At 68.0% G+C, this 230686-nt stretch carries 192 protein-coding genes, 1 tRNA gene and 13 pseudogenes (2 of these 206 running past the window's edge); 144 read left to right on the top strand and 62 right to left on the bottom strand.

Features of this window, described 5'->3' with window-relative positions:
- Window positions 1–512 carry the 5' portion of an aa3-type cytochrome oxidase subunit III gene (ctaE, locus tag G6N25_RS19255; RefSeq protein WP_071512026.1) on the bottom strand. Its footprint begins 100 nt before the window's first position, so only the first 512 of its 612 coding nucleotides appear in the window; its start codon is at window positions 510–512; its stop codon lies off the left edge, out of view.
- A gap of 99 nt (window positions 513–611) precedes the next feature.
- Here ctaE and trpD point away from each other — a divergent pair, with 99 nt between their 5' ends.
- Window positions 612–1691 carry an anthranilate phosphoribosyltransferase gene (gene trpD, locus G6N25_RS23945; RefSeq protein ID WP_158084923.1) on the top strand — a complete coding sequence of 360 codons (1080 nt, stop codon included), beginning with the start codon at window positions 612–614 and terminating at the stop codon, window positions 1689–1691.
- On the opposite strand, the pseudogene G6N25_RS19265 reads toward trpD, so the two are convergent.
- Window positions 1629–3512: pseudogene (locus tag G6N25_RS19265) on the bottom strand (DEDD exonuclease domain-containing protein); the annotation flags it as partial. The gene trpD and the pseudogene G6N25_RS19265 sit on opposite strands and share 63 nt — an antisense overlap.
- Before the next feature lie 92 nt (window positions 3513–3604).
- On the opposite strand from G6N25_RS19265, the gene G6N25_RS19270 reads away from it, so the two are divergent.
- The 4 genes from G6N25_RS19270 (at window position 3605) to pimB (ending at window position 7290) form a co-directional block, all read left to right on the top strand.
- Window positions 3605–3847, top strand: coding sequence for a hypothetical protein (locus tag G6N25_RS19270; RefSeq protein WP_083076418.1), 243 nt, complete (start codon window positions 3605–3607; stop codon window positions 3845–3847).
- Between the two features lie 210 nt (window positions 3848–4057).
- Complete coding sequence (gene ripC, locus G6N25_RS19275) at window positions 4058–5170, top strand: peptidoglycan hydrolase RipC (RefSeq protein ID WP_083076421.1); 1113 nt, start codon at window positions 4058–4060, stop codon at window positions 5168–5170.
- A gap of 229 nt (window positions 5171–5399) precedes the next feature.
- A complete protein-coding gene (locus G6N25_RS19280; protein WP_372506741.1) occupies window positions 5400–6110 on the top strand; it encodes a hypothetical protein in 711 nt (236 codons plus the stop codon).
- Between the two features lie 43 nt (window positions 6111–6153).
- Window positions 6154–7290, top strand: coding sequence for a GDP-mannose-dependent alpha-(1-6)-phosphatidylinositol monomannoside mannosyltransferase (gene pimB, locus G6N25_RS19285; RefSeq protein WP_083076422.1), 1137 nt, complete (start codon window positions 6154–6156; stop codon window positions 7288–7290).
- Window positions 7291–7408: 118 nt separating this feature from the next.
- Here pimB and G6N25_RS19290 read toward each other — a convergent pair whose 3' ends face one another.
- Window positions 7409–9211, bottom strand: coding sequence for an AMP-dependent synthetase/ligase (locus tag G6N25_RS19290; RefSeq protein WP_083076425.1), 1803 nt, complete (start codon window positions 9209–9211; stop codon window positions 7409–7411).
- Between the two features lie 134 nt (window positions 9212–9345).
- On the opposite strand from G6N25_RS19290, the gene G6N25_RS19295 reads away from it, so the two are divergent.
- The 5 genes from G6N25_RS19295 (at window position 9346) to G6N25_RS19315 (ending at window position 12733) form a co-directional block, all read left to right on the top strand.
- Entirely contained in the window at window positions 9346–9735 is a 390-nt protein-coding gene (locus tag G6N25_RS19295) for a polyketide cyclase / dehydrase and lipid transport (RefSeq protein WP_083076428.1), read from the top strand.
- Between the two features lie 104 nt (window positions 9736–9839).
- Complete coding sequence (locus tag G6N25_RS19300) at window positions 9840–10277, top strand: SRPBCC family protein (RefSeq protein ID WP_083076432.1); 438 nt, start codon at window positions 9840–9842, stop codon at window positions 10275–10277.
- A gap of 16 nt (window positions 10278–10293) precedes the next feature.
- Window positions 10294–11541 carry an ArsA family ATPase gene (locus tag G6N25_RS19305; RefSeq protein ID WP_083076435.1) on the top strand — a complete coding sequence of 416 codons (1248 nt, stop codon included), beginning with the start codon at window positions 10294–10296 and terminating at the stop codon, window positions 11539–11541.
- Window positions 11538–11921 (top strand): hypothetical protein, encoded by a 384-nt coding sequence (locus G6N25_RS19310; protein WP_083076438.1) that lies wholly within the window; start codon window positions 11538–11540, stop codon window positions 11919–11921. Before G6N25_RS19305 ends, G6N25_RS19310 begins: the two co-directional genes overlap by 4 nt.
- Before the next feature lie 86 nt (window positions 11922–12007).
- A complete protein-coding gene (locus tag G6N25_RS19315) occupies window positions 12008–12733 on the top strand; it encodes a lysophospholipid acyltransferase family protein (RefSeq protein ID WP_083076442.1) in 726 nt (241 codons plus the stop codon).
- 576 nt (window positions 12734–13309) lie between these two features.
- On the opposite strand, the gene G6N25_RS19320 is transcribed toward G6N25_RS19315, so the two are convergent.
- Window positions 13310–14224: a tyrosine-type recombinase/integrase gene (locus tag G6N25_RS19320; protein ID WP_232065846.1), complete on the bottom strand. Its 915-nt coding sequence runs from the start codon at window positions 14222–14224 to the stop codon at window positions 13310–13312.
- Window positions 14225–15113: 889 nt separating this feature from the next.
- On the opposite strand from G6N25_RS19320, the pseudogene G6N25_RS24510 reads away from it, so the two are divergent.
- From G6N25_RS24510 to G6N25_RS19335, 3 genes and pseudogenes are all read left to right on the top strand, one after another.
- Window positions 15114–15779 (top strand): annotated as a pseudogene (locus tag G6N25_RS24510) (PGRS repeat-containing protein); the annotation flags it as partial.
- A 48-nt stretch (window positions 15780–15827) separates the two neighbouring features.
- Window positions 15828–17081, top strand: coding sequence for a hypothetical protein (locus G6N25_RS19330; protein ID WP_083076445.1), 1254 nt, complete (start codon window positions 15828–15830; stop codon window positions 17079–17081).
- Window positions 17082–17247: 166 nt separating this feature from the next.
- Window positions 17248–18309: a hypothetical protein gene (locus tag G6N25_RS19335; RefSeq protein WP_083076448.1), complete on the top strand. Its 1062-nt coding sequence runs from the start codon at window positions 17248–17250 to the stop codon at window positions 18307–18309.
- Between the two features lie 811 nt (window positions 18310–19120).
- Here G6N25_RS19335 and G6N25_RS19340 read toward each other — a convergent pair.
- Window positions 19121–19303, bottom strand: a complete 183-nt coding sequence (locus tag G6N25_RS19340; protein WP_083076452.1) for a hypothetical protein — start codon at window positions 19301–19303, stop codon at window positions 19121–19123.
- 523 nt (window positions 19304–19826) lie between these two features.
- Between G6N25_RS19340 and G6N25_RS19345 the strand changes: the two genes are divergently transcribed.
- The 4 genes from G6N25_RS19345 to G6N25_RS19360 all read left to right on the top strand — a co-directional run bounded on the left by G6N25_RS19345 (window position 19827) and on the right by G6N25_RS19360 (window position 25262).
- The gene (locus G6N25_RS19345; protein WP_158084925.1) at window positions 19827–21158 is read left to right on the top strand and encodes a hypothetical protein; all 1332 of its coding nucleotides are present in this window, start codon (window positions 19827–19829) and stop codon (window positions 21156–21158) included.
- A gap of 75 nt (window positions 21159–21233) precedes the next feature.
- The gene (locus G6N25_RS19350) at window positions 21234–22544 is read left to right on the top strand and encodes a hypothetical protein (protein ID WP_083076463.1); all 1311 of its coding nucleotides are present in this window, start codon (window positions 21234–21236) and stop codon (window positions 22542–22544) included.
- A 233-nt stretch (window positions 22545–22777) separates the two neighbouring features.
- A complete protein-coding gene (locus tag G6N25_RS19355; protein ID WP_083076466.1) occupies window positions 22778–24073 on the top strand; it encodes a hypothetical protein in 1296 nt (431 codons plus the stop codon).
- 142 nt (window positions 24074–24215) lie between these two features.
- Window positions 24216–25262 (top strand): AAA family ATPase, encoded by a 1047-nt coding sequence (locus G6N25_RS19360; protein ID WP_083076469.1) that lies wholly within the window; start codon window positions 24216–24218, stop codon window positions 25260–25262.
- Between the two features lie 525 nt (window positions 25263–25787).
- Here G6N25_RS19360 and G6N25_RS19365 read toward each other — a convergent pair.
- The 4 genes and pseudogenes from G6N25_RS19365 to G6N25_RS19380 form a co-directional block, all read right to left on the bottom strand.
- Window positions 25788–26081 (bottom strand): hypothetical protein, encoded by a 294-nt coding sequence (locus G6N25_RS19365; protein WP_142272824.1) that lies wholly within the window; start codon window positions 26079–26081, stop codon window positions 25788–25790.
- Between the two features lie 872 nt (window positions 26082–26953).
- Window positions 26954–27154 (bottom strand): annotated as a pseudogene (locus G6N25_RS23965) (ATPase); the annotation flags it as partial.
- A 13-nt stretch (window positions 27155–27167) separates the two neighbouring features.
- A pseudogene (locus G6N25_RS19375) lies at window positions 27168–27579 on the bottom strand (TA system antitoxin ParD family protein).
- 179 nt (window positions 27580–27758) lie between these two features.
- Window positions 27759–28673, bottom strand: a complete 915-nt coding sequence (locus G6N25_RS19380; RefSeq protein WP_232065850.1) for a tyrosine-type recombinase/integrase — start codon at window positions 28671–28673, stop codon at window positions 27759–27761.
- An 867-nt stretch (window positions 28674–29540) separates the two neighbouring features.
- On the opposite strand from G6N25_RS19380, the pseudogene G6N25_RS24605 reads away from it, so the two are divergent.
- From G6N25_RS24605 to G6N25_RS19400, 4 genes and pseudogenes are all read left to right on the top strand, one after another.
- A pseudogene (locus G6N25_RS24605) lies at window positions 29541–30161 on the top strand (PGRS repeat-containing protein); the annotation flags it as partial.
- 274 nt (window positions 30162–30435) lie between these two features.
- The gene (locus G6N25_RS19390; protein WP_232065851.1) at window positions 30436–31689 is read left to right on the top strand and encodes a hypothetical protein; all 1254 of its coding nucleotides are present in this window, start codon (window positions 30436–30438) and stop codon (window positions 31687–31689) included.
- A gap of 136 nt (window positions 31690–31825) precedes the next feature.
- The gene (locus tag G6N25_RS19395; RefSeq protein ID WP_142272825.1) at window positions 31826–32776 is read left to right on the top strand and encodes a hypothetical protein; all 951 of its coding nucleotides are present in this window, start codon (window positions 31826–31828) and stop codon (window positions 32774–32776) included.
- A gap of 250 nt (window positions 32777–33026) precedes the next feature.
- On the top strand, window positions 33027–34007 hold the full coding sequence (locus G6N25_RS19400; RefSeq protein ID WP_163672493.1) for an AAA family ATPase: 981 nt from the start codon (window positions 33027–33029) through the stop codon (window positions 34005–34007).
- 639 nt (window positions 34008–34646) lie between these two features.
- Here G6N25_RS19400 and G6N25_RS19405 read toward each other — a convergent pair.
- Entirely contained in the window at window positions 34647–35561 is a 915-nt protein-coding gene (locus G6N25_RS19405; RefSeq protein WP_232065853.1) for a tyrosine-type recombinase/integrase, read from the bottom strand.
- 888 nt (window positions 35562–36449) lie between these two features.
- Here G6N25_RS19405 and G6N25_RS24610 point away from each other — a divergent pair.
- The 3 genes and pseudogenes from G6N25_RS24610 to G6N25_RS19420 form a co-directional block, all read left to right on the top strand.
- Window positions 36450–36833, top strand: a pseudogene (locus G6N25_RS24610) (PE family protein); the annotation flags it as partial.
- Between the two features lie 398 nt (window positions 36834–37231).
- Window positions 37232–38473: a hypothetical protein gene (locus tag G6N25_RS19415; RefSeq protein ID WP_163672495.1), complete on the top strand. Its 1242-nt coding sequence runs from the start codon at window positions 37232–37234 to the stop codon at window positions 38471–38473.
- Between the two features lie 16 nt (window positions 38474–38489).
- Window positions 38490–39683, top strand: a complete 1194-nt coding sequence (locus G6N25_RS19420; protein WP_142272852.1) for an AAA family ATPase — start codon at window positions 38490–38492, stop codon at window positions 39681–39683.
- On the opposite strand, the gene G6N25_RS19425 is transcribed toward G6N25_RS19420, so the two are convergent.
- Window positions 39628–40911, bottom strand: coding sequence for a glycosyltransferase 87 family protein (locus G6N25_RS19425; protein WP_083076991.1), 1284 nt, complete (start codon window positions 40909–40911; stop codon window positions 39628–39630). The two genes, G6N25_RS19420 and G6N25_RS19425, sit on opposite strands and share 56 nt — an antisense overlap.
- 90 nt (window positions 40912–41001) lie before the next feature.
- On the opposite strand from G6N25_RS19425, the gene G6N25_RS19430 reads away from it, so the two are divergent.
- From G6N25_RS19430 to G6N25_RS19440, 3 genes are read left to right on the top strand one after another with little or no spacing between them, the layout of a single operon-like run.
- Window positions 41002–41892, top strand: coding sequence for a hypothetical protein (locus G6N25_RS19430; protein ID WP_083076988.1), 891 nt, complete (start codon window positions 41002–41004; stop codon window positions 41890–41892).
- A 9-nt stretch (window positions 41893–41901) separates the two neighbouring features.
- Window positions 41902–42396 (top strand): polyadenylate-specific 3'-exoribonuclease AS, encoded by a 495-nt coding sequence (locus tag G6N25_RS19435; RefSeq protein ID WP_083076984.1) that lies wholly within the window; start codon window positions 41902–41904, stop codon window positions 42394–42396.
- A 34-nt stretch (window positions 42397–42430) separates the two neighbouring features.
- Window positions 42431–43819, top strand: coding sequence for a class II 3-deoxy-7-phosphoheptulonate synthase (locus tag G6N25_RS19440; protein ID WP_083076980.1), 1389 nt, complete (start codon window positions 42431–42433; stop codon window positions 43817–43819).
- 88 nt (window positions 43820–43907) lie between these two features.
- Here G6N25_RS19440 and G6N25_RS19445 read toward each other — a convergent pair whose 3' ends face one another.
- Window positions 43908–45059, bottom strand: coding sequence for a protein kinase domain-containing protein (locus tag G6N25_RS19445; RefSeq protein WP_163672499.1), 1152 nt, complete (start codon window positions 45057–45059; stop codon window positions 43908–43910).
- A gap of 67 nt (window positions 45060–45126) precedes the next feature.
- Here G6N25_RS19445 and G6N25_RS19450 point away from each other — a divergent pair, with 67 nt between their 5' ends.
- On the top strand, window positions 45127–45531 hold the full coding sequence (locus G6N25_RS19450) for an Rv2175c family DNA-binding protein (RefSeq protein WP_083077002.1): 405 nt from the start codon (window positions 45127–45129) through the stop codon (window positions 45529–45531).
- Here G6N25_RS19450 and G6N25_RS19455 read toward each other — a convergent pair.
- Both G6N25_RS19455 and idsA2 read right to left on the bottom strand, forming a co-directional pair.
- A complete protein-coding gene (locus tag G6N25_RS19455; protein WP_083076973.1) occupies window positions 45518–47065 on the bottom strand; it encodes an alpha-(1->6)-mannopyranosyltransferase A in 1548 nt (515 codons plus the stop codon). The genes G6N25_RS19450 and G6N25_RS19455 overlap by 14 nt on opposite strands.
- 4 nt (window positions 47066–47069) lie before the next feature.
- Window positions 47070–48119, bottom strand: a complete 1050-nt coding sequence (gene idsA2 / locus G6N25_RS19460) for a bifunctional (2E,6E)-farnesyl/geranyl diphosphate synthase (protein ID WP_083077000.1) — start codon at window positions 48117–48119, stop codon at window positions 47070–47072.
- Window positions 48120–48339: 220 nt separating this feature from the next.
- Here idsA2 and G6N25_RS19465 point away from each other — a divergent pair, with 220 nt between their 5' ends.
- Entirely contained in the window at window positions 48340–49236 is an 897-nt protein-coding gene (locus tag G6N25_RS19465; protein WP_083076970.1) for a mycobacterial-type methylenetetrahydrofolate reductase, read from the top strand.
- On the opposite strand, the gene lppM is transcribed toward G6N25_RS19465, so the two are convergent.
- Both lppM and G6N25_RS19475 read right to left on the bottom strand, forming a co-directional pair.
- Window positions 49233–49886: a lipoprotein LppM gene (gene lppM / locus G6N25_RS19470; protein ID WP_142272853.1), complete on the bottom strand. Its 654-nt coding sequence runs from the start codon at window positions 49884–49886 to the stop codon at window positions 49233–49235. The genes G6N25_RS19465 and lppM overlap by 4 nt on opposite strands.
- A 125-nt stretch (window positions 49887–50011) precedes the next feature.
- Complete coding sequence (locus G6N25_RS19475; protein ID WP_083076966.1) at window positions 50012–50614, bottom strand: GNAT family N-acetyltransferase; 603 nt, start codon at window positions 50612–50614, stop codon at window positions 50012–50014.
- A gap of 301 nt (window positions 50615–50915) precedes the next feature.
- Here G6N25_RS19475 and G6N25_RS19480 point away from each other — a divergent pair, with 301 nt between their 5' ends.
- From G6N25_RS19480 to G6N25_RS19505, 6 genes are all read left to right on the top strand, one after another.
- On the top strand, window positions 50916–51317 hold the full coding sequence (locus tag G6N25_RS19480; RefSeq protein WP_083076963.1) for a DUF3040 domain-containing protein: 402 nt from the start codon (window positions 50916–50918) through the stop codon (window positions 51315–51317).
- Between the two features lie 368 nt (window positions 51318–51685).
- Window positions 51686–52117, top strand: a complete 432-nt coding sequence (gene mraZ, locus G6N25_RS19485; protein ID WP_083076959.1) for a division/cell wall cluster transcriptional repressor MraZ — start codon at window positions 51686–51688, stop codon at window positions 52115–52117.
- The gene (gene rsmH / locus G6N25_RS19490; protein ID WP_142272851.1) at window positions 52092–53261 is read left to right on the top strand and encodes a 16S rRNA (cytosine(1402)-N(4))-methyltransferase RsmH; all 1170 of its coding nucleotides are present in this window, start codon (window positions 52092–52094) and stop codon (window positions 53259–53261) included. The genes mraZ and rsmH overlap by 26 nt, the downstream gene beginning before the upstream one ends.
- The gene (locus G6N25_RS19495; RefSeq protein ID WP_083076953.1) at window positions 53258–54373 is read left to right on the top strand and encodes a hypothetical protein; all 1116 of its coding nucleotides are present in this window, start codon (window positions 53258–53260) and stop codon (window positions 54371–54373) included. The genes rsmH and G6N25_RS19495 overlap by 4 nt, the downstream gene beginning before the upstream one ends.
- On the top strand, window positions 54331–56343 hold the full coding sequence (locus G6N25_RS19500; protein WP_372506743.1) for a peptidoglycan D,D-transpeptidase FtsI family protein: 2013 nt from the start codon (window positions 54331–54333) through the stop codon (window positions 56341–56343). The genes G6N25_RS19495 and G6N25_RS19500 overlap by 43 nt, the downstream gene beginning before the upstream one ends.
- A 32-nt stretch (window positions 56344–56375) precedes the next feature.
- Complete coding sequence (locus G6N25_RS19505) at window positions 56376–56576, top strand: PIN domain-containing protein (protein ID WP_232065854.1); 201 nt, start codon at window positions 56376–56378, stop codon at window positions 56574–56576.
- Here the strand turns inward: G6N25_RS19505 and G6N25_RS19510 are convergent.
- Window positions 56549–57733, bottom strand: a complete 1185-nt coding sequence (locus tag G6N25_RS19510) for an FAD-dependent monooxygenase (protein ID WP_083076946.1) — start codon at window positions 57731–57733, stop codon at window positions 56549–56551. The two genes, G6N25_RS19505 and G6N25_RS19510, sit on opposite strands and share 28 nt — an antisense overlap.
- Before the next feature lie 68 nt (window positions 57734–57801).
- Between G6N25_RS19510 and G6N25_RS19515 the strand changes: the two genes are divergently transcribed.
- From G6N25_RS19515 to G6N25_RS19590, 16 genes are all read left to right on the top strand, one after another.
- Window positions 57802–58407 carry a TetR/AcrR family transcriptional regulator gene (locus tag G6N25_RS19515; RefSeq protein ID WP_179961683.1) on the top strand — a complete coding sequence of 202 codons (606 nt, stop codon included), beginning with the start codon at window positions 57802–57804 and terminating at the stop codon, window positions 58405–58407.
- A gap of 82 nt (window positions 58408–58489) precedes the next feature.
- Window positions 58490–60034: a UDP-N-acetylmuramoyl-L-alanyl-D-glutamate--2,6-diaminopimelate ligase gene (locus G6N25_RS19520; RefSeq protein ID WP_179961734.1), complete on the top strand. Its 1545-nt coding sequence runs from the start codon at window positions 58490–58492 to the stop codon at window positions 60032–60034.
- Window positions 60031–61563 (top strand): UDP-N-acetylmuramoyl-tripeptide--D-alanyl-D-alanine ligase, encoded by a 1533-nt coding sequence (locus tag G6N25_RS19525; protein WP_083076938.1) that lies wholly within the window; start codon window positions 60031–60033, stop codon window positions 61561–61563. The genes G6N25_RS19520 and G6N25_RS19525 overlap by 4 nt, the downstream gene beginning before the upstream one ends.
- Window positions 61560–62639: a phospho-N-acetylmuramoyl-pentapeptide-transferase gene (gene mraY, locus G6N25_RS19530; RefSeq protein WP_083076934.1), complete on the top strand. Its 1080-nt coding sequence runs from the start codon at window positions 61560–61562 to the stop codon at window positions 62637–62639. Before G6N25_RS19525 ends, mraY begins: the two co-directional genes overlap by 4 nt.
- A gap of 1 nt (window position 62640) precedes the next feature.
- On the top strand, window positions 62641–64092 hold the full coding sequence (gene murD, locus G6N25_RS19535) for a UDP-N-acetylmuramoyl-L-alanine--D-glutamate ligase (protein ID WP_163672630.1): 1452 nt from the start codon (window positions 62641–62643) through the stop codon (window positions 64090–64092).
- 6 nt (window positions 64093–64098) lie between these two features.
- The gene (gene ftsW, locus G6N25_RS19540; RefSeq protein ID WP_232065856.1) at window positions 64099–65787 is read left to right on the top strand and encodes a putative lipid II flippase FtsW; all 1689 of its coding nucleotides are present in this window, start codon (window positions 64099–64101) and stop codon (window positions 65785–65787) included.
- Complete coding sequence (gene murG / locus G6N25_RS19545) at window positions 65784–66995, top strand: undecaprenyldiphospho-muramoylpentapeptide beta-N-acetylglucosaminyltransferase (RefSeq protein WP_163672503.1); 1212 nt, start codon at window positions 65784–65786, stop codon at window positions 66993–66995. Before ftsW ends, murG begins: the two co-directional genes overlap by 4 nt.
- Window positions 66992–68485: a UDP-N-acetylmuramate--L-alanine ligase gene (gene murC, locus G6N25_RS19550; RefSeq protein WP_083072391.1), complete on the top strand. Its 1494-nt coding sequence runs from the start codon at window positions 66992–66994 to the stop codon at window positions 68483–68485. Before murG ends, murC begins: the two co-directional genes overlap by 4 nt.
- Window positions 68482–69408 carry a cell division protein FtsQ/DivIB gene (locus G6N25_RS19555; protein WP_083072392.1) on the top strand — a complete coding sequence of 309 codons (927 nt, stop codon included), beginning with the start codon at window positions 68482–68484 and terminating at the stop codon, window positions 69406–69408. Before murC ends, G6N25_RS19555 begins: the two co-directional genes overlap by 4 nt.
- Window positions 69409–69703: 295 nt before the next feature.
- Window positions 69704–70855 carry a cell division protein FtsZ gene (ftsZ, locus tag G6N25_RS19560; protein ID WP_083072393.1) on the top strand — a complete coding sequence of 384 codons (1152 nt, stop codon included), beginning with the start codon at window positions 69704–69706 and terminating at the stop codon, window positions 70853–70855.
- 105 nt (window positions 70856–70960) lie between these two features.
- The gene (gene pgeF, locus G6N25_RS19565) at window positions 70961–71668 is read left to right on the top strand and encodes a peptidoglycan editing factor PgeF (RefSeq protein WP_083072394.1); all 708 of its coding nucleotides are present in this window, start codon (window positions 70961–70963) and stop codon (window positions 71666–71668) included.
- A 5-nt stretch (window positions 71669–71673) separates the two neighbouring features.
- Window positions 71674–72450 (top strand): YggS family pyridoxal phosphate-dependent enzyme, encoded by a 777-nt coding sequence (locus G6N25_RS19570; RefSeq protein ID WP_083072563.1) that lies wholly within the window; start codon window positions 71674–71676, stop codon window positions 72448–72450.
- A 65-nt stretch (window positions 72451–72515) separates the two neighbouring features.
- Window positions 72516–73163, top strand: coding sequence for a cell division protein SepF (locus G6N25_RS19575; RefSeq protein ID WP_083072395.1), 648 nt, complete (start codon window positions 72516–72518; stop codon window positions 73161–73163).
- Between the two features lie 123 nt (window positions 73164–73286).
- Entirely contained in the window at window positions 73287–73580 is a 294-nt protein-coding gene (locus G6N25_RS19580) for a YggT family protein (protein ID WP_083072396.1), read from the top strand.
- 250 nt (window positions 73581–73830) lie between these two features.
- The gene (wag31, locus tag G6N25_RS19585) at window positions 73831–74634 is read left to right on the top strand and encodes a DivIVA-like cell division protein Wag31 (RefSeq protein WP_083072397.1); all 804 of its coding nucleotides are present in this window, start codon (window positions 73831–73833) and stop codon (window positions 74632–74634) included.
- Window positions 74635–74727: 93 nt separating this feature from the next.
- Window positions 74728–75099, top strand: a complete 372-nt coding sequence (locus tag G6N25_RS19590) for a hypothetical protein (RefSeq protein WP_083072398.1) — start codon at window positions 74728–74730, stop codon at window positions 75097–75099.
- 9 nt (window positions 75100–75108) lie between these two features.
- Here the strand turns inward: G6N25_RS19590 and G6N25_RS19595 are convergent.
- Window positions 75109–75801: pseudogene (locus G6N25_RS19595) on the bottom strand (phosphoribosyltransferase); the annotation flags it as partial.
- A 150-nt stretch (window positions 75802–75951) separates the two neighbouring features.
- Between G6N25_RS19595 and G6N25_RS19600 the strand changes: the two are divergent.
- From G6N25_RS19600 to G6N25_RS24520, 3 genes are all read left to right on the top strand, one after another.
- Window positions 75952–76161 (top strand): hypothetical protein, encoded by a 210-nt coding sequence (locus G6N25_RS19600; RefSeq protein ID WP_083072400.1) that lies wholly within the window; start codon window positions 75952–75954, stop codon window positions 76159–76161.
- 154 nt (window positions 76162–76315) lie between these two features.
- Window positions 76316–77020, top strand: coding sequence for a MerR family transcriptional regulator (locus G6N25_RS19605; protein ID WP_080691182.1), 705 nt, complete (start codon window positions 76316–76318; stop codon window positions 77018–77020).
- Complete coding sequence (locus G6N25_RS24520) at window positions 77017–77775, top strand: hypothetical protein (protein ID WP_071509895.1); 759 nt, start codon at window positions 77017–77019, stop codon at window positions 77773–77775. Before G6N25_RS19605 ends, G6N25_RS24520 begins: the two co-directional genes overlap by 4 nt.
- Window positions 77776–77807: 32 nt before the next feature.
- Here G6N25_RS24520 and G6N25_RS19615 read toward each other — a convergent pair whose 3' ends face one another.
- A complete protein-coding gene (locus tag G6N25_RS19615) occupies window positions 77808–80633 on the bottom strand; it encodes a hypothetical protein (protein WP_051445878.1) in 2826 nt (941 codons plus the stop codon).
- Between the two features lie 946 nt (window positions 80634–81579).
- Here G6N25_RS19615 and G6N25_RS19620 point away from each other — a divergent pair.
- Both G6N25_RS19620 and G6N25_RS19625 read left to right on the top strand, forming a co-directional pair.
- Window positions 81580–82005, top strand: coding sequence for a PAS domain-containing protein (locus tag G6N25_RS19620; protein ID WP_051445881.1), 426 nt, complete (start codon window positions 81580–81582; stop codon window positions 82003–82005).
- A 275-nt stretch (window positions 82006–82280) separates the two neighbouring features.
- Entirely contained in the window at window positions 82281–82889 is a 609-nt protein-coding gene (locus G6N25_RS19625; protein ID WP_133058024.1) for a hypothetical protein, read from the top strand.
- Between the two features lie 434 nt (window positions 82890–83323).
- Here G6N25_RS19625 and G6N25_RS23580 read toward each other — a convergent pair.
- Window positions 83324–84660, bottom strand: a pseudogene (locus tag G6N25_RS23580) (IS256 family transposase); the annotation flags it as partial.
- 296 nt (window positions 84661–84956) lie between these two features.
- Here G6N25_RS23580 and G6N25_RS19640 point away from each other — a divergent pair.
- The 3 genes from G6N25_RS19640 (at window position 84957) to G6N25_RS19650 (ending at window position 88831) form a co-directional block, all read left to right on the top strand.
- On the top strand, window positions 84957–85175 hold the full coding sequence (locus tag G6N25_RS19640) for a hypothetical protein (RefSeq protein WP_042911646.1): 219 nt from the start codon (window positions 84957–84959) through the stop codon (window positions 85173–85175).
- A gap of 351 nt (window positions 85176–85526) precedes the next feature.
- A complete protein-coding gene (locus G6N25_RS19645; RefSeq protein WP_372506962.1) occupies window positions 85527–86705 on the top strand; it encodes a glycosyltransferase family 4 protein in 1179 nt (392 codons plus the stop codon).
- A complete protein-coding gene (locus tag G6N25_RS19650) occupies window positions 86702–88831 on the top strand; it encodes an amylo-alpha-1,6-glucosidase (protein ID WP_042911647.1) in 2130 nt (709 codons plus the stop codon). Before G6N25_RS19645 ends, G6N25_RS19650 begins: the two co-directional genes overlap by 4 nt.
- Window positions 88832–88982: 151 nt before the next feature.
- Here G6N25_RS19650 and G6N25_RS19655 read toward each other — a convergent pair whose 3' ends face one another.
- Entirely contained in the window at window positions 88983–89444 is a 462-nt protein-coding gene (locus tag G6N25_RS19655; RefSeq protein ID WP_042911648.1) for an Hsp20/alpha crystallin family protein, read from the bottom strand.
- Between the two features lie 416 nt (window positions 89445–89860).
- Window positions 89861–91117, bottom strand: a complete 1257-nt coding sequence (locus G6N25_RS19660) for an MFS transporter (protein ID WP_230493386.1) — start codon at window positions 91115–91117, stop codon at window positions 89861–89863.
- A gap of 372 nt (window positions 91118–91489) precedes the next feature.
- Here G6N25_RS19660 and G6N25_RS19665 point away from each other — a divergent pair, with 372 nt between their 5' ends.
- Window positions 91490–91660: a hypothetical protein gene (locus tag G6N25_RS19665; RefSeq protein ID WP_155250296.1), complete on the top strand. Its 171-nt coding sequence runs from the start codon at window positions 91490–91492 to the stop codon at window positions 91658–91660.
- On the opposite strand, the pseudogene G6N25_RS19670 reads toward G6N25_RS19665, so the two are convergent.
- Window positions 91651–92021 (bottom strand): annotated as a pseudogene (locus tag G6N25_RS19670) (MerR family transcriptional regulator). The gene G6N25_RS19665 and the pseudogene G6N25_RS19670 overlap by 10 nt on opposite strands.
- A 727-nt stretch (window positions 92022–92748) precedes the next feature.
- Here G6N25_RS19670 and G6N25_RS19675 point away from each other — a divergent pair.
- From G6N25_RS19675 to G6N25_RS19685, 3 genes are all read left to right on the top strand, one after another.
- Window positions 92749–93069 carry an XRE family transcriptional regulator gene (locus G6N25_RS19675; protein ID WP_158084848.1) on the top strand — a complete coding sequence of 107 codons (321 nt, stop codon included), beginning with the start codon at window positions 92749–92751 and terminating at the stop codon, window positions 93067–93069.
- A gap of 336 nt (window positions 93070–93405) precedes the next feature.
- Window positions 93406–93786: an ANTAR domain-containing protein gene (locus G6N25_RS19680; protein ID WP_071509897.1), complete on the top strand. Its 381-nt coding sequence runs from the start codon at window positions 93406–93408 to the stop codon at window positions 93784–93786.
- A gap of 974 nt (window positions 93787–94760) precedes the next feature.
- On the top strand, window positions 94761–95297 hold the full coding sequence (locus tag G6N25_RS19685; RefSeq protein WP_042911649.1) for an HD domain-containing protein: 537 nt from the start codon (window positions 94761–94763) through the stop codon (window positions 95295–95297).
- Window positions 95298–95308: 11 nt separating this feature from the next.
- On the opposite strand, the gene G6N25_RS19690 is transcribed toward G6N25_RS19685, so the two are convergent.
- A complete protein-coding gene (locus G6N25_RS19690; RefSeq protein WP_042911650.1) occupies window positions 95309–95776 on the bottom strand; it encodes an NUDIX hydrolase in 468 nt (155 codons plus the stop codon).
- Between the two features lie 6 nt (window positions 95777–95782).
- The gene (locus tag G6N25_RS19695; RefSeq protein WP_042911651.1) at window positions 95783–96583 is read right to left on the bottom strand and encodes a helix-turn-helix domain-containing protein; all 801 of its coding nucleotides are present in this window, start codon (window positions 96581–96583) and stop codon (window positions 95783–95785) included.
- 252 nt (window positions 96584–96835) lie between these two features.
- Here G6N25_RS19695 and G6N25_RS19700 point away from each other — a divergent pair, with 252 nt between their 5' ends.
- The 4 genes from G6N25_RS19700 to G6N25_RS19715 all read left to right on the top strand — a co-directional run bounded on the left by G6N25_RS19700 (window position 96836) and on the right by G6N25_RS19715 (window position 102031).
- Entirely contained in the window at window positions 96836–97177 is a 342-nt protein-coding gene (locus tag G6N25_RS19700) for a hypothetical protein (protein ID WP_042911652.1), read from the top strand.
- An 85-nt stretch (window positions 97178–97262) separates the two neighbouring features.
- Complete coding sequence (locus G6N25_RS19705) at window positions 97263–98696, top strand: FtsK/SpoIIIE domain-containing protein (protein WP_042911654.1); 1434 nt, start codon at window positions 97263–97265, stop codon at window positions 98694–98696.
- On the top strand, window positions 98693–100198 hold the full coding sequence (locus G6N25_RS19710) for a replication initiator (protein ID WP_042911655.1): 1506 nt from the start codon (window positions 98693–98695) through the stop codon (window positions 100196–100198). The genes G6N25_RS19705 and G6N25_RS19710 overlap by 4 nt, the downstream gene beginning before the upstream one ends.
- Window positions 100199–100384: 186 nt before the next feature.
- A complete protein-coding gene (locus tag G6N25_RS19715) occupies window positions 100385–102031 on the top strand; it encodes a recombinase family protein (RefSeq protein WP_073875681.1) in 1647 nt (548 codons plus the stop codon).
- Here the strand turns inward: G6N25_RS19715 and G6N25_RS19720 are convergent.
- Window positions 102013–102098: transfer RNA gene (locus G6N25_RS19720), tRNA-Leu, on the bottom strand. The genes G6N25_RS19715 and G6N25_RS19720 overlap by 19 nt on opposite strands.
- A 104-nt stretch (window positions 102099–102202) precedes the next feature.
- On the opposite strand from G6N25_RS19720, the gene G6N25_RS19725 reads away from it, so the two are divergent.
- Window positions 102203–103558 (top strand): M20/M25/M40 family metallo-hydrolase, encoded by a 1356-nt coding sequence (locus G6N25_RS19725; RefSeq protein WP_142272467.1) that lies wholly within the window; start codon window positions 102203–102205, stop codon window positions 103556–103558.
- Window positions 103559–103622: 64 nt separating this feature from the next.
- A complete protein-coding gene (locus G6N25_RS19730) occupies window positions 103623–104153 on the top strand; it encodes a YbhB/YbcL family Raf kinase inhibitor-like protein (protein WP_083072402.1) in 531 nt (176 codons plus the stop codon).
- Window positions 104154–104162: 9 nt separating this feature from the next.
- Here the strand turns inward: G6N25_RS19730 and G6N25_RS19735 are convergent, their stop codons facing one another.
- The 4 genes from G6N25_RS19735 to G6N25_RS19750 form a co-directional block, all read right to left on the bottom strand.
- On the bottom strand, window positions 104163–105602 hold the full coding sequence (locus G6N25_RS19735) for a PE family protein (RefSeq protein ID WP_232065968.1): 1440 nt from the start codon (window positions 105600–105602) through the stop codon (window positions 104163–104165).
- Window positions 105603–105706: 104 nt separating this feature from the next.
- Entirely contained in the window at window positions 105707–106798 is a 1092-nt protein-coding gene (locus G6N25_RS19740; RefSeq protein WP_083072403.1) for a quinone-dependent dihydroorotate dehydrogenase, read from the bottom strand.
- On the bottom strand, window positions 106798–107052 hold the full coding sequence (locus G6N25_RS19745) for a DUF5703 family protein (protein WP_083072404.1): 255 nt from the start codon (window positions 107050–107052) through the stop codon (window positions 106798–106800). The genes G6N25_RS19740 and G6N25_RS19745 overlap by 1 nt, the downstream gene beginning before the upstream one ends.
- Entirely contained in the window at window positions 107049–108116 is a 1068-nt protein-coding gene (locus G6N25_RS19750) for a YncE family protein (RefSeq protein ID WP_408632424.1), read from the bottom strand. Before G6N25_RS19750 ends, G6N25_RS19745 begins: the two co-directional genes overlap by 4 nt.
- A gap of 110 nt (window positions 108117–108226) precedes the next feature.
- Here G6N25_RS19750 and G6N25_RS19755 point away from each other — a divergent pair, with 110 nt between their 5' ends.
- From G6N25_RS19755 to mshC, 6 genes are all read left to right on the top strand, one after another.
- Window positions 108227–108529 carry a phospholipase D-like domain-containing protein gene (locus G6N25_RS19755; protein WP_083072406.1) on the top strand — a complete coding sequence of 101 codons (303 nt, stop codon included), beginning with the start codon at window positions 108227–108229 and terminating at the stop codon, window positions 108527–108529.
- Between the two features lie 54 nt (window positions 108530–108583).
- Window positions 108584–109282 (top strand): histidine phosphatase family protein, encoded by a 699-nt coding sequence (locus G6N25_RS19760; protein ID WP_083072407.1) that lies wholly within the window; start codon window positions 108584–108586, stop codon window positions 109280–109282.
- A 63-nt stretch (window positions 109283–109345) separates the two neighbouring features.
- The gene (locus G6N25_RS19765; RefSeq protein ID WP_083072408.1) at window positions 109346–109933 is read left to right on the top strand and encodes a DUF3090 domain-containing protein; all 588 of its coding nucleotides are present in this window, start codon (window positions 109346–109348) and stop codon (window positions 109931–109933) included.
- Entirely contained in the window at window positions 109917–110741 is an 825-nt protein-coding gene (locus G6N25_RS19770; RefSeq protein WP_083072409.1) for an SCO1664 family protein, read from the top strand. Before G6N25_RS19765 ends, G6N25_RS19770 begins: the two co-directional genes overlap by 17 nt.
- Before the next feature lie 31 nt (window positions 110742–110772).
- Window positions 110773–111561 carry a 3'(2'),5'-bisphosphate nucleotidase CysQ gene (locus tag G6N25_RS19775; RefSeq protein WP_083072410.1) on the top strand — a complete coding sequence of 263 codons (789 nt, stop codon included), beginning with the start codon at window positions 110773–110775 and terminating at the stop codon, window positions 111559–111561.
- A 476-nt stretch (window positions 111562–112037) separates the two neighbouring features.
- A complete protein-coding gene (mshC, locus tag G6N25_RS19780; protein WP_083072411.1) occupies window positions 112038–113273 on the top strand; it encodes a cysteine--1-D-myo-inosityl 2-amino-2-deoxy-alpha-D-glucopyranoside ligase in 1236 nt (411 codons plus the stop codon).
- Between the two features lie 29 nt (window positions 113274–113302).
- Here mshC and G6N25_RS19785 read toward each other — a convergent pair whose 3' ends face one another.
- Window positions 113303–114151 carry a PAC2 family protein gene (locus G6N25_RS19785; protein WP_372506936.1) on the bottom strand — a complete coding sequence of 283 codons (849 nt, stop codon included), beginning with the start codon at window positions 114149–114151 and terminating at the stop codon, window positions 113303–113305.
- Between the two features lie 118 nt (window positions 114152–114269).
- On the opposite strand from G6N25_RS19785, the gene metH reads away from it, so the two are divergent.
- The 5 genes from metH (at window position 114270) to G6N25_RS19810 (ending at window position 121074) form a co-directional block, all read left to right on the top strand.
- Complete coding sequence (gene metH, locus G6N25_RS19790; RefSeq protein WP_083072412.1) at window positions 114270–117848, top strand: methionine synthase; 3579 nt, start codon at window positions 114270–114272, stop codon at window positions 117846–117848.
- A gap of 117 nt (window positions 117849–117965) precedes the next feature.
- Entirely contained in the window at window positions 117966–118247 is a 282-nt protein-coding gene (locus tag G6N25_RS19795) for a phosphoribosyl-ATP diphosphatase (protein WP_083072413.1), read from the top strand.
- A gap of 2 nt (window positions 118248–118249) precedes the next feature.
- Window positions 118250–119107, top strand: coding sequence for an ATP phosphoribosyltransferase (gene hisG / locus G6N25_RS19800; protein ID WP_083072414.1), 858 nt, complete (start codon window positions 118250–118252; stop codon window positions 119105–119107).
- A gap of 117 nt (window positions 119108–119224) precedes the next feature.
- Window positions 119225–119707: a glycine zipper 2TM domain-containing protein gene (locus tag G6N25_RS19805; protein ID WP_083072415.1), complete on the top strand. Its 483-nt coding sequence runs from the start codon at window positions 119225–119227 to the stop codon at window positions 119705–119707.
- Window positions 119704–121074 (top strand): FAD-containing oxidoreductase, encoded by a 1371-nt coding sequence (locus G6N25_RS19810; RefSeq protein ID WP_083072416.1) that lies wholly within the window; start codon window positions 119704–119706, stop codon window positions 121072–121074. The genes G6N25_RS19805 and G6N25_RS19810 overlap by 4 nt, the downstream gene beginning before the upstream one ends.
- 23 nt (window positions 121075–121097) lie before the next feature.
- Here G6N25_RS19810 and G6N25_RS19815 read toward each other — a convergent pair whose 3' ends face one another.
- The 3 genes from G6N25_RS19815 to G6N25_RS19825 form a co-directional block, all read right to left on the bottom strand.
- Entirely contained in the window at window positions 121098–121307 is a 210-nt protein-coding gene (locus G6N25_RS19815; protein WP_083072566.1) for a hypothetical protein, read from the bottom strand.
- A gap of 81 nt (window positions 121308–121388) precedes the next feature.
- The gene (locus G6N25_RS19820) at window positions 121389–122675 is read right to left on the bottom strand and encodes a DEAD/DEAH box helicase (RefSeq protein WP_083072417.1); all 1287 of its coding nucleotides are present in this window, start codon (window positions 122673–122675) and stop codon (window positions 121389–121391) included.
- 244 nt (window positions 122676–122919) lie between these two features.
- Entirely contained in the window at window positions 122920–123864 is a 945-nt protein-coding gene (locus G6N25_RS19825; protein ID WP_083072418.1) for a RecB family exonuclease, read from the bottom strand.
- A gap of 73 nt (window positions 123865–123937) precedes the next feature.
- Between G6N25_RS19825 and trmI the strand changes: the two genes are divergently transcribed.
- Window positions 123938–124780, top strand: coding sequence for a tRNA (adenine(58)-N(1))-methyltransferase TrmI (trmI, locus tag G6N25_RS19830; RefSeq protein WP_083072419.1), 843 nt, complete (start codon window positions 123938–123940; stop codon window positions 124778–124780).
- On the opposite strand, the gene G6N25_RS19835 is transcribed toward trmI, so the two are convergent.
- Window positions 124781–125083 carry a DUF503 domain-containing protein gene (locus tag G6N25_RS19835; protein WP_083072420.1) on the bottom strand — a complete coding sequence of 101 codons (303 nt, stop codon included), beginning with the start codon at window positions 125081–125083 and terminating at the stop codon, window positions 124781–124783.
- A gap of 10 nt (window positions 125084–125093) precedes the next feature.
- Window positions 125094–125642, bottom strand: a complete 549-nt coding sequence (locus G6N25_RS19840) for a hypothetical protein (protein WP_083072421.1) — start codon at window positions 125640–125642, stop codon at window positions 125094–125096.
- A gap of 282 nt (window positions 125643–125924) precedes the next feature.
- Here G6N25_RS19840 and arc point away from each other — a divergent pair, with 282 nt between their 5' ends.
- On the top strand, window positions 125925–127754 hold the full coding sequence (gene arc / locus G6N25_RS19845) for a proteasome ATPase (RefSeq protein ID WP_083072567.1): 1830 nt from the start codon (window positions 125925–125927) through the stop codon (window positions 127752–127754).
- 9 nt (window positions 127755–127763) lie between these two features.
- Here arc and G6N25_RS19850 read toward each other — a convergent pair whose 3' ends face one another.
- Together G6N25_RS19850 and G6N25_RS19855 are read right to left on the bottom strand one after the other, a co-directional pair.
- On the bottom strand, window positions 127764–128369 hold the full coding sequence (locus tag G6N25_RS19850) for a hypothetical protein (protein WP_083072422.1): 606 nt from the start codon (window positions 128367–128369) through the stop codon (window positions 127764–127766).
- Between the two features lie 59 nt (window positions 128370–128428).
- A pseudogene (locus G6N25_RS19855) lies at window positions 128429–129582 on the bottom strand (hypothetical protein).
- A gap of 69 nt (window positions 129583–129651) precedes the next feature.
- Here G6N25_RS19855 and dop point away from each other — a divergent pair.
- The 4 genes from dop (at window position 129652) to prcA (ending at window position 133017) form a co-directional block, all read left to right on the top strand.
- Window positions 129652–131160, top strand: coding sequence for a pup deamidase/depupylase (gene dop / locus G6N25_RS19860; protein WP_083072423.1), 1509 nt, complete (start codon window positions 129652–129654; stop codon window positions 131158–131160).
- 92 nt (window positions 131161–131252) lie between these two features.
- Window positions 131253–131447, top strand: coding sequence for a ubiquitin-like protein Pup (locus G6N25_RS19865; protein WP_067114400.1), 195 nt, complete (start codon window positions 131253–131255; stop codon window positions 131445–131447).
- The gene (gene prcB, locus G6N25_RS19870) at window positions 131444–132295 is read left to right on the top strand and encodes a proteasome subunit beta (protein ID WP_083072424.1); all 852 of its coding nucleotides are present in this window, start codon (window positions 131444–131446) and stop codon (window positions 132293–132295) included. The genes G6N25_RS19865 and prcB overlap by 4 nt, the downstream gene beginning before the upstream one ends.
- Entirely contained in the window at window positions 132292–133017 is a 726-nt protein-coding gene (gene prcA, locus G6N25_RS19875; protein ID WP_083072425.1) for a proteasome subunit alpha, read from the top strand. The genes prcB and prcA overlap by 4 nt, the downstream gene beginning before the upstream one ends.
- 1 nt (window position 133018) lies before the next feature.
- Here the strand turns inward: prcA and G6N25_RS19880 are convergent, their stop codons facing one another.
- Window positions 133019–134563, bottom strand: a complete 1545-nt coding sequence (locus tag G6N25_RS19880) for an HNH endonuclease signature motif containing protein (RefSeq protein WP_083072426.1) — start codon at window positions 134561–134563, stop codon at window positions 133019–133021.
- A gap of 77 nt (window positions 134564–134640) precedes the next feature.
- Here G6N25_RS19880 and pafA point away from each other — a divergent pair, with 77 nt between their 5' ends.
- The 7 genes from pafA to G6N25_RS19915 all read left to right on the top strand — a co-directional run bounded on the left by pafA (window position 134641) and on the right by G6N25_RS19915 (window position 142981).
- Window positions 134641–135999, top strand: a complete 1359-nt coding sequence (pafA, locus tag G6N25_RS19885) for a Pup--protein ligase (RefSeq protein WP_142272470.1) — start codon at window positions 134641–134643, stop codon at window positions 135997–135999.
- Window positions 136000–136057: 58 nt separating this feature from the next.
- Entirely contained in the window at window positions 136058–137056 is a 999-nt protein-coding gene (locus G6N25_RS19890) for a helix-turn-helix transcriptional regulator (RefSeq protein ID WP_083072428.1), read from the top strand.
- A complete protein-coding gene (locus G6N25_RS19895; protein ID WP_083072429.1) occupies window positions 137053–138030 on the top strand; it encodes a helix-turn-helix transcriptional regulator in 978 nt (325 codons plus the stop codon). Before G6N25_RS19890 ends, G6N25_RS19895 begins: the two co-directional genes overlap by 4 nt.
- Before the next feature lie 50 nt (window positions 138031–138080).
- Window positions 138081–138347, top strand: a complete 267-nt coding sequence (tatA, locus tag G6N25_RS19900) for a Sec-independent protein translocase subunit TatA (RefSeq protein ID WP_083072430.1) — start codon at window positions 138081–138083, stop codon at window positions 138345–138347.
- A gap of 39 nt (window positions 138348–138386) precedes the next feature.
- A complete protein-coding gene (gene tatC, locus G6N25_RS19905) occupies window positions 138387–139322 on the top strand; it encodes a twin-arginine translocase subunit TatC (protein WP_142272471.1) in 936 nt (311 codons plus the stop codon).
- A gap of 87 nt (window positions 139323–139409) precedes the next feature.
- Window positions 139410–142175: a DEAD/DEAH box helicase gene (locus G6N25_RS19910; protein WP_083072431.1), complete on the top strand. Its 2766-nt coding sequence runs from the start codon at window positions 139410–139412 to the stop codon at window positions 142173–142175.
- Between the two features lie 80 nt (window positions 142176–142255).
- Window positions 142256–142981: a DUF4333 domain-containing protein gene (locus G6N25_RS19915; protein ID WP_083072432.1), complete on the top strand. Its 726-nt coding sequence runs from the start codon at window positions 142256–142258 to the stop codon at window positions 142979–142981.
- 1 nt (window position 142982) lies between these two features.
- On the opposite strand, the gene G6N25_RS19920 is transcribed toward G6N25_RS19915, so the two are convergent.
- Entirely contained in the window at window positions 142983–143948 is a 966-nt protein-coding gene (locus tag G6N25_RS19920; protein ID WP_083072433.1) for a 5'-3' exonuclease, read from the bottom strand.
- Window positions 143949–143972: 24 nt separating this feature from the next.
- Between G6N25_RS19920 and G6N25_RS19925 the strand changes: the two genes are divergently transcribed.
- The 3 genes from G6N25_RS19925 (at window position 143973) to G6N25_RS19935 (ending at window position 147704) form a co-directional block, all read left to right on the top strand.
- Window positions 143973–145100, top strand: coding sequence for a M24 family metallopeptidase (locus tag G6N25_RS19925; RefSeq protein WP_083072434.1), 1128 nt, complete (start codon window positions 143973–143975; stop codon window positions 145098–145100).
- A gap of 80 nt (window positions 145101–145180) precedes the next feature.
- Window positions 145181–147445, top strand: coding sequence for an ADP-ribosyltransferase (locus G6N25_RS19930; protein ID WP_083072435.1), 2265 nt, complete (start codon window positions 145181–145183; stop codon window positions 147443–147445).
- Between the two features lie 43 nt (window positions 147446–147488).
- Entirely contained in the window at window positions 147489–147704 is a 216-nt protein-coding gene (locus G6N25_RS19935) for a hypothetical protein (RefSeq protein ID WP_083072569.1), read from the top strand.
- A gap of 12 nt (window positions 147705–147716) precedes the next feature.
- Here the strand turns inward: G6N25_RS19935 and G6N25_RS19940 are convergent, their stop codons facing one another.
- Window positions 147717–148127, bottom strand: coding sequence for a F420-dependent biliverdin reductase (locus tag G6N25_RS19940; RefSeq protein WP_083072436.1), 411 nt, complete (start codon window positions 148125–148127; stop codon window positions 147717–147719).
- 35 nt (window positions 148128–148162) lie between these two features.
- On the opposite strand from G6N25_RS19940, the gene G6N25_RS19945 reads away from it, so the two are divergent.
- Genes G6N25_RS19945 through G6N25_RS19960 form a run of 4 tightly spaced genes read left to right on the top strand, consistent with a single transcriptional unit; the run spans window position 148163 to window position 151561 of the window.
- Window positions 148163–148912 carry an SDR family NAD(P)-dependent oxidoreductase gene (locus tag G6N25_RS19945; protein WP_083072437.1) on the top strand — a complete coding sequence of 250 codons (750 nt, stop codon included), beginning with the start codon at window positions 148163–148165 and terminating at the stop codon, window positions 148910–148912.
- The gene (gene cbiE, locus G6N25_RS19950) at window positions 148909–150081 is read left to right on the top strand and encodes a precorrin-6y C5,15-methyltransferase (decarboxylating) subunit CbiE (RefSeq protein WP_083072438.1); all 1173 of its coding nucleotides are present in this window, start codon (window positions 148909–148911) and stop codon (window positions 150079–150081) included. The genes G6N25_RS19945 and cbiE overlap by 4 nt, the downstream gene beginning before the upstream one ends.
- Window positions 150078–150833 (top strand): precorrin-4 C(11)-methyltransferase, encoded by a 756-nt coding sequence (cobM, locus tag G6N25_RS19955; RefSeq protein WP_083072570.1) that lies wholly within the window; start codon window positions 150078–150080, stop codon window positions 150831–150833. Before cbiE ends, cobM begins: the two co-directional genes overlap by 4 nt.
- Window positions 150830–151561, top strand: coding sequence for a cobalt-precorrin-6A reductase (locus G6N25_RS19960; RefSeq protein ID WP_169924605.1), 732 nt, complete (start codon window positions 150830–150832; stop codon window positions 151559–151561). Before cobM ends, G6N25_RS19960 begins: the two co-directional genes overlap by 4 nt.
- A gap of 142 nt (window positions 151562–151703) precedes the next feature.
- Here G6N25_RS19960 and sigC read toward each other — a convergent pair whose 3' ends face one another.
- Window positions 151704–152267, bottom strand: coding sequence for an RNA polymerase sigma factor SigC (gene sigC / locus G6N25_RS23980; protein WP_232065970.1), 564 nt, complete (start codon window positions 152265–152267; stop codon window positions 151704–151706).
- 186 nt (window positions 152268–152453) lie between these two features.
- Window positions 152454–153089 (bottom strand): annotated as a pseudogene (locus G6N25_RS24240) (DUF2275 domain-containing protein); the annotation flags it as partial.
- Between the two features lie 153 nt (window positions 153090–153242).
- Here G6N25_RS24240 and G6N25_RS19970 point away from each other — a divergent pair.
- On the top strand, window positions 153243–154799 hold the full coding sequence (locus G6N25_RS19970; RefSeq protein WP_083072441.1) for a PPE family protein: 1557 nt from the start codon (window positions 153243–153245) through the stop codon (window positions 154797–154799).
- A gap of 71 nt (window positions 154800–154870) precedes the next feature.
- Here the strand turns inward: G6N25_RS19970 and G6N25_RS19975 are convergent, their stop codons facing one another.
- Genes G6N25_RS19975 through cobG form a run of 3 tightly spaced genes read right to left on the bottom strand, consistent with a single transcriptional unit; the run spans window position 154871 to window position 158085 of the window.
- Complete coding sequence (locus tag G6N25_RS19975) at window positions 154871–156343, bottom strand: precorrin-2 C(20)-methyltransferase (RefSeq protein ID WP_083072442.1); 1473 nt, start codon at window positions 156341–156343, stop codon at window positions 154871–154873.
- Window positions 156340–156966 carry a precorrin-8X methylmutase gene (locus tag G6N25_RS19980; protein WP_083072443.1) on the bottom strand — a complete coding sequence of 209 codons (627 nt, stop codon included), beginning with the start codon at window positions 156964–156966 and terminating at the stop codon, window positions 156340–156342. Before G6N25_RS19980 ends, G6N25_RS19975 begins: the two co-directional genes overlap by 4 nt.
- A gap of 9 nt (window positions 156967–156975) precedes the next feature.
- The gene (gene cobG, locus G6N25_RS19985; protein WP_083072444.1) at window positions 156976–158085 is read right to left on the bottom strand and encodes a precorrin-3B synthase; all 1110 of its coding nucleotides are present in this window, start codon (window positions 158083–158085) and stop codon (window positions 156976–156978) included.
- A 170-nt stretch (window positions 158086–158255) separates the two neighbouring features.
- Here cobG and G6N25_RS19990 point away from each other — a divergent pair, with 170 nt between their 5' ends.
- From G6N25_RS19990 to G6N25_RS20020, 7 genes are all read left to right on the top strand, one after another.
- A complete protein-coding gene (locus G6N25_RS19990) occupies window positions 158256–160862 on the top strand; it encodes a helix-turn-helix transcriptional regulator (protein WP_083072571.1) in 2607 nt (868 codons plus the stop codon).
- 13 nt (window positions 160863–160875) lie between these two features.
- On the top strand, window positions 160876–161382 hold the full coding sequence (locus G6N25_RS19995; protein WP_083072445.1) for a pyridoxamine 5'-phosphate oxidase family protein: 507 nt from the start codon (window positions 160876–160878) through the stop codon (window positions 161380–161382).
- Window positions 161372–161830, top strand: a complete 459-nt coding sequence (locus G6N25_RS20000) for a hypothetical protein (protein WP_083072446.1) — start codon at window positions 161372–161374, stop codon at window positions 161828–161830. The genes G6N25_RS19995 and G6N25_RS20000 overlap by 11 nt, the downstream gene beginning before the upstream one ends.
- Window positions 161831–161863: 33 nt before the next feature.
- The gene (locus G6N25_RS20005; RefSeq protein WP_083072572.1) at window positions 161864–163279 is read left to right on the top strand and encodes an FAD-dependent oxidoreductase; all 1416 of its coding nucleotides are present in this window, start codon (window positions 161864–161866) and stop codon (window positions 163277–163279) included.
- Between the two features lie 22 nt (window positions 163280–163301).
- Window positions 163302–163685, top strand: coding sequence for a nuclear transport factor 2 family protein (locus tag G6N25_RS20010; protein WP_083072447.1), 384 nt, complete (start codon window positions 163302–163304; stop codon window positions 163683–163685).
- A 33-nt stretch (window positions 163686–163718) separates the two neighbouring features.
- The gene (gene cobN, locus G6N25_RS20015) at window positions 163719–167306 is read left to right on the top strand and encodes a cobaltochelatase subunit CobN (protein ID WP_083072448.1); all 3588 of its coding nucleotides are present in this window, start codon (window positions 163719–163721) and stop codon (window positions 167304–167306) included.
- 100 nt (window positions 167307–167406) lie between these two features.
- Window positions 167407–167802, top strand: coding sequence for a PPOX class F420-dependent oxidoreductase (locus G6N25_RS20020; protein WP_083072449.1), 396 nt, complete (start codon window positions 167407–167409; stop codon window positions 167800–167802).
- A 12-nt stretch (window positions 167803–167814) separates the two neighbouring features.
- Here the strand turns inward: G6N25_RS20020 and G6N25_RS20025 are convergent, their stop codons facing one another.
- Window positions 167815–168516, bottom strand: coding sequence for a dienelactone hydrolase family protein (locus tag G6N25_RS20025; RefSeq protein ID WP_083072450.1), 702 nt, complete (start codon window positions 168514–168516; stop codon window positions 167815–167817).
- A 73-nt stretch (window positions 168517–168589) separates the two neighbouring features.
- Between G6N25_RS20025 and G6N25_RS20030 the strand changes: the two genes are divergently transcribed.
- The 3 genes and pseudogenes from G6N25_RS20030 to lnt all read left to right on the top strand — a co-directional run bounded on the left by G6N25_RS20030 (window position 168590) and on the right by lnt (window position 173425).
- The gene (locus tag G6N25_RS20030) at window positions 168590–169075 is read left to right on the top strand and encodes an FxsA family protein (RefSeq protein WP_083072451.1); all 486 of its coding nucleotides are present in this window, start codon (window positions 168590–168592) and stop codon (window positions 169073–169075) included.
- Window positions 169076–169084: 9 nt separating this feature from the next.
- Complete coding sequence (locus G6N25_RS20035) at window positions 169085–170689, top strand: amidohydrolase (protein ID WP_083072452.1); 1605 nt, start codon at window positions 169085–169087, stop codon at window positions 170687–170689.
- 295 nt (window positions 170690–170984) lie between these two features.
- A pseudogene (gene lnt / locus G6N25_RS20040) lies at window positions 170985–173425 on the top strand (apolipoprotein N-acyltransferase).
- A 12-nt stretch (window positions 173426–173437) separates the two neighbouring features.
- Here the strand turns inward: lnt and rbpA are convergent.
- On the bottom strand, window positions 173438–173773 hold the full coding sequence (rbpA, locus tag G6N25_RS20050) for an RNA polymerase-binding protein RbpA (protein ID WP_083072455.1): 336 nt from the start codon (window positions 173771–173773) through the stop codon (window positions 173438–173440).
- Between the two features lie 157 nt (window positions 173774–173930).
- On the opposite strand from rbpA, the gene G6N25_RS23635 reads away from it, so the two are divergent.
- The 3 genes from G6N25_RS23635 (at window position 173931) to G6N25_RS20065 (ending at window position 189857) form a co-directional block, all read left to right on the top strand.
- Complete coding sequence (locus G6N25_RS23635) at window positions 173931–174281, top strand: hypothetical protein (protein WP_083072456.1); 351 nt, start codon at window positions 173931–173933, stop codon at window positions 174279–174281.
- 370 nt (window positions 174282–174651) lie between these two features.
- Complete coding sequence (locus tag G6N25_RS20060) at window positions 174652–187182, top strand: type I polyketide synthase (RefSeq protein ID WP_083072457.1); 12531 nt, start codon at window positions 174652–174654, stop codon at window positions 187180–187182.
- Window positions 187183–187187: 5 nt separating this feature from the next.
- Window positions 187188–189857, top strand: a complete 2670-nt coding sequence (locus G6N25_RS20065) for a sugar epimerase family protein (RefSeq protein WP_083072573.1) — start codon at window positions 187188–187190, stop codon at window positions 189855–189857.
- A gap of 8 nt (window positions 189858–189865) precedes the next feature.
- On the opposite strand, the gene G6N25_RS20070 is transcribed toward G6N25_RS20065, so the two are convergent.
- Window positions 189866–190543, bottom strand: coding sequence for a hypothetical protein (locus G6N25_RS20070; RefSeq protein ID WP_083072458.1), 678 nt, complete (start codon window positions 190541–190543; stop codon window positions 189866–189868).
- A 62-nt stretch (window positions 190544–190605) separates the two neighbouring features.
- Between G6N25_RS20070 and G6N25_RS20075 the strand changes: the two genes are divergently transcribed.
- The 3 genes from G6N25_RS20075 to G6N25_RS20085 are packed head-to-tail and all read left to right on the top strand — an operon-like array spanning window position 190606 to window position 194627.
- On the top strand, window positions 190606–192111 hold the full coding sequence (locus tag G6N25_RS20075) for a carboxylesterase/lipase family protein (protein WP_083072459.1): 1506 nt from the start codon (window positions 190606–190608) through the stop codon (window positions 192109–192111).
- A gap of 18 nt (window positions 192112–192129) precedes the next feature.
- The gene (locus G6N25_RS20080) at window positions 192130–194124 is read left to right on the top strand and encodes a DUF7064 domain-containing protein (RefSeq protein WP_083072460.1); all 1995 of its coding nucleotides are present in this window, start codon (window positions 192130–192132) and stop codon (window positions 194122–194124) included.
- Window positions 194100–194627: a gluconokinase gene (locus G6N25_RS20085; protein WP_232065857.1), complete on the top strand. Its 528-nt coding sequence runs from the start codon at window positions 194100–194102 to the stop codon at window positions 194625–194627. The genes G6N25_RS20080 and G6N25_RS20085 overlap by 25 nt, the downstream gene beginning before the upstream one ends.
- 135 nt (window positions 194628–194762) lie before the next feature.
- On the opposite strand, the gene G6N25_RS20090 is transcribed toward G6N25_RS20085, so the two are convergent.
- Window positions 194763–195596 carry a DoxX family protein gene (locus G6N25_RS20090; protein WP_163672505.1) on the bottom strand — a complete coding sequence of 278 codons (834 nt, stop codon included), beginning with the start codon at window positions 195594–195596 and terminating at the stop codon, window positions 194763–194765.
- Window positions 195597–195825: 229 nt separating this feature from the next.
- Between G6N25_RS20090 and pncA the strand changes: the two genes are divergently transcribed.
- Together pncA and G6N25_RS20100 are read left to right on the top strand one after the other, a co-directional pair.
- Window positions 195826–196386 (top strand): pyrazinamidase PncA, encoded by a 561-nt coding sequence (gene pncA / locus G6N25_RS20095; protein ID WP_083072574.1) that lies wholly within the window; start codon window positions 195826–195828, stop codon window positions 196384–196386.
- A pseudogene (locus G6N25_RS20100) lies at window positions 196386–197187 on the top strand (ketosteroid isomerase family protein). Before pncA ends, G6N25_RS20100 begins: the two are co-directional and overlap by 1 nt.
- A gap of 23 nt (window positions 197188–197210) precedes the next feature.
- Here the strand turns inward: G6N25_RS20100 and G6N25_RS20105 are convergent.
- Complete coding sequence (locus G6N25_RS20105) at window positions 197211–197561, bottom strand: DoxX family protein (RefSeq protein ID WP_083072463.1); 351 nt, start codon at window positions 197559–197561, stop codon at window positions 197211–197213.
- Between the two features lie 167 nt (window positions 197562–197728).
- Between G6N25_RS20105 and G6N25_RS20110 the strand changes: the two genes are divergently transcribed.
- The 6 genes from G6N25_RS20110 to G6N25_RS20135 are packed head-to-tail and all read left to right on the top strand — an operon-like array spanning window position 197729 to window position 203808.
- Entirely contained in the window at window positions 197729–198673 is a 945-nt protein-coding gene (locus G6N25_RS20110; RefSeq protein WP_083072464.1) for a sigma-70 family RNA polymerase sigma factor, read from the top strand.
- Window positions 198663–199985 (top strand): ABC transporter substrate-binding protein, encoded by a 1323-nt coding sequence (locus tag G6N25_RS20115; RefSeq protein WP_083072575.1) that lies wholly within the window; start codon window positions 198663–198665, stop codon window positions 199983–199985. The genes G6N25_RS20110 and G6N25_RS20115 overlap by 11 nt, the downstream gene beginning before the upstream one ends.
- Window positions 199982–200932 carry a carbohydrate ABC transporter permease gene (locus G6N25_RS20120; protein ID WP_083072465.1) on the top strand — a complete coding sequence of 317 codons (951 nt, stop codon included), beginning with the start codon at window positions 199982–199984 and terminating at the stop codon, window positions 200930–200932. Before G6N25_RS20115 ends, G6N25_RS20120 begins: the two co-directional genes overlap by 4 nt.
- On the top strand, window positions 200919–201761 hold the full coding sequence (locus G6N25_RS20125; RefSeq protein ID WP_083072466.1) for a carbohydrate ABC transporter permease: 843 nt from the start codon (window positions 200919–200921) through the stop codon (window positions 201759–201761). The genes G6N25_RS20120 and G6N25_RS20125 overlap by 14 nt, the downstream gene beginning before the upstream one ends.
- A 3-nt stretch (window positions 201762–201764) precedes the next feature.
- Entirely contained in the window at window positions 201765–202835 is a 1071-nt protein-coding gene (locus G6N25_RS20130) for an ABC transporter ATP-binding protein (protein WP_083072467.1), read from the top strand.
- Window positions 202836–202848: 13 nt separating this feature from the next.
- The gene (locus G6N25_RS20135; RefSeq protein WP_083072468.1) at window positions 202849–203808 is read left to right on the top strand and encodes a patatin-like phospholipase family protein; all 960 of its coding nucleotides are present in this window, start codon (window positions 202849–202851) and stop codon (window positions 203806–203808) included.
- A 31-nt stretch (window positions 203809–203839) separates the two neighbouring features.
- Here the strand turns inward: G6N25_RS20135 and G6N25_RS20140 are convergent, their stop codons facing one another.
- Window positions 203840–204127: a DUF3349 domain-containing protein gene (locus G6N25_RS20140; RefSeq protein ID WP_083072469.1), complete on the bottom strand. Its 288-nt coding sequence runs from the start codon at window positions 204125–204127 to the stop codon at window positions 203840–203842.
- A 227-nt stretch (window positions 204128–204354) separates the two neighbouring features.
- Between G6N25_RS20140 and G6N25_RS20145 the strand changes: the two genes are divergently transcribed.
- The 8 genes from G6N25_RS20145 (at window position 204355) to G6N25_RS20180 (ending at window position 212061) form a co-directional block, all read left to right on the top strand.
- On the top strand, window positions 204355–205185 hold the full coding sequence (locus G6N25_RS20145) for a DUF3097 domain-containing protein (RefSeq protein ID WP_083072470.1): 831 nt from the start codon (window positions 204355–204357) through the stop codon (window positions 205183–205185).
- Between the two features lie 78 nt (window positions 205186–205263).
- On the top strand, window positions 205264–206877 hold the full coding sequence (efeU, locus tag G6N25_RS20150) for an iron uptake transporter permease EfeU (protein WP_083072471.1): 1614 nt from the start codon (window positions 205264–205266) through the stop codon (window positions 206875–206877).
- Window positions 206878–206899: 22 nt separating this feature from the next.
- On the top strand, window positions 206900–208090 hold the full coding sequence (gene efeO / locus G6N25_RS20155) for an iron uptake system protein EfeO (protein ID WP_372506699.1): 1191 nt from the start codon (window positions 206900–206902) through the stop codon (window positions 208088–208090).
- A 2-nt stretch (window positions 208091–208092) separates the two neighbouring features.
- The gene (gene efeB / locus G6N25_RS20160; RefSeq protein WP_083072472.1) at window positions 208093–209379 is read left to right on the top strand and encodes an iron uptake transporter deferrochelatase/peroxidase subunit; all 1287 of its coding nucleotides are present in this window, start codon (window positions 208093–208095) and stop codon (window positions 209377–209379) included.
- A 162-nt stretch (window positions 209380–209541) separates the two neighbouring features.
- Window positions 209542–210063, top strand: coding sequence for an OsmC family protein (locus tag G6N25_RS20165; RefSeq protein ID WP_083072577.1), 522 nt, complete (start codon window positions 209542–209544; stop codon window positions 210061–210063).
- 24 nt (window positions 210064–210087) lie between these two features.
- On the top strand, window positions 210088–211155 hold the full coding sequence (locus tag G6N25_RS20170; RefSeq protein ID WP_083072473.1) for an acyl-CoA dehydrogenase family protein: 1068 nt from the start codon (window positions 210088–210090) through the stop codon (window positions 211153–211155).
- Between the two features lie 10 nt (window positions 211156–211165).
- Window positions 211166–211795, top strand: coding sequence for an RNA polymerase sigma factor (locus tag G6N25_RS20175; protein ID WP_083072474.1), 630 nt, complete (start codon window positions 211166–211168; stop codon window positions 211793–211795).
- Entirely contained in the window at window positions 211792–212061 is a 270-nt protein-coding gene (locus G6N25_RS20180) for a hypothetical protein (RefSeq protein ID WP_083072475.1), read from the top strand. The genes G6N25_RS20175 and G6N25_RS20180 overlap by 4 nt, the downstream gene beginning before the upstream one ends.
- A 98-nt stretch (window positions 212062–212159) precedes the next feature.
- Here G6N25_RS20180 and G6N25_RS20185 read toward each other — a convergent pair whose 3' ends face one another.
- Together G6N25_RS20185 and G6N25_RS20190 are read right to left on the bottom strand one after the other, a co-directional pair.
- Entirely contained in the window at window positions 212160–212381 is a 222-nt protein-coding gene (locus G6N25_RS20185) for a hypothetical protein (protein WP_232065859.1), read from the bottom strand.
- Window positions 212382–212433: 52 nt separating this feature from the next.
- Window positions 212434–213720, bottom strand: coding sequence for an acyltransferase family protein (locus G6N25_RS20190; protein ID WP_232065971.1), 1287 nt, complete (start codon window positions 213718–213720; stop codon window positions 212434–212436).
- An 84-nt stretch (window positions 213721–213804) separates the two neighbouring features.
- Here G6N25_RS20190 and G6N25_RS20195 point away from each other — a divergent pair, with 84 nt between their 5' ends.
- The 3 genes from G6N25_RS20195 (at window position 213805) to G6N25_RS20205 (ending at window position 216565) form a co-directional block, all read left to right on the top strand.
- On the top strand, window positions 213805–214776 hold the full coding sequence (locus tag G6N25_RS20195) for an aldo/keto reductase (protein ID WP_083072477.1): 972 nt from the start codon (window positions 213805–213807) through the stop codon (window positions 214774–214776).
- Between the two features lie 69 nt (window positions 214777–214845).
- Window positions 214846–215712 carry a hypothetical protein gene (locus tag G6N25_RS20200; RefSeq protein ID WP_083072478.1) on the top strand — a complete coding sequence of 289 codons (867 nt, stop codon included), beginning with the start codon at window positions 214846–214848 and terminating at the stop codon, window positions 215710–215712.
- A gap of 70 nt (window positions 215713–215782) precedes the next feature.
- On the top strand, window positions 215783–216565 hold the full coding sequence (locus G6N25_RS20205; RefSeq protein WP_083072479.1) for an SDR family oxidoreductase: 783 nt from the start codon (window positions 215783–215785) through the stop codon (window positions 216563–216565).
- Here the strand turns inward: G6N25_RS20205 and G6N25_RS20210 are convergent.
- From G6N25_RS20210 to G6N25_RS20230, 5 genes are all read right to left on the bottom strand, one after another.
- Complete coding sequence (locus tag G6N25_RS20210) at window positions 216558–219455, bottom strand: MMPL/RND family transporter (RefSeq protein ID WP_083072480.1); 2898 nt, start codon at window positions 219453–219455, stop codon at window positions 216558–216560. The genes G6N25_RS20205 and G6N25_RS20210 overlap by 8 nt on opposite strands.
- A complete protein-coding gene (locus tag G6N25_RS20215) occupies window positions 219452–219886 on the bottom strand; it encodes an MmpS family transport accessory protein (protein ID WP_179961684.1) in 435 nt (144 codons plus the stop codon). The genes G6N25_RS20210 and G6N25_RS20215 overlap by 4 nt, the downstream gene beginning before the upstream one ends.
- A 229-nt stretch (window positions 219887–220115) precedes the next feature.
- A complete protein-coding gene (locus tag G6N25_RS20220) occupies window positions 220116–220724 on the bottom strand; it encodes a TetR family transcriptional regulator (RefSeq protein WP_083072481.1) in 609 nt (202 codons plus the stop codon).
- 140 nt (window positions 220725–220864) lie between these two features.
- On the bottom strand, window positions 220865–221467 hold the full coding sequence (locus G6N25_RS20225) for a methylated-DNA--[protein]-cysteine S-methyltransferase (RefSeq protein ID WP_083072482.1): 603 nt from the start codon (window positions 221465–221467) through the stop codon (window positions 220865–220867).
- The gene (locus tag G6N25_RS20230) at window positions 221464–221970 is read right to left on the bottom strand and encodes an RNA polymerase sigma factor (RefSeq protein WP_083072483.1); all 507 of its coding nucleotides are present in this window, start codon (window positions 221968–221970) and stop codon (window positions 221464–221466) included. Before G6N25_RS20230 ends, G6N25_RS20225 begins: the two co-directional genes overlap by 4 nt.
- Before the next feature lie 178 nt (window positions 221971–222148).
- Here G6N25_RS20230 and G6N25_RS20235 point away from each other — a divergent pair, with 178 nt between their 5' ends.
- Entirely contained in the window at window positions 222149–222661 is a 513-nt protein-coding gene (locus tag G6N25_RS20235; RefSeq protein ID WP_083072484.1) for a methylated-DNA--[protein]-cysteine S-methyltransferase, read from the top strand.
- The gene (locus tag G6N25_RS20240) at window positions 222661–223374 is read left to right on the top strand and encodes a 2OG-Fe(II) oxygenase (protein ID WP_083072485.1); all 714 of its coding nucleotides are present in this window, start codon (window positions 222661–222663) and stop codon (window positions 223372–223374) included. The genes G6N25_RS20235 and G6N25_RS20240 overlap by 1 nt, the downstream gene beginning before the upstream one ends.
- Before the next feature lie 188 nt (window positions 223375–223562).
- Here the strand turns inward: G6N25_RS20240 and G6N25_RS20245 are convergent, their stop codons facing one another.
- Window positions 223563–224567: an AurF N-oxygenase family protein gene (locus tag G6N25_RS20245; RefSeq protein ID WP_083072486.1), complete on the bottom strand. Its 1005-nt coding sequence runs from the start codon at window positions 224565–224567 to the stop codon at window positions 223563–223565.
- A gap of 294 nt (window positions 224568–224861) precedes the next feature.
- Here G6N25_RS20245 and G6N25_RS20250 point away from each other — a divergent pair, with 294 nt between their 5' ends.
- Window positions 224862–225473 (top strand): class I SAM-dependent methyltransferase, encoded by a 612-nt coding sequence (locus G6N25_RS20250; protein ID WP_232065861.1) that lies wholly within the window; start codon window positions 224862–224864, stop codon window positions 225471–225473.
- Between the two features lie 228 nt (window positions 225474–225701).
- On the opposite strand, the gene G6N25_RS20255 is transcribed toward G6N25_RS20250, so the two are convergent.
- Together G6N25_RS20255 and G6N25_RS20260 are read right to left on the bottom strand one after the other, a co-directional pair.
- A complete protein-coding gene (locus tag G6N25_RS20255; RefSeq protein WP_083072487.1) occupies window positions 225702–226214 on the bottom strand; it encodes a GNAT family N-acetyltransferase in 513 nt (170 codons plus the stop codon).
- A gap of 3 nt (window positions 226215–226217) precedes the next feature.
- Window positions 226218–226493: a type II toxin-antitoxin system TacA family antitoxin gene (locus tag G6N25_RS20260; protein WP_083072581.1), complete on the bottom strand. Its 276-nt coding sequence runs from the start codon at window positions 226491–226493 to the stop codon at window positions 226218–226220.
- A gap of 473 nt (window positions 226494–226966) precedes the next feature.
- On the opposite strand from G6N25_RS20260, the gene G6N25_RS20265 reads away from it, so the two are divergent.
- From G6N25_RS20265 to G6N25_RS20285, 5 genes are all read left to right on the top strand, one after another.
- Window positions 226967–227200: an AbrB/MazE/SpoVT family DNA-binding domain-containing protein gene (locus G6N25_RS20265; RefSeq protein ID WP_232065863.1), complete on the top strand. Its 234-nt coding sequence runs from the start codon at window positions 226967–226969 to the stop codon at window positions 227198–227200.
- Complete coding sequence (locus G6N25_RS20270) at window positions 227184–227612, top strand: type II toxin-antitoxin system VapC family toxin (protein WP_083072488.1); 429 nt, start codon at window positions 227184–227186, stop codon at window positions 227610–227612. The genes G6N25_RS20265 and G6N25_RS20270 overlap by 17 nt, the downstream gene beginning before the upstream one ends.
- Window positions 227613–227953: 341 nt before the next feature.
- A complete protein-coding gene (locus G6N25_RS20275; RefSeq protein WP_083072489.1) occupies window positions 227954–229063 on the top strand; it encodes a tyrosine-type recombinase/integrase in 1110 nt (369 codons plus the stop codon).
- Window positions 229060–229395, top strand: coding sequence for a helix-turn-helix domain-containing protein (locus G6N25_RS20280; protein WP_083072490.1), 336 nt, complete (start codon window positions 229060–229062; stop codon window positions 229393–229395). Before G6N25_RS20275 ends, G6N25_RS20280 begins: the two co-directional genes overlap by 4 nt.
- Window positions 229385–230686: the 5' portion of a recombinase XerD gene (locus G6N25_RS20285; RefSeq protein ID WP_179961685.1), read on the top strand. The gene runs 210 nt beyond the window's last position; only the first 1302 of its 1512 coding nucleotides appear in the window; the start codon lies at window positions 229385–229387; its stop codon lies off the right edge, out of view. The genes G6N25_RS20280 and G6N25_RS20285 overlap by 11 nt, the downstream gene beginning before the upstream one ends.

Genomic DNA, 230686 nt, shown 5'->3' on the forward strand with positions numbered 1-230686 from the left:
GTGAACTTGCTCATCGCGGTGCGGGCCAGCAGGAAGATGAAGGCGATCAGCCCGCCCGTGACGTGCAAACCGTGGAAGCCGGTGGCCAGGTAGAACACGCTGCCGTAGGCGCTGCCCGGGATGGTGGTGCCGTGGGTCGACAGGTGGTAGTACTCGTAGCCCTGGCCGAGGACGAAGAACAGGCCCATCAGGAACGTGATCACGTACCAGCGGCGCAGCCCGAACACGTCGCCGCGCTCGGCGGCGAACACGCCCATCTGGCAGGTGAACGACGACGCGATCAGCACCAGCGTCACCGGCACGGCCTGGTAGAGGTTCAGCTCGGTCGGCGGCGGCGGCCACTTCCCGCCGGCCTGCGCCCGCGCGGTGAAGTACATCGCGAACAGACCAGCAAAGAACATCAGCTCGCTGGAAAGCCACACGATGGTGCCGACACTAACCATGTTGGGCCGATTCAGCGAATGCACTCGCGACGTGATCGCGGTACCCGAGGTCCCCACAGCGCTGGTCACATCCGCAAGTATGACGCTTTGTAGTTGTCGAACTCTACCCGGGTCAGAAATTTCATCGGCCGCGTCGTTTCGGCGCGGCCGTCGTGGGACCATCGGCGCGTGCCCACGTCGCCCGAAGCCTCGTCTCCCGGCCCCGCGCCGTCCTGGCCGCGGGTCCTGGGTCGCCTGACGGGCGGTCGGGAACTGGCGCGGGGTGAGGCCGGCTGGGCCATGGATCAGATCATGACCGGCGCCGCCAGCCCGGCCCAGATCGCCGCCTTCGCGGTGGCGATGACGATGAAGGTCCCCACCGCGGCCGAGGTCAGCGAGCTGGCCGACGTCATGCTTCGCCACGCCCGCCCGATGCCCCCCGGCGCGATCCCCGGCGACGCCGTCGACATCGTCGGCACCGGCGGCGACGGGGTCAACACCGTCAACCTGTCGACCATGGCGTCGATCGTGGTCGCCGCCGCGGGGGTGCCGGTGGTCAAACACGGCAACCGGGCGTCGTCGTCGCTGTCGGGGGGCGCCGACACGCTGGAGGCGCTCGGGGTGCGCATCGACCTGGGGCCCGAGCAGGTGGCGCGCAGCCTCGCCGAACTCGGCATCGGGTTCTGCTTCGCGCCGCTGTTCCACCCGTCGTACCGGCACGCGTCCGCCATGCGCCGCGAGGTCGGGGTGCCGACGGTGTTCAATCTCCTTGGGCCGCTGACCAATCCGGCCGGGCCGCGGGCGGGTTTGATCGGCTGCGCGTTCGCCGACCTGGCCGAGGTGATGGCGGGGGTGTTCGCGGCGCGCCGGTCCAGCGTGCTCGTGGTGCACGGCGACGACGGGCTCGACGAGCTGACCACCACGACCACGAGCACGATCTGGCGGGTGCAGGCCGGCACGGTGGACCGGCTGACGTTCGACCCGGCCGGCTTCGGGTTCGCCCGCGCCGAACTGCACGAGCTGCTGGGCGGCGACGCGCAGGCCAACGCGGCCGAGGCGCGCGCGGTGCTGTCCGGCGCCAAGGGCCCGGTCCGCGACGCCGTCGTGCTCAACGCCGCCGGGGCGATCGTCGCCCATGCCGGCCTATCCAGCCGCGCCGAATGGCTGCCGGCGTGGGAGGACGGGCTGGCGCGGGCCGGCGCGGCCATCGATTCCGGTGCGGCCGAACAGCTGCTCGCGCGATGGGTGCGGTTCGGCCAGCAGGTGTGAGTCCGCCTGGTGACGATGCGGCCCGTCCGCCGGGCCGGGGAGGAGCCGGGCAATCGGGCTCGGCGCCTGTTCGCCCGCCAGCCGGGCCGAGCGCGCCAGCGCCGCCCACGCGGCCCAGGCGCCGGCCGACTGCAGCGGGGAGGCCCATCCCTCGTCGGCGACCCGCACGATGCGCACCCCGGGGGCGGCCAGCCAGCGCGCGATGAGCGCGGTCTCCTCGACCGGCGCGCCGCCGAGCGGGGCGTCCGTCCGCAGGATCGCCTGCGCGCCAGCGTGAATGGCGTCGATCACCGGCATCGGCGGCACCCCGCGTTGGGCGACGCCGGCCGCGGCGAGCTGGCCGTAGCGGACGACGGCGAGGTGGTAGCCGCCGCTGCCGTCCGGCTTGGCCGCGACCAGCTCGGGCAGGGCGGCCAGCGCGCGCAGCCGCTGGCCGCGCCACAGGACGTCGATCGCGGTGGCGGTGCGGTCGCGCAGTCGGGCGGCGCTCTCGAAGAGACGCTGCTCGGCGAGCGCGGCGACCTGGCGCACGGCGGCGGCCAGCGCGCCGTTGTCCAGGCCGTCGATCAGCGCCGCGGCGCGCGCCACGGCCGCCGCGTACTGGGTGGCGGTGACGTCGCGGGCGGCGGGGCACGGCGACACGTCGGCCTCGGGGCAGGCCGGCCCGTGCAGGGCCGAGCGTCGCAGCCGCGCGGTGCAGGTGCGGACGCCGGTGAACCGCGCCAGCAGGTCCGCCGTCTCGGCGGCGTCGGCGCGGGACCGAAACGGGCCGACGGCGCGGTCGTGCCGCGGCGCCCGGACGGCCGCCAGCCGCGGAAACGCCTCGTCGGTGAGCGCCAGCCACCACCACCGCTGCGGGAACCGCGACCGGCGGTTGTACGGCGGGGCGTGGGCGGCCAGCATCCGCAGTTCGCGCACCCCGGCCTCCAGCGGGTGCGCGCACTCGACGTGGTCGACCGCGGTGGCCAGCGCGACCATCTCCTTCATCCGGCCGCGGGGATCGGCGCCGGTGAAGTACTGGCTCACCCGGCGGCGCAGGTCGACGGCGGTGCCGACGTAGAGCGTCTCGCCGCCCGGCCCGCGGAACAGGTAGACGCCCGGCCGGTGCGGCAGGCCCTCGGCGAGCGCCCTTTTGCGGCGCTGGGCCGGCGTCACGTCGGGCAGGTACGAGCGCAGGTCGGCGAGGGTGCGCACGCCCTGGTTGCCGACCCGCTCGATGAGCGCGTGCAGCACGTCGACGGTGGCGCGGGCGTCGTCGAGGGCGCGGTGGGTGGGTTGGGTGGCGACGGCGAACAGCCGCGCCAACGCGGCGAGCCGCACGCTGGGGGCTTCCTCGCGGGACAGCACCCGGCGGGCCAGCCGGACCGTGCACAGCACCTGCGGCCGGGGCCAGGTGAGGTCGCATCGCCGGGCGGCGGCCCGCAGGAATCCGACGTCGAACCCGGCGTTGTGGGCGACCAGCACGGCGCCGCCGGCGAATTCGAAGAACATCGGCAGCACGGCGTCGATGGTCGGGGCGTCGCACACCATCGCCGTGGTGATGCCGGTGAGTTGCACGATCTGCGGCGGGATGTCGCGGGGCGGGTCGACGAGGGTGGCGAACTCGCCGAGCACGACGCCGCCGCGGACCTTGACCGCCCCGATCTCGGTGATGGCGTCGGGAGGCGCCCCGTCGGCGCCCTTCGTGCGTCCGCCGGTGGTCTCCAGGTCCACCACGACGAAAGTGGTTTCCCGCAGCGGGAAGTCGTCGGCGGGGGGTCCCAGGTCGGCGAAACTCAGCTGAGTCGCGCCGGCTGCACCCATGGCCGCGACGTTAGGCATGCCCACCGACAGCCGGCCGATGTCGGTGCCCGCCGTTAGCGTGCGGGCAGCCCGACGAGCGTTCGGGAAGCCAGACCGAGAGGACGGCCCTGATGGCACGAAGCGACAGCGAAACCCACCCCGACGGCCCGGACGTGCCGGTGGTGATCGACTGTGACGACTGCGCGGTGCGCGGCCCGGGCTGCCGCGACTGCGTGGTCAGCGTGTTGCTCGGGGTCCCAAAGACGTTGTTGCGGGACGAACGGGCCGCATTGGAGGTGCTCGCCGAGGTCGGATTGGCGCCGAGATTGCGTCTGGTGCCGATTCACCGCGATCGCGGGTCGGGTGTAGCGTAATTGCCTTGTGCGCCAAAACCGATCGATCGTCTTAGGCTTCCGCCATCATTCACAAAGAAGTGACAGAAATCTTGCCAATTTCTTAACGATGGGCTTTGGACAAACGCCGATATCGTTTCGTAACCTGTTTGAGACCTAAACCAGCTCGACGGCGCTCCGACCGTGCGCTGTCCAAGGCCGTTTAAGGATGCAATTTTGAAGCTCGGCTTTATGTACCCGTGTGCGCGTGTCCTTACACGTTCTGCCCTAGGTACGTTAGCGGGCTTGACCGTCCTCTCGGGGGTTTTTGCCGCGAATTCGGGGGCCGATCCGGCCGATGACGCGCTGGCGAAGCTGAACCAGCTGTCCCGCCAAGCCGAACAGACCACCGAGGCGATGCACAGCGCGCAGCTCGACCTGAACGACAAGCTGGCCGCCCAGCGCGCGGCGGAGAAGAGGCACGCGGACGACCAGGCCGCCGTGGACACGGCGAGGGCGCGCCTGGCGACGTTCCAAGGCGCGGTCAACAAGCTCGCCGCCGCGCAGTACATGGGCGGGCGCGTCGACGGCACGGACGCCATCCTGACCGCGGGCTCGCCCCAGGGGCTGATCGACAAGCTGGCGGTGCAGCGGCTGATGGCGACCCAGATGCGCACGCAGATGGCGAGTTATCGGGTCGCCGGTGACCAGGCCGCCAAGGCCGAGCAGGTGTCCGCCAAGTCCGCCTCGGAAGCCAAGAGCGCGGCCGAGCAGGCCGCCGCGGTCCGGGCGAGCCTGCAGTCCAAGCAGAGCCAGCTGCAGGTCCAGATCGCCGTCGTCAAGTCGCAGTACGTGTCCCTGTCGCCGCAGCAGCGCACGGCGCTCGCCGCCCCGGGGCCCGGCCCGGCGGCCGCCCCGGCGCCCGGTGCGCCGGCACCCGACGCGGCGCCGCCCGGCGGGCAGCCACCCGTTGAGGCCGCGCCTCCGGGCGGAATGCCCTTCGGCGGCGTGGGCGGCGGCGACCGCGGGAGCGTCGTGCAGGCGGCGTTGACCCAGGTCGGGTCGCCCTATGTGTGGGGCGGGGCCGCGCCCGGCGGGTTCGACTGCTCCGGGTTGGTGATGTGGGCATTCCAGCAGGCCGGCATCTCGCTGCCGCACTCCAGCCAGGCGCTGGCCCACGGCGGTCAGCCGGTTGCGCTGTCGGATCTGCAGCCCGGTGACGTGCTGACCTTCTACTCCGACGCGTCGCACGCCGGCATCTACATCGGCGACGGCATGATGATCCATTCGTCCACCTACGGTGTGCCGGTGCGGGTGGTGCCGATGAACTCATCCGGCCCGATCTACGACGCCCGCCGCTACTAGCGTTGGGGCTTGCTCCGGCCCGCCGACCGAACTGACCCGCAATGCTGTCTGAAATTCGATGGCGTATGCGCTATCACGTCGACGATTCGCCGTGAGGAAGGTCCCGCGGCGCCGTTGGCTTCCGATGCTGCTGGCCTGCGTGCTGGCGCTCGAGCTGGTTGCGGCCGCGGCCGTGCCGATCCGCCTCGAGCGGGAGCGGGACAGGGCCGCGGCGCACCCCGCGGCGCCGATGATCGTCGGCGACCGCGCCGTGCGGCTCGTCGGGCTGGGCGGCCCGGCCAGCGACCGCCTGCTGTCGGGCGTCGCGTCGAACATGGGCGCCGCGATCGGCGCGGTGGAGGCCTTCTGGGGAGTCGATTGGTCGCGCGAAATCTCGATAGTGGCCGCCGGCACCGACGACCAGTTTCGCGCCGCCGCCGGCGGGGGATCGGAAGCGCAGTGGGCCGACATCGCGGCGGTGACGGTCGCCGACCGCGTCGACCCCGCTCACCGGGTGGCGGTTGGCGAGCGGATCGTGTTCGCGCCGGGCGCGGCCCACATGAGCGAGGCGGCGCTGCGAATCGTGTTGACCCACGAGCTTTTCCATTACGCGGCGCGAGCCGACACCGCCTTGGACGCGCCGCGCTGGCTGGCCGAAGGCGTCGCCGATTTCGTGGCCAGGCCGAGCGCCCCGAAGCCAGCGGAAGCGCTGTCCATCGCGTCGACGCTGCCGTCGGACGCCGACCTCGACACGCCCGGGCCGCAGCGGTCGCTGGCCTATGACCGCGCGTGGTGGTTCGCCCGCTTCGTCGCCGACGCCTACGGCGCGGGCACGTTGCGCGCGTTGTACCTCGCCGCGTGCGGCGCCGGGCACGCCGACGAGCTCACCGCGATCCGCGACGTCCTCGGCACCGACTCGGCCGGGCTGCTCGCCCGCTGGCGCCAATGGCTGCTGCGCTAGACCGTCGCACGGTCCGCGTCGTCGCCAGGCTAGCCTGACGCACGTGAGCCGGGTCCTGCTGGTAACCAACGACTTTCCGCCCCGCCCGGGCGGCATCCAGTCCTACCTGGGCGAGTTTGTCGGCCGGCTGGTCGCCGCCGGGGCGCATTCCGTGACCGTGTACGCGCCGCAATGGAAGGGCGCCGACGCCTTTGACCGTTCGGCCAACGGTTATCGGGTGGTGCGCCATCCGGGCACGCTGATGCTGCCCGGCCCCGCGGTGGACGACCGGATGCGCCGGCTGGTCGCCGACCACGGCATCGACACCGTCTGGTTCGGCGCGGCCGCGCCGCTGGCGCTGCTGGCGCCGCGCGCCCGGCAGGCCGGCGCATCGCGGGTGTTGGCCAGCACGCATGGCCACGAGGTGGGCTGGTCGATGCTTCCGGTGGCGCGCTCGGTGCTGCGCCGCATCGGCGACGGCACCGACGTCGTCACCTTCGTCAGCCGTTACACGCGATCCCGGTTCGCCTCGGCCTTCGGCCCCGCGGCCAAGTTGGAATACCTGCCGTCCGGGGTCGACACCGACCGGTTCCGCCCCGATCCGGCCGCGCGGGCCGAGCTGCGCGACCGCTACCGGCTCGGCGAGCGGCCCACCGTCGTCTGCCTGTCGCGGCTGGTGCCACGCAAGGGCCAGGACATGCTGATCAAGGCGCTGCCGTCGATCCGGCGGCGCGTCGACGGGGCCGCGTTGGTGGTGGTCGGCGGCGGTCCCTACCTGGACGCGCTGCGCAAGCTGGCCGGCAATTGCGGCGTGGCCGAGCACGTGACGTTCACCGGCGGTGTGCCGGCCGACGAACTGCCCGCCCATCACGCGCTGGCCGACGTGTTCGCGATGCCATGCCGCACCCGCGGCGCCGGCATGGACGTCGAGGGGTTGGGCATCGTCTTCCTCGAGGCCTCCGCGACGGGCGTGCCGGTGATCGCCGGGTTGTCGGGTGGGGCTCCGGAAACGGTGCAGCACAACAAGACTGGGCTGGTGGTCGACGGCCGCTCGGTGGACGAAATCGCAGACGCGGTCGCGGAGTTGCTCTCCGATCGCCGGCGGGCCGCCGCGATGGGCGCGGCCGGTCGCGAGTGGGTGACGACCCAGTGGCGCTGGGACACGCTGGCCGCCCGCCTGGCTGGCCTGCTGGGCGGCTAAACGCCGCCCAGCGCGGGCCCCGGGCGTCTGGGTGCCACGTCGAGCGTCACGCCAGCGTGATGCTCGACGGTCGGCGCCACGCTGGCGTGACGCTCGACGACGAGGGCGGCCGCGGCCGCTAGTCCTTTTCGTAGATCGACTCGATGTCCGAGGCGAACTTCTCGGCCACCACGTTGCGCTTGACCTTCATCGTCGGCGTCAGTTCGCCGGTGTCCTCGGTGAAGTCGACCGGCAGGATGCGGAACTTGCGGATCGACTCGGCGTGCGACACCGCCAGGTTGGCGTGCTTGACGGCCGCGTCGATCTCGGCGACCAGGTCGGGGTCGGCGGCCAGCTCGCCCACCGACGCGCCGGCCGGCTTGTGGTGGCGCTCCTTCCAGCCGTCGAACGCCTCGGGATCGATGGTGATCAGCGCGCCGATGAACGGCTTGGCGTCGCCTACCACCATGGCCTGGCTGATCAGCGCGTGCGCCCGCAGCTGGTCCTCCAGCACCGCGGGGGCGACGTTCTTGCCGCCGGCGGTGACGATGATCTCCTTCTTGCGGCCGGTGATCTTCAAGAAGCCGTCCTCGTCCAGCGCGCCCAGGTCGCCGGTCTTGAACCAGCCGTCGGTGAACGCCTCGCCGGTGGCCTGCTCGTTGCGCCAGTAGCCGCTGAACACCACGCCGCCGCGCACCAACAGCTCGCCGTCGTCGGCGATGCGCATGCTGTTGCCGGGCAACAGCGTTCCCACGGTCCCGATCTTGACCCTGCCGACCTGGTTGACCGTGATGGCCGAGCTGGTCTCGGTCAGGCCGTAGCCCTCGTGGATGGTCAGGCCCACGCCGCGGTAGAAGTGGCCCAGTCGCGTGCCCAGCGGTGCGCCACCCGAGACCGACGCGTGGCAGTCGCCGCCCAGCGCCGCGCGCAGCTTGTGGTAGACGAGCCGGTCGAACAAGGCGTGCCTGGCGCGCAGCAGCAGCCCGGGCCCGCCGTCGTCCTGGGCCTGGCTGAAGTCGACCGCGGTCTGCACGGCCATCGCGAAGATCCGCCCCTTGCCGTCGTTCACGGCGTTCTGCTCGGCGGTGTTGTACACCTTCTCGAACACCCGCGGCACCGACACCACCACCGTCGGCTTGAACACCGCGAACATCGGCAGCAGGTTCTTGATGTCGCTGGTGAACCCGACGGTCACCTTGTTGGCGAACGCCGACAGCGTCAGCGACCGGGCCAGCACGTGGGCCAGCGGCAGAAAGATCAGCAGCCGCTGCCCCTCGGCCAGCAGCGTCGGGAGGCACTGCTTGGCGCCCCGCGTCTCGTACAGCAGGTTGGAGTGGGTGAGCTGGCACCCCTTGGGCCGCCCGGTGGTGCCCGAGGTGTAGATGAGCGTCGCCGGGTCGTCGGCGCGCAATGCCGCCAACCGCGCGGTCAGCTCGGCCGGCTCGCCCGACGCGCCGGCCTCGGCGAGCTGGTCGAGCGCCTTGGGGCCCGAACCGTCGATGTGCAGCACCCGGCGCAGGGCCGGCAGCTCCGGGGTGAGTTCGGTGACCATCGCGGCGTGCGCGTCAGTCTCGGCGAACGCCAGCACCGCCTCCGAATTCTGCAGCACCCAGCGCACCTGCTCGGCCGACGACGTCTCGTAGATCGGCACGGTGACCGCGCCCACGGACAGGATCGCCAGGTCGAGGATCGCCCACTCGTAGCGGGTGGCCGAAAAGATCGACACCCGGTCACCGGCCCGCACCCCCAGCGAGATCAAACCCAGTGCCGCCGAGCGAACCTGGCCGGCCACCTCGGCGCACGTGACGTCGGTCCACGCGCCGTCGACCTGACGCCGGAAGATGACGAAGCCGGGATCGTCGCGCTCGTGCTCGAAGACCATGGCCGCGATGTTGTCGTGCTCGCCGACGGAAAAGCGGGCGGGGACGCTGTACTCACGCACTTTCGATGACCTCGTTTGACCTAGTGACGTTGCCGGGGCCACGGCTTGGGTGTCTCCCAGCCTAATCCGCGCATTCGCGCAGGTCTGGCATGCCCTCGGATGGGCTCCGAAAAGCGATGTGTGAAGCTGAGGCGATGAACAGCATCCAGATCGCCGACCAGACGTTCGTCGCCGCCGACGGCGCACGGGTCGGCGCGGCGGTCGCCGATCAGTCATGCTGGCGTCGGTGGTGGCCGGACCTGCGGCTGCGGGTCATCGAGGACCGCGCGGAAAAGGGGATCCGGTGGGCGGTCACCGGAGCCTTGACCGGCACCATGGAGGTCTGGCTGGAGCCGTCGCTGGACGGGGTGGTGCTGCACTATTTCCTGCACGCCGAACCCACCGGCGTGGCGGCCTGGCAGCTGGCCAAGCTGAACCTGGCGAAAATGACGCACCGTCGCCGGGTGGCCGGCAAGAAAATGGCCTTCGAGGTCAAAAGGACGGTGGAACGGTCGCGTCCGGTCGGTGTTTCTCCGGTAGTTTAACTCCGGTCAAGGTTGGGCAGGGAGAGTAGCGTTTCGGCCCGAAGGCCGGGGTGGTTCCGCGGATCGCGGGGTCGACCCGCTTGCGGAGAGAGGGCAGCAGCCAGGTGGCGGAGAAGACGGCGCAGACCATTCACATCGACGCGGATCCGGACACGGTGCTGAAGGTGATCGCCGACATCGATTCCTATCCGGAGTGGATCTCGGAGTATAAGGAAGCCGAGGTGCAGGAGAGGGGCGCCGACGGCTACCCGAAGGTCGTGCGATTCGTGATGGACGCGGGCGTCATCAAGGACACGCTGGTCATGTCGTACCGGTGGCCGCAAGACCGCCGATCGCTGAGTTGGACGCTGGTCTCCAGCTCGCTGCTGCGGTCGCTCGAGGGCTCATACCGCTTGGCGCCCAAGGGATCCGGCACCGACGTCACCTACGAGCTCTCGGTCGATCTCGCCATCCCGATCGTCGGGTTGCTCAAGCGCAAGGCCGAGCGCAGGCTGACCGACACCGCTTTGAAGGACCTGAAGAAACGAGTCGAGGCTGAGTGAATCCACTGAATTCCGGGTGCCCACCCCGGCCCGGATCAGTCTCTTCGTTGGCAAGGGTGGGGTAGGAAAATCCACCCTGGCGTGTGCCACCGCCGTCTGTGATGCGAGCGAGGGGCGCCGGGTGCTGGTGGTGTCCACCGACCAGGCGCACTCGCTCGGAGACGTGCTGGGCGTCCCCGTCCCGCCCGGCGGCCGGGGCGAACCGGTGCGGGTGCTCGCCGACGACGCCGAAGCCGGCGGTGGCCTCCTCGACGCGCTGGCGTTGGACACCCTGGCCCTGCTCGAGGCCCGGTGGCACGACGTGGTCAACACGTTGGACCGGCGGTTTCCGGACTCGGAGCTGAGTACCATTGCGCCCGAAGAACTTTCGGCATTGCCGGGCGTCCAGGAAGTGCTCGGCCTGCACGCCGTCGGTGAACTTGCCGCCTCCGGGCGATGGGATCGCGTCGTCGTCGACTGCGCCTCGACCGCAGATGCGTTGCGGATGTTGACATTACCCGCCACCTTCGGGCTCTACGTGGAACGGGCGTGGCCGCGCCATCGCCGGCTGTCCATCGCCGCCGACGACGCCCGCTCGGCGGCGGTGGTGGAACTGCTGGAGCGCGTCAGCGCCAGCGTCGAGGCGCTCGGCGCCTTGCTGACCGACGGCGAGCAGGTCGGCGCGCACCTGGTGCTGACCCCCGAACGGGTGGTCGCGGCCGAGGCGGTCCGGACGCTGGGTTCGTTGGCGCTGATGGGTGTGCGGGTCGAGGAGCTGATCGTCAACCAGATTCTGGTGGAAGACGAGTCGTATGAGTATCGCAACCTGCCCGAGCATCCCGCGTTCTACTGGTACGCCGAACGCATCTCCGAACAACGCGCGGTGCTCGACGAACTCGACGCCACGATCGGCGACCTCGCGCTGGTGTTGACCCCGCACCTGTCCGGCGAGCCGATCGGCCCCAAGGCGCTGGGCGCGCTGCTGGACGGCGCGCGCCGGCGCGGCGGGGCGGCGCCGCCCGGTCCGCTGCGTCCGATCGTGGACCTCGAATCCGGGTCGGGGCTTGGGTCCATATACCGGATGCGGCTAACGTTGCCCCAACTCGATCCTCGAGGACTGACCCTGGGCCGGGTCGACGACGACCTGATCGTCGGCGCCGGCGGCTTGCGGCGCAGGGTTCGGTTGGCGTCCGTGCTGCGGCGGTGCACGGTGCTCGACGCGCACCTGCGGGGTGGTGAGCTGACGGTACGTTTTCGACCAGACCCGGAGGTGTGGCCTAAGTGAGTGGGGCGCATCCCGACCTCGGTCCCGAGCTGCGCAAGCTCGCCCAGGCGATCCTGGACGGGATCGACCCCGCCGTGCGAGCGGCCGCCGCGCTGACGGCCGGCGGGGCAGTCGGGACGGGCAAGTGCCAGCAGGTGTGGTGTCCGGTGTGCGCGCTGGCCGCGCTGGCGACCGGCGATCAGCACCCGTTGCTCACCGTGATCGCCGACCACAGCGTCGCGCTGCTGGAGGTGATCCGCGACATCGTCAATGACATCGACCGGTCCTCCACACCGACACCGCAACCCCCGCCGGACGGCCCGCCCGGTGGCGGGGCCGCCGCGGACGATGCCAACGTGAAGACCCGTTATCAGCCCATCCCGGTCACCGTCGAGGAGTGACCCGCCCGCGCCGATGGTGGTCGGTTGCGCCGCGGGTCGGTACAGTTGGCGCAGAACACCATCGGTGGCGGGTGAGAGGGAGGGCCATGTGGTACTGGCTATTCAAGTACGTCTTGCTGGGCCCGCTGCTCACCCTGGTTGGTCGACCGAAAGTCGAAGGGCTGGAACATGTTCCGAGTTCCGGACCGGTGATCCTGGCGAGTAATCACCTCGCGGTGATGGACAGCTTCTACCTGCCGCTGGTGGTGCGGCGCCGGATCACTTTCCTTGCGAAGTCCGAATATTTCACCGGCACCGGGATCAAGGGCTGGTTCAGTCGTTGGTTCTTCACCGCCGTCGGTCAGGTGCCGATCGACCGCACCGACGCCGACGCCGCGCAGGCCGCGCTGCACACCGCCGAGCGGCTGCTGAACGAGGGCAAGTTGTTGGGCATGTACCCCGAGGGCACCCGCTCGCCCGACGGCCGGCTGTACAAGGGCAAGACCGGGCTGGCCCGGCTGGCCCTGCACACCGGGGTTCCGGTGATCCCGGTCGCGATGGTCGGCACCAACGTCGTCAACCCGCCCGGCACCACGATGCTGCGCTTCGGGCGGGTCACCGTCCGGCTCGGCAAGCCGATCGACTTCTCGCGCTTCGAAGGCATGGCCGGCAACCGGTTCATCGAGCGGGCCGTCACCGATGAGGTGATCTACGAGCTGATGCGGCTGTCCGAGCAGGAGTACGTCGACATCTACGCGGCCAGCGTCAAGGAAGGCGGCACCGGGGCCAGCGGTGAGGCCGCGGCGCGGATCCCCGAGACCGCCGCCGGCTAGTAGTGAAGAAAGTTGGTAAGAGCCGCCGTCGGTGTGGTCGTCGCGACCGGCTCCGCCGGCGAGTGAGGCGAGTTGTTCTTGAGGCGCTCAGGCCAACTCCAGTGGTGACATGGGGCAGTCTGCTGGATATATCTGAAAAGAACCTGAGGTCGTGGGACTTTCGGCGAACATTAGGAGATCGCTCTGGGGAACCGCACTCTCGCAACCTTTGCGGAATGGAAATCTCGCTGGTAGTATGTACTCTACGCGTAGAGTAGCAAACCCCATCCAGTGCTATGATAGTTCAATTTGAAAGTACTTATCAGTAGTAAGACATCTCGTATTGTCGTTAACTGTTATTCGATTGAGATAAGCATCTACCAGCTTATATAGCGAAGGTATTCTGTTTGCTGTTGTTACTCGCTGCGAAAGGCGTGGAAACTGGCGGGGCCGCGGTCGTTATGTCTCGTCAGGCGCAAAATTTGTGAAAAAGCGTGCCGGCGATTGGGCCGCGCTGCCGCGTTGGGGCTGCCTGATGGGTAATAGCGCGGTGACTTCTATTTCGAGTGCATGGCGGCCGGTAACGGCCATGTCGTTTCACAAGTCCCCAAGTCTCAAGCGTCGTGCCTCGGTGATCGCCCGTTCAGCGGCAGTGTCCCTGCTGTAGCGGTCAACCATCTGCCGGGTACGCCAGCCGGCGACTTGCATGAGGGAGCCTTCGCTGCCGCCGAGGGATAAAAACCGACTCGCAAAAGTGTGCCTGAGCCGGTGGATATGGAAGTCCTCGATGCCCACCGCTATGGCGCGTGCCAGGAGCGCGATCCGCAGGCCGTGGTAGCCCAGCTGAGCCCGGCCGCCCGTTTCGGTGAGCCACAACGCTGGTGTGTCACTGAGTGGGTGGCGTTGGCGCACGCGCAGATAGCGGTCGATGGCCGCACCGGTCTGCGTTTCAAACGGGACGTGACGGCCTCTGCCGCCCTTGCCTTTTCGGATGGTGACTACGCCTCTGGCGAGGTCGATGTCATGCACGGACAGCGCCAGGAGTTCGCCGGCGCGCATCCCGGTTTCCACCAGTAGTCGTAGGCAAGCTTCGTCGCGGCGGTCGTGGAGCTGGTCGCCGGCGCACGCCTTGAGCATCAACCGCAACTCCTCATCGGTCAGGCGTTCCACCACCTTCATATCGATCTTGGGTGGCTTGAGACCGAGGAAGGGGTTCTCGTCGATCGCTTCCTCGTCGGCCAGCCAGGCGGCGAAGCGGCGGACGGCTTGTTGGCGGATGCGTGCGGTGGCCGGTTCGGCACCGGAGTCCATCAGATGGGCGATCCAGCGCTGCAGAGCAGCCCGGGTGAGGGGGTGTTCATCGGGTTGGGCCGCGCACCAGGTGAGGTAGTAGCGCGCTCCCCGTAGGTAGGAGTCGATGGTGTAGGGGGCTTTGCGGTCGGCCTGCATGGCTAGTTGCCAGCTGGGGAGAAATGCCACCAAGTCGTCCGGGGTGGCGGCGCCGGCAAGCATTTCAAAATGATAATAACTTCTGCTCTGTCTCGGGCAAGTTTTTGCTGTAAATACCTATAAATGCCGTCAATTGTCCGTATTTTTGCGCGATTTACTCAACATATTTTTCAGGTACGTTCAGCGAGTCGTTAACCAGAACGCACAAAGGAGTTGGTCCCGGAGCGGATCGTGACCTGCCCCTCGAAGGTTGCTAGCACCCGGGTTCTTCTCCACGTACGGCTCTGACGCATCGTTTTATCGGTTATGACAGGAAGGCGCTCAGATGAAGCGTAAGCAGCACAGCATGAGGCGGAATCGCCGCAACGCGAAGGCGAGCCGTGGCCGTGTGGTCGGCTTAGGTACGGCGGCCGGCGCGTTTCTGAGCGCCGCGATGGCCCCGGTGATCGCCGCGCCTCCCGCGCAGGCCGGGGTGCTGGACATGATCATCAACCCGATCATCCAGCCCATCATGGGAGCCGCCAGCACGGCCGCTGCCGCGGGCACCACCGCGATCAACGGTATCGGTGCGGGTGCGCTCGCGGGCCTGCATACCGGTGCCCTCCAAGGCCTCACGAATAGCCTTAACGCGAGTGCGGCGGCCTTCGAGGGTGTGCATTCGGCCGCCCTGGCCAGCATCACCAACAGCCTTAACGCCAGTGCTGCCGCCTTCAATGCCGGCGGACTGAACACCGCCCTGGAGAGTATGCATGCCAGCGCCGCGGCTGCCCTCAACGTCAGCAGCGTCAGCGCCGCTGTCTCTGGCGGAAACATCACGCTGAATAACCTCGTTTATAACGCATTCGACAGCTTCTATGGCACGGTTTACATGGCGGGCCAGTCCTGGATTGCCAGTCCGATCGGTCAGGCGGTGGATGGGCCGGTCAATGCGCCGTTCGTCGCCTTGTTTGGACGCGATCTGATCGGCAACGGCGTTAACGGTGCCACCGGTCCCAACACCTCGCTGGTCGGCCAGCTCGGGCTCAACGGCAGCCTCCACGATGGCGGGTTTTTGTTCGGCGATGGCGGGGCCGGTGCGACCGGTACCGCCGCTCATACCGCCGGATTTGCCGGCGGTGCCGCCGGCTTGATCGGCAACGGCGGCGTCGGCGGGGCCGGTGAGTCGGGTGGCAGGTTTGCCGGCGGTGCCGGCGGCAATGGCGGCTTGCTGTTCGGTAACGGCGGCGCCGGTGGAGTCGGCGGTACCGGCATCAACGCCGGTTACGGCGGCAACGGTGGTGCCGGCGGTGGCGGCGGCTTGCTGTTCGGTAACGGCGGCAACGGTGGCGCCGGTGGCCTCGGTGGCCCCAATAACGGGAGTTCCGGCGGCAACGGTGGTGCCGGCGGTAACGGCGGCCAGCTGGTCGGTAACGCGGGCGCCGGCGGTGGCGGCGGCAACTCCGGCGGTGCAGCCAGGGGTTACGCCGGCTACGGCGGCAATGGCGGTTTGGGCGGGATGCTGGCCGGCAACGGTGGCAATGGCGGCGCCCGCGGCGCCATCGGCACCTACGGCCGCGGTGGTGTCGGCGGCCTCGCCGGGATCCTCGGTGCGGCCGGCATCGCTGGTGGAAACAGTTAATACCCCCCTTCGAACATCCAGATCACAAACAGCAAAGGAACAAAGCGCATGCAACAGCTAACTGCCCTCCGGCCCCTCGCCACCGCGGGCGCCGCAGCGATCGGTGCCGGCATGATCGCCCTGACGCCGGTGCTCTCAACGGATGTCGCGTCTGATCTCCAGCGCGGCACTGTCGCTATCCAGCACCGCGCGATAGAGCTCGCCGATACCGTCGCCAACCCCATCCAAACCTGGATCGACACTTTCCAGGCGGCGGGCATCAATATCCAGTCGCTTGTCACGCAATTTCAAGCGCATCCGTTCCCGGGGTTGGAGCAGCTGGCCGCCAACTTTTTGCAGTACGGAGTCGATTATGTGAGCCCGTATCATACGGCCGCGAACGCTGCTGCCAATTACTTCCTCGGGACTGGTAGTTCAGATTTCGTACCGCTTATTCAACAGGCATTGGCTGAGGCGGCGGCGGGCCAGTTCAGCGGCAGCAGCGGCGCGGTTCAAACCCTGGTGGGGGCTCTGTATACCAACCCGGTCATACAGGTCTTAGAACCACTCGAAACGATTCCGCAAATCCTTAATTCTATCACGCAGAACCTTGCGAACGCGACTGATTACCTGACAACCAACGGTATAGCGGATATTGGCGTATTTTTTGTCCTCGGCTTGCCCGTCGCGTTCGAACAGGCACTCGGCACGAGCGTCCAAAATGTTTACGATTCATTCACCGCCGGGGACACGGTGGGTGCTCTGGTCAACGCGGTTGATATCCCTGGCGCAGTGACAAACGCGCTCCTCAACGGATCCTACAGCGGCGGAAACTACTTTAACGGCTTGATCAGTGACGGAAGCGGTCTTGCCAAAACCCTGTTTCTAACGATCCCACAGCAACTTGCTCCCGAGATCGTTGCCCCCGGCGCCCAGAACACCATGAGTGGCGGCAGTCTCTTGACTGCGTACCAGGACTTCTTCAACACGCTGACCAATGGCTGGCCCACCGCGCAGGAAGTGTTCAATAATCTGCTAAACGTCATTGATTATGCGCTGAGTAAATCTGGTGGCGCGGCCGCTGCCGTTAATGCGGGCAACTTCGCGGCCTTGGCCCCGGCGGCTAGTGCCTTGCCTGGTTTGTCGGTTGGTGTGGTGAAGGGGTTTGATCCGGCGGCGGTGACCAATATTGCGGCGTCGTTGGGTCCGTCGTTGGCCGCGGAGGTGGCGGGGTCGTTGGGGGCGAATCTGGCGGGGTCGTTGGCGACAACGCTATCGGTGGACCTGTCCAGGGTGGCGTTGCACATTCTGTCGGCGCTGTAGGTCCCCTGCATTTGGTGGTTGTTGTGGGGTGTGCCGGCGACCCGATCAACGGTCGCCGGCATACGCCCGGGGTGTGGGAGGTGCTTTCGATGATTTGGTGGGCGGCACCCGTGTGGTGGTGTGGCGTTGATTCTTTGCTGCTTGCGGGTATGGCCGGTGGTTGTTGATGTCTGTGGGTTGGCGGGCATGGGAGGAGGGCGACGCCGTCGATGAGGTGTTGGGTGCTACCGGGGTGTGGTTGATTCCCCGGGCCCCCACGCTGGTGGGGGAGCCCAGGTGTCGGGTCGTCACCCCCGACACCAGTCGCGACGCGCATGCCGGGACGGTGCTGGCCCGTGAACATCAGGAAGTCCTGGAGTGGGCGCAGGCCCGTGTCGAGGAATTGATCGGTGTGGCCGAGGCCAAAGAACATTTCGCGGGGTGGCGCAGCACCCTGCAGGCCAGCCAGCATGGCGGCGCGGGGACCTCGTGTGCGGACAACCATATGGTGTTTTTGGGTGCGCCGGGGACGGCGAAAAGGACATTTGCCCGGGTGATCGGTGAGGTGTTGTTCGGGTTAGGGGTGATTGCGCGCCCGGAGGTCACTGTGGTGGCTGCGGAGGATGTTGTGGTGGGGGGTCTTTCGCGTAGCGCGGTGGCGATGAAGAGTGTGTGTGACGACGCCCGCGGTGGGGTGTTGTTTATCGAGGAGGCCTACCGGCTGGCCCCGCAGACCGAACGCTGTTCGTGGGGTGTGGATGCGCTGACCATGCTCCAAACGTGTATGGCGGAGTACCGTGACGAGCTGGTCGTCATCCTCGCCGGCTACCCCGACCCCATGCGAGCCTTCCTCACCACTCACCACGAGCTAGCCGGCCGATTCCCGGTCACGATGAGCTTCGCCAGCTACACCCCCGACGAAGTCGTCGCCATCGGGCGCCGTATAGCCGGTAAGGAGAACCTGGTCGTGGGGGACACGGTGTGGGAGCTGCTGCGCACCGAAGCGGCCCGGTTACGGTCGATCCCCTACGGCCACGCCACGCTGCTCGACGCCGCCGGCAACGCCCACTATGCATACGATGTGGTTGTGATGTGTCGGCGTGCGCGGCTTCGCCGACTAAACAGAGTGGCGCCTAATCGCGGCGACCTCAAACACCTGGTGCGCACCGATCCTGGTGTTCTTCACGTCAGCACCGCAGACATGGAACGCGCCCTCACCGCCTCACACCCACCCACACTAACCGGCTGACCCCAAACCACCAGGCACACAACAACAATAGATCCGCCGCGGGAAGGCTGGTAGCGGGCTGGCGTTCTGGTCCGGAGGGGGAGAGCCGAGATAGGCGTCACGGTGAAGGCCGGCCCTTACAGGCCGACAAGCTGGACATACCTAAGGAGAACCTGAGTCCGCGCGATTTCCGAGGGATATTTGCCGATCACTTCGAGAACACACATCCTAGCAATCTCTGTGACTCCGAGAAACCGCTGGTAATAGTACTAAATATATGGATAGTAGCAACATCTTTCCGACGTTGCGATAGTTCAGTTTGAAAGTACCTACCGGTAACAAGCGAGGCTCGTGCCCGCTTCCCGCTCAAGATAGCTGTGCCCCTGACCATATAGCTATTTGGCAAGGCGTATAGCGAATTGCCGAGTTTGCTGCGGCGCACATCAGAAGCGTGTATCCGACAGGCCGGGGTGGCCCTACGTCGTCAAGGGGCGCACGCGAGAAAAGGGGGGATCACCTCGACTGTGGGCGCCGCCTCTGTGGCGGCGTGACTCGAAGGAACCCCGCAGGTCGAGCCTGGCTTTCCTTTGGGCCCTGACCGAGGCGGGGTGTTTCTCGGTCGCCGAGTTTTCGGGGGTCGGGTTTCGGTGAGGGCGCGTGCGGCGGCGGTGTCTTTGCTGTAGCGGTCGACCATTTGTCGGGGGCACCAGCCGGCGACCTGCATGAGGGAACCTTCGATACCGCCCAGGGAGAAGTCTCGGCTGGCGAAGTGTGTCTGAGCCGATGGTAGTGGTACAGGCGTAGGTAGCAGTCGATGGCCGCCTTTGGTTTTTCAGATGATGACACCGGTGCCGGGGTTGATGTCGTGTAGGGATAGTGCGAGGAGTCCGCTTGCGCGCGTTCGGGTTTCCACCAGTAGGCGTAGCCAGGCTTCGTCGCGGCGGATCGTGGAGTTGATTACCGCGCAGGCCTTGAGCATCAACCACAGTTCGTTATTGATGCGGCGTGGCGCCACCTTCGTATCGATCTCGGGTGGAGTGGAGGCCCCGGGAAAGGGTTGTGGTCGATTTCTTGTTTGTCGGCTAGCGGCGCCGGAATCCCGTAGGTGGGTGATCTAGCGTTGCGGGCAGCCCTGGTGAAGGGGTGTTCATCGGGTCGGGCCGCGCACCAGGTGAGGTAGTAGTGGGCGCCTCGTAGGTAGGGGTCGATGGTGAGGTGGGCTTTACGGTCGGCCTGCATTGCCTGGTGCCGGCTGGGCGGAAATGCCACCAAGTCCTGGGGTGCGGCTGGCACCGTCAAGCATTTCAAAACAAAAATAATTCCGGGTTCACTTTGCGCAAGTTTTTTGCTGCTAATTCCTATCGCCGCAGTTAATTGACCATTTTATTGCGCGAATTCCTCAACGTAATCCTTAGGTATGTTCACCTCTGTTACCAGCCAGAAATACACGGTGAACCAGATCAACAACGGCCAGTACCTGGCTTTTTCTCAAGCACGGCTCCGACTCGTTTTATCGGTCATGACAGGAAGGCGCTCAGATGAAGCGTAAGCAGCACAGCATGAGGCGGGACCGCCGCAACGCGAAGGCCAGCCGTGGCCGTGTGGTCGGCTTAGGCACCGCGGCCGGCGCATTCCTGACCGCCACCATGACCCCGATGGTTGCGCCGCCCGCCCAGGCCGGGGTGCTCGACATGATCATCAACCCGATCATCCAACCCATCATCGGCGCTACCAGCACCGCTGCCGCCGCGGGCACCACCGCGATCAACGGTATCGGTGCGGGAGCGCTCGCAGGCCTGCAAACAGGCGCCCTCCAAGGCCTCACCAACAGCCTCAACGCGAGCCCGGCGGCCTTCCAAGGTGTGCATTCGGCCGCCCTGGCCAGCATCACCAACAGCCTTACCGCCAGTGCTGCCGCCTTTAATACCGGCGGCCTGAGCACCGCCCTGGAAGGCCTGCATGCCAGCGCGGCCGCTGCCTTTAGTGGTGGCGGGCTAGACGCGGCGGTCGCTGCGGCGAACTCGCCTAAGGCCGCGCTGAACAACCTGGTGTACGGGGCGTTCAGCAACGTCTACACCATGGTCTATACCGCCGGCCAAACCTGGATCGCCAGCCCCACCGGCCAGCAAGTCGACGGGGTGATCAATGGCCCGTTCGTCGCCGTGTTCGGACGCGACCTCATCGGCAACGGCGTCAACGGATTCACCGGCCAAAACACCTCGCTGTTAGGCAGTCTCGGGCTCAACGGCACCCTCCACGATGGCGGGTTCCTGTTCGGCAACGGCGGGACCGGGGCCGCCGGGACTGCCGCGAGTCACAACGGCCTTATCGGCGGTGCCGCCGGCTTGATCGGCAACGGCGGGGTCGGTGGTGCCGGCTTCAGCCCTGCCAGCGGTGCCGGCGGTAACGGCGGTGCCGGTGGCGCCGGGGGGTTGCTGATGGGTAACGGCGGTGCCGGTGGCGCCGGTGGTCTCAACGCTGGCTTTAGCGCCGGCCAAGGTGGTGCCGGGGGTAATGCCGGCATCCTGTTCGGTAACGGCGGTGCCGGCGGCGCCGGCGGCGCCAGCAACCCCAACGGCGGTTACGGCGGCCGCGGTGGCGCCGGCGGTAACAGCGCCTGGCTGGTCGGCAACGGCGGCCAAGGTGGTTCTGCCCCCAACAACATCTACGGTTCCGGAGATTACAACGCTGGTAACGCCGGTGGTGCCGGCGGTTTCAGCGGGCTACTGGCCGGCAACGGTGGCGCTGGCGGCAATGGCGGCAACGCCACCCCCGGCTACGGCTACGCCGGCGGCAAGGGGGGACTCGGCGGACTCGCCGGATTCCTCGGTCAGATCGGTGCGGCCGGCATACCTGGAACCAGCGGCTAACACGTCCCTTGGACGTGATGGCTTCATGTACGCCCACGAAACACCTAGACCACAGACAGCAAAGGAACAACACTCATGCACCAGCGAACAGTCCTTCGACCCCTGGTCACTGCGGGCGCCGCGGCAGTCGGCGCCAGCCTGATCGCGCTCACACCGGCAGTCTCCAACGACGCGGCCTCCGACCTCCAGTACAGCGTTGCCGCCGCCCAGCAGCGCGCGGTCGAGCTGCTGAGCGCCGACACGGGCGACCCCGGGGTGGTGAACCCCATCCAAACCTGGATCAACGTCTTCCAGCAAGCGGGCGCCAACCTGCAAACGATTGGGAGCAACATGAGCCACGGGGGCACAATCCCGCTCCCGCTGGCCCAGCAACTGGCCGCGAACTGGGTCACCTACGCGAGCATCTACGTCACGGCGTACAAGAGTGCCGATCTCGGCGCGTTCGGGTACTTCACTAGTACGAACCCGTTAAACGGTTTTGTGGTTTATCCTGACCTTACCCAAGCGATTACTGCCTTTCAGCAAGGTAACTTCATCAACGGCTTCAATTACCTTAACGGGTTGCTCTGGAACGGGCCGGTTCAAACAATATTCCAACCGATGGAAACCATCCCGACCATCCTCGCCTACATGTCGACGAACTTCGCGGCCCTTGGCAACCTCGCTTTTAACGAGCCCGGCCTAACCAGTGAATCAATGGTGTCAATGCTGGGTGCCTTTTTTGCCATAGGTGTGAGTAACAGCATCTTCACTGCCCTTGGCGCCGGTTTTCAGAATGTTTACGACGGGTTCGCCGCTGGTGACCTGCCGGCGGGGGTGAGCAATTTGCTCAATATGCCGGGGCTACTCGCAGGAGCAATCCTCAACGGATCCGGCACCTGCGGCGGCGTCGGCTGCACCGGTATCCTCAGTCCCACCAGCCTCCTGACACAACCTGGCCTGTTGAACACGTTGGTGGCTTGGATTCCCCAGACACTCGCCTCGAACATTGTTGTTCACAATCAGGTGACAGGCACGATCGCCACCCCCAACATTCTGGCAGGTGGCAGTCTGGCTAATGCGTTCTCACAGTTGGCAAGCCAGGTAACCACGGGTTGGCCGACCCCGAACATGTGGTTCGATGGTTTACTGAATGTGTACCAGAGCTTCCTCGCGTTCTTCGGTGGCCAGGTCGGCTTGGGGGGTGCGGCGTTCGCTGCACCGGCCGGTGTGGTGGGAATTGCTCCGTCGATCGTGGCCAACCTCGGTGGCATAGCCCCGTCGATCGCGGCCGATTTCTCGGGGATTGCCCCGTCGATCGCGGCTGACATCGGCGGTATGGCTCCGTCGATCGCGACCAACCTTGCCGGGGCACTCGCGGCTCACCTCCTCACGTCGCTGTTCTGAGTTGCAGTGCGGGTCTACTCGCCCAGCGCCGGTGGCAACCACGCCAATGCTGGGCGGGTTGACCCGCCCACGGGTATTGCTGCGCGCAAGCGAGGGCTGTTGCGTCGGCGACGACCTCGGCCGGGTTGGTGCGGCCGGCATACCTGGAACCAGCGGCTAATACCCCCTCGGGCGTGATGGCTTCATGTACGCCCACGAATACCCAGACCACAGACAGCAAAGGAATTAAGCGCATGCAACAGCTCACAGCCCTCCGGCCTCTCGTCTCCGCGGGCGCCGCGGCAGTCGGTGCCAGCCTGATCGCCCTGACACCGGCAGTCTCCAACGATATCGCCGCCGATCTGCAGCACAGCGCGGTCACTATCGAGCAGCGCGCGGTCGAACTCGCGAGCACGGATTACGCCGTCAACCCGTTGCAAACCTGGCTCGACGTGTTCACGAACGCGGCCGCCAACCTGCAGACCATTGGCGCCGACTGGGCCCAGATTCCCGCGGTGCTCACTCAACAGGTCGCCGCGAACTTGATCCAGTACGCGAACCTCTACGTCGGCTCGTACCAATCCGCCGCCAACGGTGCTCTTACCTTCTACACCTCAACCGTCACCAACAACGGCGTCCCGACCCATTTTTGGCCGCTTGTGGCCAGCGGACTCGCTGACTTCCAGTCGGGTCAGATCGCGAGTGGGATTGATCAAGTGGGCTTCGCGTTGCTTCAAGGCCCCATCCAAGAGGTTCTTCAGCCAATGGAAAATACTCTGCAGATCCCTATATATTTCACGCAGAATATCGCGAACGCTACGGATGCTCTCCTTAACACCAATAATGGCGGTGTCATCGAGTCGGTCGGCGCGTACGCGCTCTTCGGGTTCAGCGGCGCCCTTGAGACCTCGCTCGGTGATAGTCTTCAAGCCGCTTACGATGCGTTCGGTGCTGGGGATCCGGTAGATGGGGTGCTCAATCTACTCAATACTCCGGGCGCGGTAGCCAACGGTGTGATCAACGGTTCCCATAATGCTCAGGGCCTCCTTTCACCGGAGAACGGTGTGTTGCAGAGTGGTTTGCTCTCGATATTCGCGAACCTGGCCCCCCAAAATTTAGCGAAGGCGATCGTTGTTCCCGGTGGGACCAACGTTACGAACGGCGGCAGCCTGGCCACGGCGTGGGGGTCATTCTTGAACATGGCGGCCGGTGGTTGGCCGTCTCCGAACGAGATCGTCAATAACATCCTTAATGTCTTCCGGACTTACGCCGGCTTGCCTGGTTTGGCAAGCGCGGCCAATGCCGGCAGCGCGGCCAACGTCGCCGCCGCGGCGGCCATTTCGCCAGTAGCTAGTGCTTTGCCTGGTTTGTCGGTTGGTGTGGTGAAGGGGTTTGATCCGGCGGCGGTGACCAATATCGCGGCGTCGTTGGGTCCGTCGTTGGCGGCGGAGGTCGCGGGATCATTGGGCGCGAATCTGGCGGGGTCGTTGGCGACAACGCTGTCCGTCGACCTGTCCAGGGTGGCGCTGCACATTCTGTCGGCGCTGTAAACCCCTGCGTTGGTTATTGCGGTGGGGTACGCCGGCATACACCCCGGGGTGTGGGAGGTACTTCGATGACCTGGTCAGCGGCGCCCGTGTGGTGGTGTGGCGTTGATTCTTTGCTGCTTGTGGGTATAGCCGGTGGTTGCTGATGTCTGTGGGTTGGCGGGCATGGGATGAAGGCGACGCCGCTGATGAGGTGTTGGGTGCTACCGGGGTGTGGTTGATTCCCCGGGCACCCACGATGCTCGAGGAGTCGAGATGTCGGGTCGTCACGACCGACGCCAGTCGCGATGCGCATGCCGGGACGGTGCTGGCCCGTGAACATCAGGAAGTCCTGGAGTGGGCACAGGCCCGTGTCGAGGAATTGATCGGTGTGGTCGAGGCCAAAGAACACTTCGCGCAGTGGCGCACCACCCTGCACGGCCGCGCGGTGAGGTCGTGTGCGGACAACCACATGGTATTTCTCGGTGCGCCGGGGACGGCGAAAAGGACGTTTGCTCGGGTGATCGGTGAGGTGTTGTTCGGGTTAGGGGTGATTGCGCGCCCGGGGGTGACGGTGGTGGCTGCGGAGGATGTTGTGGTGGGGGGTCTTTCGCGTAGCGCGGTGGCGATGAAGAGTGTGTGTGATGACGCTCGGGGTGGGGTGTTGTTTATCGAGGAGGCTCACCGGCTGGCCCCGCAGACCGAACGCTGTTCGTGGGGTGTGGATGCGTTGACCATGCTGCAAACGTGTATGGCGGAGTACCGCGATGAGCTGGTCGTCATCCTCGCCGGCTACCCCGACCCCATGCGAGCCTTCCTCACCACTCACCACGAGCTGGCCGCTCGATTCCCGGTCACGATGAGCTTCGCCAGCTGCACCCCGGAGGAAGTCGTCGCTATTGGGCGTCGTGTAGCGGGTAAGGAGAATCTGGTGGTGGGGGAGGTGGTGTGGGAGTTGTTGCGTGCTGAGGCGGCCCGGTTGCGGTCGATCCCCTACGGCCACGGCACGCTGCTCGACATCGTTGGTAACGCCCACTACGCACGGGATGTGGTCTCCATGTGTCGGCGTGCGCGGCTTCGCCGACTAAACAGATTGGCGCCCAACCGCGGTGACCTCAAACACCTCGTGCGCACCGATCCTGGTGTTCTTCACGTCAGCACCGCAGACATGGAACGCGCCCTCACCGCCTCACACCCGGCCGTCACAACCTAAACCCGCACACCGACACCCAGGGCACACTGAATTCGGCAAGAGGCATGTTGCGAGATCGCGTTCTGGATTGCTGTTGCGCCCACCGGTTTTGCCGGCCGAGGGGGTGGACGCCGAGAGTGTGGCCGTGTGCCGCGGCATCCGGGCGGTAGCCCGCAGCCGTTTAGTGGAACGGTGGGGCACCGTGGCACTCGACACGATGCACCGGATCGTGCCTATGCGTCGTGGTTGTTGGGTAGGCGATGGATTTCGACTCATTATGGTGAGCGCATCTCTTGCGGCATCGTCTAAGTGTCGATCACGGTCACGCGAGTCCTCTTTGTAGGCAGCACTTTTCAGCACCAACGCGTCAAGCGCGTCAGGAATGCTAAACATGGGGCTGCTCTCTGGCCGGTGGCTGCACTAGTTTCGATATGTCGAACGTATCGATGTCCGTCGTCACGGTATTGCGAGGTTGGCATGGGCGATATGCAACTGGGCCATGAGCCCGCTAATCAAGCGTCTATCGATCGGTAGTCGCCATGCGTGCTATGCCGTCACAGCGGCAATGAGAGTGGCGACCTCTCGCCACCCCACAACGCTTTCTTGTGTGTTAAGAGAACCCGCCAGATCCAAAAAGACTGCCGCGCGTGGGGTGATGCCATCTGTAAACGCATCCTCGACACTTATTCCGCGCAAGGTCACGTTTCCTGAAGGATCCTCGATCAGTCCGAAGTTCTCTTGCAAGGTTTCCAACTCCGACAGCGGTAGATAGCCGTCGAGACGTTCGAGACGTCGCGTCGCCCCTGCCAACCCCAACAGCCTTAGCTGTGCGTCATCCAAAGCCGAACCGCCAGTGGGAATTATGTTCGCACCAAGGTCATTGAGCGCTGATTCTCGACTGCGGAAACGCCTTACCCAGGCTCGCCGCATCGCAAGGTGCTCAAGTTCTTCGGCCGTGGTCTTTCGAAGTCGATGCATCAAGCGCGTTCGTTCCGCCGACGAGAGCCAACCCGCCTTTTTCCCCGACAGAAGGTTGAGAGCCGCCCAAGCGACCCTCTCCGACCAGGGCCGTCCTGGGCGTCTCCGCTCGCGCGCTAGCCGGTGTACTGCCGCTGCATCGAGCACCAAGGTTCTTCCCATGTAATGCGAACCCTGAATCCTGCCTTCAGCAGCCAACCGACGCACTTCGCGCGGCGACACACCCAGAATCCCGGATGCGACATGCGAGGTTATGTCTGCCATACACATACGGTCCTTTACCGGAAGATATATGTCAATAACCCTACTTCAGAGCATGTGATGACGATTCACGACCATGGCCGGTGGTTAGCTTTTGTAGACCGGTCGGCGAGCTGTACGTACCTATGAAGAACCTGAGTCCGCGGGATTTTCGGTAGGTATTTGCTGATCGTTTTGGGGACACGCCGCCTGGCAATCTTTGTGAAGTTAAGAAGTCACTGGTAGTGACGTCTTTATCACGTATGCTAGCAACGTATAGGCCGTGCTCCAATAGTTCATTTTGAAAGTACCTATCGGTAACAAACGGGAACCGTGCCGCTCCCCACTCAAGATAGCTGTGTCCATTGCTAAAGGGTTGTTTGGCAAGGCATATAGTGCATTTCTGAGTTTGCTGTAGCGCACGTTCGGAAACGTGTTTGACCCGCTGGACCGCCAGCTCTTCAGGGGTGAGTTTCGGCGATGAAGGCTCAGCGCAATTCGATGAGCCTGATTCTGGTCTCGGCCGCGACCTGGGCGGCCTGGTAGGCATTGCGGCCGGGTTGGCGGCCCGGCGACGTTTGGCGATCTCGTCGGTGTCGACGAAGACGCTTCCTGGCAGCAGCGGTGCGAGCGTGAGTTCGACGAAGGTCGATTTGCCTGCTCCGTGGTCCGACGACCAGGTCGAGACGGTCCATCGGGTGGCGACGTTTACTTCCCTCGTCGCGAGGATCGGCGTTTGACCGTCAACACGGCCGAACTGCTGTCGGGTCGGTATTCGACGATTTCACCCACCTCGTTGAGGGCAACGGTCGTGAGGCCACGCTTGGCCAGCTGTTCGCCGTAGTTGGACTCCACCAGGTTCTCTTGGATCGCCGCGGCGATCTCGGCGTTGAAGACGACGCCTTCTTCAGCGCTTAGTCCGCGTAGTTCCCCGTCTCCGGCTAACGCTGCCCCCACTCGTAGACGTGCAGCGGTGTGCTGGCTCGACACGGCACGCCCGACTCGTGCCCAGTGATCGAAGTTGCTGCTTGGCCGAGCGGCTCTGCCGTGCACCCTCGGCTGTGGCGTTGTCGAACACGTCCGCAGCGAACCGAGTGACTCGATCGGTGGCATCGGCCATCGCCCCTCCGGTTTTCTGTAGCAATCTGCAACGAGTATAGAAGTACGCTATGGGCGCGGTCTTGAAAGCGTCGATGACGTCCTGAAGCCGTGCGAATATTCAGCGGCTCGCTTCCGCCACTGCGTTGTGTCGTCGCCCGGTTAAATTCCTCCATAACAGGCGAATTATGTGGGGTGGTTTTATAGGTCGCCGAGTTTTAGGCGTCGGGTTTCGGTGATGGCGCGTTCGGCGGCGGTGTCTTTGCTGTAGCGGTCGACCATTTGTCGGGTGCGCCAGCCGGCGACTTGCATGAGGGAGCCTTCGGTGCCGCCTTGGGAGAGGTATCGGCTGGCGAAGGTGTGTCTGAGCCGGTGGATATGGAAGCCTTCGATGCCGGCCGCGGTGGCGCGTGTCAGGAGCGCGACTCGCAGGCCGTGGTAGCCCAGCTGAGCCCGGCCACCCGTTTCGGTGAGCCACAACGCTGATGTATTGCTGAGCGGGTGGCGTTGGCGCAGGCGTAGGTAGCGGTCGATGGCCGCGCCGGTCTGTGTTTGGAAGGGGGCGTGACGGCCTCTTCCACCCTTGCCTTTACGGATGGTGACCACGCCCCTGGCGAGGTCGATGTCATGTACGGACAACGCCAGGAGTTCGCCGGCGCGCATCCCGGTTTCGACCAGTAGTCGTAGGCAGGCCTCGTCGCGGCGGTCGTGGAGCTCTTTGCCGGCACAGGCTTTGAGCATTAAGCGTAGTTCGTTGTCGGTGAGGCGCTGCACGATTTTGGTGTCGAGCTTGGGTGGCTTGAGGCCCAGGAAGGGGTCGTGGTCGAGTTCTTCCTCGTCGAACAGCCAGGCGGCGAAGCGGCGGACGGCTTGTTGGCGGATACGTGCGGTGGTCGGTTCGGCGCCGGAGTCCAGCAGGTGGGTGATCCAGCGTTGCAGGGTGGGTTTGGTGAAGGGGTGTTCATCGGGTTCGGTCGCACACCAGGCGAGGTAATAGCGGGCGCCCCGGAGGTAGGAGTCGATGGTGTGGTGGGCTTTGCGGTCGGCCTGCATGGCCAGTTGCCAGCTGGGCAGAAACGCCACCAAGTCCTGGGGTGTGGCGGCGCCGTCAAGCATTTCAAAATGATAATAATTGTGGAGTCATTCTGGGTGGGGTTTTTTGCTGTGAATTCCTATCGCCGCAGTTAATTGCCCATTTTATTGCGCGAATTCCTCAACATAATTCATAGGTATGTTCAGCGTGTGGTTATCCAGAACACACTGTGAACCAGATCGAAAGTCGCCAGCACCCGGTTTAAGTGCGGCTCGGACACCTCGTTTTATCGGTTATGACAGGAAGGCGCTCAGATGAAGCGTAAGCAGCACAGCATGAGGCGGAATCGCCGCAACGCGAAGGCGAGCCGTGGCCGTGTGGTCGGCCTCAGCACGGCGGCCGGCGCGTTCCTGAGCGCCGCGATGGCACCGGTGGCCGCCGCACCTTCGGCCCAGGCTGGGGTGCTGGACATGATCATCAACCCGATCATCCAACCCGTGATGGGCGCCGCTAGCACGGCTGCCGCCGCGGGCACTACCGCGATGAACGGTATCGGTGCGGGTGCACTCGCAGGCCTGCAAACCAGCGCCCTCCAGGGCATCACCAACAGCCTCAACGCCAGCGCCGCCGCCTTCCAGGGTGTTCATTCGGCTGCCCTGGCCAGCATTACCAACAGCCTTACCGCCAGTGCTGCCGCCTTTAATACCGGCGGACTGAGCACCGCCCTGGAAGGCCTGCATGCCAGCGCGGCTGCGGCCCTTAGTGGTGGCGGGCTAGACGCGGCGGTCGCTGCGGCGAATTCGCCTAAGGCCGCGCTGAACAACCTGGTGTACGGGGCGTTCAGTAGCTTCTATGGCGCGGTCTACACCGCCGGCCAAACCTGGATTGCCAGCCCCACCGGCCAACAAATCGACGGAGTCATCAACGCCCCCTTCCTCTACCTGTTCGGCCGCGACCTGATCGGCAATGGCGTTGACAACTTCACAGGCCAAAACACCTCGTTAATCGGCAGCCTCGGGCTCAATGGCAGCCTCCACGATGGCGGGTTCCTATTCGGTGACGGTGGGTCCGGCGCGGCCGGCACCGCCGCTAACCAAGCAGGAAGTGCCGGCGGTGCCGCTGGACTGATCGGCAATGGCGGCGCCGGTGGTGCCGGCAGCGTCACCCCCTTTAGGGGTACCCCCGGTGCCACCGGTGGTGCTGGTGGCAACGGCGGCCTGCTGATGGGCAACGGCGGTCAAGGTGGACTAGGCGGTTCCGGGAAGTCTGTGGGCGGTTACGGGGGTGCTGGTGGTGCTGGCGGCGTGCTGTTCGGCAACGGCGGCGCTGGCGGCGCAGGTGGCCTCGACATTAGTCAATCAGGCTACGGGCTGTACGGCGGCGCCGGTGGCGCCGGTGGCAACGGCGCCTGGCTGGTCGGTAACGGCGGTGCCGGCGGCAGTGGTATCACCCCTCCTGCTTATGCCGGCGGTGGTGGGGGCGCCGGTGGCAACGGCGGCTTTGGTGGGTTGTTGGCTGGAAACGGCGGTGCCGGCGGAAATGGCGGTAACGGCGTAGAGGCCGCCTTCGGGCCTTATAAAGGCGGAAACGGCGGTGCGCACGGCCTCGCCGGACTCCTCGGCCAGCTCGGTCCGGCCGGCACCCCTGGAACCAACAGCTAACAGTCCCTCGCGACAACGCAGTTGGTCGCGCTTTCTCACCGGTCAGCTCGAACCCCCACAGTCGACACCACAGAACGTATACGAACATCGAGACAGCAAAGGAACAACGCGCATGCAACAGCTAGCAGCCCTTCGACCCCTCCAGCCCCTCGTTATCGCGGGCGCCGCAGCAGTAGGTGCCAGCGTGATCGCCCTAATGCCGGTGGTCTCCAACGATGTCGCAGCCGACCTCCAGCACAGCGCGACCGCTGTCCAGCAGCGCGTGGTCGAACTCGCGAGTACTGATTACGCCGTTAACCCGCTGCAAACCTGGCTGGACGTGTTTACGAACGCAGCTGCCAACCTGCAGACGATTGGGGCTGACTGGATGGCCCAGGGTCCTGCAATTCTCGCCCAACAGGTGGCTGCGAACTGGATCGAATACGCGAGCCTCTACCTCGGCTCATACCAAAGCGCCGCAAATGGTGCTTTATCTTTTTACACCACAGTTCCCGGGGATCCGGGCAATCCTGAAGTCATCGCCACTGATTTTTGGCCAACGGTGACGACTGCGCTTGCAGATTTACAGTCGGGTCAGATCGCGGCCGGGATTGACAGGTTTGGCTGGGCGTTCTTTTCAGCGCCAATCACTAAAATTTTTCAGCCAATGGAAAATACTCTGAACATCCCTATATATCTCACGCAGAACCTCGCGAACGCTACCCACCAACTCCTTGCTACCCCCCCGTACCTGAGCTCCGTCATCGATTATCTTGGTGCATTTGCGCTCTTCGATTTCCAACCCGCCCTTACAAATTCGCTGGGTAATAGTCTTCAAACTGCTTACGATGCGTTCGCTGCCGGGGACATGCTCGATGGCGTCCTCAACCTGCTCAATACCCCGGGCGCGGTAGCGAACGGCCTCATCAACGGTGCCGATGGAATTGGAGGGCGGGCTGGAGGCCTCCTCACGCCGGAGGTCGGCCTCACGGGCACTGGTGGTTTGCTCCCCATCTTCGCGACCTGGGGTCCCCAGCAAATAGCAAAGGTAATCGTTGCGCCTGGTGCAGTTAATATCACCACAGGCGGAAGCCTCGCCACGGCGTGGGGGTCATTCTTGAACATGGCGGCCAGTGGTTGGCCGTCTCCGAACGAGATCGTCAATAACATTCTCAATGTCTTCCGGACTTACGGCGGCTTGTCTGGTTTGGGGAGCGCGGCCAATGTCGGTGGCGTGGCCTCGGCGGCCGCGGCTATGTCGGCACAGCTGCCTGGTTTGTCGGTTGGTGTGGTGAAGGGGTTTGATCCGGCGGCGGTGACCAGTATTGCGGGGTCGTTGGGTCCGTCGTTGGCGGCGGAGGTCGCGGGATCATTGGGCGCGAATCTGGCGGGGTCGTTGGCGACAACGCTGTCCGTCGACCTGTCCAGGGTGGCGCTGCACATTCTGTCGGCGCTGTAAACCCCTGCGTTGGTTATTGCGGTGGGGTACGCCGGCATACACCCCGGGGTGTGGGAGGTACTTCGATGACCTGGTCAGCGGCGCCCGTGTGGTGGTGTGGCGTTGATTCTTTGCTGCTTGTGGGTATAGCCGGTGGTTGCTGATGTCTGTGGGTTGGCGGGCATGGGATGAAGGCGACGCCGCTGATGAGGTGTTGGGTGCTACCGGTGTCTGGTTGATTCCCCGGGCACCCACGATGCTCGAGGAGTCGAGATGTCGGGTCGTCACGACCGACACCGGTCGCGATGCGCAGGCCGGGGCGGTGCTGTCTCGTGAACATCAGGAAGTCCTGGAGTGGGCACAGGCGCGTGTCGATGAGTTGATTGGTGTGGTCGAGGCCAAAGAACGCTTCGCGCAGTGGCGCAGCACCCTGCAAACCAGCCAACACAGCGGTGCGGTGCCCACTTGTGGGGACAACCATATGGTGTTTTTGGGTGCGCCGGGGACGGCGAAAAGGACGTTTGCTCGGGTGGTCGGTGAGGTGTTGTTCGGGTTAGGCACCATCGCGCGCCCAGACGTGACGGAGGTGAGCGCGGAGGATGTTGTGGTGGGGGGTCTTTCGCGGAGCGCGGTGGCGATGAAGAGTGTCACGTTGGCGGTCTGGGCCCCCCAGACGCTCGCGTCGAAGATTGTTGTTAACAATCAGGTGACAGGCACGATCGCCACACCCAATATTCTGGCGGGTGGGAGTCTGGCTAATGCGTTCTCGCAATTAGCGAGTCAGGTAACCACGGGTTGGCCGACCCCGAACATGTGGTTCAACGGGTTAGTTAATGCGTACCAGACCTTCCTGGCAACGTTGGGCGCCCAGGTCGGCTTGGGGGGTGCGGCGTTCGCTGCTCCGGCTGGTGTGGTGGGGATTGCTCCGTCGCTCGCGGCCAACCTCGGTGGCATTGCTCCGTCGATTGCGGCCGATTTCTCGGGGATTGTTCCGTCGCTCGCGGCGGATCTCTCCGGTCTGGCTCCGTCGTTGGCGGCGAACCTTGCGGGGACGTTGGCGCCTCAGTTGGGGACATTGGCGGCTCATCTCCTTACGTCGCTGTTCTGAGTTGCAGTGCGGGTCTGCTCGCCCAGCGCCGGTGGAAATCACGCCGGTGCTGGGCGGGTGGGCCCGCCCCCGGGTAGTGCTGTGTGCAAGCGAGGGCTGTGGTGTCGGCGACGACCACCGATATGCCTGATGACCTGGCGGGCGAAGACACAGACGTTGCGCGCGGCGGGAAGACCCAGATGTTGCGCGCGCCGGGGTGGGTGTCGTGGGGGCAGGCCCGCTGTGTGTGAGACCCGGTAGCGAGGTACCGATGAGCAATGTCAACAGTACGGCGGCGGCCCTGGCACTGGCAGAAGACTGGTGCCCGGGCGGTCGCGACGCGTACGCGGGTACCGCGCTGGCCGCCGAGCGCCGCGAGGTGCTCGAGTGGGCGCAAGCGCGTATCGGCGAATTGATCGGTTTGCAAAGCGCTAAAGAACGTTTCGCGGTGTGGCTCGGCCAGCACGATGCCCAGCACCAGGGTGTAGTGACCTCGTGTTCTGAACACCACATGGTGTTCCTGGGTGCGCCGGGCACGGCGAAAACAACGTTCGCCCGGGTGGTCGCTGAAGTGCTGTTCGGACTCGGTGTAATCGCGCGCCCGGACCTCACCAAGGTCAGCGCCCACGACATCGCCGCCGGCAGCCCCTCGCACAGCGCGGCCAGGATGAAGAACGTGTGCGGCCGGGCGCGCGGTGGGGTGCTGTTCCTCGACGAGGCCCACCGGCTGGCCCCCGACACCGAAGACCACTGTGGGGGTGTGGAGGCGATCTACACGCTGTTGACGTGTATGGCGGCCTACCGCGACGAGCTCGTGGTCATCCTGGCCGGTCACGCCCACCCCATGCGAGACTTCCTGGCAGTCCATGCCGGACTGGGCGTGCAGTTCCCGTTCACCGCGACGTTCACCAGCTACACCCCCGAGGACATCGTCGCCATTGGGCGCCACCTAGCCGGCAGGGCACAACTGGTGGTCCAAGACGCCGCGTGGGACCTGCTGCGCACCGAAGCAACACGACTACGGTCCATCCCCTACGGCCACGGCACACTGCTCGATGTCGCCGGCAACGCCCACTACGCCCACGACGTCATCCACACCTGCCAACGCGCACGACTGCGCCGACTCCACAAACTCGCACCCCACCGCCGCGACCTCGAACACCTCCTCCACACCAACCCCGGTGTCCTCCACGTCAACACCACCGACATGCAACGCGCCCTCACCGCAACACACCCAGCCGTGACCACCTAACCAACGACTGCCCGCAGCCATAGAAGACGACTTCAACCGTCCGCTGGCATTGCTATGGACCATTGCGGACGGACTGGGGTCATCAGCATGCCCACCATGTCTGCTATGCCGTCACAGCGGCCAGGAGAGTGTGCCGGTCCTTACGGGCCGGCGAGCTGGACGTACTTAAGAAGAACCTGAGTCCGCAGCATTTTCGACACACATTGACCGATCGCTTCAGAAACCCACAGCACAGCAATCGATATGAAGCAACAAATCAGCTGGTAACTAACATCTCTATAGATGATAGCAACCCTTGTCCGGTACTGTGATAGTTCAGTATGAAAGTACCTACCAGTAACAAGCCGAACGCGCACCCGCCGCCCACTTACGATAGCTCCACCCTGTGCAATAGGGTCGTCTGACAAGGAATATAACGAATTGTCGAGTTTGCTGTAGCCACGTCGAAAGCGTGTACCCGACAGGTAGCGATGGCCCTAGGCCATTGGCACAAACCTGAGAAAAAGCGAAATTACTCTAACCGTAGTGTTCCCCTGATTTGGCATGACCCGCGTCGTCGTCCAGGGAGACACCTCGAACGACACCACCGATTGCACTTCGCGGGTAGCAGTGACGGCGTGACCCGGCGGGCTGGGTGGTTTAGAGGTCGCCGAGTCTGAGGCGTCGGGTTTCGGTGAGGGCGCGCTCGGCGGCGGTGTCACTGCTGTAGCGGTCGACCATCTGGCGGGTGCGCCAGCCGGCGACCTCCATGAGGGAGCCTTCGGTGCCGCCGTGGGAGAGGAACCGGCTGGCGAAGGTATGCCTGAGCCGGTGGATATGAAAGCCTTCGATACCCACGGCGGTGGCGCGGGCCAGCAGCGCGATCCGCAGGCCGTGATAGCTCAGCTGAGCCCGGCCGCCGGTTTCTGTCAGCCATAGTGCTGGTGTGTCACTGAGCTGGTGGTGTTGGCGCACCCGCAGGTAGCAGTCGATGACCGCACCGGTCTGCGTTTGGAACGGGACATGACGGCCTCGCCCGCCCTTGCCTTTACGGATGGTGACCACGCCCCTGACGAGGTCGACGTCATGCACGGACAGCGCCAGGAGTTCGCCGGCGCGCATACCTGTCTCCACCAGTAGTCGCAGGCAGGCCTCGTCGCGGCGGTCGTGAAGGTGATCGCCGGCGCACGCCTTGAGCATCAACCGTAGCTCCTCATCGGTCAGGCGTGGCACCACCTTCGTGTCGATCTTGGGTGAGGCCAGACCCAGAAAAGGGTCGTGGTCGATTTCTTGTTCGTCGGCCAGCCACGCGGCGAAGCGGCGCACGGCCTGCTGGCGGATGCGTGCGGTCCCCGGTTCGGCACCGGAGTCCAGCAGATGGGCGATCCAGCGCTGCAGAGCAGCCCTGGTGAAGGGGTGTTCATCGGATTCGGCCGCGCACCAGGTGAGGTAGTAGCGCGCTCCCCGCAGATAGGAGTTGATGGTGTAGGGGGCTTTGCGGTCGGCCTGCATGGCCAGGTGCCAGCTGGGCAGAAGTGTCACCAGGTCCTGGGGTGTGGCTGCGTCGGCAAGCATTTCAGAATGATAATAATTTTGGGGTTACTTTGCGCAAGCTTTTTGCTGCCCATTCCTATCACCGCAGCTAATCACCCATTTAATTGCACAAATTCCTCAACATAATTCTTAAGTATGTTCAGCGTGTCGTTATGTGTGAATCCAGATGGAAAGTCGCCAGCGCTCGGTTTCTTCTCTAGGTACGGCTCTGACGCATCGTTTTATCGGTTATGACAGGAAGGCGCTCAGATGAAGCGTAAGCAGCACAGCATGAGGCGAGACCGCCGCAACACCAAGGCGAACCGTGGCCGTGTCGTCGGCCTGGGTACGGCGGCTGGCGCGTTCCTGACCGCCGCGATGACCCCGGTGGTTGCGGCGCCTTCCGCGCAGGCCGGGGTGCTGGATATGATCATCAACCCGATCATCCAACCCGTGATGGGAGCCGTCGGCACCGCTGCCGCCGCGGGTACCACCGCGATCAACGGTATCGGTGCGGGTGCACTCGCAAGCCTGCAAACGGGTGCCCTCCAGGGCATTACGAATAGCCTTAATGCGGGTGCGGCGGCTTTCCAGGGTGTGCATTCGGCCGCCCTGGCCAGCATCACCAACAGCCTTAACGCCAGCGCCGCCGCCTTCAACACCGGCGGACTGAATGCGGCCCTGGAAGGCCTGCGCACGAGTGCCGCTGCTGCCCTCAACGTCGGCGGGCTAAGCGCCGCCCTCGAAGGTCTGCATGCCAGTGCTGCTGCGGCTAACTCTGCCGGGAATGTGCAGCTGAACAACCTCGTGTATGGCGGTTTCAGCAATTTTTATAACGCGATTTACATGGCTGGTCAGTCGTGGATTGTCAGTCCGACTGGCCAGCAAGTGGACGGGGTGATCAATGCCCCGTTCGTCGCCGTGTTCGGGCGCGATCTGATCGGCAACGGCATCAATAACTTCACCGGCACCAACACCTCGCTGCTCGGACAGTTCGGGTTGAGCGGCAACCTCGGCTCCGGCGGGTTCCTGTTCGGCAATGGCGGGGCCGGCGCGGCTGGAACCGTCGCCCATCCCACCGGTTTCGCCGGTGGGGCCGCCGGGCTGATCGGCAACGGCGGCACGGGAGGTCCCGCCGGTGCCGCAGGCGGCGGCGGGGGCGTAGGGGGCGCCGGCGGCATGCTGATGGGCAACGGTGGCGCAGGCGGCGTCGGTGGCGTCGGTGGCGTTGGTAAAACCGCGCACACCATCGGTGGGGCCGGCGGTCCTGGCGGCTTCCTGTTCGGTAACGGCGGTGCTGGCGGTGCCGGGGGTGCCGGGACTGCCGGAAACAACGTAGCCGGTTACGGCGGCGGTGGTGGTGCCGGTGGGTTCCTGGTCGGTAACGGGGGTGCCGGTGGTGTCGGCGCCCCGTCGGGCAGCGCCAAGTTCGCTGGCAGCGGCGGTGCTGGCGGCCTGGGCGGGATACTCGCGGGCAACGGTGGCAACGGGGGCAACGGCGGCCTGACCACCGGCTACGGCGGGGGCGGCGGGTTAGCGGGGCTCCTTGGCCAAAGCGGCATCGCTGGCGCGTACGGCACTGGCTAACACCCCAGTAGAGGCACGGATTGCCTCATGTCGAAGCCATATCGAACCTATCGCCAATTCATTGCAGGACGCATCACCAGTAGTCCACGAACATTCCGACCACCGATAGCAAAGGATCACAGCACATGCAACAGCGAATAGCTTTCCGGCCGCTCGTGGCTGCGGGCGCCGCGGCAGTGGGCGCCAGCATTATCGCCCTAATCCCGGCGGTGTCCAACGACGTGGCTGCAGGTATCCAGCAGCACATGGTTAATGTCGAGCACCGCGCGGTAGCGCTGGCCGATACCGTCGTCAACCCCATCCAAAGTTGGATGGACCTCATCCAAACCACGCAGACCAATCTGCAGACGGTAACGCAGGAATTTCTCAAGCTTCCGTTCCCCGCCGCGCAGCAGCTGGCTGCGAACTGGCTTCAGTTCGGCAATCTCTACGCTTCGACAACCCAGATCGGCGCGAACGACGCTATCAAATACTTCACCGGACCCGGCACTAGTGATTTTTTGCCTCTCTTATACTCGGGATCTAACGACCTGATTGCGGGCAACGTTGCCGGTTGGATGAGTAGCATGATCGCGGCTTTCTATAGTGGGCCTCTTTTTGACATCGGGTATCCAATGGAAGCTACGTTAACTATCCCTGAAAATATGGCAACGAACTTTGGATATGCAGTCAACACTTTGCTGAGCGCCGGTGTAACGGATTTTGGTGTTTACGCTCTTGGCGCGCCAGTATCTGTCGCGGGAACATTCGGATCCAGCTTACAGCTGGCCATCAATTCAGCCAACAGCGGAGATCTGGCTGTGGCAGTCCTCAACTTGCTCAATGTTCCGCCCGTGACGTTGAATGGATTTATTAATGGATTAACGGGGGGGAAATCCCCCTCATATGGCCTTATCAATACGGACGGCCCCGGTCTATATGTCGAGTATTCGGCTGTTGCAAATCTCCTTGCGAAGGCTATCGTCGCTCCTAATAGTCAAAACATCGTGAATGGCGGCAGCCTGTCGGCGGGAGCCCAGCAATTCGTCAGCCAGTTCCTCAATGGTTGGCCCTCGCCGCAGCTTGCCATCAACCAGCTGATCAATACTCTCGAAGGACTCTTTGGTGGCAGCAATGCCGCGAGTGCGGCAGCGGCCCTCAACGGTGGCGGTATCGCCGCCAGCGTGGCGGCTGGTTTGCCTGGTGTGTCGGCTGGTGTGCTCAAGGCGTTTGATCCGGCGGCGGTGACCAATATTGCTGCGTCGTTGGGTCCGTCGTTGGCGGCGGAGGTGGCGGGGTCGTTGGGGGCGAATCTGGCGGGGTCGTTGGCGACAACACTGTCGGTCGACCTCTCGAAGATTGCGCTACATATCCTGTCGGCGCTGTAAGCCCCTCCATTTTGTTGTGGCTGTGGTGTATGCCGGCGACCCGATCAACGGTCGCCGGCATACCACCGGGTATGACCGGTGGTTGCTGATGTCTGTGGGCTGGCAGCAATGGGATGAAGACACCGCCGATGAGGTGTTGGGTGCTACCGGTATCTGGCTGATCCCACGAACACCCACGGTGCTCGCGGAACCGAGATGCCGGATCGTCACCACCAGCATCAGTCGCGATACGCGCGCGGGAGTTGGGCTGGCCGCGGAGTGTCAGGAGGTGCTGGAGTGGGCCCAAGCACGTATCGAGGAATTGACCGGTTTAGCCGAGGCCAAAGACCACTTCGCGATGTGGCGCACCGCACTTCAGACCGGTCGCCATCGTGTCGAGCACGGCGGCGCGGTGACGTCCTGTCGGGAAAACCATATGGTGTTCCTCGGCGCACCGGGCACAGCGAAAAAAACCTTCGCCCGAATCATCGCTGAAGTGCTATTCGGAATCGGCACCCTCACACGCCCACAAATCACCGAAACCACCGCCCACGACATCGTGGCAGACGATCCTTCGCGCAGCGCAACCAGGATGAAAACTGTGTGCGACGACGCGCGCGGTGGGGTGTTGTTCATCGATGAGGCCCACCAACTAGCCCCCCACACCGAAAACCCCTCTTTTGATGGGGAGGTGATCGCCGCCCTGCAGGCGTGCGTGGCGGATTACCGCGGCGAGCTGGTGGTCATCCTCGCCGGCCACCCCACCCCCATGCAGGTCTTCCTCACCACCCATGCCGGGCTGGCCGGTCGATTCCCCCACACCGTGGCTTTCACCAGCTACACCCCCGACGACATCGTCACCCTCGGGCGCCGGCTAGCCGGCAAAGAGAACCTGGTCGTCGAGGACACGGCATGGGAACTGCTCCGCACCGAAGCAGCTCGACTGCGATCGATCCCGTACGGCCACGGCACGCTGCTCGACGCCGCTGGTAACGCCCACTACGCACACGACGTCATCCACACCAGCCAACGCGCACGAATCCGCCGACTGCACAAACTCGCACCCCACCGCCGCGACCTCGAACACCTCCTACGCACCAACCCCTGCGTCATCCACGTCAGCACCACAGACATGAAACGCGCCCTCACCGCAACAGACCCACCCACAACACCGATCAGCCGGCGGCCGACACGGGCGTCAGCGGGTGTGCTGACGAGTCCTGCGAAGTGATCCGCGCGGTGACGGTCAGGCCGGCCACCACGATGACGGCCAGGGCCCACCACACGTAGGACGACCCGGCCAGTTGGTGCCACCAGTTCGCGGTCGTCTCGTGATGCTTAGGCAGCAGGTCGATCGGCGTCCACCTCATCAGCGCCATCCCGGCGGCGGCGAGCACCGCCAGCGCGACGTTGCGCCGCCGCCAGCCCAAGACCCCCGTCACCAGCACCGCCGGCAGCACCCAGACCCAGTGGTGCGACCACGACACCGGCGACACCACCAATCCGAACAGCGCGACGCAGACGACCGCAAGCGTCGGCTCGCCGGCCCGCAGCACCCGCCGCATCGCCCACACCGTCGCCGCCAGCACCAGCAGGCACGCGACCACCCACAGCGGGAAGCGTTCGTGCTCATCGAGCCCCAGCCGGGCAAGCGCGCCCGCGATGTTCTGGTCGGTGTTCAGCGTGGCCTCACCGATCCGGTCGGTGTGGTGGACGGTGTGGGTCCAGTACTCCCACGAATCGCCCCACGCCAGCGCGAAGCCGAGCAGCGTCGCGGCCGCGAAGGACGCCACCGCGGTCAGCGCCGCGCGGTGGTCGCGGCGCAGCAGGAAATAGAGCAGAAAGACCGCCGGGGTGAGTTTCAGCGCGATTCCGAGGCCCAGCAGCAGCCCGCGCGGCCACGGCGTGCGGCGCGGCATGCAGTCGGCAAGCACGAGCGTCATCAGCACGACGTTGATCTGGCCGAAGGCGAAGTTCGACGTGATCGGCTCCAGCCAGATCGTCCCCGCGGCCGCGATGAGCACGGCCAACCACAACCGCCGCAGCCACGCCGGGCCGGGCACGACGGCCGAGGTGTTCCACACGTCGAGGCGGGCCAGCACGATCGTCGTCGACACCACCAGCAGCACCAACGTCAACGCCGTGATCGCGACGCTGGCGGCCGGCATGTGCAGCCAGGAGAACGGGCAGAACACGATGGCGGCCAGCGGGGGATAGGTAAACGGCAGATCCAGCCCGATGGGTGTGTGGAACAACGCATCCCCGCGGTAGAGCGGGCGCCCGTCCAGCCAGGCCCGGCCGCCCATCTGATAGACGTCGATGTCGATGCGGTACGGCGTGTGCCCGAACAGGCGCCAGGCCGCATAGCCCAACGCCGCGGCGGCCGGCAGCCAGAGCAGGCACCACAACAAAGCTCGCCCGGATCGACTGCCCACGCCGGGTGCCTGCGATTTACTCATGTCGAAAAACAGCCTAATCGGTGCCCGCGCCGGCGACGTGTCGCAGCGCGGCTCCCGCGTGGCCGGGAAGTGCGGGCGTAGGTTTCTAGCGTGCTCCACTGGTTCGTGCCCAGGGTGGGCCGCTGGTTCACACACGACATCATCGACCGCGGCCACCTGCCCTTGCTGTGCTGCCTGATCGCCTTCATCCTGACCTTCTTCGTCACACGGACGTTCGTGCGCGTCATCCGCCATCGCGCCGCGGCCGGTCGCCCCGCCCGATGGTGGCAACCGCGCAACGTCTACATCGGGGGAGTGCACATCCACCACGTGACGTTCGGGGTGGTCCTGGTGATGCTGTCCGGGCTGACGCTGGTCACCCTATCCATCAATGGGCAAGAGCCCGAATTCACCTTGGCGGCAATATTTTTCGGGATCGGCGCCGCATTGGTCCTCGACGAGTACGCGCTGATCCTGCACCTGTCCGACGTCTACTGGGAAGAGGACGGCCGCACGTCGGTGGACGCGGTCTTCGCCGCGGTGGGGGTGGCCGGGCTGTTGATCATGGGCCTGCACCCGCTGATGTTTTTCCTGCCCATCTGGCAAGGCACCGATTCGGTGGCGCTGCGGGCCGCGGTGGGCAGCGCCTTGGCGCTGACGTTGCCGCTGGCCGTGGTCGTCGTGCTCAAGGGCAAGGTGTGGACCGGTCTGCTCGGCATGTTCGTCGTCATCCTGCTGGTGATCGGCGCCATCCGGCTGTCGCGCCCGCACGCCCCGTGGGCCCGGTGGCGCTACACCGCCCAGCCCGAGAAGATGCGGCGCGCGCTGCAGCGCGAACGGCGGCTGCGTCGCCCCGTCGTGCGCGCCAAGCTGTGGGTGCAGTGCGCGATCGCCGGCACCCCGCGGCTGCCCGACGAACGCGTGGTCGACGCCCGGCTCGATCACGACGTTCATCCCGCGCCGCCGCCCGAGGGAACAGAGCCCATCCTGATCGGCCGTTAGGCTGCCTCAGTGCGGTACTTCTACGACACCGAATTCATCGATGACGGCCGCACCATCGAGCTGATCTCGATCGGGGTGGTCGCCGAGGACGGCCGCGAATACTATGCCGTGTCCACCGAATTCGATCCCGAACGCGCCGGGAGGTGGGTGCGCGCCAACGTGCTGCCCAAGCTGCCGCCCCCGGCGTCGCCGTTGTGGCGCTCGCGCAGGCAGATCCGTTCGGACCTCGAGGAGTTCTTGCGCGTCGGCGGCGCCGAGCCGATCGAGCTGTGGGCGTGGGTGGGGGCCTACGACCATGTGGCCCTGTGTCAGCTGTGGGGCCCGATGCCGGCCCTGCCCCGCGCGATACCCCGCTTCACCAGGGAATTGCGGCAGTTGTGGGAGGACCGGGGATCGCCCCGGATGCCGCCGCGGCCGCGCGACGCCCACGACGCGCTGGTCGACGCCCGCGATCAGCTGCGCCGCTTCCGGCTCATCACGGGCGACCAAGGGCATTCGCCCTGATCAGCCACCGCCGGCCCCCGGTTACCATGGACCGATGAACTGGACCGTCGACATACCGATCGACCAGCTGCCGTCGCTGCCGCCGCTGTCGACCGACCTGCGGGCGCGACTGGACGAGGCGCTGGCCAGGCCGGCCGCCCAGCAACCCAGCTGGCCCGCCGACCAGGCCGCGGCGATGCGCACGGTCCTCGAGAGCGTGCCGCCGGTGACGGTGCCGTCCGAGATCGTCCGGCTGCAGGAACAGCTCGCCCAGGTCGCAAGAGGTGAGGCCTTCCTGCTGCAGGGCGGCGACTGCGCGGAGACGTTCGTCGACAACACCGAACCCCACATCCGCGGCAACATCCGCGCCCTGCTGCAGATGGCCGTGGTGCTGACTTACGGGTCCAGCCTGCCGGTGGTCAAGGTGGCCCGCATCGCGGGTCAGTACGCCAAGCCCCGGTCGGCCGACATCGACGCGCTGGGCCTGAAGTCCTACCGCGGCGACATGATCAACGGCTTCGCCCCGGATGCCGCCGTGCGCGAGCACGATCCGTCGCGGCTGGTACGCGCCTACGCCAATGCCAGCGCGGCGATGAACCTGGTGCGGGCCCTGACCTCGTCGGGGCTGGCGTCGCTGCACCTGGTGCACGACTGGAACCGGGAGTTCGTCCGGACCTCGCCGGCGGGTGCCCGTTACGAGGCGCTGGCCACCGAGATCGACCGCGGGCTGAAGTTCATGAGCGCCTGCGGGGTGGCCGACCGCAACCTGCAAACCGCCGAAATCTACGCCAGCCACGAGGCTTTGGTGCTCGACTACGAGCGGGCCATGCTGCGCTTGTCGGACGTGGAAGGCGGCGAGCCGCAGCTGTACGACCTGTCGGCGCACACCGTGTGGATCGGCGAGCGCACCCGCCAGCTCGACGGCGCGCACGTCGCGTTCGCCGAGGTGATCGCCAACCCGATCGGCGTCAAGATCGGCCCGACGATGACCCCGGAGCTGGCCGTCGAATATGTTGAGCGGCTCGACCCGAACAACAAGCCCGGCCGGCTGACGTTGGTGAGCAGACTGGGCAACGGCAAGGTGCGCGACCTGCTGCCCCCGATCGTCGAGAAGGTCCAGGCCACCGGGCACCAGGTGATCTGGCAGTGCGACCCGATGCACGGCAACACCCACGAGTCGTCCAATGGGTACAAGACGCGGCACTTCGACCGCATCGTCGACGAGGTGCAGGGCTTCTTCGAGGTGCATCGCGCGCTGGGCACCCATCCCGGCGGCATCCACGTCGAGATCACCGGCGAGAACGTCACCGAGTGTCTCGGTGGGGCGCAAGACATTTCGGACACGGACCTGGCCGGCCGCTACGAGACGGCGTGCGACCCGCGGCTGAACACCCAGCAGTCGCTGGAGTTGGCGTTCCTGGTCGCCGAAATGCTCCGCGACTAAGCTCCCTTCCCCTCGCGAGCGTGCGTAGTTGTACGCGTTTTGCGGCGTGTCGCTGTACAGACACGCACGCTCGCGAGGGGGAGAGGAGCTAGAGCAAGCCGGTCAGGTTGCTGCCGATCGTCCATGCCGCGGTCGCGACCAGTCCGGTGAGCGCCAGCACGACCGCCACCCACACCAACACCATCCGCCGGGCGTGTTGGCGCGCCCAGACGAATTCGCTCATCGGGATGCCCGCGAATTCGCCTGAGACTGGCTGGTATTCGTCGACGGGCCCGGGGTCGGCAAGGGTCAGCTGGCGGGTGGGGTTGGGCTGGCTCACGGGGCTGTGGTGCATAGCCGCCGACCGGTGTTGGGCGGAGTTGCGCGGCGCCGGCACCCGAAAGCCCGGCAGCGCGAGTTCGTCGGCGATCGCGTCCAGGTCGGCGGCCATCTCGATCGCGTCGGCGTAGCGGTCCGCCGGGTCGCGGGCGGTGGCGCGCTCCACGAAGTCGTCGAATTGCGGTGGCACACCGTCGATCGCCGCGCCGGCCGGCGGCACGTCGGTGTCCAGCCGCCGGTAGGCGATCGACAACGCCGAGTCGCCGGTGAACGGCGTGCGCCCGGTCAGCAGCTCGTAGGTGAGGATCCCGGCGGAGTAGACGTCGCTGCGCGGACTGGCCCGGCCGTCGCGTACCTGCTCGGGGGACAGATAGGCCGCGGTCCCCAAAATGACGCTGGTGGAGGTGATTCCGGCGGTCGCGACGGCGCGGACCAACCCGAAGTCGGCGATCTTGACCTCGCCGTCGTCGGAGATCAGCACGTTCTCGGGCTTGACGTCGCGATGCACCAGGCCGGCCCGGTGCGCGGCGGCCAGCCCGCCCAGCACCGGGCGAAGCACCGCCGCCACGGCGTGGGGTGGCATCGGGCCGCGCTCGGCCAGCAGCTCGCGCAGGGTGCCGCCCTCGATGAGCTCCATCACCAGAAACGGGTGTCGGGCGTCCAGTCCCTGGTCGTAGACCGCGACCAGCCCGGGGTTTTTCAGCCGCGCGACCGTGCGGGCCTCGAGCCGGAAGCGGGTCAGGAATTGGTCGTCGCCGGCGTAGCGAGAGTCCATGACCTTCACCGCGACCGGGCGGTCGAGCCGGACGTCGAGGCCGCGGTACACCGTCGAGGTGCCGCCGCTGGCGATCCTGGACTGGACCAGGTAGCGGCCGTCCAGCAACGCGCCCTCCAACGGATCGCCCGTCCCTGTTCCCGCCACCGGGCCATCGTAGGTGTGGCCCGCGGAACACGGGTCCAACGCGCCTGGCGCGGCCTACACTTGCGCGATGAGCAGTATTCCCGCCGGCGACGACGTATTGGACCCCGACGAGCCGACCTACGACCTGCCGCGGGTCGCCGAATTGCTCAAAGTGCCGGTCAGCAAGGTGGCCCAACAGCTGCGGGAGGGCCACCTTGTCGCGGTGCGGCGCGGCGGCGGTGTGGTGGTGCCGCAGGTGTTCTTCACGAACTCCGGCGAGGTGGTCAAGCCCCTGCCGGGGCTCCTGACGATCCTGCACGACGGGGGCTATCACGAAACCGAGATCGTGCGCTGGCTGTTCACCCCCGACCCGTCGCTGACGGTCACGCGCGACGGCACCCGGGATGCCATCAGCAACGCCCGGCCCGTCGACGCGCTGCACGCCCACCAGGCCCGGGAGGTCGTGCGCCGCGCGCAGGCTATGGCGTACTGACCGGCTCGGCCGCGGGCTCCGGCGGCCGGTACAGCGCGTACCAGGCCGCCAGCGCGCAGGCGGTGGCCAGCGAGAAGTGCAGCCACGAGTACATGCCGTGCGACCCGTCGGGTTTGAAGATCACCATGACCCAGGTCGACAGGCCGGCGATGGCCGCGATCGCCCGCCGCGACTGGGCCAGCGGGGCGGCCACGGCCAGCGGCCAGGAGTAGTACCACGGCAGTGCGGCGGGCACGAACAGCACCACGATCAGCATCGACCACGCGATCCCGGCCAGCGCGGCCCGGTCGTCGCGCCGAAACCGCCACCACAACAGCGGCAGTGACACCGCGATGATCGCGATGCCGACGTAGCGGGTGATGCGCAGCGTGGCGTAGAAGTCGACCGTGTGCAGCCCGCCGCCGAGAACGTGAATCACGTTGGCGGCCGCGGTGGGCACGGACAGCCAGTTGATGATCTTCACCGATCCGGCCAGCGCGGTCAGCCACCCCAGGCCGACGCCGGCCACGGCGGACAACGCCACGAACACCACGGCGAAGATCAGCAGGGATATCGCGGTCGCCGCCAGGAACGCCCAGGCGGGCCGATACCCCCGCCGGTCGCGCAGGTGCCGCATCCACACCCACACCAGGAAGGGCAGCGAGATCCCGGCGGTGGCCTTGACCGCGATCGCCACCGTGATCGCGACGACGCCCAGCGCGTGGCGGCCCTGGAAGGTCAGCGCGATGCCGGCCGCCATCAGGCCCACCATCAGCATCTCGTTGTGCACCCCGCCCATCAGGTGGATGAGCACCAGCGGGTTGAGCACGCAGATCCACAGCGCCAGCGCGCCGTCGGTGCCCAGGTGATGGGCTATTCGGGGGGTGGCCCAGATCAGCAGCGCCAGCCCGGGCAGCATGCACAGGCGCAGCAGCATCGTCCCGGCGATCACGTGATTGCCGACGGCCATCGTGACGAGCTTCGCGATCAGGATGAACGCCGGGCCGTAGGGCGCCGTGGTGATGGTCCAGATGGGACTCACGTTGTCCAGCAACGTGTTCGGGTTGGCGACCGGGCCGACGGCATAGGGGTCGAAGCCGTCGCGCAGCAGCGCGCCCTGCGCCAGGTACGAGTAGGTATCGCGACTGAACACGGGCACCGACAGCAGCAGGGGCGCCAACCAGAAGCCGGTGGTCGCCCTCATCGTGAACTCGGTTGTGTTGCCCGCCAAGGCGCGTCGGCCCAGCATCACCCACGCGATCAGCATGAGACCCACACCGGTCCACAACACGATGGACGACAGCACCAGGCCGTGGCCGAAGCGCAGCCAGGACAGGTGCAGCGCTTCGAGCAGGGGGTCGTGCGGCTTGGTGCTGCCCGCCCCCAGCCCGCCGGCGGTGATCAGCGCCGAGCCCAGCAGGCCCAGCTTCGCCGGTCGCGCCTCCGGGGTGGCGGCGAACGCGGTCAGGCGTGAAAGACCCTGGTTAACATGGCCTTTGGTCACCGGCGGGTCGGCGGCCGGGGTGTGCCTGGCGGAATCGGCGGGGGTCGTCATCGGCTCAGGCGGACCGGTTCGTGGCCATCCCGGCCAGTTCGGCCAGCCCCGCTTTGGCCGCCGCGTGGATGGGCGCGGCCGCGAGCGCGTCCAGCGCCCGTTGGGTCAGCGCGGCGATGCGCCGCTCGGCTGCGGCCAGCGCGCCCACCGATTCGATGACGTCGCGCAGCTCGCCCACCTGCGCGTCGGTCAACTCCGCGCCGATCGAGGTGCGTAACAGGTTGGCGGCCAAGGGATCCGACTTGTCCGCCAGCTCCACCGCCTCGGCCAGCAGCACGGTTCGCTTGCCCGACCGCAAATCGTCACCGGACGGCTTGCCGGTCACCGCCGGATCCCCGAACACGCCCAGCACGTCGTCGCGCAGCTGGAACGCCACCCCGAGGTCGGTCCCGAATTGCTGAAAGATGGCCTGCACGTCGGGCCTGTCCTCGGCGGCGGCCACGCCCAGCTGCAGCGGCCGGGCCACCGTGTAGCAGGCGGTCTTGAAGGTGTCGACGTTCATCGCCGAGGCGATCGACTCGGCGCCGCTGGCCTCGGCGACGATGTCGAGGTATTGCCCACCCAGCACCTCGGTGCGGATCTCGGCCCACACCCGCCGGACGCGCCGCTGGGCCTCGCGCGGCAGCTCCAGCCCAAAAACGATGTCGTCGGCCCAGGCCAGCGCCAGGTCGCCGAGCAGGATGGCCGCCGACGTCCCGAACCGCTCCGGTGAGCCGCGCCAACGCCGGTCGCGGTGCAGCCCCGCGAAGCGGACGTGCGCCGTCGGGCCGCCGCGCCGGGTCGCGGAGTCGTCGATCACGTCGTCGTGCACCAGGGCGCAGGCGTGCAGCAGTTCCAGCGCGGAAAACAGCAGCAACGCTTCGGGATCCGGCTCGCCGGTCGCCACCGCGCGCCAGCCCCAATAGGCGAAGGCGGGCCGCAGCCGCTTGCCGCCGCCCAGCACGAAATCCTCGAGGACGGAGAGGAAGACGTCGTAGTCCGCGCCGATATAGGCGGTCTGGGCGCGCCGGTCGCGCAGATACCGCCGAAGCTGCCCGGTGATGGCGCCGGTCAACTCGACGGTTGCCACTGCTGCTGGGGCTTTCGGGCTCAGCGCGGCGCCCCTTTCTCACGCGGCATGACGTGTATTTGTTCTCGGGCCGACAGTGTATGTCGCGTCGCGGCCCCCAGTTGCTTCGACTGCCTCACTAACCGGCCCCTATGCTGGCGGGGGCGTCCGGCGGCGCGGTGAGCACGCGCGCCCGCGCAGCAGCCGTCCGATGGAAAGGAACCGCGTGACCCTCAACACCGTCGCGCTCGAATTGGTGCCACCGAACGTGGAAGACGGTCGGGAGCGGGCCCTCGACGAGGCGCGAAAAGTGGTGCGGTACTCGGCCGAATTCGGCCTCGAGGGCCGGATCCGGCACGCGATGATCCCGGGCATGATCGCCGAGGAAGACGACCGTCCCGTCGCCATGAAGCCGAAGCTGGACGTGCTCGACTTCTGGTCGACCATCAAGCCGGAATTGCCGGGGTTGCAGGGGCTGTGCACGCAGGTGACCGCGTTCATGGACGAGGCGTCGCTGCGCCGACGGCTCGCCGACCTGTGCGCCGCCGGCATGGACGGCGTGGTGTTCGTCGGCGTGCCGCGCACGATGAACGACGGCGAAGGGTCCGGCGTCGCGCCCACCGACGCCCTGTCGATCTATCGCGATCTGGTGGCCAACCGCGGCGTGATCGTGATCCCGACCCGCGACGGCGAACAGGGCCGGCTCGGCTTCAAATGCGACCAGGGCGCGACCTACGGGATGACGCAGCTGTTGTATTCCGACGCGATCGTGGGCTTTTTGGCCGAGTTCGCCAAGAACACCGACCACCGGCCGGAAATCCTGCTGTCGTTCGGCTTCGTGCCGAAGATGGAGAGCCGCATCGGCCTGATCAACTGGCTGATTCAGGACCCGGGCAACGCCGCGGTGGCCGACGAGCAGGCGTTCGTCAAACGCCTGGCGGCCAGCGAACCGGCCCAGAAGCGCCGGCTCATGGTCGACCTGTACAAGCGCGTGATCGACGGGGCCGGCGAGCTCGGCTTCCCGCTGAGCGTCCACTTCGAGGCGACCTACGGGGTGTCCGGGCCCGCTTTCCAGACGTTCGCGGAGATGCTGGCCTACTGGTCGCCGGATCAGCCCGTTTAGTCGCCCGGCGGTTGGTCGCCCGGCGCGGTGAATCGCGGCGAGCGGTCGCGGCTGACCCAGGCCAGCAGCGCCACCACGCCGGCGGCCGCCAGGGACGCGATGCCCAGCCAGATGCCCGCGCCGGTGAAGTTGCGGGTATTGGGATCGGTGTAGCGGGCGTTGGCGGTCATCGTGCTGACCACGCCCGGCTTGAGCTTCCACGACACCACGTCGGGCTCGACGCGGTCACCGTTGGTGGAGGTCACCACGCCGGGGAAGGCGACGGTCAACTCGACGTCGGCGTCGTTGTCGGTCACCGACGTCAGGTCCGCGCGGCCCTCCAGGATCACCAGGTTGCCGCTTCGGCGCAGCGACAGGTTCACGCCCTGCGCGTCGGAGTTCATGTTCGCCAGCTGAGGCAACTCGGCGAAGGTCAGGTCGGAGAACACCGCCTGCGACCCCACGTAGCCGTCGCTGTCGTAGTTCGACACCGCCACCTTCTGCCCGAACGGCACATTGTTGGTGTCGAGCTGCGGGCCGGGGTCCTTGGGGGTCTTCGGCTTGGCCGCCGCGATGATCTCCCCGGACACCAGGTCGTCGGGCGAGACGGTGAGCGACGCCCTGACCCGCAGGCATCCGGTGGCCAGGGGCGCCACCACCAGCAGCAGCATCGCGATGGCGAGCGCGCGGCGCCGCCGCGTGGTGAATCCGCGGGCTCGCAGCGGGGAAGGGCTGGCACGCACCAGGTCATCGTGCCAGATCCGGTGCCCCGCCCCGCCGGGCCCTTGGCCGTCCGTCACAGCGGCAGGGCGCGGCCCAGGATCGCGAATGCCCGTGGGTCGCCCGCGAAGTGGTAGCGGCGGATGATGTCGGTGAAGCCCAGCCGCCGGTACAACCGCCACGCCCGGTTGGCCTCGCCGTTGGTTTCCGGCGTGGAGAGCAGGACGTTCTTCTCGCTGCGCCCGGCGAGCAGCCGGCGGGCCAACGCCTCGCCCAGGCCGCGGCCCTGCGCGCGGGGCGCGATGTGCAACTCGGTCAACTCGAAGTAGCTGCCCATCAGGCTGGCGATCTCCAGGGGCGGCAAGCCGCCGCGCTGCAGGCCCAGGACGACCTGCTGCTGCCACCACTGCCCGGGCGCCCCGGGGTAGCCGTAGGCCACGCCGAGCAACGGCGCGTCGCTGAGTTCCGCGGTCGACGGCGCCTGGGCGGGATCGGGGCCGCCGGTTTCGACGGCGGCCACCCCCTGCCACCCACGCCGCCGGACGTGCTCGAGCCACATGGCGGCGCGCTGGCTCTCGGTGCCCCGCGGGTAGCGCATCGCGTCGACGTACACCCCGAGGGCGTCACCGAGACGGCGCTCCATATCGTTCGGCAGTAGATCGATGAGGAATATCGCCAACTCGCGGTGTCCTCCTCATTCGGTGATCCGTGCTACGGCTATCGCCATTATCGGACCCGCGTCGGGCGAGGCGCCGGGCGGTCGTGGCAACGAGCCGGCGAACCACCGCGCTTCGGCAAGCGGCTTGCAGCGCAGCGCCGTTGCCGCCCACGGCAGCGCCGGGATGCGGCCCGGATAGAATCGCGACCGAACCAGTGGTACGGCGCAGATTGACCTCGTATCATTTGAGTCAGTTGCCCTTACAGCGGGCATCCGCGTGCTATCGATAGTTACGTGCCAAACTGTCGGCAAGGAGGGACGAATGCCACTCTCCGATCATGAACAGCGGATGCTCGATCAGATAGAGAGTGCACTCTACGCGGAAGACCCCAAATTCGCGTCGAGCGTCCGTGGCGGAGGGTTCCGCGCGCCTACCGCGCGGCGGCGCCTGCAGGGCGTGGCGTTGTTCGTCATCGGGCTGGCCATGCTGGTTTCCGGGGTGGCGTTCAAAGCCACGATGATCGGAAATTTCCCCATCCTCAGCGTCTTTGGTTTCACCGTGATGTTCGGCGGTGTGGTCTACGCCATCACCGGTCCGCGGTTGTCCGGCAGGACGGACCATTCCCCGGCGCAGGGGTCGGCCCGCCAGCGTCGCACCAAGGGCGGCGGGGGCTCGTTCACCAGTCGCATGGAGGATCGGTTCCGCCGGCGCTTCGACGAGTAGCGGCGCCCTCGTTACCGGCTCGGGTAGTTGAGCTGACCGGCGCGAAGCCGTCGAGTCCCGTCTGACTCCCAATCGAGCCCCAATCGAGTCCTGGGCACCCGATTCGTGCCCCACCGGGCCCCACCCGTCGGCCCCACTTCGCCCCACCTGACCAATTCGGTCGTTGAGCTGTGGCTTTCTGCCGTCGCGATCGGGTCGCGACGCCCGGCCGGCGGGCGTCAGGGGGCCCTCGGGCGGCCTTCGGTGGTGGATGACCCGGAAAACTCGGCGGCGACACCCCCTTAATGGGGCAAAGTGGGGGATCGTGGGGTATGGTGGCTGAAGTGTTTGGGTGACGTACGGCCGCGTTGGGCGGGAGGTGAGTTCTGGTGTTTCTCGGCACCTACACGCCCAAACTCGACGACAAGGGGCGGCTGACGTTGCCCGCCAAGTTCCGCGACGCGTTGGCAGGGGGGTTGATGGTCACCAAGAGCCAAGATCACAGCCTGGCCGTCTACCCGCGGACGGAATTCGAGCAGCTGGCCCGCCGGGCGAGCAAGACGTCGCGCAGCAACCCCGAAGCCCGCGCGTTCCTGCGCAATCTCGCCGCCGGCACCGACGAACAGCATCCCGACGCCCAGGGCCGCGTCACGTTGTCCGCCGATCACCGCCGTTACGCGAACCTCTCCAAGGACTGCGTGGTGATCGGGGCGGTCGATTACCTCGAAATCTGGGACGCGCAGGCCTGGAACGACTACCAGCAGACCCACGAAGAGAACTTCTCCGCGGCCAGCGATGAAGCACTCGGCGACATTATCTGAGGCGCGTGCCCGTGCACCGTGGCCTCTGCCCGAACCGACCCTGGCGTACTTCCCCAACGCCAGGTTCGCGCCCTCGGACAGAGACCTCGGTGCGGGGGTGTCGCTAGCGGTTGGCTGGTGCCCCCAGACCCGCGGAGGCGTTGCGGTGGCTGACAATTCAGATGACTTCGGGCATGTCCCCGTCCTGCTACAGCGCTGCGTCGAGCTGCTCACCCCCGCCCTGACGCGCCACCACCCCGACGGGTCGGGGGCGGTCCTGGTCGACGCCACCCTCGGGGCGGGCGGGCACGCCGAGCGATTCCTGACCGAACTGCCGGGCCTGCGCCTCATCGGACTCGACCGCGATCCCGGCGCCCTGGACATCGCCCGGGCCCGGCTGGCGCGGTTCGCCGACCGAATCACGCTGGTGCACACGCGATATGACGGCCTGGCCGCCGCGCTGGCCGAATCCGGTTACGCCGCAGCGGAATCGGTCGACGCGGTGCTGTTCGACCTCGGCGTGTCGTCCATGCAGCTCGACCGCCCCGAACGGGGCTTCGCCTATGCGCAGGACGCGCCGCTGGACATGCGGATGGACCCGGCGTCGCCGCTGACCGCCGCCGACATCGTCAACACCTATGGCGAGGCCGAGTTGGCCGACATCCTGCGCCGTTACGGCGAGGAGCGGTTCGCGCGCCGCATCGCCGCGCGGGTCGTCCGCCAGCGCGCCCGCACCCCGTTCACCTCGACCGCACAGTTGGTAGCGCTGCTGTACCAGGCGATTCCGGCACCGGCCCGGCGCACCGGCGGGCACCCGGCCAAGCGCACTTTCCAGGCGCTGCGGATCGCCGTCAACGACGAGCTGGGCTCGCTGAGCGACGCGCTTCCGGCCGCCCTCGAGGCGCTCACCGGCGGCGGACGCATCGTGGTGCTGGCCTACCAATCACTGGAGGACCGGATCGTCAAGGGCGTCTTCGCCGACGCGGTCGCCTCGCGCACGCCGGTGGATCTTCCGGTCGAACTTCCCGGCCACGAGCCGCGATTCCGGTCGTTGACGCGCGGCGCCGAACGCGCGGATGCCGCCGAGGTCGAACGCAACCCGCGCAGCGCGGCCGTGCGGCTGCGGGCGCTGCAACGGCAGGCTAGCGCGAAAGGCGACTCATGAGGGTGAAGCACGAGACGCCGAAGCGCCGCGGCGGCGGTGACCGTCGGGGCGGACGCGACGGATCCGCGCGGAAGGGCGGGCGTGCCGTGGACGACACCGCGACGTCGCGTCGCCCCCGCACCTCGGCGCGCACCCGCGAGGCCCGCGCCCCCAAGTCGGCACCGCAGACCAGCCCGATCGCCCGGCCGGTCGAGCGGCCGGCGCGGGCCAGGAACACCAGCCAGGCCAAGGCGCGGGCCAAGGCGAGGAAAGCCAAGGCGCCCAAGGCCATCCGGCCCCCGTTGACCGAGCGGCTGGCCGCCCGGCTGGCGGCGATCGACCTGCGGCCCCGGACGCTGGCGAGCAAGGTGCCGTTCGTCGTCCTGGTCATCGGCGCGCTCGGTCTCGGGCTGGGCCTCACGCTGTGGCTGTCCACCGACTCCGCCGAGCGTTCCTATCAGTTGAGCCACGCCCGGGAGAAGAACCGGATGCTGCAGCAACAGAAGGAGGCGCTGGAACGCGATGTGCGCGAAGCGGAGTCGGCGCCGGCGCTGGCCGAAGCGGCGCGCAAACAGGGCATGATCCCGACCCGGGACACCGCACACCTGATCCAGGACCCGTCGGGCAACTGGGTGGTCGTCGGCACGCCCAAGCCGGCCGACGGCGTTCCGCCGCCGCCGCTGAACACCAAGCTTCCCGACCCGACCCCTCCGAAACCGCCGGCCCTTCCGCCGGAGGTCCCGGTCCGGGTGCAACCGGCCCCCGGCGGTCCGGCCGCGCCGACCAGGTCCGGACCGGAGGCGCTGCTGCGCGCGCCGGACGGCGCGTCGACGATCGGCGGTCAGCACCTGCCGCAGACCGTCCCACAGCTTCCCGGCCTGCCCAACGGAGCGCTCACCGCGCCGTCCCCGGTCGTGCTGCCGACGCCGGGGCTGCCGGCTCCCGCGGGGCCGGCGCCCGCCCCGATGCCCGCCGAAGTGCCAATCCCCCTCGGCGGCTTGCCCGTTCCCGCGCCCGGCGGCGTGCCCGCCCCGCTCCCCGCGGAGGTGCCGGTTCCGGTGCGGCCGGGCGCGGCGGCTAACGGCGAACAATTCGGGCCCCTCACCGCCGCGACGCCGGGCGCCCCCGGGTGAGCCGCCGCGAGAACCGGCGGACCCGATCGCAGCCGGCCCGACCGACGCGTAGTCCCCGTAAACCACAGCGGGCCAAGCAAACCCGCACGGCCGAGCGGGCCGACGCGGTGCCGGTCGGTCACTCGGCGCGGGAGCGGCGCACCCGCCAGATCGTGGAAGCGGGGACACGCGGCGCGTCGTTCGTCTTCCGGCATCGGGCCGGCAACGCCCTCATCCTGGTGCTGACGCTGGTGGCGGCCGTGCAGCTGTTCGTCCTGCAGGTGTCGAACGCCCCGAAGCTGCGGGCCCAGGCGGCCGGCCAACTCAAGGTCACCGACGTCCAAAGGGCCGTCCGGGGCAGCATCATCGACCGCAACAACGAGCAGCTCGCGTTCACCATCGAGTCGCGCGCGCTGACGTTCCAGCCCAAGCGGATTCGCCAGCAACTCGAAGAGGCCAAGAAGAAGAATTCGGCCGCCCCCGACCCCCAGGAGCGGCTGCGGGACATCGCCAGGGAGGTCTCCACCCGGCTGAACAACAAGCCGGACTTCGCGACCGCGCTGAAGAAGCTGCAAAGCAACGAAAACTTCGTCTATCTGGCGCGCGCCGTCGACCCCGCCGTCGCCGGCGCGATCTCCGACAAGTTTCCCGAGGTCGGCTCCGAGCGCCAGGACCTGCGGCAGTATCCGGGCGGGTCGCTGGCGGCCAACGTCGTCGGCGGCATCGACTGGGACGGCCACGGGCTGCTGGGACTTGAGGATTCGCTGGACTCGGTGCTGTCCGGAACCGACGGCTCGGTCACCTACGATCGAGGATCCGACGGCGTCGTCATCCCCGGCAGCTACCGCAACCGGCATCGGGCGGTCAACGGTTCGACCGTCCAGCTGACCATCGACGACGACATCCAGTTCTACGTGCAGCAGCAGGTCCAGCAGGCGAAGAATTTGTCTGGGGCGCACAACGTTTCGGCCGTCGTGCTCGACTCCAAGACCGGCGACGTGCTGGCCATGGCCAACGACAACACCTTCGACCCGTCCCAGGACATCGGCCGTCAGGGCGACCGGCAGCTGGGCAACCTGGCGGTGTCCTCGCCGTTCGAGCCGGGCTCGGTGAACAAGGTGATCACCGCGTCTTCGGTCATCGAATATGGGCTCACCAACCCCGACGAGGTGTTGCATGTGCCCGGCTCAATCCAGATGGGCGGCGTCACCGTGCACGACGCCTGGGACCACGGCGTAATGCCCTACACCACCACCGGCGTGTTCGGGAAGTCGTCCAACGTCGGCACGCTGATGCTGGCGCAGCGCGTGGGCCCGGAACGCTTCTATGACATGGTTCGCAAGTTCGGGCTGGGCCAGCGCACCAACGTCGGGCTGCCCGGTGAGAGCGCCGGGCTGGTGCCGCCCATCGACCAGTGGTCGGGCAGCACCTTCTCGAACCTGCCCATCGGCCAAGGCCTTTCGATGACGCTGCTGCAGATGACCGACATGTACCAGACCATCGCCAACGACGGGCTGCGGATGCCGCCGCGGATCATCAAGGCCACCATCGCACCCGACGGCACCCGCACCGAGGAGCAGCGCCCGGAAGGTGTCCGGGTGGTGTCGCCGCAGACCGCGCAGACCGTGCGGCAGATGCTGCGCGCCGTCGTGCAGCGCGACCCGATGGGCTACCAGCAGGGCACCGGCGCGGCGGCCGCGGTGTCCGGCTACCAGATGGCCGGCAAGACGGGCACCGCCCAGCAGATCAACCCCGCCTGCGGGTGCTACTTCGACAACGTCTACTGGATCACGTTCGCCGGGATGGCCACCGTCGACAACCCCCGCTACGTGATCGGCATCATGATGGACAACCCGGAGCGCAACGCCGACGGCACGCCGGGGCACTCGGCGGCCCCGCTGTTCCACAACATCGCCGGCTGGCTGATGCAGCGCGAGAACGTGCCGCTGTCACCGGATCCCGGGCCGCCGCTGACCCTGCAGGCCACCTGACCCAGGCCCCACCCCCTCGCGAGCGTGCGTGTTTGTACGCGACTCGCCGGTCGCCGGTGTACAACTGCGCACGCTCGCGCCGGGGCCAGGCTGCCGGCGGCGCGCTCTACGACGGTCTGGTCGGCGCGGCGGCCCGCGAGCATCAGTTGCCGCTCGTCACGTGCGACAGGCGCGCCGAGTCGACGTATCGGGCGCTCGGCGTCACCTATGAGTTGCTGTCGCCGCTCGCCTGAGCGACGACGGACGCGCGGGCGCGGGTCGACCGTGCATCCCATGCACTCTCGGCCTCACGGGTGAGGCTCAGGTTCCGGTTGCGCGCGTCGATCTGATCCTGGGTGGCCGGGACCAGGAGTTCGCCTCCGGGCGCCGCGGTGGCCTGGGAGCGGGTGGCGTGCGGCCGCTGGTCGTCTTCGTATTGCTCTAGCGCCGCGCCCAGGTCGGCCGGATGGTCGCGCAGGGCTTGCCCGAGAAACCAGGCGCCGGTCAGGGCCAGGCTGGTGCCGCGGCCGGAGAGGGGTGAGGCGCAGTGCGCGGCATCCCCGACGAGGACGACCCGCCCGCGGTGCCAAGTCGGCATGTGAATCTGGCTGACCGAGTCGAAGTACAGCTCCGGGTCCCGCCGCGCCGCATCGACCAGTTCGGGAACCCGCCACTCGGCGTGGCCGGCGTAAGCCTCGGCGAGGATCCGTTTCTGGGCGGCGAGGTCGTGGTAGTCGTAGTCGATCCATGGCGATCGAAACACCAAGACCGCCAAGGCATTGTCGTTGTATGTGGCGATGCCGGCCAGGTGGCCGGGAAAGTTGTACATCGGGTTGATGCGCCCGGTCGGCGTGTACTCGGGCAGCGCGGCCAGCGCGGTATAGAAACCCAGGTGGTGCAGGAACTGCCGTTCGGGCCCGAACGTGAGCCCCCGGACCGCCGAGTGCATCCCGTCGGCTCCCACGACGAGGTCGTAGCGGTCGACGGCGCCCGAGGCGAAGCGAACGTCGACCCCGCGATCATTGTCGTCGAGTTCGGCCACGGATTCGCCGAACCGCACTTCTACCGACGGCCCGAGGTGGTGGTAGAGGATGTTGGTGAGGTCTTCGCGGGGAATCTCGGTGTCCTCGGCGGAGTCGTTGATCAGGTCCCGGAGTGGCTCGGCCACCACGGCGCCGTCGGCGCCGACGAACTGTACGCGTTCAGTCATGTCGATCCGGTGGGCGCGGATCTTTTCGAGCACGCCCATCTTGTCGGCGACGTCGATCGCGTCGCCGCGGATGTCGATGGGGGAGCCGTTGACCCGAAGGTGGTCGGCGCGTTCGACGAGGGTGACGTCGTGGCCGGTTGCGCCGAGGTTAATCGCGGTGCTCAGTCCCGCGATACCGGCGCCGGAGATGAGAATGCGCATCGGGTCCCTTTCGCCAATAGGATACGTTTTGTATCCTACGAAGGTAGACGCCGTCGTTAGGAAACGCAATGTCTCTTAATTCAACCGCTGTGCCGCACCGGCGTCGGGGTCGCGCGTTGGAGGAGGCGCTGCTGGACGCCGCGTGGGCGGAGCTGACCGAACGTGGGTACGACCAATTCACGATCGACGCGGTTGCGGCGCGGGCGGGCACGAGTCGGGCGGTGCTCTACCGGCGCTGGCCGCGCAGGCAGGACCTGGTGCTCGCGGCGTTGCGGTACGAGGTGGGCAAAGACGTGGTGGTCGCCCCCGACACGGGTAGCCTGCGCGGCGACGTCATCGCGCTGTTACGGCAGGCCAACAAGGTGAGGGTCGGTCTGGCGACCCAGTTGTTCACCCAGCTCGGCGGTTTCTACCGCCAGACCGGCGCCAGCCTGGCCGACCTCAGCGCGTTTGTTCAGGGCGGCCGTGACGGCTTCTTGGAAGACGCGATCCAGCGGGCCGTCGACCGCGGGGAAATCCGGCCGGAACAGGTCACCGAACGCATCGCGCGCCTGCCGGTGGACCTGTTCCGCTACGAAATCCTCATGACGCTGCGGCCGCTGTCCGACGAAGCGATCGAAGAGATCGTCGACACCATCTTTCTTCCCCTTGTCGACCGGCGTAAAGGCCGGTGACGCCCCTGCGGGGCGCGGGCACGTCGTTGGCCGGCACTCCTAGGTAGGGTGTCATCGCTGATCATGGCTAACGGAGGTGTGACTGGTGTCGGTGCCCACTGCGCTGCGGCCCCACGCCGTCACCGGCGCGCGGCTGCCGGCGCTGGCGGCTCAGGTCGGCGCGGTGCCGAACGACCGCGCGGCCGTGCCCGACGTCCCGATCACCGGCGTGACGCTGCGCGCCCAGGACGTGCTGCCCGGTGACCTGTTCGCCGCGCTGCCCGGCTCGACCACGCACGGCGCCCGGTACGCCGGCGAGGCGATCGAGCGCGGCGCCGTCGCGGTGCTCACCGACGGCGCGGGGGTCGCCGAGATGGGCGCCCGGTCCAGCGCCGTGCCCACGCTGGTGCACCCCGCACCCCGCGGCGTCCTCGGCGGCCTGGCCGCCACGGTGTACGGAAATCCGTCCGACCGGATGGCGGTCGTCGGGATCACCGGAACGTCGGGCAAGACCACCACGACCTACCTGGTCGAGGCCGGCCTGCGCGCCGGGGGGCACGCGGCGGGGCTGATCGGCACCATCGGCATCCGGATCGACGGCGCCGACATCCCCAGCGCCCTGACCACCCCGGAGGCCCCCGCGCTGCAGGCGCTGCTGGCGGCGATGGCCGAACGCGGAGTCGACACGGTGGTCATGGAGGTCTCCAGCCACGCGCTGGCGCTGGGCCGGGTGGACGGCACCCACTTCGCCGTGGGCGGTTTCACCAACCTGTCCCGCGACCACCTCGACTTCCACCCCACCATGGCCGACTACTTCGAGGCCAAGGCGCTGCTGTTCGACCCGGGCTCGCCGCTGCGCGCCCGTAAAGCCGTGGTGTGCGTCGACGACGACGCCGGGCGCGCCATGGCCATGAGGGCCATGAAGGGCGGAGCCGCGATCACCGTCAGCGCCGCGGCCCAACCCGCCGACTGGCGGGCCGTGGACATCGCGCCGATGGGAGCCGGGGGACTGGAGTTCACCGTCGTCGACCCCGCCGGCGTGCACCACCGGGTCGGCATCCGGCTCCCGGGCCACTACAACGTCGCCAATTGCCTTGTCGCGCTGGCGATCCTCGACGCGGTGGGAGTGTCCCCGGAGCAGGCGGCGCCGGGCCTGCTGCAGACCCGGGTCCCCGGGCGGCTGGAAGAGATCGACCGCGGCCAGGATTTCCTCGCGCTGGTCGACTACGCCCACAAGCCGGGCGCGCTGCGCGCGATGCTGACCACCCTGCGGCGGCCGGATCGCCGGCTGGCGATCGTGTTCGGCGCCGGCGGCGAACGCGACCCCGGCAAGCGGGCGCCGATGGGCGCGGTCGCCGCCGAGCTGGCCGACCTCGTCGTCGTCACCGACGACAACCCGCGCGGCGAGGACCCCGCGGCCATCCGCCGCGAGATCCTCGCCGGGGCGGCCGAAAGCGGTGGCGCGGCAGAGGTTATTGAGATCGGCGACCGGCGCGCGGCGATCGACCACGCGGTGGCCTGGGCCGGCCCCGGCGACGTGGTCGTGGTCGCGGGCAAGGGGCACGAAACGGGGCAGCGCGGCGCCGGCGAGGTCCGCCCCTTCGACGACCGCGTGGAGCTGGCCCGGGCGCTGGAGGCGCGCCAATGATCGACCTGACCGTCGCCCGCATCGCCGAAATCGTCGGCGGCACACTGGCCGGCGTCTCGCCGCGGGCCGCCGCGGAGCTGCGCGTCACCGGCACCGTCGAATTCGACTCGCGGGCCGTCGGCCCGGGCGGGCTGTTCGTGGCGCTGCCCGGGGCGCGCTCCGACGGGCACGACCACGCGGGCTCGGCGGTCGCGGCCGGCGCGGTCGCCGTGCTGGCGGCCCGGCCGGTCGGCGTCCCCGCCATCGTGGTTTCCCCCGAACCGCGAAACAGCCGGGCCGGGGTGCTCGAGCACGACGCCGACGGCTCCGGCGCGGCGGTCCTGGCCGCGCTGGCCAAGCTGGCCGCCGCGGTCGCCGCGGAACTGGTGGCGGGGGGGCTGACCATCATCGGGATCACCGGCTCGTCGGGCAAGACCTCCACGAAGGACCTGGTCGCCGCGGTGCTGGAGCCGCTGGGCGAGGTGGTGGCCCCGCCGGGGTCGTTCAACAACGAGCTGGGCCACCCCTGGACGGTGCTGCGCGCGACCCCCAGCACCGACTACCTGGTCCTCGAGATGTCGGCGCGCCGTCCCGGCAACATCGCGGCGCTGGCCGAGATCGCCCCGCCGGCGATCGGGGTGGTCCTCAACGTCGGCACCGCCCATCTGGGTGAATTCGGCTCCCGCGAGGCCATCGCTCGAACCAAAGCCGAACTGCCACAAGCCGTTCCGCCGTCGGGCGTGGTCATCCTCAACGTCGACGACCCGGTCGTCGCGGCGATGGCCCACGTCACCGGCTCCCGGGTGGTCCGGGTCAGCCGGGACGGCGCGACCGACTGCGGGCCGAGCGATGTCTGGGCCGACGGAGTGTCGCTGGACGAACTGGCCAGGCCGCGCTTTACCCTGCACGCGATGGACGCACGACGCGCTTCGGGGCCCGCCGAGGCCGAGGTGCGGCTCGGTGTGCACGGCGACCACCAGGTCACCAACGCGCTGTGCGCCGCCGCGGTCGCGCTGCAGTGCGGCGCCACCGTCGAGCAGGTGGCCGCCGCGCTGGCCGCGGCGGGGCCGGTGTCCCGGCACCGCATGCAGGTGACCACCCGCGCCGACGGTGTCACGGTGATCGACGACGCCTACAACGCCAACCCCGACTCGATGCGCGCCGGGCTGCAGGCGCTGGCCTGGATCGCCCACCAGACCGAGCGGCCGCGCCGCAGCTGGGCGGTGCTCGGCGAGATGGCCGAGCTCGGCGCGGACGCGATAACCGAGCACGATCGCGTCGGCCGGCTGGCGGTGCGCTTAGATGTGTCACGACTCGTTGTCGTGGGAACCGGGAGGTCGATGAGCGCCATGCACCACGGGGCGGTCCTCGAAGGGGGGTGGGGCGCCGGAACCGATAGGGGGGCCGCCAGCGTGCCCGACGCCGATGCCGCGCTGGCGCTGCTGCGCGCCGAGCTGCGGCCCGGCGACGTGGTCCTGGTCAAGGCGTCCAACGCCGCCGGCCTCGGGGCGCTGGCCGACGCGCTGGCCACCGAGAGCGACGGCCGATGAGACAGATCCTCATCGCCGTCGCCATCGCGCTGACCGTGTCCATCCTGTTGACCCCCGTGCTGATCCGGCTGTTCACCAAGCAGGGATTCGGCCATCAGATCCGCGAGGACGGACCGCCCAGCCACCGCACGAAGCGCGGCACGCCGTCGATGGGTGGTGTCGCGATCCTGGCCGGCATCTGGGCGGGCTACCTGGGCACGCACCTCGCGGGGCTGGCGTTCGACGGCGAGGGCGTCTCCGCGTCGGGCCTGCTGGTGCTGGGGCTGGCCACCGTGTTGGGCGCCGTCGGGTTCGTCGACGACCTGATCAAGATCCGCCGGTCGCGCAACCTCGGGCTGAACAAGACGGCCAAGACGGTCGGGCAGATCGCGGCCGCCGTGCTGTTCGGCGTGCTCGTGCTGCAGTTCCACAACGCCAACGGCCTGACGCCGGGCAGCGCGGACCTGTCCTACGTGCGGGAGATCGCCACCGTCACGCTGGCTCCCGGGCTGTTCGTGCTGTTCTGCGTCGTCATCGTCAGCGCGTGGTCCAACGCGGTCAACTTCACCGACGGCCTGGACGGGCTGGCGGCCGGCGCCATGGCTATGGTCACCGCCGCCTACGTGTTGATCACCTTCTGGCAGTACCGCAACGCGTGCGTCACCGCGCCGGGCCTGGGCTGCTACAACGTGCGCGACCCGCTGGACCTGGCGCTCATCGCGGCCGCCACCGCCGGCGCCTGCATCGGCTTTTTGTGGTGGAACGCCGCGCCCGCCAAGATCTTCATGGGCGACACCGGGTCGCTGGCGCTGGGCGGCATCATCGCGGGCCTGTCGGTCACCAGCCGCACCGAGATCCTCGCCGTCGTGCTGGGTTCGCTGTTCGTCGCCGAAGTCACCTCGGTGGTGCTGCAGATCCTGGCCTTCCGCACCACCGGGCGCCGGGTGTTCCGGATGGCGCCCTTCCACCACCACTTCGAGCTGATCGGCTGGGCCGAAACCACGGTGATCATCCGCTTCTGGCTGCTCACCGCGATCACCTGCGGCCTGGGCGTCGCCCTGTTCTACGGTGAGTGGCTGGCCGCGATCGGTGCCTGACCTGCTCGAGCCACTGGCCCCCGGCGCGCCCGTGCTGGTGGCCGGCGGCGGCGTCACGGGCAGGGCGGTGCTGGCGGCCCTCACCCGACTCGGCGCGGCCCCGACCCTGTGCGACGACGACCCGGCCACGCTGCGCCGGTACGCCGACACCGGGGTCGCGACCGAGACCGCGGCGGCGGCCGCGCCGCGGATCTCCCGCTACGCGCTGGTGATCACCAGCCCCGGCTTCTCACCGGCCACCCCGTTGCTGGCCGCCGCGGCGGCGGCAGGCGTGCCCATCTGGGGCGACGTGGAGCTGGCCTGGCGGCTCGACGCCGCGGGCCACTACGGCCCGCCGCGCCGCTGGCTGGCGGTGACCGGCACCAACGGCAAGACGACGACGACGTCGATGCTGCACGCCATGCTGACCGCCTGGGGCCGGCGCAGCCTGCTGTGCGGCAACATCGGCAGCCCCGTTCTCGATGTCTTGAACGAGCCCGCCGACCTGCTGGCCGTCGAGCTGTCCAGCTTCCAGCTGCACTGGGCGCCCTCGCTGCGACCCGAGGCCGGCGTCGTGCTCAACATCGCCGAAGACCACCTGGACTGGCACGCCACGATGGCCGAATACACCGCGGCGAAGGCCCGGGTCCTCAACGGCCGGGTCGCAGTGGTCGGGCTCGACGACGCCCGGGCCGCGGCGTTGCTGGACGCCGCGGCGGCGCCGGTGCGCGTCGGCTTCCGGCTCGGCGAACCGGCCGCGGGCGAGCTCGGCGTGCGCGACGGCCAACTGGTGGACCGCGCCTTTGCCGACGACCTGGCGCTTCTGCCGGCCGAAACGATCCCGGTGCCCGGCCCGGTGGGCGTGCTCGACGCGCTGGCCGCGGCGGCGCTGGCCCGCAGCGTCGGTGTGCCCGCCGACGCGATCGCGAGCGCGATCGCGTCGTTTCGGGTGGGCCGGCATCGCGCCGAGGTGGTGGCCGTCGCCGGCGGGATCACCTACGTCGACGACTCCAAGGCCACCAACCCGCACGCCGCCGAGGCGTCGGTGCTGGCCTATCCGCGCGTGGTGTGGCTGGCCGGCGGTTTGCTGAAGGGCGCATCCCTGGACGCCGAGGTCGCCAGGATCGCGTCCAGGCTGGTCGGCGCCGTGCTCATCGGCCGCGATCGCGCAGAGGTTGCAGAGGCGTTATCGCGACACGCGCCGGATGTCCCCGTCGTCCAGGTTGTGACAGGCGAGGATGCTGGTATGGATGCGACTGCTGTGGTTTCTGGTGCAGATGTGGCAGAAGTGAGACCTGCAGGCGGGAATGTCGGCGCTCGCGTCATGGCCGCGGCCGTAGCGGCGGCCCGGGACCTGGCACGGCCGGGTGACACCGTGCTGCTGGCACCGGCCGGCGCGTCGTTCGACCAGTTCGCCGGCTACTCCGACCGTGGCGACGCGTTCGCGGCCGCGGTGCGTGCGGCAATCCGGTAGGCGGGCGTGCGTCACGCGCTGACCCGGTCGCTGCGCCGGGGCAAGGGAAGCAAGGAAGCCGACGGGGCGGCTCGGCCGGACGCCGAGGACGCTACGGATGCCATGGGTGCCATGGGTGCCATGGACGACACGGACACGACGGAGTCCATGGACGCCGTCGAGGTGTCCGAGACCAACGCCCCGGGGGCGCTGGCGGGGGCGAAGGCCCAGTTCATGGCCCTACCGGGCGGCCTGCGCGGCCGGTTCGGCGCCTGGCTGGGCCGGCCCATGACGTCCTTTCACCTGATCATCGCGATCGCCGGGTTGCTCACCACGCTCGGCCTGATCATGGTGCTGTCGGCCTCCGGGGTGCGCTCCTACGACACCGACGGGTCGGCGTGGGTGATCTTCGGCAAGCAGGTCCTGTGGACGGTGATCGGGCTCATCGGGGCCTATGCCGCGGTGCGGATGTCGGTGCGGTTCATCCGGCGCGTCGCCTTCACCGGATACATCGTCACCATCATCCTGCTGGTGTTGGTCCTCGTTCCCGGGATCGGCAACCTGGCCAACGGCTCGCGCAAGTGGTTCGTGATCGCCGGCTTCTCGATGCAGCCCTCCGAGCTGGCGAAAATCGCGTTCGCCATCTGGGGCGCCCACCTGCTGGCGGCCCGCCGCATGGAGCGGGCCTCCCTGCGCGAGATGCTGGTTCCGCTGGTCCCGGCCGCCGTCATCGCGCTGGCGCTCATCGTCGCCCAGCCGGACCTCGGCCAGACGGTGTCGCTGGGCATCATCCTGCTGGCCCTGCTGTGGTACGCCGGGCTGCCGCTGCGGGTCTTCGTCACCTCGCTGCTGGCCGTCTTCGTCGCCGGCGCCATCCTGGCGATGTCCGCCGGCTACCGCTCGGATCGGGTGCGGTCCTGGATCAACCCCGAGAACGACCCGCAGGACACCGGCTACCAGGCCCGGCAGGCCAAGTTCGCGCTGGCCCACGGCGGCGTCTTCGGCGACGGCCTCGGCCAGGGCGTCGCCAAGTGGAACTACCTGCCCAACGCGCACAACGACTTCATCTTCGCGATCATCGGCGAGGAGCTGGGCTTCGTTGGCGCGTTCGGGCTGCTGGTCCTGTTCGGGCTGTTCGCCTACACCGGGATGCGGATCGCGCGCCGGTCGGCGGACCCGTTCCTGCGGCTGCTGACCGCCACCACGACCATGTGGATCCTCGGGCAGGCGTTCATCAACATCGGCTATGTGATCGGCGTGCTGCCGGTTACCGGCCTGCAGCTGCCGCTCATCTCCGCTGGCGGAACATCCACGGCCGCAACGCTTTTCATGATAGGCATCATGGCCAACGCGGCCCGTCACGAACCGGAGGCGGTGGCCGCGCTGCGGGCCGGCCGCGACGACAAGATGAACCGGCTGCTGCGGCTGCCGCTGCCCCTTCCGTACGCGCCGAGTCGCCTCGAGGCGTTCCGCGACCGCAAGCGGGTGGGCCCGAAGCAGGGCACGGCGGGCGCGCCCCCGAAAGGCCGCCAGGCGCCCGCCCGAAAGCCCGCCCGCCCGGCCCGCCAGTCCGGGGGTACCGCCCGCTCACGGGGGCGGGGGCCCGTCCCGCGTGCGGGGGAGCATCATGTATCTGGCCAGCGCCATGCCAGCCAGGGCGCCGGCCAGCGTCCGACACGGCGAGCTCGCGCACTGGAAGGTCAGCGTTACGGGTGAACGGGGCCATCAAAGAGCCGGCCGGCGGGCTGGGGGCAAGCCCCTCGCCCGCCGGTGCCGCTTCGTCGTCCCGTGATTCCCTGTCGGTCGTGCTCGCCGGCGGCGGCACGGCCGGCCACGTGGAGCCGGCCATGGCCGTCGCGGACGCGCTGAGCGCCCTCGATCCGCGGGTCCGGATCACCGCGCTGGGCACCCGGCGGGGGCTCGAGACCAGGCTGGTGCCCGAGCGCGGCTATCACCTGGAGCTGATCACGCCGGTGCCGCTGCCGCGCAAGCTCAGCGGCGACCTGGCAAGGCTGCCGCCGCGGGTGTGGCGCGCCGTCCGGGAGACCCGCGCCGTGCTCGACGCCGTCGACGCCGACGTCGTGATCGGCTTCGGCGGGTACGTGGCGGTGCCGGCGTACCTGGCCGCGCGCGGTTTCCGGCTGCGGCGTTCGCGGCGCCGCGTCCCGGTGGTGATCCACGAGGCCAACGCGCGCGCCGGGCTGGCCAACCGCGTCGGCGCCCGCGGCGCGGTCCGGGTGCTCGCGGCGGTGCCGGACTGCGGGCTGCCGCGCGCCGAGGTGGTCGGCGTGCCGGTCCGGGCGGCCATCACCGCGCTGGACCGCGCGGCGTTGCGCGCCGACGCGCGCAAGCACTTCGGCTTCGCCGCCGACGCGCGGGTGCTGCTGGTGTTCGGCGGTTCGCAGGGCGCGGTCTCGCTCAACCGCGCGGTCTCCGGGGCCGCCGCCGACCTGGCCGCCGCGGGCGTGGCCGTGCTGCACGCGCACGGACCCAAGAACACCCTCGAGCTGCGCGAGCCCGAGCGGGGCGATCCGCCCTACGTCGCGGTGCCCTACCTGGACCGGATGGACCTGGCCTACGCCGCCGCCGACCTGGTGATCTGCCGCTCGGGGGCGATGACGGTCGCCGAGGTGTCGGCCGTCGGGCTGCCGGCCGTCTACGTGCCGCTGCCGATCGGCAACGGCGAGCAGCGGCTCAACGCGCTGCCGGTGGTCAACGCCGGCGGCGGCATGCTGGTGAGCGACGCCGACCTGACGCCGGCCGTGGTCGCCGAGCGGGTGGCCGGGCTGCTGACGGACCCGCCGCGGCTGGCGGCGATGACGGCGGCCGCCGCGCGGGTGGGACATCGCGACGCGGCGCGCCAGGTGGCGCAGGCGGCGCTGGACGTCGCGCGCAAGGCGGTCGCGGCGGGGGGACCACGGTGACCGCCGGGCAGCTGCCGCCCGAGCTGCGGCGGGTGCACATGGTGGGCATCGGGGGAGCCGGCATGTCGGGCATCGCCCGCATCCTGCTGGACCGGGGCGGGCTGGTATCCGGATCCGACGCCAAGGAATCCCGCGGCCTGCACGCGCTGCGCGCCCGGGGCGCGCTGATCCGCGTCGGGCACGACGCGTCGTCGCTGGACCTGCTGCCCGGCGGCCCCACCGCGGTCATCACCACCCACGCCGCCATCCCGAAGACCAACCCCGAGCTCGTCGAGGCGCGGCGGCGCGGCATCCCGGTGATCCTGCGCCCGGCCGTGCTGGCCAGGCTGATGGACGGGCGCACCACGCTGATGGTCACCGGCACGCACGGCAAGACGACGACGACGTCGATGCTGATCGTGGCCCTGCAGCACTGCGGGCGCGACCCGTCCTTCGCGGTCGGCGGGGAACTCGGCGAGGCCGGCACCAACGCCCACCACGGCAGCGGCGACTGCTTCGTCGCCGAGGCCGACGAAAGCGACGGCTCGCTGCTCGAGTACACCCCCAACGTCGCGGTGGTCACCAACATCGAGACCGACCACCTCGACTTCTACGGCAGCGTCGACGCCTACGTCGGGGTGTTCGACTCGTTCGTCGAGCGGCTCGCGCCCGGGGGAGCGCTCGTCGTGTGCGCCGACGACCCCGGGGCGGCCGCGCTGGCCCGACGCACCGCCGAGCTGGGCATCCGGGTGCTGCGCTACGGCTCCGCCGGTGAAGGCTCCCCCGCGAGCGGGCGGTACCCCCAGGCCGGCACGCTGGTGTCCTGGGAGCAGCACGGCACCGAGGCCGTCGCGCACATTCACCTGGCCGGCGAGCCCCACCCGCGCGTGATGCGGCTGTCGGTGCCCGGACGGCACATGGCGCTCAACGCCCTGGGCGCGCTGCTGGCGGCCGTCGAGATCGGCGCCTCGGCCGATGTGGTGCTCGACGGGCTGGCTGGCTTCGAGGGCGTGCGCCGCCGGTTCGAACTGGTCGGCACCTCGGGAGTCGGCCAGGCGTCCGTGCGGGTGTTCGACGACTACGCCCACCATCCCACCGAGATCAGCGCCACCCTGGCGGCGGTCCGCACGGCCCTCGAGCAGAGCGGCACGGGCCGCTGCATCGTGGTGTTCCAGCCCCATTTGTATTCGCGGACAAAGGCTTTCGCCGCCGAGTTCGGTCACGCGCTCAACGCCGCCGACGAGGTGTTCGTGCTCGACGTGTACGGCGCGCGCGAACAACCCCTCGCCGGCGTCAGCGGGGCCAGCGTCGCCGAGCACGTCAGCGTGCCGGTGCGCTACGTCCCGGACTTCTCCGCGGTGGCCCACGAGGTGGCCGCGGCCGCCCGCCCCGGCGACGTCGTCGTGACGATGGGTGCGGGCGACGTGACCCTGCTCGGGCCGGAGATCGTGACCGCGCTGCGGGCGCGGGCCAACCGCAGCGCGCCCGGGCGGCCGGGGGTGCTGCAATGACCGAGCCGAACGACGGCCCGACCGGCCTGGCCGCGGAGAACGCCGCACCCACCGAACCGCTCGCCGTCGAATCCGAGGATGGCCAGGAGCAGCCCGATCACGCCGAATTCGAGGGGCCGCGCCGGCGGGCCCGCCGTGAGCGGGCCGAGCGCCGCGCCGCGCAGGCGCGCGCCAGGGCCATCGAGGAGGCGCGCCGCGAGGCCAAACGCCGGGCCAGCGGGCGCATCGCCAACCCGCCGAAACCCGTTGCGCGCGGCGTGGTGCGCGGCTTGAAGATGCTGCTCGCCAGCGTGCTGCTGGCCCTCGTCGGGGTCGGGCTCGGGTTCGTTTTGTATTTCACGCCGGCGATGTCGGCGCGCAACATCGTCGTCACCGGGACCGGGGCGGTCACCCGCGAGGAGGTCCTCGACGCGGCGCGGGTGCGGCCGGGGACGCCGCTGCTGCAGATCAACACCAACCAGGTCGCCGACCGGGTCGCGGCGATCCGGCGAGTGGCCAGCGCGCGGGTGCAACGTCAGTACCCGTCGGCCCTGCGGATCACGATCGTCGAACGGGTTCCGTTGGCGGTGAAGGATTTTCCGGACGGCCCGCACCTCTTCGACCGCGACGGCGTCGACTTCGCGACCGGGCCGCCGCCGCCGGCGCTGCCTTACATCGACGTCGCCGATCCCGGGCCGACCGACCCGCCGACCCAGGCCGCGCTGCAGGTGCTGACCGCGCTGCGCCCCGAGGTCGCGGGCCTGGTGGGGCGGATCGCGGCGCCGTCGGTCGCGTCGATCACCCTGACGCTCACCGATGGGCGGATGGTGATCTGGGGGACCACCGATCGCACCGAGGAGAAGGCCGGAAAGCTGGCCGCGCTGCTGACGCGGCCCGGCACGACCTACGACGTGTCCAGCCCCGACCTGCCGACCGTGAAGTAGCGGCGGGAAACCGGGCGCGCCCCGCCGCGAGCGTCACGCCAGCGTGGCTCCCGACGCCGAGCGCCACGCTGGCGTGACGCTCGCGGGCCGTGGCGAGCGGCAGCCCGCCGGACGGCCGTGCCCAAAATTGACCAAAATTTGCGCGCCACGCCTCGGCGCGCCTGCGGGGCTGGGGCGCGTCGTAGCCATACCGTTCTGGTTGCGCGGAACTACTTGACATAACTCTAAGCCTATGGTTGAGGTTGAGGGTTTGCCAGGCGGACACACCGAGTCCCACCAGGGAGGAAGACGAATGATGACCCCCCCGCACAACTACTTGGCCGTCATCAAGGTTGTGGGTATCGGTGGCGGCGGCGTCAACGCCGTCAACCGGATGATCGAACAGGGCCTCAAGGGCGTGGAGTTCATCGCGATCAACACCGACGCGCAGGCGCTGTTGATGAGCGATGCCGACGTCAAGCTCGACGTCGGCCGCGACTCCACCCGCGGATTGGGCGCCGGCGCCGACCCGGAGGTCGGGCGCAAGGCCGCCGAGGACGCCAAGGACGAGATCGAGGAGCTGCTGCGCGGGGCCGACATGGTGTTCGTCACCGCCGGCGAGGGCGGCGGGACCGGCACCGGCGGGGCGCCCGTCGTCGCCAGCATCGCCCGCAAGCTGGGCGCGTTGACCGTCGGCGTGGTCACCCGGCCGTTCTCCTTCGAGGGCAAGCGGCGCAGCAACCAGGCCGAAAACGGCATCAACTCGCTGCGGGAGAGCTGCGACACGCTGATCGTGATCCCCAACGACCGGCTGCTGCAGATGGGCGACGCCGCGGTGTCGCTGATGGACGCGTTCCGCAGCGCCGACGAGGTGCTGCTCAACGGTGTGCAGGGCATCACCGACCTGATCACCACGCCGGGGCTGATCAACGTCGACTTCGCCGACGTCAAGGGCATCATGTCCGGCGCCGGCACCGCGCTGATGGGCATCGGCTCGGCGCGCGGCGAGGGACGCTCGCTCAAGGCCGCCGAGATCGCGATCAACTCCCCGCTGCTGGAGGCGTCGATGGAGGGCGCGCAGGGCGTGCTGATGTCGATCGCCGGCGGCAGCGACCTGGGCCTGTTCGAGATCAACGAGGCGGCCTCGCTGGTGCAGGACGCCGCCCATCAGGACGCCAACATCATCTTCGGCACGGTCATCGACGACTCGCTCGGCGACGAGGTGCGCGTCACGGTCATCGCGGCGGGCTTCGACGCCGCCGGCCCCGGCCGCAAGCCGGTCATCGGTGGCTCCGCCGGGGAGAAGGCCGGCGCGCACAGGATCGAGTCGGCGAAGGCCGGCAAGCTCAGCTCCACGCTGTTCGAGCCCGTCGACGCCGTCAGCGTGCCGATCCACACCAACGGCTCGACGTTGAACATCGGCGGAGACGACGACGACGTCGACGTGCCGCCGTTCATGCGCCGCTGACCCCCTCCCTTCTTCCTCGCGAGCGTGCGTGTTTGTACACGACACACCGATCACGGGCGTACATCTGCGCACCCTCGGCAAGAGCGGCGACCGGATACTGGTGACATGAGCGCGCGCATCCGACGGGTGACCACCACCCGCGCGGGCGGCGTGTCCAAACCGCCGTTCGACACCTTCAACCTCGGCGACCACGTCGGTGACGACCCGGCGGCGGTGGCCGCCAACCGGGCCCGGCTGGCCGCCGCCATCGGCCTCGGCGCCGACCGGGTGGTGTGGATGAACCAGGTCCACGGCGACCGGGTCGAGGCGGTCGACGGGCCACGGGACACCGCGGTCGACGGCGCCGACGCGCTGGTGACCACCACACCGCGGCTGGCGCTGGCGGTGGTGACCGCCGACTGCGTGCCCGTGCTGCTGGCCGACGCGCGCGCCGGGGTGGCCGCGGCGGTGCACGCCGGGCGCGTCGGCGCGCAAAGGGGCGTGGTGGCCCGCGCGGTGGAGGCGATGCTGAAGCTGGGCGCGCGGGCCGGCGACATCTCGGCGCTGCTCGGCCCGGCGGTCAGCGGTGCCCACTACGAAGTGCCCGCGGCGATGGCCGACGAGGTCGAGGCGGCGTTGCCGGGTAGCCGCACCACCACCGCTGCCGGCACCCCCGGACTGGACCTCCGGGCCGGAATCGCTTGCCAGCTAAGGGATTTAGGTGTCGCGTCGATCGACATCGATCCGCGCTGCACGGTGGCCGACCCGACGCTGTTCAGTCATCGCCGCGACGCGCCGACCGGGCGGCTGGCGTCGCTGGTCTGGATGGAGTGACCGCCATGGCGGTGGACATGCCAGCCGACGCGAACCGCGAATCGGAATTGACACGCGCGTTGGCCGTTGTGCGATCGCGGCTTGCCGCGGCCGCCGAAGCGGCGGGCCGCAATGTCGGCGAAATTGAACTTCTCCCGATTACCAAATTCTTTCCAGCAACCGACGTTGCGATTTTGTCCCGATTGGGTTGTCGGAGCGTTGGCGAATCCCGCGACCAGGAAGCGACGGCGAAGGTGGCGGAAGTCGCCCGGTTGGCAAGCAGTTCCTCGCGGGCGGACTTGCGGGATATGCACTGGCACATGGTGGGCCGGATTCAGCGAAACAAGGCGCGGTCGCTGGCCCACTGGGCGCACACCGCCCACTCGATCGACAGCCCCCGGCTGGTGACCGCGCTCGATCGGGCGGTATCGGCGGCCCTGGCCGAGGGCCGCCGGCAGCACCCGCTGCGCGTCTACGTCGAGGTCAGCCTCGACGGCGACGTGTCCCGCGGCGGCGTCGACGTCACCGCGCCCGGCGCGGTCGACCAGCTCTGCGCGCGGGTCGAGGAGTCGAAAAGCCTGGAACTGGCCGGGCTGATGGGCATCCCGCCGCTGGACTGGGACCCCGACGCGGCCTTCGACCGGCTGCAATCGGAGCACCGCCGGGTGCTCGAATCGCACCCGAACGCCGTGGGATTGTCCGCCGGGATGTCCAGCGATTTCGAAATTGCCGTCAAACATGGTTCGACATGTGTGCGTGTCGGTACCGCGCTATTGGGCCCGAGGCGGTTACCGTCACCGTGAGTAGTCACTGTAGTCACACCTTCATCACGGACACCACAACTCCCAGAGGTTAGAAGGGGTTACGCATGAGCACACTGCATAAGGTCAAGGCCTACTTCGGTATGGCTCCGATGGAGGACTACGACGACGAGTACTACGACGACCGCGCTCCCTCCCGCGGCTTCCCGCGTCCCCGGTTCGATGACGGGTACGGCCGCTACGACGGGCGCGACTACGAGGATCTCCGGGACCCACGCGAGCCCGCCGACTACCCGCCCGGTGGCTACCGCGGCGGCTACGGCGACGAGTCCCGCTACAGCCCCGTCCATCCCCGCGAGTTCGACCGGCCCGACATGGGCCGCCAGCGGTTCGGGTCGTGGCTGCGGAATTCCACCCGCGGGGCGCTGGCGATGGACCCACGCCGGATGGCGATGCTGTTCGACGAGGGCAGCCCGCTGTCCAAGATCACCACGCTGCGGCCCAAGGACTACAGCGAGGCGCGCACCATCGGCGAGCGGTTCCGCGACGGGACCCCGGTCATCATGGACCTGGTGTCGATGGACAACGCCGACGCGAAGCGACTGGTCGACTTCGCGGCCGGCCTGGCCTTCGCCCTGCGCGGCTCGTTCGACAAGGTCGCGACCAAGGTGTTCTTGCTGTCGCCCGCCGACGTCGACGTCTCGCCGGAAGAGCGTCGCCGGATCGCCGAAACCGGTTTCTACGCATACCAATAGACCCATCCGTCCCGCGGGATGGCGGGACGGGCATCCGCGCGCACCGTGGAGTCGGTACGCTGGCGAGTGCCGCGCGGATGCGCGCCGCTTGACATCAAATCGGTAAGGTCGGGGCTTGTAGAGTTGGTGCTGTTCTTTCAGATCCTTGGGTTCGCGCTGTTCATCTTCTGGCTGCTGCTCATCGCTCGGGTCGTCGTCGAGTTCATCCGCTCGTTCAGCCGCGACTGGCGCCCCACCGGCATCACCGTGGTGATCCTGGAGATCATCATGTCGATCACCGACCCCCCGGTGAAGCTGCTGCGGCGGCTGATCCCTCAACTCACCATCGGCGCGGTCCGCTTCGACCTGTCGATCATGGTGCTGCTGCTGGTCGCGTTCATCGGCATGCAACTGGCATTCGGCGCCGCGCGGGTGTGAGCCACGCCGCGACGACCGCGCCCGAAGCCGGGAGACGGTTCGGCCACGTTTTAGCCTCGGTTCGGTGGTCGCGATTCAAAAATTTTAAGGATTCGGATTTATTGGTCTCAATGTGTGAAATTGGATCTTATTTATTGGGCTAATGGCTACCGCCGGGTCTGGTGTGACAGGATGGACGCCAGTTGCACGACGGCAACCACTCCGTTCTACACTTTTCAGATCGTTTGACAGGAACTCGAGGGGACGAACAATGCCGCTTACACCCGCCGACGTCCACAATGTGGCGTTCAGTAAGCCGCCGATCGGCAAGCGCGGTTACAACGAAGACGAGGTCGACGCCTTCCTCGACCTGGTGGAGAACGAGTTGACCCGGCTCATCGAAGAGAACTCCGACCTGCGCCAACGGATCGAGGAGCTGGACCGCGAGCTGGCCGCCGGTGGCGGCGGCGGTACCGCCGCCGCTCAGCCCACTCAGGCGATTCCCACCTTCGAGCCCGAACCGGAACCGGCCAAGCCGGCGCCTGCCGCGGCCGTGGCCGCGGCCGCCACGGGAACCAACGAGGAACAGGCCCTGAAGGCGGCCCGCGTCCTGGGCCTGGCCCAAGACACCGCAGACCGGCTCACCAGCACCGCCAAGGCGGAATCTGAGAAGATGTTGGCCGATGCCCGCGCCAACGCCGACCAGATCCTCAGCGAGGCCCGTCACACCGCCGAGACCACGGTCACCGAGGCCCGGCAGCGCGCCGACGCGATGCTGGCCGACGCCCAGAGCCGCTCGGAGACCCAGCTGCGCCAGGCCCAGGAGAAGGCCGACGCGCTGCAGGCCGACGCGGAGCGCAAGCATTCCGAGATCATGGGAACCATCAACCAGCAGCGCACCGTGCTGGAAGGCCGCCTCGAGCAGCTGCGTACCTTTGAGCGCGAGTACCGCACCCGGCTCAAGACGTACCTGGAATCCCAGCTCGAAGAACTCGGCCAGCGGGGATCGGCGGCACCCGTCGACTCCAGCGCCGACGCCGGTGGATTCGATCAATTCAATCGGGGTAATAACTAGCCGGAAACCGTGCCGGACGCTCGCCAAGCTCCGGGTCGGCACACTGAATTGCACTGGACCTGGCAGTCCCGCTCGTTGGCTGGAGGATGACCGATGTTGATCATTGCGCTGGTACTGGCCCTGATCGGGCTCGTCGCCCTGGTGTTCGCGGTCGTCACCAGCAACGAGCTGGTGGCGTGGGTCTGCATCGGCGCCAGCGTGCTGGGCGTGGTGTTGCTGATCATCGACGCGCTGCGGGAACGCCAGCGGCGCGACGTCGACGGCGCGGACCATGAGGACCACGGGGAAGTCGAAGCCGGGGACGACGAGAACGCGCTGGTCGACTATCCCGAGGAGGTCCCGGCCGAGGGCGAACAGCACCCCGGCGCCGAGGACACCACCGTCGACGAGTCGTCGCAGGGCATCGAGACGAGCGAGGAATCGGCGGTACCGGCCGACGCCCACGGCGACGACCGGACCAACTAGCCCCGCCGTTCAGCGGGTCGGCGTAGTCAGCAGTTCGCGGACCTCGTCGTCGCTGACCTGGTGGAAGTCGGCGTAGACCTGTCCGACGGCTTCAAAGCCCGGTGGCATGGTCGCGCACACCACGTCATCGGCCTCCTGCGCGAGCTCGCGGCATGTCGACTCCGGTCCGACGGGCACCGCGACGACGATCGACCGCGGGCCGGCGGCTCGCAGGGCCCGGACGGCGGCCAGCATGCTGGCGCCGGTGGCGATGCCGTCGTCGACCAGGATCACGGTCCTGCCGCGCGGGTCGGCCATCGGGCGCCCGCCCCGATACGCCTGCTCGCGCCGGTTGAGTTCGGCCGTCTCGCTGGCGATCACCTCGCGGACCTGCTCGTCGGTGACCCGCAGGCTGGAAATCACGTTGTCGTTCATCACGACCCCGCCGCCGCTGGCCAACGCGCCCATCGCAAGCTCCGACCAGCGCGGGACGCCGAGCTTGCGGACCAGGAACACGTCCAGCGGGGCGCGCAGCGCCGCGGCGACCTCCCACGCCACGGGGACGCCGCCGCGCGCCAGCCCGAAGACCAGCACGTCGTTTTTTTCGGGGTCCCCGTCGCGGTAGGCCGCCAGCTCCTCGGCCAGCGCGCGGCCGGCTTCACGACGGTCGCGGAACGTGCGCGGCGCCGTTCGCCGCAGGAAGCCGCTCGGTGGGTTCATGGGCATGCTCCAGGCTGTGGGGCTCAACCCAGCCTACGTGCGGCGGCAAGCGGCGGCCGATCCGTGGCGCTTGTGCCGAACCCCGCTCATCGGCAATTGTGAGTCAAACAACGTTGGCGCGAACGGAATTGCACGATCGAGAGGATCCGCGAGATGAGTCGGCGCTTCCGCAACACCTACACGGGCTACAGCATTGGTTGCGCGATCGTGTGGGCCGTCATTCTGGCCACGGTTTCGTCGGCGGCCGACAGCACGACCCGGCACACGTTCATGCTGGTCTTCTGGGGATGGTGGATCGGCTGGCTGTCGGCGACGATCGCCCGAGCCGTGTACCCGCCGCCGAAGCGGCGCGTCGGGCCGTAAAGCGGGTGTCCGAGGGGGGAGTTGTCCACCTGCGACACGAGTTGAGACCTTCCAACTCGGTCGTTGACGGAACGGCCGATGGCCATCGTCATGAGTTTGAGCTGCATATATTGCGTAAATGCGTCCTCTGGTCGACTATATATGTGTGAGTGAGATGACGGCTGTGGCAGGTGCGGAGATCCTGGGGGTTTCGGCGCGGCAGGTCGCGCGGCTTGCCCGTGCGGGGGAGTTGACGGTGACGCGGACGGTTGGCGGTGCGTTGTTGTTGGATGGTGCGTCGGTGCATCGGCTGGCAAACCAGGTCCGCCACAATGGGCGCCCATGGACGCCGGCCACGGCGTGGGCGGCACTCGCGTTGCTCTCCGGTGAGCGTGTGGATTGGCTGGACGCCTCGGCGTTGTCGCGGCTGCGGCATCGGCTGCGGGCTGGCGGCGCGTCGCAGTTGTGTTGGATGACGCGTCGCCGCGCGTCGGTGCTTCGGATGCGTGGGTGGGGCACCGATACCGGGCTGCTGGCCTCGGGAGTCAGTGCATTGCACGATGAGGCGATGTCGCAGCTGTTCGATCTCACGGCTGTCGATGGGCGAGTCGAGGGTTATGTTCGTGCTCGCGATTTGGCCGGCGTGGTCGGCGCGGCCGGGCTTATCGATGACGTGGGGGGTGACGTGATCGTGCGGGTGGTGCCTGAGGATGCCGGCTACGCGGTCGACCACATCGTGACGGCCGCGGTGGCGGTCGACTTGGCCGAGTCGCTGGACACCCGTGAGTCTGCTGCGGGGATCGGTGTCCTGGAGGATCTGCTCGACCGGTTTCGTTCCGGTGACACCGGCCGGCGCGTGTCGGGACGACGGGACCGATGAGTCCGCAGGCCGAGAATCGACCGCTCTGGCAGGTGGATGCCCCGGCCGGCGGATGGCCGTCGCCGTGGCCGCAGCTCGTCGAGATCGCCCACGCCGTCCCCTGCACGCAGTGGACGCTGGTGGGTGGATTGATGGTGCAGCTGCATGCGGTGCGGGCGGGGTTGCCGCTGACCCGCGCCACGCGTGATGTGGACATGATCCTGCACATCGAGACCGGAGCGGCGACATTTGGTGGTGTCCGGCGTGACTTGGAACGCCTCGGATATCGCCTGCGTGAACCCGTCGGCAGCGGGCCGGTACACCGTTTCGTCCGTGGTGCTGGCGACGGCGAGACGGTCGATGTCATGGTGGCCGATCGCCTTCCGCTCAAGCTTCATCCGAAGGTGTTGCAGCGGAAGGTGTTTGCCGTCCCGGGTGGGACTTCGGCGCTGCGCAAGACGGTCAACTGTGAGGTGACTGCCGGCGCGGGCGCCGTCACGCTCAGCATTCCTGACGTGCTGGGCGCGTTGGTGCTCAAAGGCGCTGCCTACCTGGATGACTCGCGTGATCGCGGTCGCCATCTCGATGACGCGGCAGTGCTGGCCTGCGCAGTGACCGATCCGGTTGGTGATCGCGCTCGGATGATTGGCAGCGACCGCAAACGTATCGCCGCGCTGTGGACGATGCTCAGTGATCTTGGCCATCGATCGTGGATAGCTACGGGGACAAACTCACGACGAGGGCACGCAGCACTGCGAGTCCTGAGCGGCGGCTGACAATCCTGGGTGTTATCAGTGCTTCGAGTGTCCTAGCTGTCGGGAGGAGCTCCTCCCGACAAATCGCTGAGTTGGTTGTATCGCGCAAGTACGCGCTCCAGCGCGGATTGGAGACGATCGCGATGTGCGGGCAGCGTAGGGATCACCCGGTGGAGTTCTCGGCCAACTTTCTTCAAGGCTTCGTGCATGGATAGAAGTACGTAGTTGGCGTGCACGCTGGTGGAGACGAGAGCGTCAGTCGCGGCTAGCGCATTGTCGATATCGTCAGTATGGAGTTGGCACACGATCATCAACGCGTCGAGGAGCACGCCGTTTTCGATTGACTCATTGGCTTCCCGCCATAGGAGTACGTGACGAAGGAGTTCCTCAAACTGCCCCGCCTCGTAGAGACGATTCGCGAGATTGTTCTGTATCGCACCGCCAGGATTCGCAGAGGGGTCACTGTCCGCGATGCCGGCGAGTTCGGTCCGCGCTCCGGCTAATAGCGGCGAATTGCGGTGCAGATCGGTGCGATTGAGGTAGCTGAGGGTCTCGGCGGCGATTACGTAGCCGAACCTGCGTTTCGACTCGTCCGCGCTGGCTGTAGCTTCGCGAACCGCGACCAGGAGTGGGTTCACGAGTGTGGAGACCATCTCCGGGGCTGCCTCGCCGATGGATAGATCGCCGATCATGTTGCTGAGAATCTTGGCTCGGATGAGTCGCGCATGTTGCTCATGCAGCCACGGCGCCAGGTCCTGTGTTGCGGCATGACCGAGTTCAAGTGCCTGCTGCAGCCTGCCACGACTCGCTGCGCACGTGCTGAGCTCGGCGCGCAGAAGTGCTTTTGCGTAGGTGAATACACGGAGACTCTGCCTCGACATCGATGATAACGGCTCGTTCTCCGCGATGAGCGCCAGAAGATCATCGGCGTGGACGCGAAGCTGTTCGACTGCGAAGAATTCGCCTTGGTCGCGCAACTTTCCCAGCCACCCGACAAGGAAGTACATGAATACGGTGCACTGGGACTCTAGATAGCCGTGGGGTACAGCGGCCAAGTATGACCGGCGGAGAATGTCGTGTACGAGGGGATGGACCGCAACCGTCTCACTGACGGGTGTGCGGTTACCTTCCCCGTCGTTCACAACTCGCTGAGCGATGGACTGCGTGCGCAACGCAGACAGAACTCCCCGACGAACAGCTTGATCTACCTCGGTTGGTACCGGGAGGTTCGCAAGATCGACGTAGACTGATTCGTCTGTCGCCTGCAGAACGAAGTTGAGTGGCAACAGTTCTGGTGCAAGCAGACAGCCGATCTCCACGACGGCCCGCGCCGACCTGCCGTACACCTGCCCGGTTCGCGTGCCTTTTGCCAAGCTGCGGGCGGCATGCTGGATAGCTGCAAACGCCGTCGACGGGAAGCCGGGCGGTATCGATGCATCGTCGGCGAGCGCTTCCAAATCGCTGAAGTACTGCAAAGCCAACTCGTCGAGTTGACCCTCAGTGTTCTTGAAGTAGATCGCAGACATGCTCACAGCCAAGGGCACCAGACCCAAACGGACAACAATCTCGCGGATCGAATCGCGGGCACGGTCGAGATCTGCGGGCCCGATATCCGCATACGCTGCAAAGCAATCGATGGCTTCATCTTCGGTGAACTCAGCCACTTCGATAACCGGAGCAGTTGGCCACCAGTTGAGACTGTTATTGGATGCGACGATAATCGAGCCGTAACCTCGCGACGGGATGTATTCCTCGATATCTGTGCGGTTTTGGAGTCCATCGAAGATGAGCAACCAAGGGCCCGGGTGGCGGCCGAGGATGCCGGCGAACACCGGCCCGATTGTCGTGCCACCTGGGACGGTCTCGTTCAACTGCTCAATCAGATTGCGGATCTGCGGTTCGATGAAGTCAACGTCGCGACAGTCGACCCAACATATGAACGCGTACGAGATGGCTTCAATATGGCAATAGTCCGATGCAAGAACGGTTTTCCCGTTTCCTGTCCGGCCCGCTAACACCACGCGAGAAGGAGTCGACACTTCCTTCGTAAGGTCGAGATGGCTTTGAATCTCATTGAGGTAGCCCAGCCTGGGAACGGTCGACAGATAGTTGGGGATGTTGGTAATCGGTAAGCCCCAATCAAATCCGCCGGCGACTTGCGCGATCGCTGCGTCCGGCATGACGAGCTTGTCGAGGAGATCGAGGGCGGAAATTCTGCTTGGTTCTGTCCCCGCCGCAGCGCTGAAGATGAAGTCGACAAGGATCGAGACCAGCAGCTGGCAGGTGACGGTGCCTGGCGAGCGTCCACGCTCCACGCGGAAACCTTTGATCAACTCCGTGATTGAGTCGAACAACTCAGCCGTGCTTCGCGAGTCGAAGATGATGCGCGGTTCCGCAGCTCCAACAGGTGCCTGCGGGCCCGACGGCCAGGTGTACTCCGTCCGGCTCGCATAGGTCGTTTGCTCTATCGCCGCGTCGGCCAGGACGGGCGAGAGGGGCTTGTTCGTGAGCAGAATTCTCTCTTCAGCGGGGTGGATCACAAGTCGGTCGAAGACTTCTCCCGCAGCAGCCGGTTGCAGTGGGTGATCATCGGGCTCAGAGGACGACTTCACCTGCACGTTGTGCGATGGCTCGTCGTCGATCTCGACCGCGAAGTCGACTACATCGTCGTCTTTGCCATCGTCCTTCCTATGCAGCGGCTCGATCACCAGCGTCGTGTGCGGTATCAGAGCGAGGTTATTTCGAAGGAAGCCCAAGACGTATTCGGCCGTTACGAGGTACTGGTACCTGAGACCGAAGGCTGCGATACCACCGCCGCCCAACGCGACCATTCTGCTCCCCGTCGTTGTCAGGTACTTGGTCGCCAGACTATCCACCACAGTCCGGCTGAACCTTTACGTCCGCCAGTGTCACCAGGACGCGGCGCATTGAATCGCGGTGAGTCCGGAGACATGTCGAAGCAATTCACGGTCCTCTTGAATCCGTTACTAATCGGCAGGTCTGATCGCCTGCGACCTCGGTGGTCGCAGTGGTGAGTTCTTCGCGGCGGTGCTTTCGCCGCCGGCGTTAGTTGTGGGGGTCCGTGTCGGTGTCGAGTGGACGTAAGCAACCACGAAAAATCCGCTCCGATGCAGTTCGGAGCTGATTTACGGACACTGCCAGCTAACAAGATTGTGTCCGAGGGGGACTTGGCCATCTGCGACACGGGTCGAGACCTTTCAACTGAGTCTGACCTGACCAGTCGAGTTTGCGACGTGAGTCATCGGGCGTGCAGTGGATGCAAGCGTAGCGATCTCTCGTGCTGTTGCAGAGGGGGCGCACCGCTGCCACAACCGTGAGCATGGGCGTAGCTTCCCGAATCAGGGCGCCGACGCCGGTCCTTGATCAGACAAACGGACTTCAGATCGTCCTCGGGAAGGTCCGCCCGTTCCGCCTCGCCGAGGCTCATCTACAGACCTCTAATCATTGCTCAGCATCAGTAATCACTGCTCAGCATCAGGCGGTCTGACGGGTCACGTCGGGTCGGTTCGGGGTCGAAAAGATCAGGAGGTGGGGCCACATCCGTTTACGGACATAGACATGTCGGCTCGGTGAGCTACGAAGAATCATGCATTTGACATGAATTATCTCTGTTGCTAGGAACAGATTATCGCGACCAGCCAGATCACACTCGGAGCGCAAAGCCAGTGTCGAAAAGTGCAAACTATGTCGGGAGCTCGACAAAGATGGTGACGATTCCGATGTGCTACGTGACCCCGGAGGCTTCGCCGCGCCCACACGCCAGCCCAGACAGAGGCTTCTGCGGTGCGGGCAGGAGGTTGTGAAGTGGTTGACGACTTCGATGACGCCGCTGTGGTGGCTGGCACGGCGCAGCGGGTCGGTCGGTTCCGGTTTTTCCTTGATGGCCAGCGCTGGGAGTGGTCAAAGGCGGTTGCCCGGATGCATGGCTATGAGCCGAGAACGGTGACACCGACCACCGAGCTGCTCCTGCTGCACAAACATCCCGACGATCGCCAGCAAGTCACGGCTGTTTTGGATCGGGTGCTGCAGGGGGAGCCCTTTAACAGTCGGCACCGCATCATTGACACGGCCGGGCATACCCGCTTTGTGGTCGTGGTGGGTGACAGCATGGTCGACGAGTCGGGTTCGGTCATCGGCACTTCGGGGTTTTACCTGGATGTCACCACGGGCGATTCGGGAGGACATCACCACGACGATCTCGGAGACGGCGGTTGCGCGGGGGCAGATTAATCAGGCCCACACAGGTGTTCATCGTCGCCTACGGCGCTCGGGCCGCGCGCCTTCGATATCTTGGTGGCTGTTCCCAGGCGACCAACATCAAATTTCGACAATGGCGTGACCCTGCCCGATCGACTGGCCCGAGTCGATCACGCACTGTTCAGCATCGACTTGCACCACCTGCGGCCCGTCCGACGCCTGCAGGGCCGTTCGACGTAGCCAGGTTCTCGGGAGACGACCGCCTACCGGCCCAGGCCGTGCTTTCAGCGCAAACCTGCCCTTACAGCTTGTGGAAGTTTTCCGCTTGTGTTATCAGAAATATATGTCTGCAGCCATCGATCGTTATCCCTGATCGGGAGGTGGAGTCCCAACACCGCAGTAACGGTGAACTGGCGTCGGCAGCGACGGCCTGGGCCGAAGATCTGCCCGCGGCGGCTCGCGCGGCAACAGAGGCTTTTGTTTATTTGATGCGCCAATACCGGGTGCGCCCCTATGACATCGCCACGACTTGTAGTTCACGATTCGCGGATCGCGACGCGCCGCCCGCAGGGCGCTCTCACTTTGAGATCGTGTGCCATTTCGACGTGGCGGCACCATTTTGGCCCTTGACCGCCGACGCCGATCAGGTCTGCGGTTACGCCATTAGCTCCGATGGGCACTGCATCCGGTATGAGCGAACGTCCTTCTCAATAAGCCCGTATGCCTTCGGGTTTATTGAGCAGCGGGCTGAATTCGCCCCCGGCTGCCGAGAAGTGATCCGCCGCGCGACAGCAAGCAACCCTGCCTTCGTGTGCAAGGTGCTGCCTGCCCGCTCCGCTGTTCATGTTATCGCGAAGTATCTGATTGATGCAGCAGTGACACTAATCGAACGCCGCGGGCCCTTGGCGGTCGAGTAAATTATCGGGTGGGGTGCAGTGGGGCCAATGACCAGGCCGATTGGGTCGAGATGTGATCGGACAGCCTTACTTGCCGTCAACTTCTTTATGGCCGACATGTCGGCCGGCATGGGCCCGTTTTTGGTGTGGTGTTGCAGAGTCGTGGTTGGGGCACCGCCGCTACCGGTATGGTGGTCACCCTGGGTGCCATTGTTGGCATGGTCGCGGTCGCACCGGCGGGAGCGCTGGTTGATGCGACCACGCGCAAGCGGGCCTGTGTCGTCGCCGTCGGCGCGTGCACGGTGACGGCCTCTGCGCTGATCCTCTCGGCGCGACAGTTTTGGGTCATCGGTGCTGCGCAGGCCGCCATGTGTATTGCTGGGGTGACGATGGTGGCGTCCGGAATCCGGTGTAAATGAGGCCGATGAAGGTTCTGGCTTCGGTGGTTGATGTGACGCCGTGGCGCTGGCGGTTTCGGTGGTGTTGTTTGGGCAGTCCTGGTTGTGCTGGGGTCGCAGTTGGCGGGGTGGTTGCAGCAGGCTGCGGCGTAGGTCTTGCAGTTGACGCAGCCCCGCGGGGGTCATGGCGAGGCCGCGCCAGCCGCGGGAGGCGCGGTCGAGGACAGCCCAGGCGATGCTGATGCAGCTGGTTTCTCCGGGGAAGCGGCCGATTACCTTTGCGCGGCGCCGTGTTTCACCGAAGGTGCGTTCGATGAAGTTCGAGTGGCGGATGCGGTGATGGTGTTCGGCCGGGAACCTCAGATAGGCGGTCAGGCCTTCGCGATCGGTCAGCACGATCTTCATCGCCGCCGGATACGTGGTGCCGTAACGCTCGGCGAACGCGGTCAGCCGGGCGTCGACGAGCTCGACCAGGCGCGGACCGGGCCCGGTGTTGACCTCGGCGGTGTCAAAGCAGGCCCAGTAGCCGTCGCGGATCTCGGCCTGCATCCCGGCGGGGATCTTGACCAGAATATTGCGTAGCCGGTGGATGAGGCAGCGTTGCCGCAGCGCGGCCGGCAAGACCTGCTCGATCGCGGCAATCAGGCCGGCCGCGCCGTCGGAGATGACCAGCAGCGGGCACCCCAAGCCCCTGTCGCGCAGGTCGGTCAAGAAATCGGCCCAGGCGTCGGTCGACTCGCCGGCACCAGGGGCCAGGCCGACGAAGACGGGTTTGCCGTCGGTGGTGATGCCCCAGCCGGCCAAGACCGGCTCGGCCGGCGAGCCAGGATGTATCCGGAAGAACGACGCATCCAAGAACAGGTAGTCCAGCACCACCTCGTCGAGCCTCCGCGCCGCCCAGCTGTCGTACTCGGTCTTGATCGCCTGGCATACCTCGACACCGTTGATTTCGAGATCGCGGCCTGATCACCGAGCGCGTCGGCCAGGGTGGCCTCCACATCGCGCACCGACAACCCCCGCACGAATGAGGCGATCACCAGCGACTCCAGTGCGTTGGTCTTGGTGACGTGCTTGCCGAACAATCGCGAAGCGAACGCGGTGGTCGTGTCACGCAGCTTAGGCCGCTCCAAAGTGACCGGGCCGGCGGTGGTCTTGACCGTCACCGGCTGATAGCCGTTGCGTGACCCGGGCTGGGCATCCGGTGCCGCGGCGGCGCGCTGGCAGCGCTCCCGGCCCAGGAACTCGGTCACCTCGGCCTCCAGCGCGGCCTGCATCAGCAACTGCGCGCCGAGGCGGGCCACCTCCTCCAAGATGTCGGGCAGCTCACGATCGGAGGCGAACAGCTCGTCGATCTTGGCGCGAACACGATCGGTCGGTGATACTCGTGCAGGCACGGGCGTAGGTCCTTTCACTTCGATGACTTGGCGGTCTCGAAGCAGAACCTACGCCCGGCCCCCTTTTACACCGGCTTTCGGACGCGACCTCGCCCCGACAGTGATTGGCATCACCCTTGGTGTGGTGGGCCAGGCCGGGTTCACCGGCCAGAACGGTCGCGACCAGGCCTGGAATCACGCTGGCAATATGGCCGGTGCTGCGCTGTCGGGGCTGCTGGGCTGGCAGTTCGGGTACCCCGCGGTGTTTTGGTTGGCGGCGGCCGGCCACAGGCAGGTCGGTCAATGGCCGCGTCACGGTGTCGCGATACCTGCCGTCGCGCCCACAGTCCGGACAACGCGGATTCCTCACCACGGGGGTGCAGAAGATCGTGGTCTGGGTGTCGTCGACGGCGGCGTCGGTGATCGTCACCCCCAACTCGATCGTGCGCATGATCGTGTCGGCAACAACAGAGCGCGGGCAGGCATTGGCCTCGCGCAACGGGTCCCCTCGGTGGTGTTGGTGGAGCTTGGTGTAGGAACCCGCATCGTCACCCACCGAGGGCCCGCCTCAGCTCACCGACACGACACCCTTCCCCAGCGTTCCGCTAACCACCGGTGCACGCTCGATCACGAAGAGCCGGTTTGGCCGCGGCGCCAGCTCGTGAGTGGTGCTGGCTAACGCTGATTCGTCTCGCGATCGGTGGTGATCGCGCTCGGCTTTTAGGCACTCAGCAACGGGCCTCGTTGCGGCCGTCGTCGTGTGTGTGGCGGGCGGGGTGTCGGTGACGGTTGGGGTGTGTGGCGGGCGCGTGCACAGCGGGCCATAATTAGCACTCAAGGAATCGAAGTGCTAACGCTTGTGGATGTTGGGAAAGGAGGAAATCCGAGTGCGCAGCATCGATTTCGTGCAGGGTGTGTCGACGCATTCTCGGCCCGATGGTCGGGCCCGGCGGTTGCGGATTGTGCAGGTGGCGCCGCCGTATTTCGACGTTCCGCCGAAGGGCTATGGGGGTGTGGAGGCGGTGCTTGCTGATCTTGTGGATGCTTTGGTTGCTCGTGGGCATGAGGTGACGGTGTTGGGGGCTGGTGAGTCGGGCACGGCGGCGCGGTTTGTGTCGTTGTGGGATCGCACGATTCCGGATCGGCTTGGTGAGCCCTATCCGGAGGTCATGCATGCATTGAAGGTTCGTAACGCCGTCGCGGACCTCGCGGCGGATCAGGGCGTCGATATCGTGCACGATCACACCTTTGCCGGTGTGCTCAACGTGCCCGTCTACCGGGGGCTGGGCTTGACGACGGTGGTGACGGTGCACGGCCCCATTGATGCCGATCTGTACCCGTACTATCGCGGATTGGGTGCAGACGTGGCGTTGGTGGCGATCAGCGATCGCCAGCGCGAATTGGCCCCGGACCTGAATTGGGTTGGGCGCGTGCATAACGCGCTGGAGGTCGAGCAGTGGCCGTTTGAAACCGACAAGGGCGACTATGCGTTGTTCTTGGGCCGTTTCGCCCCGTATAAGGGTGCGCACCTGGCCGTGCAGGCCGCCCACGAGGCGGGCGTGCCGCTGGTGTTGGCGGGCAAGTGCTCGGAAGCGTCGGAGAAGGCCTACTTCGATCAGCGGGTGCGTCCGCTGCTGACCGGCAGCGATCACGTGTTCGGTGAGGCTGACGCGGTCAGCAAGCGCAAGCTGCTCGCCGGTGCGCGGTGTTTACTGTTTCCGGTTCAGTGGGAGGAACCGTTTGGGATCGTGATGATCGAGGCGATGGCCTGTGGCACGCCAGTGGTGGCGTTGCGCGGCGGAGCGGTGGCTGAGGTTCTCATCGATGGAGTCACCGGTGTGATTTGTGAGCAGCCGGCTGAGCTGCCGGCCGCGATCGAGCGGGCGGGCAGTCTTGACCCGCACGCGTGTCGTCGGCATGTCGCGGCGAACTTCGATGTGGCGCAGTTGGGTTCGGGCTACGAGCGGATCTATCGCCGGCTGCTGTACGGCGAAGAGATTACTCGGGCGGCGAGCAACCCGATATCCCGGCGGCGTGAGTCGACGGATGAGATGGTCACCGCATGAGTGACGCGCCCGCGGCGTTCAACACCAGTGCGCCGGCGCGTCTGGGGGCCGGCGCTGACACCGTCACCCTGGTGGAGGGGTCGACGTTTTGCCTGTCCGATTGTCTCGGCGACGTGGTCGCGGGCCGCGCGCATGGGTTGTTCTTCCGCGACGCGCGGGTGTTGTCTCGGTGGGAGCTTCGGGTCGACGGCCAGCCGCCCGAACCGCTGTCGGTGCAGCCGTCGGCGGGGTTTGCCGCGCAATTCGTGTTGCGCCGCGCCCCGCGCGGCGGCCAGGCCGACAGCACACTTCTGCTGGTTCGGGAGCGGCTGGTGGCCGACGGGTTGCGCGAGACCATCTCGGTGGAAAACCTCGACCACGAACCCACCGTGGTGGTGTTGCAGTTGCACGTCGACGCCGATTTCGCGGACCTATTCGCCGTCAAGGAGGGCCGCGCGGCGCGCGGTGGCGCCGAGGTGGCCGCCATCGACGGTGAACTGGTGCTGTTGGAGTGGGGCGATCGGGTCCGCGGCCTGCGGGTGACCGCCTCGGGGGAGCCGGTGGTGGCACCGGGGTGGCTGACCTGGCGGGTGGTGGTGGCTGCCGGCCAGCGCTGGCACACCGAGATCCTCGCCGAGCCGACGTGGGCCAACAACACCGTGCGAACCCGATTCCGTCGCGGCGAGAACCTGCAGTCCAGTGCCCCGGCGCGCAAACTGGAGGCCTGGCGGCACACCGCGACCACCGTGGAGGCGGGTCATCGCGTGCTCACCGAGGTGCTGCGGCAAACCGAAAGCGACCTGGGCGCGCTGCTGATGCATGACGAGAGCGGTCAGGGTCGTTCGTTCGTGGCCGCCGGAGCGCCCTGGTTCATGACGTTGTTCGGCCGCGACAGCCTGCTGACCGCGTGGATGGCGTTGCCGCTGGACGTCGGATTGTCGGTGGGCACCTTGCAGCAGCTTGCCGCGGTGCAGGGCCGGCGGGTGGACCTGATCACCGAGGAAGAGCCGGGGCGGATCATGCATGAGATCCGCCGCGGCCCGGCCAGCACCGACGTGCTGGGTGGCGCCGTCTACTACGGGTCGGTCGACGCCACCGTGCTGTTTGTGATGCTGTTGGCCGAAGCGTGGCGGTGGGGCGCCGACCCGTCAGTGGTACGCTCGCTGCTGCCGGCCGCTGATGCGGCGCTGTCGTGGGCCCAGCGTTACGGCGATCGTGATGGTGACGGGTTTATCGAGTACCAGCGCGCCACCGACCGTGGCCTGATCAACCAGGGCTGGAAAGACAGCTTCGATGGCATCAACGACGCCACCGGCCGCACCGCCGAGCCGCCGATCGCGCTGTGCGAGGTGCAGGGCTATCACTACGCGGCCCTGCTGGCGCGCGCCGAGCTGGCCGAGGCATTCGACGACCCCACGGGAGCCGGGCAGCTGCGCGAGCGCGCCCAGGCGTTGCGCACGCGGTTCCTCGAGGCGTTCTGGTTGCCGCAGCGCGGCTGGTACGCGGTGGCCCTGGACCGGCGCAAACAGCCCGTCGATGCGTTGACCAGCAACGTCGCGCACTGCCTATGGACCGGTATCGCCACCGATGAGCACGCCGCAACGCTGGTCAAACACCTGGCATCCGGTGAGATGGATAGCGGGTTCGGGCTGCGCACCCTGGCCACCACGATGGGCGCTTACAACCCGATGAGCTACCACAACGGCGCCATCTGGCCGCACGACACCGCGATCGCGGTGGCCGGGCTGCTGCGCTACCCGCATGTGCGCGAAGCCCACGTCCTAGCCCACCGGTTGGCTAACGGCCTGCTGGATGCCGCCGACGCGTTCGGCACCCGGCTGCCTGAGCTGTACTGCGGATTTCCCCGGTCGCAGTTCGGTTCACCGATCCCGTACCCCACCTCGTGCTCACCGCAAGCCTGGTCCAGCGCCGCGCCGGTCCTGCTGCTCAGATCGTTGCTGGGACTCGAACCGCACGTGCCGGCGCGCCAGATAGCGGTCACACCGCATCTGCCCGAGGCGTGGGGCCGCGTCGTGCTGACCGACCTGCGCCTGGGAGACGCCAGCATCGATCTGGAAGCCGAGGGTGACACGGTCAAAATACATCGGATGCCCGAGGACTGGCAGCTGCTCAGCTCCTCAGCATGACCCAGGTATCGCCGCGCTCGCTCCGTGCGCGGCACCGCCTGATCCGTAATCATCTGATGGTGTGGATTCGCTGCTGCCACAACGCCGCCCCCGACATGCGCACACAGACCCGCAGCGGGTATTGCCCGCCGCGGGTGCCGCAACCAGCGTCCTAGGCGGTTTCTGTGGGTGATTGCACGACTTGGCCTTCGATGACGTGTGGTGCCGCGCCGTGGGCGACCTCGATGCGGCGCGGCTTGGCCCCTTCGGCCAGCGGGATGCTGACGGTGAGCACCCCGTTTTCGTACGTCGCGCTGATCACTGAGGCGTCGATGCCCTCTCCCAGCCACAGATGCCGACGGTATTCGCCGAAGAACCGTTCGGCGGTCAGCCACTGCACCGATTCCTCGGAGCGGGCGGTGCGCCGCGCCGACACCGTCAGGGTGCCGTTGTCCACGCTGACGTCGATCGACCCCGGATCGACCCCGGGCAAATCGGCGGTCAGCACATAGTGGTCGTCGATCTTGCACAAGTCCATCGGCATGAACCGAGGACCGCGGCTCGACCCGACCGGCCCGGCCAGCACGTCACGCACCAGAGCGTCGAAATCAGTGAACGGATCGAAACGCAACACAGCAATCCACCTCCTGTCACACTCGGTGCCCGCCACCCTGGCGGGCAGCAAAATTACTGTGCGCCAACAACTTTAGCGCTCTCACCGGCCCGCTGCCAGACGCCGCCAGGCCCGCCGGCGCGCGGCCCTGCACCGGATACGGGCAACGACCGGTGTGCCAGAGCGGAACTCCATCGCAGCGCCCCGCAGCCCAGCTTTCACCGCCCCGACACGGGACCGGATGGGATGGTGGATGAGAACTGGTCGGGATTAGGGATGTGACGCGGCGGGAAACGGTGTTGTCCCGGAAGGCTTTCTCGGCTTCCCCTCCACCGCACACTGGGTGTCACCTCCATGGCAGTGCCCGCGAGCCCCATGGGGCCCCCGGACCATATCGCCGGGCACGTACCTTCCCCGTGACGGGTTGGATCCCTCGCTCACGTCGCCTCGACGGGGGCAGAGGCCAGTGAGATGTGGTTGCCGGTGCGACGCAGCATGGGCGCGAACCCGAGCCAGATGGCCAGCGATCCCATCGACAATCCGCCAAGCATCACGAAAGCCGCTGAAAAACCAAATATTTGGGCGGTGAACCCGCCGAGCACCGGGCTGAGAGCTCCCCCAAGTCCTTGGGCGGCCATGATCGCGCCTTGGCCGACGTTGATGTGGCCGGTGCCGTCGAGGATGCGGGCCACCAGCCCGGGCACCGCTACGGACAACATGCCCGCCCCGACGCCGTCGAGGATTTGCACCGGTATCACTCCCCAGGTCGTGATGACTCCGGCGGCGACGAGCGCGCGGATGGGTAAGGCGCTGAACGCGATCAGAATGGCTAGCCAGTAGCCATGAGTTTGCACAATCCTCATGGCCGCCAGGGATGCGGGGATCATCACGGCCTGTGCCACCACGACGGTGCTGGCCACGGTGGTGAACGCGTTGGCGTGGGTGGCGACAACGGCTAGCCCGTAGAGCGGCAGCATCGCCGCATTACCCAGCCAAAACAGCATCACGGCGGCGGCCAGCGCCAACAGCGGCCGGGACTTTACCAACACCCGTAGTCGTTTGACCGGGGGCTGCTCGCCGGCCAAGATCTCGCCGCGCGCGACATGATGGTTGATGCGACCGGCGGGGATTCTCAACACCGCGAGGACGGTGACCACCGCAAAGGCTGCGGCAAGCCAGAACACTCCGGCGTATCCGAACACCCAGCCCAGCAGACCTCCAATCGCGGCGCCGGCCATGTTGCCGGCGTGGTTGTACGCCTGATTGCGACCGTTTTGGCTGATAAACCCGGCCTGGCCCACCAGGCCCAGTGTGATGCCAATCACCGCCGGGGCGATCATCGCCCCGGAAACGCACATAACAGACTGCGCGGCGGCGACCACCCAAAACTGCCGCGACGTCAAAATCACCGCCGAAGCCGCCACGGCCGCTAGACCGACTACGATCACACAGGCGCGTTTGCGGGTGGTGGCATCAACCAGCGCCCCCGCGGGCGCCACCGTGCACATGCCGACAATCGCACCCAAGGTGATAACGGTGCCAATCGCCCCGGTGGTCCAGCCGCGGCTCGCGAGCAAGACACCCAGGAACGGGCCCATGCCGGCTTCCATGTCCGCCATGAAAAAATTGACCGCCTGCAGCGCGGCGCGATCCCGGATCGGCACCGTGAGCATCGACGTGGCTTGGCTGGCCATCCCCTGAATACTCAGGCATCGAGTCGGATCTTCGCAATGCGATCGCACCGGTTCACGGCCGGGTGGGAAACGGTAACTTGACCGACCACGGGCGCTTCGCTTTTGGCACATCGGGCACCAGGGGGCCCAGAGCCACAGCATCGCCGGCGGCTTATCCACCAGGCTTTGCCGGTGGAAGTCCTGCCTGTCCAGCGGTAATCCGCAAGCTCGCCAGCGTCCACGCTAACCTGCTCGGCAACGTCGCCCATCCCATCGGCGCCCCGACTAGCGGAGACAGAGATTTCATCCAGTTCCCCCCGACACGGGGCTAGCCGCAGGCTAGCCAGTGGTGCCGGCGTCGCGGTCGTCGTCGGGCCAGGCAACGATGATGGCTTGATCGCTGACGTCGATGGGGTTGGCATCACGCTACAGGGGGTCGGCGAGGTGGTCACGATCGAGGCCGTCCTCGGTATCGGCGTCGACGGGCTGCTGCTGTTCGACGGCGTCGCCGATGGGCACATCGTCGGGCAGTTGACAGTTTTCGACGTTGATCCTCATCGCTGACGGGCTCCCCTTCCTCGAGTCGCCACCAGGTGTTCATTGCCCGGGCCGGTGTGGCGCAGGCGGGCGTTTTCGGACCTGAGGTGGCTGAGGTCGGACTCGAGTTCACCGTTGAGGTCTTGCAACGCCAGGATCTGGGCGATTCCGGCGATGTTGACGCCACCGGCGACCAGGGCACTGATGCGCTGCAGGCGCACCACGTCGTCATCGCTGTAGCGGCGGGTGCCCCGCCGGTCCGTGCCGGGGTGAGCAACCCGCGCCGCTCGTAGAGACGCAGGGTCTGCGGATCCAGACCGGTGAGCTCGGCGGCGACCGAGATCGCGTACACCCCGCGCCCTGGACGTGGCCGCTGGTCGTTGGGCAATGGGCGCTCCCTTTCGGTCGATACTCCGCTCTTGCCTCAACCTAACACCAATGCTATATGAAAGCTATGTTGGCTCGCATAGATCACCCACGGTAATGATCGGGAACGATGGGGCCGCGGTTCACCCTCCCGGCCTGCGTAGCGCTACAGCTGAGCTGGCGGTAATGGTGGGGCAGTCAGGGGTCGGGGGCGGTCGGGCATCGCTTCACGTCGCCATCGGTGCACGCTGGGACGCGCGTCCTATCGCTGCACAACGCGTCGCAGCGCGTAATTTAGGCCATTCACCCGCGGCGGCTCCCGGTTGCCGTCATGGCCCGGGAGCCACCGCATTCACCGTCGGGCAGGTGTCGGGGCGGGCACCCGGCAATGCTGATCCGCAGCACGGCGGGGTTATCTGCGGAGCGCCCCGGCGCGGATTCGCAGGGTTGATGCTCCTCGCTGCCTGGGCGGGCTGGCCCGCGCCGGCTGCTATCGATGCTGTGCCATCGAGCACCACCTCCGCAGGCACCACCTCCGCAGGCACCACCTCCGCAGGCCTTGGAGAACCGGTGAGCAGCACGGCGCACACGGTGCGCGCGGCCATCGGGCACCGCCTGCCCGCAGGCGCGCTGACACGCTCGGGCAAGCGCAGCACCCGATGACCACGGATCTTGTGGGTGACCCGCCAGCCCACACCTTGCGTGCCGACGCCGGCGCTGCGGGCAACACCTCGGGCTCGGGGGCGGCGGTGGACTCACCCGACGACCTGAGCGAGACGCCGGGCACACAACCCCATCGCGTCAATCGTGGTGTCGATGGGGGCCGCGGGGCTGACCCGGCCAGCGGGGGTGTTGACGCCGCCCGGTGCGCAGTGATCAGCGCGATCACCAGCCGCATCAGCGAAAAACGCTTGAGTGCAGCACAAGCCGCCCTCATCTTGGGGCTCACCGGGCCCCGAGTGACCGCTCTGTTCAACGGGTATGTCGACACTTTCAGCCTCGACGAGCTGATCAATCTGCTGCCCGCACTTGAACTGACTATTGAGGTGGTGCCCCAACCGCAGCAATGACTCGTCGCGATCACCTGCCGGCCCGGTGCCGGCGTTGCTCAGCCGCGCCAGGTGATCACACTCCGAATCATCGGGCGCGGCGCAGGCATCGGCGGGCTTGCACGTCGGCCGGCCTGCGACGAGCGTCACAGCGTCCAAGCCACTCCGCAGGGCAACACAGCCCCGGCCTGCCGAACACCCTGAGAGGCACCACGATTCGATGGCTAGTACATGCGATTGCAGCAGCCAAAGCGCACCGGCAGCCGGTGTGGCTGTACGGGCTGCTACCCGCAAGCGTTACGTGCGACACCCAGCAGGGCTTCGTCGCCTGACCCGCGAAACACAGATTGGAGGAACGTGAGCACCGATCACAGCACGCCAGATCCGCGCCGCAGTGCCGACCGGATCCTCGACACCGCCGAGGGCGTACTGATCACGCTGCGCCGATACCACCTCAACCAGGCCTTCATCGAGTTAGCGCGAACATCCAGACGCCACGCGATCCCCCTAACCAGCTTGGCTGATGCGCTGGTCGCCCTGGCCCAAGGCCAATCCACGGCTGACTGCGAAAAGCGCGCGGTGCACATCGCCCGGGCGACGTGGGGCGCACTGCTCGACGGCAACGAGCGCTATCACCCTGCAGAACGCGACGCAGCGCCGTGTGACCTCCGACCAACCCGCTCTGGGCAGCCATCCACCTCGACACGTCGCCACCGGATCGTCGGTGATGTGCGCTGAGCCGCTGCTGACTGAGCTGGGCCAACGGTTCCAGGGCTTGTTGAACGCCGCGCTCACCAAGGGTATCGCTCCCCCCGGTCGATCTGGTCTTGGTCCCCGCACGATGGACGCGGTGGCCGTGGTGGCCTGTGAGCATCCCGAAGCCACCCCCGAACACATTGCCCACGCCTACGACATGTTCTTGACCGAACATGGCACAGGCCACCGTTGAGCGCGGGATTCGCTTGCGCCGCAGGCGTGCTGGGGTTTAGCTTTAGCCGCGCCCGTCGCGGTGTAATCTATCGAGTTCACCGTGCAGGGCAGCGATAGTCTGGTCGCGTTCACGCAGTGCGGCCCTGAGCTCGGCGATCTGGGTGTCCTTGGCAGTCAGCCGGGCCGCAGCGCAGCCACGATGCTGGTTTCGGTCCCCGGCGGTGGTGGGTCGTGGGAACGGCCACGACCGGGCGGTGGGCGTAGATGAGAGCCAGCAGGTCCTCGCGGCGGTAGATGCTCTTGCGTGTTACCCCGGCGCGGCGGGCCACGCTGCTGACGGTGATCGTGGCGTTGTGCTTACGCAGCTCGCGCAGCGCCTTCTCAATTCGGGCGCGCACGGCGTCGCGGCGCTTGATACCAGTAGAGAAAGTTCTCACACCGCTGGTCGGGGGCCGGTGTATGAGCGTTTGCGCGCCTGCTGCCCACGGGAGCTCGCTGTGGCGGCGAGGAGCGAGGAGAGCTCTGGGTTGTCGTGGGACCCCGGGGTCGTGAGGTCCCTTGAGGTGTGGGCTCTGACTGGTCGTAGACGGGCTGGTGTGGCGGCGGACGGAGGGCGAAGCGTAGCGACCGGCGCGGACGGGAGCGCCAGCGGACGGGAGCCCAGGGAGCGGAGCGAAGCCCGCAGGTAATCGTCGCATGGCGTGCTCGCCAGACGTTGCGCTCGGTGTCGCGGCGTCGGCTGTGAGCTGCGCCGTGGCGGAGGGACTCGTAGGCTTGCGGGTGTGAGCGGGGTTCTGGCGCAGCGTGGACGGCGCGAGGCTGAGTCGCGGTTGGCAGGGCAGTCTGGGCGGTTGGCGCATGTGCGCGGCGTGGTGACGGCAGCGCAGCAGTTTGGTCGCCATTTCGATGCAGAGACTGCCGATTGTTTGGTGGCGGCGGCGTGGCTGCACGATATCGGCTATGCGCCGTCGGTGCGCCGGACGGGTTTTCATCCGCTCGATGGAGCGGAGTTTGTTCGATCGGCCGGCTTTGGGGAGCTGGTTGCGTCGTTGGTGGCGTTTCATACCGGAGCGCGTGTGGAGGCATCCGAGCGCGGTCTAGAGGGGTTGTCAGAGTTCAGTGATCCGCCCAGCGACGTCCTGGATGCGTTGACGTTTTGTGATTTGACGACCGGGTCGGACGGGGCACCCGTTTCAGCCGATGATCGATTGAGCGACGTGTTGGCTCGCTATGGGCCTGAGGATCCGGTGCATCGCGCGGTCGATGCGGGCCGCGAGGAGCTGTTAGCCGCTGTCCGGCGAATGCGGGACTGGCTCTAACCGCCCGTGGGTCAGCCGAGATAGGGACTGTCGCGGTGCTGTGAGTAGTGATCGATGCGCAGTCGCATCGAGGGGTGCATATCCAGGGTGGGGATGTCGTCAGGGTGGACCCAGGCGATATCGGTGCTTTCGTGGTCTATGGCCAGATCACCGCCGAGCAGGGTGGTGGTGAAGCACAGGGAGAATTGTTGGCGGACTTCGCCGTCGGTGAACGCCACGACGTGGTGTGGGTTGGTGTAGACGCCGACCAGGGCGGTGACTTCGACGTCGAGACCGGTTTCTTCTTTCACTTCGCGCACGGCGGTGCCTGCGATCGTTTCGCCGATGTTGTGTCCACCGCCGGGGAGCGCCCACAGGGTGTTGTCGCGGCGTTTGATCAACAGAATGCGGCCTTGTTCGTCGGTGACGATGGCCGAGGCGGACGGGACCACGCTGTTGGGCTGGGGAGCTTCGGGGTCGTTGTAGTAGTCGGTGCGCATTGAGGATCAGCCTTTCGTTGGCAGTGGGGTGGCGTTGTCCCAAACGCGGGCAAATGCTTGTTCGAAGGTGGCCCAGAGTCGGGGTTCTTGGTGGCGGGACAGCACGAGGACGGGATTGTTGCGTCCTGGTGAGCCATAGATGTGGAAGTTGATGATCATAGTGTCGTCGACCCGGAAGGTTGATGTGTATAGGGTGGTGTCGTGGGTGCGGATGTGCAGCCCCGGTGAGTTGGCGTGTGGAGTGAGCAGTTCGGCGGAGGTGCGGCACCGTGCGATGACGGCTTCACCGATGCCTTCTTCCTCACCGCGCAGGATCGTGGTGGCGGTGTCGGGGTCGCCGATGAGAAATCGCACCTGAACGCCACGGGCGGCGGCGTCGAGCAGGGTGTCGAGAAATCCGTCGAGCGTGTCGAACAGGAACGTGGCAGCCAAGACGAGTATGTCGATACAGATGGTTGCGCCGGCGAAATGCTGCTGCCACGCGGTGATCGGTAACTGCGTGCGGCTGGGATATAGCGTCGCGGTGAACGGCCCGCCCGAGTTTGTCGCCAGCGCGCGTCCGGTAAAGGGTTGGAACTGGTTGGGCCACAGGTCGTGCGGGCTGCAGCCGAGCACGTCGGCGGCGCGGCGTGCATTATCGGGGCGGACGTTGTAGTTGGTGTTGGCTAGCCACCGGCGCACGGTTTTGACGTCTACGCCCACCGCAGTGGCGAACCGCCCATGGGACATCCCCTTGGCGTGCAGCCGTTGCGTGAGGCGATCGTTGGGGATCACTGCGGTGTCGATGCAACCGTCCTGATCGTCCATCGTCTCAGCACATGTCTTTCGGTGTTGATCCTGTCCATCACTAGCGTGGTTCCTAGTTTGCCATGGGGCTGGCGCCTCCCTGCTGCGGTGATGTCTGCCTGGTGTCGGCAGCTATGTCCCTGTCGTGCCCGAAATGTCTGGGGCCGTGTCGGCAACGCCTGCAAACGTCCCTCGCAACGTCCGCGGTGTCCGCGTGAACTGATTCGAGCGCCTCATCGGGCGCATTCAGATCACGAAAGGAATAGCAGGACAATGCGATTGAGAATTGATACATCGGGGACGCGATTCATCGTCACCAGGGCTGCCGAGCCGCGGTTGAACTTCGAGACCGGCAGCCCGAAAGTCGACACCGCGACCGGGGTGCCGTTGTACGCAGCGCAGCTGCTGGCGTTGGACGACACCGGCGGCGAAGTGCTCAACGTGACGGTGGCAGGAGATCCGAAAGTGTCGGTGACACAGGCAGTATCGGTGTCGGGTCTGGTGGCCATTCCGTGGGCTCAAGGTGATCGCAGCGGCGTGGCCTTCCGCGCTGATGCCATCACCTCCACCACACCCGCAGGTGCGCCCAACGAACAGGCCCGCCCGCAGAAATAAACCACGATTTTGGGGCGCGGCGCCCATACGGTCGCGCCCCAAGATGGGCCTGCTATCGGCGAAACACCTACGGAGAGCATCGGTCATGGCATCAAACAAGAAGCACACCAACAACACTGGGTCGGATCATGATGATTGGTTCGAAGACCTCGTCCTATCCCTGGCCAAAGCCACGGGGTACCTGCTGTGGTGGTCGATTCTGTTCCCCGCCCTCAGCATCCCCATCATCCTCAGCCTGGCAGTCGCCATCAGCCACGGCCCACGCGCGGGCTTGATCACTGCCATCGCGTGCGGTGCTGCCTATGCGGGGTGGGCCTGGCTAGACCCAGGGTCATTTCAAGCCTGGGTGACCGAACCGGTGCGACACCGCTGGCTGAGCTGGTGGCGCTACAGCCGCAGCTGGGAATCGGTGTGCAGCCTGCACGGACTCACCGCCCGCCTGGGTGAACGCGCCCTCGTGCCAGCACTACGGTCGGTACAAATCGGCAAGAGTACCGACGTACTGCAGCTGCGCGTGGTGACCGGCCAATCCCTGGCTGACTGGCACAGACAAGCCGACGCGCTGGCCGCCGCCTGGCGCGCCGATCGGCTGACGATCACCTCGACCGCGCCCGGGGAACTAAAGATCACCGTCATGCGCGGGGATGTCTTGGCGGACCCGATCGCATTGCCCATACCCAACCCGGCCACACGGGTGGATGTGGGGGCGGTGCGGGTTGGGATCACCGAAACCCGCCACTGGTGGCACCTGCCCCTGCTGGGCCACCACATGCTGATTGCTGGAGCCACTGGGGCCGGCAAAAGCAGCGTGTTGTGGTCACTGATCGCCGGCATCGCCCCCGAGGTGAAAAACGGGCTGGTGCGGCTGTGCGTGATCGACCCCAAAGGCGGCATGGAACTGGGCGCCGGGGCACCAATGTTCACGGTATTCACGCACGATGCCACTGACACCACCGTGCGCCTGTTGCGCCAACTGGTTGACGTAATGCACGCGCGGGCGCACCGGCTACGTGGCAAGACTCGCCTGCATACACCCACCCCATCGGAACCTTTATTCGTCGTGGTCATCGATGAGATCGCCGCGCTTACCGCCTACGTCTCCGATCGCAAAATCCGCGCCGAAATCGAACAACTCCTGGGCCTGCTGCTCTCCCAGGGCCGGGCAGTGGGAATCAGTGTGGTGGCCGCGGTGCAAGACCCGGCAAAAGAGACACTGCCCGTGCGCCAACTGTTCACCGTGCGGATCGGGCTGCGACTGACCGAAGCCACCCAAACCGCCATGGTTCTCGGCCAGGGAGCAAGGGATGCCGGTGCGGAGTGCGACCGTATCTCTGATGCAACGCCGGGTGTCGGGTACATGATGATTGATGGCACCGCCCACCCGGTGCGGGTACGGGCATTTCACGTCACTGACCACGACATCACCACTCTGGCAGCACGGTTCCGGGCACCCCGTGCCGCGACCCGCACCAACCAGGCCAATAGCGAGCGCACGAACACCGATCGGGGTCAGCGGTGACTACTGCAACGACGGCCCTCGCGCTGGCGTTGCCCGGGATAGCCGCCACAATCGACGCCAACGCGGTGGTGGAGCAGATGGTGCGCCGCGCGTCCTCAATGGGATTCGAATCCTGGTGGCGGCGCGCGGAATCCGTTGGCTTCTGCGCCCACCCCATTCAACTCACGGGTACAGACGAGTTCGGCCGCGATCGGGTCGTGTGGACACGGTGCAATAACCGCCGCGCCCAGATCTGCCCGTCGTGCTCGGACCTCTACGCTCGCGACACGTGGCAACTGGTGCACGCTGGCACCGCCGGCGGCCACCACGACATCCCCGAAGCAGTGGCGGATCGTCCGCAGGTGTTCGTTACCCTGACCGCGCCCAGCTACGGGCCGGTCCACACCACCTCACGTGCAGGCGACAAGCGCCTCCGGGTGTGCCGCGACCACCACGGGACTGGCCGCTACCGCCGCTGCCCGCATGGAAAACCGCTGTGGTGCAGCACAGCTCACGGAGAAGCTGACATCCATGTGGGACAGCCGATCTGCGCGGACTGCTACGACTACATCGGGCATGTGCTGTTCACATGGCACATGCCAGAACTGTGGCGACGCTTCACCATCACCCTGCGCCGCACACTCCGCCGAGAGCTACGCGCCACGGGCGCCGACCCGGATGCGGTGCGGGTCAGCTTCATCAAAGTCGTCGAATTGCAAGCCCGGCTCATCCCGCATATTCATGCCCTGATCCGCCTCGACCCGCCCGACGGCGATAACTGCGGCGGTCATTACTGGCAAGCGCCCCTCACAGCCACCGAACTGGCCACCATCGTCCAACAGGCCGCTCGAACCGTAGCCGTGACGGTCACCGACCCATCCTCAGATACCGCGACACGGGTGATCAGGTTCGGCACACAAGTCGACACTCAACCCATCGACAACCGGCACGCTGGCACGGAAAGTCCTGCTGTGCAGGACGATTCACCACACGGCCGGATGTTGCCAGGCCGCCGCGTAGCTCGCTACCTCGCGAAATACGTCACCAAATCCTTAGCCGACGTAGGGATTAGCGCGCGACGAATCTCCACCGAGGCCATCGCCAACTTGGATGTGTCCGATCACGTCCGGGCGATCCTGACCACCATCAGCCAACTCGCCGATAGGGGACTGGCCGGTGTCGGCCGGTGGCTGCACACCCTGGGCTACCGCGGGCACATCACCAGCAAATCCCGCCGCTACTCCACCACGATGACCGCGCTGCGGGAACGCCGCGCCACCTGGACACGTGAACAACGTCTGAAAAGCACTGCATACCAACATGATTTAGGTTTCGACCCCACCGATAGCGATGATCTGGTGGTGTGGGAGTTCGACCGTGCCGGCCTCACCAGCCTCGGTGATCGCACCCTCGTGAACTCCGCGGCTCTCCGATGCATAGACGCCCGTCGCATCGGACTGATGGAAGTCCGTGGCAAAGCCCGCAACCAGCGATGGGATTTGCCAGGGGGATGCGATGGCTGACGGATCCCCAACAGCAAATGCCCGGTGCGAGGGTGACGCTCGAATCGCTGCGCCGACGATGTCAGTGGGGGATGTTGAAATTGTCCTGCCCGACCACTATCGACTGTCGCGCGAGGCCAACAGCGCGCTGGTACACGTGATAATGGCGGTGCGGGACCGGATGCTCGGATCAGGAAGGGTAGTGGGGTGAGTCTGAGGTTCGCCTTCTATGGCCGAGTGAGCACGGAGGACGCTCAAGATCCGGAGGCGAGCCGCAGCTGGCAGAAGCGGCGGGCCATGGACTTGATCACTCCGCACGGCGGAGTCCTCGCCGCTGACTACTTCGATGTGGGACAGAGCCGTTCGCTGCCGTGGAAGCGCAGGCCAGAGGCGTCACGTCTCCTTGCTGATGTCGCTTGTCGGGACCGTAGCTTTGATGCTGTAGTGATCGGGGAACCCGCCCGTGCGTTCTACGGGCCGCAGTTCGCGCTCACCTTCCCTGTCCTCACGCACTACGGCGTCGGCCTGTGGGTACCCGAGGTCGGCGGAGCGGTTGATCCCGGCTCCGAGGCACACGACCTGGTGATGACTCTGTTCGGTGGCATGAGCAAGGGAGAGCGCGCTCGAATCCAGATGCGCGTCCGTACCGCGATGTCGGCACTTGCGCAGGACACGGCCAGATATCTCGGTGGTCGACCACCCTACGGTTACCGGCTCGTCGATGCCGGCCCGCACCCAAACCCTGCTAAGGCCAATCTTGGGCAGCGGCTTCACCGCCTCGAACCTGACCCCGCGACATCTTCGGTTGTCGAGCGGATCTACCGCATGTACGCCGACGGAGCGGGCCTGCGCTACATCGCGCAACAGCTCACCGACGATGGCGTGCCGTCACCGAGCCAGTACGACCCGGTGCGGAATCGTCACCGTGACCCGCGAGGGTGGTCCCATTCGGCGATCCGCGCCATACTCGACAACCCGGCGTACCGCGGTATCCGTGTTTGGGGCAAGCAGGAGAAATACGAGGTCCTGGTCAACCCCGACGATGTCGCGGCGGGGTATGAGACTCGCATGCGGTGGCGTGATGAGGCCGACTGGATCGCACCAGATCGCCGCACACATGAAGCGCTGATTCCCGATGAACTGGTGCAGGCTGTTCGCCTTCGGACGCAGGCACGGCGTGGTCCCGGTCTCGTTTGCAGCAGAGAATCGACAGTGCCGTATGCGCTGCGCGGCCTGTTGTTCTGCGCCGCGTGTGGACGGCGGATGCAGGGGGCCGCTCGCGTCGGGAAACGAACGACCCGCATTCTCTACCGTTGTGAGCTGGGCAAGTCGCGCTCTGTACCTGTGGACCTGAGTGATCATCCGCGCACCGTCTATCTCCGTGAAGACGAGGTGACTGCGCGACTTGACGAATGGATCGCCAGCCTGGCCGATCCGGAAGACCTCGCACGCGGGCAGGATGTGGACCCGGCAGCCGGCACTGGCTACGCCGCCCTGCAGCGCCAGCTTCGCGAGGCGAATGCCAAGGTTGCTGCTTTGGTTAGCGCCGTGGAGTCCGGCGTGGCCGTGGAGGACCTAACCGCCGCATTGCGTCGCCGCACCGCCGAGCGCGACGAGCTGAAGGCCCGTCTTGAGCAAGCGGAGCGGCCCCGCGTCATGTCTGCGGCACAGATCAGCGAATTGGTCGAGGAACTGGGTGGGCTGTCAGCCGTGCTCGGTGCGGCGACCGGGGCGGAACGCGCCGAGGTGTACGCGAGCCTGGGGCTCCGCCTTGATTACGATCCGCATCTGCGACAAGTCAAGGCGACGGCCGACTTAAGTCGTGTCGCCGGATGTGTCCGAGGGGGGACTTGAACCCCCACGCCCATTAGTAGGGCACTAGCACCTCAAGCTAGCGCGTCTGCCATTCCGCCACTCGGACTAGACCACACCACGTGGGTTGGCAGCTAAGGCTATCGGATTGGCCCGCCCGGACCCAACCCAGCTCGCCGACGATGCGGCCCGCCAATGGTAGGAAAGGTGGTTGTGACCCTTGAGAGCGGGGCGAGCCGGCCTCCGACCGATCCCGGCGACGATGTGGTCGAGGTCGTCAGCAGGCTGATCCGGTTCGATACCACCAACACCGGCGAGCCCGAGACGACCCGAGGCGAGGCCGAGTGCGCACGGTGGGTCGCCGGGCAGCTCGAGGAGGTCGGCTACCAGACGGAATACGTCGAATCCGGCGCGCCCGGCCGCGGCAACGTGTTCGCCCGCCTGGAGGGCGCGGACAGCTCGCGGGGTGCCCTGCTGATCCACGGGCATCTCGACGTGGTGCCGGCCGAGCCGGCCGAGTGGAGCGTGCACCCGTTCTCCGGCGCGATCGAGGACGGCTTCGTCTGGGGCCGCGGCGCGGTCGACATGAAGGACATGGTCGGCATGATGATCGTGGTCGCCCGCCGGTTGAAGCGGGCCGGCATCGTGCCGCCCCGCGATCTGGTGTTCGCGTTCGTCGCCGACGAGGAGCACGGCGGTCACTACGGGGCGCAATGGCTGATCAAGAATCGGCCCGAGCTGTTCGACGGCGTCACCGAGGCGGTCGGGGAAGTGGGCGGGTTCTCCCTGACCGTGCCGCGCCGCGACGGCGGCGAGCGCCGGCTCTACGTGATCGAGACGGCCGAGAAGGGCCTGTCGTGGATGCGGCTGACGGCCCGGGGCCCGGCCGGACACGGCTCGATGGCGCACGACCGCAACGCCGTGACGGCGGTCGCCGAGGCGGTCGCCCGGCTGGGCCGACACCGGTTTCCGCTGGTGATGACCGACACCGTCGCCCAGTTCCTGGCCGCGGTCAGCGAGGAGACCGGCCTGACGTTCGAGACCGACGCGGCCGATCTGGAGGGGACGATCGACAAGCTCGGCCCCATGGCTCGCGTGCTCAAGGCCGTCCTGCACGACACCGCCAACCCGACCATGCTCAAGGCCGGGTACAAGGCCAACGTGATCCCGGCGACGGCCGAAGCGGTGGTGGACTGCCGCATCCTGCCGGGCCGGAAGGCGGCGTTCGAGAAGGAGATCGACGAGCTGCTGGGCCCCGACGTGACCCGCGAATGGATCAGGGACCTGCCGTCGTATCAGACCGGCTTCGACGGCGACCTGGTCGACGCGATGAACGCCGCGGTGCTCGCGTTCGACCCGGACAGCCGGACGGTGCCCTACATGCTTTCCGGCGGTACTGACGCAAAAGCCTTCGCGCGCTTGGGAATTCGGTGCTTCGGTTTCGCCCCGCTGCGGTTGCCGCCGGATCTGGATTTCACCGCGCTGTTCCACGGTGTCGACGAACGGGTACCCATCGACGCGTTGAGGTTCGGCACCGATGTGCTGGCGCACTTCCTGACACACTGCTAATCGGAAAAGATGGGGCTAATCGGAAACAGATGAAGCTAGTGAACAAGACACGAGAGGACCGCCCATGAGCCTGCCGCCCGACCCGTACGACGCGCTGCCCAAGCTGCCGTCGTTCAGCCTGACCTCGAACTCGATCACCAACGGTCAGCCGCTGGCCACGGCGCAGATCAGCGGGATCCTCGGCGCCGGCGGAGAGGACGTCAGCCCGCAGCTGAGCTGGTCGGGATTCCCCGACGAGACCCGCAGCTTCGCGGTGACCGTCTACGACCCGGACGCCCCGACGCTGTCCGGGTTCTGGCACTGGGCGGTGGCCAACCTGCCCGCCGACGTCACGGAGTTGCCCGACAACGCCGGCGACGGCAATGAGCTGCCGGGCGGCGCGCTGACGCTGGTCAACGACGCCGGAATGCGCCGTTACGTCGGCGCCGCACCGCCGCCGGGCCACGGGCCGCATCGCTACTACGTCGCCGTGCATGCCGTGGACGTCGACAAGCTCGACCTGCCCGAGGACGCCAGCCCCGCTTTTCTCGGGTTCAACCTGTTCCAGCACGCGATCGCGCGCGCCTACATCTACGGCACCTACGAACAGAAGTAGCGGAACCCGCTATCCCACGGGTGTGATCGCGTTGGCGAGCTGTTGGGGCAGGTAGTTCACCAGCCCCGGAAGCAGGCCCGAGAAGGGCGTGCCGCCGAGCGTCACGTCCACCGGGACGCCAATGCCCGCGGCACCCAGGTCAACCGTGGCCGTAATCGGGTGCGGCGCAACAAGAATCCCGTCGAAGGGCACGTTCATGGTGACCGGTATCGCGAGGTGATCGACGTCCATTGTCATCGTCATGGTCACGTGGGTCTCCCCGTTGAGGAAGCCGTTGGCGACGACGGCCGGGGCGTCGACGATTGCGGTGAGCGCTCCCACACCGTTCCCGGTCTGCACTGCCTGCACAAACGTCGTCGCGCTGGTGGCGAGCGCGTCCAGTCCGGCGAGCGGCGGACCGATCGCGCTGAAGCCGAGTGACGATGGCAGCCCGAAGAAGGCGTCGAGCTCGATGGGGGGCGTCTGGTGCACCTGCAGCGTCGGGGTCACCGAGACCTCCGGGTTCGTGAGCACATCGATCACGTTGGCGTAGTTCTGCGCCAGCTGTGCGGGGATGGAGCCGGTGGGAAACAGGCCGGTGAGGTTCTGCGCCAGCTGCCCGGGGATGGTGAGGATGGGAAGCAGGTCGCCCGCCGGGCCCACCGGCTTGATGTCCGACGAGTTGCTGGCGTCGATTCCGGTGACGAAGAGGTTTTTGAAGCCCTGCGCCAGGTCGTTCACCGCGCCGTTGTAATCGCCCGTCGCGAGCGCGTGGTAGGCCATCCCCACGTCGGTCTGGAAGACGGGCAGGGTGGTCGCGAAGCCCTGGCCCGCGAGCTGTAGCGACGTGGTGATCGTCTGGGCGTAGCCGATCTGCTGGTTGACGAACCGCTGCAGCAGAGCCCCCGGGTTGAAGGCCGAGAGCCGCTGCATGCCGGCCTGAAAGGTGGTCGGCAGGTTCGCCAACTCCGCGGGGAGGTTCTGGATGCCGGTGGCAAGCGCCGTGGCGACCGTCCGCCCGTAGACCTGCTGGTTGGCGACGACCTGCCGGAGGACCGGGAACGGGTCGGCAACCCAGGCGTTCCCGAGGCTTTGTAGGTTGGTGGCGGTGTTGGCGAAGAGGGTTTGGTAAGGGCCGGCGGCGGCGCCGACGGCGCCCGCGCCGGGTGCGGCGGGGTTCGCCAGGCTCTGCTGGGCATTGGCGATCTCGGTGCTGAGGTAGGCCGCCGCGCCGCCGTTCAACAGGCGCACGAAGTCGTCATGAAACGCCGCCGTTCGGGCGCCCAACGCCTGGAATTCCTGGCCGTACTGGCTGAACAGCCGCGAAATCGCGATCGACACCTCGTCGGCGGCCCCGGTCACGATCTCGGTCGTGGGGCCCGAGGCCACCGTAATGGCCTGCCCCAACGTTGTGCCGATGTCTGCCAGATTCCCGGCCGCGGTCGTCACCGTCTCCGGCGTCGTGATCACGAACGACAACGCCATCTCCCCTGACTCATGCCTTGGCCGTACCCGCACTGAACGGAACAAACTGTAACGTGTTCTACCCGGCTATGGCGGCGACTTGGCCCGATTCAGCCCGGCGGTCTCCCCGGTCCGGGGGCCGCGGACCCGACCGCCTCGCTGAGGGAGGCGAACCCGCCGTCGTGCAGCCGCCGGGCGATGCCGTCGTGAATGTGCTTGGGCCACAAGCCCCCGCCGTAGATGAAGCCGGTATAGCCCTGCAGCAGCGACGCGCCCGCGGTGATCCGGTCCCACGCGTCGTCGGCGGTCTCGATGCCGCCGACGCTGATCAGCGCCAGGCGGCCGCCGACCCGGCCGTAGAGGCGGCGCAGCACCTCGCAGGCGCGGCGCGCCAGCGGTGGCCCGGAGATGCCGCCGGCACCCAGCCCGTCGGCCCCGGGCGTGACCAGGCCGTCGCGCGACACCGTGGTGTTGGTGGCGACGATGCCCGCCAGGCCCAGCTCGACGGCCAGGTCCGCGATGTCGTCGATGTCGGAGTCGGAGACATCGGGCGCGATCTTCACCAGGACCGGTGTGGACGTCGCCGAGGCTTCCACCAGGACGGCCTCCAGGATGGGCCGCAGCGCCGCGACGGCCTGCAGGTCGCGCAGGCCCGGCGTGTTCGGCGAGCTGACGTTGACCACCAGATACGACGCCAGCGGGCCGACCAGCCGGGCGCTCGCCCGGTAATCGGCGACCGCGTCGGCGGCCGGGGTCGTCTTCGTCTTGCCGATGTTGACCCCGATCGGCACCTCGGGTCGGTGGCGGGCGAGCCGGATCGCCAGCGCGCCCGCGCCCCGATTGTTGAACCCCATCCGGTTCAGCAGGGCTCGGTCGGCGGGCAGCCGAAACAGGCGGGGGGCCGGGTTGCCGGGCTGCGGGCGGGCGGTGACGGTGCCGACCTCCGCATAACCGAAACCCAAAGCGCCCCAGGTGAGTAGCCCCATGCCGTCCTTGTCGAAGCCGGCGGCCAGCCCGAGCGGCCCGGGGAAGCGCACGCCGAACACCGTGCTGGCCAGCACCGGATCGCTCGGGCCCAGCAGCCGGTGCAGCACCCGCCGCGCCGCACCGATGGCGGTCGCGCCGCGCAGAAAAGCGAAAGCCAGCGTGTGGATGCGCTCGGGCGGGAGCACGAAAAGCAGCCGGCGCACGAGCCGGTACATCACAGCTCGGGCTGGTCGGGCCGCCGGCTATCCAGGCGAGACTTCTTGCGGCGCAACAACACCCGCCTGCTGCCGTCGGTGTAGAGCCGCACCCGTGTCAGCTCCCAGCCGCGATATTCGGCCTCGATGGACAGCCGGGTGGAGGCGCTGAGCCGGGTCACCTCGGGCGGCAGGCGCAGCGGTATCCACTCGTATTCGTCGGACATCTCGGTGTCCCAGCCCGCGGGCAGCCGACTCCACCGTGGCGCCGTCACGGGCCGCCCGCCGCGTGCTCGACGATCTGGACGCCCGCACCCGACCCCGACACCACGTACAAGGTGTCCGACGCTTCGTCAAAGGCCAACGAGTTGGGTTGCTGCACGGTTGGGTATCGCGCCCTTTCGACGGGAATTCCGGTTGACAGATCGTAACCAATGACCATGTTCGACGCGGTTTGGGACACCCAGGCCAGCGCGCGGGAGCCGGCCAGGCCGTAGGGGGACTGCCGCACCGGGTAGGCCTGGCGCAGGATCAGCGGGTCGACACCGTAGACCAGCAGTTGGCCGCCGCGGGTGTCGGCGACCAACACCCGCCCCAGCGGATCGGCGGCCAGCGTGGTCGCGCCCTCGCCGGCCCGCAGCGCCTGCTCGACGCGGCCATCGGCGCCGATCGTCGTCACCGAGGTCTGCCCACGGTCCAGGACTACCGTCGTATTTCCTTGGGTGGCAAGGGAATCGACGCGCGCGAAGATCTTGTTCCGGCCGACGGCCGTCGCGTCGCCCACCGCGTCCGGCGTCCGGGAGGCAAGGGTGTAGACGGCGCCGTCGGCGCTGCCCAACACCAGCTTTCCGTCGGCCCGCCGGGCGATCGCGGTGAATTCGGCCTCCCGGGCGTCGGCGACGGGCACCCGCGCCGCGCGGCCGGTCGACAGGTCGACCGCGAAGTAGCCGCCCCGGGTCGCCAGGTAGGCCGTGCCGCGGCCGTCGCCGGTCAGCGCGGTCGCCGAGCCCGGCAGGGCGACGACGCGCGGCGCGTCGTGCGGGTCGCCGAACTCGGTGAGGCTGGCGGGCGCCGCGGCGTCGGCGCCGGGGGCCAGGACCGCCAAGCGGTGGGTGCCGGCGTCGAAGACGGCCGCGGTGGCGTGGCCGTCCAGCGGGCACACCGCGCCAGCGGGGCGCTGAGACGCCGGCGGCGATTGGGCGGGTTGCGCCGGTTCTATCGTGGGCGGGGCGCTGTGGAGCGGATTCGCCGAACAGCCAGCACATCCGGCGATCAACGCCAGCAAAGGCAGCACGCACCGTCGAACTGAGTATTTTTCTCGTCCATGCCGTCGCAGCAATTACCGTCCCTCGCCCAACCAACGTGAAAGTCAAATCTTAGGGAACGGTTTCGCATCCAATATGGCCATGTCGCCCACATCGGGTCGTTCTGGAGAGGTATGGTCGCGTCATGACCGTCATCGTTGACCGGCATATCGCGGAGAAAGAGTTTGCTGTCGAAGACATATCGACAGGCATCTTCGCCAGCGGATACGGGCAAGTCGGTGATGGGCGCAGTTTTTCCTTCCATATCGAGCATCGGTCTCTCGTCGTCGAGGTTTACCGGCCGTGCCTGGCCGGGCCCGTTCCGCAGGCCGAAGAGGTGGTGGCCAGGGCGGCCCGCAGCCTGGTCGACATCGACCTCACCGACGAGCGCAGCCTGATCGCCGCGGTGCGCGACTCGGTCGCCCGCGCGGTGCCGGTCTCGGGCTAGTGGCGATCGCCAGCGCGGCGTAGCCGACCGCGCACACCGGGTACGGTCGTCGTCGTGACCGTCATCCTGTTACGGCACGGCCGTTCCACCTCGAACACCGCCGGCGTCCTGGCCGGTCGTTCGGAGGGCGTCGACCTCGACGACAAGGGCCGCGAGCAGGCCGCCGGGCTGATCGATCGGATCGGCGACCTGCCGATCCGGGCGGTGGTCAGCTCGCCGCTGCTGCGCTGCCGGCGCACCGTCGAGCCGCTCGCCGAAGCGCTGTGCCTCGAGCCGCTGATCGACGACCGGCTCGCCGAGGTGGACTACGGCGAATGGACGGGCCGCAAGATCGGTGAGTTGGCCAAGGAGCCGCTGTGGCGGGTGGTCCAGGCCCACCCCAGCGCGGCGGAGTTCCCCGGCGGCGAGGGTTTGGCCCAGGTGCAGGCGCGCGCCGTCGCCGCCGTGCGCGAACACGACCGGCGGCTGGGCGGTGATGCGCTATGGGTCGCCTGCACTCACGGTGACGTCATCAAGGCCGTCATCGCCGACGCCTACGGCATGCACCTGGATGGGTTCCAGCGCGTCACCGCCGACCCGGGCTCGGTGAGCGTCATCAGTTACACCCCGCTGCGTCCGTTCGTGTTGCACGTCAACCACACTGGCGCGCGGCTGGCCGCCGCGTTGCGCGCGGGGCCCCCGCCGGAGGGCAAGCCGGAGAGCGACGGGGCGGTGCCGTCGGCCGACGCGGTGGTCGGCGGCTCGACCGATTGATTCCGCTCCGGCCGGGCAATCGCATCGCACGGCGACGGCAACAGCCGGTATTTTGGAGGTGCCATGGCCCGCGCAATTCATGTCTTCCGCACACCCGACCGCTTCGTGGCTGGGACCGTTGGCCAGCCCGGAAATCGCACCTTTTACATCCAAGCGGTGGGCGATTCCCGTGTGGTGTCGGTGGTATTGGAGAAGCAACAGGTCGCGGTGCTCGCGGAACGCATCGGCGCGCTGCTGCTCGAGGTGAACCGCAGGTTCGGCACACCGGTTCCCCCGGAACCCACCGAGGTCGACGACCTGAACCCGTTGATCACACCGGTCGACGCCGAGTTCCGGGTCGGGACGATGGGCCTGGGCTGGGACTCGGAGGCCCAGACCGTGGTGGTCGAATTGCTGGCCGTCACCGACGCCGAGTTCGACGCGTCGGTGGTGCTCGACGACACCGAGGAGGGTCCCGACGCGGTGCGGGTGTTCTTGACGCCGGAGTCGGCGCGGCAGTTCGCCACTCGTTCCAATCGCGTCATCTCGGCGGGACGTCCGCCATGCCCGCTGTGCGACGAGCCGCTGGACCCGGAGGGCCATATCTGCGCGCGCACCAACGGCTTCAAGCGCAGCGCGCTGCTCGGGCCTGACGATGAACCCCGGGAATAACGGGCATGACGAACGTCGGGCGCTGCGGGACGGCGAGCTGACGGTCCTCGGACGCATCCGCTCGGCCAGCAACGCCACCTTCCTGTGCGAGTCGGCGCTCGGCGACTCGAACGTGCACTGCGTCTACAAGCCGGTCTCGGGTGAGGCGCCGCTGTGGGATTTTCCCGACGGAACGTTGGCCGGCCGCGAGCTCGCCGCCTACCTGGTGTCGGCGCGGTTGGGATGGAACCTTGTGCCCTACACGATCATTCGTCACGGGCCCGCGGGTCCGGGCATGCTGCAGCTGTGGGTGGAGCAGCCCGGTGACGCGGCCGACTCCGATCCCAGGCCCGGACCCGATTTGGTCGACCTGTTTCCCGCCGACAAATTGGAGCCGGGTTATCTGCCGGTGCTGCGCGCCTACGACTACGCCGGCGACGAGGTGATCCTGATGCACGCCGACGACATCCGGTTGTGGCGGATGGCGGTGTTCGACGTGCTGATCAACAACGCCGATCGCAAGGGCGGCCACGTCCTGCGCGACCTCGACGGCCGGGTGTACGGCGTCGACCACGGCGTGTGCCTGCACGTGGAGAACAAGCTGCGCACCGTGTTGTGGGGCTGGGCGGGCAAGCCGGTCGACGACGAGACCCTGGAGGCTGTGGCAGGGCTGGTCGATGCCCTTGGCGGTTCGCTCGGCGACGAGTTGGCCGGCCTGATCACCCCGGCGGAAATCGCGGCGCTGCGCGGCCGGGCCCGCGCGCTGCTGGCAGACCCGGTCATGCCCGGACCGAACCGGCATCGTCCGATTCCGTGGCCGGCGTTCTAGGGCGGGCTTTGTCGTCGGCGATACTGAAGCGGTGAGCCCGCGCGCGGATGAGACGACTGATGCCGCACTGGCCGCCGATCTCGCCGCGGACGCGGGGGAGTTGCTGCTGAAGGTGCGCGAGGAGGTCGGTTTCGGCCATCCCTGGGCTTTGGGCGACGCGGGGGACAGCCTGGCGAACGCGCTGATCTTGCGTCGGTTGCGCGCCGAGCGGCCGGGCGACGCGGTGCTCAGCGAGGAGGCCCACGACGATTTGTCGCGGCTGAATCACGACCGGGTGTGGATCATCGACCCGTTGGACGGCACCCGCGAGTTCTCCACACCGGGCCGCGACGACTGGGCGGTGCACGTCGCGCTGTGGCAGCGCCCCACCGACGGCCAGCGCGAGATCACCGACGCGGCGGTCGCGCTGCCGGCCCGCGGAAACACGGTGTACCGCAGCGACACCGTGACGGCCGGCGCCGCGCGCGTCGGCGTCCCCGCGACCATCCGGGTGGCCGTCAGCGCGACCCGCCCGCCCGCGGTCCTGCACCGCATGCGGCAGTCGCTGCCCATTCAGCCCGTCGCGATCGGGTCGGCGGGCGCGAAGGCGATGGCCATCGTCGACGGCGAGGTCGACGCCTACGTGCACGCGGGAGGCCAGTGGGAATGGGACTCGGCGGCGCCGGCCGGGGTGGTGATGGCCGCGGGCATGCACGCCTCGAGGCTCGACGGCTCGCCGTTGCGCTACAACCAGCTCGACCCGTACCTGCCCGACTTTGTCATGTGTCGCGCCGAGCTGGCGCCGATCCTGCTCGGCGCCATCCGCGAGGCGCGGGGCTAGCTGTTCGCGGGGCTAGCTGTTCGCTGGGCCATCGAGACTTTCGCTGGCGCCATCGAGACTGCGGTGGTAGCGGCATTCGAGGCGAAAAGCTAGCCGTGGACGCAGGCTCGATGCCACCAGCGCAGACTCGGCGCCAGCGGCGTCTGGTCACAACCCCCGACGAGCTTGCGGGCCAGACCGTTAGCACCTGGGTTAGCACCGGACGCACCGCTGGTCAATTGTGTCGCATTGGTCGCACGTGCCACACCAGTCTCTGGACCGGCGGACACGCGATGTGCCCACCTCAGCGCGACAACGTCGCCGCGCGACAGGCCTACCGTGCGGGTTGTCGCGCTGAGGTGGGCACATCGGGTGCCCCTCCTCCCGGGGAGGCCAATGGGGCCGATGTGACAAGGCGCGGCCCGCTGCGCGGCTGGGGGTGCCCCCACCTCGCCCCGCTGCGCGGGCCGCATCGTCAGCCCGCCTAAAGTCGAGGGATGCAGGCGTGGCCCCCCGCACAGGTTCCGGTGTTGCCGGGACGCGGCCCGGAGCTACGGCTCTACGACACCTCCGACCGGCAAGTGCGCCCGGTGGCGGCCGGGACCAAAGCCACCATGTACGTCTGCGGGATCACGCCCTACGACGCAACGCATCTGGGTCACGCGGCCACGTACCTGACGTTCGACCTGGTCTATCGGCAGTGGCTGGACCTCGGCCATGACGTGCACTACGTGCAGAACGTCACCGACGTCGACGACCCCCTGCTGGAGCGCGCCGATCGCGACGGGGTCGACTGGCGGGACCTCGGCGGGCGCGAGGTCGCCCTCTTCCGCGACGACATGGCGGCCCTGCGGATCCTGCCGCCACGCGAATACGTCGGGGCGACCGAGGCGATCCCCGACGTGATCGAGCTCGTCGAGAAGATGCTGGCCTCGGGCGCCGCGTACGTCCTCGATGACCACTACCCGGACGTCTACTACCGGGCCGACGCCACGCCGCAGTTCGGCTACGAGTCCGGCTACGACCGCGACACCATGCTGCGGCTGTTCGCCGAGCGCGGCGGCGACCCGCGCCGCCCAGGGAAGAACGACGAGCTCGACGCCCTGCTGTGGCGGGCCGCGCGGCCCGGGGAGCCCAGCTGGCCCTCACCGTTCGGCGCCGGTCGGCCCGGCTGGCATGTCGAGTGCGCGGCGATCGCGCTCAGCCGGATCGGCAGCGGCCTGGACATCCAGGGCGGGGGCAGCGACCTGATCTTCCCGCATCACGAGTTCACCGCCGCCCATGCTGAATGCGTCCGCGGCGAGCGGCGATTCGCCCGGCACTACGTGCACGCCGGGATGATCGGCTGGGACGGGCACAAGATGTCCAAGAGCCGCGGCAACCTGGTCCTGGTGTCGGCGTTGCGCGCGCAAGGCGTCGAGCCGTCCGCCATCCGGCTGGGCCTGCTGGCCGGCCACTACCGCGCGGACCGGTTTTGGGGCCGGGAGGTGCTCGACGAGGCGACCGCCCGGCTGCGGCGCTGGCGCACCGCGACCGCCCTGCCCGCCGGCCCGGACGCCACCGACGTCGTCGCCCGGGCGCGCCAGTATCTGGCCGACGACCTGAACACGCCGAAAGCCCTTGCTGCACTTGATGGTTGGGCCACCGACGCGCTGGAGTACGGCGGTCACGACGCCGGGGCGCCGACATTGGTGACGACCGCGATCGACGCGTTACTCGGGGTGGATCTGTGACGGCCACGCCGGCCGCCGAACTCGGGACGTCACTTGTGCCGGCGACGCAGGTACCGTTCGAATTCCGCGGCCAGCGCGTCGCCGTCGATCTTGCCCAGGGCTTCGTTCATATCGACCTCGGCGTCGCCGCGCTCCTCTAGCGACGTCACGTATTCGGCCAGGTCCTCGTCATCGGTGGCCATCTCGGTGATCGCCTGCTCCCACTCCTCGGCCTGCGCCGGCAGGTCACCCAGCGGCACCTCGATGTCCAGCACGTCCTCGACGCGGCGCAGCAGCGCCACCGTCGCCTTCGGGTTAGGCGGGGTCGACACGTAGTGCGGGACCGCGGCCCAGAACGTCACCGCCGGAATCCCGGCGGCCACGCAGGCGTCCTGAAACACCCCGGCGATCCCGGTCGGGCCCTCGTAGCGGGTTTCCTCGAGGCCGAAGCGCTTCGCCGACTCGGGGGAGTAGGCCGCACCCGAGACCGGCACCGGCCGGCTGTGCGGGGTGTCGGCCAGCAGGGCCCCGAGGATCACGACGGTGTCGACGTTGAGCTTGTCGGCGATGGCCACCAACTCGGCGCAGAAGGTGCGCCAGCGCATGTTCGGCTCCACCCCGTGCATCAGGACGACGTCGCGGTCGCTGCCCGGCGGCCGGCAGTGCGTGATGCGCATCGCCGGCCACACCAACTCCCTGGTGACCCCGTCGACCTGGCGGATGACGGGGCGATTCACCTGGTAGTCGTAGTACGCCTCGTCGTCGATCTCCACGATCGGATCGGCTTCCCAGATCGCGTCCAGGTGCTCGATCGCGTCGCTGGCCGCGTCGCCGGCGTCGTTCCAGCCCTCGAACGCCGCCACGACGATGGTGTTGTGCAGTTCGGGCAGCGCGCTCACAGAATCAGCGTACGGGGTCGGGCCGGCGTCCTGCGCGGATGTCAGCAATGTTCCGGGGCCCCTGTCAGAGAGCTGTCAACCACTGGGGGAATTTCATAGACCGACTATCCTTGTTGGCGTGACCGCCGCTAACGAACACCGCTACGACACCGACATCCTCGACACCCTGGCGCAGCGGGTGGTGGTCGGCGACGGCGCGATGGGCACCCAGCTGCAGGCCGCCGACCTCACGCTGGACGACTTCCGCGGCCTGGAGGGCTGCAACGAGATCCTCAACGAGACGCGGCCCGACGTGCTGGAGAAGATCCACCGCGCCTACTTCGAGGCCGGCGCCGACGCCGTGGAGACCAACACCTTCGGCTGCAACCTGTCCAACCTGGGCGACTACGACATCGCCGACAGGATCCGCGACCTCTCGGAAAAGGGCACCGCGATCGCGCGCCGGGTCGCCGACGAGCTGGCGGGCCCCGGCCGCAGGCGCTACGTGCTGGGGTCGATGGGGCCGGGCACCAAGCTGCCCACCCTGGGCCACACCGAGTACCGGGTGATCCGCGACGCCTATGCCGAGGCGGCGCTCGGCATGCTCGAGGCGGGCGCCGACGCCATCCTGGTGGAGACCTGCCAGGACCTGCTGCAGCTGAAGGCCGCCGTGCTGGGCTCCCGGCGCGCCATGGCGCGGGCCGGCCGGCACATCCCGGTGTTCGCTCACGTCACCGTGGAGACCACCGGCACCATGCTGCTGGGCAGCGAGATCGGCGCGGCGCTGACGGCCGTCGAGCCGCTCGGCGTGGACATGATCGGCCTGAACTGCGCGACCGGTCCCGCCGAGATGAGCGAGCACCTGCGCTACCTGTCCCGGCACGCCCGCATCCCGGTGTCGGTGATGCCCAACGCCGGGCTGCCGGGGCTGGGCGCCAAGGGCGCCGAATACCCTTTGCAGCCCGACGAATTGGCCGACGCGCTGGCCGGTTTCATCACCGAGTTCGGCCTGTCGCTGGTCGGCGGCTGCTGCGGCACCACCCCGGATCACATCCGGAAGGTCGCCGCCGCGGTGGCCGACATCAAGCGTCCCGAGCGGCAGGTGACCTACGAGCCGTCGGTATCCTCGCTGTACACCGCGGTCCCCTTCAGGCAGGAAGCCTCGGTGCTGGTAATCGGCGAGCGCACCAATGCTAACGGCTCCAAGGCCTTTCGCGAGGCGATGATCGCCGAGGACTACCAGCGCTGCCTCGACATCGCCAAGGACCAGACCCGCGACGGCGCGCACCTGCTGGACCTGTGCGTCGACTACGTGGGCCGCGACGGCGCGGCCGACATGGCGGCGCTGGCCAGCAGGCTGGCCACGGCGTCGACGCTGCCGATCATGCTGGACTCCACCGAAACCCCCGTCCTGCGGGCCGGCTTGGAGCACCTGGGCGGGCGCTGCACCATCAACTCGGTGAACTACGAGGACGGCGACGGACCCGAGTCGCGCTTCGTCAAGACCATGGAGCTGGTCGCCGAGCACGGCGCCGCGGTGGTCGCGCTGACCATCGACGAGGAGGGCCAGGCCCGCACCGCGGAAAAGAAGGTCGAGATCGCCGAGCGGCTGATCGACGACATCACCGGCAACTGGGGCGTGGACGAATCGTCCATCCTCATCGACTGTTTGACGTTCACCATCGCCACCGGGCAGGAGGAGTCGCGCAAGGACGGCATCGAGACCATCGAGGCCATCCGGCTGCTCAAGCAGCGGCACCCCGACGTGCAGACCACGCTCGGGCTGTCCAACATCTCGTTCGGCCTCAATCCGGCTGCGCGCCAGGTCCTCAACTCGGTGTTCCTGCACGAGTGCCAGGAGGCCGGGCTGGACTCGGCGATCGTGCACGCGTCGAAGATCCTGCCCATCAACCGGATTCCCGAGGAGCAGCGCAACGTCGCGCTCGACCTGGTCTACGACCGCCGCCGCGAGGGATACGACCCGCTGCAGGAGCTGATGCGGCTCTTCGAGGGCGTGTCGGCGGCGTCGTCGAAGGAATCCCGCGCCGCCGAACTGGCCAAGCTGCCGCTCTTCGAGCGGCTGGCCCAGCGCATCGTCGACGGCGAGCGCAACGGCCTGGAGGCCGACCTGGACGAGGCCATGACCCAAAAGCCGCCGCTGGCCATCATCAACGAGAACCTGCTGGCCGGCATGAAGACGGTCGGCGAGCTGTTCGGCTCCGGGCAGATGCAGCTGCCGTTCGTGCTGCAGTCGGCCGAGGTGATGAAAACCGCTGTGGCGTACCTGGAACCGCACATGGAGAAATCCGAAGACGATTCGGGCAAGGGCCGCATCGTGCTGGCCACCGTCAAGGGCGACGTGCACGACATCGGCAAGAACCTGGTCGACATCATCCTCTCCAACAACGGCTACGAGGTGGTCAACATCGGCATCAAGCAGCCGATCACCAACATCCTGGAAGTGGCCGAGGACAAGAGCGCCGACGTGGTCGGGATGTCGGGGCTGCTGGTGAAGTCCACCGTGGTGATGAAGGAAAACCTCGAGGAGATGAACACCCGCGGCGTGGCCGCAAAGTTTCCGGTGCTGCTCGGCGGTGCGGCGCTGACCCGCAGCTACGTGGAGAACGACCTGGCCGACATCTACGAGGGCGAAGTGCATTACGCGCGAGACGCTTTCGAGGGTTTGAAGCTGATGGACACCATCATGAGCGCCAAGCGCGGCGAGGCGCCCGACACCGACAGCCCGGAGGCCATCCAGGCCCGCGAGAAGGAGGCCGAGCGTAAGGCCCGCCACGAGCGGTCCAAGCGCATCGCCGCGCAACGAAAGGCCGAAGAAATCCCGGTCGAGGTGCCCGAACGCTCCGACGTCGCCGCCGACGTCGAGGTGCCGGCTCCGCCGTTCTGGGGGTCGCGCATCGTCAAGGGCCTGGCGGTCGCCGACTACACCGGGTTGCTGGACGAGCGCGCACTGTTCCTGGGGCAGTGGGGATTACGCGGCACGCGCGGCGACGAGGGGCCCTCGTACGAGGACCTCGTCGAGACCGAAGGGCGGCCCCGGCTGCGGTACTGGCTGGACCGCCTATCCACCGACGGCATCCTGGCGCACGCGGCGGTGGTGTACGGCTACTTTCCGGCGGTGTCCGAGGGCGACGACGTCGTCGTGCTCGCCGAACCCAAACCCGATGCGGCGCAGCGGTATCGGTTCACCTTCCCGCGCCAGCAGCGCGGCCGCTTCCTGTGCATCGCCGACTTCGTCCGGTCCCGGGACCTGGCCCGCGAGCGCGGCCAGGTGGACGTGCTGCCCTTCCAGCTGGTGACGATGGGCCGACCGATCGCCGACTTCGCCAACGAGCTGTTCGCGTCCGACTCCTACCGCGACTACCTCGAGGTGCATGGGATCGGCGTGCAGCTCACCGAGGCGCTGGCCGAGTACTGGCACCGGCGCATCCGCGAGGAGCTGACGTTCTCCGGGGACCGGGCGATGTCGGCCGAGGACCCGTCGGCCGTCGAGGACTACTTCAAGCTCGGCTATCGCGGCGCCCGTTTCGCCTTCGGCTACGGCGCCTGCCCGAACCTGGAGGACCGGGCGAAGATGATGGGGCTGCTGGAGCCCGAGCGCATCGGGGTGACGCTGTCCGAGGAGCTGCAGCTGCACCCCGAGCAGTCCACCGACGCGTTCGTCCTGCACCACCCCGAGGCCAAATACTTCAACGTCTAAGCCCCTCCCGCGTGCGAGCGTGCGTGTTTGTACGCCGACACGCCGCTGAGCATGGCAATCTGCGCACCCTCGCGGTGGGGATCGACGAGAAACAAAAGTGACTTTGCCGGCCGTCCCGTGAAACAATCGCTCGCCGTGAAGACCTTCGAGGATCTGTTCGCCGAGCTCGGCGATCGCGCCCGCACCCGTCCGGCCGGCAGCGCCACGGTCGCCGCGCTGGACGGCGGCATACACGGCCTGGGCAAGAAGATCCTGGAGGAGGCCGGCGAGGTGTGGCTGGCCGCCGAGCACGAATCCGACGACGCGCTGGCCGGGGAGATCGGCCAGTTGCTGTACTGGACCCAGGTGCTGATGGTCGCGCGCGGCCTGTCCCTCGACGACGTCTACCGAAAGCTGTGAGCATGCTGCGCGTCGCGGTTCCCAACAAGGGTGCGCTTAGCGAGCCGGCCACCGAGATCCTCGCCGAGGCCGGCTACCGGCGCCGCACCGACCCCAAGGACCTGACGGTCATCGACCCCGTCAACCAGGTCGAGTTTTTCTTCCTGCGCCCCAAAGACATTGCCATCTATGTCGGTTCCGGCGAGCTCGACTTCGGCATCACCGGGCGCGACCTGGTGGCCGACTCCGGCGCGCCGGTTCGCGAGCGCCTGGCACTGGGTTTCGGGTCGTCGAGCTTCCGCTACGCCGGCCCCGCCGGGCGCACCTGGACGACGGCCGACCTGGCCGGCAAAAGGATCGCCACCGCCTACCCGAACCTGGTCCGAAAAGACTTGGCCGCCAGGGGTATTGAGGCAACGGTCATCAGGCTCGACGGAGCGGTGGAGATCTCCGTGCAACTTGGGGTGGCCGACGCCATCGCCGACGTGGTGGGGTCCGGTCGCACCCTGAGCCTGCACGACCTGGTGGCCTTTGGTGAGGCGCTGTGCGATTCGGAGGCGGTGCTGATCGAGCGCACCGATCACGACGGCCATGGCGCGACGAAGGCCGCCCGCGATCAACTGGTGGCCCGCGTCCAGGGCGTGGTGTTCGGCCAGCAATATCTGATGCTCGATTACGACTGCCCCCGCGCGGTCTTGGACAAGGCCACGTCGATCACGCCGGGACTGGAGTCGCCGACCATCGCCCCGCTCGCCGACCCGGACTGGGTGGCGATCCGCGCGTTGGTGCCCCGTCGCGGCGTCAACGAGATCATGGACGAGCTCGCCGCCATCGGGGCCAAGGCGATTCTGGCGTCCGACGTCAGGTTCTGCCGATTCTGATCAACCGGGCCGCGGTGTGTTAGCGTCCGGCTAGGGCCCTAAAGGGCCGAAGCCCGTGTCGCTCCATGGGCCGAGACCCTTATCGTCGCCGGGCTGTTCGTCCCCAGGAGGGTCTTCGTGACACACGCACTCGTTCTGCTGCTGGCGTTGCTCATCGGTGTCGTCGCCGGCCTGCGTTCCCTGACGGCTCCCGCCGTGGTCGCCTGGGCGGCGTTCCTCGGCTGGATCAACCTGCATTCCACCTGGGCGTCCTGGGTGGCCAACATCGTGACGGTCGTCGTCCTCAGCGTCCTGGCGGTGGGCGAACTGGTCAACGACAAACTGCCCAAGACACCGCCCCGCACCGCGGCCCCGGTGTTCGCCGGCCGGATCATCTTGGGCGGGTTCGCCGGCGCGGTCATCGGCGCGGCGTGGCACTTCACCTGGACGGCGCTCGGCGCCGCGGTCATCGGCGCGGTGCTCGGCACCCTCGGCGGCTATCAGGCGCGTACCCGGCTGGTGGCCGCCACGGGCGGGCGTGACCTCCCCATCGCGCTGCTCGAAGACGCGGTCGCGATCCTGGGTGGATTCGCCATCGTCGCGCTGACGGCTCGCCTGTGACAGAGCATTTCGACGCGATCATCGTCGGCGCCGGGCAGGCCGGCCCCCCGCTGGCGGGACGGCTGACGTCGGCCGGACAGCGCGTCGCGGTCATCGAACGCAAACTGATCGGCGGCACCTGCGTCAACACCGGGTGCATCCCGACCAAGACCCTGGTGGCCAGCGCGCACGCCGCCCAGCTGGCCCGCCGCGGCGCGGAATACGGTGTCGGTAGCGGGCCCGTCAGCGTGGACATGGCGAAAGTCAAGGCACGCAAAGACGACATCATGCTCAAGGACCGCACGGGCGTCGAAAGCTGGCTGGACGGCATGGACGGCTGCACCGTCTTTCGCGGCCACGCCCGTTTCGAGGACCCGCACACCGTCGCGGTCAACGGCGACCTGCTGCACGCCGACCGCATCTTCCTCAACGTCGGCGGCCGCGCGGTGGTGCCGGACATCCCGGGACTGTCCGGCGTCGAGTTCCTCACCAACGTGTCGATCCTCGAACTCGACACGCTGCCATCGCATCTCGTCATCCTCGGCGGCAGCTACATCGCGCTGGAGTTCGCGCAGATGTACCGGCGCTTCGGGGCCCGGGTGACCGTGGTCGAACGGGGGCCGCGGCTGGCGTCCCGCGAAGACGAGGACGTCTCGGCCACCGTCAGGCAGATCCTGGAGACCGAAGGGGTCGACGTCGTCGTCGACGCCGACGATGTACGGATCGGCAAGACAGACAACGGCTTTGAACTAACCCCGCGTGCCGGCGCCGCCCCCATCGCCGGAAGTCATCTGCTGGTGGCGGTGGGGCGGCGACCCAACACCGACGACCTGGGCCTGGAGGCGGCCGGGGTGCGGACCGACGCCCGCGGCTACATCGTGGTCGACGACCGGCTCAAGACGAACGTCGACCACATCTGGGCGATGGGCGACTGCAACGGCAAGGGCGCGTTCACCCACACGTCGTACAACGACTTCGAGATCGTGGCCGCCAACCTGCTCGACGATGACCCGCGCCTCGTGAGCGACCGCATCACCACCTACGCGCTCTACATCGACCCGCCGCTGGGGCGCGCCGGCATGACCGTCGGCCAGGTCCGCGCGTCGGGCCGCCGGGCGCTGGTCGGTAAGCGGCCGATGACCCGCGTCGGCAGGGCGGTGGAAAAGGGTGAGACGCAAGGCTTTATGAAGGTGGTGGTGGACGCCGACACCGACGAGATCCTGGGAGCCGCCATCCTCGGGGTCGGGGGCGACGAGGCGATCCACGCCATTCTGGACGTCATGTCAGCCAAGGCGCCGTACACCACGCTGGCGCGCACGATGCACATCCACCCCACCGTCAGCGAGCTCATTCCCACGATGCTGCAGGAGATGTCGCCGCTGGAATAGCGGCCGCGAGTTCTATGACGTTCTCATGATGCCTTGACGTACCTGCGGACCAAGTCGCCCTCCTTGAACGTGCTTGTGTGCTGCAGGCCCTCGGCGTCGCTGCCGAAGAATGTCCACCGCTGTGGACTCGTCTGCGGTCCGCTGATCAGCTTGACCGTATAACGCAGATCGGTCGGGGGCGGGGCGCCTATGACGTCACCGACCCGGATCTGCGATGGATGAATCTCCTGCATGGCCGTGACGTCCGTCCTCACTGTCGTTACCGCCACATTACGTGCATTGCGGTCGCCGACCATGGCGAACGCGCATGTGCGCTACCGCACACTCGTCGCGGGGCGCCGAGATCGGCGGCGTCTGGTCCGCGCCACGGACGGACCGTTGGAGGCGACTGCGGTCGGCTCGGGCCGACGGACCACTGCCGGAACGGCCGCCCGGGGTGCGGCCTGGCCGGCCAGGGCGTGGATGACGGGGGAGGCCGCGGTGACCTGCCGGGGGACGGTACGGATAGCCGCCCTGCGCATCATTGATTCGGTCTCCCTGCGCTGCTCGGGCAGCACGATGGTGACCACGTCGCCGGAGGCGCCGGCCCGGGCCGTGCGGCCGGATCGATGCAGGTAGGCCTTGTGCTCGACGGGTGGATCGACGTGCACCACCAGTTCGATGTTGTCCACGTGCACGCCGCGAGCGGCGATGTCGGTCGCCACGAGTACCCGGGCGTGACCGGCGGCGAAAGCCGCCAAGTTTCGGTCGCGTGCGGTTTGGGAAAGGTTGCCGTGCAGCTCCACCGACGCAATACCCGATTGTGTGAGCTGGCGGGTCAGCTTTCGCGCCTGATGTTTGGTCCTGAGGAAGAGGATTCGCCGCGAGCTTCCCGCGGCCAACCGGTGCACCAATTCCTTCTTGGCTTGGGGCCCGTCGACATAGAAGAGGTGATGTTTCATCACGGGAGCCGAGGACGTCGTTTCCGCGACCGATCGCGTCACCGGGCGAGTGAGGAATCGCTTTACCAGGGTGTCGACCGCGGCGTCGAGGGTGGCCGAGAACAGCATCCGTTGGCCGGTCGCGGGACTGGCCGCCAGAATACGAGTAACGCTGGGGAGGAAACCCAGATCGGCCAGATGGTCGGCTTCATCGATGACCGTAACCTGGACGGCGCCCAGGTTGATCAGGCCCTGCTTCATCAGATCCTCGAGGCGGCCCGGACAGGCGACGACGATATCGATACCCGACTTCAGCGCGGTAACCTGCTTGCTCTGCGACACCCCGCCAAAGATCGTGGCAACGCGCAGGCCCCGAACTGTTGCAAGCGGCTCAATGGTCGCGGCGATCTGTGTCGCCAATTCGCGGGTGGGCGCCAGCACCAGCCCGGTCGGCCGGCCCGGCCGCCGATCGCCGGGATCGAGGCGACCCACCAGCGGGATCGAGAATGCGAGCGTCTTACCGCTGCCCGTCTTGCCGCGGCCTAACACATCACGGCCGCCAAGCGTATCCGGCAAAGTCTCGACCTGTATTGGAAACGGGCGGTAGACGCCCCGTGCAGCGAGCGCGTCAACCAACGAGGGGCTCACCCCGAGGTGAGCGAAAGTCGTGTCCTCAAGCATATTTCGGTGTCCTTACAGCATCGGTGGTAACGAGATTGCCTATCTGGCAACATCGATCGCCGCAACTCGAGGCTGTGCAGGCGCACCTGGTCATCTTGGACTCGGCGCCCCGCAGGGATCTGAGCAAAGAAAACAACGAATCGATCACGACTTGCTGGCAAGCCATTCGGCGGCCAACGTTCTCAACAGCTTACCGCATTCCCGGAAGGTCGATTCCTGCAGGTACTTTTCGGCGGTGGACGCGTCACGCCGCCGGTTCGGTCGGATGCGAATCGGCCGCCGGCGCAGCGTGATCCGGCCATCCCGGGTAGGGCGGTGGCGTTCCGCCGAACTCCGGACAGCGTTGCCGGTGGGGGCACCACTCGCACAGCCGCGACGGGCTGGGCCGGAAATCGCCTGTGGGCGCGGCGGATTGGATGGCGCGCCAGATCGCCATCAGCGTCTTCTCGAAGCGCAGCAGCTCGTCATGGTCCGGGGAGTAGTCCAGCACCTGGCCGTCGGCCAGGTAGATGATCCGCAGCCGGGTGGGCAGCACACCGCGGGAACGCAGCAGCGCCACCGCGTAGAACTTCATCTGGAACATCGCCTTGAACTCGGCCAGCACGCGCGCGGCCGGCGGCGCCTTGCCGGTCTTGTAGTCGACGACCCGCAGCTCCCCGGTGGCGGCGACGTCGATCCGGTCGATGAAGCCCCGCAGCAGCGTGCCGTCGGCGAGTTCGACCTCCACGCCCTCCTCGCAGCTTTGCGGGTCGAACCTCGTCGGGTCTTCCAGCCGGTAATAGCCGGAGAGCAACGCGCGGGCCTCCTCGAGCAGCTGGGTTCGCCGCTCGGGGTCGATGTCGCCGGCAAGGTCGGGCTCGGCGGCGATCACCCGGTCCCACGCGGACTCCACCAGCGAGCGCGCGGTGTCGGGGTCGCGCAGCGCGGCGGGCAGGCCGTAGAGCTGCTCCAGGGCGGCGTGCACCACCGACCCGCGCAGCTGCGCCGCCGACGGCGCCTCGGGCAGCCGGTCGATCGCCCGGAACCGATACAGCAGCGGGCACTGTTTGAAGTCCGCCGCCCGCGACGGCGACAGCGCCGGCCTGGAAGCCGCCCGCGACGGCGACAGCGCCGGCCTGGAAGCCGCCCGCGACGGCGACAGCGCCGGCCTGGAAGCCGCCCGCGCCCGGTCCTGCGGCTGGTCGGTCATGATCGCAGCTTAGAACCAGGAACCGACAACCCCGAGGACCGCCCGTAGCGAGTCGGCTGGCACGCTAGACGGCGTGTCCGCAACCGGCCCGTTCACCGTCGGCGAACGCGTCCAACTCACCGACGCCAAGGGCCGGCACTACACCATGTCGCTCACACCGGGCGCCGAGTTCCACACCCACCGCGGCTCGATCGCACACGACGCGGTGATCGGGCTCGAGTCGGGCAGCGTCGTCAAGTCCAGCAACGGCGCGCTTTTCCTGGTGCTGCGCCCGCTGCTGGTCGACTACGTGATGTCGATGCCGCGCGGGCCGCAGGTGATCTATCCCAAGGACGCCGCCCAGATCGTGCACGAGGGCGACATTTTTCCGGGGGCGCGGGTGCTGGAGGCCGGGGCCGGATCCGGCGCGCTGACCTGTTCGCTGCTGCGCGCCGTCGGGCCCGGCGGGCGGGTGGTGTCCTACGAGCAGCGCGCCGACCACGCCGAGCATGCCCGCCGCAACGTCGCCAACTTCTTCGACGGACCGCCGGACAACTGGCAGCTGATCGTCGGCGACCTCGCCGACTCCGACCTGCCCGACGGTTCCTTCGACCGGGCGGTGCTCGACATGCTCGCGCCGTGGGAGGTGCTCGACACGGCGGCGCGGCTGCTGGTCGCCGGCGGCGTGCTGATGATCTACGTGGCCACCGTGACCCAACTGTCCCGGGTCGTGGAGGCCCTGCGGGCCCGGCAGTGCTGGACCGAACCGCGGGCGTGGGAGACGCTGCAGCGCGGCTGGAACGTCGTCGGCCTGGCCGTTCGGCCGCAGCATTCGATGCGCGGGCACACCGCGTTCCTGATATTCACCCGCCGGCTCGCCCCCGGCGTCGTTGCCCCGGCACCGCTGGGTCGCAAGCGCGAGGGGCGCGACGGGTAGCTAGCCCGACCAATCGTCGGCGCGGCGCAGACCGCGTCGCACCGACAGCAGCTCGAATTCGGGATGCGCGGCCACCAGGCGTTCGGCCGCGTCGAGGACGTCGACGGTGTGGCCGTGGTCGCCGGACACCATGGCGACGCCGATGCCCGCCCGCCGGAACAGGTCCTGTGAGCCGGTCTCGGCGGCCGACACGCTGAACTTGCGCCGCAACTCGGCGACGACGGGCCGAATCACCGATCGCTTCTGTTTGAGCGATCGCACGTCGCCCAGCAACACGTCGAACTCGAGCCAGCCGATCCACATCGGAGCGGCCCTAGGGAGTCGGGGACGGGGTGGGCGCCGCCGAGTTGCTCAGGGCCAGCAGCATTTCCGCGGTCCGCCGGGACAGCTGCCAGCCGCCTGGAGAGGGCGCGGAGGGCGTGAACTCCATCGGGAACGTGAACGTGCCGTTGTTCGCTCGGGCGGTGTTGACCGTGATCGTCGCCCTCGCGTGGGACGGATTCTTGTCCGACCATGCGATGTTGTTGGCCGCGAAGGTCATCGGCAGGTAGCCGTTGTCCCGCAACGCGTTGATGAACTTGTCCAGGGTGCCCGCGCCGTCGGGCGTCGCGCCCTCGACAAGGTTGACCTTGTTGATGCCCGGAACGTTCGGGTCGGCGAGCCGGTTCAGCACGTCGAGAAGGGCCTCGGGCGCGGGCAGCGGGGCGGTCGGGGGAGCCGCGACGATGACCGGGCTGGACGTGACGGGGACCGGCGACGACGGGGACGACACAACCTTCGGCCCGGTGGGCGAACATCCCGCGAGCCCGAGCGCCGCCATCGCTGTGGCGACGCTCAGGGCTGCGCGGCGGTGTCGGTGCATCCAGTCGGACGGGTTACGCGTTCATGCCTGCGGTCAGACCAACGGGTGCAACGGAAGTCACACCGGCCGCCGGCGCGCCGGCCAAGGCCAAGCCGGCTGAGCCTGTGGCAAGGGCTTTCACGGCCACGGCTGTCCTTTCGATCGGCGCGATTCGTGGCCGAGATTACCAGTGCGACCAAAGTCTTAACTTTTCGTGAGCATTTGACTCCACACATCAACCGGCAATCGCCGGTAGCGTTGGAGTATCCACCGCATCATTTCGGGGCGGGAAAGGAGCGCAACATGGGTGACTCAGAGCGTTCTGAAGCGTTCGGCGACGCCAGTGAAACTGGCATGTCCAGCGGCGATGCCGCCGAATTGGAGCAATTACGCCGTGAGGCGGCGGTGCTCCGCGAGCAACTGGAGCAGGCGGTTGGATCGCATGGCGTCACCCGCTCCGCCCGTGATGTGCATCAACTCGAAGCGCGTATCGACTCCCTGGCGGCCCGCAATTCCAAATTGATGGAAACCCTCAAAGAGGCGCGCCAGCAACTGTTGGCGCTGCGGGAAGAAGTCGACCGCCTCGGTCAGCCGCCCAGCGGCTACGGCGTCCTTTTGTCCGCGCACGACGACGACACGGTCGACGTGTTCACCTCCGGCCGCAAGATGCGCCTGACGTGCTCGCCCAACATCGATGTCGCGTTGCTGCGGAAGGGCCAGACCGTCCGGCTCAACGAGGCTCTGACCGTCGTCGAGGCCGGCACGTACGAATCGGTCGGCGAGATCTCCACGCTGCGCGAGGTGCTGGGCGACGGCCACCGCGCGCTCGTCGTCGGCCACGCCGACGAGGAGCGCATCGTCTGGCTGGCCGAGCCGCTGGTCGCCGAGGACCTGCCGGACGGCGTGCCCGACGCCCTCAACGACGACACCAAGCCCCGCAAGCTGCGCCCCGGCGACTCGCTGCTGGTCGACACCAAGGCCGGCTACGCGTTCGAGCGCATCCCGAAGGCCGAGGTCGAAGACCTGGTGCTCGAAGAGGTGCCCGACGTCACCTACCAGGACATCGGCGGCCTGACCCGCCAGATCGAGCAGATCCGCGACGCCGTCGAGCTGCCGTTCCTGCACAAGGACCTCTACCGGGAGTACGCGCTGCGCCCACCCAAGGGCGTGCTGCTCTACGGCCCGCCCGGCTGCGGGAAGACGCTGATCGCCAAGGCGGTGGCCAACTCGCTGGCCAAGAAGATGGCCGAGGTGCGCGGCGACGACGCGCGCGAGGCCAAGTCCTACTTCCTCAACATCAAGGGCCCCGAGCTGCTGAACAAGTTCGTCGGCGAGACCGAACGCCACATCCGGCTGATCTTCCAGCGCGCCCGCGAGAAGGCGTCCGAGGGAACGCCGGTGATCGTGTTCTTCGACGAGATGGACTCGATCTTCCGCACCCGCGGCACCGGGGTGTCCTCCGACGTCGAGACGACCGTGGTGCCACAGCTGCTGTCCGAGATCGACGGGGTGGAGGGACTCGAAAACGTCATCGTGATCGGCGCCTCCAACCGCGAGGACATGATCGACCCGGCGATCCTGCGGCCCGGGCGCCTCGACGTGAAGATCAAGATCGAGCGGCCCGATGCCGAAGCGGCGCAAGACATCTTCAGCAAGTACCTGACCGAGGCCCTGCCGGTGCACGCCGACGACCTCGCCGAGTTCGACGGCGACCGCCCGGCCTGCATCAAGGCGATGATCGAAAAGGTCGTCGACCGGATGTACGCCGAGATCGACGACAACCGGTTCCTGGAGGTCACCTACGCCAACGGCGACAAGGAAGTCATGTACTTCAAGGACTTCAACTCCGGGGCGATGATCCAGAACGTCGTCGACCGGGCGAAGAAGAACGCCATCAAGTCGGTGCTGGAGACCGGGCAGCCGGGGTTGCGCATCCAGCACCTGCTCGACTCGATCGTCGACGAGTTCGCCGAGAACGAGGACCTGCCCAACACCACCAACCCCGACGACTGGGCGCGGATCTCGGGCAAGAAGGGCGAGCGGATCGTCTACATCCGCACCCTGGTCACCGGCAAGTCGTCGAGCGCCAGCCGGGCCATCGACACCGAGTCGAACCTGGGCCAGTACCTGTAGGACCCGGGGTCAGGCGGTCTCCAGCGAGTAGCTGTTGGTCAGGTTGTCCTGCAACACCTGGGCGGGCTGGCTTCTGGTGTCCACGCGCAGCTCGTCGGCGAGCACGCGCGGCCGGTAGGCCCACCCGTCCGGCAGCTCGAGCCGGGCGGCCAGCCCGGGCAGGTCTTCCCGCCGCAAGTTGGGGTCCGCGACTTGGCTCCAGGTCTGCATGACCCAGCGCCGTCCCTCCCGGTCGGTGAGTTCGTAGATCTCCTCGCCCGCGTTGAAGACGAAGACCGTGTTGCGGCTCACCTTGTTGACGGTGTAGGGCGCGGGGTTCATCGAGGAGAGCAGGACCGTGGCCTGCTGGATCATCTCGATGCCGCCGAAACTCTTCGTGATCTGCGGGCCCTGCGGCTCCTTCTCGATGCCGTTCATCAGCCAGTACCGCGGGCCGTTCAGCAGGGCCACGGCCGCGCCGTTTTCGGCGGCGATGGCGTGCGGGTCCAGCGCCGACCACAGCTCGGCGGGGCAGTCGTTGAGCGGAAAGCTGTTATAGACCGTGGCCTGTGGGCCGGCCTCCCCGGGGGTCACGAGAAGCACCTCGCCGTAACGTTTCCCAGCCAAATCGGTCACTCGTTCACACGCTTCCTCTTCGACGGGGCGCCAGACGTCCTTCTGATACTCGTGTGAAATTAACCACCGGCCTGGGCGGCGTCAACTTCACCCGCTACCGCGACGGCGCCGCGGTAGCGATCGCGCGCGATCAGGGCGGTGTGCAGGTCGTCGATCAGCGGGTCGAGGAATGTGGAGCGGTATTCGGCGTCGCCGGCCGCGCGGGCGCTGATGTACATGAACGTCAGCGCGCCGAGGAAGAGGGTCATGTGGATCAGCGAATCGGCCACCGGCAGCGTGAATCCCAGCACCGTCGCGGTGCTCGTGTAGGTGTGGGTCCATTCGTTGAGCAGCGGTGGGTCCAGGACGATGAGCCCCAGGATCAGGTAGATCGTGGCGGTGACGACCGCCACGACCAGGATCTGCGCCAGTTGCGAGGCGGCCAGCACGAACACCACGTTGAGGCGCTCGGCCCGTTTCAGGGGCGGGCAGTCACGGGTGTCCGGCATGGCCGCGAAGGGCGTCCCGGAAAGCCTTTCCGTGTCGTCGGGCAGCGCCGCCGTCGATCGCAGCATCGGCCTGACCCGCTCCCGCGTGGCGGAGACGACGAAGGCCGCGGCGATGGAGAACAGAAACGCGATCGCCAGCCCCAGCCGGTCCCCGCTGATCGTGGCGGCCATGATCCAGACGTAGGTGTTGAAGAAGACCAACGCGGTCAACAGCACGACCGGCAGCGCCCGCACGGCCAAGGCTCCGACCGTCGCAAGGTGCGAGAGCATCATGCGCACGGCCCACCCGACCACCGACCCGACGCCACAACCGGTCAGGGACGCCACCGCGGCCACGACGACGGCCTCCTGCAGCAGTTGCCGGGGACCGCCCACGGTGAATCCGACGCATGCCACGACGACCACCGCCGCGGTCGCGATACCAGCCACCCGGCGAGGGCCATCAGGGGGAGCGCCAGCGCGACTATCGCCAGCACCACCAGCTCGGAGGTCGTCGGCTGCGCGGTGATCTCGACGTCGTGGCCGCCCGTGATCAGGTAGACGGGCAGGATGCAGGCCTGCAGCGCCCCATACGCCGCCAGCGCGGGCGCCGATCGCGGCCAGAGCCGCCGCCACCGGTCTCGCCTCGTCAGCACCGACGGCAAACCCCGCTCCAGGAACCAGCTTTCGGCCGCCGCGCTCGCCGATGCTTGGCGCGCCGCCGGTCGGCCGCGGGAAAGGCTCATGCCGGCTCACCCTAGCGGCGCGGCGGGCCGCGGGCGGTACACATTGTCGCTGCGCCTAGTCTTTAAGTCATGCAAAGGATTATCGGGACGGAGGTCGAGTACGGCATTTCCTCGCCGTCGGACCCGACCGCCAACCCGATCCTCACCTCGACCCAGGCGGTGCTGGCCTATGCGGCCGCCGCCGGCATTCAGCGCGCCAAACGCACCCGCTGGGACTACGAGGTGGAATCGCCGCTGCGCGACGCCCGCGGCTTCGACCTGAGCCGCTCGGCCGGGCCCCCGCCCGTCGTCGACGCCGACGAGGTCGGCGCGGCCAACATGATCCTGACCAACGGGGCGCGGCTCTACGTCGACCACGCGCACCCGGAGTACTCCGCGCCCGAGTGCACCGACCCGCTGGACGCGGTGATCTGGGACAAGGCCGGCGAACGCGTGATGGAGGCCGCCGCCCGGCACGTGGCCAGCGTGCCCGGGGCCGCCAAACTGCAGCTCTACAAGAACAACGTCGACGGCAAGGGCGCCTCCTACGGGTCGCACGAGAACTACCTGATGAGCCGGCAGACGCCGTTTTCGGCCATCATCGCCGGGCTGACCCCGTTTTTGGTGTCCCGGCAGGTGGTCACCGGCTCCGGGCGGGTCGGCATCGGGCCCTCCGGTGACGAGCCGGGCTTCCAGCTGTCCCAGCGTTCCGACTACATCGAGGTCGAGGTCGGGCTGGAGACCACGCTCAAGCGCGGCATCATCAACACCCGCGACGAACCGCACGCCGACGCCGACCGGTACCGGCGGCTGCACGTGATCATCGGCGACGCCAACCTCGCCGAGACGTCGACGTACCTGAAGCTGGGCACCACGGCGCTGGTGCTCGACCTGATCGAAGAGGGCCCCGCGCACGGGATAGACCTCACCGACCTGACGCTGGCGCGGCCGGTGCAGGCCGTCCACGCCATCAGCCGCGATCCGTCGCTGCGGGTCGCCGTGGCCCTGGCCGACGGCCGCGAACTCACCGGCCTTGCGCTGCAACGGATCTATCTCGACCGGGTGGCCAAGCTCGTCGACGGCCGCGACCCGGATCCCCGCGCGGCCGACATCGTCGAGACCTGGGCACACGTGCTCGACCAGCTCGAGCGCGACCCGATGGAGTGCGCGGAGCTGCTCGACTGGCCGGCCAAGCTGCGGCTGCTCGAGGGCTTCCGCCAGCGGGAGAACCTGAGCTGGTCGGCGCCGCGGCTGCACCTCGTCGACCTGCAATACTCCGACGTCCGGCTGGACAAGGGCCTGTACAACCGGCTGGTCGCCCGCGGCTCGATGAAGCGCCTGGTCACCGAGCATCAGGTGCTGGACGCCGTCGACAACCCGCCGACGGACACCCGCGCCTACTTCCGCGGGGAATGCCTGCGCCGGTTCGGGGCCGACATCGCCGCGGCCAGCTGGGACTCGGTGATTTTCGACCTCGGCGGCGATTCGCTGGTGCGCATCCCGACGCTGGAGCCGCTGCGCGGCAGCAAGGCGCACGTCGGGGCGTTATTGGACTCCGTGGACAGCGCCGTGGAGCTGGTGGAACAACTGACCAGCTAAGCCCGTTAGACCCGGAAACGTCGGTGCTGACCGGTACTGTAGAGGAGACCGGCGGGCGTGTGACGCGGCCGATAACAAAGCAGGAGGCGGCGATGGCTCAGGAGCAGACCAAGCGTGGCGGTGGCGGCGGGGACGACGACGACTTCGCCGACGGCACGGCCGCGGGCCAGGAGCGTCGCGAGAAGTTGGCCGAGGAAACCGACGATCTGCTCGACGAGATTGACGACGTCCTTGAGGAAAACGCCGAGGACTTTGTCCGCGCGTACGTCCAAAAGGGCGGACAGTGACCTGGCCGCTCTCCGATCGCCTGTCCGCTAACCCACCCGCCGTCGACCTGTCCTCGTTCGCAGACTTCCTGCGCCGCCAGGCGCCGGAGTTGCTGCCGGCCAGCCTCAGCGGCGGGAGCGTCGGTGACCGGCTGCCGCACGGCACCACCATCGTCGCGCTGAAATACCCCGGCGGCGTGGTGATCGCCGGCGACCGGCGCTCGACGCAGGGCAACATGATCGCCGGGCGCGACGTCAAAAAGGTGTACATCACCGACGACTACACCGCCACCGGCATCGCCGGCACCGCCGCGGTCGCCGTCGAGTTCGCGCGCCTCTACGCCGTGGAGCTCGAGCACTACGAGAAGCTCGAAGGCGTGCCGCTCACCTTCGCCGGCAAGGTCAACAGGCTCGCGATCATGGTTCGCGGCAACCTGGCGGCCGCGATGCAGGGGCTGGTCGCCCTGCCGCTGCTGGCGGGCTACGACATCCATGCGGCCGATCCCGAAAGCGCCGGCCGCATCGTGTCGTTCGACGCCGCCGGCGGCTGGAACATCGAGGAGGAGGGCTATCAGGCGGTGGGGTCCGGCTCGATCTTCGCCAAGTCGTCGATGAAGAAGCTGTACTCCCAAGTCATCGATCGTGATTCCGCGCTGCGGGTGGCCGTCGAGGCGCTCTATGACGCCGCCGACGACGATTCCGCCACGGGCGGACCGGATCTGGTCCGCGGCATCTACCCCACGGCGGTCACCATCGGCGCCGAGGGGGCGGCCGAGGTGCCGGAGGGCCGCATCGCCGAACTGGCCCGGGAAATCATCGAAAGCCGCTCGCGCGCCGACACTTTCGGTCCCAATGGCGGTGAGAAGTGAGCTTCCCGTACTTCATCTCGCCCGAACAGGCGATGCGCGAGCGCAGCGAGCTCGCGCGCAAGGGCATCGCGCGGGGCCGCAGCGTGGTGGCGCTCGCCTACGCCGGCGGCGTGCTGTTCGTCGCGGAGAACCCCTCACGGTCGCTGCAGAAGATCAGCGAGCTCTACGATCGCGTGGGCTTCGCGGCCGCGGGCAAGTACAACGAATTCGACAATCTGCGCCGCGCCGGGATCCAGTTCGCCGACACCCGCGGCTACGCCTACGACCGCCGCGACGTCACCGGCAGGCAGCTGGCCAACGTCTACGCGCAGGCGCTGGGCAGCATCTTCACCGAGCAGGCCAAGCCCTACGAGGTCGAGTTGTGCGTCGCCGAGGTCGCGCACTACGGCGAGACGAAACCGCCTGAGCTGTACCGGATCACCTACGACGGGTCGATCGCCGACGAGCCGCATTTCGTGGTGATGGGCGGCACCACCGAACCGATCACCAACGCGCTCAAGGAAACCTACGCCGAAAACGCCGACCTGCGCGACGCGGTGCGCATCGCGATCGAGGCGCTGCGGGCAACCAGTGGCAACGGCGCGGGCAGCGACCAGCCCGCGCTCGGCGTGTCCAACCTGGAGGTCGCCATCCTCGACGCCAGCCGGCCGCGGCGGGCGTTTCGGCGCATCACGGGATCCGGCCTGGAAGCGCTGCTATCGCAGCAGGAGCAGCCCGACTGACTCAAAACGGTGGCGGCTTGTTGCGTTCGGCGACATGCGCGTCATTGAGGGCGCGTTCGCGTTCGATGCGGCGGGCGAGGTCGGCGGCTCGGGTCCGTTGTCTCAGTGGCATCATCACGCCCCGGCGCTCGACGGTGGTTGCCGGGGTTGGGGTTTCGGGTAGCGCGGCGGTAGTGGTGTGCCAGGCGGGGAAGAAGATGCGGCTGCCCGGGCGGGTGGTGTAAGTGCGGCCGTTGGGCGCGGTCCAGACCACCGTGCCATCCGGCAGTTGCACGTCGCGCCAGTCTGTCCAAAACGTCTTCAGAAGGTGGTGTTTTCTACATTCGCACTTGAGATTTGACGGATGCGTGGGCCCGACCGGATAGGGCACCGTGTGGTCGATGTCGCAAAATTCGGCGGGGCGGTCACAACCGGGGAACCGGCACGTCAAATCCCGGATTCGGACGAATTCGGCCAGCTTGGCCGACGGCCGGTAATGCGGCTCCGGCGCGAAGTCGCCGGGCTGGCGCACCTGGCTGATTGTGGCGCCGCCGCGGATCAGTTCGGCCAGCAGCGGCGCGGGCACCACACCGCCGTTGGTGATCAGCGCGGCGGGCGGTTTGACCGCCGACGTCGCGGGCGGATCGGGGTCGGGGTCGGGGGCCAGCGCCTCGGCGAGGGTCATGTCCGGCGTGATCGGTCGCGGCGGGGGTCCCTCGCCCGAGACGTGCGGGTCGGGTTCGGCCTCGAGCGCCGAGGCCTCGGCGACGACGTGGATGACGATACCGGCTGCCCGCTCGTCCTTGTCGGTGTCGGAGGGGCAGTCGGCGTTGCCGCAAGCGCATGCGAGCCGCTCGGCGCCGGCGGCCAGCGCCCCCAGCGCGTCGGCGCGGCGCTGGGCGATGGTGCGCGGGTCGTCGTCGCAGACGGCGTGGGCCATCTGCATCAGCCGGCGATCCAGCATCGCCGCGTCGGTGGCGTATAGCCGTCCCCACAGCGCGGCCGTGCCGGCATGGTCGTCGGCGGCGCCGACGCATACCTCGCGATTGCGGGCCGTCATGCGTGTGCGCCGCAGCGCACCGGGGTCGTAACGGTCGATCCACCCGTCGATGGCCTGCTCCAGTTTGGACGCCGACAACGGCCCCCAGGCGATCGCGTGTTCGGCCAGGGCGGCATCGACGAATCCCAGGGCCTCCTGGTCCCGGATCAGGTAGGTCCGCCACGCGATGACGGACACCAGGTAAGCGCTGAGCCGCCCGGCCAAGAACAGCGCCGCCACCCTGGGCAGGCGGTTCAGGGTGAGGCTCAGATGCATCTGCCCCGACGCCTTGCCATGGCTGACGCCCAGCGCCGCGGCCACTTCCGCGGCCGCGGAGTCCCAGGAGTCGCAGGCCCAGTTCGCGCGCTTGTCATCGCCCGTCCGCCGGCGGGTGAGTTCGGCGATCGCGGACAGGCGCCGGGCGCCCACGGCCGCCTCGGCGCGCGCACAGTCCTCGATCGCGGCCACCAGCGCGGCGTCGTCGGCGCGGCGCAGCTCCGCGGGGTCCGGCAGCAACAGTTCGAACATATTTTCGATAGTACGCGAACGGACTGACAGCGCGGCTTCCTCACCTTCGCGGTCGGACAACCAGTACCCTCGATTACGTGCAGCGACGAATTATGGGCATCGAGACCGAGTTCGGTGTCACCTGCACGTTCCATGGCCATCGCCGCCTGTCCCCGGACGAGGTCGCCCGCTACCTGTTCCGCCGGGTGGTGTCGTGGGGCCGCAGCTCCAACGTCTTCCTGCGCAACGGCGCCCGCCTCTACCTCGACGTGGGCAGCCACCCCGAGTACGCCACGGCCGAATGCGACAGCCTGGTGCAGCTGGTCACCCACGACCGGGCCGGCGAGTGGGTGCTGGAGGACCTGCTGATCGACGCCGAGCAGCGGCTCGCCGACGAGGGCATCGGCGGCGACATCTATCTGTTCAAGAACAACACCGATTCGGCCGGCAATTCGTATGGCTGCCACGAGAACTACCTGATCGTGCGCGCCGGCGAGTTCTCCCGGATCTCCGATGTGCTGCTGCCGTTCCTGGTCACCCGCCAGCTGATCTGCGGCGCGGGCAAGGTGCTGCAGACCCCCAAGGCCGCGACGTTCTGCCTTTCCCAACGCGCCGAGCACATTTGGGAGGGTGTCTCCAGCGCGACGACCCGATCACGCCCCATCATCAACACCCGCGACGAGCCGCACGCCGACGCCGAGAAGTACCGGCGCCTGCACGTCATCGTCGGCGACTCCAACATGTGCGAGACCACCACCATGCTCAAGGTGGGCACCGCGGCGCTGGTGCTGGAGATGATCGAGGCCGGGGTGGCGTTCCGCGACTTCTCGCTGGACAACCCGATCCGGGCCATCCGCGAGGTCAGCCATGACGTCACCGGCCGGCGGCCGGTGCGGCTGGCCGGCGGGCGGCAGGCCAGCGCGCTGGACATCCAGCGCGAGTACTACAGCCGCGCCGTCGAGCACCTGCAGACCCGGGAGCCCAACGCGCAGGTCGAGCAGGTCGTCGACCTATGGGGCCGTCAGCTCGACGCCGTCGAGAGCCAGGATTTCGCGAAGGTGGACACCGAGATCGACTGGGTGATCAAGCGCAAGCTGTTCCAGCGCTACCAGGACCGCTACACCATGGAGCTGTCCGACCCGAAGATCGCCCAGCTGGACCTCGCCTACCACGACATCAAGCGCGGGCGCGGCGTCTTCGACCTGCTGCAGCGCAAGGGCCTGGCCGCTCGCGTCACCACCGACGAGGACATCGCCGAGGCCGTCGACACCCCGCCGCAAACCACCCGGGCCCGGCTGCGCGGGGAGTTCATCAGCGCCGCCCAGGCGGCCGGCCGCGACTTCACCGTCGACTGGGTGCACCTCAAGCTCAACGACCAGGCCCAGCGCACCGTGCTGTGCAAGGACCCGTTCCGGGCCGTCGACGAGCGGGTCAAGCGGCTGATCGCCAGCATGTAGCCGGACTCGGCTCGCCGGTGGAAGCGCGGGGCGAGGGCCATCGAATAACCTGGTGCAAATGGCGACCTCGAAAGTCGAGCGGCTGGTCAACCTCGTCATCGCTCTGCTGTCCACCCGCGGCTACATCACCGCCGAAAAGATCAGGTCCAGCGTGGCGGGTTATTCCGACAGCCCCAGCGCCGAGGCGTTCTCCCGGATGTTCGAGCGCGACAAGAACGAACTGCGCGACCTCGGCATCCCGCTCGAGATCGGCAGGGTGTCGATCACCAACCCCACCGAGGGCTACCGGATCAACCGCGACACCTACGCGCTGCCGCCCGTCACGCTGACCGCGGACGAGGCGGCCGCCGTCGCCGTCGCGACGCAGCTGTGGGAGTCGCCCGAACTGATCACCGCGACCCAGGGCGCGTTGCTCAAGCTGCGCGCCGCCGGGGTCGACGTCGACCCCGTGGAGATAGGGGCGCCGGTGGCCATCGCCTCTCCGGCCGGGGTGCCGGGTCTGCGCGGGTCGGAAGACGTCCTCGGAATCCTGTTGTCGGCCATCGACTCCCACCGAGCCGTACAGTTCCCGCACCGGCCGTCGCGAATCGAGCCGTACACCACGCGCACCGTCGAGCCGTGGGGCGTGGTCACCGAGAAGGGCCGCTGGTACCTGGTCGGCCACGACCGCGACCGCGACGCCACCCGCACCTTCCGGCTCTCGCGGGTCGGTGCCGAGGTCACGCCGATCGGCCCGCCCGGCGCCGTCACCGTGCCCGACGGTGTGGACCTGCGCAGGATCGTGTCCGAAACGGTCGCCGAGATCCCGGCGGGCGGCCAGGCCCGGGTGTGGGTCGCCGACGGGCGGGCCACCGCGCTGCGGCGCGCCGGGCGGTCCACCGGCGCGCGGCGACTGGGCGGCCGCGACGGCGAGGTGATCGAACTCGACATCGGATCCACCGACCGGCTGGCGCGCGACATCGCCGGCTACGGGGCCGACGCCGTCGCGCTCGAGCCGCAAACCCTGCGCGACGACGTGCTGGCCCGGCTGCGCGCCCACGCGGGACCGTCGGCGTGACTGCCATCTCCACCCGGTTGGTCCGGCTGCTCAACATGGTGCCGTATTTCCAGGCGAACCCGAGGGTCACCCGGGCCAAGGCCGCCGCCGACCTGGGGGTGTCCGCCAAGCAGCTGGAGGAGGACCTCAACCAGCTGTGGATGTGCGGCCTTCCCGGCTACTCCCCGGGCGATCTCATCGACTTCGAGTTCTCCGGCGACGCCATCGAGGTGACGTTCTCGGCGGGCATCGACCATCCGCTCAAGCTCACCTCGCCGGAGGCCACGGGCCTGCTGGTGGCGCTGCGGGCGCTGGCCGACATTCCCGGCGTGGTCGATCCGGAAGCCGCGCGCAGCGCGATCGCCAAGATCGAGGCCGCCGCCGGCGCCGTCGGCCAGGACGTCACGGCCTCGGTGGCGGCCACCGACGAGCGGGCCCCCGCCGAAAGCCGTGCCGCGGCCGCGGTGCGCACGGCGGTGCAGTACAAACGCGCGCTGGCCATCGACTACTACGCCGCCTCGCACGACGGCCTGACCAGCCGGATCGTCGACCCCATTCGGGTCCTGCTGATCGGCGGCCACAGCTACCTGGAGGCCTGGTCGCGCGAGGCCGAGGGGGTCCGGCTGTTCCGCTTCGACCGGATCGTGGACGCCAAAGAGCTGGGCGAGCCGGCCGCCGCCCCCGAGCCGGCGCTGCACGCGCCACCGGACACGTCACTGTTCGACGGCGACCCGTCGCTGCCGTCGGCCAGGCTGCGGGTGGCGCCCTCGGCGTCGTGGATGTTCGAGTACTACCCCATGCGCGAGGCGCTCGAGCTGCCGGACGGATCCTGTGAGGCCGTCATGACCTACGCCTCCGAGGACTGGATGACGCGCCTGGTGCTGGGCTTCGGGCCGGCCGTGCGGGTGCTCGAGCCGGAGTCGCTCGCCCAGCGCGTGCGGGATACCGCGGCGACGGCCCTGGAGTTCTACCAGGCTGCGGTGCGGTCACCGTAGGTCCGGCGGTAGCTGCGGTAGCATCGGATGGACGTCTGGAGGTAATCAAAGTGGGCAGTCTTAGTCCGTGGCACTGGGCGATCCTCGCTGTCGTCGTGGTCCTGTTGTTCGGTGCCAAGAAGCTCCCCGATGCCGCGCGCTCGTTGGGCAAGTCGATGCGCATCTTCAAGTCCGAGCTGCGCGAGATGCAGACCGAAAGCAGGCCCGAGGCGCCTTCCTTGCAAACACCCTCGGAAACCCCCCAGCCCGTGCAGTCGCAGCGGGTCGACCCGCCGGCGGCCACCGAGCAGGGGCACACCGAAGCGCGCCCGGCGTAGTCCGGCAGTACCGTCCCAATTCACCGAGCGAGGGCCTCAGTGCGCGCCCGCGGTCTACTCAAGCGGCTCAACCCACGCAACAGGCGCAGCCGCACCAACCCGGACGCGACGATGTCGCTCGTCGACCACCTCACCGAGCTGCGCACCCGGCTGCTGATCTCCCTGGCCGCGATCCTGCTCACCACGATCTTCGGGTTCGTCTGGTATTCGCACCCGATCTTCGGGCTGGAGAGCCTCGGCGAGTGGCTGCGCCATCCCTACTGTGCGCTGCCTCAGTCGGCGCGGGCGAGCATCAGCGCCGACGGGCAGTGCCGGCTGCTGGCCACGGCGCCGTTCGACCAATTCATGCTGCGGCTCAAGGTCGGGATGACGGCCGGGATCGTGCTGGCCTGCCCGGTGTGGTTCTACCAGCTGTGGGCGTTCATCACGCCGGGGCTCTACCAAAAGGAGCGCCGCTTCGCGATCGCGTTCGTGATCCCCGCGGTGGCGTTGTTCGTGGCCGGCGCCGTGCTGGCGTACTTCGTGCTGGCCAAGGCGCTGGGCTTCCTGTTGACCGTCGGCAGCGACGTGCAGGTGACCGCGTTGTCCGGCGACCGGTACTTCGGCTTCCTGATCAACCTGCTGGTGGTTTTCGGCGTCAGCTTCGAATTCCCGCTGCTGATCGTCATGCTCAACACGGCGGGGCTGCTGACCTACCAGCGGCTCAAGTCGTGGCGGCGCGGCCTGATCTTCACCATGTTCGTGTTCGCGGCCGTGTTCACGCCCGGGTCCGACCCGTTCTCCATGACCGCGCTCGGGATCGCGCTGTCGGTGCTCCTCGAGTTCGCCATCCAGATCGCCCGGCTGCACGACAAGCGGAAGGCCAGGCGCGAGGCCCAAGCCACGATCCCCGACGACGAGGCATCGGTCATCGAGGCGCCCGCACCGATACCGACGCCGTCCTTTACCGCCGGCCACCATGACGATGTCACCTAGGTTTTCTGTTCGCGAGCGTGCGTGTTTGCGCAGTGACACGCCGATATCGATGTACAACTGCGCACCCTCGCGCGCCGCGGCGGCGGCGTGACGGAGCTGGCCGAGCTGGCCCGGTTCGCCGCGGAAGTGCCCTTTAGGCTCGACGACTTTCAGCAGCGGGCCTGCGCGGCGCTGGAACGCGGCCACGGCGTGCTGGTCTGCGCGCCGACGGGCGCCGGCAAGACGGTGGTCGGCGAATTCGCCGTGCACCTGGCGCTGGCCGCGGGTGGCAAGTGCTTCTACACCACGCCGCTGAAGGCCCTGAGCAACCAGAAGCACACGGACCTGACGGCGCGCTACGGCCGCGACCGGATCGGGCTGCTGACCGGAGACATGTCGGTGAACGCCGACGCGCCCGTCGTGGTGATGACCACCGAGGTGCTGCGCAACATGCTCTACGCCGATTCGCCCGCGCTGCAAGGGCTTTCCCACGTGGTGATGGACGAGGTGCATTTCCTGGCCGACCGGATGCGGGGCCCGGTGTGGGAGGAGGTGATCCTGCACCTGCCCGACGAGGTGCGGGTGGTCAGCCTCTCGGCGACGGTGAGCAACGCCGAGGAGTTCGGTGGCTGGATCCAGGCCGTGCGGGGCGACACGACGGTGGTGGTCGACGAGCACCGGCCGGTGCCGCTGTGGCAACACGTCCTGGTGGGCAAGCGCCTGTTCGACCTGTTCGACTACGGCTCCGAAGTCGACAAATCGCGGGTCGACCCGGAACTGTTGCGCCACATCGCCCATCGCCGCGAGGCGGACCGGATGTCGGACTGGCGTGGACCCCGCCGGGGGGCCGGCGGGCGCGGGGCCTCCGGCCGGTCGCGCTTCTACCGGCCGCCGTCGCGGCCGGAGGTGATCGCGATCCTGGATTCCCAGGGGCTGTTGCCGGCGATCACGTTCGTGTTCTCCCGGGCCGGGTGTGACGCCGCGGTCGCCCAGTGCCTGCGGTCGCCGCTGCGGCTGACCACCGAGGAGGAGCGCGCGCGGATCGCGGAGGTCATCGACCACCGCTGTGGAGATCTCGCCGACGCCGACCTGGCGGTGCTCGGCTACTACGAGTGGCGGGAGGGGTTGCTGCGCGGGTTGGCGGCCCACCACGCCGGCATGTTGCCGGCGTTTCGGCACACGGTCGAGGAGCTGTTTACCGCCGGGCTGGTCAAGGCCGTGTTCGCCACCGAAACGTTGGCGCTCGGGATCAACATGCCCGCGCGCACGGTGGTGCTCGAGCGGCTGGTGAAGTTCAACGGCGAGCAGCACGTGCCGCTGACGCCGGGGGAGTACACGCAGCTGACCGGCCGCGCCGGCAGGCGCGGCATCGACGTCGAGGGCCACGCGGTGGTGCTGTGGAACCCCGGCGAGGACACCACCGAGCCGTCCGCCGTCGCCGGCCTGGCCTCCACCCGGACCTTCCCGCTGCGCAGCTCGTTCGCGCCGTCGTACAACATGACGATCAACCTGGTCCACCGGATGGGCCCCGAGCAGGCCCATCAGCTGCTGGAGCAGTCGTTCGCCCAATACCAGGCCGACCGTTCCGTCGTCGGCCTGGTCCGTGGCATCGAGCGCGGCACCCGGATGCTCCACGAGATCGCCGCCGGGCTGGGCGGACCGGACGCGCCGATCTTCGAATACGCCAGGCTGCGCGCGCGGATTTCCGAGCTGGAGCGCGCGCAGTCGCGCGCGTCGCGGCTGCAACGGCGGCAGGCGGCCAGCGACGCGCTGGCCGCGCTGCGTCGTGGCGACATCATCACGATCGACCGCGGCCGGCGCGGCGGCCTGGCGGTGGTCCTGGAGTCGGCCCGCGACGGCGACGACCCGCGCCCGCTGGTGCTCACCGAACACCGATGGGCTGGCCGGATTTCGTCGGCCGACTACTCGGGAGCGTCCGCGCCGGTCGGCTCGATGTCGTTGCCCAAGCGGGTGGAGCACCGCCAGCCGCGGGTCCGGCGCGACCTGGCCCTGGCGCTGCGGTCCGCCGCCGCCGGGCTGACCGTCCCGTCCGGGCGCAGAGGGGCCGGGCGCGGCGGCGACGCGGACGGCTTTCACGATCCGGAGCTGGCGTCGTTGCGGGCGCAGCTGCGTCGGCATCCCGCGCACAACGGCGCGGGCCTCGAGTCCAAGATGCGCGAGGCCGAGCGCTACCTGCGCATCGAACGCGACAACGCGCAGCTGGAGAAAAAGGTGGCCGCCGCCACCAACTCGCTGGCCCGGACGTTCGACCGCATCGTGGGCCTGCTCACCGAGCGCGACTTCATCCAGGGCCCGGCCGAAGATCCCCACGTCACCGACGACGGCCGGTTGTTGGCCCGCATCTACAGCGAAAGCGACCTGTTGGTCGCCGAATGCCTGCGCACCGGCGCGTGGGAGGGACTGAACCCGGCCGAGCTGGCGGCGGTGGTCTCGGCGGTGCTGTACGAGTCCCGCGGCGGTGACGCTTCCAGCGGCGCATCTGCCGCCGAGGCGCCCACCCAGCGGTTGCGGCAGGCGTTGCAGCAGACGTCGAGGCTGTCGACCGCGCTGCGCGCCGACGAGCAGACGCACCGGATCGCCCCGAGCCGCGAACCCGACGACGGCTTCGTCAACGTCATCTACCGCTGGGCCCGGACCGCGGATCTGGCCGCCGCGCTGGCCGCCGCCGACGCGACCGGCGCCGGTTCGCTCCAACAAGGATTGTCGGCGGGGGACTTCGTGCGGTGGTGCCGCCAGGTGCTCGACCTGTTGGACCAGGTCCGCAACGCCGCACCGGACGCGGAGCTTCGGGCCACCGCCAAGCGCGCCATCAATGACGTTCGGCGCGGCGTCGTCGCTGTTGACGCCGGGTAGGCTGGGCCCGAGCTACCGTTACATCGGTAAACGAGAACCGGACGACTTCGGTTAAGACACACGGGGACTGAGGAGAAACGATGAGCGGACCGCAGGGATCGGACCCGGGCCACGAGTGGCAACCGCCGGGTCAGGGCGCCGATCGGCCCTCGGAACCGACCCAGGTGGGATCGCCCTGGCAGCAGCAGCCGGGCCAGGAGGCGACGTGGCAGGCCCCGGCGTACACGCCGCCCGCCGAGTATCCGCAATACCAACAGCCGGCCGAGCAGGCATACCCGCAGCAGTATCCACAGCAGCCCGGCTACGCGCCACCCGGGCAGTACCCGCAGCCCACCCAGTACCCCCAGCCCGGCCAATACGGCCAGTACCCGCAGCCGGGCCAGTACGGCCAGCCGGGCCAGTACGCGCCGCCCGGTCAATACGGTCAATACCCGCAGCAGTACCCGCCCTACGAGCAACCGGGGAGGAAGCGCTCGATGGCGCTGATCGGCAGCGTCGTAGGCGTGGTCGCCTTTCTGCTCGTCGCGGTCGTGCTGGTGCTCGGCTTCTGGGAGCCCGGGTTTTTCGTCACGACCAAACTGGACATCAACAAGGCCCAGGCCGGCGTGCAGCAGGTCCTCAGCGACGAGACGAATGGCTACGGCGCCAAGAACGTCAAGGACGTCAAGTGCAACCACGGCCAGAATCCCGTCGTCAAGAAGGGCGGCACCTTCGACTGCGACGTCAGCATCGACGGCGCGCAAAAGCACGTGACGGTGACCTTCCAGGACAACAAGGGCACCTACGAGGTCGGCCGGCCGCAGTAGGTCACGCGGGCAGCGCGTCGAGCGCTTTCTGCAAGCGGGCGATCGGCGACCCGACGCCCAGCTCGGTCGCCAGCCGCGCGGTGCGTTTGGGGTCGGCGGCCACCAGCGGCAGGGAGTCGGTGGGCGTCGACAGCGCCACCGGCGCGTCGGTGGCCACCCGCACCACCGCGCCTGCGGCCTCGATGTAGTCGGTCGCGGTCAGCAGTTTCGCGCGTAAGCCCTTGGCCATCGTGGATTTTGGGTCGTGGGCGGCCGTCAGGATCCGATCCAGCGAACCGTGCTGGGCCAGCAGGGTGGCCGCCGTCTTCTCGCCGACGCCCGGCACACCGGGCAGCCCGTCGGACGGATCGCCGCGCAGCAGCGCGAGTTCGGCGTAGGCCGGCCCGGCCCGATCCCGCGGCACGCCATAGCGTTCGGCGACCTCGGCGGGCCCGAACAGGGTCGCCTTGGCCAACCCGCGGCCCAGGTAGAGCACCCGAACCGGGATGGGATCGTCGGTCACCACCTGCAGCAGGTCGCGGTCGCCGCTGACCACCACGACCGGGTTCTCGCGTTCCCGTGCCGCCAGCGTGCCCAGCACGTCGTCGGCCTCGAAACCCTCTGCGCCCGCCGTCGGGATCCCGAACGCGTCCAGCAGCTCCATGATCATGTCGACCTGCGGTGTCAGCTCGTCGGGCACCTCCTCGACGTCGGGCTCGCCCTGCGGCTCGGGTTCGGCGACCCGATGCGCCTTGTAGGACGGGATCAGGTCCACCCGGAACTGCGGCCGCCAATCCAGGTCGAGGCACACCACCAGCCGGCTGGGTCGCTGGCTGGTGATCACCACGGCCAGCGAGTCGAGGAATCCGCGCACGGCGTTGACGGGCCGGCCGTCGGGGGCGGTGATCGACGACGGAACCCCGAAGTACGAGCGGAACCACATGCTGGGGCCGTCGAGCAGCAATAACTTGGCTGCGGGTGCGGGCATGCCGGCCAGGTTAGCCTGGCTGCCATGGATTCTCACCGATTCGACGCGGGGGTGTACGCGCGTCGCCTGGCCGCGGCGGCCGCGGCGACCGCCCACGCCGGCCTCACCGGGCTGGTGATCACCCCGGGCTACGACCTGCGCTACCTGATCGGCTCGCGCGCCCAGACGTTCGAGCGGCTCACCGCGCTGGTGGTGCCCGCCTCCGGCGACCCGACGGTCGTGGTGCCCCGGCTGGAGCTGGCCTCGCTCAAGGGGTCGGCCGCCGCGGAACTGGGCCTGGCGGTGCGGGATTGGGTCGACGGCGACGACCCGTACCGGTTGGTAGGTGACGGTTTGGGCGGTGGCCCCGCCACGACCGCCGTCACCGATTCCATGCCCGCGCTGCACCTGTTGCCGCTGGCCGATGTATTCGGCGTGCAGCCGGTCCTGGCCACCGACGTGTTGCGCGGGCTGCGGATGGTCAAGGAGGAATGCGAGATCGACGCGCTGCGCAAGGCCGGTGCGGCCATCGACCGGGTGCATGCCCGCGTGCCGGAGTTTCTGCGCCCCGGCCGCACCGAGGCCGACGTCGCCGCCGACATCGCCGAAGCCATTGTCGCCGAAGGCCATTCGGACGTGGCGTTCATCATCGTCGGCTCCGGCCCGCACGCCGCCGACCCGCATCACGGTTATTCGGACCGAGAACTTGAGGTGGGCGACATCGTCGTCGTCGACATCGGCGGCACGTACGAGCCCGGCTACCACTCCGATTCGACCCGAACCTACAGCATCGGTGAACCAAAATCCGAGGTGGCACAACACTATTCGGTGCTGCAACGCGCCCAGCGCGCGGCCTGCGACGCCGTGCGTCCCGGGGTGACCGCCGAGCAGGTCGACGCCGCCGCCCGCGACGTGCTGGCCGACGCCGGGCTCGTGGAGTTTTTCGTGCACCGCACGGGCCACGGCATCGGGCTGTCGGTTCACGAGGAGCCCTACATCGTCGCCGGCAATGACTTGCCGTTGGCCGCGGGCATGGCCTTCTCCGTCGAGCCGGGCATCTACTTTCCGGGCCGGTGGGGCGCCCGCATCGAGGACATCGTCGTCGTCACCGAGGACGGCGCCCTGGCCGTCAACAATCGGCCGCACGAGCTGATCGTGGTTTCCCCGGCCTAGCGGCACCCCGGTGAGCGGCCGCGATCCGGTGCGAATTGGGTGAATAGCGGCGCGCGACGACCTGGGCGAGAATTCGGCGCGTGGCTCCGCTGGTGGTCGATCCTGAGGCGTTGTTCGCCGCGGGCGGCGCCGCGGTCGCCGCGGGCGATGGGCTGGCCGCGAATCTGACCGTGCTGACGTCGGGTTTTGCGGCCAACACCGGCCACGACGTGGCGGGCGAGGTGTTCGGCCTGGCATATCAGGAGGCGGCAGAGTCGCTGGTGAAGGCCGCGGCGGCCGCGATCAACGCGTGCCGCCACAGCGGCGCCCTGATACAGCAATGCGCGTCGAACTACTCGAAGGCCGAAGCGGCCTCGACGCTGGGCGGCGGTGCCGGCGTGGTGCAGGCGCCGGTCGAGCCGACCAAGGTCGCGGCCCCCGGACCTCCCGGAACGTTGGGCCCAGGCCGGCCGCCGCCGCTGCTTTGGGCGGTGGTGGAATCCTTCGTCGACGATGTGTGGCCCGACGGCGATGCGGCGGGGCTGCACGTGGTCGCCGCCCGTTGGCGCGGCTTCGGCGCCGCGGCGAGCGCGATGCAGGGCGCGCTCAACGCGTCGAAGTCGCTCTGGGACGCGCAGCAGATCCCCGAAGGCGGAAAGATCGATGAGGCTCTGTCGCAGATAGGCGGCTACGCCTCGGGGCTTGGCGAGCAGAGCGGAAAGCTGGCCACCACTCTCGACGATTTCGCCGACGAGGTGGAGAGCGCCCAAAACACGATCCGGGACTTGCTGCACCGGCTGGGGTCCCTGGCCGACCTGGGGCACGACGTGATGTTGATCATCAAAGGCGACGCGATCGACGAGATCAAAAAGATCGCCAACGACATCAACGGCGTGCTGCACAACTTGGGGCGGCAGGCGCGGGCCTTCGAACAGGGAACGAAGCTGCTGATGCGGATCGGCGACGGCCTCGTCGTCGATTTCGAGAAATATATGCGCGGCAAGCTCACCCAGTTTTTGGGTGAGCGGGTCGGGAACGCGGTGGCGACCAATCTCGATTTCTTCGTCAACACCGGCGAGGGCATTCTCAAGGGCGCCGCGGGCACGGTCGAAGGCATGGTCGATCTGGACCCACGCTGGTTCCTCCTGGATCCCAAGGGCGCGTCGGCGATGTGGACCGACATGATGAAGGCGAGCGCGGTCAACGCGTTCATCAACCCCCAAGAGGCCGGGCAGGCGTACTTGCAGCAATTCAAATCCTTGCTGCACCTTGATGATTGGAGCACGGCCCGGCCGGGACTGGGGCTCGGCGAAAACATCTTCGACGTCGCGATGCTGTTTGTTCCCGGGGGTGGGGAGGCCGGCGTCGCGGCGGAAGGCGGTGGGGCGGCCGCGCGCGGCGCCGAGGCCGCGGCGGACGCCGCCGGCACGGCAGAGCGTGCCGGCGGGCTCGCGGGTCTGACCGACGCTCGAGGCGCACTGGCCGACATCGCCGGGACGGGCGGCGGCCTGACCAAAGACCTCGAAGGCCTTACCGGGAAGCTGCCCAAGGTCGAACCGCCGGTCGGCGGCCGCCCGGTGGGTTTGCCGGCGGCGAAGCCGCCGGAGGTGCCCGTCGAGTCGGCACCCCGCCCGCCGGACGCCGCGCCGGGGCCACGGTCGCCCGAGCCGCCCTTGGTCATGAAGCAACTGGCCGAACATTCGCCGGTTCCGGTGCCGGTATCGCCCGGCGGATCTCCCGTCGAATCCGCGGCCGCTGCGCACCCGACGCAGCCGGCGCCCGCGGCTGCGGCGCCCCATTTCACGCCCCCGGGAGGCCGGCCACCGGAACCGCCGGGACCGGGTGGCGGCTGGCACGGGCATGGCGACGGGGGTCCGCAGGGCATCCACCACCCGGGCCCTGCCGACATGTTGACGTCGGATGATCTGTCGGCATTCACCCACTACACTGGGTTCGGTCACATGGACCTAAACGACGCGTTAAGGAGCGATATTTTGGACGCGTCCCAACGTGCTCGGGTGGAGGCGCTAAAGAGCGCACTCGACAAGCTTCCCCCGTATGAGGGGTCGGTGGTTCGTGGTACAAATCTGCCGCCCGAAGTGCTTGCCCAGTATCGACCTGGCGAATACATTATAGAAAAAGGCTTTATGAGCACCACAGTGAATACGTCTGTGGCGCGGTCGCCAATGTTCGCTGGGAACGTAGAGTTTCGGATTCTGTCCAGCACAGGGCGAGATATTTCGTCTGTCTCGACATTCCCCGCCGAGCAAGAGATACTGTTTCCCGCTGGTACTCGATTTTATGTCGTAAGCAAGACAATAGATCCGGTAACGGGCAGGGCAGTTATACGCATGGCCGAACGCTAGATCAATGCGATCCGGAAAGGTAGTGGAAGATGGGAGTTCTAAAGTGAGCAGGGAGATCGCCGGAAAGATATTTATGACGGCCGAAGAAGCAGGCGTTACTCCTCCCACGGAAGAGGAGTTGGCGCGCATACAAAAGCAATTTGATGAGTTTGAAGAAAAAATAAACGCCGTCGCGCCGGAAGATCGTGCTACAGAAGTGTCACCAAAGTTTTGGGATGACATTTCGGGTACCGAGTATGACCCTCGGAGACAAAAGTAGCTGTTCTCGGAACTACTCGCCCCGGTCCAGCAGATCCGACGACCCGAGCACCCGCTCCACCTGAACCTCGATGACCACCCGTCGCGGGTTGGGTCTCGGGGTGCGATAGCGCTGGGCGTAGCGCAGCTCGGCATCACGCACGGCGTCGGCGTCGCCGTTCACCTTCGACCGGCCCTCCAGCGACAGCCACCGTGCCCCGTCCACCTGGCTGAGCACGGCCACCCCCGCGCGGTCGGCATTGACCGCCTTCTGGGAACCGCCGGTGGTGATGACCCGCGCGATGTGCGTGTTGGGGTCGAAGGTGAAACCCACCGCCACCACATGCGGCGAATTGTCGGCCCGCAGCGTGGTCAGCATGGCCAGGTGCCGCTCGGACAGGAATGCCAGCGCCTCGTCGGTCAGCCGGGTAGTGGTATTCGCCATCACCGCCCACGCTAGCGCAGGTGATAATCGCAGCCGTGGACGACACGGGCGCGGGGCCGCTACTAATCCTCGGCGGACGCAGCGAGATCGGCATCGAGCTGGCGCGGCACCTGGCGCGCGGGGCGACGGTGGTGCTGGCGGCGCGGAAAGCCGATCGGCTCGACGCCCAGGTCGCCACGCTGCGAGAAGCCGGCGCGAAGGCGGTACACACCAAAGAATTCGACGCCGACGACCTGACCTCCCACGGACCGCTCATCGCCTCGATCGTCAACGACCACGGGCCCATCGGCACGGCGGTGCTGGCCTTCGGCATCCTCGGCGACCAGGCCCGCGCCGAGGCCGACGCCGCGCACGCGGTCGCCATCGTGCACACCGACTACGTCGCCCAGGTCAGCATGCTCACCCACCTGGCCCTTGCGATGCGCACGGCCGGCCGGGGCTCGCTGGTGGTGTTCTCCTCGGTTGCCGGGGTTCGGGTGCGCCGCGCCAACTACGTGTACGGCTCGGCGAAGGCCGGCCTGGACGGCTTCGCCGGCGGGCTGGCCGACGCGCTGCACGGCAGCGGGGTGCGGCTGCTGATCGCGCGCCCGGGATTTGTCATCGGGCGCATGACCGAGGGCATGACACCCGCGCCGCTGTCCAGCACCCCGCAACGGGTGGCCGCCGCGACCGCGCGGGCGCTGGCCAAAGGCCGTCGCATGGTGTGGATCCCGTGGGCGCTGCGGCCGACGTTCTTCGTGATGCGGCTGCTGCCGCAGTTCGTCTGGCGCAGGATGCCGCGATGATCGTCGTTGTCGGCATCGGCGCCGACGGCATGACGGGGCTCGCCGAGACGTCACGCGCCGAACTACGAAGGGCCACGGTCGTTTACGGTTCCAGACGGCAGCTTGACCTGCTCGACGACACCGTGGCCGCGCCGCGCCGGGAATGGCCGTCGCCGATGCTGCCCGCACTGCGAACCCTGCTTGACGACCACACCCAAGACATCCACGTGGTGGCCAGCGGCGACCCACTACTGCACGGCATCGGCGGCACCCTGATCCGGCTGCACGGCCCCGAAAGGGTCAGGGTGCTGCCGCACGTGTCCTCGGTGGCGCTGGCGTGCGCGCGGATGGGCTGGAACGCCCACGACACCGAGGTGATCAGCCTGGTCACCGCGCAGCCGCACACCGCGGTGCGCCGCGGCGGCCAGGCGATCGTGCTGTCGAAAAACGGATCCACACCCCGGGAACTGGCCGCGCTGCTCACCGCGCACGGCCGCGGCGACTCCACGATCAGCGTGCTCGAAAACCTCAGCGGCCCAACCGAACACCGCCGCGACGGCACCGCACGCCGGTGGGCCGCCGACGCGCCGCCCGACGTCGACGATCTCAACGTGATCGCCGTTCGCTACCTGCCCGACGAGCGCGTGTCGCCCCTGCCCGACGACGCGTTCGTCCACGACGGGCAGATCACCAAACGCGGGATCCGGGCGGTGACCCTGGCGGCCCTGGCGCCGCGGCCGGGGGAGCGGCTGTGGGACGTCGGCGCGGGCTCGGGCAGCATCAGCGTGGAGTGGTGCCGCAGCTGGCGGGGCTGCGGCGCGGTGGCCTTCGAGAGCGACGAGCGACGCCGCCGCAACATCGAATCCAACGCCGCCGCCTTCGGCCTGGAAATCGACGTGCGCGGCGAGGCGCCGGACGCCTTCGACGGCGCCGAAGCACCGGCGGCGATCTTCATCGGCGGCGGCCTGACTCGGCCCGGGCTGCTCGACGCCTGCCTCGACCACCTGCCCCCCGGCGGCCGCCTCATCGCCAACGCCGTCACCGCCGAATCGGAATCCCTTCTAGCGCAAGCACACTCCCGCTACGGCGGCGATCTGCGGCGCTTCCAGCACTATCGGGGCGAACCGCTCGGCAGCTTCACCGGATGGCGCCCCCAGATGCCGGTCACCCAATGGGCGGTGACCCGGTGACGGTGTACTTCATCGGCGCCGGCCCGGGCGCCGCCGACCTCATCACCGTCCGCGGGCAACGGCTCCTGCAAAGGTGCGCAACATGCCTCTACGCGGGTTCGATCATGCCCGACGACCTGCTGGCGCTCTGCCCCCCCGACGCGAAAATCGTTGACACAGGCCCCTTGACGCTCGAGCAGATCGTCACCAAACTCGCCGCCGCCGACGCCGCGGGCCACGACGTGGCGCGGCTGCACTCCGGTGACCCGTCGCTGTACAGCGCGCTGGCCGAGCAATGCCGCCGGCTCGACGCGCTGGGCATAGACTACGAAATCGTCCCGGGCGTACCGGCTTTCGCCGCGGCCGCGGCCGCTCTCAAACGCGAACTCACCGTCCCGGGCGTGGCGCAGACGGTGACGCTCACCCGGGTGGCGACCCTGTCGACCCCCATGCCGCCCGGCGAGGAGCTGGCCACCCTCGCCCAATCCGGCGCCACCCTGGTCCTGCACCTGGCCGCCGCCCAGATCGACGCCATCGTCCCGCAACTGATAGCGGGCGGCTACCGGGCCGAAACACCCGCCGCCGTGGTGGCTTTCGCGAGCTGGCCGCGGCAGACCGTGCTGCGCGGCGCCCTGGCCGGCATCGCCGGGCAGATGCGCGACGCGCACATCACCAAGACCGCCGTGATCATCGTCGGCGACGTGCTGGCCGCCGAGGGATTCACCGACAGCTACCTGTACTCGACCGGGCGGACCCGGGGGAGTCGGCACTGATGCGGGTCCTGCTGCTCGGCGGCACCGCGGAGGCGCGCGCGCTGGCGAAGGCCCTGCACCCGCGCGTCGACGTCATCAGCTCGCTGGCCGGCCGGGTGCCGGATCCGGCCCTGCCGGTGGGACCGGTGCGCATCGGTGGATTCGGCGGCGTCGACGGGCTACGGCGGTGGCTGCAAGACGAACGCATCGACGCGGTCGTCGACGCCACCCACCCGTTCGCCGCGACCATGACGGCGCACGCCGCCGCGGCGTGCGCCGAATTGCGGATGCCGCATGTGGTGCTGGCCCGCCCGGCGTGGGATCCCGGCGACGCGATCGTCGTCGACTCGGACATCGCAGCGGCGGAAGCCGTCGCGCGGCAAGGCTATTCGCGGGTCTTTCTCACCACGGGCCGTTCGGGCGCCGCGGCCTTCGCCGACAGCGGCGCGTGGTTTTTGATCCGCGCGGTCACCGCGCCGGACGCCGCCGCACTGCCGCGCCATCACCAGCTGCTGTTGTCGCGCGGCCCGTATCGCTACGACGACGAGCTGGCCCTGCTGCGCGAGCACCGCGTCGACACCCTGGTCACCAAGAACAGCGGCGGAGACATGACCCGGGCGAAGCTGGACGCCGCCGCCGCGTTGGGCGTTCCGGTGGTGATGGTCGCCCGCCCGCCCCTGCCTGTCGGGGTGACGGCGGTGGGCAGCGTTACAGAGGCCGCCAATTGGGTTGCCGGACTGGGCCTATAGTGGCGATCGCTACCGGCTGGTGGTCTTACAGATATCGTTGACATCGAGTCTGCGTTCAGCGCTAGGCTTTTCGGCTCGCGGTCGCTCCCACCGCAGTCTCGGCGCGTCAAGTCGGGCCGCGACCAACCTATGGGCGAGACCACTAACCGGTCAGGTCGTCGCGCGCGTCGCTTTCTGTGTCGGCCAGCAGCGCGTCGCGGGCGCGGGCGACGCGGGATCGGATGGTGCCCACCGGGCACCCGCACACCGCCGCGGCGTCGGCGTAAGGCAGTCCGAGCAGCTGCGTGAGCAGCAGGGCTTCCCGCTGTTCGGTGGTGAGGCCGGCGATCATGGTGGTCACCTCGACCAGGTCCTCGAATCCGCGGGAGTGGCGGTTGCCCCTGACGAGGTGGTCGGGATAGGTGCTGGACGCGGTGCGCGGCCGGGACCGGGCGTGGCGGATGTGATCGGCGACGACGCGGCGCGCGATGGCCAGCAGCCAGGTGCGGCCGGTCGAGCGTCCGGAGAACCGCTCGATGGCGCCGATCGCCCGCAGGAAGGTTTCCTGCGTCAGGTCGTCGGCGTTGCCCGCGTCGGACAGGTAGGTGACAAACCGCCAGACGTCTTGCTGCGTGGCCTTGATGAATGCCTCGAGCGCCCTTTGGTTCCCGCGCGCGGCTGCCAAGGCGAGCTCGGTGACGGCCTCGTCGTCGCTTGACGCGGTCATGAGCAACCACCTTAGTTGGGCGGACCCGGCCAGTCTACGACCGGTCGTCGTAGATCCTGCGACCGGGGCGGAGCGGTCGATCGGCCAGAGATGCCCGCGTCGCCGACCGGCGCGTGACTCCGGCGGCCCGGCGCGGTATTCGAGGCCGGCGTCGGAGGCATCGGAGGTTCGCGAACCCCGCGTTGCCGTCCGTTCCCGCGCCACCAGCAACGCGAACACCACGCCCAGCAGGAGGGGCATGTGGCTGGCGATCCGTGTCGCGGTCACCTCACCGGCGAAGGCGTCGACGATTACGTAACCCAATAGCGCGACGGAATACACGCCGGTGATCGCCGCCACCCCGATCGCCGCGACGGGCCACACGCCCGCGGCGATCATGGCCAGGCCCAACGCCAGCAACCATGCGGTGGACTCGTGCATCAGATGCTCACCGGACATCGCGCCGTGCATGTGGCTCGACACCATGCCGAAATCGATCCCGGCGATCTGGGCGGCCGCGATCGCCACCTGGAACATGCCGACCCCGATCAGCCCCCAGCGCCGGTAGTGCGAGCGCAGTCGGCGCTTCCAGCGGTCGTACCCGCGGGCCTGCTCACCGATGCTCGCCATGATTTTTTCGACCAGGTCTGGTCCCTGGCCGGGCTCGAACGAGGCCAGCCGCCGGGTCTGCACCGCGGCACCGATCAGCCAGGCGCGGCAACCGCCGCACGACTCCAGGTGGGCGTCGACCTGCTGCGCGAGCACGTGGGGACGCTCGCCGTCCAATCGCGCAGACAGCGCCTCACGCGCAACGTCACACCGCATCCCTGCATCGTTGCGCATGCCCGGTCCGCACGCAAAGGACTTGGGAAAACGGACCGCGGGAACTAAACCGTGCGCCGATCCGACCACTGGAGGAACGCAGCGGCAGCCCACCGCCACGACATCCACCGAAGGGGTATTCGTGTCCCTGCTCGTTTCCGGAGCCGCCCGGCGATGACGGCCCCGATTTGGATCGCCTTTCCGCCGGAGGTGCACTCGGCGCTGCTGAGCGCCGGCCCCGGCCCCGGACCGCTGCTGGCGGCCGCCGGGTCCTGGTCGTCCCTGAGCACCGAATATGCCGCCGCGGCAGACGAGCTCACCGGCCTGTTAGGCGCGGTGCAGGCGGGCGCCTGGGAGGGACCCAGCGCGGAACGGTACGTGGCGGCGCACGCACCCTACCTGAGCTGGCTGCTGGAGAGCGCCGCCAACAGCACGGCCGCGGCCGCGCTGCACGAGGCGGCGGCCGGCGCGTATACCGCCGCCCTGACCGCCATGCCGACGCTGGCCGAACTCGCCGCCAACCACGCCATTCACGCGGCGTTGGTGGCAACCAACTTCTTTGGCATCAACACGATCCCCATCGCGGTGAACGAGGCCGACTACGCGCGCATGTGGCTGCAGGCGGCCGCGACGATGACCACCTATCAGGCCGTCGCCGAATCCGCGCTGGCGGCTGTGCCGCCGGCCACGCCCGCGCCGCAGATCGTCGCCCCGGGTGGCGAGGCCCAAGCGGCCGCCCAGCAACAGGCGACGTCGCTAAGCGACCTGAGCGCGTCATTTCAGAAGCAGCTCGCGGCGTTGCTCACCGACTACACCCAGGGTTTCGCCCAGCCGCTGGGCGAGCTGATCTACCCCAATGGGTGGCCCATCAACGCGCACGCATTTACCAGCTCGGTCAGCTCCACGCTGTTGGCGAACATCCCCGGACTTTCGCCGACGTTAGCCTCCGCGATGGCCTGGACCGTCTTTCACACGTTGGTGCTCATGTTGCCCGTGGCGGAGGCGGCCCCGGTCCTGGCCGCGGCCGCTCTTCCCGTCGCGGGCGCCGCGGGTGTCGCGGCCGCCGCGGGTGCCACCGGCATCGCGGTTCCGGTCTCCGTGGCCACGCCCCTGTCAGCGGCCGCGGCGGCGCCGGCGCCCGTGGGCGCCGCGCAGGCCCCCGCGGCGCCGGGCGCCGTCCCGGCGGCCGCGAGCAGCGGCCCCACCATTCCCGGCCCCTCGGTGTCGACTCCGGCCCCGGCGATCGGTGGGGGACCCGCCGGGGCCGGGTACGGGGTGGGTTTCGGCCCGACGGCCGCCGGCGGAATCGGCGCGGGCATGTCCGACGTCCTATACGCGGTGGGCCTGTCGGGATTGTCGGCCCGCGGCGGCGCCGGCGCTCGCGCACGCCGGAAGTCCGAGGAACCGGCGCCGGACGACGCCGACGCCTCGGAGGCCGCCGCCGTGTCGGCCCGCGAGCGGACGCGGCGCCGTCGCCGGCTCGGGGCGACCGCGAAGGTCCGCGGCCGCCGCTACGAATACATGGACCTGGACCAAGAGCTGGACTTCGCGTCGGAGGCGTACGCCGCGGCGTCGGACGAGGGCGCGGGACCGCTCGGATTCGCCGGGGCGGCGGCCAAGTCCGGTGTCCCGGCGGCGACCGGGCTGGCGACGCTGGGCGGCGACGGGCTGAGCGACGGCCCGACCCTGCCGATGCTGCCGAGCAGCTGGGGCGCCATGCAGTCCTCCTGATCCGCCCAGCAATGCCGTTCATCTGGCCGGTGCGCTACGGCAAAACCCTTACCGGCCGTACGCGTGAGTCCTCAGGCGGGATAGCGCCGAGGGGTGAACACCCGGTCACCGAAATCGTCTGAGTACCACTGGGTTTGGGACGACCCGACGATCAGCAGGCAGCGCATGTCGACCTCGGTGGGGTCGAGGTCGGCCAGCCGCACGACGCGGACGTCCTCGCCGGGTCCGGACACGTCGCGGCCGATCACCACCGGCGTGCCGGGTTCGCGGTGGGCCAGCAGCACCTCGCGCATGGCGCCGACCTGCCACGTCCGCGTCTTCGACGCGGGGTTGTAGATGGCCAGCACGAGGTCGGCGGCGGCCGCGGCGGCCAGCCGCGCGGAAATCACATCCCACGGTTTGAGCCGGTCGGACAGCGAGATCACCGCGTAGTCGTGGCCCAACGGGGCGCCGACCCGGCTGGCGACGGCCTGCGCGGCGGTCATCGCCGGAATCACCCGGATCCGCACGCCCGGCCACTGTTTGGCCTCCTCCAGCACGGCGGTGGCCATCGCGAACACGCCAGGGTCGCCCGACGAGACCACCGCGACGGCGTGCCCCCGCTCGGCCAGCGTGCACGCCAGCCGGGCGCGCGCGGGTTCGTCGGTGTTGTCGCTGGGATGGCGCCGCTGGCCGTCGCGCACGGGGACGCGGTCCAGGTAGCCGGCGTAGCCGACGAGATCGGTGGCGGCGGCCAGCTCGCGTCGGCTCTGCGGCGTCATCCAGTCGATGTCGCCGGGCCCAAGGCCCACGACCGCGACGCCGCCGGTCGCAGCTTGGCGGCGGCGTCCGCCCGGCAGCATGGCCAGCGAGAAGTACGGCACGCCGGCCTCGTCGACCTCCGCGGCGGGCAGGATGCGCTGTCCGGGGGTGCTGGCGCGCTCGACGTAGAACGCGTCGTCGAGTTGTCCGGACGCCGAAAGCGCTTCGCGGACATTGTGATACGAGCGGCCCAGCTTGAGCACCACCGCGGCGTCGGCGTCGGCCAGGCGCCGGGTCAGCTCGGCGACCGGCAGGGTGCCCGGCAGCACCGACAGCACCTCGTCGCCGGCCACCAGCGGCGTCGCGATGGCCGCCGAGGCGGCGCTCACCGACGTGACGCCCGGCACGATGACGGCGTCGAACCGCCGCGTCAGCCGGGTGTGCAGATGCATGTAGGAGCTGTAGAACAGCGGGTCGCCCTCGGCGAGCAGCGCCACGTCGCGCCCGGCGTCCAGGTGGTCGGCGATGCGCCGCGTCGCGTCGGCGTAGAAGTCCTCGAGCGCGCCGGCGTAGCCGCCGGGATGGTCGGTCGCCTCGGTGGTCACCGGATAGACCAGGTGCTCCTCGATCTGACCGGGCCGCAGATACGGTTGCGCGATTCCGCGGGCGATGCTGCGACCGTGCGGGGCGCTGTGATAGGCCACCACGTCGGCCTCGCCGATCACCCGGGCGGCCTTGACCGTCACCAGCTCCGGGTCGCCGGGCCCCAACCCGACGCCCCACAGCGTGCCCCGCGCGGTCATTCGGTGTCGCTCGCGATCGCGTTGACGGCCGCCGCGGCCATGGCGCTGCCGCCGCGACGCCCCCGCACCACCAGGTAGGACATGCCGCGCGGACGGTCGATGAGCTCCTGCTTGGACTGCGCCGACCCGACGAACCCGACCGGGCCGCCGAGCACCGCGACGGGCGGGGAGGCCCCCTCGTCGATCAGCTCCAGCAGCCGGAACAGGGCGGTGGGCGCGTTGCCGATCGCCAGCACCGCGCCGCCCAGCCGGTCGGCCCACAGCTCCACGCCGGCCGCCGAGCGGGTGGTGTCCCGGCGTGCGGCCAGCTCGGCCGCGCGCGGATCGGCCACCAGCGACACCACGTCGTTGCCGGTCGGCAGCCGCGCGGCGGTGATCCCGGCGGCCACCATCGACGAATCGCACAGCACGGGGGCACCGTCGTTCAACGCCGCGCTGGCCCTTGCTGTGACGTCGCCGGTGTAGGCGACGTGCTCGGCGACGTCGACCTGCCCGCACGTGTGGATCAACCGGACCACGACCCGTGCCACGTCATCCGGGAACCTTCTCAGGTCGGCCTCGGCGCGGATGGCCGCGAACGACTGGCGATAGATCTCGGCCGCGTCGCGGATGTAGTCGAGCACCCGCTCACCCTAAGACCTGAACAGTCGGTATCCGTCTCCGGTGGCGACCAGCACGTCGCCGGCAAGCGGGCTGCCGCAGGCGCGTTCGCAGCCGACGAAGTGGCGGTGCACGGCCGAATCGACGCTCATCGCCCGCGCGGCGTCGGCCCGCACGTCGGCGGCCGAGTGCGCGCACCCGGGGCTGCCGGTGCAGGCGCTGACGGTCAGCCAGGGGGAGTTCTCGTCGAACACCAGGCCCAACGGCGCCAGCACGCGGAGTGCGACGTCCGCCGCTTCCTCGCTGAGGTCGCACACCAGCACCGACCGCCACGGCGTGATCACCAGCGGCGCCTCGACCGCGGCACCGATCGAGGCCAAGCATTCCGCCACGCGTGCCGGCAGGACCCCGAGCGGCACCGCGGCGCCCAGCGCGACCCGGCCGTCATCCTGGCCGATCCAGCCCACCGGCGGCTTGGTGACGGGTGGAAAGGCGGCGCCGAGTTCGACGCCGGGCCACAACGCTGCAACGTCGGCCAATTCGTTGACGCGCCAAGCCTTTCCGCGCACCTCGACGAACCGCGAGGCGATTGCGACCAGCGTCTCGGCCACGTCGCCGACGGCCAGCCGGACACCGCTGTCCCGCCCCGCCAACAGCAGCGCCGCGCCGTCGTCCAGCGCGTGCACGCCGACGTCAGCGCCCAGTCCGGAGACGTCGGCGCGGCCGTCGTCGAGGCCGAACCAGAACCGGCCGCCCAGCTCGGCGAGCTCGGGCTCGGCGCAAATCGCCGCGTCCAGCTCGCCCACCCACGCCCGCACGTCGGCGCGCCCGCCGACCCGGCCGGACAGCGGGGAGGCGACGATGTTGCGGACCCGCTCGTGGGTCGCCGAGGGCAGCAGCCCGGCCCCGGCGACCGCGTCGGCGACGGCGGTCACGTCGGTGATGCCGCGCAATTGCACGTTGCCGCGGGCCGTCAGCTCGAGCGTTGCCGAGCCACACTCGCTCGAGGCGCGGGCCAGGGTCGCCAACTGGGCGGCGGTGATCGTGCCGCCGGGCAGCCGGACCCGGACGAGCGCGCCGTCGGCGGCCCGGTGCACCTGCAGCGCGCCCGGGCAGGCGTCGGCGTCGCGGGCTCTGGGCATGGTTCACCGTACGACTCCGGCGGCTGCCGACACCGGGCAAGGGTTTGGCAGAAAAATATCAACTTTCCGATTTTTTGCTGGCGCCCGGCGCGGTGACGGTAGCCTCTGCCTAAAAGGTCGCCCGGGAGGTTCGGCTTTCGGTGCAAATGGAGCACGGAGTGAAGTGGCCGATGGTCGCCCGCGACGTCGAGCTTGCTCGGGCGCTGGCGGCTTTTGATTCCGATGCGCAGGTTTGCGGTGTCGCTTTGCTGGGCGAGAGCGGGGTTGGCAAGTCGACGCTCGCCCGCGCCCTTGCCGAAATCTTGGCTTCCAGGAGCCAGGCCGTGCGCTTCGTGTTGGGCACCGAGACGGGCAGGGCGATTCCGCTGGGGGCGTTCTATCGCTCGTTGACCGTCGACGCGACGCATGAGCCCGCCGTGATGCTGGCCGCCGCTCATCGATCGCTGGAGCAAGAAGAGAACCTGGTCATCGTCGTCGACGACGCCCAGTTGCTGGATCCGCTGTCGGCGACACTGGTGAATCAGCTCGCCGTCAGCGGAAAAATCCAGCTGATCGTGGTGGTCCGCACGGAAGACCTGGCTCCCGACGCAGTGACGTCGCTGTGGAAAGAACGGTTGTTGCTCCCACTGAGCGTCAAGCCGTTCACCACGGAACAGGTCGGCGAGCTGGCCCGAGCCGTTCTCGGGGCTGAGGTGGACGGCCGGCTCATCGACGAACTGCACCATCGAACCGCGGGTAACCTACTGCTGCTTCGCGGTCTGATGAGCGCCGGTCGGGAGAGCGGTGTGCTGGTGCGGACGGGCGCGGGCTGGCAATTGCACGGTCCGCTGCGCGGCGACGACGAGCTCTACGACCTGGTGGAGTTCCGGTTGCGGTCGTTGGCGCCCGAGGAGCTGAAAGTCATCGAGGTAATCGCCACTGCCGAAGTCCTGGATTGGCATGTGTTGCAGGCGGTCTGCGACGCAGACTCAGTCGCGCGCCTGGAGCGACGGGGTTTGATCCAGTTCGTCGCCGACGGTGCGCACACCGTGGCGCGGCTGAATCACCCGGTGATCGGCGAAGCCGCGATTCGCCGGGCTGGTGCCGCACGCACGCGACAACTGAATACCATTCTCGCACAACAACTTCAGCAGCGCGCCGACTCGGACACGCAACCCGCGGACGTGCGGGTCCGGATTCAACTGGCCCAGTTGATGATGCACAGCGATCTGCCGCCTGATCTCGAAGTGATCATCGATGCGGCGGCGAGCGCCGTCACCATGTCGAACGTCATCTACGGGGAGCAATTGGCTCGCTTTGCGTTCGATCGGGGCGGCGGCTTGCCGGCGGCGATCCTCCTTGCCGAGGCGGTGAGCTGGCAGGGACGCGGGGATGAGGCGGAGGCCGTGTTGGCGTCCTTCGCCCCCGGCGTCGCCGATGAGTTGTTGACCGTGCGATGGGGTTGCTTGCGCGCGGCGAACCTGTTTTGGGGCTGCGGCCGGGTCGACGCGGCCCGCACGGTGTTGGCGAACGTCAAGGACCGCGTCGAGTCCAAGGCCATGCTTGGTTTGGTGTTGTCCATGGAGGTGTCATTCGCGTTCTTCTCCGGCTACATGTCGAAGGCCATTACGTTGGGATCGGCGCTGTGTGAGTCGGAGCCTGCACCGCCCGCGGCGGTGTGGGCGGCCATGTCAACCTCCTGGGCGCTCGCGCTGTCCGGGCGTTTCGCGGAGTGTCATCGCATCGCCGACGCGGGTTTTCGTGCGGCAGCGCTCGGCGACTCCGGGCCCCAACGGTTCGCCATGGGGCTGGCGGAGGCCATGGCGCTGATCGCCGCCGGGGATCTGCCGGGAGCCGATCCGGTGCGGGAGCGCTACGCGGTCCTGGCCGCCGGCGTGCGCGAGGCCGAAGCGATCGTGAAAGCGGTTGCGGGCGTGGTCAACCTCGCCCGCGGCGCGCTGGCCCTGGCCGGTGAGGCGTTACACGAGTCGGTGACAGCGATGTCGACGGGTTTCCCGTCCGGATTCTTGATGCTGGTGTCCGCATTGCTGGCGCAAGCCGAAGCCGGACAACGACATTCCGACGTCGCGGCATCGGCGCTGAAGCTTTCCGAGGACGCTAATGGACCCCAAGTTGCGGTGTTCCTGCCGGAACTCGAGCTCGCCCGCGCGTGGGTCGAGGCATCCGGTGGCCGAACGAGTTCGGCGCGGCGGCATGTCATTCGCGCCGCGGAGATCGCGCGACATTCGGGGATGTGTGCTGTCGAGATGCGCGCATTGCATACCGCCGTTCGGTTCGGCGATCGATCGCAAGCCGCGAGGCTGGCGGAGCTTGCCCGCACCCTTGACACCCCGCTTGCCGATGCCGTCGCGGTGCACGCGCGCGCCCTGGCCGAACACGACGCGGACCTGCTCGACCGGGTCGCCGACCGGTTTTCGAATCTCGGCGCGATGGCACTGGCGGCGGACGCGGCGGCCCAGGCCGCCCGCGAGCATGCCCGGTCGGGTGCGCGGGCCAAGGAGTTGGAATCGTCGGCACGGGCGCATTGGCTGGTCGGCAAGCTCGGGCTGCACTCGCCGGCGATCGATGCGGCCACGCAACCTTTACCCATCACCGACCGCGAACGTGAAGTCGCCACAATGGTTTCGGCTGGGTTGTCCAACCGTGAGATCGCCGATCGCCTGTCCGTTTCGGTGCGGACCGTGGATGGACACCTTTACCGAATCTTCGCCAAACTCGATATCCAAAGCCGCGAACAGCTTGCGCGACTGATGAAGTCGGCTGGATCCGGCGCATAGCAGGCGGTGCCCAATGGACCCTGACGTCGTTCGGATAATCCGCGAGTATCGGACCTGTGAGTTCACCACGCTGAGCAACGGTTCACCGCAAACCTGGCCGGTAACCCCATTATTGCTCAAGGACGGTCGTTTCCTGATTGCGACGAACATCGGCCTCCCGCAGAAGGCGGTGAATGTCCGGCGCAACCCAAAGGTGAGCTTGCTGTTCTCCGACCCGACCGGATCGGGCGTCACCAAGCCGGGCGCCGTTCTGATTCAGGGCGATGCCGTTTCGGAGGATCGCATCGTGGCTGACGTCTCGTCGGAGCCAGATCTCGCCGAGCTGGCCGAAACGGTGTTCGCCCGCCAGCCGCAAGGCTCTTCCTTCATGGTCGGTCGGCTGGGCCGGCTGTTGTTTCCGTATTACTGCATGCGGATCCTCATCCACGTGACACCGCGCCGCGCCTACCTATGGCCAACACGCGATTTCACCGAGCCGCCTCAGCAGGTCGACGTGACGGAGCTGCGGGATGTGGTCTGACGCGGCCAAGGGGCTGGCCAAGTTCGATGAAGCGATGGTCACCGCACTCGACCCCGCTGGCTATCCCGTCAGCATTCGCCAGATGACACCTTGCTACGACGAGGCAACCGGCGAGTTCACCGTCGTGTGGCCGCGCGGTCTTTCCGTCAGCGCAGGACCGGCGATCGTCCTGTGCCACTCGCACGACGAAAAGCTGTGGAACATCAAGCAAATTCAAATAAAAGGCAGGCTTGAGCGTCGAGCTGATCGGTGGGTGTTCATCACCACCGGCTTCCACCGGCCGCCGGCTTCACAGCTTGGCGTTTTCTGGCGCCTGGCTCGCGACATGCGCAGAGCGGGACGCCGCTACCTCGACCAACGTGGTTTGGAGGCGCCAACGGTGAACTGGAAGGCCCTTCAGGTGCTTCGTGACAGGGCTTCAGCAAAATCGAGTAGCCGCCTACTCTAGGTGGCCCCGCCCACAGCGCAGGACACTGCGCGGATGGACAAGCGCGGTGGTCATGCGGTGGTGCTGGGTGCGAGTATGGGCGGCCTGCTGGCAGCCCGCGTGCTGGCCGACTTCTACGACCGGGTGACGGTGGTCGAGCGAGACGTCCTGCCCTTCGACCCGGTGAACAGGCACGGCGTCCCGCAAGGCAGGCTGATCCACGCCGCGCTCGCGCGGTGTACGCAGATCCTCGACGAACTGTTTCCCGGATTTGTGGACGAACTCGCGGCCTCGGGCGTCGGCAGCTGGGATGACGGCGACCTATCGAAGCTGTGGTTATCGGTTGGTGGGCATCAAGCGGTGCGCTCCGGCAGAGCGCCGAATTCACCGGTGATCTGGTTTCCGAGCCGGCCGCTCCTTGAATGGAATGTGTGCAGGCGCACGAAGGCGATCCCCAACGTGATGTTTCTCGAAGGCCACGACCTGGTCGGCCTGACGGCGACCGCGGATCGTGGCCGCGTCACCGGGGTGAGCGTGACGGATCGAGCCGCCGACCGCAGGAAGACGCTGACTGCCGACCTCGTCGTCGACGCGACCGGCCGGGGATCTCGCACGCCGGTCTTTCTCGAGGAACTCGGCTATGGCCGTCCTCCGGAGGACGAGTTGACGGTGCAGCTCGCCTACGCTTGTCAACTGCTGCGCATCACGCCGGGCGCCGTAAGGGAGTACATGATTGCGCTGTTCCCCGAGCCGGGGCGGCCGAAGATGTTCGGGTTCACGACCTACGAAAACGACACCTGGATGTTCGGTGTCGGCACCCTGGCAGGAGCCGAGCCGCCGCGCCAGCGTGCTGACATGCTCAGGTTCGCAGCCGATTTCGCTCCCGCGCACGTGCTGGAAGCGATACGAACGGCCGAGCCTCTGGGTGAGGTGGTTCACCATCGCGTTCCATCCAACCGCTGGCGGCGTTACGACAAGATGCGCCGGACACCCGATGGTCTGCTGGTCGTCGGCGACGCGGTTTGCAGTTTCAATCCTATTTACGGACAAGGCATGACGGTGGCGGCGATTGAGGCGACGGTGTTGCGTGATTGTCTGCGCCGCGGGGATCGCGGCCTGACGCGACGCTTCTTCCGCGCCTCTGCCAGGAAAGTGCGCGTGGCCTGGCAGACTGCCGTTGGATCTGACTTGAATCTTCCGGAAGTAGTAGGACCGCGACCGATATCCATGCGAATCACCAACGCCTTCCTCGAGCGGGTGCTGAGTGCCGTTGAGACGGATCCCGTCGTCGCCGGCCAGTTCATGCGGGTGACCGCAATGATCGATCCACCGGCTCGGTTGCTGCGTCCGTCTATTCTGCTTCGCGTCATGCGCGCTAAAGGCCACCGGCCGACGGAGATGCGGTCCGTTGACGAGGGGTGCGGCGGAACAGTGGCGGCCGGTGTCACAGCGGCACAGGTCGATACCTAATCGCAAAGAGAAAGGGAATCAAATGACAAACCCAAACATTGAGGCGACGAAAAAGGGCTACGAGGCTTTCTCCGCGGGTGACCTCGAAGCGGCGTTGAACGTCTTCGACGACTCCGCCGAATGGATCGTCAACGGCGAGAGCATGATCGGCGGCACGTACCGCGGCAAGAACGAACTCACGGAACTGTTCATGCGGCTGGGGGAGAAGGCGACCCAGGTCGTACCAAAGCGGTTCCTCGCCGACGGCGATGTCGTCGTGGTCCTTACCGAAGTCACCGTTGGAGCGGAGACTGCCACGGAAGCCGACGTGTTCGACTTCCACAACGGCAAGGTCGTCAAAGCGCACTCGTTCGGCGACACCGCCATACAGGAACGCGTCTTCGGCACCAAGCGAGTGACGGCCTGATAGTCGCTGACGGTCATGCGGTACGAATGAGGGGTGGCTGAGCCGACCATCCTGCTGCTGTCGACATCCGACACGGACCTGATCAGCGCCCGCTCCAGCGGGAAGAACTACCGGTGGGCCAACCCGTCGCGCCTGTCCGACCCGCTAGCCGATTCGGAGCTGCCCGACCTGCTGGCGGACGCCTCGATCGTGGTGGTCCGGATCCTCGGCGGTTACCGCGCCTGGCAGTCCGGCATCGACGCGGTGATCGCCAGCGGCGTCCCGACGGTGCTGGTCAGCGGCGAGCAGGCCGCCGACGCCGAGTTGACCGGCCTGTCGACGCTGGCGGCCGGCATCGCGGTGCAGGCGCACATCTACCTGGCCCACGGCGGCGTGGAGAACCTGCGCCAGCTGCACGCCTTCCTCTCGGACACGGTGCTGATGACGGGCTTCGGGTTCGCGCCGCCGGTGGTGACCCCGACCTGGGGCGAGCTCGAGCGGCCGGACGCCGGGAACGCCGACGGCCCGACGATCGCGGTGCTCTACTACCGCGCGCAGCAGCTGGCCGGCAACACCGCCTACGTCGAGGCGCTGTGCCGGGCCATCGAGGACGCCGGCGGGCGGCCGCTGCCCGTGTACTGCGCGTCGCTGCGCACCGCCGAACCCGAACTGCTGCAACGGCTCGGCGCCGCCGACGTCATGGTGGTCACCGTGCTGGCCGCCGGGGGACTGAAGCCGGCCACGGCGGCGGCCGGCGGGAATGACGACAGCTGGAACGTTGAACACCTTGCGGCGCTGGATATTCCGATCCTGCAGGGTTTGTGCCTGACCAGCCCCCGCGACCAATGGCGCGACAACGACGACGGCCTGTCCCCGCTCGACGTCGCCAGCCAGGTGGCGGTGCCCGAGTTCGACGGCCGCATCATCACGGTCCCGTTCTCGTTCAAGGAGATTGACGAGGACGGGCTGATCTCCTATGTCGCCGACCCGGAGCGCTGCGCGCGGGTCGCGGGGCTGGCGCTCCGGCATGCGCGGCTGCGGCACGTCGCCCCGGCCGACAAGCGGGTGGCGCTGGTGTTCTCGGCCTACCCCACCAAGCACGCCCGCATCGGCAACGCGGTCGGGCTGGACACCCCGGCCAGCGCGGTCGCCCTGCTGCGGGCGATGCGTGAGCGCGGGTATCGGGTGGGTGACCTGCCCGGAGTCGACGCGGGCGACGGTGACGCCCTGATCCACGCGCTGATCGAACGGGGCGGCCAAGACCCCGACTGGCTCACCGAAGGGCAACTGGCGGGCAACCCAATCCGGGTGTCCGCCAAGGACTACCGCGACTGGTTTGCCACCCTGCCCGCCGGACTCACCGACGCGGTGACGCGGCACTGGGGACCGCCGCCCGGCGACCTGTTCGTCGACCGCAGCAACGACCCCGACGGCGAGATCGTCATCGCCGCAATGCGATCCGGTAACCTGGTCCTGATGGTGCAGCCGCCCCGCGGATTCGGCGAAAATCCGGTCGCCATCTACCACGACCCCGACCTGCCGCCGAGCCACCACTACCTGGCCGCCTACCGTTGGCTGGACACCGGATTCGGCGCTGACGCGGTCGTGCATCTGGGCAAGCACGGCAACCTGGAATGGCTGCCGGGCAAGACGCTGGGCATGTCGGCGGCCTGCGGGCCCGATGCCGCGCTGGGCGACCTGCCGCTGATCTACCCGTTCCTGGTCAACGACCCCGGCGAGGGCACCCAGGCCAAGCGGCGCGCGCACGCGGTGCTCGTCGACCATCTCATCCCGCCGATGGCGCGCGCCGAAACCTACGGCGACATCGCGCGTTTGGAGCAGCTGCTCGACGAGCACGCCAACGTGGCCGCGCTGGATCCCGGCAAGCTGCCCGCCATCCGCCAGCAGATCTGGACGCTGATCCGGGCCGCCAAGATGGACCACGACCTGGGGCTGACCGAACGCCCGGAAGAGGACGCGTTCGACGACATGATCCTGCACGTCGACGGCTGGCTGTGCGAGATCAAGGACGTCCAGATCCGCGACGGCCTGCACGTCCTGGGGCAAAAGCCCACGGGGGAGGCCGAACTCGACCTCGTGCTGGCCATCCTGCGGGCCCGCCAGCTGTTCGGCGGAGAGCACGTCCTGCCCGGCCTGCGGCAGGCGCTGGGCCTGGCCGAGGACGGCACCGACGAACGGTCCTCGGTCGACCGGGTCGAGGCCGCGGCCCGCAAGCTGGTCGCGGCGCTGCAGGCCACCGGCTGGGATCCCGACGCGGCCGATCGGCTCACCGACGACGCCGACGTCGCGGCGGTGCTGCGCTTCGCTGCCACCGAGGTGGTGCCCCGGCTGGCCGGCACCGCCGCCGAAATCGACCAGGTGTTAAGGGCGTTGGACGGCCGGTTCATTCCCGCCGGCCCGTCGGGCTCGCCGCTGCGCGGTCTGGTCAACGTGCTGCCCACCGGGCGCAACTTCTACTCCGTCGACCCCAAGGCGGTGCCGTCCCGGCTGGCCTGGGAGGCCGGGACGGCGCTGGCGGATTCGCTGCTGACCCGCTACCGGAACGACCATGGCCGGTGGCCGCAATCGGTCGGCCTGTCGGTGTGGGGCACCTCGGCGATGCGCACCGCCGGCGACGACATCGCCGAAGTGCTTGCCCTGCTGGGTGTTCGGCCGGTGTGGGACGACGCGTCGCGGCGGGTCGTAGGCCTGACGCCGATTCCGCTGGCAGAGCTGGGTCGCCCGCGCATCGACGTGACCGTACGGATCTCCGGGTTCTTCCGGGACGCCTTCCCACACGTGGTGACGATGCTCGACGACGCGGTGCGGCTGGTCGCCGACCTCGACGAATCCGCCGACGACAATTACATCAGAGCGCACGCCCAGGCCGACCTGGCCCAGCATGGCGACCAACGCCGTTCCACCACAAGGATTTTCGGGTCGAAGCCGGGAACATATGGAGCCGGCCTGCTGCAGCTGATCGACAGCCGAAACTGGCGCGACGACGCCGACCTCGCGCAGGTGTACACCGCCTGGGGCGGGTTCGCCTACGGGCGCGACCTGGACGGCCGGCCAGCAACCGATGATATGAACCGCCAGTACCGGCGGATCGCGGTGGCCGCCAAGAACACCGACACCCGCGAACACGACATCGCCGACTCCGACGACTACTTCCAGTACCACGGCGGCATGGTCGCCACGGTGCGCGCGCTGACCGGCCAGGCGCCGGCCGCCTACATCGGCGACAACACCAGGCCCGACGCGATCCGCACCCGCACCCTCTCCGAGGAGACCACCCGGGTGTTCCGCGCCCGCGTGGTCAATCCCCGTTGGATGGCGGCGATGCGCCGGCACGGCTACAAGGGCGCGTTCGAGATGGCGGCCACCGTCGACTACCTCTTCGGCTACGACGCCACCGCCGGGGTGATGGCCGACTGGATGTACGAACAACTCACCGAGCGCTACGTGCTGGACCCGGAGAACCGCAAGTTCATGGCGGAATCCAACCCGTGGGCGCTGCACGGCATGGCAGAACGGCTGCTGGAGGCGGCCGGCCGCGGCATGTGGGCTGAGCCGCGACCGGAAACCCTCGACGGGCTGCGCCAAGCGCTGCTGGAATCCGAGGGCGACCTCGAGGGCTGACCCCGCCGACCCCGCCAACCCTCGCGAGCAGACGCGGAATCGCACGAAAGCGGACCGCGCAGTGCGATTCCGCGTCTGCTCGCGAGGTAGGTTGGCACCCGTGACGCCCACTTTCGCCGACCTCGCCAAGGCGCGATACATCCTGCTGACCACCTTCACCAAGGACGGCAAGCCCAAGCCAACCCCGATCTGGGCGGCCTTGGATAAAGAGCGCGGCGACCGGCTGCTGGTGATCACCGAGTCAAAGTCGTGGAAGGTCAAGCGGATCCGCAACACTCCCCGCGTGACGCTGGCCACCTGCACCATGGGCGGCCGCCCGACCAGTGAGGCCGTCGAGGGCACCGCCGCCATCCTCGACAAGTCGCAAACCGCCGCCGTCTACGACGCGATAGGCAGGCGGTACGGCATCGTCGGTAAGGTCTTCAACCTCGTCAGCAAGCTGCGCGGTGGCATGCACAACAACGTCGGCCTCGAACTCAAGGTGGCCCAACGCTAACGCTTCGACGCATCACCCCCCGGCCGCCAGGTGCTCGCCGAAGAACGCGAAGACCCGGTTCCACGCGTCGTCGGTGGCGGCCCGGTCATAGCCGAAACCCGTGATGCGCAGCAACGGCTGGGCGGGAAGCGTGTTCGCGAAGCTGTGCCCGGCGCCGGGGTAGACCTTGATGTCGGCGGTGATCTGCTTGGCCGCGGTCACTTCGCGCAGCCGGTCGGTCGCGCCCCTGCCCATCGGGTCACGGGCGCCGAAGCTGGCCACGATCGGGCACGCACCCTCCAGGGTCTCGCTGAGGTTGCGGGGCAGGGGAGTGCCGTAGAAGGGTGCGGAGGCGCCAAAACCCTTGGGCGACATGATGAGCGCGAACTGGCCGCCCATGCAGAAGCCGGCGATGCCGACGGGGCCGGAGCACTCCGGCATCCCCCGCAGGTGGTCGCGGGCGGCCAGGATGTCGTCAAGGGCGCGGCCCCGCTGGGTCATCAGCTCGCGCATGACCCTGGTGATGCAGCGGATGCGGCCGCCCCGGGAGTACATGTTCGGGGTGAGCGCCACGTAGCCGGCCCGGGCGATGCGGTCGTTGATCGCCTCCTTGTCGCGGCCGTAACCGATCGCGTCGTGGATCACCACCACACCCGGCCACGGGCCCTGTCCCTCGGGAAGGTTCAGCAGCGCGTCGATCGGTCCGTCGGGGGTGTCGATCTGAATCGTCGTCATAGCGTCATCTAACTGCAGCCGCACCGGGCGCCACCAGGGGAACTCGAGCGGGGCCCGCGGACGTTGGCGTCACATGTTGTCGCGGCTTTTGCTGGTCTACGCCGTGGTCGAGCTCGCGGTGATCTTCGCGCTGGTCTCGACCATCGGGTGGGGCTGGACGTTGCTGGCGTTGCTGGTCACCTTCCTGCTCGGGTGGGGCTTGGTGGCCCCGCTGGCGGGCTCGCATCTCATTCGCCAGATCGGGCGATTGCGCTCCGGCCGCACCGAACCGCGAGACGCCGTCAACGACGGCGCGCTGATGACGCTGGCCACCGTCCTTGTCCTCGTTCCCGGCTTGGTCACCACGGTGACGGGGCTGTTGCTGCTGGTTCCGCCGATACGGTCCGTCGCCGGCCCCGGATTGGCCACCATCGGCATCCGCGCGTTGCGGCGCCGCGCGCCGCTGATCACCGACACGACCGATGGCCGCGACTACATCGACGGCGAGGTCATCGACGTCAGGGACTTCGACCCGCCCGCCGTGCCGAACGATCCGCTGCGCGGTGGGTCCCACACGTAGTTTTGGCCTGTGAGCGACATCCCCACCACGCTGCTGGTCAACGGCCGCGTGCACAGCCCCACCCACCCCGACGCGACCGCCATGGCCGTCCGCGGCGGCGTCGTCGCGTGGCTGGGCAGCGACGAGGTCGGCCGCGGCCAGTTCCCGGGCGCCGTCGTCGAGGATCTGGACGGCGGCTTCGTGGCGCCGGGATTCGTCGACAGCCACATCCACGTGACCGCGACCGGCCTGACGCTCAGCGGCCTCGACCTGCGACCGGCCACGTCGCGCGCGCAGTGCGTTCGGATGGTGGCCGACTACGCGGCCACCCACCCGGCCCAGCCGGTGTGGGGGCATGGCTGGGACGAATCGTCGTGGCCCGAGAACGCCCCGCCGACCACCGCCGACCTGGATGCTGTCCTCGGCGACCGGCCCGCCTACCTGGCCCGCATCGACGTCCACTCCGCGCTGGCCTCGACGGGCCTGCGACGGCTGGTCCCAGATTTACCCGCGGCGGCCGGTTTCGCCCCTGACCGGCCGCTGGTCGGCGACGCCCACCACCTGGTCCGCGCCGTCGCCCGCGACCTGCTGACGGCCGAACAGCTGGCCGCCGCCCGGACCGCGGCGCTGCAGGCCGCCGCCGCGGCCGGCATCGTCGCGGTGCACGAATGCGCCGGCCCGGAGATCGGCGGGCTGGACGACTGGTTGCGGCTGCGTGCCCTCGATCACGGCGTCGAGGTGATCGGCTACTGGGGCCAGGCGGTGACCACGCCCGCACAGGCCCGCGCGTTGATGGACGAGACGGGGGCGCGCGGCCTGGCCGGCGACCTGTTCGTCGACGGGGCGCTCGGGTCGCGCACCGCCTGGCTGCACGAGCCGTACGCCGACGCCCCGGACCGCGCCGGCACCCGCTACCTGGACACCGACGCCATCGAAGCCCACGTGCGGGCGTGCACCGAGGCGGAGGTCACCGCGGGTTTCCACGTCATCGGCGATGCCGCGGTCTCGGCGGCGGTCGACGCCGTCGAACGGGTCGTCGCGGGCCTCGGGGTGGCCGCGGTCGCCCGCTGCGGGCATCGCCTCGAGCACGTCGAGATGATCACCGCCGAGCAGGCCGGGAAGCTGGGCGCGTGGGGCGTCATCGCCAGCGTGCAGCCGAACTTCGACGCGCTGTGGGGCGGCGCCGACGGCATGTACGCGCGGCGACTCGGCGCCAAACGAGGCGGTCAACTCAACCCGCTTGCGCTGTTAGCATCCCAAGGCGTGCCCCTCGCGCTCGGATCCGACGCCCCGGTCACGGGCCTCGACCCGTGGGCCGGCGTGCGCGCGGCGGTCAATCACCACACCCCCGGCAGCGCCCTCTCGGCGCGCGCCGCGTTCGCCGCCGCCACCCGCGGCGGCTGGCGGGCGAGCGGTGTCCGCGACGGCCGGGCGGGGACCCTGGTGCCCGGCGCGCCGGCCTCCTATGCCGTGTGGGACGCCGGCGCCCTGGACGTCCACCCGCCCCGCGACGCTGTCCAGCGCTGGTCCACCGATCCCCGTTCCCGGGTGCCCGCCCTGCCGCGCCTGGGCCCGGCCGACGCCTTGCCGCGTTGCCGTCGAACCGTGCATCGAGGCGCGGTCATCCATGGCTAGGAGATGGTTCGGCCGGAAGGAGCGCCCCGACCAGCTCCCCGAGGACGCCCCGGCGGCCGAGGACCCCGCCGAGGTCCAAGCCGAGCCGGAGCCCGACGAGGCCGCCGAGCTGAAGCCCGAGGACCCCGAGCCAGAAGAGGCCGAGCCCGAACCCGACGAGGCCGCCGAGCCGGAGCCCGGACCGGAAGCGCCCGATGTTCCCGGCCTGGCCGGTCGGCTGGGCGCCGTCACGCGCCGGGCGGGGGCGGGGCTGGCCGCGGCGGTGATCGCCCGGCTGCCCGCGGTCCGGGCCGCGATGCTGCCGCGACTGCCACGGCTCGTGCTCGCCATCGTCGGCGGCCTGCTGCTGTTCGCCAGCTTCCCGTCGCTGAACTGGTGGTGGGCCGCCGTCGCCGCCGCCGCGCTGCTGGCGTGGGTGCTGACGCGTCCCGCCACGACACCGGCGGGTGGCCTCGGTTATGGGTTCCTGTTCGGGCTGGCGTTCTATCTGCCGCTGCTGCCGTGGGTCAGCAATCTGGTGGGCGCCATGCCCTGGCTGGTGTTGGCGGCGACGTGCGCGCTCTTCCCCGGGCTCTTCGGCCTGTGCGCCGTCATCGTGCGACGGCTGCCCGGCTGGCCGATCTGGTTCGCGTTCGTGTGGGCGGCCCAGGAGTGGTTGAAGTCGATCTTCCCGTTCGGCGGCTTCCCCTGGGGGTCGGTGGCGTTCGGTCAGACGCAGGGCCCGTTCTTGCCGTTGGTCCAGCTCGGGGGCGTCGCGCTGCTTTCCACGGCGATCATGCTGGTGGGCTTCAGCGCGGCCGCGATCGAGCTGGAGATCGTGACGTGGTGGAAATCCGGCACCAGCAAGGAAGCCAAGCAGGCCGGCCCGCCGCCCGCCGTGGTGCTGCCGGGCGCCTGCATCTGCCTGGTGCTGCTCGCCGCCGTCGTCGTCTGGCCGCAGGTCCGGCATGCCGGCGCGGGATCGGGCGGCGAATCGACGGTCACCATCGCGGCGGTGCAAGGCAACGTGCCGCGGCTGGGCCTGGACTTCAACGCGCAACGGCGGGCGGTGCTCGACAACCACGTCCGCGAGACGCTGCGGCTGGCGGAGGACGTCCGCGCGGGCGTCGCCCCACAGCCCCAATTCGTGATCTGGCCGGAAGACTCGTCGGACATCGACCCGCTCGTCAACGCCGACGCCGCCGAGCAGATCGCGCGCGCCGTCGCCGCGATCGGCGCGCCGATACTGGTCGGCACCGTGCTCGACGTGCCCGGCCCGACGCCGGACACCTCCCGATACACCAACACCGTCATCGTGTGGAACCCGGTCACCGGGCCGGCGGACCGCCACGACAAGGAAATCGTGCAGCCGTTCGGTGAGTACCTCCCGATGCCGTGGCTGTTCAAGCATCTCTCCGGGTATGCGGACCGGGCCGGCAACATGGTGCCCGGCAAAAGCAGCGACGTGGTGCACATCGCCGGGGTGCCGGTCGGGGTGTCCACCTGCTGGGAAGTGATCTTCGACCGCGGCCCCCGAAAAGCGGTCCGCAACGGCGCCCAGTTGCTGGCCGTGCCCAGCAACAACGCCACCTTCAACAAGACCATGAGCGAACAACAGCTGGCGTTCGCCAAGGTCAGGGCGGTGGAGCACGACCGATACGTCGTGGTTGCCGGCACCACCGGGATCAGCGCGGTGATCGCGCCAGACGGCGCCGAGTTGGTGCGCACGGACTTCTTCCGGCCCGCCTACCTGGACATCCAGGTGCGCCTGAGAACGAAGCTGACGCCAGCAACCCGCTGGGGTCCGATCGTGCAGTGGATCCTGGTTGGGGCGGCAGCGGCGGCCATCCTGGCCGGGATACGGCACAATGGGTGGTTCCCGCGTCCCATTCGCCGCAGGCCCGCGCCCAGGCCCGACGAGGGCGGCCGACGACCTTATTTCGGGCGACACAGAGGAGCTACATGACCACCGGCCAGCAGGCGCCCCGGGTCCCGGGCAAACGCCCCAGCGATCGCGTCCTGGTGATCATCCCGACGTTCAACGAGCGGGAGAACCTGCCGGTGATCCACCGGCGGTTGAAAGACGCGTGCCCCGATGTGCATCTGCTCGTCGTCGACGACAGCAGCCCCGACGGCACCGGCCTGCTCGCCGACGAGCTGGCGGCGGCCGACCCCGGTCGCACCCACGTGATGCACCGCACCGCCAAGGACGGCCTGGGCGCGGCGTACCTGGCGGGTTTCGCCTGGGGCCTGAGTCGCGACTACTCGGTGCTCGTCGAGATGGACGCCGACGGCAGCCACGCGCCCGAACAACTACACCGCCTGCTGGACGCCGTCGACGCCGGGGCCGACCTGGCCATCGGTTCCCGTTACGTCGACGGGGGCACGGTGCGAAATTGGCCATGGCGGCGTCTGGCCCTGTCCAAGACGGCCAACACCTATTCGCGGGTGGCGCTCGGCATCGGCGTCCACGACATCACCGCCGGCTACCGCGCCTACCGCCGCGAGGTGCTCGAGGCGATCGATCTCGACGGCGTGGACTCCAAGGGCTACTGCTTCCAGATCGACCTGACCTGGCGCACCGTTTGCAACGGTTTCGCCATCGTTGAGGTGCCGATCACGTTCACCGAGCGCGAACTCGGCGTCTCCAAAATGAGCGGCTCCAACATTCGCGAGGCGCTGGTCAAAGTCACTCGATGGGGCATCGAGGGCCGCAAGACGCGGACGCGCGCCACGCGGGCCGACGACCGCGCTTGACCCCGTCCCGGTTCAGCCGCGGCGGCGGGACCTGATGATCTCGAGGCGCTCCTTGAGCAGCTCGTCAAGTTCCTCGACCGTCCGGCGCTCCAGCAACATATCCCAGTGCGTGCGCGGTGGCTTCACCTTTTTCGGCTCGGGCAGGTCGCCCTCGATCAGGGTGCCCTCCATCCCGTTGCGACACAGCCAGGTGCCCGGGATGTCAGCGTCGTCGGCGAAGGGGACCTCGAACTCCTCGCCGTTGTCGGTGCGGTACCGCGCGATCTGGCGCGGCGCGAGGTCATGGTTGCGGTCGGTCTCGTAGCTCACGGCGCCGAGGCGACTGCCTCTCAGGACGCGATCGGCCATGCTGCTACTCCTTTAGATCTTCTGGGCTGTCGTGCGGTTCTGTCCGTTTAGCGAACGTTATGGCGGTGTGCGTAGTTCCCGGGTCGACGCGCGGCTACGCGACGCGACCATTCATGATACCGGGATCGTGAAACGCCGCGGACTAAAGTCGGCAGACGTGACCCGCCGTGCCCGCCCCCAGCCGTGCCGTTGGTGCGGTCGAGACGTGGCCGACGCCGGAATGGGCCGCCGCCGCCAGTACTGCCGGCAGTCGTGCCGGCAGCGCGCCTACGAGCAGCGTGCGTCGTTGAACCGGGGCGAGGCCGGGGCCCTGCCGGCGGACGCGGTGGTGTTGTCGGCCGACGATGCGGCCGACCTGGCGGACCGCGTGTACCAGGTGCGATGTGCGGCGGAGGATGTCGCCACGGCGCTCGACGAGGGAGCGGGCGCGACCGAACTGCGCGACCTGTGCGACGTGCTGATCCGGGCCGCCCGCGCCGCCGATGGCTGGCGCCGAGCGGGTGTCTAACCTTTGTCTAACCCGTCCCCGACCACCACCGATGGATAGCCGGGTACAGTCGCGCCATGGACGACGCGCCGTGTGCGGGGGGACGATGTGGCGCGGGCGCGTCGGGGCGCAGGATCACGCCCCCGTTGCCTCCCGCGCCGGGTCGAAGCCCGTCCTCGCGCGGCGGCCGGGAGCATCGGACGTTTTGAAATCCTGCCGGAGTTGGCCATACTCACCAGCGACATTCTTGGGTCGGAGAGCCGCACGACGCTGGTCGGAAAAACTACACGGGTCGACGAAACTACGAGGCCGCCGCGTGCGGCAACTTCGGTGACTCGGCGACAGCCCGCATCCGGCGGTTAAACGGCCAAACGTTAGGCGAGGGTTAGTGATGGGTGATCAACTCCAGCATGCGACCGATGCGCTGCGCAAAGCGCTGGTCCAGGTTGAACGCCTGAAGCGCACCAACCGTGCGCTGCTGGAGCGGTCGAGCGAACCGATCGCCATCGTTGGCATGTCATGCCGTTTCCCGGGCGGGGTCGACACGCCGGAGGCCCTGTGGCAGATGGTGGCCGACGGCCGCGACGTCATATCGGAGTTCCCCACCGATCGCGGGTGGGACCTCGCCGGGCTTTACGACCCCGATCCCGACGCGCGGCACAAGACGTATGCGCGCACCGGCGGCTTTGTGGACGGCGTCGCCGACTTCGACCCCGCGTTCTTCGGGATCGCGCCCAGCGAGGCGCTGGCGATGGACCCCCAGCATCGCATGTTGCTGGAGCTGTCGTGGGAGGCGTTGGAGCGGGCCGGGATCGATCCCGGCGGGCTGCGCGGCAGCGCCACCGGCGTGTTCGCCGGGCTCATCGTCGGGGGCTACGGGATGCTGGCCGAGGAGATCGAGGGCTACCGGCTGACCGGCATGACCTCCAGCGTGGCGTCGGGGCGGGTGTCGTACGTGCTGGGGTTGGAGGGCCCGGCGGTGTCGGTGGACACGGCGTGTTCGTCGTCGTTGGTGGCGTTGCACATGGCGGTGCAGTCGTTGCGTTCGGGCGAGTGCGATCTGGCGCTGGCCGGCGGCGCGACCGTCAACGCGACCCCGACGGTCTTCGTGGAGTTCAGCCGGCACCGGGGGCTCGCGCCCGACGGACGGTGCAAGGCGTACGCCGGCGCCGCCGACGGGGTCGGCTGGTCCGAGGGCGGCGCCATTCTGGTGGTGGAGCGGTTGTCGGACGCGCGGCGGCTGGGTCATCCGGTGGTGGCGGTGGTGCGGGGCAGCGCGGTCAATCAGGACGGTGCGTCCAACGGGTTGACGGCCCCCAACGGTCCCTCGCAGCAGCGGGTGGTGCGCGCCGCGTTGGCCAATGCCGGTCTTTCGGCCGCCGAGGTGGATGTGGTGGAGGGCCACGGCACCGGGACGACGCTGGGCGATCCGATCGAGGCGCAGGCGTTGTTGGCGACCTACGGGCAGGACCGCGACGAGCCGCTATGGCTGGGATCGATCAAGTCGAACATGGGTCACACGCAGGCCGGTGCCGGTGTCGCCGGGGTGATCAAGATGGTGCAGGCGATGCGCCACGAGACGCTGCCGGCGACGCTGCATGTCGATGCGCCCAGCCCGCACGTGGATTGGTCGGCGGGTAAGGTGTCACTGCTGACGGAAGCGAGGCCCTGGCCGGCGGATCACGCACGGCGGGCCGGTGTTTCGTCGTTCGGCATCAGCGGCACCAACGCGCACGTGATCGTCGAGGCCGTGCCCGCGGTCGAGGCGCGCGAGCCCGGCACCAGGCTCGCGGTCCTGCCTTGGATGGTGTCGGCAAAGTCGGCCTCGGCGTTGCGATCTCAGGCCGCCCGGCTGGCGGCGCACGTGCGTGCCCACGGTGACCTTGACGCCGCCGATGTGGCGTGGACGCTGGCGGGCCGGTCGGCCTTCGAGCATCGGGCCGTCGTCGTCGGTGATCGGGATCATTTGCTGGCCGGCTTGGACGAGCTGGCCGCCGACGAGCCCGTGTCGGTCATCCGGGGCAGCGCCGCACCCGCGGGCAAGATCGTCTTCGTCTTCCCCGGCCAGGGCTCCCAATGGTCGGGCATGGGCGTCGAATTACTCGATACCGCACCGGTATTCGCCCAACAGATCCAGGCCTGCGAAGAGGCCTTCGCGGAATTCGTCGACTGGTCGCTGACCGGCGTCCTGCGTGGCACGCCCGGCGCCCCGGGGATGGATCGCGTGGACGTGGTGCAGCCGGTGCTCTTCGCGGTGATGGTGTCGCTGGCCGAACTGTGGAAGTCGGTTGGGGTGAACCCCGATGCCGTGATCGGCCATTCGCAAGGTGAAATCGCCGCGGCCCATGTCGCCGGTGCGCTGTCGCTGCGAGACGCCGCACGAGTGGTCACGCTGCGCAGCAAGCTCCTGAGGTCACTGGCCGGCCCAGGCGGCATGCTGTCGATCGCATGCAGCACGGAACGGGCACGGGAATTGTTGGCGCCCTACGGCAATCGAGTCGGCATCGCAGCGGTCAACGGCCCCTCGGCGGTCGTGGTGTCGGGTGACGTCGCCGCGCTGGAGGAACTCGTCGGCTTCTGCGCCGACCTGGAATTGCGGACCCGGCGGATCGACGTGGACTATGCCTCGCATTCGGTTGAGATCGAGGCGATTCGCGGTGAACTCGTCGAGGTTCTGTCCGGTGTCGAACCACGCTCGTCGCGAACCGCATTCTTTTCCACCGTAACCGGAAGCCGCCTGGACACAGCCGGTTTGGATGCCGAATACTGGTATCGCAACATCCGCCAGACCGTGCAGTTCGACCAGGCGGTGCGCAGCGCGTGCGAGCACGGATACCGAACATTCATCGAATCCAGTCCGCATCCGGCGCTGATCGCCGGGATCGAACACACGGCCAACGACTGCGCGACCGGCGACGCCCAGGCCATCGTCGTTCCCACCCTGGGCCGCGATGGCGGCGGGCTCGAACGGTTCCTGACGTCGGCCGCCACCGCGTTCGTCGCGGGGGTGAGCGTGGATTGGCGCGGCGCCCTGGGCGGGGCGGGCTTTGCCGAGCTGCCGACGTATGCCTTTGAGCGGCGCCGGTTTTGGCTGTCCGGGGAAGGTGTCGCGGCCGACGCCGCGGGTTTGGGGCTGGGAGCCGGCGAGCACGCGTTGCTGAGCGCGGTGGTGGAGCTGCCGTCCTCGGGCGGGGTGGTGCTAACGGGCCGCTTATCGCCCAGCTTGCAGGGGTGGCTGGCCGATCACGCCGTGTCGGGTGCGGTCGTGTTCCCCGGCGCGGGGTTTGTGGAGTTGGCGATCCGCGCCGGCGACGAAGTCGGCTGTCCGGTGGTTGACGAGCTGACGCTGCAGGCGCCATTGACGTTGCCGGCCTCGGGCTCGGTTGCCGTGCAAGTGGTCGTCGGTCCGGCCGAAGAGCCGGATCGGCGTAGTGTCGCGGTCTTTTCCCGGGCCGACGCCGGCTCCGGGTGGGTGTGCCACGCCGAGGGGATGTTGAGCTCCGGGTCGGTCGAGCCCAGCGCGGACCTGTCGGTGTGGCCGCCCGCGGGCGCGGTCGCGGTGGACTCGGCCGACGGTTACGAGCGGTTGGCGGCACGCGGGTACGGCTACGGCCCGGCTTTCAGGGGATTGACCGCGACGTGGGTCCGCGGCGACGAGGTGTTCGCCGAGGTGCGGCTACCGGACGCGGCCGGAGGCGTTAGCGGGTTCGGGGTGCACCCGGCGTTACTCGACGCGGCGATGCACGCCTTGGTGATGGGCGGGGCCGCGGGTCACCAAACGGCCGACCAGGCCGAAGAAGTGATGTTGCCGTTCTCTTGGCAGGGCGTGTCGTTGCACGCCGCGGGCGCCTCGGCGGTGCGGGCGCGCATCGCGCCCGCGGGTCCTGCAGGTTCTTCTAAGGTCTCGATCGAGCTCGCCGACGGGTTGGGGCTGCCGGTGTTGTCGGTGGGCGCGATGGTGGCCCGCCCGGTGAGCGAGCGGCAGCTGCGGGCGGCAGTGTCGGGCTCGGGCCCGGACCGGCTGTTCGAGGTGGTCTGGTCGCCGGCGGCAACACCCGCGGCGGTCGGCGCCAACCCGGCCCCGTCACACCGGCTGCTCGAATCCCTTGCCACTGACCAAGGCCCGGTGCCGGGAACCCATCAGCGCACCCATCAGGTGCTGGCTGCCGTGCAGTCGTGGCTGACCGAGCGTGACTCCGGAGCACTGGTCGTGGCGACGCGGGGCGCGATGGGGCTGGCGGGGGAGGACGTCACCGATTTGGCCGGCGCGGCGGTGTGGGGGCTGGTGCGCTCGGCGCAGACCGAGCATCCCGGCCGGATCGTGCTGGTGGATTCCGATGCGCCCCTTGACGATGACGCGATAGCGACCGTGTTGGCGGTCGGTGAGCCTCAGGTGTTGCTGCGCGGCGGCACGGTCTACACCGCGCGGGTGCGTGGCAGCCGTGCGGTCGACGGCATCTTGGCGCCTCCGGGCGACGGACCCTGGCGGCTGGGCATCAGCAGTGCGGGCACCTTCGAAAACCTGCGTCTGGAGCCGGTTCCCAACGCCGACGCGCCACTAGAGCCAGGCCAGGTTCGGGTGGCTGTTCGCGCCATCGCCGCAAACTTCCGCGACGTCATGATCACCCTGGGCATGTTCACCCACGACGCGCTCATCGGCGCCGAAGGCGCCGGCGTGGTGGTCGAAGTCGGACCGGCGGTGACCGAATTCGCGGTCGGTGATTCGGTGTACGGATTCTTCCCCGACGGCAGCGGCACACTGGTCGCCGCCGACCCCCGGGTGTTGCGTCCGATGCCCGCCGACTGGTCCTACGCCGAAGCCGCCGCTATATCGGCCGTTTTCACCACCGCGTACGTGGCGTTTGTGCACCTGGCCGCTGTCAAGCCGGGGCAGCGGGTGTTGGTGCACGCCGCCGCCGGCGGGGTGGGGATGGCGGCGGTCCAGCTGGCTCGCCATTTGAGGCTCGAGGTGTTCGCAACCGCCAGCCGCGGTAAGTGGGACACCTTGCGGGCCATGGGCTTTGACGACGACCACATCTCGGATTCACGCAGTCTGGAGTTCGAGGACAAGTTCCGGGCGGTCACCGGCGGCCGCGGCATGGATGTGGTGTTGGACTCGCTGGCCGGTGAATTCGTCGATGCCTCACTACGTCTGGTCGCCCCGGGCGGGGTGTTTTTGGAGATGGGCAAGACCGACATCCGCGACCCCGATGCGGTCGCCCAGGAATACCCCGGTGTGCGCTACCGCGCCTTCGACCTGTTCGAGCCGGGCCGTGCACGGATACACCAGCACATGCTCGATCTCGCCGAACTGTTTGACGCCGGAGTGCTGCGGCCGTTGCCGGTGACGACGTTTGATGTGCGACGCGCGCGTACCGCGTTGCGGTATCTGAGTCAGGCCCGCCACATCGGCAAGGTCGTAATGACCATGCCTTCCGGGCCGGGCGGTGGGCTGGCTGCCGGAACGGTATTGATCACCGGTGGGACCGGGATGGCGGGTTCCACGCTGGCCCGTCACCTGGTGGCGCGGCATGGTGTTCGGGACTTGCTGCTGCTGAGCCGGCGCGGTCCGGATGCGCCGGGGTCTGCGGAATTGGTTGCCGAGTTGGAGGCCGCCGGGGCCCGGGCGCGGGTGGTCGCGTGCGACGCGGCCGACCGTCAGGGGCTGGCGAGGGTGATCGCCGAAATCCCGGTGCGGCGGCCGCTGTCGGGCGTCATTCACGCTGCCGGCGTGCTCGACGACGCGGTGGTCACCTCGCTGACCCCCGAGCGGGTGGACACGGCGCTGCGGGCCAAGGTGGATGCGGCGTGGAACCTGCACGAGCTCACCCGTGACCTGGATGTGTCTGCGTTTGTGATGTTTTCGTCGATGGCCGGGCTGGTGGGTTCGTCGGGTCAGGGCAACTACGCCGCGGCCAACTCGTTCCTCGACGGGCTGGCCGCGCATCGGCGGGCCCACGGACTGCCCGCGATCTCGTTGGCGTGGGGGCTGTGGGATCAGGCGAGCGCCATGACCGGCGGACTGGACGCCGCCGACCTCGCCCGGCTGGGTCGCGACGGGATCTTGGCGTTGTCGTCGGACGAAGCGATGGAATTGTTCGACACCGCACTGATCATCGACGAGCCGTTCATGGCGCCCGCCCGCATCGACCTGACCGCGCTGCGCGCCCACGCGGCCGCGGTGCCGCCGATGTTCACCGACCTGGTCAACGCGCCGACCCGGCGCCGGGTCGACGACTCGCTGGCGGCCGCCAAGTCGAAATCCGCTCTGGCGCACCGTCTGCAGGGGCTGTCCGAACCCGAACAGCACGCCGTGCTGCTGGATCTGGTCCGCTTGCACATCGCGACCGTGTTGGGAAATACCAGTCCTGAGACGATCGACCCGGACAGGGCGTTCCAGGACCTGGGATTCGACTCGCTCACCGCGGTCGAAATGCGTAACCGGCTGAAAACGGCTACCGGACTGTCGCTTTCGCCGACACTCATCTTCGACTATCCGACACCGAGCGGCCTGGCCAACTACATCCGTGGCGAACTCGCCGGAGCCCCACAAGAAATCAAACACACCCCGGCCGTTCGCGCCGCCGGCGATGACCCGATCGTGATCGTCGGCATGTCGTGCCGATACCCGGGCGGGGTGGGTTCACCCGACGACCTGTGGGACATGCTGGCCCAGGGCCGCGACGTGCTCTCCGATTTCCCGAGCGATCGCGGCTGGAACCTGGCCGGCCTGTACAACCCGGATCCCGATGTCCCGGGCACCTGCAACACCCGCACCGGTGGCTTCGTGGACGGTGTCGCGGACTTCGATCCCGCGTTCTTCGGGATCGCGCCGAGCGAGGCGCTGGCGATGGATCCCCAGCAGCGCATGTTCCTGGAGCTGTCCTGGGAAGCCTTGGAGCGAGCGGGAATCGAACCCGGCGGGCTGCGGGGCAGCGCCACCGGCGTGTTCGCCGGTGTGTATACCCAGGGCTACGGCATGGGCGCCGCGGACGCCGTGGAGGGCTTCCGGCTCACCGGGCAGTCGACGAGCGTGGCGTCGGGTCGGGTGGCGTATGCGCTGGGGTTGGAGGGCCCGGCGGTGTCGGTGGACACGGCGTGTTCGTCGTCGCTGGTGGCGTTGCACATGGCGGCGCAGTCGCTGCGCTCCGGCGAGTGCGATCTGGCGCTGGCCGGCGGCGTCACGGTCAACGCCACGCCCGACATCTTTGTGGAATTCAGCCGCATGCGCGGGCTGGCCCCCGACGGCCGGTGCAAGGCCTACTCGGAAGCCGCCGACGGCACCGGATTCTCCGAGGGCGGCGGCATGCTCGTGATGGAACGGCTCTCGGATGCGCGGCGCCACGCCCATCCGGTGTTGGCGGTGGTGCGGGGCTCGGCGATCAACCAGGATGGCGCGTCCAACGGTCTGACCGCGCCCAACGGTCCGTCGCAGCAGCGGGTGGTGCGGTCGGCGCTGGCCAGTGCCGGGTTGTCGGCGGCCGAGGTTGACGTGGTGGAAGGCCACGGCACCGGGACGACGTTGGGCGATCCCATTGAGGCGCAGGCGTTGTTGGCGACCTATGGGCAGGACCGGGGTTCGGGCGAGCCGCTGTGGCTGGGCTCCATCAAGTCGAACATGGGTCACACCCAGGCCGCCGCCGGTGTCGCCGGTGTGATCAAGATGGTGCAGGCGATGCGCCATCGGATGTTGCCGGCCACATTGCATGTCGACGAGCCGAGCCCGCACGTGGACTGGTCCGCGGGGTCGGTGTCGCTGCTGACTGAGGCGCGGCCGTGGCCGGCGGTGGGCCGGGCGTATCGGGCCGGCGTGTCGTCGTTCGGGATCAGCGGCACCAACGCGCACGTGATCATCGAGGCGGCGCCCGCCGAATGCGAACGCGTCGTGGAGCATCCGAAGGTTCCGGTGCTGCCGTGGGTGGTCTCGGCGAAGTCGGCGGCTGCGTTGGGATCTCACGCGGCTCGGTTGGCGGACTATGTACGCGCGCATGATGATCTTGACGTCGCCGACGTGGCCTGGTCGTTGGCGGGCCGGTCAAACTTCGAGCATCGCGCCGTCGTTGTCGGTGGTGATCGCGACCTGTTGCTGGCCGGGCTCGACGAGCTGGCGACCGGTCAAGTCACCTCGGCCCTATGCGGCGCCGCAAGGCCCGGCGGCAAGACCGTCTTCGTCTTCCCCGGCCAAGGCTCCCAATCGCTGGGCATGGGAATGGGATTGCACGCCGAATATCCGGTCTTCGCCGAGGCGTTCGACGCCGTCGTGGGCGAACTGGATCGGCACCTGCTGCGCCCGCTGCGCGAGGTCATCCGGGGGAACGACGAAAACCTCTTGAACACCACCGAATTCGCGCAGCCCGCGCTGTTCGCGGTGGAAGTCGCCTTGTTCCGGCTGCTCGAATCCTGGGGTGTGCGCCCCGACTTCGTGATGGGTCATTCGATCGGCGAGCTGTCGGCTGCGCACGTCGCCGGTGTCCTATCGCTGGAGAACGCCGCCGTGCTGGTGGCCGCCCGGGGCCGATTCATGCAGGCGCTGCCGGCGGGCGGGGCGATGATCGCCGTGCAGGCCACCGAAGAGGACGTGCGGCCGCTGCTGGTGCCCTTCCAACAAGCCAACGTGGGCATCGCCGCGGTCAACGGGCCGGCCTCGGTGGTGATTTCGGGCGCCCAGAATGGTGTGGCCGCGATCGCGGACCGACTCCGCGCCGACGGCCACCGCATCCACCAACTGGCCGTCTCGCACGCCTTCCACTCCCCGCTGATGGATCCGATGCTCGACGAATTCGGCACTGTCGCAGCCGGTCTCACCATCGGTCAGCCCACCATCCCGATCGTCTCCAACGTGACCGGGCAGCTGGCGGGAGACGACTTCGCGTCCGCGGCGTACTGGAAGCGACACGTACGCGAGGCGGTCCGATTCGCCGACAGCGTGCGCTTCGTGCACTCGGCCGGCGGCACCCGTTTCCTCGAGGTCGGGCCGGCCAGCGGCCTGATGGCCTCGGTCGAAGAGTCGCTGGCCGACACCCCCGTGACGACAATGTCCGCGCTCCGCAGGGACCGCCCCGAACCGGTAACGCTGACCAGCGCCGTCGCGCAAGGGTTTGTCGCCGGCATGGACGTTGACTGGCGCGGCGCGCTCGGCGATGGCAACCTCGTCGAGTTGCCCACGTATGCCTTTGAGCGGCGGCGGTTTTGGCTCTCGGGCGCCGGTGCTCCCGCCGATGCCGCCGGTCTCGGGCAGGCGGCCACCGATCACGCGTTGCTGGGCGCGGTGGTGGAGCTGCCGGACTCGGGCGGGGTGGTGCTGACCGGCCGGCTGTCACCCGGCGAGCAGGGCTGGCTGGCCGACCACGCCGTCGGCGGTGTCGTGCTGTTCCCCGGCGCGGGATTCGTCGAGTTGGCGATCCGCGCCGGCGACGAGGTGGGCTGCGGGATCGTCGACGAGCTGAATCTGGCCGCGCCGCTGGTGTTGCCGGCCACCGGCTCGGTCGCGGTGCAGGTGGTGGTCGGCGGCCCGGACGAGTCGGGTGCCCGTGCGGTGTCGGTCTTCTCGCGTGCCGACACGGGTTCGGGCTGGTCGTTGCACGCCGAAGGCCTACTGCGCGCGGGCTCGGTGCAGCCGGGCGCCGATCTGTCGGCGTGGCCCCCCGTCGGTGCGGTCCCGGTGGACGTCGGCGACAGCTATGACCAACTGGCCGAGCGCGGGTACGGCTACGGGCCGGCATTCCGCGGCCTGACGTCGATGTGGCGCCGCGGCGACGAGGTGTTCGCCGAGGTCGCACTCCCCGAGGACGCCGGAGTTTCGGTGGCCGGCTTCGGTATCCATCCCGCGATGCTCGACGCGGCGCTGCACGCGGTGATCCTGGCATCGGATAGCGGCGAGTTCGCCGAGGGTTCGATGCTGGTGCCGTTCTCCTGGCAGCGGGTGTCGTTGCACGCCGCGGGCGCGGCGGCGGTGCGCGCACGGATCGTGCCCGTGGGCGAGTCGGCCGTGTCGATCGAATTGGCCGACGGGTTGGGGCTGCCGGTGCTCTCGGTGGCGTCCATGGTGGCCCGGCCGGTGACCGATCGGCAGCTGCTGGCCGCGGTGTCGAATTCGGGGCCGGACCGGCTCTTCGAGGTCGTGTGGTCCGCGCAGCCGTTGTCCGCGGTGCAGCCCGTATCGGTGTCCGACTGGGGCACAACGGAATTGGCGACGCCGGACGGTGCGGCGGTTTCGGCGGTGCTGTTCGAATCGGCACCGGTGGCCGGCGACGTCGTGACGGACGTATACGCGGCCATGCGCGCGGTGCTGCCGGTGTTGCAGTCGTGGTTGGCCCGCGACGGGGCGGGGACGCTGGTGGTGTCGACCCGGGGCGCGATGGCGCTGCCGGGGGAGGACGTCACCGATTTGGCGGGCGCCGCGGTGTGGGGACTGGTGCGCTCGGCGCAGACCGAGCATCCCGGCCGAATCGTGCTCGTCGACACCGATGCTCCGCTGGATGCGGACGCGATCGCGGCCGCGTTGGCGGCGGCCGAGCCGCAGGTGTTGGTCCGGCGTGGGACGATCCACACCGCGCGGGTGCACGGCAGCCGCGCCGTCGGCGGTCTGTTGGTGCCGCCCGACGAGGGGCCGTGGCGGCTGGGCATGAGCGGTTACGGCACCATCGAGAACCTGCGGCTGGAGCGAATCCCCGACGCCGACGCGCCGCTGGGCCCGGGTCAGGTGCGGGTCGCCTTGTCGGCCCTCGCCGCCAACTTCCGCGATGTCATGATCGCGTTGGGTCTCTATCCCGACCCCGACGCTGTCATGGGCATCGAGGGCTCCGGTGTCGTGGTCGAAATCGCGTCGGGTGACGCACGTTTCGCGGTCGGCGACCGGGTCATGGGCCTCTTCCCCGACGGGACCGGGACGATCGCCACCACCGACCAACGGTTGCTGGTCACGGTGCCGGCCGGCTGGTCACACACCGCCGCCGCAACCGCCTCGGTGGTGTTCGCCACGGCGTGTTACGCGCTGGTCGACCTGGCCGGCGTCAAGCGCGGGCAGCGGGTGCTGGTGCATGCCGCCGCCGGCGGGGTGGGGATGGCCGCGGTGCAGTTGGCCCGGCACCTCGGTGCGGAAGTGTTCGCGACGGCCAGCCGGGGCAAGTGGGACACGTTGCGGGCCATGGGCTTTGACGACGATCACATCTCCGACTCGCGCAGCCTGGAATTCGAGGACAAGTTCCGGGCCGTCACCGGCAGGACCGGCGTGGCTGGGATGGATATCGTGCTCGACTCGCTGTCCGGCGATTTCGTGGACGCCTCCCTGCGGCTGGTCGCCCCCGGCGGGGTGTTCCTGGAGATGGGCAAGACCGACATCCGCGACCCCGAGGTCGTCGCCCGGGACCATCCCGGCGTGCGCTACCGCGCCTTCGATCTCTTCGAAGCCGGACCCGATCGCATTGCGCAGATGCTCGACGAGCTGGCCGCGCTCTTCGGCGAAGGCGTGCTGCAACCCTTGCCCGTCACCAGGTTTGACATACGACGCGCGCCGGCCGCATTGCGGTACCTGAGCCAGGCCCGCCACGTCGGCAAGGTGGTCATGACCCTGCCTTTCGGGCCGGGCGGTCCGCTGGGCACGGGCACGGTGCTGATCACCGGTGCGACCGGGATGGCGGGTTCGGCATTGGCGCGCCACGTCGTGGCGCGGCACGGCGCGCGCAACCTGGTGCTGATCAGCCGGCGCGGTCTGGACGCGCCGGGAGCCGCGGAGCTGGTGACCGAACTGGCCGCGGCCGGCGCCCAGGTACAGGTGGTGGCCTGCGACGCGGCGGATCGTGAGGCGCTGGCCAAGGTGCTCGCCGACATCCCGGTGCAACGGCCGCTGTCCGGGGTGATCCACGCGGCCGGGGTGCTCGACGACGCGGTGATCTCCTCGCTGACGCCGGAGCGCATTGACGCGGTGTTGCGCGCCAAGGTCGACGCGGCGTGGAACCTGCACGAGCTCACCCGCGACCTCGATGTGTCGGCGTTCGTGATGTTTTCGTCGATGGCCGGATTGGCAGGAGCATCGGGCCAGGCCAACTACGCGGCGGCCAACTCCTTCCTGGACGGGTTGGCCACGCACCGGCGGGCTCACGGGTTGCCGGCAATATCCCTCGCGTGGGGCCTGTGGGATCAAGCCAGCTCCATGACCGGTGCGCTGGGGGCCGCCGACCGTGCCCGGTTCGGCCGGGACGGGATCGTCGCGATGTCCTCGGCTGAGGCGCTGGAATTGATGGACACCGCCCTGATTGTCGACGAGCCGTTCATGCTGCCCGCCCACATCGACCTGGCGGCACTGCGGGTCAAGTTCGACAACGGCACGCTGCCGCCGATGTTCGTCGATTTGATCAATGCGCCGACCCGGCGTCAGGTCGACGACTCGCTGGCCGCTGCCAAGTCGAAATCGGCCCTGCTGCAACGCCTGGAGGGGCTGCCCGAGGACGAACAGCAGGCGGTTCTGCTGGACTTGGTGCGATCCAACATCGCGACGGTGCTGGGCAACTCGAGCGCCGGGGCCATCGATCCGGACCGGGCGTTCCAGGAGTTGGGCTTCGACTCACTGACGGCGGTCGAGATGCGCAACCGGCTCAAATCCGCCACTGGACTGGCGCTTTCACCGACGCTGATCTTCGACTACCCGAATTCGGCCGCGCTGGCCGGTTACATGCACCGCGAACTCATCGGCTCGTCGGAGCAGCGGGCACCGGCCGCCGCGCCCGGTGAAGCCGAAATCCAACGGGTCGTGGGGTCCATTCCGGTCAAGCGCCTGCGGCAGGCGGGGGTGCTGGAGCTGTTGCTCGCGTTGGCAAACGAGGCCGACGGCGGCGGGCCGGCGGCCGCGCCCGCGGAGAAGGACATCGCGGACATGGACCTCGACGACCTGGTCAACGCGGCCCTTCGCGACGACGACGAATAGACATGGTGAGAATCGCGGTCACCGGGGCCAGCGGCGTGCTCGGCCGCGGCCTCGCCGCCCGATTGCTCAGCCAGGGCCACGATGTCGTGGGCCTCGCCCGTCATCGACCCGAAAGCTGGCCGAGCTCAGCCGACTTCGTCGCGGCCGACATCCGGGACGCGGCCGCGGTCAGGCGCGCCATCGCCGGCGCCGACGTCGTCGCCCATTGCGCGTGGGCCCGCCGCCCCGGCCCCGACGATCGGATCAGTCACCAGGTCAACATCGAGGGCACCCACAACGTTCTCGCGGCGATGGCCGAGACCGGGGCCGGGCGCATCGTTTTCGCGTCGTCGGCGCACGTTTATGGTGGGGGAGACGCCGCGAAGGCCGAGCGCGACGCGCTGACGCCGGTGTCCGCGGACGGCCTGCACAAGGCCCGCGTCGAGGGCATGCTGGCGGCGTCCGACGCCGAATGGGTCGCGATCCGATCCGCTTTGATCGTCGGCCGCGGCGTCGATAACTGGGTGCGGCGACTGCTGGCGTTGCCGGTGTTCCCCGACCGGGTCGCTGATCGCCGCGTGCAGCTCGTGCACATCGACGACACGCTGCGGCTCTTCGCCCGCGCCGTCCTGGACACCGGAATCGTCAGCGGCCCAGTCAATCTCGCCGCCCCTGGCGCGCCGACGCTTCGTCGGATCGCCGCGGTCCTCGGGCGCCCGGTCGTCCGATCGGGCGACCCGTTTGCGGTGCTGCGGCGACGCGGGCTGTCTTCGTTCACCGAACTGGAGCTGGCGGTGCAGGGCGCCCCGCCGATGGATACGTCGCGGCTTCGCGACGCGTGGGGATACGTGCCGGCGTGGAGCTCCGACGAATGTGTCGAGGACTTCGCGCTGGCGGTGCGCGGCCGGGTGGCCGTGGGTAAGCGTGTCGTGTCGGTGCCGTGGCGGCTGGCCAACGTCCAGGACCTGCCCGTCGTCGACGCGCCGTCCGACGACGGCGTGGTGCCCAGATTGGCCGGCCCGGAAGGAGATAACGGCGAGTTCGACACGCCGATCGACCCGCGTTTCCCCACCTTCCTGGCCACCAACTTGTCCGAGGCGCTGCCGGGCCCGTTTTCGCCGTCGTCGGCCTCGGCGACCGTGCGGGGTCTGCGCGCCGCGGGCGTGATCATCGCCGAGCGGCTGCGACCCGGCGGCATCGTCCAGCGGGAAATCGCCAGGCGCATGGTCGCGGTTTTCGCCCATCGGCTCTACGGGGCGACCACGTCGGCACACTTCATGGCCGAAACCGTGCCATTCGCCAAGCCGGCGATGATCGTCAGCAACAGCGGGTTCTTCGGTCCCAGCATGGCCTCGCTGCCGATCTTCGGCGAGGAGCGTCCGCCGTTCGAAAGCGGCCGCGCCCGAAGGCAACTGCGCACCGTCCGCAACATCGGAGTGTTTGGGGTCAATCTGGTGGGCCTGAGCTCCGGCTCGCCCCGCGATACCCACGACTTCGTCGCCGACGTCGATCGATTGGAACGGCTGGCCGGTGGCGACGTCACTCAGCTCGACGATCGCCGGCTGCTCAGCCTGATCGGCCTGGCGCGCGACCACGTTGTGCACGGTTGGGTGCTGGCCTCGGGGGCGTTCATGCTGTGCGCCGCGTTCAACGTGTTGCTGCGCGGCTTGAGCGGGCGAGACACCGCGTTGCCGGCGGGTCCGGAACTGGTCAGCGCCCGGTCGGTCGAGGCGATGCAGCGGCTGGTGGTCGCCGCACGGCGCGATCCGAACGTGGTTCGGCTGCTTGCCGAGCCGGGGGAGCGCCTCGGCAAGCTGGCCATCGATGCGCCGGAATTTCACGCGGCCGTGCTGGCCGAGCTGGCGCTGATCGGGCACCGCGGCCCGGCGGAGCTCGAGATGCTGTCGACCAGCTACGCCGACGACCCCGAGCTGCTGGTCCGGATGGTGACCAGGGCGATGAGCGCATCTCCCACCCCACAACCCCCGCGCCCGCGAATCCCGTTGCGGGCCAGGGCCGTCGCGCCGCTGGCCGCACGCCAACTCCGCGATCGCGAAGTCCGTCGCGACAAACTGGTGCGGGCCAACTGGGTGCTACGCACGCTCCTGCGTGAGTATGGGCGCCGGTCGGTCGAGGCCGGAGTCTTCGACGCCGCCGACGATGTCTTCTATCTGCTGGTCGATGAACTCGATGAGCTCGACCGGCTCCCCGCCGACGTTGCGGGGCTGGTGGCCCGGCGACGGGCCGAACGGCGCAGGCTGGCCGCCGTCGTTCCGCCGACCGTGTTCAGCGGGAGCTGGCGACCCGGCGCCACGTCGCCACCGGTCCTCGAGAGCGGCGACACCCTGCGCGGGGTCGGCGTCTGCGGGGGACGGGTGCGCGGCCGGGTGCGGATCGTGCGGCCCGAGACCCTCGACGATCTGCAACCCGGCGAGATCCTTGTCGCGGAGGTCACCGACGTCGGGTATACGGCGGCTTTCTGCTACGCCGCGGCCGTGGTCACCGAACTCGGCGGACCGATGTCACACGCGGCCGTGGTGGCCCGCGAGTTCGGGTTTCCATGTGTGGTGGACGCCCAGGGCGCAACCCGGTCCCTGCCGCCGGGAGCGCTCGTCGAGGTCGACGGCGGTACGGGCGAGATCCGCGTGCTTGAACCGGCTTCCGGTGACGCCCCGACCGGCGGCCGCGGCGCGTAAGGCCGGCCTCAGCAACCGAACGCGATGCCGACGCCGTCCGGCGGCGGCACCGACCGCAGGCACCCGAACGTCTCGATGCCGGCGGCGGAGAACCGCACCGCCGACTGGTGGGCGTAGTTCACGCAGAACAGGCCCGCCTGATCGGCGCGGCAACGGTCCTCGCCGAACGACAAGGAATCCCCGTTCGCCAGTTCGGGACCGTTGCCGTTGAGGAACGGCCCCGGATCGGCGCGCGACGACCCGACCTGCAGGTTCGTTCCGTCGAAGTCGACCCAGCCGCCCTTCCATTCGCCGTAGGCCGTGTCGGGCCGGGGCGGGGGATTGGTCAGGTCCACCAGGCACACCAGCGCGCCGCCCGTGTGCTTGGAGTCGGTCATGCAGGAAACCTTGCCGGCCTGGGTGGTCAGCGCGATGTCGCCGCCGAGCGGCGTGGCGACACCCTCGCGCGTCGCGGTGTGAAAGCGGCCCGGATCGGCCCGATGACCGGCCTCGATCCACGCGATGACGTCGGAGATCGCGGCGCCGGCGGCCGGCGCCGGCGGTGTGGCGCCGCCCGGTCCGGCGGCGGTCGTCGGCGCCGTCCCCGCAGGTGGCTGAGTGGTCTGCGGCTGCCCCGAACGGTCGCCGGCCGGGTGCGAGCAACCGGCAACCAGCAATGACGCTGCGAGCAGCACCGCGATCCGCATCCCGCCAGGCTAACCGCCACGCCCCGCGCAGTATGGCCGTGGTGTCGGCTACCGTCGCAGTTATGCATGAGCGCACCGTTCGCGCCCGCACGACCGCCGGCACGGTCGAGGGTTTCACCCGCGACCGCGTGAACCGCTGGCGATCCATCCCGTACGCCCGGCCGCCGGTGGGGCCCCTGCGATTCCGGGCGCCGCAACCGGCGCCGCCGTGGTCGGGTGTGCGGCACTGCCACGGCTTCGCCAACTGCGCGCCGCAGCAGCGCCGGTACACGATGCTCGGTGTCGGCCGCTACCAGCCCATGAGCGAGGACTGCCTCACCCTCAACGTCGTCACGCCGGAAGCCGCCGCCGGGGAACCGTTACCGGTCATGGTCTTCATCCACGGCGGCGGCTACATCCTGGGCAGCTCGGCCACACCGCTGTACGACGGTGCGGCGTTGGCGCGCCGCGGTTGTGTGTACGTCTCGGTCAACTACCGGCTGGGCGCGCTGGGATGCCTGGATCTGTCGTCGCTGTCGACGGCGGGCATCACCATCGACAGCAATCTGTACCTGCGCGACCTGGTGATGGCGTTGCGATGGGTCCGAGACAACATCGCCGAATTCGGCGGCGACCCGGACAACGTCACCATCTTCGGCGAAAGCGCCGGCGCGTGCATCACCGCCACGCTGTTGGCCGTCCCGGCCGCCGAAGGCCTGTTCGCCCGGGCGATCTCGGAAAGCCCCGCGTCGGGCCTGGTGCGCCCGAAAGACGTGGCCGACGAATTCGCGAACCGGTTCGCCCGCCTGCTGGGCGCGCGCACCGAAGACGCCGCCAATGCGCTGATGCGGACGTCGGCGGCGCAATTGGTCGAGGCTCAGCATCGGCTGATCGACGAGGGCATGGAGAACAGGCTGGGCGCCTTTCCAATTGGTCCGTCCTTCGGCGACGACGTCCTGCCCGTCGACCCCGTCGAGGCGATGCGGTCCGGCCGGGCGCACCGGGTGCCGCTCATCGTGGGCACCAACGCCGAGGAGGGCCGCCTGTTCACCCGCTTCCTCAAAATGCTGCCCACGAACGAATCGATGATCGAAGAGCTGCTGGCCGACATGGAACCGGCCGCCCGCGAACGCATTACCGCCGCCTACCCCGATTATCCGGCGCCGTCGGCGTGCATCCAGCTCGGCGGCGATTTCGCGTTCGGCTCGGCGGCCTGGCAGATCGCCGAGGCGCACTGCGGCCACGCGCCCACCTACCTGTACCGGTACGACTACGCCCCGAGGACGCTGCGCTGGTCGGGCTTGGGAGCGACCCATGCCACCGAGTTGTTGGCCGTCTTCGACGTCTATCGCACCAGGTTCGGTGCGCTGCTGACCGCGGCCGCCGATCGGCGGGCCGCGCTGCGGGTCAGCAACCAGGTGCAGCGGCGGTGGCGGTCCTTCAGCCGCACGGGGTCGCCGGGCGACGGCTGGCCCGCCTACACCCCCACCGACCGCGCCGTCATGGTCTTCGACCGCAAGAGCCGCATCGAATTCGATCCGCACCCGCACCGCCGAATTGCCTGGGACGGGTTCTCCCTGGCGCAATGACCTGGCACGCTGACCCTCATGCACGCCGACACCGAGCAAGTCATCGAACGCCCCAGTGACCTCACGGCCTCCTGGTTGGCCGCGGCGATCGGAACCGGACCCATCTCCGATTTCACCGTGGAGCGCATCGGCACCGGCCAGATGAGCCAGTGCTACCGCATCCGGCCCGACTACGCCGACGCCGACGCGAACGGGCCCGAGTCGGTGGTGCTGAAGGTGGCGGCCACCGATCCGGTGAGCCGGCAGACCGGGTCGGCCCTGGGGCTCTACGAGCGCGAGGTCCGCTTCTACGGCGACGTCGCGCCACGCCTGGACGGCCCGATAGCGCCCTGTTATCACGCCGCGATCGACACCTCGACGGGCGTTTTCGACCTGCTGCTCGGCGACGCCGGGCCCGCGGTCGTCGGCGACGAGATCACCGGCGCCACAACCGAACAGGCCAGGCTCGCGGTCGTCGAGCTGGGACGGCTGCACGGCCCGCTGCTCGGCGATGCCGCGCTGGCCGAAGCGTCCTGGCTGAACCGCGAAACACCGCTCAATCAGACGATGATCGCCCCGCTGTACGCCGGTTTCCTCGACCGGTACGGCGACCGGATCGCGCCGGAGCACCGCGTCGTGTGCGAGCGCCTGGTCGCCGCGTTCGACGGCTACCTGGCCGCGGGCTCGGAGCAGATCCAGGGCCTGGTGCACGGCGACTACCGCCTGGACAACATGCTGTTCGGCACCGCCGGGGCCGACCGCGCGCTGACCGTCGTCGACTGGCAGACCGTTTCGTGGGGACCCGCATTCACCGATCTGTCGTACTTCCTGGGCTGCGCGCTGCGACCGCCGGATCGTCGGGAGCGCTACGCCGAATTGCTGCGGGCTTACCACGAGGCGCTGGGGCCCGAGGCCCCCATCAGCGTGGCCGACGTCACCGAAGGCGTGCGCCGCCAAAGCTTTTTCGGCGTGATGATGGCGATCGTCTCGTCGATGCTGGTGGAGCGCACCGACCGCGGCGACCAGATGTTCATGACGATGCTGCAGCGCGGCTGCGATCACGTGCTCGACACCAACGCATTGGCGACCCTCCCCGTCGCGGCGGCGCCGGAGCCGCTGCGACCGTCGGAGGACGACGAACTCGCGCACACCCCCACCGCCGAACCCCTGTGGAGCGAGAGCTGGTACGCCGACTTCGTCGATGCGGCACAGGGATTGGGCGGCTGGTTCCGCGTCGGCCTGATAGCCAACCAGCGCAAGGCATGGGTGCACGCGCTGCTGTGCGGGCCCGCCATGCCGACCGTGGCCGTCGTCGACACCGACGTCCCGCTGCCGGCCGACCCGTGGCTGTTGCGCACCGACGCCTTCGAGGTGGGCCACTCCGCCGCCGCGCCTTTGCGGAGCTATCGCGTCGACGTGCGCGCGCGGGCTCAGGCCTACTCCGACCCGTCGGCGTTGTTGCGCGGGGAGCCGGGAACTCCCGTCGAGGTGACGATGAATCTGGTGTGGGACACCGCCGGCACCCCGTATCAGTACCGGCTGACGACGCGTTACGAAATACCCTGCACCGTCTCGGGAACCGTCACCGTCGACGACGTTGACTACCGCGTCGAGTCCGTCCCCGGCCAGCGCGACCACTCCTGGGGCGTGCGCGACTGGTGGAGCATGGACTGGATGTGGAGCGCGCTGCACCTCGACGACGGCACCCACCTGCACGGCGTGAACATCCGCATCCCGGGCGCACCGACGTTCAGCATCGGCTACGCCCAGGGCGCCGACCGCAACGTCACCGAGCTGCAGACCGTCGCCTCGCGGGAAGCGTTCGGCCCCAACGGAATTTCGGTGAGCGCGACGTTGGTCCTCAATCCTGGCGAGATCACCGCGGACGTCGACGTGCGGGGCCACGCGCCGGTGCGCCTGACCGCCGCCGACGGCCGGGTCAGCCAGTTCCCGCGCGCCTGGGCCAGCGTCAGCACGGCAGACGGCCGCAGCGGCGTCGGTTGGGTCGAATGGAACCGCAACCTCGCCGACTAGACGCACCCGTCGTGGTGATGGGCGTCTCCGGATCGGGCAAGTCGACGGTGGGGACGGCGCTCGCACGACGGTTGCGGGTGCCCTTCGTCGACGCCGACGCCCTGCACCCGCCGGCCAACATCGCCAAGATGACCGCCGGCGAGCCACTCAACGACGACGATCGCCACCCCTGGCTGGAAAAGGTCGGCGAATGGCTGGCCGGCCATGGCGGCGGCGGGGTGGTGAGTTGTTCGGCGCTCAAACGCGCCTACCGCGACCAGCTGCGTCGGCACTGCCCAGGCGTCGAGTTCCTGTACCTCAGCGGCTCGCCGGGACTCATCGGCGCCCGGCTTGCCGCCAGGTCGGGCCATTTCATGCCCGCCGCCCTGCTGCGATCGCAATTCGACGCCTTGGAACCCCTCGGCGTCGACGAGGCAGGTATCACCGCGGACGTCGGCCAAGGCGTCGACGCGATCATCGACGCTTTCCTGGCGGCGTCGGCGGGGCCGCGTCCGGGCACCTGACCATGGAGCCGCCCTCGCTCCGGCGCTTTGCGTGTGAATTCAGGGCTTTCGGTGTGAAGGCTCGGCGGGAAAATCGCCGAATCGACGCCCTGGCTTCACACCGAAAGCCCTGGCCTCACACCGAAGGCCCCGCGATTACCAGGGGCGCCTGCGGCGACGAGTCTTGACCCCGTCGCCGACTCGTTCGCGGGCGGCATCGGCGAGCTGGCTGCCGCGCGCCCGGGCGGTTTCGGCGAGTTCCACGCCGCGCACTCGGGCCGTGTCGGCCAACTGCTCGCCACGCTCGCGTGCCTTCTTTGCCAGTGGCGCGCTCCTATCGGCCGCCGTGCTGGCGAGTTCGCGGCCGCGTTCGAGGGCGGCCTCGGCGTATGGCGCGCTTTTCTCGGCGGCGGTGCTGGCCAGTTCGCGGCCCCGCTCGGCGCCGATTTGCAGGCCGTGCGCGATCTTTTCCCCGAGTTCCCCGAAGTCGGTGTCGAGCGTGTCGTCGGACCCCGGCAGCGCGGCGGACACCCGCTCGGAGAGCCGCTCGGCCGCCCGGCGGCCTCGCCATCCCAGCGACGGCTTGCCGGCCGTGTCGGCGGACGCGATCATCAGCCCGCCCAAGAGGCTGAGGTCGGTCAAAAACTCTCGGCGCTTCTGGGCCTTGAGCTGCGGGTCGCTCTCGCTCCAGAACATGTGCGCGCCGAGGTTGGCCGGGAGCACCGTGAAGGCCAGGGCGGCCGAGGCGACGCGGGGCGCTTTGCCGGTGGCCAGCAGCAAGCCGCCACCGATCTGAACGGCCGCGTTGACCTGCGCGAACGTCTGGGGGTCGCTGGGGATGCGGCTGCCCACCGGATCCGGTAATGCCCGAAGACCATCCACCGTCGGCGCCGCGGCTTCCGCCGCAGGCTTGGGATTGAGCAGTGAGTCGACACCTTGGCCGATGAACACCGCCGACAACAGCGGCCGTGCGATTCTGCGGATCAACATGGCAGCTGGATTACCCGGCCGGCCGGCAAACAAACCGTCCGGCTGGTGGTCCGGTCCGTACGTTCGTCGGCCGCTGGCGCCGAGTCTGCGCTGGTGGCATCGAGCCTGCGTCCACGGCGAGCTTTTCGCCTCGGGCGCCGCCACCACCGCAGTCTCGACGCCCCGACGAACAAACCGAGACCGCTAGCGGCTGTGCGACTACCGGCCGCACGACGATAGGGTGGAGCGCGTGCGGGCGTTAATCGTCGTCGACGTGCAAAACGACTTCTGTGAGGGCGGGTCGGTGCCGGTGGCCGGCGGCGCCGCCCTGGCCTCCGCCATCAGCGACTACCTGGCCGGCGAGCCCGGCTACGGCCACGTCGTGGCGACCGAGGATTTCCACATCGACCCGGGTGACCATTTCTCCGACCACCCGGATTACTCGTCGTCCTGGCCACCGCACTGCGTCGCCGGAAGCCCGGGGGCGGATTTTCATCCCGACCTGGACATCGGCCGGATCGAGTCGGTCTTCCGTAAGGGTGCCTACGCCGCGGCGTACAGCGGATTCGAGGGCGTCGACGACGATGGGACCCCGCTGCTCGACTGGTTGCGACGGCGCCGGGTCGACGAGGTCGACGTGGTCGGCATCGCCACCGACCATTGCGTCCGGTGCACCGCCGAGGACGCGGCGCGGGCCGGCCTGACCACCAGGGTGTTGGTGGACCTGACCGCGGCCGTGGCGGCGGACTCGGCCGTGGCGGCGCTCACGGAGATGCGAACCGTCGGCGTCGAGCTGGTCGGCGGCCGCTGATGGTGGTGCCACTGGATCGCGAGCAGCTGCTGGCCGCCGTGGAGCGGTCGCCGCAGGCGGCCGCCGCGCACGACCGCGCCGGCTGGGTGGGGCTGTTTGCCGCCGACGGCCGAATCGAAGACCCCGTGGGCTCGCGCCCGCACGTCGGGCGCGAGCAGATCGGCCGGTTTTACGACACCTTCATCGATCCGCGTGACATCAAGTTCCATCGCGATCTCGATATCGTGTTCGGCACCACCGTTTTGCGCGATCTCGAACTCGAGGTGGCGATGGGTCCGGCGGTGACGATGTACATTCCGGCGTTCCTGCGTTACGACCTCCGAGAAGCCAACGGCCAGTGGCAGATCGCCGAGCTGGAGGCCTACTGGGAGTTGCCGGCGATGATGCTGCAGTTCCTGCGAACCGGGTCGCGAGCGGCCTCGCCCGCCCTGCAACTGTCGCGCGGCTTGCTGACCAATCAGCGGTTGCGGGGGGACCGCGGGTTTCCTGGCCGGCTTTCGACGGGTGGGCGCGCGGCACAAGAAGCTGGTGGAGGCGTTCCTCGGCTTCGTCGCGCGGGGAGACACGTTCGGCGCGCCGCGTGCGCTGTCACCAACCGCCCCAATAACTTTGGGCGACGACAACCCGCTCGACGTCGCAGAACTTGTGGAGCAACTCAGCGGGGCCGGCTGGACCAAGATGATCGGAGCGGGTCCCACGGTCGCGGTTTCGCTCAACTCCGCGCATGGGCGCGGCATCATGTTCGCCGACGTGGTGTGGCGGGGCAACGCGATCAACCGGATTCGCTACTTCCCGGCCTGATCTCCCGCCCTCCGGAAGCCCTTTCAGCGCGCGACCATCAGCGCCAGCGTCGCCGCCGACAGGCCCAGGAAGGCGCCCGGGAACGCGATGTTGTAGAGGACGCGGGCCCTCACGTGCGTCCCGACCGCGCCGACAAAGAACAGGACCAGGCCGACGGCGGCCGCAATTCCCAAGGCCCGCAGGCCCAGCAGCCCGACGACCAGCCCCAGGGCCCCGGCCAGCTTGGCCAAGCCCAGCGCCGGCAACCAGGAGCGTGGCACACCGACCTTGGCCGAATTGGCCAGCACGAATCCCGCCGGGATGAGGTCGGCCACGGCGATTCCTCCGGTGATGACCGCGGTGGTTACCGTCACGATGATGAGTGCCGTGTTCATCGGATCAATCCCTTGTCTTGCAGCCGTTTCCGCAGCGGCGAGCCGAATGGCCGCCAGGCCCGGTGCGGCGCACAATCGGTAAGGTCATGGTGCTGGTCTCCTTTGCGACAGAGAGTTCGATGGATGTGGTCACCTTCTTGACGACTCGCACGCGGAAAAGGTGACCCATGACGACAACCGAGGATCTGGCGCGCCGCTTTGACGCGGATCGACGGCACCTGAGGTCGGTCGCGTTTCAGCTGCTGGGTTCGGCGGCCGACGCCGACGACGCGGTGCAGTCGGCGTGGCTTAAGGCCAGCCGCGCCGACGTCGACACCATCGACAACCTCACCGGCTGGTTCACGACGATCACCGCGCGCGAGGCGCTCGACCAGCTCCGAGCGCGCAAGCGGCGCGCCGAGTGGCCGCTGGCCGACCCCGACGAACTGGACCGGCTGGCCGCGACCGCGTCGGCGTCGGCGGACGAGGACGCGCTGCTGGCGGACTCCGTGGGCAGGGCGCTGCTCGTCGTGCTCGACCGGCTCTCACCCGCGCAGCGCGTCGCCTTCGTGCTGCACGATGTGTTCGCCACGCCGTTCGAGGAGATCGCCGGCCTGTTGGGCGGGTCCCCGGCGGCCGCCAAGAAGCTCGCGAGCCGGGCGCGTGCGCGGCTGCACGCCGGCCCGCCCGTCGAGCCGCGTCGCGCGGCCGAGCACCTCAAGATCGTGGACGCGTTTCTGGCGGCGTCCCGCGGCGGCGATATCGCCACATTGCTTGAGCTGCTGGCCCCCGACGTGGTCCGCCGGGTCGACGCGGCGCTGGTCCCCGCCGACGTGCCGACCGAGCTGCGCGGGGCTACCGAGGTCGCCGAGGAGACCCGCCGCTTCGCCCGGCGCGCGAGGGCCGGCGCCGTCATGCTCATCGACGGCGTCCCGGGCATCGTGATCGCCCCGCGCGGGCGCGCGCGGATCATGCTGCGGATCGGCGTCGGCGCCGACAACCGCATCCACACGATCGACATCACCGGCGATGCCGAGCGCGTGCGCCGGGCCGTCCTCGCGCTGCCGCAGTCTCAGGAACACCACAGGCCCATCGGGTACCAAGTACCTCATGCGGAGCGCCATGCTCGATAAGCCGTTCGGACGGCGGAGTCTGCTCCGGGGCGCCGGCGCGGCTACCGCCGCGGCATTGGCACCGTGGGCCGCCGGCTGCGCTCCAGACGAAGACGCGCTGACGTTCTTTTTCGCGGCCAATCCCGACGAGCGCGACGCCAGGGTACGCATCGTCGACGAATTCCAGCACCGCCACCCCGACATCAAGGTCCGCCCGGTGTTGTCCGCGCCGGGCGTCATGCAGCAGCTATCGACGTTCTGCGCCGGCGGCAAGTGCCCGGACGTGCTGATGGCGTGGGACCTGACCTACGCCGAACTGGCCGCCCGGGGGGTGCTGCTGGATCTCAACGCCATGCTGGCCCGCGACCAAGCCTTCGCGGCGGAACTGACGTCCGACGGCATCGGGGCGCTGTATGACACCTTCACCTTCAACGGGGGCCGGTACGCGCTCCCGGAGCAATGGTCCGGAAACTACCTGTTCTACAACAAACGGCTTTTCGCCGAGGCCGGGGCGCCGGCGCCACCCACCACGTGGGAGCGGCCGTGGAGCTTCGCCGAGTTCCTGGACACCGCCGCCGGCCTCACCAAGCGGGACGGATCCGGGCGGGTCACGCAGTGGGGCTTCGTCAACATGTGGTTTTCGTACTATTCGGCCGGGCTGTTCGCCATGAACAACGGGGTACCGTGGGCCACCCCGCTGAAGAACCCGACCCACTTCAATTTCGATAACGACGCCTTCATCGAGGCGGTGCAGTTCTACGCCGACCTGGCCAACAAGCACAAGGTGGCGCCCAACGCCTCCGAAGTGCAGTCGATGTCGACGCCCGACCTGTTCGCGGCGGGCAGGGCGGCGATCGCGATGGGCGGCCACTGGCGATACCAGACTTTCATTCGGGCCGACGGGCTGGACTTCGACGTCACCTCGTTGCCGGTGGGGCCGCGCAGGCAGGGACAGCCTGCCCGCTCCGATATCGGTTCCACCGGGCTGGCCATCTCGGCGAGCAGTCGACGCAAGGAGCAGGCATGGGAATTCGTGAAATTCGCGACCGGCCCCGTCGGCCAGGCGTTGATCGGTGAATCCAGCCTGTTCGTGCCGGTGCTGCGGTCGGCGCTCGACGCGACCGGATTCGCCAAAGCCCACCAGAATGTCGGCAACCTCGCGGTGCTCACCCAAGGACCGGCGTACTCGGACGGGCTGCCGGTCACGCCGGCGTGGGAAAAGATCGTCGCCCTGATGGACCGCAGCTTCGGGCCCGTGCTGCGCGGATCCCGGCCGGCGACATCGCTGGCCGGTCTGTCGTCCGCCGTCGACGAGGTGCTGCGCACCCCATGACGTCGATCGACACATCCGCCGCGCCCGGGCCGGTCAACGCCGCGGGGCCCGGTCCTTCGCGACGACGGGCCCGGGCCGGCCGGCTATTCGTCGCGCCGAACCTGGCGGCGGTCGCGGTGTTCATGCTGTTCCCACTCGGATTCTCGCTGTACATGAGCTTTCAGCGGTGGGACGTCTTCAGGTCGCCAAAGTTCGTGGGCCTGAAGAACTTCGAAGAGCTCTTCACGTCCGACCCGCTCTTTCTCATCGCCATCCGCAACACCGTGATCTTCACCGTCGGCACGGTGGTGCCGACCATCGTCATCAGCGTCGTGGTGGCCGGCGTGCTGAACCGCAAGGTCAGGGGCATCGGCATCTTTCGCACCATCGTCTTTCTGCCCCTGGCCATCTCGTCGGTGGTGATGGCGGTCGTGTGGCAGTTCGTCTTCAACACCGACAACGGTTTGCTCAACATCATGCTCGGCTGGGTCGGGATCGGACCGGTCCCGTGGCTGGTCGAACCGAGGTGGGCCATGGTCTCGCTCTGTATCGTCAGCGTGTGGCGCAGCGTGCCGTTCGCCACCGTCATCCTGCTGGCGGCGATGCAGGGGGTTCCCGAGACCGTCTACGAGGCGGCCAAAATCGACGGCGCGGGCGAGATACGCCAGTTCGTGTTCATCACGGTGCCGCTGATCCGGGGAGCGATGTCGTTCGTGGGGGTCATTTCGATCATCCACGCGTTCCAGGCGTTTGACATGGTCTACGTCCTCAACGGCGCGAACGGCGGGCCCGAAACCGCGACCTATGTCCTGGGCATCATGCTGTTCCAGCACGCGTTCTCGTTCCTGGAATTCGGCTACGCGTCGGCGCTGGCATGGGTGATGTTCGCCATCCTGCTGGTGCTGACCGTGGTGCAATTGCGGCTCACCCGCCAGCGGTCCTGGGAGAATTCTCGTGGTCTCAACTGAGAGTGTGTTCACGCGCAACGTCTTTCGCGGTGTCCTGGTCTACACCGCGCTGATCGGCATCGCGTGGTGCTGGCTGTTCCCGATCGCCTGGGCGGTGTCCGGCTCCCTGAAGGGGGAAGGCGAGGTGACCGAGCCAAGGCTGTTGCCGGCCCACCCGCGATGGTCGAACTACGCCGAGGTGTTTGCGCTGATGCCGTTCTGGCGCATGTTCTTCAACACCGTGCTGTACGCCGGATGCGTCACCGGCGGGCAGGTCTTCTTCTGCTCGCTGGCCGGATATGCCTTCGCGCGACTGCAATTTCGCGGCCGCGACACCCTCTTCGTCTTGTACCTGGGCACCCTGATGGTGCCGTTGACCGTGACCGTGATCCCGCAGTTCATCATGATGCGGATCCTCGGGTGGGTCGACACGCCATGGGCGATGATCGTGCCGGGCTTGTTCGGCAGCGCTTTTGGCACCTACCTCATGCGCCAGTTCTTTCGGACGCTTCCGACCGACCTCGAGGAGGCGGCCATCCTGGACGGTTGCTCGCCGTGGCAGATCTACTGGCGGATCCTGCTGCCCCATGCGCGGCCCGCGGTGATGGTGCTCGCGGTGCTCACCTGGGTCAACGTCTGGAACGACTTTCTGTGGCCGCTGCTGATGCTCCAGCGCAACAGCCTGGCCACGCTGACCCTCGGCCTGGTCCGGCTGCGGGGTGAATATGTCGCGCGCTGGCCGATAATCATGGCGATGTCGATGCTGATCATGCTGCCGCTGGTCATCATCTATGCGATCGCGCAGCGTTCCTTTGTCCGCGGCATCGCCGTCACCGGGCTCAACGGGTAGAACATGGCCTCGGTGACTTTCGAGCGAGCGACGCGGCGCTATCCGGGAACGGATCGACCGGCCCTGGATGGCCTCGATCTGGACGTCGGCGACGGCGAGTTCGTCGTCCTGGTCGGGCCGTCCGGCTGCGGCAAGACGACCTCGCTGCGGATGGTGGCCGGACTGGAAACGCTGGACTCCGGGCGCATCCGGATCGGCGACCGCGATGTCACCAGCGTCGATCCCAAGGACCGCGACGTGGCGATGGTCTTCCAGAATTATGCGCTCTACCCGCACATGACGGTCGCGCAGAACATGGGCTTTGCCCTCAAGATCGCAAAAACGTCGAAGGCCGAGATCCGCGACCGGGTCCTGGACGCGGCGAAATTGCTTGACCTACAACCGTATCTGGATCGCAAACCCAAAGAACTCTCCGGCGGGCAGCGCCAGCGGGTGGCGATGGGCCGCGCGATCGTGCGTCGCCCGCACGTCTTCCTGATGGACGAGCCGCTGTCCAATCTCGATGCCAAATTGCGGGTGCAAACCCGCAACCAGATCGCGGCGCTGCAACGACAGCTCGGCACGACGACCGTGTACGTCACCCACGACCAGGTCGAGGCCATGACCATGGGCGACCGCGTCGCGGTCCTGCGCGACGGTGTCCTGCAACAGTTCGCGGCGCCGCGCGAGCTGTACCGCAATCCCGACAACGTCTTTGTCGCCGGATTCATCGGGTCTCCGGCGATGAACCTGTTCACCCTTCCGATCGTCGATTCCGCCGTGTCGCTCGGGGATTGGCCGATCAGGCTGCCGCGCGAGATCGCGGGCTCGGCGAGTGAGGTCGTCGTCGGGGTCCGTCCCGAACATTTCGAGCTGGGCGGCCTCGGCGTGGAAATGGAGGTCGACGTGGTCGAGGAGCTCGGGGCGGATGCCTACCTGTATGGCCGGATCACCGGCTCCGGCAAGGTGATCGATCAGCCCGTCGTTGCGCGCGCTGACGGGCGTCACCCGCCGGAGAAGGGCAGCCGCGTGCGGCTGCACCCAGAACCCGGCCACCTGCACTTCTTCGGCACGGACGGTCTCCGAATTGGTTGAGCAACGCCCGAGCATGAGCGCCGCGCGCGCCGACCTGGTGTGCGAAGGCGGCGGCGTCCGGGGGATCGGGCTGGTCGGGGCGGTGGATGCGCTGGCCGAAGCCGGCTACCGATTCCCCCGCGTCGCGGGCAGCAGCGCGGGCGCGATCGTCGCGTCGCTGGTGGCCGCGCTGCAGGTGGCCGGTGAGCCGCTGACCCGGCTCGCCGAGGTGATGCGCACCATCGATTATCGGAAATTCTTGGACCGCAACATGATTGGGCGACTGCCGGTGATCGGCGGGGGACTGTCGTTGCTGGTGTCCGACGGCGTCTATCGCGGGGCCTACCTCGAACGGCTGCTGGCCGGGCTGCTCGGCGACCTGGGCGTGCGGACCTTCGGCGACCTGCGCACCGGCGAAGGGCCCGAGCAGTTCGCCTGGTCGCTGGTGGTGACCGCCAGCGATCTCTCACGGCGCCGGCTGGTTCGCATCCCGTGGGACCTCGGCTCCTATGGCATTGACCCGGACGGCTTTTCGGTGGCGCGCGCCGTGCACGCCTCGTCGGCGATTCCGTACGTGTTCGAGCCCGTGCGGGTGGCCGGCGCCACCTGGGTCGACGGCGGGTTGCTGTCGGACTTTCCGGTGGAGCTCTTCGACCGGGCGAACCCGCGCTGGCCAACGTTCGGGATCCGGTTGTCGGCCCGCCCCGGCATTCCTCCCACCCACGCCGTGCACGGGCCGGTGTCGTTGGGAATCGCCGCGATAGAAACACTGGTCAGCAATCAGGACAACGCCTACATCGATGACCCCTGCACCGTTCGGCGCACCATCTTTGTGCCCGCCGACGAGGTGAGCCCGATCGACTTCGACATCACCGCCGAACAACGCGAGGCCCTCTATCGGCGCGGATCGCAAGCGGGCCAGCAATTCCTGCGGACGTGGAACTACGCGGACTTCCTCGCGGCCTGCGGCGGTCCGGTCACGCCGACGTCGTGAGCGGCCCGAGCCATCGGGGCGTGGCAAAAACCTAGCCGCGTGCGCGGCCCATCGCGTCCAGGCGGCGTTTGACGCGCGCGATGTCATCCTGCGAGGGCATGTCGTTGGTGATGTGGGTGATCGCCACGCCGACGTCGGTGGCGCTGATCGGCCGGCGGCCGTGCATCACGAGCCCGCTTGTGATGGCGCTGATCTCGTCGCTGGAGGCGCGCCGGTGCGACAGCGCCGCCAGCGGCACGTAACCGGTCGTCGGCATGCCGTTCGGGTAGCCGGCCCGCAAGAAAGCGACAATGCTCGAAACCCAATGGGACAGGTCCATATATCCACCTCGCTAACCGCCACACGCTAAGCACTAGCGGCATTTAGCAACGTAGCATCGGCAACGCCATCAGCCCGGTAAGACAACGCAGTTACTTGCAATTTATTTATGGAATATTCAGACATATGCCTGAATTCTTAGCGCTTTGCCTCGCTTCGAATTTCGTGATCGCCGGTCGCGGCGCGCCGTAACGATATTCGGCCGCAAGGCTTTCCTAGTATTGCCGGGTGGATCGCTACGGAACCGACGTTCTGGCCGCGGGGCGGCGCAAGCCCCGCTCGACCGAGCACCCCGCCGAACTCGGCCTGGTCGTCGAGGACGCGGAGACCGGCTATGTCGGCGCGGTGGTGCGAGTCGAATACGGCCGCGTCGACCTGGAGGACCGGCACGGCCACACCCGTGGCTTTCCGCTCGGCCCCGGATACCTGCTCGAAGGCCGCCCGGTCATCCTCACCGCGCCGCGCCGCCCGGCGCCACCCACGGCGGGCAGGACGGCGTCCGGTTCGGTCGCGGTTCCGGTCGCCCGCGCCAGGATCGCCCGGACCAGCCGGATCTATGTCGAGGGCCGCCACGACGCCGAACTCATCGCCCAGGTCTGGGGCGAGGACCTGCGGGTCGAGGGTGTCGTCGTCGAGCACCTCGGTGGCGTGGACGACCTGGCGGGCATCGTCGCGGAGTTCGCCCCCGGTCCCGGACGCCGGCTGGGTGTGCTCGTCGACCACCTCGTCGAGGGCTCGAAGGAGGCGCGGATCGCCGAGGCGGTGCGGCGGGGGCCCGGCGGCCCGGACACCCTGGTGGTCGGTCACCCCTATGTCGACATCTGGCAGGCCGTCAAGCCGCAGCGGCTTGGCCTGGCGGCCTGGCCGGCGGTGCCGCGGCACATCGAGTGGAAGCACGGCGCGTGCGCGGCGCTCGGCCTGCCGCACGCCGACCAGGCCGACATCGCCAGGGCTTGGCGCCGCATCCGCTCGCGGGTGCGCGACTGGAACGACCTGGAACCGGCGCTCATCGGCCGCGTCGAGGAGCTCATCGACTTTGTGACCCAACCCGGCCCGTGACAAGCCCCGGCGCTTAACGGAGACCCGTAGTTAGGCTAGGCTAAGTCGACGGTCCCTCGTGGGACAGGAATCGGGTGCATGCAGGGCGTATTCGGCGTTTTTATCAGCACGTTCCTCATCGGCTTACGCGAGGGCCTGGAGGCGACGCTTATCGTGAGCATCGTCGGCGCCTTCCTTCGGCGAAACGGCCGGACGACCCGCCCGATGTTTGCCGGCGTCGCGTGGGCCGTGCTGCTCAGCGTCGCGGTGGGCGTCGGCCTGGATCTGTTCTCGGCGAGCCTGCCGCAGGCCCGGCAAGAGATGATGGAGACGGTCATCAACGCCATCGCCGTGGTGTTTGTGACCTCGATGATCATCTGGATGAACCGCAACGCGGCGCACCTCAAGGGCGAACTCGAGCGCGAGGCCCAACGGGCGCTCAACCGCGGCAGTGCGATCGCCCTGGTCGGCATGGCGTTTCTCGCGGTCCTCAAGGAGGGTTTTGAGACGTCGGTGTTCTTGCTGGCGGCCGCGGAGACGTCGCACGGCAACCGGTGGTTCGCCGTGTTGGGCGGCGCGCTGGGGATCGCGGCGTCGATCGCGCTGGGCGTCGGCCTGTACTACGGCGGCCTGAAGCTCAACCTCGGCCGGTTCTTCCGCGTCACCGGGGTGTTTTTGGTGCTGATCGCCGCCGGGCTGGTGGTCGGCGCGCTGCGCACGGCGCACGAGGCGGGCTGGGTGAGCATCGGCCAGAAGCAGCTGCTCGACCTCTCCGCGTGGATACCGAGCCAGTCCGTGCTGGGCGCGGTGATCGCCGGGGTGTTCGGCATACCCGCCGACCCGCGCCTCATCGAGGTGCTGGGATGGCTGCTGTACGCGGTGCCCGTGCTGGTGGTCTTTCTGTGGCCCGCTCGACTCGCGGCGGCGCCGCGAACCCGGCGCCGGCTACTGGTGGCCACCTCGGCGGTGCTGCTCGGCGTCGCGGCCGCGCTGGCGATCATGGTGCCTTCGCAGGGCTCCGCGCCTGGCGTCCGGGCGCGCACCGTCACCGATCGGGCCGGCCGCACCGCCGAGGTGTCGCTGGTCTCCGGCCCGCAGGGGCGCGCGCTGGCCCTCACCCCCGAGGGCGGCGCGAACGCCCGCAGCATCCCGCTCGCCGCGGCCGGCGACCAAACCCTGGACGGCGTGTGGGTGCGCGCGTGGCAGGCCACGGCGGCCGCGGCCGGCGACGGCCCAGCGACGGTCACGCTGGGGGAGTTGCTCGACATGTCGGGGGGCCGGCTGCCGGTGGGCGTCTCCGCCGCCCGCACCCCCGGCCCGTTCCACGCGCGGTGGGCGGCCACCACCGTGTACACGGTGCTCGCCCGGGGCGATGTCGTGGTGAGCGCCCAGGCGACCAGCAATCGCACCGCCGTCCTGACCGGCGGCGGGCTGGCCGGGCCCAAGACCGTGAGCGTCGGGGCCCTGCCCACGGACTGGTCCACGGCCGGCGCCGAAGACCAGTCGACCGCGGCGGAGATCGCCGCCGGCGAGCGGAATCGCGCGGAGGGGCGGCTGTGGAACGCTTGGCTTCCGTTGGTACTGGCCGGGTTTGCGTTGGCGTGCGTTCTTGGCGCGATAACCTCGGCGCGCGGCGACCGCGCGCGGGCCGAACCGGAAAGGAAAGCGATTGACCGTGACTCGTATCGCCCGGGCAAGGTGCCGGTCCCGTGAATGCTGGCCGGCCGCGGCGGCTTTGGTCGCGGTCGCGGCATTGTCCGTGACGGCATGCGGCCACTCGGCGTCCCCGAAATCCGGGCAACCCGGCGGCACCAACGCCGTCAAGGCGACCGTCAACGTCACCATGGCCAACAGCGGCGGCAAGGATGGCTGCGCGCTGGACACCACCAGCGTGCCGGCCGGGCCGGTGACGTTCACCGTGGCCAACACGAGCGCGCCGGGCATCACGGAGATGGAGTTGCTCAGGGACCAGCGGATCGTCGGCGAGAAGGAGAACCTCGCGCCCGGCCTGGACCCCGTGTCCTTCACCGTCACCTTGGACGGCGGCTCCTATCAGTTGTATTGCCCCGGCGCGAGCACCGAATACCAGACTCTGACGGTGACGGGCCGAGCGCCGGCGGGGCCGACGGGTTCGGTCGCGAGCGTCCTCAGCCAGGGCACCAAGGACTACGCGGCGTACATCGTCAACCAGATCGGTCAGCTCGATGCGGGCGTGAAGGCGCTTGATTCCGCCGTGCAGTCCGGGAACCTCGACGCCGCGAAGACGGCCTACGCCAAGGCGCGGCTGTTCTGGGAGCGATCCGAGGCCAGCGTGGAGGGCTTTGTCCTCCCGGGTTTCGCGGTCGGCGACAACGCCGGCAACCTCGACTACCTGATCGACATGCGCGCGTCCACCCCGGTCGACGCCAAGGTCGGGTGGAAGGGCTTCCACGCCATCGAACGCGACCTGTGGCAGGGCGGCGCGATCACCCCCGCCACCAAGGCGTTGAGCACCGAATTGGTCGGCAACGTAGGCAAATTGAACGGTATCGTCGCCACCCTGCAATACAAGCCCGAGGATCTGGCCAACGGCGGCAGCGATCTGATCGAGGAGGTGCAGAACACCAAGATCACCGGTGAGGAGGAGGCCTTCAGCCACATCGACCTGGTCGATTTCTCGGGCAACGTCGAAGGCGCTCAACAGGCCTACGCGTCGCTGCGGCCGGGGCTGGAGAAGATCGACGGCAACCTCGTCAACCAGATCGACCGGCAATTCCAAGCCGTCCTTAGCGTCCTGGACGGCTACCGCGACCCGACGGCGCTGGGCGGCTACCGGACGTACACGCCCGCGTTGCGGGCCAGCGACGCACCGAAACTGACCGCCGTCATCCAGCCGCTCCATCAAAGCCTGTCCACGGTCGCCCAAAAAGTCGTCTCGGCCAACTGATCATGGCGGACGGCGACACGACGGAATCGGTTGAGGCGGCGGCGGTTTCGCGGCGCCACGTGCTGGGCGGCGCCATGCTGGCCGGCCTGGGCGGCGCCGCGGTCGGCGCCGCCGGCGGCGGGTTCGCCGGCTACGCGATGGCGGCCGCACACCACACCGGCGATGACGACACCGTCGACCTGCGCCGCGGCTACCCCTTCTACGATCAGCTCCATCAAGGCGGAATCGCCACGCCCCCACAGCGTTACGCCATGTTCATGTCCTTCTCGCTGGCCGCCGGCGCCGGCCGCACCGAGCTGCGAACCCTGCTGGCGCGCTGGTCGGCCGCGGCCGCGATCCTGCAGCAGGGCAAGCCCGTCGGCACCGTGCAGCCGCAGGTCGAGGTGCAGCCCCCCGCCGATACCGGGGAGGCCTACGGGCTGAGCCCCGCCAGCCTCACCGTCACCATCGGGTTGGGGCCGTCGCTGTTCGGCGACCGTTTCGGGCTCGCCGCGCGGCGCCCGGCCGCGTTCACCGACCTGCCCCCGCTCAACGGGGACAACCTGGATCCCCGCCTGCGCGGTGGCGACCTGTCCGTGCAAGCCTGCGCCGACGACCCCCAGGTCTGCTACCACGCGGTGCGCAACCTGGCCCGCCTCGGCCGCAACATCGTGTCACCGTTCTGGGCGGTGCTGGGGTTCGGACGGGCCTCGGCCGGCCCCGGCCAGCACACCCCACGAAACCTCTTGGGATTCAAGGACGGTACCCGCAACATCGCCACCGACGCGGAGTACGCCCGATTCGTCTGGGTCGATGACAGCGACCAGCCGTGGATGAACGGCGGGACCTACCAAGTCGTCCGCAAGATCCGGATGCTGCTGGAGACCTGGGATGTCGATCGGATCGGCAATCAGCAGAGGATCTTTGGCCGCACCAAAGAGGAAGGGGCGCCGCTGAGCGGCAAGGCCGAATTCGACACGCCGGATTTCACCGCCAAAGGCGCCGACGGCAACCCGCTCATCGATCCGTTGTCCCACGTCGGCCTGGCCGCCCGGGAGAACAACGACGGCGTCATGATCCGCCGGCGTTCCTACAACTACACCGACGGCCTCGACGCCAACGGCCAACTCAACGCCGGCCTGCTGTTCATCTCGTATCAAAAAGATCCGCAAGATTTTATTCGTTTGCAGAACCGACTGGGCGCCCACGACCTCCTGAACGAATACATCCGTCACATCGGGTCAGCAATCTTCGCGGTACCGCCGGCACCCGCGGAAGGCCACTACGTCGGGCAAATCCTGTTCGGCTGAGCAAATCTCGTTCCGCCGCGGCGATCGGCGCGCGGCGCGGCATTTCGGGCGTGTGACGGTGGGCGTCGTCCCGGTACGTCAAGCCGGCGGACCGTCACGCTCCGGCGTCCGCCGAGCACTAACCCCGTGAAGACCAAGATCAGTGGGAAACGGAGGAAGTTCATGACCGACGCGCTCGTCATCGATGCCGAAGGGCTCGACCGGCTGTCCTGTCACGCCAAGGCCAACCCCGGCACCGGCAAGAAGACGCTGAAAGCCAAGACGGTCTGCGAGGCGGGATTCCGCAACATGACCTACGTGCGCGACCTCGCGCCGATGCTGGTCGGCGAGCCGCCCGCGCTTCTGGGCGACGACTCGGCGCCCAACCCCTCGGAAACCGCCCTGGCCGCCCTGGGGTCGTGCATCTCGGTGGGGCTGTTGGCCAACGCGACGCACCGCGGCGTGACCCTCACCAAGATCGAGGTCGAGATGGAGGGCGACATCGACATCTCCGCGGTATGGGGAGTGGGGGACACCCCCGAGGGCAAGCGGCTCGGCTTCAGCGCGGTCCGCTGCGCGGTAACCCTGGCCGGCGATGCCGACGACGCGACCCTCAAGGAGATCCACGACAACGCGATCGCGTGGTCGCCCGTCGTGAACACGTTCCGGCGCCCGGCGACCGTCGACTCGACCCTCCGCACCTAGGCGGCGGACCCAGGAGGTATCGACATGACGGCAACCATGGACCCCGCGGCCGTCCGGCTGGATCCCGAACTGCTGGAAGACATTCGGGCCCACGCCGCGGCGTTGGACCGCGGCGAGCACGACTCCCGCCGCAGCTTCACGGCGCTCGGTGCCGCCGGCCTGCTCGGGATCGGCGCGCCGGGCAACGCCGACGGCAGGCTGCCCGGCATGGCCGACGTGATCCGGGTGATCTCGGGGGAGTGCATGAGCACCGGCTTCTCGTTGTGGGCCCACCGGATGACGGTGGAGTACCTGCTTACCGCCGCAACGCCTTTCAGCACGGCCGCGGTCGGGCCGCTCCTTGCCGGGGCCGCGCCGGGCGTCACCGGCATGGCCTCGGCGTTCAAGGAGGCCGCCGGCTGCGGGAGCCTGGAATTGACGGCCACACCCGTCGCGGACGGTTATGCGGTGTCCGGCCCCATCAGGTGGGCCAGCAACCTCTACGCCGACTCGACGATGGTCACCGCGGTGCGCACCGACGCCGGCGAGAAACTGATCGTGGCGCTGCCGTTGACGACGCCGGGCGTGGTGGTGGGCGATCACTTCGACCTGTTGGCGATGGGCAGCACCGCCTCGTCGTACCTGAACCTGCAAGGCGCCCACGTCGCCGCGGACCAGGTGTTGTCGCGCGACTTCGAGGGATTTCTGCGGGCGGTGCGCCCGACCTTCCTTGTCCTGCAGTCGGCGATGTGCCTGGGGCTGACGAGAACCACCATGGAGCAGAGCCGGGTCGGGCTGACCGGGGTCAACTCGGTCTTCGCCGCCGAGGTGGACGCGGTCGCGGAAGGGCTCGTCTCGGCGGAGGCGACGCTGGCCCGGTTGGCCGCCGCGGTCGGCGGGCCGACGCCCCCGGCGAAGAAGGAGTTGCTGTCGCTGCGGCTCGCGGCCGCTCAACTCTGCAGCGCGAGCGCCGATTTGGAGATCCGCACCGCCGGCGGCAAGGGCTATGCGAGCCGGACCTCGGCGAGCCGGCGTTACCGGGAGGCGGCGTTCATCCCGGTGCAGTCGCCGTCGGAGGCGCAACTGCGCTGGGAATTGTCCAGATGCGCCTGAGCGTGGGTCCATGGTGACTCCCGTGGCGGTGCCGCCCGAGCGCACTCAACCCGAACGCCTGGTCGGCGGAATTCCGCTGGCCACCTTGGTGCGAGACTTCCACCGGCCGATGCTGAATTTCGCTCGCACCATGGTGAATTCGGCGGCGGTGGCCGAGGACGCGGTGCAGGAGGCCTGGGTGCAGGTCCTGCAGTCGGCGGATTCGTTCGAGGGGCGTTCCTCGGTGAGCACCTGGTTGTTCGGGATCGTCAAGCACACGGCTTCGCGGCACCGGCGCCGCGAGTCGCGGATCCGCGACCACGAGGTGCTCGTGGCCACGGACGCCGACGCCGCCGACCCGTTGTCGGGTCGCATGCATCCCGCGGGGCATCCCGACGCCGGGCACTGGAGTGTCCCGCCGTCGCGGCGGTTTCTGCCGGAGGACCAGACCGTGGCGAGCGAGCTCGTCGGGTTCGTGCGGGCGGCGCTGGACGCGCTGCCGGCGCGGCAACGACAGCTGATCATCCTGCGCGACCTGGTCGGCGCGTGCGCCGAAGAGGCGGCCGAGATCCTCGAGCTGTCCGCCCAGGCGCAGCGCGCCCTGCTGTACCGCGCCCGCGGAAATCTCCGAAACGAATTGGAAAAGCGGTATCGCCGATGACCGTCCACGACAACACAGTTCCCGCTATCGACTGCGCCGACTTCGTTCGGTTGGTCGACGAACTCGTCGATTCCGACCCGCAGCGGTGGGGGCCGATCGTCGCCAAGCACCTCGAGGACTGCCCGCCCTGCCTGGTCTACCTGCAACAAATGCTCGACCTCAAGATCCTGCTCCACCACGTCTTCGACGGGGAGAAGCTCAGCGACGAACACGTCGCCGGGGTCATCAACGCGATCAACGACATCAAGAGCGGCCAACGCGACTGAACGCTTCGGTGACCGGCCGATGATGGCGCGGTCACCCGTGATCGTCGCCCGGCCGTCGTCGGTGACCGACTGAAGCGCGCACCGGCCGCCAAGGGCGGTCAGCGATTTCGGGTGTCGGTCGACCACAGGGTCGCGCAGTCCGGGCATTGCAGGTTGACGCGCGTCGCCTGATTGCTCAGCAGGTACTGCCAATGCTCTCCGCAGTTGCGATCGCTGCGGCACTCCACGCACGCGGTGCGGCCCCAGTCGCAGTTCGGGCAGGGCAGCCACGCGCGCCGGGAGGGATCGGCGTGGGGATCGATCGGCAACGTCACCGCCACGGTAGGCCTTTCTGTCGAGAAAGTTAGGTTAGCCTACCCATGTATGGTCGTGTCAAACGGGTGGTCGCACCGCCGATCGTGCGCCGACCTTCGTGCCGCGAAGCGCGACCAGCACCGCCCCCGCGGCGAAGATCAGCGCGGTCACCCACCCGAAATGGCCGTCCGGAGCGAAGCCGTCGGCGGCGAGGAACGACAGGCCGTAGGCCGCCATCGCCGCGCCGGCCAGCATGACGGGCTCGGTCCAGCGATCCGTGAGCGGTACGCCGAGCATCGGAAGGGGCGCCGCGAAAACGCGCCGTCCCCACCACAGCAGCACCATCTCGATCGCCGCCGCGACGCCAAGGACCACCACCCATTCCAGCCGGGCCAGCCACCACTGGCCCGTACCCTCGGCCGGTTGCGGCAACAGCCCGGCCGGATAGCCCACGATCGCCACGATCACGACGGGAATCATGTGCCACAGGTAAAGGGCCATCACGTTGTTGTTCCCGATCGCCAGCATCCGCTTGACCAGCCCGCCGCGCAGCGCGCGGTTCAGCGCGGGCGCCAGCGCCATCGCCACTCCGGCCTGCGCGCATCCGAAGGCCAGCAGAGCCGCGGTGGGCGGCGTCGTGTTGTCGATCGTCTGCCCGGGAACGCCGATCATACTGACCGGGTAGGGGCCCAGCCCGATCGACAGCGCCAGCGCGATCGCCGAGCCGGCCGCGAGCAGCACGGCCCTGCGGCCCGCCAATAGCCCACCATGCCAAGCGATTCCGAGCTGATAGAAGGCTCCCCAGCACAGCACATAGTTCAGCCTCCCGAGGTAATGCGCGTGGCCGCCGACAGAGAGGACGTCCACCGCCACGACCGCCACCGCCAGCGCCGCCGGCACCCGCAAGCCCCAACGGCGATGTGCCGCAACCGCAATCGGCGTCAGCGACACAACCACCAGGTACACGGCCAAAAACCACAGGTGCATCGCCACCGCCCAACCGGCGTACTCCAGCGTTGAACCGGCCACGTGGCCCGCGCCGAGCAGCAGCACCACCACCGACACTAGCGCGACGTACACCGCCGTCGGGCCCAGCACCCGGGCCAGCCGACGCCTCAGCCAGGTCTGCCGCGACACCCCCTCGGTCTCGCGCCGATGCCTCCACGACACCGCGCCGGCATAGCCGGCCACGAAAAAGAACGTCGGGACCGCCTGGAACGGCCACGTCAGCCACTGGGTCCAGGGCATGTCGACGAGCGGGTTCTGCCGGCCGAAAGATCCGTCGTGATAGGTGACCGACCCGGCCAACCAGTGCCCCAGCACGATGAGGACCACGCCGGAGACGCGATAGAAGTCCGCCGCCATATTGCGGACCGGTCGCGCGGCGTCGTGCACTCGCGTTACGGTACCCGCCCCGCGGCTCGAAGTCGTTTGGCGCACAATGGCCCCATGAAACGGGCTCATCTCGCCGACCTCGACGTTGGGCGCCTCGGCCTGGGCGCGATGGGCATGTCCGTCGCCTACGCCGGCGCCGGCACCGACGACGCCGAATCCATCCGCACGATTCACCGCGCGATCGACCTCGGCGTCACGCTGATCGACACCGCCGAGGTTTACGGCCCCTACGTCAACGAAGAACTCGTCGCACGCGCGCTGCAGGGCCGGCGGGACCGGGTGGCGCTGGCCACCAAGTTCGGCCTGATCTCCCACACCGGCCGGGACGGCCTCGACAGCAGCCCAGCCAACATCCGCATCGCCGTGGACGGGTCCCTGCGAAGGCTCGCGACCGACCACATTGACCTCTACTACCAACACCGCCTCGACCGCGGGACCCCGATCGAAGACACGGTCGGAACGCTGGCCGAGTTGGTCGCCGCGGGCAAGGTCCGGCACATCGGCCTTTCCGAAGTCGGCGTGAACACCATCCGCCGCGCCCACGCCGTGCACCCCATCACCGCCGTGCAATCCGAATACTCGCTGTGGACCCGCGACCCCGAAGACGGGGTGCTGGACGTCCTGCGTGAACTCGGCATCGGGTTCGTCGCCTATTCGCCACTGGGCCGCGGCTTCCTCGCCGGCGCGATCCGCTCCACCGGGGAGCTTCCCGACAGCGACTACCGCAAGACCAACCCCCGCTTCTTCGACGAGAACTTCCAGCACAATCTCGACAGCGCGGACGAGCTGCGCGACATCGCCGCCGACGTCGGCGCCACCCCGGCCCAGGTGGCGTTGGCCTGGCTGCTGGCGAAAGGCCCTGACATCGTGCCCATTCCGGGAACCAAGCGGGTCGCCAGCCTCGAGGAAAACGTCGCGGCCGACACCGTCGAGCTGACCCCCGCCCAGCTGGCGAGACTCGATCAACTCACCCCACCCGTCGGGGGTCACCACGCCGAGGCGCAAATGGGATGGATCGACCGCTGAGGCGGTGGATATGACCAACGCAACGATCGATCAGGTGCGGCGGCGCAAATCCGGTGAGGGAGGCCAACATTGAGCGACCGACTTCGTGACATCCGGCAGCTGGCCGGTGACACCGACGCCTACCGTGACGAGCTGTTCCGGCGCTGGACCGGCCTGCTCAGCTACCGCTACATCGGCCGCAACCACTCGTCCATGAATCTCGGTGAGGCCGACGACACCGTCACCGTCCGCCGCGACATGCGCAACGAGAGCGACGGAATCATGGTGGCGCCGTTGGCCATCGCGTCACCGGAAGGGTGTCAGACCGACATGGTCGCGGTGCCCAACCCGGTCATCGCATCGGTACAGATCCTCGACCCCGGCTACGACGTGACAAGGATCGCGATCGTCGACTCCGGCATCGTGCACCAAGGGCGCACCATGGGCTACGGGCGGTGCAAGATCGTCGACGCCGACAACCCCGACCGGGTGATCGCCTTCAACGAGGGGCAGGGCGCGATCATCGGGGTCCCGCCGGAAGGCCTGGACAGGATGGACGTTTCGGGCACCGAGCTGGTGATTGAGGACTCCCCGGATCTGCCGCCGCTGTGGAAAGCCTTCGGTGCCGGCAGGCGCGGAGACGGTCACTGGGTGCTGCCCGCGCTCAGCGCCGAGCTCGCCTCGCCGGACGCCGCCCTGCACATCGGGCCTCAACACGTCCTCCTCGAGACCGCGGCGACCGAGTTGGCCGCCGGCGTCGCCGGAACCGGGCGGGTGCAGGTGATCAGCTGGCACGTCATGTTCATGTCACGCGGCAAGGTGGGGCCCTTCCGGGTGGAGGGCACCGCCCACGCCGGCGGACCCGGACGCGTCGGCGTGCGGATGCTGCTGCACGACGAGGGCAACGGCGACAAGGCCATCACGTCCGCCGCGGCGGTCTTCGACGTCGTGGGCTGATCAGCACTCTGGTCATACATTCGTGTGCGTATGTATGGTGCTAAAAACCCCCACACGAAGGAGAAGCGCAGTGGCAGAGCGGTTGGCGGGAAGGGTCGCGCTCGTCAGTGGCGGCGCGCGGGGGATGGGCGCATCCCACGTACGGACGCTGGTGGCCGAGGGCGCCAAGGTGGTGTTCGGGGACATCCTCGATGACGAGGCCAAGGCGGTGGCGGCCGAGCTCGGGGACGCCGTTCGCTACGTGCATCTCGACGTCACCAAGCCCGAGCAATGGGAATCCGCGGTGGCCACCGCCATCGGCGAGTTCGGCGGCGTCGACGTGCTGGTGAACAACGCCGGCATCCTCAACATCGGCACCCTGGAGGACTACGAGCTCTCCGAGTGGCAGCGGATCCTCGACGTCAACCTGACGGGCGTATTCCTCGGCATCCGCGCCGTGGTGAAACCCATGAAGGCGGCGGGGCGGGGATCGATCATCAACATCTCGTCCATCGAGGGGATGGCCGGCACCATCGCTTGCCACGGTTACACCGCAAGCAAATTCGCTGTCCGCGGGTTGACGAAGTCGGCGGCCCTGGAGCTGGGGCCCAGCGGAATCCGAGTGAACTCGATTCATCCCGGGCTCATCAAGACGCCGATGACGCAGTGGGTTCCCGAGGATATCTTCCAGACGGCGTTGGGCCGGGCCGCCGACCCCAGGGAGGTGTCCAACCTCGTGGTCTACCTGGCCAGCGACGAGTCCAGCTATTCGACGGGCTCGGAGTTCGTCGTGGATGGCGGCACCACCGCGGGCCTGGGGCACAAGGATTTCTCCGCGGTCGACGCGGATCAGCAGCCGGAGTGGGTCACCTAGCGGCGGTGACGGATTCGGGCTCCGTGGCCGGCGTCGGCCAGGGCGAGGGGACCGGCCGCTGCCGGACTCGCTGCGGCCACCAGAACCACTTGCCCAGCAGCGCGGCGATGGACGGCGTCATCAGGGACCGGACGACCAGCGTGTCGAATAGCAGGCCGAGGCCGATGGTGGTGCCGACCTGGCCGATGACGGTCAGCTCACTGACCGCCATCGTCATCATCGTGAAGGCGAACACCAGCCCCGCCGAGGTGACCACCGATCCGGTGCCGCCCATCGCGCGGATGATGCCGGTGTTCAGGCCGGCGTGGATCTCCTCCTTGAATCGGGACACCAGCAGCAGGTTGTAGTCGGCGCCGACGGCCAGCAGGATGATGACCGACATCGCCAGCACCATCCAGTGCAGTTCGATGCCGATCAGGTGCTGCCAGATGAGCACCGAGAGCCCGAACGACGCCCCCAGCGAGATCAAGACGGTGCCCACGATGACCGCCGAGGCCACGACACTTCGCGTGATGATCAGCATGATGATGAAAATCAAGCACAGCGAAGCGATTCCGGCGATCAGCAGGTCGTAGTTGCTACCGTCCCGCATGTCCTTGAAGGTCGCCGCGGTGCCGCCGAGATAGATCTTGGAGCCCTCCAGGGGCGTGCCCTTGAGCGCCTCGTAGGTGGCCTTCTTGATCGCGTCGATGTGCGAAATGCCTTCCGCTGTCATCGGATCGCCGTCGTGGCTGATGATGAAGCGCACCGCGTGGCCGTCGGGCGGCAGGAAATTCTTCATGCCCCGCTTGAACTCGGGGTTGTTGAAGGTCTCCGGAGGCAGGTAGAACGAGTCGTCGTTCTTGGACGCGTCGAACGCCTTGCCCATGGCGGTCGAGTTCTGCTGCGCCGCCGTCTGCTGATCCAGCAGGCCCTTCTGGGTCGCATACATCGTCAGCATCGTCGTTTTCATGGTCTTCATGTTTTGGATCATGTCGGGCATCAGCGCCGTCAGCTGAGGCATCAGCGTGTCGAGGTGATCCATGACGGGCAGCAGGCTCTGGATGTCATCGGTCATCGTGTCGATGCCGTCGAGGGTGTCGAAGACCGACCGAAGCGACCAGCACACCGGGATGTCGAAGCAGTGCTTCTCCCAGTAGAAGTAGCTGCGGATGGGCCGGAAGAAATCGTCGAAATCGGAGATGTGGTCCCGCAATTCGGCGACGTCGATGGTCATGTCGTGCATCTTTTTAACCATGACGTGCATGGTGTCGGACATCTGCTGGGTCAGGCTCTGCATCTTGACCATGCTGTCGATGGTCGTCTGCATCTCGTCGGCCTGCTTGAGCATGTCGGCCATCTGATCTTCCTGGTACTTCTGGTTCATCTGCTGGGTGACGCCCTGCATGCTGATCTGGAACGGGATCGAGGTGTGCTCGATCGGCGTGCCCTGCGGTCGGGTGATGGCCTGCACGCGAGAGATTCCGGGCACCCGGAAGATTGCCTTGGCGATCTTGTCGATGACCAGGAAGTCGGCGGAATTGCGGAGATCGTGGTCGCTTTCGACCATCAGCAGCTCGGGGTTCATCCGCGCCTTCGAGAAGTGCCGATCCGCGGCCGCGTAGCCGGCGTTCGCCGGTAGATCGGCGGGCAGGTATTTGCGGTCGTTGTAGTTGGTCCGGTATCCGGGCAGGGTCAGCAGGCCGACGAGCGCCACCGCGATGGTCACGATCAGGACCGGACCGGGCCACCGGACGACGACGGCGCCGACCTTGCGCCAGCCGCGAATGCGCTGCGCCCGCCTGGGCTCGAGTATGTTGCGAAAGCGCGACGCCACCGAGATCACCGCGGGCCCAAGCGTCAACGCGGCCGCCACCACGACCACCATGCCGATGGCCAACGGGATGCCTAGCGTCTGGAAGTAGGGCAGGTTAGTGAAGTGCAGGCAGAACGTCGCGCCCGCGATGGTCATGCCCGACCCGAGCACCACATGCGCGGTGCCGCCAAACATCGTGTAGTAGGCGTCTTCTCGCGATTCGCCGACCGCCCGGGCCTCTTGATATCGGCCGATCAGGAAGATCGCGTAGTCGGTCGCCGCCGCGATCGCCAGCGTCACCAACAGGTTCGTGGCGAACGTGGAGAGCCCGATGATGTTGTGATAGCCCAGGAAGGCGACCATTCCGCGAGCGGCCGACAGTTCGAGCACGACCATCACCAACGTGAGCAGCACCGTGACGATCGACCGGTAGACCAACAGCAGCATCGCGATGATCACCACGAACGTGACGGTCGTGATGACTTGCAGGCTGCGGTCACCGGCGATGTGCTGATCCGCCGTCAGCGCGGCCGGTCCGGTGACGTAGGCCTTGACGCCGTTCGGTGGGGGCATGCTCTTGACGATGTTCTGCACGGCCTCGACCGACTCGTTGGCCAGCGCCTCGCCCTGGTTACCGGCCAGATACACCTGGACGTAGGCGGCCTTGCCGTCGTTGCTTTGCGCACCGGCCCCGGTCAGCGGATCGCTCCACAGGTCCTGGACGTGTTCGACGTGTTTGGTGTCGGCGTCGAGCTTCTTGACGATCCGGTCGTAGTAGGCGTGGGCGTCGCTGCCGAGCGGGTTTTGGCCCTCCAGCACGATCATGACCGAGCTGTTGGACTTGTACTCGCCGAACACCTCACCGACGTGCTTGGTCGCGATGACCGACTGGGCGTCGTCAGGGCTCATCGAGACCGAGCGCATCTGCCCGACGACGTCCAGCTGCGGGACGATGACGTTGAGGATCGCGATGATCGCGATCCAGGCGATGATGATGGGCACGGCGAACGTGCGGATGAATCGCGGGAGGGCCGGCCGCACCGCGTGTTTGGCGATCGGGGTGGTGTCGGTGCCCGCGTCGATGAGTGCGCTCATGCCGATTTCACCAAGCAAAAGGTCAGGGCGTGCACGCCGTTGGACACGTTCTCGTCCTTGACTTCGTCGTCGACGGTGATGCGGCAGCCGAGGTGGTCACCGTCGCTTTGCGCGACGATGTTGGGAAAGACCGACGGCGCGGTCGTGCTGAGGACCAGCGTCCAAGGCAGCGGCGCGCCGTCCACCCGCTGCGGCTGGGCGCTGAGATCCAAATAATTCACGTTGGCATGGCTTGCCGAGCCGAAGATCTCGTACTTGACGACCTTGGGTTTGAACGGTTTGGAGTCATCCATCCGTGTGCTTGTCATGGTGGCGGCGTTCTCGGCCCCGAAGAACGATTTGACCCGCGCCACGGCGAAGCCGCCGACCACGACGACCGCGGCGATCAACAGCGGCAACCACGCATTGCGCACGATCTTCGATACCTGCACGTGCGTGGGATCCTTCCTTCATCACTCAGGGGCGGCGCATCGCTTTCCAGTGAATTACCATGCACCACAATGGACTTCGTAGGCGGCCGCCAGCCGGACACCCGCTACCGTCGGGCGCCGGGATCCTCGCGATCGCCGGAACAGCAGTGGAGGGTCGTCACCAGAGCATAATACACCGCCTGCATATTTTGCAGACAATGCAAGAACGTGATCTATCTAACTTCGGCGGTCACTCTGTGAAGATGCTCATGACCAGCGCGGCGGCGCGCTCGACGTAGGGCATCGGCGTGTCGTCGGAGTCCTCCGGCTCGCCGCCGGCCCACCGCTCGATGCCCGAGCGAACGGCCGTCAACGCCAGCGCGGCGATCAAGGCGGGGATCTCGTCGTCGGGCCGCATCGCCTGGCGGCGCGCGACGATGTCGGTCAACTGATTTTGAAACCCCTCCAGGTCGGCAAGGAACGCCGCCAACACCGCGGGAGTGGTTTTGGCGAGTTCCAGCATGCCGGCGGCCAATTCCCGCCGCAGGGGCATGTTACGCAGGTGGTGCGCCGCCAGGGTGATCAGTTCCGCCAGCACCACCCGATAGGGGGCCGGTCCGGCCGCGACGAAGTCCACGGCCAGCTCGGCGGGTATGTCCGAGGGCCCGTAGGCGATCGCGGACTCCTTGGCGGGAAAGTAATTGAAGAACGTCCGCGTCGAAATTCCCGCCTCGACGCAGATCTCCTCGACGGTCACCTTGTCGAAGCCGCGTTGTAGCGTCAAGCGCACCGCGGCGTCGCGGATGTCCGCGCTGGTCTGACGGCGACGCCGTTCGCGAAGACCCATCTGATTCGCCATGACACCTATCGTTGCACGCAACGCAAACTTTGCAGTCATCTGACGGGGGTTCGGCGTCACACATGGCTCCCGCGAAAGTGCGTCTACCGACGTCTGCACTCGAGAAACGCGTCGCTAGTCGCACTTTCGCGGGCTGGCGGTCACCGAACTCGCTCGAGGTCGAGCAGGACGCGCTTGGCGGCCGTGCCGCCCCGGTACGCGCCCGCGGTTCCATCGGAACGGATCACCCGATGGCATGGCACGAAGATGGGGATCGGGTTGGTCGCGCACGCCGTGCCGACGGCGCGGACGGCCTTGGGGGAGCCGGACAGTCGCGCCAGCGTGGCGTAGCTGACGGTCGCGCCGTAGCCGATGTCGGCGTTGAGCTGTTCCAGCACCGTGCGTCGAAAACCATGTGACAGCGACCAATCCAGCGCGACGTCAAAGTTGTGGCGACGGCCGGTGAAGTATTCGTCGAGTTGTCGAGCGATCGAGTCCAGCCGCGCGGGCGCTTCCAGCACCCGCGGGCTGATGCGCTGAGCGAGGTTCTGCAGCACGCTGTCGTGGTCTTCGTTGGCGAAGGCCACCCGCAGCATCCCGCGTGGCGTGGCCGCCAGCAGCAGAGGGCCGACGGCGGAGTCCACTGTGCGGTAGGCGATGTCGAGCAGATCGCCGGCTTGGGCGTCCCTTTCCAGGCGGGCGTGCAGGCGCTCGAGATGATCCTGGTCGACGGGGAAGTGCCTCGTCAGGTCGTGTGTGGTCATCGGTGATTCCTCGTGGTGTCGATGAGGGGGTAGGTGCGGCGGAGGTTGGCGATCCCGTCGGCCGCGGCGCGCCGCGCGGCGGCGACGCTGCTGTCGAGGATCGACGCGATCTCGGAGTAGGGCAGCCCGGCCAGGTAGTGGTAGGCGACGGCCTGGCGCTGTTTGGGTGGCAGCGCGCTCACCGCGGCATCCAGGTCGAGATCGCGGCTATCGGCCCGGTCGCGCGCGGGGGAGTCGGGGGGATCGGCGACCGGGACGGCCCGCCGTGACGCGGTGCGGGTGATGTCGATGGCTTTGCGATGGGCGATGGTGACCAGCCACGCTTCGACGTTGGCGTCGGCTGGTAGCTGCGGGTAGGCCTTCAAGGCCGCCAGGAACGTATCCGACCAGGCGTCATCGGCGTCGGCGTGGCCGACCACCGCGCGAACGACCCGCAGCACCGTGGCGCCGTGCCGCGTCACGACGGCCTCAAAAGGCGGCTTGACGTGCTGTTCGGCATCCACTCTCACGTCACCGACGGGCTTGGGTGGGCATTCGGGGTTCCTCCGCTGAAAAGTAAACGACTCTTACCCTGAAGACGTCGGCACCCCGTGGAATGTGAGAAAGAGGGCACAAGGTGATTGGCTCTCTCGTCTCACGTTGTGGCGCCGCCCGTCGTTTTCCTGGAAAGGAGGTTGAACGATGCAACCACGTCACACGGTCATCGAGAGTCCACTCGGCGAGCTGACGCTCATCGCCGACGGTGACGCCCTGACGGGTGTGTATTTCCGGCGCCACTGGCATCCGCCGACGGCGGATGCTCTGGGGCGGTACGTCGAGCCGGGCGCTGACGACGTGTTCCGTCGCTGCGCGGATCAGCTCGACGAATACTTTGCCGGAAAACGCACCCGGTTCGATCTGCCCATCGCCCTGATCGGCGAGCCGCGCCGGCGACGGGTCTGGGAACTGTTGGTCGACATCGCTTACGGTGAGACCGCCACCTATGGCGAGCTCGCCGCTCGCCTGGCTGACGGCACCACAGCGTACGAAGTCGGCCAAGCGGTGGGCCGCAATCCGCTCGGCATCGTCGTCCCGTGTCACCGCGTCGTCGGAAAGGACGGCGCCCTAACCGGTTACGCGGGCGGCCTGAAGCGCAAACGATTCCTACTGGACCTCGAAGCGCCGATGGCCGCGGCGGCGGGCAGACTGTTCTGATGCCGTCGAGATGGCATCGGCGCTTGGCGGCCGCCGACTGGGACGCGGTCACCACCGAGATGAATGACGTTGGCGGCGCACTGCTTCCGCAGCTGATGACCCCCGCCGAGTGTGCGGCAATGCGTGATCTCTATCCCGACGACACGCTGTTTCGCGCCACCGTCGACATGACCCGCCACCGCTACGGGCAAGGCGAGTACCGCTACTTCGGCCGGCCGTATCCCGGCCCGATCGAACCGCTGAAACAAGCGCTCTACCCGCGGTTGCTCCCCATCGCCCGCGACTGGTGGGCCAAACTGCGCCGCGACGCGCCCTGGCCCGACACCCTCGACGAATGGCTGGACATGTGCCATCGCGCCGGCCAAACCAAACCCACCGCCCTCATGCTGAAATACGGGCCGGGCGACTGGAACGCCCTGCACCGAGACCTCTACGGGGAACTCGTCTTTCCGCTACAGGTCGTCATCAACCTCAGCGAACCGGGCGTGGCCCACACCGGCGGCGAATTCCTGCTCGTCGAGCAACGGCACCGAGCGCAGTCGCGCGGCATGGCGACCACGCTGCCGCAGGGACACGGCTACCTCTTCACCACCAGGGAACGGCCGGTGCGCTCGACTCGGGGATGGTCGGCCGCCCCGGTGCGACACGGGGTGTCCATGCTCCGCTCCGGCGAGCGCTACACCCTCGGCCTGATCTTTCACGACGCCGCCTGAACGCCGCCGCAGCCGCCTGCGGCACCATGGTGCTCATGGAGTTATACGACGTCATGCGATCCACGCCCGCGGTGCGCGAATTCACCGACGACCCGCTGCCCGACGAGGTGGTCGCCCGGCTAGCGGTCTCGCCCGGACCTGATTTGGCGCACGGTTCGGGGTGGCGGCAGCTTCGTCGCGCCGCCGGGCTAGGTGCGCACGCGTTGCGGCTCGCCGCGGTAGCGCGACGGCGTGCCGTTGATCTCGCAGATCCGCCACAGCAGCCGGGAGACCGGATTCATCAGACCGGTCTCGTAGGCGAGCATCCGCATGTCGGCAAACATGTTGCGCAACCATTTGCGGGACTCCGCCGACCCGAAGAACAGTTCGCTTTTGACCTGGCGGGGGATGTCGAATTCTTTCCAAAATTCCTTGGGTGGCACCACGATCGCCTGGCACAGCATCCGCATGATCAGCGGATAGTAAAGCGAGATCACGAAGCGTCGCATCGGGGTCAGACGCGGCAACCGCCTTCGCAGGTATTCGTGGGCAAACGCGATGTGTCGGGATTCCTCGGCCACATGGATGGCCATCACCCACGCCATGACGGGATGCAGTGACTTGCCTTCGCGGAGCACGCTTTTCTGGGTATGGTCCAGTGGCTCCTCGCCGGCCAGTACCCCGATGAAGAACGCCACCGGCAATGGTCCGGCCACCAGCGGAACCAAAGGCGAAATCAATCGCAGCGTGCGCGGCATGCCCGGGACGTCGGCGCCGATGCGGTTGACCATCTCCTGCAGCATCATGGTGTGGTTGCACTCTTCGACTGATTCGTGCAAGCAGTATCGATATTCCGGCGACCCGTTGGGCAGCCCGAAGGTGTAATTCATCAGGCCGCGGATCAGGATCGACTCGAAATGTGTCCCGACCTTGGCGACGTTCGCCTGGCGCCACATGCCGATCTTGATCTTGCGTTCTTCGGGCTGCGCCCGGTACCAGGGATGGCGGCCCAAGGGATCGCTCGCGGGGAGGATCCAGCGAGGATCGTTGTCGGTTACGGCGAACTCCGCCGATTCCCAGCCAATATCGGTGTACGGATTGAAGTTTCGTCGTACCGATCCCTCGGACAGCGTGGTCAGCGTGCCCACGTAGTCGGCGTCGTCGGGCATTTCCATGCTGTGACGCCAACGCGCGACCATTCGCGTCCTGGCCATTGAAAGACTTTCCCTAGGAGGTTGACATCTGGATGCACGATCGCGTCGCTACGGGTCGACAACATCGTCAAACGCGAGTTGTGAGGGGCGGTTCGGATGGGCCCTCTCGCTGGACTCACAGCGGCGAATATACCGCAGTAACAGGGTGGGCTCTCGGCGGTATCCGTCGACGAGGCGGTGTGCAATTGCGTTTAGTTCCTTGCGGATCCACTCCTTGCCTGACATACAGCTGAGATTGTCCATTCTCAGTGAATCTGGGCAGTCGGCTTGTGTCCTCGGAGCGGCGGCGCCACAGTGGACGACGTGCATCTCGAACGAAACCGTCGGTGGAATCACAACACCCATTACTACGATGTCGTCCTGGCTGCGGTTCCTCCGGGCGCGAGGAGGGCACTTGATGTCGGTACCGGTGACGGGTTGCTCGCAGTTTTACTGAGCAAGAGAATCCCGGAGGTCACCGGATTAGATTCCGATGCGCCGGTCATTGACCGTGCGAGATGCGGCTCGTCGGAAATCGAGTGGATCGTCGGTGACGTCATGACGTTCCCGTTGCCGAAGGGTCATTATGATCTGGTGGCAACGGTTGCGGCCGTGCATCATCTCCCTGACCTCGCGGCCGCGTTGGCTCGTCTGGTCGATCTCACTGCCGTGGGCGGGTCCCTGGTGGTGGTTGGTTGCGCCCTCAGCTCGACAGTGCGCGACTACGCGATGGATGCTGTCGGCGCCGTTCAGCACCAGGTTCTCTCGCGTACCCGCGGTTATTGGCGACACACCGCGCCGATTCAGATGGAGTTTCCTCACACCTACACCGAGGTAAGACAGATTGCCGAACGCGTCTTGCCCGGAATGACGTGGCGCCGATTGCCGCTATGGCGTTACGCCATCGTTTGGCGCAAATCGCAGTAGGCCTCGCGTGCTCTCCTGGCGGAATCGGGTAGCTGTGTGGTGTCGATTGATTTTGGGGTGCGCCACAGGCGATTTCGTCACAGTGACGTATTAGTACGGGGAAGTGGGGGAGCAAAGGAGGGGTCGATTGGGGAACCGAGAGCCCCCTATCTGCGGCACGTTGCCATAACCTAACTGGTAATGGTGCGTGCTCGAGGTGCGAGTTCCTGCGCAGGGAAATGGCTGTGGCTAGGTCGAGTCGCCGTCGCCGCGTTTGAGGGCCGCTTCGATGTCGGCGGTCTTCTGTACCAGCAGCAGGCTGCCCGGAACCCGGCGGAAGCCGAGCTGCTCGTAGAACCCGGCGACCCGCTCGTGCAACGCGTCGACGACGACGAGCCGCGCCGTCACGGTCTGCGTCGCTTCGACGATCCGTGCCAGCGCATCGGCCACCAGCACTCGTCCAAGCCCCTGGCCGCGCAACGCCTCGGACAAGGCGAGGCGGGCGATCAGAACTGCGGGGATCTCGACGGGCCCGCCTCGACCGATCTTCGCGGGCACGTCAGCACGGGCAACTTTATGCGCGGCCAGCGCGTAGTAGGCGACCACCTCGTCGGTCTCGTCGACCCACACCCACGTGCGGGCGGTCCGGCGGGCCGTTGCGGTGACGGCGTGTTCGCGCAGCCACCTGTCGACGGACTCCTCGCCGCAGGAAAACCGTTCGACTGCGTGGACCGTCGGGTCTATCGGTTGTGAGCGGTACACCCGTCAGTCGCGAGTGACGATGCGTCGGGCGTGCTTGGCCGCGCGGGCCAGCTCGGCGTTCGGATTCGCCGGAGCGTCGAGAGCAGCGAGCAACTCGTCGAAGAACTCCGCCGGCACCGTCGTCGCCGCCTGGTGCTCGCGCAGTATCCGCTCGGCCTTTTCCTCGACGGCCGCGCGGGCGAATTCGCTCACCGGTTCGTCCAGGAGTTGCGCGGCCCGCTCGATCAGTGACTTACGGTCCTGCCGGAGTCGGAACTCCAGGCGTGCAGACGCTGCCATTCGACCCACTCCCAACGTTGATGTACGGACAATTGTACGGCGGAGAAGGGTGGTGTCTAGATGAATCGCGACTGCCCAGGATTGGATACCTGGCCAGTCTCTCGTCACGTGACGGAATTACTCCGTGCTTCGAAGCGCATATAGTCGGTCGTGCGGCCGGCCGGCAGCTGGTCAAGCACTTCATGGGTGAGGGTCGGGTGGCGGGGCCGGCTCACAAAGAACGCTCAAGGCCTACGCCGACCGATCAACGGCCGGACCTGCGTAAACATACTAATCGTCAAGGGGCGCAAGTTCTTTCATCTAGTGCAACTCGCTACCCAACTGGTAACGGTGCGTGCTCGACAGGTGCGAGTTGTCTGCACAACTTGAGAGGCTCGGCTGAACACGTAGGAGCGCCTTTCCGGCGGCTTTGAGACTGACGAGGTCGTCTGGTTAGGGCCGTTCGAATGACAAGTCTGTGGTAGCTTTATGGTATGCGCACTACCATCGATACGGCAGGACGCTTGGTGATTCCCAAATCGCTCCGTGAGCAGTCGGGAATTGTTTCGGGTGAGGTGGAGATATCCCTCGACGGGGCTGCTATCCGCATCGAAAGCGTGGCAGCCGACGACTTAGTCGAAGAGGACGGACTGCTTCTACTGCCCAGCGGCGGGCCAGAGCTTGACCCCGACGCGGTCAGGGAGTTGCGGCTTGCCGACCAGCGCTGAGCATGTCCTCGTTGACACCAGCGCGGCACTTGCACTGGTCCAGCGCGAGAACCCATTCCACCGAGCCGCCAGGGCAAGGCTCTTCGCATGCCGCCGTGGAATGTCGGGCCATGCCGCGGTGGAGCTGCTTTCGGTACTCACGCGGCTGCCGCCGCCGCAGCGCCTCAGCCCGGTTGTGGCACTCCGCCTGGAGGAGACGAATTTTCCGGAGTCTCGCTACCTGTCCGCAATGGATACCCAGCATTTATTACGGGAATGTGCCGACGCTGGCTTGGCCGGCGGTGCGCTTTACGACGGCCTCGTGGCCGCGGCTGCCCGCAAGCACAAGCTGCCGCTCATAACGTGCGACCGACGGGCCGAAGCGACATATCGCGTACTAGGTGTGACCTATGAGCTGCTATCTGCGGCTTGACGATGAAGGCTGAAATCTGTGAGAGGAAACGAATCATTATGTAGCCCAACATAACTCGCATGGGTTTTATGCCGATAAGCAACATTATGTCAGGTAAAGTACTGCATATTGCATCAGATGAATCATTGCCTGACCCCTTGTTGGGCCACCGCTCCTCCCGTCGTTTTCGGCTGCGTTGCAAGCCTTTCCGCCCGCCGTCCCTGTGGTGCGGACTTCTGTCGGCTGCGATGTCGGCTGCGCCCGCGGACGCTCCAGCGACACGCTGACCTGGGGTCTTGACTTGATGATGCAACAGATGAATCATTGATTCATCTGTTGATACCAGATGGCGGGAGTTTCGGGTGGCAGTCGACGACGTCGGACGTGCATATCTCGTTGACGCGGTCAGGCCCCTGCACCCTGAAGAACAGACAGTCGCCGAAATGCTCCAAGGCTGGCGCAACCAGCAGCTCAGCCGCAATCTGCAGTTCGAGACTATCGACGCCCGTATCAAGCAGGTGCAGCGCTTCATCGAGCACTCGAATGAGTTCCCATGGACCTGGACCGTCGCCATGGTCGACGAGTTCTTCGGCGATCTTCGCAGTATCCACAAACTCGCCCCGTCGTCGATCCGTTCGTATCAGGTCGGCCTGCGGCAGTTCTGCTCCTATGTCAGCAATCCGGACTACGGCTGGGACCGCGTCTGCGAAGCACTGTTCGGGACCCACCCATCCCAGGTCTTCTTCGACTGGAACACCGCTCGACACGTCCAGGAGAACGAAGCTCAACCCGAGAAGCGCGCATTCACCAAGCGCGAACTTCAAGACTTCTTCGATCATGCCGATGAGCAGGTATCTGCCGTCGTAGCTTCGGGCAGAAAGGGTTGGCTGTCCGCCTACCGCGACGCCGTGATGTTCAAGATCGCCTACTCGTATGGATTGCGGTTCAACGAACTGGCCCACCTGCAGACGGTCGACTTCGTAAGGAACCCCCAAGCTAAAGAGTTCGGTAAGTTTGGGCTCGTCCATGTGCGATACGGCAAAGCGAAGAAGGGCTCCCCACCGAAGCGGCGCAGCGTCTTGACCGTTTTCGACTGGACGCCCGAAGTACTGGTCGACTGGCTGGAGAATGGTCAGCACCACATGGACGACGGGATCGACCTGTTCCCCAGTGAACGCGGCAACCTCGTTTCGGAAACCACACTCATCAGGCAGTTCCGCCGCTACTGCGACGATCTCGACCTCTCGCCCGGCCTCGATCTCCACTCGTTCCGACGGTCCTATGCGACGCACTTGCTCGAAGCCGGCTGGGATGCGATGTTCGTTCAGCACCAAATGGGCCATGAGCACGCGTCGACCACAGCGATCTATAGCTGTGTAAGCAGCGACTACCGCACCCGGACGCTGCGAAATGCGCTCGACGCCACCATCGCTGCCGCGCTGTCTCCGACGCTGAACGGTGGCACCGGATGAAACGCGATGTCGATTACCAATGGCGCCTCGCCGAGCTCATGGCGGGTAACCAGATGCACAACAGCACCGATCTCATCCCACGGCTGAATGAACGCGGCATCACGCTGTCACGGCCCCAGGTCTACCGGCTCGTCCACCAACGACCCGAACGAGTTTCTCTGAAGCTCATCGCCGCGCTCTGCGACATCTTCGGCTGCGGCCCAGACGATCTCGTCACGGTTACCGCTGCGGACGCCCGAAAGAAGGCCGCTAGCGCCGGCCGAGAGAACGTCGTCGAACTGAATAAGGCCATCCGCCCCAAACGTGCTCGGATCCTTAGCGATGACGATTGAACCGCAGCGTCGGAACACCGTCCGCGGCCGACCAAAAGTCACCGACGGATCAATGGATTGCGCTCGATGCCACCGCGAGATGCGGCGCACGACAGCAACATGGCCAGACGGCCGCATCTGCAATTCCTGCTATTACGAAGCAACCAGCCTCTACGGCGACTGCCCCAGCTGCGGATTTCACCGCCTCCTGCCCGGCCGACTGGACATCGGCGAGCAACCGGTGTGTCGAGACTGCGCGCGTATTCGCCAGAGCTTCTACTGCACATCATGCAACGAGGAGCGCCGACCCTACCGCGGCAACGTATGCGCGCGGTGCAGCCTCCGTGGTGATCTTGAGAGAACATTCGTGCACTCCAACTCCCCCGCGGGCTTCTCTCAACTCATCGACGCCCTATGCGCAGCTGATCGCGCCGAGAGCATCATCACGTGGAAACGGTCGGACAAGGTTCAAGAACTCCTACGCTCCCTCGGAGATGGCGCCACTCCCGTCACCCACGACGGCCTGGACCAGTACGCGCCCGCGGGCCGGCACGTCGACCATCTCCGGGCAATCCTGCAGCACCACGAAGTATTGCCGACCCGCGACAAGTACCTCGCCTACTTCGAGCGGTGGATCGAAGACAGGCTGCGCCCGATCTCAGATCCCCAAATTTCCACGCCAATAAGGCAATTCGCTACCTGGCACCACCTCAAGCGAATCAACGAGTTAGCACTCGCCGGGAGGCCGACGCGCGGGCCCGTTCACGCTTCGAAGCAGGACATCACCGAGGCGCTGAAGTTCCTTGAGTGGCTTCGAAGCGAACATGGACGAATGATCGCCGACTGCACACAGCAAGATGTCGACCTCTGGGTCACCACAGGTCCTACCACGCGGCACCTTGTCCGGACGTTCATCATCTGGTGCAAGAAGATGCGGGTCAACCGATCAATTACGCTAGGACATCGGCAGGCCAAGACAGCCCGCGTTCTCACACAAGACCAGCGACTCGAGTGGATTCGAGAGCTCCTGTCCGGCGACAGCGAATCGCTCCCCTACCGCGTAGCAGGAACCCTGCTTCTGCTCTACGCACAGCCCCTCGTGAAAGTCGCATCAATACCGATGAGCAAGGTGCTTGTCACACCCGACGGACTGTCCTTAGAACTCGGAGTTACTCCGTCGCCCGTTCCCGAGCCATTCGCTGAATTGCTCAAGAGCCACATCACCGACAGGCCAAACCTTCGCACAGCAGGAGCAGATAATCTCTGGCTGTTTCCGGGGTATCGACCTGGCGAGCATTTGCACCCCAACACA

Source organism: Mycobacterium heidelbergense, from assembly GCF_010730745.1.
GTDB lineage: Bacteria > Actinomycetota > Actinomycetes > Mycobacteriales > Mycobacteriaceae > Mycobacterium > Mycobacterium heidelbergense.

Coding starts and splice junctions, on each gene's coding strand:
- G6N25_RS19270 (WP_083076418.1), top strand. CDS start 3,605: ATGGCACGAAGCGACAGCGAAACCCACCCCGACGGCCCGGACGTGCCG.
- ripC (WP_083076421.1), top strand. CDS start 4,058: ATGTACCCGTGTGCGCGTGTCCTTACACGTTCTGCCCTAGGTACGTTA.
- G6N25_RS19280 (WP_372506741.1), top strand. CDS start 5,400: ATGATCGTCGGCGACCGCGCCGTGCGGCTCGTCGGGCTGGGCGGCCCG.
- G6N25_RS19295 (WP_083076428.1), top strand. CDS start 9,346: ATGAACAGCATCCAGATCGCCGACCAGACGTTCGTCGCCGCCGACGGC.
- G6N25_RS19315 (WP_083076442.1), top strand. CDS start 12,008: ATGTGGTACTGGCTATTCAAGTACGTCTTGCTGGGCCCGCTGCTCACC.
- G6N25_RS19320 (WP_232065846.1), bottom strand. CDS start 14,224: ATGCTTGCCGGCGCCGCCACCCCGGACGACTTGGTGGCATTTCTCCCC.
- G6N25_RS19330 (WP_083076445.1), top strand. CDS start 15,828: ATGCAACAGCTAACTGCCCTCCGGCCCCTCGCCACCGCGGGCGCCGCA.
- G6N25_RS19335 (WP_083076448.1), top strand. CDS start 17,248: ATGTCTGTGGGTTGGCGGGCATGGGAGGAGGGCGACGCCGTCGATGAG.
- G6N25_RS19345 (WP_158084925.1), top strand. CDS start 19,827: ATGAAGCGTAAGCAGCACAGCATGAGGCGGGACCGCCGCAACGCGAAG.
- G6N25_RS19350 (WP_083076463.1), top strand. CDS start 21,234: ATGCACCAGCGAACAGTCCTTCGACCCCTGGTCACTGCGGGCGCCGCG.
- G6N25_RS19355 (WP_083076466.1), top strand. CDS start 22,778: ATGCAACAGCTCACAGCCCTCCGGCCTCTCGTCTCCGCGGGCGCCGCG.
- G6N25_RS19360 (WP_083076469.1), top strand. CDS start 24,216: ATGTCTGTGGGTTGGCGGGCATGGGATGAAGGCGACGCCGCTGATGAG.
- G6N25_RS19380 (WP_232065850.1), bottom strand. CDS start 28,673: ATGCTTGACGGCGCCGCCACACCCCAGGACTTGGTGGCGTTTCTGCCC.
- G6N25_RS19400 (WP_163672493.1), top strand. CDS start 33,027: ATGAGCAATGTCAACAGTACGGCGGCGGCCCTGGCACTGGCAGAAGAC.
- G6N25_RS19405 (WP_232065853.1), bottom strand. CDS start 35,561: ATGCTTGCCGACGCAGCCACACCCCAGGACCTGGTGACACTTCTGCCC.
- G6N25_RS19415 (WP_163672495.1), top strand. CDS start 37,232: ATGCAACAGCGAATAGCTTTCCGGCCGCTCGTGGCTGCGGGCGCCGCG.
- G6N25_RS19425 (WP_083076991.1), bottom strand. CDS start 40,911: ATGAGTAAATCGCAGGCACCCGGCGTGGGCAGTCGATCCGGGCGAGCT.
- G6N25_RS19440 (WP_083076980.1), top strand. CDS start 42,431: ATGAACTGGACCGTCGACATACCGATCGACCAGCTGCCGTCGCTGCCG.
- G6N25_RS19450 (WP_083077002.1), top strand. CDS start 45,127: ATGAGCAGTATTCCCGCCGGCGACGACGTATTGGACCCCGACGAGCCG.
- G6N25_RS19455 (WP_083076973.1), bottom strand. CDS start 47,065: ATGACGACCCCCGCCGATTCCGCCAGGCACACCCCGGCCGCCGACCCG.
- lppM (WP_142272853.1), bottom strand. CDS start 49,886: ATGCTGCTGCTGGTGGTGGCGCCCCTGGCCACCGGATGCCTGCGGGTC.
- G6N25_RS19480 (WP_083076963.1), top strand. CDS start 50,916: ATGCCACTCTCCGATCATGAACAGCGGATGCTCGATCAGATAGAGAGT.
- rsmH (WP_142272851.1), top strand. CDS start 52,092: ATGAAGCACTCGGCGACATTATCTGAGGCGCGTGCCCGTGCACCGTGG.
- G6N25_RS19495 (WP_083076953.1), top strand. CDS start 53,258: ATGAGGGTGAAGCACGAGACGCCGAAGCGCCGCGGCGGCGGTGACCGT.
- G6N25_RS19510 (WP_083076946.1), bottom strand. CDS start 57,733: ATGCGCATTCTCATCTCCGGCGCCGGTATCGCGGGACTGAGCACCGCG.
- G6N25_RS19515 (WP_179961683.1), top strand. CDS start 57,802: ATGTCTCTTAATTCAACCGCTGTGCCGCACCGGCGTCGGGGTCGCGCG.
- G6N25_RS19525 (WP_083076938.1), top strand. CDS start 60,031: ATGATCGACCTGACCGTCGCCCGCATCGCCGAAATCGTCGGCGGCACA.
- mraY (WP_083076934.1), top strand. CDS start 61,560: ATGAGACAGATCCTCATCGCCGTCGCCATCGCGCTGACCGTGTCCATC.
- G6N25_RS19555 (WP_083072392.1), top strand. CDS start 68,482: ATGACCGAGCCGAACGACGGCCCGACCGGCCTGGCCGCGGAGAACGCC.
- ftsZ (WP_083072393.1), top strand. CDS start 69,704: ATGACCCCCCCGCACAACTACTTGGCCGTCATCAAGGTTGTGGGTATC.
- pgeF (WP_083072394.1), top strand. CDS start 70,961: ATGAGCGCGCGCATCCGACGGGTGACCACCACCCGCGCGGGCGGCGTG.
- G6N25_RS19570 (WP_083072563.1), top strand. CDS start 71,674: ATGGCGGTGGACATGCCAGCCGACGCGAACCGCGAATCGGAATTGACA.
- G6N25_RS19575 (WP_083072395.1), top strand. CDS start 72,516: ATGAGCACACTGCATAAGGTCAAGGCCTACTTCGGTATGGCTCCGATG.
- wag31 (WP_083072397.1), top strand. CDS start 73,831: ATGCCGCTTACACCCGCCGACGTCCACAATGTGGCGTTCAGTAAGCCG.
- G6N25_RS19590 (WP_083072398.1), top strand. CDS start 74,728: ATGTTGATCATTGCGCTGGTACTGGCCCTGATCGGGCTCGTCGCCCTG.
- G6N25_RS19600 (WP_083072400.1), top strand. CDS start 75,952: ATGAGTCGGCGCTTCCGCAACACCTACACGGGCTACAGCATTGGTTGC.
- G6N25_RS19605 (WP_080691182.1), top strand. CDS start 76,316: ATGACGGCTGTGGCAGGTGCGGAGATCCTGGGGGTTTCGGCGCGGCAG.
- G6N25_RS24520 (WP_071509895.1), top strand. CDS start 77,017: ATGAGTCCGCAGGCCGAGAATCGACCGCTCTGGCAGGTGGATGCCCCG.
- G6N25_RS19650 (WP_042911647.1), top strand. CDS start 86,702: ATGAGTGACGCGCCCGCGGCGTTCAACACCAGTGCGCCGGCGCGTCTG.
- G6N25_RS19660 (WP_230493386.1), bottom strand. CDS start 91,117: ATGGCCAGCCAAGCCACGTCGATGCTCACGGTGCCGATCCGGGATCGC.
- G6N25_RS19690 (WP_042911650.1), bottom strand. CDS start 95,776: ATGCGCACCGACTACTACAACGACCCCGAAGCTCCCCAGCCCAACAGC.
- G6N25_RS19695 (WP_042911651.1), bottom strand. CDS start 96,583: ATGGACGATCAGGACGGTTGCATCGACACCGCAGTGATCCCCAACGAT.
- G6N25_RS19700 (WP_042911652.1), top strand. CDS start 96,836: ATGCGATTGAGAATTGATACATCGGGGACGCGATTCATCGTCACCAGG.
- G6N25_RS19705 (WP_042911654.1), top strand. CDS start 97,263: ATGGCATCAAACAAGAAGCACACCAACAACACTGGGTCGGATCATGAT.
- G6N25_RS19730 (WP_083072402.1), top strand. CDS start 103,623: ATGAGCCTGCCGCCCGACCCGTACGACGCGCTGCCCAAGCTGCCGTCG.
- G6N25_RS19740 (WP_083072403.1), bottom strand. CDS start 106,798: ATGTACCGGCTCGTGCGCCGGCTGCTTTTCGTGCTCCCGCCCGAGCGC.
- G6N25_RS19755 (WP_083072406.1), top strand. CDS start 108,227: ATGACCGTCATCGTTGACCGGCATATCGCGGAGAAAGAGTTTGCTGTC.
- G6N25_RS19765 (WP_083072408.1), top strand. CDS start 109,346: ATGGCCCGCGCAATTCATGTCTTCCGCACACCCGACCGCTTCGTGGCT.
- G6N25_RS19770 (WP_083072409.1), top strand. CDS start 109,917: ATGAACCCCGGGAATAACGGGCATGACGAACGTCGGGCGCTGCGGGAC.
- mshC (WP_083072411.1), top strand. CDS start 112,038: ATGCAGGCGTGGCCCCCCGCACAGGTTCCGGTGTTGCCGGGACGCGGC.
- hisG (WP_083072414.1), top strand. CDS start 118,250: ATGCTGCGCGTCGCGGTTCCCAACAAGGGTGCGCTTAGCGAGCCGGCC.
- G6N25_RS19815 (WP_083072566.1), bottom strand. CDS start 121,307: ATGCAGGAGATTCATCCATCGCAGATCCGGGTCGGTGACGTCATAGGC.
- G6N25_RS19820 (WP_083072417.1), bottom strand. CDS start 122,675: ATGCTTGAGGACACGACTTTCGCTCACCTCGGGGTGAGCCCCTCGTTG.
- G6N25_RS19825 (WP_083072418.1), bottom strand. CDS start 123,864: ATGACCGACCAGCCGCAGGACCGGGCGCGGGCGGCTTCCAGGCCGGCG.
- G6N25_RS19835 (WP_083072420.1), bottom strand. CDS start 125,083: ATGTGGATCGGCTGGCTCGAGTTCGACGTGTTGCTGGGCGACGTGCGA.
- G6N25_RS19840 (WP_083072421.1), bottom strand. CDS start 125,642: ATGCACCGACACCGCCGCGCAGCCCTGAGCGTCGCCACAGCGATGGCG.
- arc (WP_083072567.1), top strand. CDS start 125,925: ATGGGTGACTCAGAGCGTTCTGAAGCGTTCGGCGACGCCAGTGAAACT.
- dop (WP_083072423.1), top strand. CDS start 129,652: ATGCAAAGGATTATCGGGACGGAGGTCGAGTACGGCATTTCCTCGCCG.
- G6N25_RS19865 (WP_067114400.1), top strand. CDS start 131,253: ATGGCTCAGGAGCAGACCAAGCGTGGCGGTGGCGGCGGGGACGACGAC.
- G6N25_RS19880 (WP_083072426.1), bottom strand. CDS start 134,563: ATGTTCGAACTGTTGCTGCCGGACCCCGCGGAGCTGCGCCGCGCCGAC.
- G6N25_RS19890 (WP_083072428.1), top strand. CDS start 136,058: ATGGCGACCTCGAAAGTCGAGCGGCTGGTCAACCTCGTCATCGCTCTG.
- G6N25_RS19915 (WP_083072432.1), top strand. CDS start 142,256: ATGAGCGGACCGCAGGGATCGGACCCGGGCCACGAGTGGCAACCGCCG.
- G6N25_RS19920 (WP_083072433.1), bottom strand. CDS start 143,948: ATGCCCGCACCCGCAGCCAAGTTATTGCTGCTCGACGGCCCCAGCATG.
- G6N25_RS19925 (WP_083072434.1), top strand. CDS start 143,973: ATGGATTCTCACCGATTCGACGCGGGGGTGTACGCGCGTCGCCTGGCC.
- G6N25_RS19940 (WP_083072436.1), bottom strand. CDS start 148,127: ATGGCGAATACCACTACCCGGCTGACCGACGAGGCGCTGGCATTCCTG.
- cbiE (WP_083072438.1), top strand. CDS start 148,909: ATGATCGTCGTTGTCGGCATCGGCGCCGACGGCATGACGGGGCTCGCC.
- sigC (WP_232065970.1), bottom strand. CDS start 152,267: ATGACCGCGTCAAGCGACGACGAGGCCGTCACCGAGCTCGCCTTGGCA.
- G6N25_RS19970 (WP_083072441.1), top strand. CDS start 153,243: ATGACGGCCCCGATTTGGATCGCCTTTCCGCCGGAGGTGCACTCGGCG.
- G6N25_RS19975 (WP_083072442.1), bottom strand. CDS start 156,343: ATGACCGCGCGGGGCACGCTGTGGGGCGTCGGGTTGGGGCCCGGCGAC.
- cobG (WP_083072444.1), bottom strand. CDS start 158,085: ATGCCCAGAGCCCGCGACGCCGACGCCTGCCCGGGCGCGCTGCAGGTG.
- G6N25_RS19990 (WP_083072571.1), top strand. CDS start 158,256: ATGGTCGCCCGCGACGTCGAGCTTGCTCGGGCGCTGGCGGCTTTTGAT.
- G6N25_RS19995 (WP_083072445.1), top strand. CDS start 160,876: ATGGACCCTGACGTCGTTCGGATAATCCGCGAGTATCGGACCTGTGAG.
- G6N25_RS20000 (WP_083072446.1), top strand. CDS start 161,372: ATGTGGTCTGACGCGGCCAAGGGGCTGGCCAAGTTCGATGAAGCGATG.
- G6N25_RS20005 (WP_083072572.1), top strand. CDS start 161,864: ATGGACAAGCGCGGTGGTCATGCGGTGGTGCTGGGTGCGAGTATGGGC.
- G6N25_RS20010 (WP_083072447.1), top strand. CDS start 163,302: ATGACAAACCCAAACATTGAGGCGACGAAAAAGGGCTACGAGGCTTTC.
- G6N25_RS20025 (WP_083072450.1), bottom strand. CDS start 168,516: ATGACGACGATTCAGATCGACACCCCCGACGGACCGATCGACGCGCTG.
- G6N25_RS20030 (WP_083072451.1), top strand. CDS start 168,590: ATGTTGTCGCGGCTTTTGCTGGTCTACGCCGTGGTCGAGCTCGCGGTG.
- rbpA (WP_083072455.1), bottom strand. CDS start 173,773: ATGGCCGATCGCGTCCTGAGAGGCAGTCGCCTCGGCGCCGTGAGCTAC.
- G6N25_RS20060 (WP_083072457.1), top strand. CDS start 174,652: ATGGGTGATCAACTCCAGCATGCGACCGATGCGCTGCGCAAAGCGCTG.
- G6N25_RS20070 (WP_083072458.1), bottom strand. CDS start 190,543: ATGCGGATCGCGGTGCTGCTCGCAGCGTCATTGCTGGTTGCCGGTTGC.
- G6N25_RS20075 (WP_083072459.1), top strand. CDS start 190,606: ATGCATGAGCGCACCGTTCGCGCCCGCACGACCGCCGGCACGGTCGAG.
- G6N25_RS20080 (WP_083072460.1), top strand. CDS start 192,130: ATGCACGCCGACACCGAGCAAGTCATCGAACGCCCCAGTGACCTCACG.
- G6N25_RS20085 (WP_232065857.1), top strand. CDS start 194,100: ATGGAACCGCAACCTCGCCGACTAGACGCACCCGTCGTGGTGATGGGC.
- G6N25_RS20090 (WP_163672505.1), bottom strand. CDS start 195,596: ATGTTGATCCGCAGAATCGCACGGCCGCTGTTGTCGGCGGTGTTCATC.
- G6N25_RS20105 (WP_083072463.1), bottom strand. CDS start 197,561: ATGAACACGGCACTCATCATCGTGACGGTAACCACCGCGGTCATCACC.
- G6N25_RS20110 (WP_083072464.1), top strand. CDS start 197,729: ATGACGACAACCGAGGATCTGGCGCGCCGCTTTGACGCGGATCGACGG.
- G6N25_RS20115 (WP_083072575.1), top strand. CDS start 198,663: ATGCTCGATAAGCCGTTCGGACGGCGGAGTCTGCTCCGGGGCGCCGGC.
- G6N25_RS20120 (WP_083072465.1), top strand. CDS start 199,982: ATGACGTCGATCGACACATCCGCCGCGCCCGGGCCGGTCAACGCCGCG.
- G6N25_RS20130 (WP_083072467.1), top strand. CDS start 201,765: ATGGCCTCGGTGACTTTCGAGCGAGCGACGCGGCGCTATCCGGGAACG.
- G6N25_RS20135 (WP_083072468.1), top strand. CDS start 202,849: ATGAGCGCCGCGCGCGCCGACCTGGTGTGCGAAGGCGGCGGCGTCCGG.
- G6N25_RS20140 (WP_083072469.1), bottom strand. CDS start 204,127: ATGGACCTGTCCCATTGGGTTTCGAGCATTGTCGCTTTCTTGCGGGCC.
- efeU (WP_083072471.1), top strand. CDS start 205,264: ATGCAGGGCGTATTCGGCGTTTTTATCAGCACGTTCCTCATCGGCTTA.
- efeB (WP_083072472.1), top strand. CDS start 208,093: ATGGCGGACGGCGACACGACGGAATCGGTTGAGGCGGCGGCGGTTTCG.
- G6N25_RS20165 (WP_083072577.1), top strand. CDS start 209,542: ATGACCGACGCGCTCGTCATCGATGCCGAAGGGCTCGACCGGCTGTCC.
- G6N25_RS20170 (WP_083072473.1), top strand. CDS start 210,088: ATGACGGCAACCATGGACCCCGCGGCCGTCCGGCTGGATCCCGAACTG.
- G6N25_RS20175 (WP_083072474.1), top strand. CDS start 211,166: ATGGTGACTCCCGTGGCGGTGCCGCCCGAGCGCACTCAACCCGAACGC.
- G6N25_RS20180 (WP_083072475.1), top strand. CDS start 211,792: ATGACCGTCCACGACAACACAGTTCCCGCTATCGACTGCGCCGACTTC.
- G6N25_RS20190 (WP_232065971.1), bottom strand. CDS start 213,720: ATGGCGGCGGACTTCTATCGCGTCTCCGGCGTGGTCCTCATCGTGCTG.
- G6N25_RS20195 (WP_083072477.1), top strand. CDS start 213,805: ATGAAACGGGCTCATCTCGCCGACCTCGACGTTGGGCGCCTCGGCCTG.
- G6N25_RS20210 (WP_083072480.1), bottom strand. CDS start 219,455: ATGAGCGCACTCATCGACGCGGGCACCGACACCACCCCGATCGCCAAA.
- G6N25_RS20220 (WP_083072481.1), bottom strand. CDS start 220,724: ATGGCGAATCAGATGGGTCTTCGCGAACGGCGTCGCCGTCAGACCAGC.
- G6N25_RS20225 (WP_083072482.1), bottom strand. CDS start 221,467: ATGACCACACACGACCTGACGAGGCACTTCCCCGTCGACCAGGATCAT.
- G6N25_RS20235 (WP_083072484.1), top strand. CDS start 222,149: ATGCAACCACGTCACACGGTCATCGAGAGTCCACTCGGCGAGCTGACG.
- G6N25_RS20240 (WP_083072485.1), top strand. CDS start 222,661: ATGCCGTCGAGATGGCATCGGCGCTTGGCGGCCGCCGACTGGGACGCG.
- G6N25_RS20245 (WP_083072486.1), bottom strand. CDS start 224,567: ATGGCCAGGACGCGAATGGTCGCGCGTTGGCGTCACAGCATGGAAATG.
- G6N25_RS20260 (WP_083072581.1), bottom strand. CDS start 226,493: ATGGCAGCGTCTGCACGCCTGGAGTTCCGACTCCGGCAGGACCGTAAG.
- G6N25_RS20265 (WP_232065863.1), top strand. CDS start 226,967: ATGCGCACTACCATCGATACGGCAGGACGCTTGGTGATTCCCAAATCG.
- G6N25_RS20280 (WP_083072490.1), top strand. CDS start 229,060: ATGAAACGCGATGTCGATTACCAATGGCGCCTCGCCGAGCTCATGGCG.